This is a genomic window from Paludisphaera mucosa, from assembly GCF_029589435.1.
GTDB lineage: Bacteria > Planctomycetota > Planctomycetia > Isosphaerales > Isosphaeraceae > Paludisphaera > Paludisphaera mucosa.
The window spans coordinates 2414744-2645429 of record NZ_JARRAG010000002.1 but is presented as its reverse complement, the minus strand read 5'-3'; the positions used below and the strand labels follow the sequence as shown (position 1 = coordinate 2645429).

Annotated in this window: 171 protein-coding genes, 4 tRNA genes and 18 pseudogenes (2 of these 193 cut by a window edge); 89 read left to right on the top strand and 104 right to left on the bottom strand. The window is 68.6% G+C overall.

Annotation, left to right across the window (positions count from 1 at the left end):
* On the bottom strand, positions 1-911 hold the 5' portion of the coding sequence (locus PZE19_RS19820; RefSeq protein ID WP_438269979.1) for a polyprenyl synthetase family protein. The gene continues 28 nt to the left of window position 1, outside the view; 911 of the gene's 939 nt are visible here — the first part of the coding sequence; it begins with the start codon at positions 909-911; the stop codon falls past the left edge of the window.
* A 297-nt stretch (positions 912-1208) separates the two neighbouring features.
* Between PZE19_RS19820 and miaE the strand changes: the two genes are divergently transcribed.
* From miaE to PZE19_RS19800, 4 genes are all read left to right on the top strand, one after another.
* Positions 1209-1832 carry a tRNA isopentenyl-2-thiomethyl-A-37 hydroxylase MiaE gene (gene miaE / locus PZE19_RS19815; RefSeq protein WP_277862333.1) on the top strand — a complete coding sequence of 208 codons (624 nt, stop codon included), beginning with the start codon at positions 1209-1211 and terminating at the stop codon, positions 1830-1832.
* A gap of 191 nt (positions 1833-2023) precedes the next feature.
* Positions 2024-3229 (top strand): redoxin domain-containing protein, encoded by a 1206-nt coding sequence (locus PZE19_RS19810; RefSeq protein ID WP_277862332.1) that lies wholly within the window; start codon positions 2024-2026, stop codon positions 3227-3229.
* 85 nt (positions 3230-3314) lie between these two features.
* Positions 3315-3488: a hypothetical protein gene (locus PZE19_RS19805; RefSeq protein WP_277862331.1), complete on the top strand. Its 174-nt coding sequence runs from the start codon at positions 3315-3317 to the stop codon at positions 3486-3488.
* Entirely contained in the window at positions 3409-3855 is a 447-nt protein-coding gene (locus tag PZE19_RS19800; RefSeq protein WP_277862330.1) for a hypothetical protein, read from the top strand. Before PZE19_RS19805 ends, PZE19_RS19800 begins: the two co-directional genes overlap by 80 nt.
* Positions 3856-3901: 46 nt before the next feature.
* Here the strand turns inward: PZE19_RS19800 and PZE19_RS19795 are convergent, their stop codons facing one another.
* From PZE19_RS19795 to PZE19_RS19770, 6 genes are all read right to left on the bottom strand, one after another.
* Positions 3902-6091, bottom strand: coding sequence for a trypsin-like peptidase domain-containing protein (locus PZE19_RS19795; RefSeq protein WP_277862329.1), 2190 nt, complete (start codon positions 6089-6091; stop codon positions 3902-3904).
* Positions 6092-6392: 301 nt separating this feature from the next.
* On the bottom strand, positions 6393-6830 hold the full coding sequence (gene xseB / locus PZE19_RS19790; protein WP_277862328.1) for an exodeoxyribonuclease VII small subunit: 438 nt from the start codon (positions 6828-6830) through the stop codon (positions 6393-6395).
* A gap of 92 nt (positions 6831-6922) precedes the next feature.
* Entirely contained in the window at positions 6923-10354 is a 3432-nt protein-coding gene (locus PZE19_RS19785; protein ID WP_277862327.1) for a beta strand repeat-containing protein, read from the bottom strand.
* Between the two features lie 78 nt (positions 10355-10432).
* A complete protein-coding gene (locus tag PZE19_RS19780) occupies positions 10433-14353 on the bottom strand; it encodes an Ig-like domain-containing protein (protein WP_277862326.1) in 3921 nt (1306 codons plus the stop codon).
* 299 nt (positions 14354-14652) lie between these two features.
* The gene (gene xseA / locus PZE19_RS19775) at positions 14653-15813 is read right to left on the bottom strand and encodes an exodeoxyribonuclease VII large subunit (RefSeq protein WP_277862325.1); all 1161 of its coding nucleotides are present in this window, start codon (positions 15811-15813) and stop codon (positions 14653-14655) included.
* Positions 15814-15918: 105 nt separating this feature from the next.
* Complete coding sequence (locus PZE19_RS19770; RefSeq protein ID WP_277862324.1) at positions 15919-17043, bottom strand: Gfo/Idh/MocA family protein; 1125 nt, start codon at positions 17041-17043, stop codon at positions 15919-15921.
* A 378-nt stretch (positions 17044-17421) separates the two neighbouring features.
* Here PZE19_RS19770 and PZE19_RS19765 point away from each other — a divergent pair, with 378 nt between their 5' ends.
* On the top strand, positions 17422-19080 hold the full coding sequence (locus PZE19_RS19765) for an SGNH/GDSL hydrolase family protein (protein WP_277862323.1): 1659 nt from the start codon (positions 17422-17424) through the stop codon (positions 19078-19080).
* Here the strand turns inward: PZE19_RS19765 and PZE19_RS19760 are convergent.
* From PZE19_RS19760 to PZE19_RS19745, 4 genes are read right to left on the bottom strand one after another with little or no spacing between them, the layout of a single operon-like run.
* Entirely contained in the window at positions 19070-20077 is a 1008-nt protein-coding gene (locus PZE19_RS19760; RefSeq protein ID WP_277862322.1) for an LpxL/LpxP family acyltransferase, read from the bottom strand. The two genes, PZE19_RS19765 and PZE19_RS19760, sit on opposite strands and share 11 nt — an antisense overlap.
* A 5-nt stretch (positions 20078-20082) precedes the next feature.
* Positions 20083-21666 carry an amino acid adenylation domain-containing protein gene (locus PZE19_RS19755; RefSeq protein WP_277862321.1) on the bottom strand — a complete coding sequence of 528 codons (1584 nt, stop codon included), beginning with the start codon at positions 21664-21666 and terminating at the stop codon, positions 20083-20085.
* 51 nt (positions 21667-21717) lie between these two features.
* Positions 21718-22947, bottom strand: coding sequence for an SGNH/GDSL hydrolase family protein (locus tag PZE19_RS19750; RefSeq protein ID WP_277862320.1), 1230 nt, complete (start codon positions 22945-22947; stop codon positions 21718-21720).
* A 22-nt stretch (positions 22948-22969) separates the two neighbouring features.
* Positions 22970-24382: a hypothetical protein gene (locus tag PZE19_RS19745; protein WP_277862319.1), complete on the bottom strand. Its 1413-nt coding sequence runs from the start codon at positions 24380-24382 to the stop codon at positions 22970-22972.
* Positions 24383-25051: 669 nt separating this feature from the next.
* On the opposite strand from PZE19_RS19745, the gene PZE19_RS19740 reads away from it, so the two are divergent.
* The 3 genes from PZE19_RS19740 (at position 25052) to PZE19_RS19730 (ending at position 28711) form a co-directional block, all read left to right on the top strand.
* A complete protein-coding gene (locus tag PZE19_RS19740; RefSeq protein WP_277862318.1) occupies positions 25052-25603 on the top strand; it encodes a hypothetical protein in 552 nt (183 codons plus the stop codon).
* 122 nt (positions 25604-25725) lie between these two features.
* Entirely contained in the window at positions 25726-27531 is a 1806-nt protein-coding gene (locus tag PZE19_RS19735; RefSeq protein WP_277862317.1) for an ArnT family glycosyltransferase, read from the top strand.
* Positions 27532-28066: 535 nt separating this feature from the next.
* Entirely contained in the window at positions 28067-28711 is a 645-nt protein-coding gene (locus PZE19_RS19730; protein WP_277862316.1) for a hypothetical protein, read from the top strand.
* A 106-nt stretch (positions 28712-28817) separates the two neighbouring features.
* Here PZE19_RS19730 and PZE19_RS19725 read toward each other — a convergent pair whose 3' ends face one another.
* Complete coding sequence (locus tag PZE19_RS19725; RefSeq protein ID WP_277862315.1) at positions 28818-29147, bottom strand: cupin domain-containing protein; 330 nt, start codon at positions 29145-29147, stop codon at positions 28818-28820.
* Between the two features lie 474 nt (positions 29148-29621).
* On the opposite strand from PZE19_RS19725, the gene PZE19_RS19720 reads away from it, so the two are divergent.
* Entirely contained in the window at positions 29622-30440 is an 819-nt protein-coding gene (locus PZE19_RS19720) for a hypothetical protein (protein WP_277862314.1), read from the top strand.
* Here PZE19_RS19720 and PZE19_RS19715 read toward each other — a convergent pair.
* Positions 30335-30736: a DNA polymerase ligase N-terminal domain-containing protein gene (locus tag PZE19_RS19715; protein ID WP_277862313.1), complete on the bottom strand. Its 402-nt coding sequence runs from the start codon at positions 30734-30736 to the stop codon at positions 30335-30337. The two genes, PZE19_RS19720 and PZE19_RS19715, sit on opposite strands and share 106 nt — an antisense overlap.
* A 151-nt stretch (positions 30737-30887) precedes the next feature.
* On the opposite strand from PZE19_RS19715, the gene glnA reads away from it, so the two are divergent.
* Positions 30888-32300 carry a type I glutamate--ammonia ligase gene (gene glnA / locus PZE19_RS19710; RefSeq protein ID WP_277862312.1) on the top strand — a complete coding sequence of 471 codons (1413 nt, stop codon included), beginning with the start codon at positions 30888-30890 and terminating at the stop codon, positions 32298-32300.
* A gap of 19 nt (positions 32301-32319) precedes the next feature.
* Here the strand turns inward: glnA and lspA are convergent, their stop codons facing one another.
* Positions 32320-32901 carry a signal peptidase II gene (gene lspA / locus PZE19_RS19705; RefSeq protein ID WP_277862311.1) on the bottom strand — a complete coding sequence of 194 codons (582 nt, stop codon included), beginning with the start codon at positions 32899-32901 and terminating at the stop codon, positions 32320-32322.
* Positions 32898-33284 (bottom strand): TraR/DksA family transcriptional regulator, encoded by a 387-nt coding sequence (locus tag PZE19_RS19700; RefSeq protein ID WP_277862310.1) that lies wholly within the window; start codon positions 33282-33284, stop codon positions 32898-32900. The genes lspA and PZE19_RS19700 overlap by 4 nt, the downstream gene beginning before the upstream one ends.
* 333 nt (positions 33285-33617) lie before the next feature.
* On the opposite strand from PZE19_RS19700, the gene PZE19_RS19695 reads away from it, so the two are divergent.
* Both PZE19_RS19695 and PZE19_RS19690 read left to right on the top strand, forming a co-directional pair.
* Positions 33618-34661 carry an NAD-dependent epimerase/dehydratase family protein gene (locus PZE19_RS19695; protein WP_277862309.1) on the top strand — a complete coding sequence of 348 codons (1044 nt, stop codon included), beginning with the start codon at positions 33618-33620 and terminating at the stop codon, positions 34659-34661.
* Positions 34662-34726: 65 nt separating this feature from the next.
* On the top strand, positions 34727-35257 hold the full coding sequence (locus PZE19_RS19690; protein WP_277862308.1) for a type 1 glutamine amidotransferase domain-containing protein: 531 nt from the start codon (positions 34727-34729) through the stop codon (positions 35255-35257).
* Between the two features lie 69 nt (positions 35258-35326).
* Here PZE19_RS19690 and xylA read toward each other — a convergent pair whose 3' ends face one another.
* On the bottom strand, positions 35327-36640 hold the full coding sequence (gene xylA, locus PZE19_RS19685; protein WP_277862307.1) for a xylose isomerase: 1314 nt from the start codon (positions 36638-36640) through the stop codon (positions 35327-35329).
* Positions 36641-36868: 228 nt separating this feature from the next.
* Between xylA and PZE19_RS19680 the strand changes: the two genes are divergently transcribed.
* Positions 36869-36941, top strand: a tRNA-Val gene (locus tag PZE19_RS19680).
* 951 nt (positions 36942-37892) lie between these two features.
* On the opposite strand, the gene PZE19_RS19675 is transcribed toward PZE19_RS19680, so the two are convergent.
* The 10 genes and pseudogenes from PZE19_RS19675 to PZE19_RS19635 form a co-directional block, all read right to left on the bottom strand.
* Positions 37893-39677: a DUF1559 family PulG-like putative transporter gene (locus tag PZE19_RS19675; RefSeq protein ID WP_277862306.1), complete on the bottom strand. Its 1785-nt coding sequence runs from the start codon at positions 39675-39677 to the stop codon at positions 37893-37895.
* Between the two features lie 106 nt (positions 39678-39783).
* Complete coding sequence (locus PZE19_RS19670; protein ID WP_277862305.1) at positions 39784-40974, bottom strand: mannosyltransferase family protein; 1191 nt, start codon at positions 40972-40974, stop codon at positions 39784-39786.
* 135 nt (positions 40975-41109) lie between these two features.
* The gene (locus PZE19_RS19665) at positions 41110-41880 is read right to left on the bottom strand and encodes a dolichyl-phosphate beta-glucosyltransferase (protein WP_277862304.1); all 771 of its coding nucleotides are present in this window, start codon (positions 41878-41880) and stop codon (positions 41110-41112) included.
* Positions 41881-42495: 615 nt separating this feature from the next.
* Positions 42496-43881, bottom strand: coding sequence for a glycosyltransferase family 39 protein (locus PZE19_RS19660; RefSeq protein ID WP_277862303.1), 1386 nt, complete (start codon positions 43879-43881; stop codon positions 42496-42498).
* Between the two features lie 595 nt (positions 43882-44476).
* On the bottom strand, positions 44477-45556 hold the full coding sequence (locus PZE19_RS19655) for a hypothetical protein (protein WP_277862302.1): 1080 nt from the start codon (positions 45554-45556) through the stop codon (positions 44477-44479).
* 185 nt (positions 45557-45741) lie between these two features.
* Positions 45742-47004 (bottom strand): hypothetical protein, encoded by a 1263-nt coding sequence (locus PZE19_RS19650; protein ID WP_277862301.1) that lies wholly within the window; start codon positions 47002-47004, stop codon positions 45742-45744.
* Between the two features lie 332 nt (positions 47005-47336).
* Positions 47337-48011, bottom strand: coding sequence for a cysteine peptidase family C39 domain-containing protein (locus PZE19_RS19645; protein WP_277862300.1), 675 nt, complete (start codon positions 48009-48011; stop codon positions 47337-47339).
* Positions 48012-48050: 39 nt separating this feature from the next.
* Positions 48051-48491, bottom strand: a pseudogene (locus PZE19_RS33115) (cysteine peptidase family C39 domain-containing protein); the annotation flags it as partial.
* Between the two features lie 307 nt (positions 48492-48798).
* The gene (locus PZE19_RS19640) at positions 48799-49065 is read right to left on the bottom strand and encodes a hypothetical protein (RefSeq protein WP_277862299.1); all 267 of its coding nucleotides are present in this window, start codon (positions 49063-49065) and stop codon (positions 48799-48801) included.
* 53 nt (positions 49066-49118) lie between these two features.
* Positions 49119-50273 carry a hypothetical protein gene (locus tag PZE19_RS19635; RefSeq protein WP_277862298.1) on the bottom strand — a complete coding sequence of 385 codons (1155 nt, stop codon included), beginning with the start codon at positions 50271-50273 and terminating at the stop codon, positions 49119-49121.
* Positions 50274-51428: 1155 nt separating this feature from the next.
* On the opposite strand from PZE19_RS19635, the pseudogene PZE19_RS33365 reads away from it, so the two are divergent.
* A pseudogene (locus tag PZE19_RS33365) lies at positions 51429-51653 on the top strand (transposase); the annotation flags it as partial.
* Between the two features lie 51 nt (positions 51654-51704).
* Positions 51705-51827, top strand: a pseudogene (locus PZE19_RS33360) (IS5/IS1182 family transposase); the annotation flags it as partial.
* A gap of 977 nt (positions 51828-52804) precedes the next feature.
* Here PZE19_RS33360 and PZE19_RS19630 read toward each other — a convergent pair.
* Positions 52805-54508 (bottom strand): ABC-F family ATP-binding cassette domain-containing protein, encoded by a 1704-nt coding sequence (locus PZE19_RS19630; RefSeq protein ID WP_277862297.1) that lies wholly within the window; start codon positions 54506-54508, stop codon positions 52805-52807.
* A 220-nt stretch (positions 54509-54728) separates the two neighbouring features.
* Between PZE19_RS19630 and PZE19_RS19625 the strand changes: the two genes are divergently transcribed.
* Positions 54729-55424, top strand: coding sequence for an ISAs1 family transposase (locus PZE19_RS19625; protein ID WP_277862053.1), 696 nt, complete (start codon positions 54729-54731; stop codon positions 55422-55424).
* A gap of 34 nt (positions 55425-55458) precedes the next feature.
* Positions 55459-55872 (top strand): annotated as a pseudogene (locus PZE19_RS19620) (transposase); the annotation flags it as partial.
* Positions 55873-55996: 124 nt separating this feature from the next.
* Here the strand turns inward: PZE19_RS19620 and PZE19_RS19615 are convergent.
* Positions 55997-56557: a 3'-5' exoribonuclease domain-containing protein gene (locus PZE19_RS19615; protein WP_277862296.1), complete on the bottom strand. Its 561-nt coding sequence runs from the start codon at positions 56555-56557 to the stop codon at positions 55997-55999.
* A gap of 192 nt (positions 56558-56749) precedes the next feature.
* Here PZE19_RS19615 and PZE19_RS19610 point away from each other — a divergent pair, with 192 nt between their 5' ends.
* A complete protein-coding gene (locus PZE19_RS19610) occupies positions 56750-58012 on the top strand; it encodes an OsmC family protein (protein ID WP_277862295.1) in 1263 nt (420 codons plus the stop codon).
* Between the two features lie 151 nt (positions 58013-58163).
* On the opposite strand, the gene PZE19_RS19605 is transcribed toward PZE19_RS19610, so the two are convergent.
* The 5 genes from PZE19_RS19605 to PZE19_RS19585 all read right to left on the bottom strand — a co-directional run bounded on the left by PZE19_RS19605 (position 58164) and on the right by PZE19_RS19585 (position 62752).
* On the bottom strand, positions 58164-58928 hold the full coding sequence (locus PZE19_RS19605; protein WP_277862294.1) for a DUF72 domain-containing protein: 765 nt from the start codon (positions 58926-58928) through the stop codon (positions 58164-58166).
* A 190-nt stretch (positions 58929-59118) separates the two neighbouring features.
* A complete protein-coding gene (locus tag PZE19_RS19600) occupies positions 59119-59553 on the bottom strand; it encodes a hypothetical protein (RefSeq protein ID WP_277862293.1) in 435 nt (144 codons plus the stop codon).
* Between the two features lie 16 nt (positions 59554-59569).
* On the bottom strand, positions 59570-60583 hold the full coding sequence (locus PZE19_RS19595) for a DUF1559 family PulG-like putative transporter (RefSeq protein WP_277862292.1): 1014 nt from the start codon (positions 60581-60583) through the stop codon (positions 59570-59572).
* A 100-nt stretch (positions 60584-60683) separates the two neighbouring features.
* Complete coding sequence (locus PZE19_RS19590; RefSeq protein ID WP_277862291.1) at positions 60684-62075, bottom strand: ATP-binding protein; 1392 nt, start codon at positions 62073-62075, stop codon at positions 60684-60686.
* A complete protein-coding gene (locus tag PZE19_RS19585; protein WP_277862290.1) occupies positions 62072-62752 on the bottom strand; it encodes a response regulator transcription factor in 681 nt (226 codons plus the stop codon). Before PZE19_RS19585 ends, PZE19_RS19590 begins: the two co-directional genes overlap by 4 nt.
* A 900-nt stretch (positions 62753-63652) precedes the next feature.
* Here PZE19_RS19585 and PZE19_RS19580 point away from each other — a divergent pair.
* The 4 genes from PZE19_RS19580 (at position 63653) to PZE19_RS19565 (ending at position 66836) form a co-directional block, all read left to right on the top strand.
* Complete coding sequence (locus PZE19_RS19580; protein WP_277862289.1) at positions 63653-64654, top strand: PEP-CTERM sorting domain-containing protein; 1002 nt, start codon at positions 63653-63655, stop codon at positions 64652-64654.
* 113 nt (positions 64655-64767) lie between these two features.
* A complete protein-coding gene (locus PZE19_RS19575) occupies positions 64768-65568 on the top strand; it encodes an SAM hydrolase/SAM-dependent halogenase family protein (RefSeq protein WP_277862288.1) in 801 nt (266 codons plus the stop codon).
* 136 nt (positions 65569-65704) lie between these two features.
* Complete coding sequence (locus PZE19_RS19570; protein WP_277862287.1) at positions 65705-66253, top strand: inorganic diphosphatase; 549 nt, start codon at positions 65705-65707, stop codon at positions 66251-66253.
* Positions 66254-66383: 130 nt separating this feature from the next.
* Positions 66384-66836, top strand: coding sequence for a hypothetical protein (locus tag PZE19_RS19565; RefSeq protein WP_277862286.1), 453 nt, complete (start codon positions 66384-66386; stop codon positions 66834-66836).
* 178 nt (positions 66837-67014) lie between these two features.
* Here the strand turns inward: PZE19_RS19565 and PZE19_RS19560 are convergent, their stop codons facing one another.
* Positions 67015-67590, bottom strand: coding sequence for a hypothetical protein (locus PZE19_RS19560; RefSeq protein ID WP_277862285.1), 576 nt, complete (start codon positions 67588-67590; stop codon positions 67015-67017).
* A 424-nt stretch (positions 67591-68014) separates the two neighbouring features.
* Here PZE19_RS19560 and PZE19_RS19555 point away from each other — a divergent pair, with 424 nt between their 5' ends.
* The 6 genes from PZE19_RS19555 to PZE19_RS19530 all read left to right on the top strand — a co-directional run bounded on the left by PZE19_RS19555 (position 68015) and on the right by PZE19_RS19530 (position 71973).
* Complete coding sequence (locus PZE19_RS19555; RefSeq protein WP_277862284.1) at positions 68015-69244, top strand: hypothetical protein; 1230 nt, start codon at positions 68015-68017, stop codon at positions 69242-69244.
* Between the two features lie 375 nt (positions 69245-69619).
* Positions 69620-69702: transfer RNA gene (locus tag PZE19_RS19550), tRNA-Ser, on the top strand.
* Positions 69703-69756: 54 nt separating this feature from the next.
* Positions 69757-69839 (top strand) — tRNA-Ser (locus tag PZE19_RS19545).
* A gap of 6 nt (positions 69840-69845) precedes the next feature.
* Positions 69846-69928: transfer RNA gene (locus tag PZE19_RS19540), tRNA-Tyr, on the top strand.
* 288 nt (positions 69929-70216) lie between these two features.
* The gene (locus PZE19_RS19535; protein WP_277862283.1) at positions 70217-70834 is read left to right on the top strand and encodes a hypothetical protein; all 618 of its coding nucleotides are present in this window, start codon (positions 70217-70219) and stop codon (positions 70832-70834) included.
* 158 nt (positions 70835-70992) lie between these two features.
* Positions 70993-71973 (top strand): ISAs1 family transposase, encoded by a 981-nt coding sequence (locus PZE19_RS19530; protein ID WP_438269978.1) that lies wholly within the window; start codon positions 70993-70995, stop codon positions 71971-71973.
* Between the two features lie 150 nt (positions 71974-72123).
* On the opposite strand, the gene PZE19_RS19525 is transcribed toward PZE19_RS19530, so the two are convergent.
* A complete protein-coding gene (locus tag PZE19_RS19525; protein ID WP_277864376.1) occupies positions 72124-75621 on the bottom strand; it encodes a serine/threonine-protein kinase in 3498 nt (1165 codons plus the stop codon).
* On the opposite strand from PZE19_RS19525, the gene PZE19_RS19520 reads away from it, so the two are divergent.
* Positions 75544-75906, top strand: coding sequence for a hypothetical protein (locus PZE19_RS19520; RefSeq protein WP_277864402.1), 363 nt, complete (start codon positions 75544-75546; stop codon positions 75904-75906). The two genes, PZE19_RS19525 and PZE19_RS19520, sit on opposite strands and share 78 nt — an antisense overlap.
* 108 nt (positions 75907-76014) lie before the next feature.
* Here the strand turns inward: PZE19_RS19520 and PZE19_RS19510 are convergent.
* A pseudogene (locus PZE19_RS19510) lies at positions 76015-76568 on the bottom strand (recombinase family protein).
* Positions 76569-76739: 171 nt separating this feature from the next.
* Here PZE19_RS19510 and PZE19_RS19505 point away from each other — a divergent pair.
* The 3 genes from PZE19_RS19505 (at position 76740) to PZE19_RS19495 (ending at position 82137) form a co-directional block, all read left to right on the top strand.
* The gene (locus PZE19_RS19505; RefSeq protein ID WP_277864374.1) at positions 76740-77297 is read left to right on the top strand and encodes a DUF4158 domain-containing protein; all 558 of its coding nucleotides are present in this window, start codon (positions 76740-76742) and stop codon (positions 77295-77297) included.
* Complete coding sequence (locus PZE19_RS19500) at positions 77201-79720, top strand: Tn3 family transposase (RefSeq protein ID WP_277864373.1); 2520 nt, start codon at positions 77201-77203, stop codon at positions 79718-79720. The genes PZE19_RS19505 and PZE19_RS19500 overlap by 97 nt, the downstream gene beginning before the upstream one ends.
* Positions 79721-80199: 479 nt before the next feature.
* Positions 80200-82137, top strand: coding sequence for a RecQ family ATP-dependent DNA helicase (locus PZE19_RS19495; protein ID WP_277862198.1), 1938 nt, complete (start codon positions 80200-80202; stop codon positions 82135-82137).
* Between the two features lie 409 nt (positions 82138-82546).
* Here the strand turns inward: PZE19_RS19495 and PZE19_RS33100 are convergent, their stop codons facing one another.
* From PZE19_RS33100 to PZE19_RS19475, 5 genes are all read right to left on the bottom strand, one after another.
* The gene (locus PZE19_RS33100) at positions 82547-82678 is read right to left on the bottom strand and encodes a transposase domain-containing protein (protein ID WP_368411369.1); all 132 of its coding nucleotides are present in this window, start codon (positions 82676-82678) and stop codon (positions 82547-82549) included.
* 2 nt (positions 82679-82680) lie between these two features.
* Complete coding sequence (gene tnpC / locus PZE19_RS19490; protein WP_277862282.1) at positions 82681-83586, bottom strand: IS66 family transposase; 906 nt, start codon at positions 83584-83586, stop codon at positions 82681-82683.
* A gap of 98 nt (positions 83587-83684) precedes the next feature.
* Positions 83685-85292 carry a DHA2 family efflux MFS transporter permease subunit gene (locus tag PZE19_RS19485; RefSeq protein ID WP_277862281.1) on the bottom strand — a complete coding sequence of 536 codons (1608 nt, stop codon included), beginning with the start codon at positions 85290-85292 and terminating at the stop codon, positions 83685-83687.
* Between the two features lie 11 nt (positions 85293-85303).
* A complete protein-coding gene (locus PZE19_RS19480) occupies positions 85304-86593 on the bottom strand; it encodes an HlyD family secretion protein (RefSeq protein WP_277862280.1) in 1290 nt (429 codons plus the stop codon).
* Between the two features lie 123 nt (positions 86594-86716).
* A complete protein-coding gene (locus PZE19_RS19475; RefSeq protein WP_277862279.1) occupies positions 86717-87868 on the bottom strand; it encodes an ISAs1 family transposase in 1152 nt (383 codons plus the stop codon).
* Between the two features lie 504 nt (positions 87869-88372).
* On the opposite strand from PZE19_RS19475, the gene PZE19_RS19470 reads away from it, so the two are divergent.
* The 5 genes from PZE19_RS19470 to PZE19_RS19450 all read left to right on the top strand — a co-directional run bounded on the left by PZE19_RS19470 (position 88373) and on the right by PZE19_RS19450 (position 92127).
* Positions 88373-89086, top strand: coding sequence for an SDR family NAD(P)-dependent oxidoreductase (locus PZE19_RS19470; RefSeq protein ID WP_277862278.1), 714 nt, complete (start codon positions 88373-88375; stop codon positions 89084-89086).
* A gap of 17 nt (positions 89087-89103) precedes the next feature.
* Positions 89104-89322, top strand: coding sequence for a tautomerase family protein (locus tag PZE19_RS19465; protein WP_277862277.1), 219 nt, complete (start codon positions 89104-89106; stop codon positions 89320-89322).
* A gap of 470 nt (positions 89323-89792) precedes the next feature.
* Positions 89793-90602, top strand: a complete 810-nt coding sequence (locus PZE19_RS19460) for an IS5 family transposase (protein WP_277862276.1) — start codon at positions 89793-89795, stop codon at positions 90600-90602.
* 41 nt (positions 90603-90643) lie between these two features.
* Positions 90644-91678: an IS630 family transposase gene (locus tag PZE19_RS19455; RefSeq protein WP_277862275.1), complete on the top strand. Its 1035-nt coding sequence runs from the start codon at positions 90644-90646 to the stop codon at positions 91676-91678.
* 14 nt (positions 91679-91692) lie between these two features.
* The gene (locus PZE19_RS19450; protein WP_277862274.1) at positions 91693-92127 is read left to right on the top strand and encodes an RNA polymerase sigma factor; all 435 of its coding nucleotides are present in this window, start codon (positions 91693-91695) and stop codon (positions 92125-92127) included.
* Between the two features lie 295 nt (positions 92128-92422).
* Here PZE19_RS19450 and PZE19_RS19445 read toward each other — a convergent pair whose 3' ends face one another.
* The 4 genes from PZE19_RS19445 to PZE19_RS19430 all read right to left on the bottom strand — a co-directional run bounded on the left by PZE19_RS19445 (position 92423) and on the right by PZE19_RS19430 (position 95856).
* Complete coding sequence (locus PZE19_RS19445; protein ID WP_277862273.1) at positions 92423-92740, bottom strand: thioesterase family protein; 318 nt, start codon at positions 92738-92740, stop codon at positions 92423-92425.
* A gap of 165 nt (positions 92741-92905) precedes the next feature.
* A complete protein-coding gene (locus PZE19_RS19440; protein WP_277862272.1) occupies positions 92906-93223 on the bottom strand; it encodes a carboxymuconolactone decarboxylase family protein in 318 nt (105 codons plus the stop codon).
* Between the two features lie 23 nt (positions 93224-93246).
* Entirely contained in the window at positions 93247-94020 is a 774-nt protein-coding gene (locus PZE19_RS19435) for a 2-keto-4-pentenoate hydratase (RefSeq protein ID WP_277862271.1), read from the bottom strand.
* A 102-nt stretch (positions 94021-94122) separates the two neighbouring features.
* On the bottom strand, positions 94123-95856 hold the full coding sequence (locus PZE19_RS19430) for a hypothetical protein (RefSeq protein ID WP_277862270.1): 1734 nt from the start codon (positions 95854-95856) through the stop codon (positions 94123-94125).
* Positions 95857-97508: 1652 nt separating this feature from the next.
* Here PZE19_RS19430 and PZE19_RS19425 point away from each other — a divergent pair.
* Complete coding sequence (locus PZE19_RS19425) at positions 97509-98906, top strand: mercuric reductase (protein ID WP_277862269.1); 1398 nt, start codon at positions 97509-97511, stop codon at positions 98904-98906.
* A 128-nt stretch (positions 98907-99034) separates the two neighbouring features.
* On the opposite strand, the gene PZE19_RS19420 is transcribed toward PZE19_RS19425, so the two are convergent.
* Positions 99035-99403, bottom strand: a complete 369-nt coding sequence (locus PZE19_RS19420; protein ID WP_277862268.1) for a hypothetical protein — start codon at positions 99401-99403, stop codon at positions 99035-99037.
* Positions 99400-99735 (bottom strand): hypothetical protein, encoded by a 336-nt coding sequence (locus tag PZE19_RS19415; protein WP_277862267.1) that lies wholly within the window; start codon positions 99733-99735, stop codon positions 99400-99402. Before PZE19_RS19415 ends, PZE19_RS19420 begins: the two co-directional genes overlap by 4 nt.
* A 337-nt stretch (positions 99736-100072) precedes the next feature.
* Here PZE19_RS19415 and PZE19_RS19410 point away from each other — a divergent pair, with 337 nt between their 5' ends.
* Together PZE19_RS19410 and PZE19_RS19405 are read left to right on the top strand one after the other, a co-directional pair.
* Positions 100073-101053, top strand: coding sequence for an aldo/keto reductase (locus PZE19_RS19410; protein ID WP_368411368.1), 981 nt, complete (start codon positions 100073-100075; stop codon positions 101051-101053).
* A gap of 208 nt (positions 101054-101261) precedes the next feature.
* Entirely contained in the window at positions 101262-102200 is a 939-nt protein-coding gene (locus tag PZE19_RS19405) for an aldo/keto reductase (protein ID WP_277862265.1), read from the top strand.
* A 657-nt stretch (positions 102201-102857) separates the two neighbouring features.
* Here the strand turns inward: PZE19_RS19405 and PZE19_RS19400 are convergent.
* Entirely contained in the window at positions 102858-105872 is a 3015-nt protein-coding gene (locus tag PZE19_RS19400) for a protein kinase domain-containing protein (RefSeq protein ID WP_277862264.1), read from the bottom strand.
* Between the two features lie 216 nt (positions 105873-106088).
* Here PZE19_RS19400 and PZE19_RS19395 point away from each other — a divergent pair, with 216 nt between their 5' ends.
* The 3 genes from PZE19_RS19395 to PZE19_RS19385 all read left to right on the top strand — a co-directional run bounded on the left by PZE19_RS19395 (position 106089) and on the right by PZE19_RS19385 (position 107945).
* The gene (locus tag PZE19_RS19395; protein WP_277862263.1) at positions 106089-106763 is read left to right on the top strand and encodes a type 1 glutamine amidotransferase domain-containing protein; all 675 of its coding nucleotides are present in this window, start codon (positions 106089-106091) and stop codon (positions 106761-106763) included.
* A 130-nt stretch (positions 106764-106893) separates the two neighbouring features.
* Entirely contained in the window at positions 106894-107649 is a 756-nt protein-coding gene (locus PZE19_RS19390; protein WP_277862262.1) for a catalase, read from the top strand.
* The gene (locus tag PZE19_RS19385; protein WP_277862261.1) at positions 107646-107945 is read left to right on the top strand and encodes a catalase; all 300 of its coding nucleotides are present in this window, start codon (positions 107646-107648) and stop codon (positions 107943-107945) included. Before PZE19_RS19390 ends, PZE19_RS19385 begins: the two co-directional genes overlap by 4 nt.
* A 38-nt stretch (positions 107946-107983) precedes the next feature.
* Here the strand turns inward: PZE19_RS19385 and PZE19_RS19380 are convergent, their stop codons facing one another.
* A complete protein-coding gene (locus tag PZE19_RS19380; RefSeq protein WP_277862260.1) occupies positions 107984-108310 on the bottom strand; it encodes a hypothetical protein in 327 nt (108 codons plus the stop codon).
* 246 nt (positions 108311-108556) lie between these two features.
* Here PZE19_RS19380 and PZE19_RS19375 point away from each other — a divergent pair, with 246 nt between their 5' ends.
* The 5 genes and pseudogenes from PZE19_RS19375 to PZE19_RS19355 form a co-directional block, all read left to right on the top strand.
* A complete protein-coding gene (locus PZE19_RS19375) occupies positions 108557-109270 on the top strand; it encodes an SDR family NAD(P)-dependent oxidoreductase (protein WP_277862259.1) in 714 nt (237 codons plus the stop codon).
* A gap of 345 nt (positions 109271-109615) precedes the next feature.
* A complete protein-coding gene (locus PZE19_RS19370) occupies positions 109616-111151 on the top strand; it encodes a CoA-acylating methylmalonate-semialdehyde dehydrogenase (RefSeq protein ID WP_438269997.1) in 1536 nt (511 codons plus the stop codon).
* Positions 111152-111263: 112 nt separating this feature from the next.
* Positions 111264-112007 (top strand): SDR family oxidoreductase, encoded by a 744-nt coding sequence (locus PZE19_RS19365; protein WP_368411308.1) that lies wholly within the window; start codon positions 111264-111266, stop codon positions 112005-112007.
* A 100-nt stretch (positions 112008-112107) separates the two neighbouring features.
* Positions 112108-112872 (top strand): hypothetical protein, encoded by a 765-nt coding sequence (locus tag PZE19_RS19360; protein WP_277862256.1) that lies wholly within the window; start codon positions 112108-112110, stop codon positions 112870-112872.
* A 72-nt stretch (positions 112873-112944) separates the two neighbouring features.
* Positions 112945-113793 (top strand): annotated as a pseudogene (locus PZE19_RS19355) (ISAs1 family transposase); the annotation flags it as partial.
* Positions 113794-113840: 47 nt separating this feature from the next.
* Here the strand turns inward: PZE19_RS19355 and PZE19_RS19350 are convergent.
* Both PZE19_RS19350 and PZE19_RS19345 read right to left on the bottom strand, forming a co-directional pair.
* Positions 113841-114779, bottom strand: a pseudogene (locus tag PZE19_RS19350) (ISAs1 family transposase); the annotation flags it as partial.
* A 255-nt stretch (positions 114780-115034) separates the two neighbouring features.
* Positions 115035-116561 (bottom strand): ISL3 family transposase, encoded by a 1527-nt coding sequence (locus tag PZE19_RS19345; protein ID WP_277864372.1) that lies wholly within the window; start codon positions 116559-116561, stop codon positions 115035-115037.
* Positions 116562-117279: 718 nt separating this feature from the next.
* Here PZE19_RS19345 and PZE19_RS19340 point away from each other — a divergent pair.
* From PZE19_RS19340 to PZE19_RS19300, 9 genes are all read left to right on the top strand, one after another.
* Positions 117280-117648, top strand: a complete 369-nt coding sequence (locus PZE19_RS19340) for a hypothetical protein (RefSeq protein WP_277862255.1) — start codon at positions 117280-117282, stop codon at positions 117646-117648.
* A complete protein-coding gene (locus tag PZE19_RS19335; RefSeq protein WP_277862254.1) occupies positions 117645-117839 on the top strand; it encodes a DUF2997 domain-containing protein in 195 nt (64 codons plus the stop codon). Before PZE19_RS19340 ends, PZE19_RS19335 begins: the two co-directional genes overlap by 4 nt.
* 56 nt (positions 117840-117895) lie before the next feature.
* On the top strand, positions 117896-119386 hold the full coding sequence (locus tag PZE19_RS19330) for a Ycf46 family AAA ATPase (RefSeq protein WP_277862253.1): 1491 nt from the start codon (positions 117896-117898) through the stop codon (positions 119384-119386).
* Positions 119387-119433: 47 nt separating this feature from the next.
* On the top strand, positions 119434-120414 hold the full coding sequence (locus PZE19_RS19325) for a hypothetical protein (RefSeq protein ID WP_277862252.1): 981 nt from the start codon (positions 119434-119436) through the stop codon (positions 120412-120414).
* A complete protein-coding gene (locus PZE19_RS19320; RefSeq protein ID WP_277862251.1) occupies positions 120414-120659 on the top strand; it encodes a hypothetical protein in 246 nt (81 codons plus the stop codon). The genes PZE19_RS19325 and PZE19_RS19320 overlap by 1 nt, the downstream gene beginning before the upstream one ends.
* Positions 120660-120757: 98 nt before the next feature.
* Complete coding sequence (locus PZE19_RS19315) at positions 120758-121063, top strand: hypothetical protein (protein WP_277862250.1); 306 nt, start codon at positions 120758-120760, stop codon at positions 121061-121063.
* 99 nt (positions 121064-121162) lie between these two features.
* On the top strand, positions 121163-122593 hold the full coding sequence (locus tag PZE19_RS19310) for a hypothetical protein (RefSeq protein WP_277862249.1): 1431 nt from the start codon (positions 121163-121165) through the stop codon (positions 122591-122593).
* 27 nt (positions 122594-122620) lie between these two features.
* The gene (locus PZE19_RS19305) at positions 122621-123067 is read left to right on the top strand and encodes a hypothetical protein (RefSeq protein WP_277862248.1); all 447 of its coding nucleotides are present in this window, start codon (positions 122621-122623) and stop codon (positions 123065-123067) included.
* Complete coding sequence (locus PZE19_RS19300) at positions 123064-123234, top strand: hypothetical protein (protein ID WP_277862247.1); 171 nt, start codon at positions 123064-123066, stop codon at positions 123232-123234. Before PZE19_RS19305 ends, PZE19_RS19300 begins: the two co-directional genes overlap by 4 nt.
* 1028 nt (positions 123235-124262) lie before the next feature.
* Here PZE19_RS19300 and PZE19_RS19295 read toward each other — a convergent pair.
* On the bottom strand, positions 124263-124628 hold the full coding sequence (locus tag PZE19_RS19295) for a hypothetical protein (RefSeq protein ID WP_277862246.1): 366 nt from the start codon (positions 124626-124628) through the stop codon (positions 124263-124265).
* Between the two features lie 254 nt (positions 124629-124882).
* A complete protein-coding gene (locus PZE19_RS19290; RefSeq protein WP_277862227.1) occupies positions 124883-126301 on the bottom strand; it encodes an IS4 family transposase in 1419 nt (472 codons plus the stop codon).
* Between the two features lie 316 nt (positions 126302-126617).
* Here PZE19_RS19290 and PZE19_RS19285 point away from each other — a divergent pair, with 316 nt between their 5' ends.
* Positions 126618-127538 carry a response regulator gene (locus PZE19_RS19285; protein ID WP_277862245.1) on the top strand — a complete coding sequence of 307 codons (921 nt, stop codon included), beginning with the start codon at positions 126618-126620 and terminating at the stop codon, positions 127536-127538.
* 104 nt (positions 127539-127642) lie between these two features.
* Here the strand turns inward: PZE19_RS19285 and PZE19_RS19280 are convergent, their stop codons facing one another.
* From PZE19_RS19280 to PZE19_RS19225, 12 genes are all read right to left on the bottom strand, one after another.
* Entirely contained in the window at positions 127643-130165 is a 2523-nt protein-coding gene (locus tag PZE19_RS19280; RefSeq protein ID WP_277862244.1) for a PAS domain-containing hybrid sensor histidine kinase/response regulator, read from the bottom strand.
* 458 nt (positions 130166-130623) lie between these two features.
* Positions 130624-131670: a tyrosine-type recombinase/integrase gene (locus tag PZE19_RS19275; RefSeq protein WP_277862243.1), complete on the bottom strand. Its 1047-nt coding sequence runs from the start codon at positions 131668-131670 to the stop codon at positions 130624-130626.
* A gap of 550 nt (positions 131671-132220) precedes the next feature.
* The gene (locus PZE19_RS19270) at positions 132221-133108 is read right to left on the bottom strand and encodes a serine/threonine-protein kinase (RefSeq protein WP_277864371.1); all 888 of its coding nucleotides are present in this window, start codon (positions 133106-133108) and stop codon (positions 132221-132223) included.
* Positions 133109-134278: 1170 nt separating this feature from the next.
* Positions 134279-134716, bottom strand: a complete 438-nt coding sequence (locus tag PZE19_RS19265; protein WP_277862242.1) for a cupin domain-containing protein — start codon at positions 134714-134716, stop codon at positions 134279-134281.
* Positions 134717-134825: 109 nt separating this feature from the next.
* The gene (locus PZE19_RS19260) at positions 134826-135236 is read right to left on the bottom strand and encodes a hypothetical protein (protein WP_277862241.1); all 411 of its coding nucleotides are present in this window, start codon (positions 135234-135236) and stop codon (positions 134826-134828) included.
* A 58-nt stretch (positions 135237-135294) separates the two neighbouring features.
* Positions 135295-136242 carry an NADP-dependent oxidoreductase gene (locus PZE19_RS19255; RefSeq protein ID WP_277862240.1) on the bottom strand — a complete coding sequence of 316 codons (948 nt, stop codon included), beginning with the start codon at positions 136240-136242 and terminating at the stop codon, positions 135295-135297.
* Positions 136243-136661: 419 nt separating this feature from the next.
* Positions 136662-137132, bottom strand: coding sequence for an acyl carrier protein (locus PZE19_RS19250; protein WP_277862239.1), 471 nt, complete (start codon positions 137130-137132; stop codon positions 136662-136664).
* Between the two features lie 258 nt (positions 137133-137390).
* The gene (locus tag PZE19_RS19245; protein WP_277862238.1) at positions 137391-138029 is read right to left on the bottom strand and encodes an HD domain-containing protein; all 639 of its coding nucleotides are present in this window, start codon (positions 138027-138029) and stop codon (positions 137391-137393) included.
* 98 nt (positions 138030-138127) lie between these two features.
* On the bottom strand, positions 138128-138766 hold the full coding sequence (locus tag PZE19_RS19240) for an HD domain-containing protein (protein ID WP_277862237.1): 639 nt from the start codon (positions 138764-138766) through the stop codon (positions 138128-138130).
* A 130-nt stretch (positions 138767-138896) separates the two neighbouring features.
* Positions 138897-140252: a cytochrome B6 gene (locus tag PZE19_RS19235; protein ID WP_277862236.1), complete on the bottom strand. Its 1356-nt coding sequence runs from the start codon at positions 140250-140252 to the stop codon at positions 138897-138899.
* Between the two features lie 166 nt (positions 140253-140418).
* Positions 140419-140994: an NADPH-dependent FMN reductase gene (locus PZE19_RS19230; protein ID WP_277862235.1), complete on the bottom strand. Its 576-nt coding sequence runs from the start codon at positions 140992-140994 to the stop codon at positions 140419-140421.
* 28 nt (positions 140995-141022) lie between these two features.
* Positions 141023-141505, bottom strand: coding sequence for a cupin domain-containing protein (locus tag PZE19_RS19225; protein ID WP_277862234.1), 483 nt, complete (start codon positions 141503-141505; stop codon positions 141023-141025).
* Positions 141506-141746: 241 nt separating this feature from the next.
* Between PZE19_RS19225 and PZE19_RS19220 the strand changes: the two genes are divergently transcribed.
* Positions 141747-142364: a sigma-70 family RNA polymerase sigma factor gene (locus PZE19_RS19220; RefSeq protein ID WP_277862233.1), complete on the top strand. Its 618-nt coding sequence runs from the start codon at positions 141747-141749 to the stop codon at positions 142362-142364.
* Positions 142365-142436: 72 nt separating this feature from the next.
* Positions 142437-145835, top strand: coding sequence for a protein kinase domain-containing protein (locus tag PZE19_RS19215; protein WP_277862232.1), 3399 nt, complete (start codon positions 142437-142439; stop codon positions 145833-145835).
* Between the two features lie 255 nt (positions 145836-146090).
* Here PZE19_RS19215 and pgm read toward each other — a convergent pair whose 3' ends face one another.
* The 6 genes and pseudogenes from pgm to PZE19_RS33095 all read right to left on the bottom strand — a co-directional run bounded on the left by pgm (position 146091) and on the right by PZE19_RS33095 (position 154148).
* A complete protein-coding gene (pgm, locus tag PZE19_RS19210; protein ID WP_277862231.1) occupies positions 146091-147785 on the bottom strand; it encodes a phosphoglucomutase (alpha-D-glucose-1,6-bisphosphate-dependent) in 1695 nt (564 codons plus the stop codon).
* Between the two features lie 44 nt (positions 147786-147829).
* A complete protein-coding gene (locus PZE19_RS19205) occupies positions 147830-149866 on the bottom strand; it encodes a glycogen debranching protein (protein WP_277862230.1) in 2037 nt (678 codons plus the stop codon).
* Between the two features lie 222 nt (positions 149867-150088).
* Positions 150089-152602, bottom strand: a complete 2514-nt coding sequence (locus PZE19_RS19200) for a glycogen/starch/alpha-glucan phosphorylase (protein WP_277862229.1) — start codon at positions 152600-152602, stop codon at positions 150089-150091.
* 89 nt (positions 152603-152691) lie between these two features.
* Positions 152692-153210 (bottom strand): universal stress protein, encoded by a 519-nt coding sequence (locus PZE19_RS19195; protein WP_277862228.1) that lies wholly within the window; start codon positions 153208-153210, stop codon positions 152692-152694.
* Positions 153211-153233: 23 nt separating this feature from the next.
* Positions 153234-153849: pseudogene (locus tag PZE19_RS19190) on the bottom strand (histidine phosphatase family protein).
* On the bottom strand, positions 153846-154148 hold the full coding sequence (locus PZE19_RS33095; RefSeq protein ID WP_368411307.1) for a universal stress protein: 303 nt from the start codon (positions 154146-154148) through the stop codon (positions 153846-153848). Before PZE19_RS33095 ends, PZE19_RS19190 begins: the two are co-directional and overlap by 4 nt.
* An 800-nt stretch (positions 154149-154948) precedes the next feature.
* Here PZE19_RS33095 and PZE19_RS19185 point away from each other — a divergent pair.
* The gene (locus PZE19_RS19185) at positions 154949-155419 is read left to right on the top strand and encodes a sigma factor-like helix-turn-helix DNA-binding protein (protein ID WP_277864370.1); all 471 of its coding nucleotides are present in this window, start codon (positions 154949-154951) and stop codon (positions 155417-155419) included.
* 309 nt (positions 155420-155728) lie between these two features.
* Here the strand turns inward: PZE19_RS19185 and PZE19_RS19180 are convergent, their stop codons facing one another.
* A complete protein-coding gene (locus PZE19_RS19180; protein ID WP_277858735.1) occupies positions 155729-157147 on the bottom strand; it encodes an IS4 family transposase in 1419 nt (472 codons plus the stop codon).
* Between the two features lie 231 nt (positions 157148-157378).
* Between PZE19_RS19180 and PZE19_RS19175 the strand changes: the two genes are divergently transcribed.
* Positions 157379-158797 carry an IS4 family transposase gene (locus tag PZE19_RS19175; RefSeq protein ID WP_277862227.1) on the top strand — a complete coding sequence of 473 codons (1419 nt, stop codon included), beginning with the start codon at positions 157379-157381 and terminating at the stop codon, positions 158795-158797.
* Between the two features lie 532 nt (positions 158798-159329).
* On the opposite strand, the gene PZE19_RS19170 is transcribed toward PZE19_RS19175, so the two are convergent.
* From PZE19_RS19170 to PZE19_RS19140, 7 genes are all read right to left on the bottom strand, one after another.
* Positions 159330-160022, bottom strand: coding sequence for an IS630 family transposase (locus PZE19_RS19170; protein WP_277858790.1), 693 nt, complete (start codon positions 160020-160022; stop codon positions 159330-159332).
* On the bottom strand, positions 159926-160300 hold the full coding sequence (locus PZE19_RS19165; protein WP_277858791.1) for an IS630 transposase-related protein: 375 nt from the start codon (positions 160298-160300) through the stop codon (positions 159926-159928). Before PZE19_RS19165 ends, PZE19_RS19170 begins: the two co-directional genes overlap by 97 nt.
* Positions 160301-160530: 230 nt before the next feature.
* Positions 160531-160824 carry a hypothetical protein gene (locus tag PZE19_RS19160; RefSeq protein ID WP_277862226.1) on the bottom strand — a complete coding sequence of 98 codons (294 nt, stop codon included), beginning with the start codon at positions 160822-160824 and terminating at the stop codon, positions 160531-160533.
* Positions 160766-161575, bottom strand: a complete 810-nt coding sequence (locus PZE19_RS19155) for a hypothetical protein (RefSeq protein WP_277862225.1) — start codon at positions 161573-161575, stop codon at positions 160766-160768. Before PZE19_RS19155 ends, PZE19_RS19160 begins: the two co-directional genes overlap by 59 nt.
* A gap of 284 nt (positions 161576-161859) precedes the next feature.
* Complete coding sequence (locus PZE19_RS19150; RefSeq protein ID WP_277862224.1) at positions 161860-164172, bottom strand: DNA polymerase; 2313 nt, start codon at positions 164170-164172, stop codon at positions 161860-161862.
* A gap of 361 nt (positions 164173-164533) precedes the next feature.
* Entirely contained in the window at positions 164534-166363 is a 1830-nt protein-coding gene (locus PZE19_RS19145) for a hypothetical protein (RefSeq protein WP_277862223.1), read from the bottom strand.
* Between the two features lie 149 nt (positions 166364-166512).
* On the bottom strand, positions 166513-167265 hold the full coding sequence (locus PZE19_RS19140) for a DNA gyrase inhibitor YacG (protein ID WP_277862222.1): 753 nt from the start codon (positions 167263-167265) through the stop codon (positions 166513-166515).
* A 539-nt stretch (positions 167266-167804) separates the two neighbouring features.
* Here PZE19_RS19140 and PZE19_RS19135 point away from each other — a divergent pair.
* On the top strand, positions 167805-169307 hold the full coding sequence (locus PZE19_RS19135) for a hypothetical protein (protein WP_277862221.1): 1503 nt from the start codon (positions 167805-167807) through the stop codon (positions 169305-169307).
* Between the two features lie 254 nt (positions 169308-169561).
* Complete coding sequence (locus PZE19_RS19130; protein WP_277862220.1) at positions 169562-169771, top strand: MerR family transcriptional regulator; 210 nt, start codon at positions 169562-169564, stop codon at positions 169769-169771.
* Between the two features lie 76 nt (positions 169772-169847).
* Here PZE19_RS19130 and PZE19_RS33090 read toward each other — a convergent pair whose 3' ends face one another.
* Complete coding sequence (locus PZE19_RS33090; RefSeq protein WP_277862219.1) at positions 169848-171164, bottom strand: tyrosine-type recombinase/integrase; 1317 nt, start codon at positions 171162-171164, stop codon at positions 169848-169850.
* 399 nt (positions 171165-171563) lie between these two features.
* Between PZE19_RS33090 and PZE19_RS19120 the strand changes: the two genes are divergently transcribed.
* Entirely contained in the window at positions 171564-173516 is a 1953-nt protein-coding gene (locus tag PZE19_RS19120) for a recombinase family protein (protein WP_277862218.1), read from the top strand.
* A gap of 210 nt (positions 173517-173726) precedes the next feature.
* Here PZE19_RS19120 and PZE19_RS33085 read toward each other — a convergent pair whose 3' ends face one another.
* Positions 173727-174005 carry a transposase gene (locus tag PZE19_RS33085; RefSeq protein ID WP_368411306.1) on the bottom strand — a complete coding sequence of 93 codons (279 nt, stop codon included), beginning with the start codon at positions 174003-174005 and terminating at the stop codon, positions 173727-173729.
* Positions 174006-174557: 552 nt separating this feature from the next.
* Here PZE19_RS33085 and PZE19_RS19115 point away from each other — a divergent pair.
* Entirely contained in the window at positions 174558-175226 is a 669-nt protein-coding gene (locus PZE19_RS19115; protein WP_277862217.1) for a sigma-70 RNA polymerase sigma factor region 4 domain-containing protein, read from the top strand.
* 134 nt (positions 175227-175360) lie between these two features.
* On the opposite strand, the pseudogene PZE19_RS19110 reads toward PZE19_RS19115, so the two are convergent.
* A pseudogene (locus tag PZE19_RS19110) lies at positions 175361-176528 on the bottom strand (ISAs1 family transposase).
* 222 nt (positions 176529-176750) lie between these two features.
* Between PZE19_RS19110 and PZE19_RS33080 the strand changes: the two are divergent.
* Positions 176751-177425 (top strand): IS5 family transposase, encoded by a 675-nt coding sequence (locus tag PZE19_RS33080; RefSeq protein ID WP_368411367.1) that lies wholly within the window; start codon positions 176751-176753, stop codon positions 177423-177425.
* Positions 177426-177911: 486 nt separating this feature from the next.
* On the opposite strand, the pseudogene PZE19_RS33075 reads toward PZE19_RS33080, so the two are convergent.
* The 3 genes and pseudogenes from PZE19_RS33075 to PZE19_RS19095 form a co-directional block, all read right to left on the bottom strand.
* Positions 177912-179015, bottom strand: a pseudogene (locus tag PZE19_RS33075) (recombinase family protein); the annotation flags it as partial.
* Between the two features lie 550 nt (positions 179016-179565).
* Positions 179566-179730: pseudogene (locus PZE19_RS19100) on the bottom strand (transposase); the annotation flags it as partial.
* A gap of 99 nt (positions 179731-179829) precedes the next feature.
* Positions 179830-180030 (bottom strand): hypothetical protein, encoded by a 201-nt coding sequence (locus PZE19_RS19095; protein ID WP_277862215.1) that lies wholly within the window; start codon positions 180028-180030, stop codon positions 179830-179832.
* A gap of 125 nt (positions 180031-180155) precedes the next feature.
* On the opposite strand from PZE19_RS19095, the gene PZE19_RS19090 reads away from it, so the two are divergent.
* On the top strand, positions 180156-180623 hold the full coding sequence (locus PZE19_RS19090) for a helix-turn-helix domain-containing protein (RefSeq protein ID WP_277862199.1): 468 nt from the start codon (positions 180156-180158) through the stop codon (positions 180621-180623).
* Here the strand turns inward: PZE19_RS19090 and PZE19_RS19085 are convergent.
* A protein-coding gene (locus PZE19_RS19085; RefSeq protein ID WP_277864356.1) for a transposase occupies positions 180601-182177 on the bottom strand; the annotation gives its coding sequence in 2 pieces (ribosomal slippage) (positions 180601-181220 and positions 181220-182177; 1578 coding nt in all). The genes PZE19_RS19090 and PZE19_RS19085 overlap by 23 nt on opposite strands.
* On the opposite strand from PZE19_RS19085, the pseudogene PZE19_RS19080 reads away from it, so the two are divergent.
* Positions 182067-182990: pseudogene (locus PZE19_RS19080) on the top strand (IS630 family transposase); the annotation flags it as partial. The gene PZE19_RS19085 and the pseudogene PZE19_RS19080 sit on opposite strands and share 111 nt — an antisense overlap.
* A gap of 35 nt (positions 182991-183025) precedes the next feature.
* On the opposite strand, the gene PZE19_RS19075 reads toward PZE19_RS19080, so the two are convergent.
* Together PZE19_RS19075 and PZE19_RS19070 are read right to left on the bottom strand one after the other, a co-directional pair.
* A complete protein-coding gene (locus tag PZE19_RS19075) occupies positions 183026-183589 on the bottom strand; it encodes an IS5 family transposase (RefSeq protein WP_277862214.1) in 564 nt (187 codons plus the stop codon).
* A pseudogene (locus PZE19_RS19070) lies at positions 183541-183849 on the bottom strand (transposase); the annotation flags it as partial. The gene PZE19_RS19075 and the pseudogene PZE19_RS19070, both read right to left, overlap by 49 nt.
* A 196-nt stretch (positions 183850-184045) precedes the next feature.
* Here PZE19_RS19070 and PZE19_RS19065 point away from each other — a divergent pair.
* Positions 184046-185137 carry an IS701 family transposase gene (locus tag PZE19_RS19065; RefSeq protein ID WP_277862213.1) on the top strand — a complete coding sequence of 364 codons (1092 nt, stop codon included), beginning with the start codon at positions 184046-184048 and terminating at the stop codon, positions 185135-185137.
* A gap of 515 nt (positions 185138-185652) precedes the next feature.
* Here the strand turns inward: PZE19_RS19065 and PZE19_RS33070 are convergent.
* A pseudogene (locus PZE19_RS33070) lies at positions 185653-186003 on the bottom strand (toll/interleukin-1 receptor domain-containing protein); the annotation flags it as partial.
* Positions 186004-186132: 129 nt separating this feature from the next.
* Positions 186133-187650, bottom strand: coding sequence for a hypothetical protein (locus tag PZE19_RS19060; protein WP_277862212.1), 1518 nt, complete (start codon positions 187648-187650; stop codon positions 186133-186135).
* Positions 187651-188210: 560 nt separating this feature from the next.
* Here PZE19_RS19060 and PZE19_RS19055 point away from each other — a divergent pair.
* On the top strand, positions 188211-188666 hold the full coding sequence (locus tag PZE19_RS19055; protein WP_277862211.1) for a hypothetical protein: 456 nt from the start codon (positions 188211-188213) through the stop codon (positions 188664-188666).
* Positions 188667-188804: 138 nt separating this feature from the next.
* Here PZE19_RS19055 and PZE19_RS19050 read toward each other — a convergent pair.
* Positions 188805-189928 (bottom strand): IS3 family transposase gene (locus PZE19_RS19050; protein WP_438269977.1). Its coding sequence is split into 2 segments (ribosomal slippage): positions 188805-189667 and positions 189667-189928, totalling 1125 coding nucleotides; the frame shifts between segments, so codons are not numbered across the junction.
* A gap of 121 nt (positions 189929-190049) precedes the next feature.
* Between PZE19_RS19050 and PZE19_RS19045 the strand changes: the two are divergent.
* The 7 genes and pseudogenes from PZE19_RS19045 to PZE19_RS19015 all read left to right on the top strand — a co-directional run.
* Positions 190050-190250 (top strand): annotated as a pseudogene (locus PZE19_RS19045) (transposase); the annotation flags it as partial.
* 575 nt (positions 190251-190825) lie between these two features.
* On the top strand, positions 190826-191137 hold the full coding sequence (locus tag PZE19_RS19040; RefSeq protein WP_277862209.1) for an ECF-type sigma factor: 312 nt from the start codon (positions 190826-190828) through the stop codon (positions 191135-191137).
* Between the two features lie 14 nt (positions 191138-191151).
* A complete protein-coding gene (locus PZE19_RS19035; RefSeq protein ID WP_277862208.1) occupies positions 191152-191421 on the top strand; it encodes an ECF-type sigma factor in 270 nt (89 codons plus the stop codon).
* A complete protein-coding gene (locus PZE19_RS19030; RefSeq protein WP_277862207.1) occupies positions 191411-191695 on the top strand; it encodes a hypothetical protein in 285 nt (94 codons plus the stop codon). Before PZE19_RS19035 ends, PZE19_RS19030 begins: the two co-directional genes overlap by 11 nt.
* Positions 191696-191824: 129 nt before the next feature.
* A complete protein-coding gene (locus PZE19_RS19025; RefSeq protein ID WP_277864369.1) occupies positions 191825-192151 on the top strand; it encodes a protein kinase domain-containing protein in 327 nt (108 codons plus the stop codon).
* Between the two features lie 430 nt (positions 192152-192581).
* A complete protein-coding gene (locus PZE19_RS19020; protein WP_277862206.1) occupies positions 192582-195749 on the top strand; it encodes a PAS domain-containing hybrid sensor histidine kinase/response regulator in 3168 nt (1055 codons plus the stop codon).
* A gap of 97 nt (positions 195750-195846) precedes the next feature.
* On the top strand, positions 195847-199761 hold the full coding sequence (locus PZE19_RS19015) for a response regulator (protein WP_277862205.1): 3915 nt from the start codon (positions 195847-195849) through the stop codon (positions 199759-199761).
* Positions 199762-200050: 289 nt separating this feature from the next.
* Here PZE19_RS19015 and PZE19_RS19010 read toward each other — a convergent pair whose 3' ends face one another.
* The 5 genes and pseudogenes from PZE19_RS19010 to PZE19_RS18990 form a co-directional block, all read right to left on the bottom strand.
* A complete protein-coding gene (locus PZE19_RS19010) occupies positions 200051-200428 on the bottom strand; it encodes a response regulator (protein WP_277862204.1) in 378 nt (125 codons plus the stop codon).
* A 39-nt stretch (positions 200429-200467) separates the two neighbouring features.
* Positions 200468-201814, bottom strand: a complete 1347-nt coding sequence (locus PZE19_RS19005) for a response regulator (RefSeq protein WP_277862203.1) — start codon at positions 201812-201814, stop codon at positions 200468-200470.
* A 112-nt stretch (positions 201815-201926) separates the two neighbouring features.
* A pseudogene (locus PZE19_RS33065) lies at positions 201927-202145 on the bottom strand (response regulator); the annotation flags it as partial.
* 330 nt (positions 202146-202475) lie between these two features.
* A complete protein-coding gene (locus tag PZE19_RS18995) occupies positions 202476-202940 on the bottom strand; it encodes an IS5 family transposase (protein WP_277864368.1) in 465 nt (154 codons plus the stop codon).
* Positions 202841-203245, bottom strand: coding sequence for a transposase (locus PZE19_RS18990; RefSeq protein WP_277862201.1), 405 nt, complete (start codon positions 203243-203245; stop codon positions 202841-202843). Before PZE19_RS18990 ends, PZE19_RS18995 begins: the two co-directional genes overlap by 100 nt.
* A gap of 115 nt (positions 203246-203360) precedes the next feature.
* On the opposite strand from PZE19_RS18990, the gene PZE19_RS18985 reads away from it, so the two are divergent.
* Positions 203361-204380 carry an IS630 family transposase gene (locus PZE19_RS18985; RefSeq protein ID WP_277862200.1) on the top strand — a complete coding sequence of 340 codons (1020 nt, stop codon included), beginning with the start codon at positions 203361-203363 and terminating at the stop codon, positions 204378-204380.
* A 63-nt stretch (positions 204381-204443) separates the two neighbouring features.
* Positions 204444-204887, top strand: a pseudogene (locus PZE19_RS18980) (helix-turn-helix domain-containing protein); the annotation flags it as partial.
* A gap of 1 nt (position 204888) precedes the next feature.
* Here PZE19_RS18980 and PZE19_RS18975 read toward each other — a convergent pair.
* Positions 204889-206465, bottom strand: a protein-coding gene (locus PZE19_RS18975) for a transposase (RefSeq protein ID WP_277864356.1) whose coding sequence is annotated in 2 segments (ribosomal slippage) — positions 204889-205508 and positions 205508-206465 — 1578 coding nt in all. Because the reading frame shifts where the segments join, the coding sequence is not laid out codon by codon here.
* Between PZE19_RS18975 and PZE19_RS18970 the strand changes: the two genes are divergently transcribed.
* Positions 206355-207317, top strand: coding sequence for an IS630 family transposase (locus PZE19_RS18970; protein ID WP_277864367.1), 963 nt, complete (start codon positions 206355-206357; stop codon positions 207315-207317). The two genes, PZE19_RS18975 and PZE19_RS18970, sit on opposite strands and share 111 nt — an antisense overlap.
* A gap of 507 nt (positions 207318-207824) precedes the next feature.
* A complete protein-coding gene (locus PZE19_RS18965; RefSeq protein ID WP_277862198.1) occupies positions 207825-209762 on the top strand; it encodes a RecQ family ATP-dependent DNA helicase in 1938 nt (645 codons plus the stop codon).
* A gap of 135 nt (positions 209763-209897) precedes the next feature.
* Here PZE19_RS18965 and tnpC (PZE19_RS18960) read toward each other — a convergent pair whose 3' ends face one another.
* The 5 genes and pseudogenes from tnpC (PZE19_RS18960) to PZE19_RS18945 form a co-directional block, all read right to left on the bottom strand.
* On the bottom strand, positions 209898-211439 hold the full coding sequence (gene tnpC, locus PZE19_RS18960) for an IS66 family transposase (protein WP_277862197.1): 1542 nt from the start codon (positions 211437-211439) through the stop codon (positions 209898-209900).
* Complete coding sequence (locus tag PZE19_RS18955; protein WP_277862196.1) at positions 211436-211750, bottom strand: IS66 family transposase; 315 nt, start codon at positions 211748-211750, stop codon at positions 211436-211438. Before PZE19_RS18955 ends, tnpC (PZE19_RS18960) begins: the two co-directional genes overlap by 4 nt.
* Positions 211751-211805: 55 nt before the next feature.
* The gene (gene tnpB / locus PZE19_RS18950; RefSeq protein WP_277862195.1) at positions 211806-212204 is read right to left on the bottom strand and encodes an IS66 family insertion sequence element accessory protein TnpB; all 399 of its coding nucleotides are present in this window, start codon (positions 212202-212204) and stop codon (positions 211806-211808) included.
* A gap of 264 nt (positions 212205-212468) precedes the next feature.
* Positions 212469-212582, bottom strand: a pseudogene (gene tnpA / locus PZE19_RS33355) (IS66 family insertion sequence element accessory protein TnpA); the annotation flags it as partial.
* A gap of 490 nt (positions 212583-213072) precedes the next feature.
* Complete coding sequence (locus tag PZE19_RS18945) at positions 213073-213894, bottom strand: IS5 family transposase (protein WP_277862194.1); 822 nt, start codon at positions 213892-213894, stop codon at positions 213073-213075.
* 766 nt (positions 213895-214660) lie between these two features.
* On the opposite strand from PZE19_RS18945, the gene PZE19_RS18940 reads away from it, so the two are divergent.
* The 4 genes from PZE19_RS18940 to PZE19_RS18925 all read left to right on the top strand — a co-directional run bounded on the left by PZE19_RS18940 (position 214661) and on the right by PZE19_RS18925 (position 217626).
* Positions 214661-215116 (top strand): hypothetical protein, encoded by a 456-nt coding sequence (locus tag PZE19_RS18940; protein ID WP_277862193.1) that lies wholly within the window; start codon positions 214661-214663, stop codon positions 215114-215116.
* A complete protein-coding gene (locus tag PZE19_RS18935) occupies positions 215113-216129 on the top strand; it encodes a site-specific integrase (protein WP_277862192.1) in 1017 nt (338 codons plus the stop codon). The genes PZE19_RS18940 and PZE19_RS18935 overlap by 4 nt, the downstream gene beginning before the upstream one ends.
* Positions 216130-216347: 218 nt before the next feature.
* Positions 216348-217139, top strand: a complete 792-nt coding sequence (locus tag PZE19_RS18930; RefSeq protein ID WP_277862191.1) for a hypothetical protein — start codon at positions 216348-216350, stop codon at positions 217137-217139.
* Between the two features lie 175 nt (positions 217140-217314).
* Positions 217315-217626, top strand: a complete 312-nt coding sequence (locus tag PZE19_RS18925) for a hypothetical protein (RefSeq protein ID WP_438269976.1) — start codon at positions 217315-217317, stop codon at positions 217624-217626.
* Between the two features lie 123 nt (positions 217627-217749).
* On the opposite strand, the gene PZE19_RS33060 is transcribed toward PZE19_RS18925, so the two are convergent.
* Together PZE19_RS33060 and PZE19_RS18915 are read right to left on the bottom strand one after the other, a co-directional pair.
* A complete protein-coding gene (locus PZE19_RS33060) occupies positions 217750-221283 on the bottom strand; it encodes a glycosyltransferase family 39 protein (RefSeq protein WP_277862190.1) in 3534 nt (1177 codons plus the stop codon).
* Positions 221284-221629: 346 nt separating this feature from the next.
* Complete coding sequence (locus tag PZE19_RS18915) at positions 221630-225397, bottom strand: DUF4114 domain-containing protein (RefSeq protein WP_277862189.1); 3768 nt, start codon at positions 225395-225397, stop codon at positions 221630-221632.
* 913 nt (positions 225398-226310) lie between these two features.
* Between PZE19_RS18915 and PZE19_RS18910 the strand changes: the two genes are divergently transcribed.
* The 3 genes from PZE19_RS18910 to PZE19_RS18900 form a co-directional block, all read left to right on the top strand.
* On the top strand, positions 226311-227804 hold the full coding sequence (locus PZE19_RS18910) for a hypothetical protein (RefSeq protein WP_277862188.1): 1494 nt from the start codon (positions 226311-226313) through the stop codon (positions 227802-227804).
* Between the two features lie 473 nt (positions 227805-228277).
* Positions 228278-229726 carry a UDP-glucose dehydrogenase family protein gene (locus PZE19_RS18905; protein WP_277862187.1) on the top strand — a complete coding sequence of 483 codons (1449 nt, stop codon included), beginning with the start codon at positions 228278-228280 and terminating at the stop codon, positions 229724-229726.
* Positions 229727-229885: 159 nt separating this feature from the next.
* A protein-coding gene (locus PZE19_RS18900; RefSeq protein ID WP_368411305.1) for a glycosyltransferase family 2 protein crosses the window boundary here: on the top strand, positions 229886-230686 show its 5' portion. It continues 423 nt past the right edge of the window; only the first 801 of its 1224 coding nucleotides appear in the window; its start codon is at positions 229886-229888; its stop codon lies beyond the right edge, outside the window.

The window sequence follows — 230686 nt, the reverse complement described above, 5'->3', positions numbered from 1 at the left end:
GCCAGTTCGCGGAGCCGTCCGCCGCGCGTTTCCAGGGGGGCCAGTGCGGCGACCGCTTCGTGGGCGAGCTGCCGGGCCTTGGCCCGGCTCCCCTCGACCCCGAGGAACCGGGGATACGTCCACTTGCCGTGGCCCGAGTCCTTGCCGACCCGCTTGCCGACCTTGGCCTCGTCGCCTTCCACGTCCAAAAGATCATCGACGATCTGGAAGGCCAGGCCGACCGCCCGGCCGTACCGCGCCAGCGCCTCGCGCCAGGCCTCGGGGGCCCGGGCGATCACCGCCCCCATCTCCAGGGGCGCCCGAAGCAGGGCGCCCGTCTTGCGGCGGTGGATCGCCTCCAGCTCGGCCGCCGAGCCGTCGCGGCCCGCCTCGGCGCGGTCCTCGGCCTGGAGGTCGGCCATCTGGCCGGCGACCATCCCCGAGGGGCCCGACGCCTGGGCCAGGATCCGGACGCATTCCACGGCCGAATCGGCCGGCTCGACGCCGCGGGCGACCAGCTCGAAGGCCAGCGTCAGCAGGCCGTCGCCGGCCAGGATCGCCGTGGCCTCGTCGAACGCCTTGTGGCAGGTCGGTCGGCCCCGGCGGAGGTCGTCGTCGTCCATCGCCGGCAGGTCGTCGTGGATGAGGGAGTAGGTGTGCACCAGCTCCAGGGCGCAGGCGGCGGGCAGGGCCTCGCGCCACGTCGCCCCGCAGGCCTCGGCCGCCATCAAGCAGAGCACGGGCCGCAATCGCTTGCCGCCGCCGAGCACGCTGTATCGCATCGCCGCCGCCAGCCGCTCGGGACAATCCCCCTCGCCCTCGGCCGCCGCCTCGGGGAGGGCCGCCGCCAGGGCGTCCTCCACCCGGCGGCGATGCACGGCGAGATGTTCGTCGAGCGTCGACGCGGTCAAGGTTTGTGAACTGCTCGTCATGAAGTTGATGTTACAAGGAGTGCCGGGCCGGATCAGTCTATGGAGGCCGCGTCGCCTGACGCAAGCGTCCTCCCGGAGGGTTCCATCCTCCCAACTTCCCGTGCCCGCTGCTATTGTTGACATTCCCCCCCGCCTTGTCTACATGGGTGCCGTGAAAACTTTGCCGTGCAAAGCGATGTCCCGGCCGCGGCACCCTGGACCGAGGTTTTTCGGCGAGGAATTGGGGGGGATGCGTCGAGATCGCGGCCTGATTTCGCGTGCAGTCATCCGTGCAGCTTGCCGAGGACGGCTTCCATCATGAGCTTCGTCGAGTCCGTCGAGGGCCTGCCTTTGCTGTCGCGGACGCCCGATTCCTGGGCCGCGCAGGCCCTCCGCGATCCCCTTGCGCTCCTGAACGACCATGCCTACCTGGAGAAGAAGGCCGCGACGAACGCGCTCGAACTCATCAACCGCTGGCCCGAGCCGACCCCTCCCGAGATCTGGGCGACGACCCTGGCCGCGATCGCCCACGACGAGGCGGCGCACCTGAGTTCGGTCGTCCGCCTGCTGATCCGCCGCGGCGGCCGGCTGGAGCGGAATCACCGCAATCCGTACGCCATCGCCCTGCGGAACCTGGTCCGCAAAGGGCGCGGCAACGAGGAGCTGGCGGACCGACTCCTGATCTCCGCGCTCATCGAGGCCCGCTCGTGCGAGCGGTTCCTCGCCCTGGCGCACGCCACGGCCGGCGTCGACCGCGAGCTGTCGCGGTTCTACAACCGCCTGGGGGCGTCGGAGCTGGGCCACTACCGCGTCTTCCTCGTCCTCGCCGGCCACGTGCTGCCCGAAGACGAGGTCCTGCCTCGCTGGCGCGAGCTGCTCGAAGCCGAGGCCGCGGTCCTGGCCGCGCAGCCGCCGGGGCCTCGGATGCACAGCGGCGCGTGACCTCGCGTCCGAGAAGGGCCCTCGATCGCCGGCCTATTCGTTCACCAAGCTCTAATTGTTGGATAAGTCCTGCGGAGCGAATGCGGAATCCGTACAGGGGCCGAGCTTTACGAAGCTTCGGCAATCGGATAGGTTTGCACCCTAGGACAAAAGTCGTACACCCAGGGAATGCTTCAATGATCTCTCGCTCCATGTCGATGGCCCTCCTGCTGCTTATCGCTCCGGCGACGTTGACGGCGGACGAGCCGAAGAAGCTTGGTGGGCGGGTCACCGACGGAGAAGGGCGACCCGCACGAGGGGCCAGCGTCTCCGCCTTCTGGGGCGCGAATGGCCTGGATTGGGATCAAGTCGTCGCACTTGGCAACAAGGAGCCGGAGAAACTCTGGCAGCATGAGGGGAAGATGGAGCCCTGGGGCGATGTCCGCCCGGCGGTGACGGACGCCGATGGCCGGTTTTCGATCCCGGTGCCAAGACGCACGAAAACGCTGATGATCTGCGACCGCGAACGTCGCCATGGGGCCGTCGTTTACTTCGATCCCAAGCATCCAGAGGCCCCCGTCGAAGTCCGGTTGTCGCCGCTCGTCCGCGTCTTCGGCACGAACAAGCTCTCGGGCCTGGAGGGTCCGTTGAAGTGGACTTGCACCTATCTGCACCTACCTTATGAGGAGAACGACCCGCTCAACAACACGAAGATCGCTATCTGTGGCAGCTACCACGCCCGGTTCGAGTTTATGATCCCTCCTGGGGCCTACAACTTCAGCGCCAGCAGCGATTCACCGTCGTCGGAAACCCTCGAATCCCGGTCGGTCACCGTCACGGCGGAGCAAACCGAAGTCGACCTGGGGGCCCTGGTCCTCCGCCCTCGGATTGGTGGATTCCAGGACCGGGTCGACCGCTCCAAGGCGAGAGGGGCTTGGGGCGACTACAGGCAGAACTTCGGCAAGCAGCCCCCGCCTTGGCACCTGACCGATGCAAGGGGAGTGGCCGAAGGCTCCAAGCTCTCCGACTTCAAGGGTAAGTGGGTCGTCCTCTACTTCTGGGGGCCGAATTGCGCTCCGTGCTTGGGCAAGCAATTGCCGGAACTGATGGCGTTCTATGAGGCCCATAAAGCCCAGAGAGATCGGTTCGAGATCCTGGCCTTCTGCTGTGATTTCAGCGAGACCCTTACGGACGTCGCCGCCTTGGAGCGGCAGCTCAGGCACGTCAGGAAGGCGGTCTGGGGCGGCAGGGAGCTGCCGTTCCCCGTCCTCCTCGACAACACCTTCCAGACCTACGAGCGATTCGGCCTTGAAGGCGTCTCCAACCTCTTGCTGATCGATCCCATGGGCAAACTGGTCGAAGGCAACTTGCAGGACCTCGAAAAAAACCTCGCTCATCTCGCCGAGGGATCGAAGTGAAAGACCCAAAAATCCGCCGGAATTGAATTGCGGGTCGCATCCGCTTCGGTTCTATCGGAGCGCTTATCGCTCCAGGAGGGCCGCCATGAAGAGATTCAAGGTCACACTCGAAGCCGACGAACGCCAGCAACTCCAGGACCTCATCGCCGCCGGTCAGGCCGCCGCCCGCAAGCTGTCCCATGCCCGCGTCCTGCTCAAGGCCGACGCCGCCGACGGCGGCCCCGCCTGGCCCGACCACCGGATCGCCGACGCCCTGTAGGTCGGCACCGCCACCGTCGCGCGAGTCGGCCAGCGCGCTGCTGGACGACCTGGCCTGGCACAAGACGCCCGATTTCGTCTGCTGGCTGCTCGTCCACGGCGTCATGCCGCTCGACACGCCGGCGGGCGGCTCCTGGCTGAACATGGCCGAGAGCATCCAACGAGTCCTCAAGCGTCGGGCGTCGGACGGCCGGCATCCGACCGACGTGGCGGAGATCATGGCCTGGTTCGAGGCGGTTGCAAGGCGTTGGAATGAGGCTCCGACGCCGTTCGTGTGGGGCGGCAAGCGAGCGGCCCGAAGACGCAGGCGACGCGACCGTCGCCACCGACTCGGAGGCTCGGGAGCCTGCACCCTGGCCCCGCTTTGACGCAGCGCCGACCCGACTTATGGTCACGATCGAGCCAAGTGACCCACTAGTTGTCGGGTTTAACGTCGGCGCCCTGGTCCAGGGTGAAATTCTTGAACCGGCCGATGAGCGGCTCTTTGGAAGCGTTCGAAGCGATCAGGCCCACGCGAACCTTCTCGGGGAAGCGGACGGCGAGCTGCCTCGACGAGAGCCAGAACTGGCCGTTCGGCCCGAACATGCAGCGCACGCCCCCGCCGACCCGCAGGAGACGCAGGATCATCGGGCTGTCCGGGATGGCGTCGGAGTAAGGGCCGAGCACCTTCCCGTTATCTCGGATCTCGATCACGACCTCGTTGGAGACCGTGGGCCGGCCTCGTTCCGTGGCGGCCGCGCGCTCGATCCTCACGTAATTGTTGCGGTCCTCGAAGAGGACGAGGCCCGCCCCCTGGTACGTGTTGGGCAGGAGTCGACCCTTGAACTTGGCGGGCTCGACGCCCGGCAGGAGCATCCCGACCACGGCGACGCGGAGGTCGAAATCGCCCTCGACTTCGGCGAGCGCCATCGGCGCCGACCGCGGCGCGAAGTCCGGGCCCAGGAGGTGGACGCCCGCCGGGATTTGGAGCGTCACGACGTCGTCCTTGCGCTCCAGCTTGCAGACCTTGCTCGGGTCGATCAGCGTGCCGAAGATCGGGTTCGTCGGCCTGGCGACGGGCCGGGCCGCACCCGGATCTCCGGCGAGCGCGGGGGGATTCGGGCCGTCGGGGACGACGAACGGGAAGGGCTTCTCGTAAGTCGTCCGGCCCGAGGCGTTCCGGACGCAGGCCTGGAGCGTGACGGTTCGGGCTTCCGGGACGGCGAGGCGGATCGTCCCCTCGGCGGCACCGCCGAGCCGGGCCAGCGGCGTACGCTGCGCCCCGGCGAGTTCACCCCAGCCGTCGACGCCGGGAGTCGCGGGCAGGGCGGTCGGGACGTAGAGGACTTCGATCGAACGCACCTTGTCGAGCGGGTCGATCAGGTCGGCTTGCACCTTCAGGACGGCCTCGCCTCCCGACGGGGGCTCTCGATTCACGCGGACCCGGCCGACGCGGCCTTCGAGCATGCGTTCCAACTCCTTCGCCGGGACGGCGAACCCGATGTTGGAGAAGGCGATCTTCGACACGGCCAGCCCCACGAGGCGGCCCTTGTCGTCGACGACCGGACCGCCGCTGTTGCCGGGGTCGATCGAACCGTCGATCTGGACGAGGGCCAGTCGGCCGGCCTCGTCGAACTGGAGACGGGACACCGCCCCCCGCGAGACCGTGACCGAGGGATTGCCCTGGTTGTTCCGATCGATGACCTGGTTGAGGTTGCCGAACGGGAACCCGTAGATCCCCAGGGGAGTCGTCTCGACGGCCTCCGCCGCGACCGAGAGGTCGATGGGCGCGGGAGGTTCGCTCACGCCGACGACCTTCAGGACGGCGAGGTCGCGGTTGTCCTCGCGATCGAAGGCGACGACCTGGGCCGTGTGGACCGACTCGCGACGGTTCGGATCTCCGCTCCGGAAGACCGCCAGGACGGGCGGCCAGCTCATCGATGACGCGATAGCCGGCGGCGCGTTTCCCTCGGTAGGCGGCTGGACGACGTGATGATTCGTGGCCACATAGACGACGTTTCCCTCGACCCGGATCACGAAGCCCGACCCCGTCCCCGAGCCAGGCCCCCCGCCGACCTTCAGGTAGACGGTGGCGTCCTTGATGCGTTTGACGAGGTCCAGCCGCGCCGCCTGCGGTCCCGTTGCGTCGGGCGTCGCCACGATCGGATTCGCCCTGGGCTCGACGATCGGAGGCGTGGCCGGAGCCGCGACCGCGAGCGGAACCGGCGATGCCGGCAGTCCGCGCGCCATGACCGCCTGGGCCGCCTCATGCGAGACGGCCTGGATCGGAGCTTTCGGCGCCTGGGGCGGAAATCGGATCACCCTCACGGATTCGGGAGGCGCGACCCGAGCGGGCTTGAAAGCGTTGACGAGGAACGGGGCGGCGACCGCCGCGAGGATCATGCCGACGACCGCCGCGACCCCCAGGGCAATGCGTAGCGGCGTGAACAGGACGTCCGGCTCGTCTTCGTCGAGGAACTCGTCGTCCTCGTCGGGCCGGTCCTCGGCAGTCTCGGCCTCGAAGCCCTTGGGGATCGGCCTCGTCGCCGGCGGGGCCGCGGAGACCGGCTCGACGGTCGTCTCGAGTCGGCCGTCGCGGGGGTCCTCGATCCGAGGCGGCTCCACAGACTCGATGGGTTTTCGCTCTTCTTCCGACGGCGCAGCGACGTTCGCCGGCGCGGGGATCCTGTTGCGACACGAAGGGCATTTGACGCGACCGCCGACGAATCCCTCGGGGAGTCGGCCCGCGTGCCCGCAGTAGGGACAGACGACGTCGGTCGACACACGCGCCTCACGGACAGGAGGGACGATGTCGTCGCCGGGGGACCGAAGCCGCGCCGGGCCGCCCTGATTGTTGATATTTTATGCGGAATCTATTCGAAATGTATAGAGGGAGTCTCTCCGCGATCGACGGGTTCCGACAGGCTCAGAAAGGCGGGTCGAATCGGTCGTATTCGGGCTCGGCGGGCGCGATCGGGCTGACCTCCGGCTCGGGCTCGACCGAGGTCTCGGCGACGGGCTTTGCGACGCGTTTGCGTTTGGGCTTGGGGGCGGCGGCTTCCGGCCCGGGCTGGACGACGACGGAGGCGACGATGGTGGCGGCGGCGGACCGGGCGAGGTCGAAGGTCGCGGTCGGGTCGAACGGGGTGGTCAGCGGTTCGCCCGCCTCATCGAAGCCGGTCAGGACGGCGACCGATCGCTCGGCCTTCTCGAGGAGCCCGTAGCAGCGGCCCAGCAGCGCGACGCCCTTCTGGTACTTGTCCAGGGCGGCGTCGAGTTCGGGCTCGCCGCGCTGGAGCGCGTCGACGATCGTCTCCAGCTCGGAGAGGGCGGCTTCGAAGCGGATCTCGGGTTCGTCGGGCATGGGCCTGGTCATGGAAAAGGCAGAGGGGGCGGAAGCGGTCCACCCCCTCACCTTAGCGACTTGGAGACGACGGGCCAAGCCGTGCGCCGGCGTCAGCGGGGCAGGGCCCGGGCGCGGACCGGTCGGACCGGCGTGGGGCGCACCGGGCGGACGGGCGTGGGCCGCGGCTGGCCGGGGCCCACGGTCGTCCCGGGGACGAAGACGCGGTTGTGGATCGAGTCCAGCCGCGCGACGAAGTCGCCGCCCGCGACGTTGTTGCCCGAGGGGAAGGCGCCGAAGAACTCGCCGTCGAGCGCGTTGCCCGCGACGTCCTGGATCCCGGTCGCGAAGGCCGAGGTCCGCGAGCGGATGACGAGCTGATACACCCCGCCGCGGATCGACGTCCCGCCGTTGAGGATGAGCGTCGTGGCCTGGGGCCCGAAGGTGGTCGCCGGGGAGATCCCGATCGGCCCCACGAGCCACTGCGACGGCGGGCGGTAGCCCTTGACGGTGGTCGAGATGAACGAGAAGGCGTAGTTGCTCGGCTCCTGCACGGTCGTCAGGTTGACGCCCGAGCCGACGCCGCCGCCCCCGCCGTAGTCCTGATACGTCACCAGGACCGAGCCCGAGCTGGGCTGGAAAGCCGCGGCGACGACCTTGGGGCCGAACGTGTCGATCACGAGCGTCTGCGGGAGGACGCTGGTGATGACGTTCCCCGAGTTGTAGCGGTCGCCGGCGAAGATGGTGATCGTGTAGGCGTTGTCGGGCAGGGCGACGGTCGACGTTACGTTCCAGGCGCCGGCCTCGTCGGCCTGGGTCGTGCCCAGGAGGATCGGGCCGGTCGGCGACTGGGCGACGACGGCCACGGTGGCCCCCGGCGAATTGACCGTGCCGGAGTACGTCGGCTGGACGACGTTCGTGATCCCGTCGCTGTTCGAGGCCCCCGAGTCGCTGGCCGGGTTGAGACGGCCGGCGACGGAAGTGAGCGCAGGGGGGAGGATCGCCGCGGTCGAGACGGCCACCACCTGCGCGCCGGGGGGCGACTGGGGCGTGGCCGGGGCCGCCACGGCGACCGGCGGCTTGGTGATCAGGACGGTGACCGGATAATTGCCGGCCTGGGCGTACGTGTGGTCGCCGAAGACGTTGTAGACGACCCCGCCGGCGGTGCCGATGGCGGTGATCCGGGTCGCGGCGGTCGGGTCGGAGCCGTCGCCCCAGTAGATGAGAGCGGTGTAGGCCGACGGGTCGAGGTTCGTGCCCGAGTCGGTGAACGCGGCGACCTGCACGCCGCCCGCGGCCGTCGAGAGCGGGGCCGTCGCGCGGCCCGAGAGCGGGATCCCCTGGGCGGCCAGCGGGGCGGCGAAGACGACGCTCGTCGAGTTGACGACGGCGCTTTCGGAGGCGCCGCTGTTCACCGTGATGGGCACGCCGTCGACGACCGTGGTGCCGCTGGAGCCGCCGCCCTGGCGGGTGACGGTGACGGTCACGGGGTAGGTCGCGGCCGCGGCGTAGCTGTGGTTGCCCAGCACGTCGTACGAGCCGGTCACGCCCGCGGGGACGATCAGGCCCCCCGACGCCGGCGTGCCGTCGCCCCAGTCGATCGCGGCGAAGTAGCTGACCCCGCCGGTCGGAGCGGCGTCGGTGAAGCGTGCGACCGTCTGCTGGACGAACGGCCGGGCCTCGACGGCGAAGATCGTCGTCGGGATGCCGACGGGCGGCGTCGCCGAGACGTTGAGCGTGACCTGCTCGATGCTCGTGTAGTTGATGATCGGCTCGCCCGCGCCGAAGCTCAGGATCCCGCCGGTGGCGAAGTTCACCGTCGGCAGGCTGGAGTTGACGACCAGCGTGTCGTTCCCGGGGCCGCCGGCGATGGTGTAGGTCTCGGCCGTGGTCGCCCCGCCGAAGCCCGTGAAGGTGAAGGTGTCGCTCAGCGTCCCGCCGCGGACGTCGACGGTGGTCACGCCGCCGCCCGAGTAGTCGAGGAAGTTGCCGAGCGGCCCGCCCGTGATCCGGCCGGGGGCGATCGTGAACGAGTCGGCGACGGCCCGCGCCGAGTCGTCGAGCTTGACCGTCGCCGCGCCGCCGGTCGCCAGGGCGAAGACGTTGCCGAGCAGCCCGGCGACGCTGCCGGCGTTGCTCAGGTCGATCAGGTTCGCCGCCCCCGCGCCGGCGTCGAGGGTCGTCGCGACCCCGGCGGCCGAGGCGAGCAGGACGATCGTGTCGTCGCCGCCGGCCGTGGCCGCGGAGAACGTCGCGAGGCCGAGGGCCGGCGTGCCCAGGTCGATCGCCAGGGTGTCGGCGTCGCCCCCGGTGGTGATCCCGATCGACCCCTTGTTGGCGAGCGCGACCTGCTCGAAGGCGTTCGTCGTGCTGCGGATCCGGGTCGTCTGCACGGTCGAGACGATGGGGCCGGTCTCGACCTGGATCGTCTGGGCGCCCAGGGGGGCCGAGAATGTGTAGCCGGCCACGGTCACCGTGTCGATGATCGGGCTGAGGCGGCTGAAGTCGACGACGTTGCTGATCGTCGCCGAGCCGACCGTGCGGTTCGGGAAGGCGATCCGCCCCGCGCCGGCGCCCGACGCGATGTAGGCCTCCTGCGCGAAGCTGCCGTTCTGGAGGATCAGCGTGTTCGAGGCCGCGCCCGTCGCGGCCGGCGGGGCGAAATTCACGCCGGGGCCGTACGGGACGCCGCCGGCGTAGTCGATCGTCAGCGTGCTGCCGGCCGTCGTCCCGCCGATCGCGAAATTGTCGACCGTCCCGTCGGGGAAGCTGTGGACCGGGCCCGACGTCACGGCGACCTGGATCACGCCGCTCGCCAGAGACAGCCGCGTCGTCAGGGCCGTGGGCGTGGCGTACAGGCTGTTCAGGTTCAGGTCGAGCTTGGCCCCCGACGAGACCAGGTCGGGGAACGACGAGGCGTAGGTCGGCTTGACCGAGTTCACGCTGATCAGCCCCGCGCCCGCGGCGGCGCTGAGGAAGGTCTCGCGGCCGAGGGCCCCGGTGGCGAACGTCCCGTCGACGCCGCCGACGGCGTAGAAGACCGAGTCGCCGTCGGAGCCGCCGCTGACCGCGTTGCTGATCGAGACGGCCGCGGCGATGGACTGGGTCGTCAAAAAGAACGAGTCGTTGCCCGAGCCGGTGCTGATGTTCAGGGGGGCCTTGGTCGAGTCGACGCTCACGACGTCGTTGAACGCCCCCGCGTCGCCGACGACGGCGGCCGAGGTGAACGACGACGCCGGGCCGGTCGCGGTGTGGCCGTCGGGCGACAGGGTCCATGCCCCCGTCCCGGCCCCGAGGGTGATCGGCTGGGTCGGGTCGAGGAAGGTGTAGACGTCGGCCGCGTCGACCGAGATCCGCACGTTCATCGCGGTGCCCGTCGACTGGAAGAGGAGCGTCCCCGTCGTGATGCCGAGCGAGGCGGCGAGCAGGCGGCGGTCCTCGAGCGCCTCGACCCCGACCCGCCGCCGCGTCGGCCGTTTGGGCCGCGGGAGCGGGCGCGGGAGGCCGAACCGATCACGACACGACGACAGGAAATCCCGGTGCATGAAACTCTCCGAAGCGCTCGTGCGTGCAGACGCGAGGGGGCCGCGCCCGGCGGTGGCCGCCAGGCGCGGAGGACGCGATCAGGATCCGAGGGAGGCCGCCCGCGCGATGCGGGCCGACGCCAGGCTCGGCCGGGACGCGGCCCGGACGGAAGCCAGTCTAACCGCCGACGCGGCCGAAGGGAGCAGGGCGCCGTCGAGGCGGAGGAACCGGCCCGTCGCCGGCCGGCCCGGGGGCGAGATCGGCGTGGCCGTCCCCACCTGCGACTGCGGGGGCGAGATCGTGTGATGGATCGCGTCGAGCTGCGCCACGAAGTCGCCGCCGTTGACGTGGTTCCCCGAGGGGAAGAAGCCGTAGAACTCGCCGTCGAGCGCGTTGCCGGCGATGTCCTGGACGCCCGACAGGTTCGACGGGTCGACCGAGCGGATCTGGAACAGGTACTTCCCGCCCCGGATCCCCGCGCCGCCGTTGAACTGCACCGTCGCCGCCTGGTCGCCCGCGGTCGTGCCGGGCGTCACCGTGATCGAGGTGGCGAGCCAGGGATGCAGGCTGGGGGTCGTCGACAGCAGTTTCGTGAACAGGTAATTGTTCGCGTCGCGGACGGTCGAGAGCACCAGCCCCGAGCCGGTGTTCGACACCCCGCCGAAGTCGGCGAACGTGGCGATCACCCGGCCCCGGAAGTTGTCGAACAGCAGGTCCACGACCTCGGGGCCGACGGTGTCGATCACCAGCGACGACGCCAGGGTCGTCAGGGCGCTGACGGTGTGGCCGCCCGCGTCGTAGGCCTGGGCCGAGATCCGGTAGCCGCCGTCGGCCAGGGCCGACGCCGGAGTGAGGCTCCAGGCACCCGACGCGTCGACGGTCGTCGAGCCGATGAAGGTCGGCGCGCCGCCGTTGAGCGCGGCGTACAGGTAGAGCGTCGCCCCGCCCTCGTTGGTGCGGCCCGTGAACGTCGGCGTGGCGTCGTTGGTGACGCCGTCGGAATGGGAGATCCCCGTGTCCGACGCTGAAGTCATCCCGCCCGAGATCAGGAGCGCCTGGTCGACGACCGTGATCCCGTTGAAGATGTTCAGCGCCGAGCCGAAGGTGTCGCGGATCGACATGTTCAGCACATACGTCCCGTTCGTCGTGATCGGGCCGGCGAGCGGGCCGGGGCCGAACGCGAAGGGATTCACGCCCGGGCCCTGGGCGTCGGCGTAGGTGTGCGAGCCGATCACGAAGAAGGTCGTGCCCACGCCCCCCGGCTGGATGACCCGGCCGGCGGAGTTGGGCGTGCCGTCGCCCCAGTCGATGTTGACCGTGTACTGGTCGGTTGTCGCCCGCGGGTTGGCGTCGACGAACGAGCCGATCACCCGGTCGGTGAACAGGACTCCTTCCGAGGCGTTCGCGATCGTCGGCTGCGAGGCCGTGCCCGTCAGCGGCGCGTCGGCGATGACCGCGAAGTTCGAGCCGATCCCCGTCGAACCGCCGTCGGCCTGGGTCACGACGATCGTGATCGGGTAGCTCCCCGGCGTGGCGTAGACGTGCGGGGTCGCGGTGACGATGAAGCGGCTCGTCAAGCCGTCGCGGATGATGGACAGGGCGCCGACCCCCGCGGTCCCGTCGCCCCAGTAGATCGTCGCCGCGTAGGCCGCGGCCGGATTCGCGTCGGTCGGGTCGACCCCGCCCAGGTCGGTGAACGTGCCGACGACCATCGAGGAGCCCGACGCGATCGCGATGTTCTCGAAGCCGGAGACGGCCTGGACCGAGACGTCGACCGCCGCGTCGTCGATGATCGCCTGCGAGGCCTGCGTGACGGGGACGCCGGCCGGGCGGAAGAAGGTCGTGGCCACCCCGCCGACGAGCTGCGAGAACGACGTCGCCAGCGGCGTCACGGTGATGGCGGTCGCGATCGCGACGCCGGGGTCGTAGTACGTGTGCGTCCCCTGGACGTAGAAGACCGACGGGTTGGAGGCGTCCTGGACGATCACGCCCGCCGAGGTCGAGCCGTCGCCCCAGGCGATGGTCGCAGCGAAGTCGGCCGCCGTCGCCGTCGCCGACGAGGTGAACGCGCCCACGATGGCGGAGACCAGGTTCTGACCCTCGCTCCCGTGCACCGGCACGCCGAAGACGGTGGGCACGAGCGCGGGGAGGTCGGTGACGGTGACCTGGGCGTCGGCGTCGTCCGAGGCCGAGGACGAGGTCGGGTTGAAGGTCACCGGCGAGCCGCCGACGAACACGGTCGAGGTCACGGCGAGCGTCGAAACGGTCAGGGTGACGACCGGCGAAGGGTTGGAGCCGGTGTAGGTGTGAGTTCCGAAGACGTCGAACCCGGCCGGATTGACGGCCGACGGGACGATCACCCCCGCCGACGTCGTGCCGTCGCCCCAGTTGATCAGGGCGGCGAAGTCGGCCGCCAGGGCGGGCGACGGGACCGTGAAGGAGCCGACGAGGGCGTCGACCTGCGGTTGGCCCTGAATGGCGCGGAAGATGGCGGCCGTGACCACCGGGACCTGGGTCCCGACGTTGTTCACCACGACGCTCTCGTAGCTCGTGTAGCTGATCGGCCCGCCGGGCAGGATTGCGCCCGAGATGGTGATAGCCCCCTCGACGCCGACCGAGAAGTTCGCCGCCGAGAGGGGCCGGCCGCCGGCGTCGATCGTCAGCGTGTCGATGCCCGGGCCGCCGTCGAGGGTCGTCGAGGTCGTGCCCGCCGTCCCGTCGATCGCGAGGGCGAGCGTGTCGTTCCCCTGGCCCTGGTTCACCACGATCGCCGCCCCCGGGGGCAGGTCGGTGAGCGTGGCGGAGTCGGGGCCCACGGCCTGGGTGACGGTCAGCAGGTTCAGGCCGGCGACGGGCGTCGTCAGGGCGTAGTTGATCGTCAGGGAATAGCCGGACAGCGAGGAGTTCTGGTTGACGAGGATGCTGGTCTTGTTGGCGACGTGGGTGTCGGGGAACTCGGGGGGCGTGCCGACCGAGGAGATCTGCAGCGTCTGGACGTTGCCGGTGTTGGCCGAATTCTCGCCCGCCGACAGCAGGACGCCGACGTTCGGCGCCCCGAAATAGTCGAACTGGTAGGTCAGCGCCGGGACCGTGTCGTAGACGCTGTGCGGGGAGATCCCGGTGAAGGAGATCGAGGAGGTCGTCGACGCCGTGGTGAAGTCGATGTCGCCCGAGCCGGGGCCGGAGCCCGAGAAGACCTCGCTGGTGAGCGGGGCCAGGCCGCCGACGAGGATCAGGTCGCTCTTGGCCGTCGACGGGTCCGTCCAGCCGCCGTCGTAGCTGAGCGAGCCGCTCGGCAGGGGATCGGCCACGGTGAAATCGACGGTGAGCGAATTCGCCTGGCCGGCGGCGTTGCGCACGGTCAGGACGTCGACCAGCGCGGGGTCGAACACCAGCGATCCGCCGGTCCCGATCCCCGTCAGCCGGCCGTGCCCGCTGCCGTCCTGATCCAGGGTCCAGGCGCCCCCGGTCGTCCCGGCCGAGCCGTCGACCACGATGCTCGAACTTCCGATGAGGCCGAAGGTCTCGACCGTCGCGGCGATGCCGGAGAGGTCGCCCTGGTCCCCCAACGTCAGCTCGGGACCCGACACGCCGATGACCGCGCCGTAGTCGGTCGGCACGTTGGTGCTGGCCAGCCCGACCGTGGTCGATGGCGAGAGCACGCCGATGTTCAGGCTCGTGATCCCGTCGACGGTCACCAGGTTGGAGCCGCTGCCCACGACCGTCAGCCCGGCCGCGTTCAGGTCGACGTTGATGATCCGATCCGAGGAGAAGGTGTAGATCGATCCCGTGACCGAGATGTCCACATTCTCCCCGAGGATGTCCGTGACGTAGCCCAGCCCCGCGCCGGGGCTGATCAGGATCGAGGCCGCCATCAGCGTCCGGTCTTCCAGGACCTCGACCCTCCGGAGCGTCTCGCCCCGAACTCGACGCCCGCGACGCTCGGCCTTGCCGTCCCTGTTCCAGGAAAACCAGCCCGCCCCGGGCCGGCCGTGTCGCGTCGTCTTCGCCGAGTTCATGTTGGATTCTCTCGTGTCAGGGGTGTCGAGCGACCGTCGTGGAGAGCCGTCGTCGATCGGCTTCGCCTCCCGCGTCGGCGACGTCACCGCCGCGCGGGCCATCTGGGAGCATGCTTGGGTTAAGCCTAAACTCCATGTTTACAGTCGCCCAAAGTACCCATATTCCCACCGTGAGAGCAAGAGGGAACTTCTCTGGCCCCTATAAATTCGCCAGACCGATTGTTTTAACAGCCATTTCAACGCGCATGACGCGATCGAGCCTTGGTAGGCGCAGACATCAAGACTTAAGCCGACACCGTTCAGCCCTCGACGCGGGACGTGATCCGGCCGGAGGCGAGAATCGACCGGATGAGGCTGCCGGGCGGGACCTGGGCGGGGTCGCGGACGACGGTGCGGCCGTCCTCGGCGAGGGTCAGGCTGTAGCCCCGGGCCAGGACGGCTTCGGGGTTGAGGGCTTCGAGGGAGGATTTCAGGCGGTCGAGGCGGTGGCGGCGACGTTCCAGGTCCTGGCCGAGGGATGTGGACAGGCCCCGGGCCAGGTGGTCGAGGCGGGCGCGGGCGTCGCGCAGGCGGCTCGCGCCGGCGTGGTGAAGCGCCTGGCCGAGTCGGTCCAGGTGCATGGCGATCTCGGCCGCGTCGGGCACGACGAGTTCGCCGGCCTCGCTGGGGGTCAGGGCGCGGCGGTCGGCGACCAGGTCGGCGAGGGTGACGTCGATCTCGTGGCCGACGGCGGCCACCACCGGGACGCGGCAATCGGCGATCGCGCGCACGACGACCTCGTCGTTGAATGGGCTGAGGTCCTCGGCGCTGCCGCCTCCCCGGGCGACGACGACGACTTCCACGCCCGGCGCCAGGCCGGCCAGCTCCAGCGCCGCGGCGATCTCGCGGCCGACGCCCACGCCCTGGACGCGGGTCGGCACGATCAGCACGTCGGTCGCCGCCCATCGCCGTCCCGTGACCTGGAGCAGGTCGCGAACGGCCGCGCCGGTCGGGCTGGTGACGACCGCGATCCGCCGGGGGAAGCGCGGCAGCGGTCGTTTCCGGTCGGGGTCGAACAGCCCCTCGGCCGAGAGCCTGGCGAAGAGTTGCCGGAAGGCGAGTTCCTGCGCGCCCATGCCCTCCGGTTCGATCGCCTGGGCGATGATCTGGTACTCGCCGCGGGGGTTGTAGACCGTCAGCCGGCCGACGAGCCGGACGGCCAGGCCGTCGGACAGCTCGAACGGCAGGCGCTGGGCGTCGCTCCGCCACATGACCACGCGGATGCCGGCCGCCTGGTCCTTCAGGCTGAAGTACAGGTGGCCGGAGCGCGGCCGCGAGAGGTTCGAGATCTCGCCCCGGACCGCCACGTCGCCGAACTCGGCCTCCAGCGTCTCCTTGATGCGCTCGGTCAGCACGCCGACCGACTCGAACGCGACGCCGTAGGGGTTGTCCGAACCCTGGAACCAGGGGAAGCTCGTCATGGTGATCCTGAACGCCGTCCGTGTGAGCCGGGATGACCCTCGCGGGTCGAGGGGTCCCATCCTCTCAGGAATTCGGCGCTCGGGCAATCGCGAGGGCCGCTGTCTTCAGTCCCCGTTCTTGCTGGGATCGGAGGCGTTGACCATCTCGAACTTCTGGGCGGGGGGCAGGCCCATCACCTGGGAGGGCTCGATGCGGCCCTTCCTCGTGTACGGTTCGAGCGTCTGGGGTTGGCCCGTCTCCAGGGCGCGACGGATGGCCTCGACGATCCGGACGTCGCACCAGCCTTCCTCGCCGTCGGGCTCGGGGTCGAGGTCGTTGAGGATGCAGTTGGAGAAGTACTCCGCCTCGCCGCCGAACTGGTCGGTCTCGGGATAGGATTTGTGCTCCTTCTCGTCGCCGATCGTGACGTCATATGCGAGGCCGTGGCCGTACGAGTAGGCCGGCTGTACCGACAGGCTCCCCTTGGAGCCGACGACCGAATAATGCTCGAACTCGTGCATCCCGTACGAGGCGATGAAGACCGCCTGGCCGTCGTTGGGGAACCGCAGCGTGACGCTCACGGTGTCGTCCAGGTCGCCCAGGCCGGCTTCAGGGTTGCGCGAGGCGACGGCGCGGACCTCGATCGGCTCGGCCCCGAAGAACTGGCGGCAAGCGTTGATGGGATAGACGCCCATGTCGTAGACCGGCCCGTCGTCGAAGCCGTTCTTGGCCCGATGGTTGTCGGGCCGGAGGAACTGCGAGAAGGTCGACGTGAACGCCCGGACGTCGCCGACGTCGCCGGCGCGGACCTGCTCCACGGCCGCGACGGTCGCCGGCTCGAAGTGCAGGCGGTAGGCGACCATGAGCTTGGCCCCCGACTCCTGCGCCGCGGCGATCATCGCCCGGCAATCCTCCTCGCGCACGGCCATCGGCTTCTCCAGCAGGACGTGGATCCCGGCCTTGAGCGCGGGCACGACGTACGGCGTGTGGAGGTGATTGGGCGTGGCGACGTACAACGCGTCGACCTCGTCGGCCGTCAGGAGCTTGTCGAAGTCGTCGTAATGGTAGGTGTTCTTGAGGCCGAATTCCTCCTTGAGGACGTCGGCCTTCTCGGGATCCCCGGTCACGAGGACCGTCAGCTCGGAATTCTTGGTGTTCCGCACCCCGGGCATGAACTGCCCCTGCGAGATCGACCCGCCCGCGACGATCCCGTAACGAACCTTCCCGCCGGTGACGCGCTTGGCCTTCATGTCGATCTCCGCCTCATTCCGGGTGCCGAGTTCCCAGGGATAACCACTTGCCCGAGAATGGTTGCAAATCGCATACCCGCCGCATGCGGGTGATCGTCGAGCGGAGCGATGCCGAACATGCCGAGAATCCCGGGAAGCGGTTTCAAGGCCTTCCCCCCTCGCGGGGGAAGGTGGTCCGAAGGGCCGGATGAGGGGGCGACGCATCAAAAAGATTACGCACTTTCACTTCGCCGCTTCCTCCTTCTCCCCTGGTGGGAGAAGATGGCCGAAGGCCGGATGAGGGGCTCGTCAGCCGGCGCCGAAGTCCGAGAACCCTATGGGATCCCCCTCATCCGGCCCTGCGGGCCGCCTTCTCCCACCAGGGGAGAAGGACGATCGATGCTCCCGCCGTGCTTCGCGATCGTCGCGCAGGGGGACCTGGCGTCGCGGGAGGTCACGACGGCGATCGGGTTCCTGACGCTGCTCCAGCGCGTGTACGTCCTCGCGGCGCTGGTCGTGGTGGCGGCGACGATCGGGCTGGCGTGGACCGTGGTCCGCCGGCGGAAAGGTCGTCGGCCGGTCGCGCCTGCGCTGGGTCGATTGACACTGGGGTTCGCGGCGACGTTCGCGGCGCTGGTGGCGGCCGAGGCGGCGTCGGGCGCGTGGCTGGCGTGGCGGCACCGGGCGCCGACCTTGCCGGCGTTCGCGCAGGTCCCGGCGCTGCCCACGACGTTCGATCCCGAGGCCGAGCGGCCGACGGACCTGGACGTCGTCGTCATCGGCGAATCGAGCGCCGAGGGGGTGCCGTACCAGAAGTGGCTCTCGGTCGGTCGGATCGTCGGTTGGAAGCTGCAGGAATCGCTGCCGGGGCGGAACGTCCGGGTCGACGTGCTCGCCGAGTCGGGCAAGCGGCTGGAGGACATGCACCAGAAGCTCGCGAACCTGAAGCGCAAGCCCGACCTGCTGATCATCTATTGCGGGCACAACGAGTTCTACGCGCTCCACGGCTGGTCGCACGAGGTCGCGCCGTATTACCTCGACGACCCGGGATGGTCGCGGCCCTGGTCGATCGGGACGCTCTTCGGCCGGATCTCGCCCACGGTCCGCCTGATCGAGGAGACGCTGGAGCGTCATCGCGTGGCCGCGCCGCCGCCCCGACAAGGCCGGCGGCTGATCGATTCGCCCTCGCACACCGACGCCGAGCGCGCCGAGCTGCTGGCCGACTTCCGCCGCCGGATGGAGGCGATCCTCGACTTCTGCGCGGCCGTCGGCGCCGTGCCGGTCCTGATCCCGCCGGCGGGCAACGACGCCGGCTTCGAGCCCGATCGCTCGGTCCTCCCCCCCGAGACCCCGCGAGCCCGCCGCGACGTGTTCGCCCGCTCGTTCGAATCGGCCCGCAAGCTGGAAACCACCGATCGCGCCGGCGCGATCGCGGCCTACCGCGAGCTGATCCAACGCCAGCCGGGCTTCGCGGAATCGCACTTTCGGCTGGCCCGACTGCTCGAAGCCGAAGGGAACTATGAGGAGGCGTACAAGTCCTACCTCGCGGCGCGGGACCTCGACGCCCACCCCCTCCGCTGCCTCACGTCGTTCCAGGACGTTTATCGTGACCTGGCCGCCAGCCGGGACCTGATCCTGGTCGACGCCCAGGAGGTCTTCCGCGCGCTCCGGCCCCACGGGATGCTCGACGACTACCTGTTCAACGACGGCTTCCACCCGTCGCTCGAAGGCCACGTCGCGCTGGCGGAAGGGGTGCTCGGCGGCCTGAAGGCGCGGAAGGCGTTCGGCTGGCCCGACGCGACGCCCGCCCCCAGGCTGGACGTCGCCGAGGTCGCGGCGCACTTCGGCGTCGGCCCCCCGACGTGGGAGGCGGTCTGCTCGAACGCGGTCGGCTTCTACCACCTGATCGCCCCGCTGCGGTTCGATCAGGCGGAGCGGATGGCGAAGCGCGACCGCTACAAAACCGCGCTCGACGCCCTGCGCCGTGGCGAGGACGTCGAGGCGTTCGATTTCCCGGGCCTCGGACTGAGACCGGTCCGCGAGCGGATCAGGCCGTGACGGAGTCCGGCAGGCGTCGGGCGTGCGCCGGCCGGGGCGCGGCTTCGCCGCCCGGTCCGGTTTGGGCGACGGGGGCCTCGGGGGCGTCGGTGTAACAGGGCCAGGTCAGGTACGCGACGGCTTCCGAGGGGTCGACGGCGACCTGGGCCTCGACCTCGGCCAGGTACGCCGCCAAGGCCTGTTCGGGCTTGCTCGGGGTCGTCGGCGCGAGCCGCTTGAACTCGATGGCGAAGCGGCCGGCCGGCAGGTGCCGGCAGAAGACGAAGAAGACCGGCGCGCGGGTGAGGCAGGCCAGCTCGGCCCAGACCGCGAGGAACTCGTGGTCGCGGCCCAGCAGACGGCAGGTACGGGTGTTGGACCCATCCCAGACGATGTCGCCGTTGAGATAGAGCGCCAGGCCGTCGCGGAGCGCCGACCGCGCCTGCATCATCCGCTCGATCGCGGCGGCGGGCGTCAGGTGCCGCTTCAGGAAGAATTCGCCCTGAGGATAGGGGGCGGCGGCGGCGTCGAAACGGCGGTCCAGGTCGTGCGAGACGTGCTTGGGCCGCTGGACCAAAGCGCGGATCGGCAGGCCGCGGCGGTAGAGCCAGTGCATGCCGGCGACGTGCGCCCCCAGGTGGCTGCCCACGAGGATCGCGCCTCGTCCGCGCCCCAGCACCTCCTGCACGGCCTCGAAGCCCACGACGTCGAAGCGCGCCAGGGCCTCGGCGTCGCTCGTGCCGTCGAGGGGGTAGTCGCGGGCGGTGAAGCGCGCGGCGCTCTCGGCCAGGGCGGTCCAGCCGGCCTTGTCGTCGCCCTCGCGCTTCAGGAGGGTGTTCACGCGGTCCATCGCCGCCTTGAGGCGGGCGCGGCGGCCCGGGCGGAGGTACGTCGAGGCCCATCCCGCCGTGCGCACGATCGCGTCCGCCCGGGCCGGCCCCATTGCGCCGAGGCCGGGCAGGAGAAGCTCGTAGAAGTAGAATTTCCAGGTGAAGATGCGGCGTGCGACGTGCTTCACGGCGGTCAGACCTCCTCGACGGCCAGGGCCTTGAGCTTCTGGTAGTCGACCTTGTCCGTCGACGTCGCCGGCAACCGGTCCAGGAACGTGATCCGGTCGGGGATCATGTAGTTCGGCAGGTGGATCGAGCAGTGCCGTTTCATCGCGATCAGCGACTTCCGGCCCTCGGGCTTGAGGGCCACGAACGCGGCGATCGAGACGCCGGCGTCGTCGCTCTCGGCGATCACGGCCGCGCGGTCGACGCCCTCGTGGCGGTAGAGGGCCGACTCGATCTCGCCCAGCTCGATCCGGTATCCGCGCTTCTTCACCATGCGATCGCGGCGGCCGTGGAAGTGGTAGCAGCCGGCGCCGTCGTCGATCACGAGGTCGCCCGTGCGATACCATTTCACGCCGTCGTCGGCCGTGAAGAACGCGGCCTCGGTGAGGTCGTCGCGGCCGAAGTAGCCCCGCATCACGCCCGGCCCGGCGATCACCAGCTCGCCGAGCGCGCCGGCGGCGAGCGTGCGGCCCTCCTCGTCGACGACGCGGCCGATCAAGGGGGGGCAGGCGAAGCCGATCGGGAACGGGCCGGCCTGCTCGTCGCCGATGACCCGGGGGATCTCCAGGGCCGTGCAGACGTTCGTCTCGGTCGGGCCGTAGAGGTTCCACAGATCGGCGTCGGGCCAGAGCGTCCGAAGCTTGCGGAGCGGGGCGATGGGGAAGACCTCGCCGGCGAACAGGACCACGCGCGGCGGCGTGTAGCCGGGGCGGTCCAGGCGGCCCAGCTCGGTCATCATGGCGAGGATCGAAGGGGCCGAGTACCAGACGCTGATCCGCTTGTCCTGGATGTAGTCGCCGAGCGCCGCGGGCTCCTTGGCCAGGGTCTCGCCGATCAGGACGAGCGTGCCGGCGTTCAGGCAGGCGACGTACAGGTCGAAGATCGACAGATCGAAGTGGAAGGGCGCGTGCGAGGAGTAGCGGTCGTCGTCGCTCCAGGGGCCCAGGGCGTCGCGGCACCATTCGAGGAACGTGAAGGCGTTGGCGTGCGAGAGCATGACCCCCTTCGGCTTACCCGTCGACCCGGAGGTGAACAGGATGTACGCCAGGTCGTCGGCCTCGCGCGAGGGGGGCAGGGGGGATGGGGCGTCGTCGGCCAGGACCTCGGACCAGTCGGCGTCCTCGGGGGCGAGGGCGTCGGACGCGGCGTCGTCGGCGACGACGATGAGCCGGGGCGCCGATTCGCGGCCCTCCCACGCCTGGCGCAACGCGGGGGCGAGCTTGGCGGCGACGACGACGGCCCTGGCGCCGCTGTCGGTGAAGATCCCCTCGGCGCGGCCGGCGGGGCCCGTGGGGTCGACGGGGACGTAGACCCCGCCCGCCCGCAGGATCCCGTGGATCGCGGCGACGGCCTCCAGGCTCTTGGGGAGCCAGAGGCCGACGCGGTCGCCCCGGTCGATCCCCCAGCGCGCGAGCCGGGCCGCGACGCGGTCGGCGGCGCGGTCCAGGTCGGCGTAGGTCTGCGATCGTCCCCGTTCGTCCTCGACGGCGGGGCGGTCGGGCCGTCGCGCGACGGCCTCCTCCAGCAGTCGGCTGAGATGGCGTCCATCCATGGCGTCTTATCCGTGCGGCGCGGTTGCGGGTGCGGTCAAGTGGGTTGGAAGTTACGGCAGGTCCTGGGGCAGGGCCGCCTCGGCCACGGCCTTGCGACCCGGGAAGAGCAGCTCGTACCGGCCCTGGTCGGTCACCAGCTTGTGCGTCAGGGAGAGGAAGAGGCGATGGTGACCCAGGGCGTTGGGGTGGTCGTCCCAGGCTGCGATCTCCAGCAGCGCGGGGTCGATCTCGTCGAAGGTGTCGGTGAGGTCGTAGATCGGCAGGGCGTACCGGCCCGCGATCGCCTTGAGCCGGCCGACCGACTCGGCCCGCTCCGATTCCTCGGCGTCCTTGCCGACGCGGGGGATGACCAGCATCATCATCGGGATGCCGGCCGTCCGGCAGTCGCCGGCCAGGGCGGCGACGGTGGCGTCGTACAGGCTCCAGTAGTGCGGCTCCAGCTTCTTCTTGATCGTCTCCTTGGCCGAGAGCTGGCCGCGATCGACGCGGCGGTCGGCCTCGGTGACGCCGGCGGCCTCGACGGCCTGACGCACGAAGTCGTAGGTCAGGTCGGCCTTGGTGCGGAAGACGTCGCAGAGGTGGATCTCGGCCAGCCGCGAGTCGAGCATGGTCGACGCGAAGATCACCAGGTCGGGCTTGAAGTCCCTGGCCTTGCGGCGGAACGACTCCAGGCGCTGCAGGGGGCTGTACGCGGCCACCGCGAAGTTGAGCACCTCGAACTTGCGATCGGAGGCGAACCCCCGGTGCGCGGGGTGGGTGTTCAGCCAGCCTTCGAGCTGATGGCTGTAGGTGTCCTGGTACTTGACCCCCCAGCCCATGTCCATCGAGGCCCCGAGCAGGGCGATCCGGAAAACGCCCGGCGGCTTCTCGACGGTCGCCTCGGGGCTGTGCATGCCGTGCGAGTTCGTGACGAACGGCTGGCCGAACAGCAGGCTGTCGATCTTGGGGATCAGCTCGAACTGGAGGAAGTCGCGGTCGAGGTGGCGGACCACGCCGGCGTCGTTGAACCGGACCCAGCCGTTGGGCTTGCCCATGAGCGCGAGCGTCAGCTCGCCGCGCCCGCCGGGGCCCTCGGCGCCGCCGACGAGGCCCTCGTAGTAGCCGGTCGCGTGGTGGTCGCCGTCGGCCCGATTGGACGAGTTCGAGGTCGCCGACGCCATCAGCCGGCGGGCCCTGGTCCAGTCGGAAGGGACCGAGATGAGCGAGATCGCCACGAGCGCCGCGGCCTGCAGCATGGCGATGCGGGCCGCGCGGAGCGATGTGGTCTGGATGAGCGCCATGGCCGTTCCGATCCTCCCCTTGTCACGACGCTTGGAGGCCGCGGGCCATCAGGTCGAGCCAGGCCGCGAGGCTGGGACTGTTCCAGAGCGACCAGAGCAGCGTGATGGTCGCGAACGTGGCGAGGATCTTGGCGCCCCGGATGGTCAGGCCCCGATAGTCGATCCCCGGCGCCGGCTCGTCGGCCCTGGGCTTCGGCCTGGGCCGGGCCGGTCCGCGGCGGGCGTCGAGCTGGACGTTCACCATCACCAGGCAGCCCAGCACGCCCCAGAAGACCGCGTCGGGCGCGCTGAAGCCCCAGGTGCCTCGGAGCCAGAACGACTGGTAGCCGTGCGTCAGCCAGGTGACGAAGAACACCACGACCGTCGCCGCCGCGATCGCCGCCGGCTGCGGCCAGCGCTTGAGGCGGAAGACCACCGGGTTGAACACCAGTCGGACCATGAAGTCCTTCCAGTAGATGTTGATCCGCCGCCAGTAGTCGGTGAAGCCGCTCGCCAGCAGGTAGTTGTGGTGCGTGTCCGGGAGCTGGTACCCGAACATGTGCAGCATGCCGCAGGCGACGTGGAACTGCCCCGAGACCTGCAGGTACACCAGGTAGTTGAACACCAGGAAGGCCAGGAGGCTCCCGGGGCCGTTGACCTGGGACGAGGGGAAGAGCAGCTCCTGGTCGATGATCCGGTAGAGGATGAGCTGGACCACGCCCCGGAACGTCATCTCCAGCCCCCGGCGCTGGACGTCGTGGACCTCGGCGGCGAAGTAGCCCCGCTGCCAGGTCCGGTAGTCGACCACCGGGAAGAGCATGAAGCAGTAGTTCGGCAGCAGGAAGAAGTAGCCGACCGCGTCGATCAGGCTCTCCGGCTTCCGGGCGTGTTTCAGCTCATACATGTAAACGAGCATGCGGAACATGAACATCGAGCCGAGCACCGGCCACACGGTCGGGGGCGCCAGCTCGAAGAGCGCCGCGGGCTTGCCGCACGCCAGGAAGAGGGTCAGCCCGGCCAGGATCCCGACCCGCAGGTTCCAGGAGACCGGCATGCGGCCGACGCCGATCAGGACCGCGGACAGGCCGACCACGACCGCGCCCACGCCCGTCCCGAAGACCAGGAACAGGCCGGCGACCGAGGCGGCGATGAACACGCCCTGCTTCCAGCGATAGGGAGCCAGGTAGTGGATCGGAAAGGCGAGCCCGGCGACTTGAAGCAAGACCTGGAAGGCGCGGCCCTCGGTCTGATACCGCCGGCACACGGCGAAGATCAGCCCGAAGTAGAGGAGGTTGCGGAGGAACGGGACGAGCGCCCGCCGGCAGTTCGCCGGCTCGTCGGCGTAGAGCCGTTCGAGCCACCGTGAAGGCCGCGTCGGCTCCGGGCGCTCGGGGGCGACGTACTTCCGGTGGGGCGATGTCCGCGACGTGATCGGGTTCCCGACGTTCGGCCCCATAGACGGTCCCTTCCTCGAACCTGCTCGACCCCCGCCGTCCCCGCGGGCGCGGGGAGGCCGATAAGGCCGTTCATCCTTGAATTGGCGGGCCAGGGCCGCGGGGTCGAGCCGCGGGCCGATTCCATCATCCGTCGCCGACGGCCGTCTCGCTCCGATCGGCGGGCGCGGCGGAGGAAGGGCGGATCGCGCCAAGCGTCGATCCGAATGGTTGCGGGGACCGGCCCATCCTTGAAACCGGGTCTCCCCGCAACGGTCACCATCCTTGGTACGCCTGAAGATCGTCTCGGATCCTCGGGAGAGATTCTCTATTGAAATCTCTTCAGAATCCTGATATTCGCTCCATCTCCGGGAATCCCGCGGCCCGACGTCCGGTCTCCGCCGCGTGCCGTCGAGGGTCGGATTCCGGCCCCAGGCTCCAGTCCAGCGGGGCGATTTAACCGCGAGGGGCCGAGGCTGTCAACCCGACTGCCCGCCCTCCAATGTCTCAGCGTCTTCGGAGCCGAGTGCGGCCCGACTCTTTCGCGCCTTCCCTGCAAGCGGCGTCGCCGGCGCGGGCGGGGGGCGATCGTCCGCGGGCGTCTCAAGCCGCGATCGTCCGGGCGCCGATGAGCCTCGAAGCCGGCGCCGTCCGCGTCGACTTCGCCCCTTCGCGTCCTCGCGAGACCCTCCATGACCACGATCCGCCGGTCGGTCCGGATCCTCCTCTCCGCGTTCGGGATGCTGCTCGCCGGGTTCTCCTCGGGCCGCGTGAACGGCGAGGCCCGCGCGCAGGCCCCCGCCGGCCCGCTGGGCGTCGCCAGCCTTCGTGACATGAGCGAGTCCGAACTGCAGGCCGTCTACCGCCAGGGGACGGCCGTCGCCCTGCCGGCCGGACGCGTCCGCGGGACGGTCCTGCCCGCGCCCGGCACCCGGCGCAACGCCGCGATGTCGGTCGGCGCCCGCGCGATCTGGCAGGGGAAGATCGTCGATCCTACGGGCGCGACGGCCGTGAACCGCTTCTTCGGGGTCTCCACGATCCGCGGCCAGCTCTACCAGGCCGAAAGCTGGCTCGACGGCAACCCGTCGCTCATCCTGGACTACGCCAAGACGTCGCGCGTCTACGCGAAGAACCGCGACGAGATCCGCCGCATCGGCCCCGGGCTCTATCTCGGGTTGATGTACTCCCGGACCAGCCCGCAGCCGACGCTGAGCATGTATTTCGTGCTCGAAGTCGAGTCCTGAGCCGACCGGCGGAATCCTCCGTCCCGGGCCGTCTCCAATTGCCCGTTTTGGGCCTTTCCGCTAGCCTGCCGCCGGGATCGGGCCGCCCATGAGGGCGCGGCTCGATACGGGGAGGCGAACGGATGTCGGCTCCGGTAGCAATGACGATCGCCCCGGCGAGCCGGCGCGTCTGGGGCGTCGAGGCGGTCGTGGCGGCCCTGGCCGGCGTGATCTTCCTGGGTTGCCTGGGCTCGCTGGAACTCTGGGGCAAGCGCGAGCAGCGGCTGGCGGCCGAGGTGCTCGACACCGTCGAGAACGACCACTGGCTGGTGGCGCGGATCCAGGGCCGTCCCCGGCTGGAGAAGCCGCCCCTGCCGCGATGGTCGACCGCCGCGCTGGCCGCGGTCGTCGGTCGCTGCGACGAGACGATCATCCGCCTGCCGGGAGCGTTCGCGGCGCTCGGGACGGTCGTTCTCACCTACCTGCTCGGTCTGCGATTCGGCGGCCGCCCGCTCGGGCTCACCGCCGCGATCATCCTCTGCACGACCCCCTTGTTCATCGCCGAGGCGCGGCAGGCCGGGCAGGACGTCCCGCTCGCCTTCTGCACGACGCTCGCCCTGTATGCGACAGTCCGACATATTGAAGAGGCAAGCTCAGGTCCGAAACGAAAACCGGGCGGGTTCCGGCGCTGGGCGTTCGTCTTCCACGTCGCGCTCGGGCTCGGCTTCCTCTGCAAGGGGCCGGTGGTGCTGGCGATCGTCGCGGCGGCCGTCGGCCCCTGGGCCTGGTCCGGGCGAGTCGGGGGACCGCTCGCGCGGTTGGCGGTCGACCCCTGGGGATTGATCGCATTCGCCGCGTTAGCCCTGAGCTGGCCGCTGCCGGTGTGGCTCGCCGACCCCAATGCGGCGGGGGTGTGGGCCGCCGAGATGGGGCAGAAGACGGGCGCGCTGGCGATCGTGCATCGTGAGCGGGCCGCCTTCCTCTTGCAGTGGCCGGTGCTGGTGCTGCCGTGGGTCGTCGCCGGGGCGTCGGGCGTCTTGCTCCCTTTCCGTCGCGATCGGGATGCGGCCGACGCCTGGGTCTGGCTCCCCTGGTCGTGGTCGGTCGGCGTGGCGGTCCTCTTCAGCCTCTGGGCGGTGGCCAAGCCCAACTATTACGTCCCGTGCCTGCCGGGATTCGCGCTGCTGGCGGCGTCGGCCTGGCTCCGGCTCGAACGCCGGGCTCGCGAGGGCGACAGGAGTCGGGCGGCGCGCGTGCTGATCCTCCTCCAATGGGGGCTCTGGTCGGTCCTGGGGGCGGTCGCACTCTCGATGGCCGGCCGCGGACTGGGCGCGTCGCAACCGGTTTGGTGCGGCGTGATGGCCTGTGCGGCGTTCGGGGCTGGCGTGCTCGGTTTCGCGGGAGGACGCCGGGGATGGGGGGCTGGAGCCCTCGCGCCGGCATTGGCGGCGACGGCCTTTGCGGTCGTGGTCGGCTACGGGATCGTGGGCCCGGCGGGCAACGCGACGCGCGGCCATCGTCGTGTCGCCAAGGCCATCGACCGGGCTGTGCCGGCGGGGGTGGAGACGCTCTCCTTCTATCATGAGCTGGACGAAGGGCTCTGGTTCTACCTGAGGAGCCGTCGGCTCGCGGCGGTCCCCGGCAGCGAGTCCCGCTACAACGACGCCTTCGACCAGTGGAACGGCGCGGACCGCCAGGATCTCACTCCCTTCGGCCTGGTGGCCCGCGCGAAACACGTCCTGGCCGACTGGCTGAGGGACGACGCCCAGGCGGGCGGCTATCTGATCCTCCGCGAGAAGGTCTATCGCGCCCTCGGCCCCGACCTCGCGGGCGTCGCCACGCCGGTCCTCCAGGAAGAAGCCCCGTTGCGGAACGGTCTGGTCCTCCTCCGGCTCGACCCCCGCCCGATCCAGACCGGCGCGGCGTCCCCGGACCGCTCCGTCCGCTGAAAGACGCCCATCGAGAACCCTTTCAGTCCCCGGCCACGCCCCCGCGCGTGCAAGGGTTACACGCCCGCGCCGGAAGACCTCGCCGGTGGGCGAAGGGTTGCCGGCGCGCGGAGGCCTGACGCCTCGGCGGAGTCCCCGGATCGGGGGGTCTTTGGGGCGGCGAAGAGTGGGATTATCGGGGATGCGCCCTCGGTCGATCTTGTGCACTTCGCCCATTTTAGCCGACCCCGACGACCCGCATGATTGTCGACGTAAAGCCTTGGTGCAAAAGGTGAAGCGGGTTCAAGGGGGCGGCCCGGGTTGACGATACAATGGGTGTCGCCGAGGGGAACACAAGACTCCTCAGGCGGAGACGGACGGGAGCACCGAACCTGGTGGCGTCGATTCGCGGGGGGGCCGAAAGGTCCCGAGTCCCGGGAAGACTTCGACCGCGTGGTCGATGCCAATGGACGATCGAAATCAGACGGGGTCGAGCGAAACGGCCGGCCGGTATCGCGGCCCTCGTATGGATGTTACTCAAGGAGAGCATTCTCCCATGTTGAAGACCTTGACGCTGAGCCTCAGCCTTGCTGTCGCTCTTGGGTTCTGCAGCGTGAGCATGGCGGGCGTGTTTGACGGCGGCTGTGCGACGTGCGGCCTGGCCTCGCCCCAGGGCGGACCGGTCGCCAGCGCCCAGGGCTCTTACCTGCCCACCGCCGGCTGCGACGACGGGTGCGCCACCAAGAAGAAGTGCGACCTCTTCGGCCACCTCGGTGGCAAGCTCGACGGCCTGCACTGCAAGCTGAAGGGCCTTCTTCACCCCCCCGTGACCTACGAGTGGGTCCTGAAGAAGAAGCGGCTGTGGGGCCATAAGGGCGGCTGCGGCGGTGGTTGCGGCGAAGGCTGCGGCCCGGTCGCCGAGACCGTCTACCCGACCTCGCAGGTCGCTCCTTCCGGCCAGGGCTACGCCGCCCCGGCTCCTTCGGGCCAGGGCTACGCCCCGGCCGCCACGGGCCAGGGCTACGCCCCGGCTCCGGCCCCGATCTACGGCGTCGGCCAGCACGCCTACAACAGCAAGCCCGCCGCGACCGTCGCTTCGGTCCCGGCCGAGATCACCCCTTCGCTGACCGGCGAAGAGGCTCCCCCGGCCCCCGAAGTCAAGACCGGCGGCCTGCTCCTGCCGACCCCGGCCGGCGAGTGACGCAAGTCACGAACCGCGACTGAATCGTGACCCGATTCAATCCACGACCCCGCCGACGCACCTCGCGTCGGCGGGGTCGTCGCGTTTCGAAGCCGGCCGGCATCGTTCACGCCGGCTCGTCGGCGAAGAAGACCGCCAGCCAGACCGTGGGCTCGTCGGGCGTCGTCCAGTCGACCCGGTGACGACGGTGCGCGGCGATCGTCAGGTGGTCGCCCGGCCCCATCGCGACCACCTCCTCCGGGCCCTCGAATCGAAGCCTCGCCGCACCGCGGAGCACGACGACGAACTCGTGCTCGTCCTGGTCGTACCAGAACCCCTCGGGCGAGGCATGCCCCCGCGAGACGATCCGCTCGACCCGAGTCCGCCTCGTCCCCGCGAGCGGCTCGAAGAACTCGCCCGCGAGGTCGCCCGGAAGGGGTGAGAAGAGGTTTTCCATGGCCGGATCCTCACAAAAGGGCCTCCCGCGTTCGCAAGTCGTCGAACGTGTGCCATCCTATATCCTGGATGTGAGCGCCATCAGGCCTCCTTTTCCACGGACATCCGACAAGCCGCCCCACCGAGACGCCGAAAAACGCGAGCGAAAACGACGACCGAAGCCAGTGCCTTTTTGTCGTAATTATCTATAAGACTGGTACTTGGGTCCGCATTGGGTTCCATGGTTCGCCGCGAAGGAACCCACCCTCGACATCCCCGCGAACGGTCATGGGGAAAGCGATGACGACGGCGTAAGGTTTGCGGGTTTGGCCCAGGTTGAACTTTGGATTGACCGATTTTCAGGTGGTGCGTATCCTGCGCAGGTGTACGACCGCGCGTCCCTCGTCTCGACCCTCTCCATCGGCGTCCCGATCACTTCGACCGCGGGCGGGTCGTTTCCCATCACTCCGTCGCTCCGAAATCCGATGGGTGTTTGATGAGAAGAACGCTCTCGAAGAGGTGGAAGGTCGTCCTCGCGCTCGTCGGCCTGGTCGCGAGCCTCCCGGTGGTGGGATGGTTCTGCCTGACGTACGAGCCTCGTTACTATCGCGACATGGTCCCCCTGGGCCTCCCTCGGGCCCAGCTCGAAGACCGGGCCAAACATTTCGTGGCCCAGAGCCTCCAGCTCCGCAACGACATCTCCAGCGAGCCGACCTGGGAGGCCGTCTTCTCCGATCAGGAGGTCAACGCCTGGCTCGCCGACGACCTGGTGACGCACTTCGCCGACCAGTTGCCCCCCGAAGTCCGCGAGCCTCGCGTCCTGTTCGAATCCGGCCGGGTGATCCTGGCCTTCCGGCTGGAGCGGTCGGGGCTCTCCTCGGTGATCACCGTGGTGGCCCGGCCCCGGATCCCCGCCGACAACACCGTCGAGCTGACGCTGGAGAAGATCCGCGCGGGCATCCTCCCCGTCCCGGCCGACCGCGTGCTGGACCGGATCATCGAACGCGGCCGCAGCTACGGCGTCGACGTGGAATGGCAGAAGGTGGAGGGCTACCCCGTGGTGCAGCTCCACTACACGCCCAACCTCAAGCGCGACGACGTGCGGCTCGACGACGTCGAGATCCGCGCCGGCCTGATCCGCCTCGCCGGCCGCTCCGACCGGACCCGGGGGGCCTTCTACACGCCCCGGCTCCCCTCGCGGAAGATCCTTCAGTCGACCTTCCCGAGGGAGATCTTCCAGACGCCGGGTTCGGGATCGGGGTCGTTCGACGCCGCCCGCGGGCGTTTCGTCAGGCGAAGCTCGCCCACGAGCTGACGGCCTTCCAGCCGCACGCGGACGCGGTCGTCCGCCCATTCGATCGGCACGTAGACGCCGCCGTCGACCCGCCGCACGGAGCCCCGGCCGCCGGAGATCGGGCCCTCGTAGTCGAGGTACGCCGCGCGATGGTCGGGCAGGGGCCTGGCGGTCGCTTCCGCGCCGGGGGAGGGGGGGGCGTCGAGCGCCCAGGTCTTGAGGACCCCGTCGCGTTCCAGCATCAGGTCCCAGTGGATCCCGTCCCGGCGGTGCTCCAGGAGCACGAAGCGGGGCTCGGGCCGGGGGTCTCGGGCCATGGCGCGGTGCTCGACCGGGCCGGGCGTTCCGCGTAAGCTGGAGGGATCGCCCGATCCCGGCCCGCCGAATCCGCCCCGCCCTCGGTTCCGATGGTAAGCTCTCTCCATCCGAAGCGACAGGGTCGAGAGCCAACCCCCGGAGCAGCCCGCGGTGACCCCCAAAGAAGTACTGGCGCAGATCCGGCAGCGCGAGGTCACGACGGTCGACCTTCGGTTCATGGACTTCCCGGGCGTCTGGCAGCATTTCTCCATCCCCGCCGACGCCCTCACCGAGGAGACGTTCGAGGAGGGCATCGGCTTCGACGGCTCCAGCGTCGTCGGCTGGCGGGCCATCAACGAGGCCGACCTGCTCGTCGTCCCGCAGCCCGAGACCGCCCTGGTCGACCCCTTCATGGCCCAGCCCACGCTGACCATGATCTGCAACATCCACGACCCGATCACCCACCAGGACTACACCCGCGACCCCCGCAACATCGCCCGCAAGGCGGTCTCGTACATGCGGAGCACCGGGATCGCCGACTACTGCCTGCTCGCGCCCGAGCTGGAGTTCTTCGTCTTCGACGACGTCCGCTTCGACCAGCGCTCCAACGAGGCCTTCTACCACGTCGACTCGGTCGAGGGGGCCTGGAACCGCGGCCGCGTCGAGCGCCCCAACCTGGGCTACAAGCCCGGCTCCGGGCTGGGCTATTTCCCCTGCCCGCCGACCGACAGCCTGGTCAACCTCCGCTCCGAGATGGCCCGCCGGATGGCCGAATGCGGCATCGGCACCTCGGCGCATTTCCACGAGGTCGCCACCGGCGGCCAGTGCGAGATCGACCTCGACGCCCAGGACCTGATGGAGAGCGCCGACCGGGTCATGATGGCCCGCTACATCATCCGCAACGTGGCCAACCGCAGCGGCAAGACCGCCACCTTCATGCCCAAGCCCCTGTTCGGCGACAACGGCTCGGGCCTGCACACCCACCTGTCGCTCTGGAAGGAGGACGAGCCGCTCCTCTCCGGCCACGGCTACGCCGGCATGAGCGACCTGGGCCTGTATGCGATCGGCGGCCTGCTGAAGCACGCCGGGGCGCTCTGCGCCTTCGCCAACCCCACGACCAACAGCTACAAGCGCCTGGTCGAGGGTTTCGAGGCACCCACCAAGGTCTCGTACAGCCGCCGCAACCGCGCGGCGATCGTGCGGATCCCGGTCTCGGGCGCGAGCCCCCGCAGCCGTCGCATCGAGTACCGCTGCCCCGACGCCGCCGCCAACCCCTACCTGCTGTTCTCCGCCATGCTGATGGCCGTCCTCGACGGCGTGCAGAACAAGATCCGCCCCGGCGACCCGCTCGACAAGGACATCTACGACCTCCAGCCCGAAGAGCTGGCCAAGGTCCCGACGACCCCGCGGTCGCTCGACGCCTCGCTCGAAGCCCTCCGCGCCGACCACGACTTCCTGCTCCGCGGCGACGTCTTCACGCCCGACGTCGTCGACACCTGGATCTGGTACAAGCAGACCTACGAGATCGAGGCGCTCCGCATCCGCCCCCACCCCTACGAGTTCAACCTGTACTACGACGTCTGAGCGGCGGGCGGCCGCTTCACTAGGTGGGCAGCGACTCCGCATCGCGGGCGAGCGGGGCGGCCGCCGGGCTCTCGTCCGGCGCGGCCGAGGGCTCGACCGGCGCCGGCTCGGGCCGGAGCGCGAAGAGGACCAGGGTCAGGGCCCCGACGACCAGCATGCAGTCGGCGAAGTTGAAGATGGCCCAGTCGAAGTTGATGGAATCGATGTGGAAGTGCACGAAGTCGCGGACGTGGCCGAAGACCACGCGGTCGTAGCAGTTGCCGATCGCCCCCGCCATGATCAGGCCGAGCGCGAAGGTCAAAGGGAGGCTCGCCGCCGCGCCGCCCACGAAGAGCCAGCCCACGATCGCCACGCCCGCCACCACCGACAGGCCGGCGAAGATCAGGCTGCTGTGCGGCAGGTCGCGGCCGAATCCCCAGAGCGCGCCGGGGTTGTAGCTCGTGCGCAGCTCCAGGACGTCGCGGATCACGGCCACGGGGGCGGAGGGGGGCGCGCCGACCTCCTGGAAGATGATCGACTTGGTCGCCAGGTCGAAGGCCGCGCCGCCGAGCGCCAGCCCCAGGAACAGGATCCAACGGCTCGTCGCGATCCGTCGCGTCATTCCGGGTTCTCCAGCTTCCGTGCGCACTCGATGCAGTAGCGGGTGTAGGGGAGGGCGGAGAGCCGGGCCTTGGCGATCGGCTGGTCGCATTCCGCGCAGTGGCCGTAGGTGCCGTCGCCGATGCGGACCATGGCCTCGTCGATGAGCTTGAGCGTCTCCTGCTCGTTCTCGATCAGCCCGAGGGTGAACTCCTGGTCGTAGTTCTCGGTCCCCACGTCGGCCATGTGCAGGGGCACGTTCGAGAGGTTCGTCGAGGCCTCGCCCTGGTTGCGCCGCAGGGCTTCGTCGGTCATGCGGTCGACGTTCCCGCGGAGCCGGTCGCCGAGGTCTTCGAGGAGACGACGGTACGAGCCGATTTCTTCCGGTTTGAGGCTTGCGGCCATGACGAGCTGTCCCTTCCGTCCGTCTTGACGATCCCGCACGACCGGATGCGGGCCCTCGCCGCGATCGTCCGGGCTGTGCTCGACGGGCCGGTGCGAAGGGGCGATGCGATGTCGATGACTCCACACTACACCGACCGGCGATCCGAAGGCCACCCCTAACTCGGGGCCGCGGCCGCCGGCCCGGACCTCGGCCGTCGGCCGGTTTGACCGCCGCGGCCCATCGGGTAGGATCGAGGGGGGCCGACGTCGGACCTTCCCCCGTCGAGCCGGCCTGGAAGCATGACCGCGCCAGGCCCGTGGACGGCATCCGCCCGCGGTCGAGACCCGTACGCCATGAGCAGCAGCAGCCCCAAGACGATCTTCGTGACCGGCGCCACCGGCCTCGTGGGCGGCCACGCGGTCGAGGAGGCCCTGGCCCGCGGCCACCGCGTCCGCGCCCTGGTCCGCCCCACCAGCGACGTCCGCAAGCTCGACGAGTGGGGCGTCGAGAAGGTGCTCGGCGACCTCGAAGACCCCGCCGCGCTCGCCCGCGGCGCCGAGGGCGCCGACTGGATCTTCAACTGCGCCGCCAAGGTCGGCGACTGGGGGACCCTCGCCGAGTTCCGCCGGCTGAACGTCGACGCCCTCCGCCTGCTCCTCGACGCCGCCGTCGCCGCCCGGGTCGAGCGGTTCGTCCACGTCAGCTCGCTGGGCGTCTACGAGGGCCGCGACCACTACGGGACCGACGAGACCACCCCGCCCGCCGCCGAGTCGCTCGACGCCTACACCCGCTCCAAGACCGAGGCCGAGGCCCTGGCCCTGTCCTATTGCAAGGACAAGGGCCTGGCGGTCGTGGTCGTCCGCCCCGGGTTCATCTACGGCGAGCGCGACCGCACCGTGTTGCCGAAGCTGCTGACGAACCTGCGCCGGGGGACCTTCGCGTACTTCGGCTCGGGGGAGCAGGCCCTCAACTGCATCTACGCCAAGAACCTGGTCGAAGGCATTTTCCTCGCCGCCGAGACCCCCGAGGCGGTGGGCCAGGTCTTCAACCTGACCGACGGCGAGGACGTCAGCAAGCGGCGGTTCGTCGGCCGCGTCGCCGAGCTGGCCGGCCTCCCCGCCCCGACCCGGAAGATCCCCCTGAAGCTGGCCAAGTTCCTGGCCGTGGTCGTGGAAGGCGGGGCCCGGCTCCGCGGCCGCAAGGACGCGCCGATCATCAACAAGGCCCGTTACAAGTTCCTGGGCCTGCACCTCGACTATTCCATCGCCAAGGCGCGCAAAGTGCTGGGCTACAAGCCCCCCTACGGCTTCGACGAGGCGATCGCCCGCGCCATGGCCGAGCACGCCCCGCCGGCCCGGGGCGAGGCCCCGTCCCCCGCGCCGGCCGCCCGCGGCTGACGCCGCCGACCCCGAGCCCAACCGTTCACCCGCACGATCGAACCACCCAGCGAGGGAGTCCCTGAATGAGCAGTCTCGGCGGCAAGTCCGCGGCGGTCCTGGTCGAGAAGTTCTACGAGGACCTGGAACTCTGGTACCCCGTCTACCGGCTTCGCGAGGCCGGCTGCGACGTGAAGATCGTCGGCCCGAAGGCCGGCGAGAGCTACGCCTCGAAGCACGGCTATCCCGCCAAGGCCGACGTCGCGGCGTCGGACGTCAAGGCCGAGGACTTCGACCTGGTCGTCATCCCCGGCGGCTACTCGCCCGACCACATGCGGCGCACGCCGGCCATGATCGAGCTGGTCGCCCGCGCGGCGAGCCTCGGCAAGGTGGTCGCGGCCATCTGCCACGGCCCCTGGATGCTCTGCTCGGCCCACTGCATCAAGGGCCGCAACGTCACCGGCTTCTTCGCGATCCGCGACGACGTCGAGAACGCCGGCGGGATCTGGCAGGACGGCGCCTGCGTCCGCGACGGCAACATCGTCACCAGCCGCACGCCCGAAGACCTGCCGGCCTTCATGCAGGGCATCTTCGCCACCCTGGCCGAACACGCCTGAGTCGAGCGATGGTCGATCGACCTTGCGGCGGGAGGGCGCGACGTTTCGCGCCCGCCCGCCGACGCATCCTCAGATGTAGTCGTTGAACAGGTTCTCCAGCATCTCCTGGCGACCGCTGGCGTTCCTCGCGGCGTCCCCCTTGGGGGCGATGTAGGCCTCCAGGTCGGAGAAACTCGCGCGGCCCGCCTCGACGCGCCGGCCCAGCTCGCAGTCCCAGCTCGCGTAGCGTTCCTTGACGAACTCGGCGAACCGGCCGTCCTCGAGGATCGCGTGGGCGATCTTGAGCCCTCGCGCGAATGCGTCCATTCCGCCGATGTGGGCGAGGAACAGGTCCAAGGGCTCGAAGCTCTCGCGCCGGACCTTGGCGTCGAAGTTGACGCCCCCGGTCGTGAAGCCGCCCATCTGCAGCAGGCAGATCATGCACTGCGCGGTGAGGTAGATGTTGGTCGGGAACTGGTCGGTGTCCCAGCCCAGCAGGTAATCCCCCGTGTTGGCGTCGATCGAGCCGAGGGCCCCGGAGCCGATGGCGACCTCCATCTCGTGCATCATCTCGTGGCCCGCCAGCGTGGCGTGGTTGGTCTCAAGGTTGAGCTTGAAGTGGGGGAGCAGGTCGTACGTGCGGAGGAAGTTCAGGCAGGCCGCGGCGTCCGAGTCGTACTGGTGCTTCGTCGGCTCCTTGGGCTTGGGCTCGATGTAGAACGTCCCGTTGAAGCCGATCTGCTTCTTGTAATCGACCGCCATGTGCAGGAATCGGCCGAGGTGGTCGACCTCGCGCTTCATGTCGGTGTTCAGGAGGGTCATGTACCCCTCGCGGCCCCCCCAGAAGGTGTAGCCGGTCCCTCCCAGTTCGAGCGTCACTTCCATGGCCTTCTTGACCTGGGCGGCGGCGAACGCGAAGACGTCGAAGTTGGGGCTCGTGGCCGCCCCGTGCATGTAGCGAGGGTTCGAGAAGAGGTTCGCGGTCCCCCACAGGAGCTTGACGCCCGTCCGCTCCTGCTCCTCCTTGAGGACCTTGACGACGGCGTCGAGGTTGGCGTGGCTCTCCTTGAGGTTGCGTCCCTCGGGGGCGACGTCGCGGTCGTGGAAGGCGTAGAACGGGGCGCCGAGCTTCTCGAAGAACTCGAACGCCGCCCGGGCGCGGGTCTGAGCGTTGGCGACCGACTGGCTCCCGTCTTCCCACGGCCGTTGCGCCGTGCCGGCGCCGAAGGGATCGGAGAGCGGGTTGCAGAACGTGTGCCAGTAGACGACGGAGAACCGCAGATGCTCCTTCATCGTCTTCTCGCCGACGACCGCGTCCGGGTCGTAGTGTTTGAACTCCAGCGGATTCCGCGACTTGGGGCCGCCGTACTGGATCTTCGGCACGTCAGGGAAGAAAGGAGGCATGGTCGTCTCGCCATTCGTCAGACGGACATTTGAACAGACTGCGAGCCATCACTTTAAGGAGCCCACCCTACGCGGGCAACCCCCCACCCAAACCTCTCCACGACCCCGACTCGCGTCACAGGCGAGCCCCGTAGGAAGCCCCATGAATATCGTCCTCAAGACATCCGGCCGCCTTGCGGACCTCTGCTTCAGCCGTTAAAATACTCGTGTCGCAACTGCGAACACGCCGGGCGGCTAACTCAGTGGTTAGAGTGCCATCCTCACACGGTGGAAGTCATTGGTTCAAATCCAATGCCGCCCATTATAGAGTTTCCCCTCCCAAGGACTTGCGGCAGGGCGACTGGGCTTGCGATTAGGGGTTGCGGACGGATTACGATTTTTCCGGTTTTCGTTCGGCTTTCAAGAAATCGATTCTTGCCCCCGGCGACCTGAGAGGGTCGCCTTCTTCGTGGATCTCTCCGCGGTACCCGGCTTCTGTATGCCCCGCCCGTCTCACTACTCTCCAACCCGACTTTACAGGCGGCGAAGTCTGGCCACCCGTCGCGAGGTGGTCTCGAATCTCCTCGCTCTCGGCGTGACCACGCTCGACGAACCCCGCCGTCTGCGACTTTTGCGTCGACCCGAACGTCTCGCTCTGCCAGGGCGGCACCGACCCCTCATCCGCATCCGCGTCGATCGAGCCGCCCAGCCTGTCGCCTAGACCTCCCCCCAACCCATACCCGAGCCGACCCCCGACTTCGTTTCGCGCTAGTGGGAGGAAACGCTCGCCTTCGCGCGATCGCTGAAGTCGCCGGTCGCCCATCTGGATCAGTTCGTCGTCGGTCATGAGGTCGCGGAACGGCATGTCGCCGTGAGCGTCTCGGACCGCTTCAAGCGGCTCGTCGATTCGTCGTGACCGACGAGGCCGTACGGGGCGGGGAGGCGTCGAAGCGGAGCATGACGCAGACGGCGGCACTGCTGAGCGCCCACTTGAGGCGACGACTAGGGTCGGTGATTCGTCGTGACCCAGACGGTTGAATCACGAGGAGAAGGGACGGAGGATCGGGTCGCGGCGGATTCGACGGTGGATGGTCGTCGGCGCGAGGATTCAGGAAAATGGAATTCGTGAAGGGCAGGGCGTCCACCCGAGACGAGACGCGGCTCTTCCCGTACGGAGTTTTGCGAGATGACAAAGATTTGTTCATAATGACAATTTTTGAAGACGAGGGCTTGGCCACGCCGTCTCCGATGACTCGCGACGCACGTGCCGTGATCAATACGCGTCCTGAGAGAACGCCTCCCCCCCCGAGACGGTCGCCAGGGCTTTCCAAACCGGCTCGGAGACTTGCTGCTTCACGAAGCGGACCGTCCCGTCGGCCAGCAGCAGGTTGACGCCGCCGGAGTGCCGGCTGGTCGCCGTCGACACGATCGGGCCGTCATAGTCGCTCGAGCCACCGACCAAGCAGCTCGGAGCCTGCGGCGGTAGGATGTGGTGGTAGCGAGTATAGACGACGTTGCCGTCGCCCCAGCGGCCGCCCGATCGGTGATGAGTCACGTCGAAGCGTGGGGTCCCAGGCGAGATCGACCGGCAGGAATCGGGCCGCTGGTCGGTGAGGTAGTAATCCGACCCCCGATCTTCGGGGCCCGGCCCTCCGAGGCATCTCTCGCTGAACAGGGCGGTATAGCTCATGCCGTCACGGAAGTCGGCCGGCCCTACGGCGCTCTGGAACCAGAAGACCCCGTCGTTCTTCCCGGTTCCGTTGGCGACCGGCAAGTCGGCCGAAAGATTGCGGGGCATCGTCCCGGCCGACCCGCGATAGGACGTAGGGCCGGTGACGGCGGCCAGATCGGCTCCCGCCTCGTCGCTGCGCATGCGGTCGGACGGACAGAGCAATCCGGCGAGGGTCGTCGCCAGGGCGGTCCGGTTCAACGGAGCGTAGGGGTCGTCCCCGTGGCTCCACGGGATGCCGCCGAAGTTGAGCGAATGGAAAAGCGTCGGTTGTTCCAGGTAAGGCAGGATCTGGGATTGGGCGGACCAGCGAGGTTCACGCCCCGCCGGCGACCCGCCCCCGACGCCGAAAGGCAGGACCCCGAGCGTCGCCTGATAGTTGGCGGAGGCTAGGCCGATCTGCCTCAGGTTATTCTGGCAGCTCGCCCGCCTCGCGGCCTCGCGAGCCGACTGCACCGCCGGGATCAGCAGTGCGATCAGCACGCCGATGACCGCGATGGCGGCCAGGAGTTCGATCAGCGTAAAGCCACTTCGTCCGAACGCCCCCATGCGGCGCACGACCGCTCGGCGTCGGATCGCTATCCCAACCAACGAGGCCGCGGCGATGACGGCGGCGCCGGCCGGGAGGACGCTAGCCGCCCAGCCCGAGCGAAGAGAGCCTTCCTTGATGATGCGATCGGCGAGCACGACGATCCGATCGAACTGGACGCGCAAGCCGTCCAGCGTGTTCAGCGCGTGCACTTGGATCGAAACCTCCTCGACGGGCCCGGAGCCGTACTGGACCTCGCCGATCTGCGAGTGCGACCCGTCCGGCCCGGCGTAGAAGAAATGAAGCGTCTCGCCGGCCCGACGGATGCCCAGGCGGCCGGACTCCCTGCCGTCGGCGAGGCAGGGGGAGGCGATCGTCCGGCCTCCCAAGTCCGCGTAGCTGCTGAAACACGGGCCGCCCTTCTCGTGCTTCCGACTGACGACCGTCCAGCCCCCTGGGCCGGCGACGACGAGCTCTAGGGCGTTGAAGGCCGTCGCGTCGCCTGCCCCCCGGGGGGCGTGGGGACGAGGGAGCTCGCGTATGCGAAAGTCGGCCAGCACCTCGAAGTCGCCCTCGAGCCGGAACCGGCCCTTCAGGCTGATGGGGCCCCGTCCGGCAGGGCCGGCCGGCAGCAAGGCCTGCAAGCCGTCCGGTTCGAGGAGCCATCGCCCGCGCGTGCCCTGGGAATCCGCGCGGAACAGGGCCCGATCATACCCGTTCGAACGGAGGTCCACATCCAAGACATCGCTGGGCGGGGCCGCAGGGGCCGCCAAGGCGATAAGCAGCACGATCGAGGACATGGGGTCGATCCTCCTCATCGATACGCGGGATGCGAGGGGGGGCTCTACTCGTCGTCTCAACCTCACTTCGCGACCCCTCGGGACCGGACGGCCTCGGGGGCTTCCGCTAGATAACGACGTGCCACGTCGCGAACATCGCCGAGAAGGCACCCAGGAAGAAGCCGCTCACGCCGATCAACGCCGCAGCGGCCGGCGGCTCGACCGAGGCCAGCATCCGGCCCATGACCAGGTAGATCGGCATGACCGCCGACGAATAGCGCGCCATGCTGACCATGTTCGTGGAGTAGCCGTTGGTGACATAGGCGATGAGGAGCAATCCGGCCGACGCTGCCACCTCGCGCGGCGTCAGCCAGCGCCGCACGGCGCCGGCGGCGACCAGCCCAAGGGTCGCGAGGAACGAGACCGGGTCCACGATCCTCATGTTGAAGAGGAGCGAGTGGTGGTACTCGTTGTTGTACCAGTAGGTCGACGAGCCGGGCAGCAGCGTGACCCATCCCGGCTCGAAGACCAGCAGGTGAAAAACCCGGTCCATGAGGGGCTCGGGCGGGCGTCGAGCCCATGCGGCCTGCGCCGTGACGAACGCGATCGGGTCGCCGAACTTGTCGTAAAGATGCGCGGAGAACGCCATCAGGCCCCAGACGGCCACGGGGGAGAGCATGGCGATCCGCATGAGTTTCCGGCCCGGGCGCCCCCCGCGGCCCCAGAGGTCCATGACGAAGGGCAAGACCAATGCGACGCCCACAGGGCGAACCGCCGTCGCCAGGCCGACCACGACGGCGACGAGGAGGGAATGCACCCCACGCTCCATCTGGTAGAGGGCCAGCGCGACGAAGAAGAGGAACATCGACTCCGAGTAGTTGACCCGGTAGAACAAGGCCGTGGGCAAGGTCCCCAGCGCCACCAGGGCGTACCCGCCGATGCGATCGCAGTCGGGGCCGTATCGCAGGGAGATGTATTCGAGGATCAGCCAGAAGGCGCCCACCAGGAAGACGTTCGAGGTCAGCAGGAGGGCTTCGTCGATCCCGAGCCCGGTGAGCCGGGACACGAGGCAACCCGTCAGCGGATAGGCTGGGAAGAACACGGCGTTCGAACGCTCGGTGGTGCTGTAGCGATATCCGGACTCGGCGATGGACTTGTACCATTGTCCGTCCCAGTTGCTGTAGGATTCCCCGGGCGACCCGAAGAGTGTCCCGCGGACCGGCGAATCCCTGAGCACGGCCGCGCCGAATGCGAATCCGCCGAGGACGATAACGCCCGTGGCGTAGGCGTAGAACAGGGCTCTGAGGAAGTTCTTCATGCACGGCCCCCGGGGCCCGCGACCCGACGCCTGGCGGCGCGGCCTTCGCGTCGGCCCTGACTCGATCGAGGTAGGACGGCCGGGGAGGGCGATGGGGCCGAATTCATCCCGAGCCGTCGGTCTGTCTCGCGGCGCTCACGCCGACCCTCCGGCCGATGTGGTCGGGACGGCGGCCTCGCCGATGGGGGGTGGGTGCCTGCGGGAGCGTACGGACCTCCGCACCCTCGGCAACCCGGACAACATCCGCCACGAGTCCCGCACCAGGCGCACCTTCGAGCCCGGCACCTCCTCCCAGTCGATCTCGACCTCGGCGACGCGATAGCCGCGGATTGCGGCCATGGCGAGCAGCTCGACGTCGAAGAGGTAGGCGTCCTCGGCGCCGTTCGAGAACAAGTCGAGCCCGGGACCGCGCAGGAACATCTTGAATCCACACTGGCTATCGCTAGCCGGATTCGGGACCATCCATCGCACGGCGGCCGAGAACGCCCGGCCGCACAGCCTGCGGTGCCACGCGCGACGCACGAGGATCGATCGTCGAGAGCCCACCACCAGCTCGGCTCGTCCTGACTCGATGATGTCGCGGAAGCGGGCCTCCTCCCGGATCGGGGTGGCCCCGTCCGCATCGCAGAAGAGCAGGAGGCTCCCGGACGAAGTCAGCATCCCCGTGCGTACGGCGGCCCCTTTTCCACGATTCCCTTCGTGCCGGATCAGGCGAAGCTCGGGCCACGTCTCCGACCTCCGGCGCACCTCCCGGTCGGTGCCATCCACGCTCCCGTCATCGACGACCAGGACCTCGTAATCCGCGGGGCCCGATCGAGCGAGATAGTCGCGGATCTCGTCCAAATGGCGAGGTAGGCGCGCCGCCTCGTTGTACGCGGGGATGATTATCGAGAGCTGGACAGGCATGATCAGGGACCCCCCGGCCGAAGGCTGGTGCCCGCCTGATGACGACGTGGTTCTTCTTCAAGCCGCGACAGAAGGAGCGGCTTTTTCGAGCACAACGAAGACGTGAGTGAGTGGCCATGCCCTGGCGGTAGATCGCCTATTCGAGCCTCTCTTCCGTCCACCGTATCGGAATCGACGCGTGTTTACAAGTGGCTGCTTCATCCTGTCGCCCTCCGAATTTCCGCCGTCAGCCCGGCCGGTGAAGCTTCGTCAGGGATGTCGCGCCTGCGCCCCGTCGGTGCGGTCCCAGCCGCCGGCGAGGCGCGGCAGCCGGTCGCGCGAGAGGCTGGCAAGGCCCGAAGAGCGGTTCGCCGACCGTGGCCGCGACCGTCGTGAGCGAACCGAGGCCTGATTCCGCGGATGGGAGTCGAGCCCCACCGCGGCGGCCCAAAGCGGGGCCGTCGGTTCGTCGAGCGAAGGCCCCGCCGGATCAAGGGGCTTCCCTGGAAGCGGCTGCGGTGCGAACGACTGTCGGGGGTCCAGCATACTTGAAACTCCCTCGCCGTCATCATCATCCGCCGATTGCCGTTGCTCGACGAGAAGTCGGCCGACAGACCGGCGTCGCCCGGGCGCCTCTCACCCCGCGCCGACGGTTCCAGGCCCCCGACTCATCCCCTCATCCGACTCGAATGGCCAGGCCGACGCGCCTGCGAAGACCATGGCAAATCCCAGCACCGGAAGGGCATAGCGAACATGATGGTTGAACTGCGTCTGTGAGCTGACGAGGACGAGGACGATCGCCCCGTGAGCGGCGAGGACCGCGAGGTCGAGAAAGCCCGCGCCCCCGATCCAGAAGCCAGCCCGCGGCCGATGCCGTGGGGATGCAACGTCACCGCTGGGGCGCTCCAACGAGCGGCCGACATCCCCGTTCCTTCGCTCCCGACAGATGATCGAGAGGATTCCGAATAAGACCAGGACTTGCAGACCGACGCTGGTCTTCGCGAGAAGCCCATAAAGATAGTAGTACCACCATCCACCGGACTTCCATTCACCGAGCAGGAACGACGGCTCGCTCAACGTTTCGAAGTCCTTCTTTTGGATATCGATGCCGATGACGTAGGAATGCGGCAATGGGACCGGAACATTCTCGAACCACGTTCCACGGAAACGGTTTCCAATATGACCCGGTTTCCCCGGGCCGGCGAGAGCTCGACTCGTGAAGGAATAATCGCCGAGCCTCGTCAAGGTACCATCGAAAAGATACCCGAGATTCAGGACGTACACGGCGAGGATGAGCAGAGCGGCGAACTGAGCCGCGCAAGGAGCGGGCGATCTCGTCCGGCCCGCCCCGCGGGTCAGGCGGCGACCGGCTTCCGTCCAGACCAGCCAGAGCACCGGCCAGAGGACTAGGAGGACGAGCCACGTCGACTTGCTCAGCAGCGCCAGACCGAGTGCGGCCCCGGCGGCCGCGGCTCGCCACCAGGTCGAGTTCCGCAACCAGCGCCACAAGAAATAGCCGGCCCCGAGGCCGAGCGATGTCGCAGCACAATCGTTCGTGATCAGCTCCGCGTGGCCCATGAGGAACGGCTCGAAGCACCAGAGCGTCAGGGAGACCAACCCAGCTGAAGGACCGCCCCAGAGGTCCCGCGACCAGACGAAGCAGATCAGGCCGCCGATTAAGGTGAAGGGGAGGCAACCCCAACGGCTGAGGGTGATCAGCCATGCGGAACGCGGTCCGTTGGCCCTGAGGAAGGCATAGCCCATCGGTAATTCAGGTCGCGCCCCGGGCGCCTCGTAGAATTGGTCCCAAACCTCGCGATGCCCGGCGAGCATGACCGGCAGCGCCGCGGCGTAGTGCACCAGGGGGGGGTTGACGCGGTAGACCTCGAACCGGCCGAACGTCCACTGCGTCAGCCCCGCGACCAGGTGTCCAGGCTCGTTGTAGGTCGGGCTGTGCAACGTGGCGGAGTATCCCACCAGGAGCCCGTGGGCGGCGAGGAGGAGGGCGACGGCCGCGACCACGCGAGCCCCATCCGCACGGACTCGCGGAGACTCGCGAGAAATCGCCGGCGCTGGAGTCGGAGTCATTGAAGGATCTCCGCGATCGTAGGATCGCCGACTGTGTAGCCGACACGGGGCCGGATCGACTTTTTAGTAATATATGGATACTCTGATCTTACCGTCCACTTGTGCGATGGCTTGGCGTGCCGACGGTTCGGCGTGCGGAGTGGGGAGGTCCGGCCTCAACGTCATGCGGAGCGTCCTTCCTTTCCTACGATGCATGAAACGAGGCTTTCGGCGGCATTCGAGTCGCTCCGATGAGGACCCCCAGGCCGCCTCTCGGCCCTTACTCTGATCTTGAGACGAGAAGCATCCCCGCGTCATCGAGTCTCGACCCCGACTAGCGTCAGCAAAGAACAACCGGGGCCCGTGATGCGAAGCCGTCCACCGGGGGCCCCGTCGAGGTCCTACTTGGAGGGCCTCCCGCCCGTCCCGCACCCGAATTTGACGGATGGAGGTAGCCTAACCAGGACATGCGCGAGCACGCGGTTGCATCAGCCGCGTTCCGGCACCGACTTCGAAGCGGTCGACCGACGCGACGAGCGCGGAGATTGCTTCATGGTTGGCAAGATCCTTGCTTGAGCGTATTCGCGCCTAACGTTGTCGGATTCAAGGTCCCCGCTCGGCTGGTGGACGGGCGCGCCGCCAATAGGAGGGCGACCGTCACTCCACCGACCGCGACGACGGATAGGATCAGGGGCAGGCGACCCTCGAAGCCGGGATCGGTCCCCGCCTTCTTGGCGGCTGCCACCGCCCGGGACCAATTCAAGATCGAGATCAAATGCAAACCCTGCCCGTCGCTGACCGGATCGAATCGCTCCGCGTTCGATGAGACGACCCTGCGGACCGTCCCCGGCTCGAGGTTCAGTCGGAAGGTCTCGGGAGGGACGTGGTCGTTGACTTCCACATCGTCGATCAGGAACGCGGCGTCGATGACCAACCTCTCCCGAAGCTGAGGCGACTGTGCGTTCGAATCGAATTGCATGCTCCTGAAACGTCCGGGGATCCAGATGCCATCCCCCACTTCTCGGTGATCATCCATCTCGTAACGAGACGCCACCGAGTTCGTCCGCGGGTTGTAAACGTCTTTCCTGAGGATGCACCGCGGGCGCTCGCAGTCGACCCAAAATGTGACGACATCCTTGATGTCGAGAACGTAGCACGGCCGCGACTGGATCCGTTCGATCCGCGGGAGGAGTCGGAGGTCGCCTTCCTTGAACAGAGGATTCAACGCGAAGGGCCGACCGAAGTTCTTCGGAGCGGGCCAGCTCGTGAAGGGCCACCAACAGAGGACCTCGAAGATCATCTCCTCTTGGATCGTCGAAAGGGCCCCATTCGATCGCGTGTTCTCGAAGTCGACGAGGAGTCGATTCAGGTGCTCTAGGATCACGGACTCGTTCGGGGTGACGAGCAACGTCTTCCGAATCGGGTCGTCCGACCATTTGAGCCTGGAGTGACCATGGGCGTTGTCCCGGATGAACGACCCGGGTCGACTCGCCGCCAAGCGTCGTCGTAGATAGGCGCCCTCCAGCCGGCCCGGGCGTCGGCTGCCAGGCGCCTCTTGGTAGACCAACGCCAAGGCGAAGAGGTCATCATGCTGATCGATGAGCGTTTGGGCCAGCGAGGCCGCCGTCATCGGTCGGCGGCCTCCCACCGCGAGGGCGGAGGCGGAATCCGCTTGCGGGATGAGGCCGACGAAGCCGCAGAACGACCAGATCAAGGTCCAAGGCATCAGCCCGCCTCGCAAACGTAGGAGTACCATGAAAGCTCGACGCGAATGCGGCTCAACTCCGAACGAACAGCCGCGACCCTCGAGGGACGTCAGCGCTTCTTTCGCGACTTGACGTACGCATACAATGCAATGCCGCAGATTATGAGAACGTTGGCGAGCAGGATTAGTGCCTGTTTCGAGCCGGTCGTGCCCAGTCTCTTGTCCAGAGCTTCAGACGAGGACGTAACGGTGTACTGATGAGGGGTGGAGACGGAAGAGTTCGGTCGCGTGTAATCCTGGATCATCATCCCGGGGGCGCCATACCAGAGGCTGAACTCATCTCGACCCGCCGGTATCCTCCGGATCTCACTGACATCGATCACCGTTGCATAAAGAGGTTCCGACGAGATATGAAGGGGGGCCAGAAGGTCCGCATGGCATTTCACGTCGCAATGCTTCGGCAACCACGGACCACCCGGCTCGAGCTCAACGAAATCGGAGCTCGTCGAATGGAACATCAACAAGCCGTTCGACCTCCGGAATTCCCATCGTTCCCGCACCGCGAAGCCCAGCTTGCCGTCGAGCAAGAATCGGCACAGGCGTTCTTCGCCTACAAGCTGACGACGTTGTCGCTCCTTTCTCATCTGGAGCTTATCCGTGCCATTCAGCAGATCATCGAAGCTCGGATCCGTCTCGATCGGATAGGTCCCACTGCTCTGCCAAGGCTCAGGATATTGGATCTCGACCTCGACCAGTTCTTCGGACTCCCGACCCATGAGCCGCACGGACACGACCTTGCCGGCGGCGGCGCGGGTTAGGACGAGCGATCTGACCGGCCGTCCCATGGTGGTGCCCTGGGTCGGGCCATCGAAGCCGGCTTCGAGCAGATACCACAGATCGCTCCTCGTCCAGCTCGTGACCGTCCGATTCAGCTTGCTCTCAGCCTCGCTGAGCGCCGGAGTGGTCACGATGAGAGAACCGGGGTTGCTCTTGTTTTGGGGGTCGAACCGGCCCACGAAGAATTTCGCCCCATCGAAGGAAGTCTCCAGAACGTCCTCGCCCGAATGGTACTTGCCCGGCGGATAGCGCAACGATTCTCGATAACTGACGCCCTTGAACATCAATTCAAATCGGATCTGCTGTGTAAACTCCGATTCGGACTCGGGAGTGCCCAGGGTCTCGAGGACTTTCCGAGACGGCATGAGCATCCGTCTGTTCATCGATCCCTTGATCTCCAGGTCGGAGAAGCTATTGTCGGCCCCCGCTGCCAAAGCGGCCCGAATCCTCTCCGGGATCGTCGATGAGCCGATCCCGTCTCGCGTGCCGGAAGGTTGTAGCGTGAGGGCCCCCAGGATCAATGAAAGAAGCACCATCTCGAATTCCTTCGCCAGTTCGAAAGGAGTTATGAGTACATCGCCGAATCGCTCGCTCGGGCGGTCAACGAAGCGGTCGTGCGGCGCTCAAGGACGATGGCAAGACGGGAGGATTCGCCCGACTTTGAAATGATCGGGGTGCCGGAGCATGCCTTGAAGGACCGAGTTATGCCGGCGTCGGCTGCTAAAATAGAGGGAGCGACCCACGGCACAATCGCTGGATACGAGGTGGAGAAACCGTTGTGGTCGTAACGGTCCATCGCCATTGAGGTCTCTTGGGTGTTTGATTGCGCCGGATGGCGTTTACCGCTTCCCCAGCCTCGGTCGGCCGATCAGACGTCCTGTCCCGACGCTCCTCGCGAGCGAACGATGAACTTGCGGCCAAGCACATAGGCGACCGGCGGGAGTGCCAGTGCCCCGGCTCCCGCCCAGTAGACCGTCCGAGGAACACGCCTTGTCGGGATGAGCGCGTGGCCGGTCCAACGTCTCCGGAATTCATCGACAGGAAAGGTGTACACAAGAAGCGGTCCGGCGTGAACCGTGGTCACCACATCGGAGTTCGCCTGGATCAAAACATGAAGCGTGGCCGCGTCGGTCCTGCCAAATCTGAGCGGAACGATGCATGGTCCGGTCCGGTGCATCAAGTCCTCGTAATCGACCTGCCGAGCGCGAGCCTTGATGCCGTGCTTGGAGAGGAGCGAGGCGACCTCGGCGAGCGTACTGCAGACTTCGTCACGAACGATCGTGTTCGAAAGGATATCCGTGCCGTATAAACCTGCAAGGAGGCCGGCTGCATTTCTCCCGTCATTCACGTTCGAACGGATTGTCTCGTCGGCCCCGGCCGCGGTCACGGGACTCCCAAGGGTCCCGAAAGCCAGTAGGATCAGGATGTTGATCGCCACCCGACGGCCTGAACCGACGGGCCGAGACGACGGCGAGAGGGATCTCATGACCGAAATCAGCAGCACCGCGAGCGCGAGGAGATGCATCCCAAGCAGAAGGATCATGGGTCCTGTCCCCCGATTGATCAGGGAAGGGTCGGGTACGACGACGTATCCGCTCCACCAATCCGAAAACGATCGCCATTTCCAATGTTTGTCTTGATTCACCATCGGGTCGAAGGTCTCGACGCCTTCTTTATCGATCCGAGTTACAATTATGAAATGGCCGTCGGTGCCCTGGGGCCTCATGTGTGCAATTAGCGGAGTTGACGTCGAAAGAAGCTGGGTGGGGTCCAGGCGACGGATTGTGCATGCCACTCCGTAGTTCAATAACGCGCCCCTGACATCTTGTACCGAACATCCATTTTCCGCCAATCGAAACTCCGCCCGTACCGCATCATAATCCAGATTGCATCCAAGCATTCTTGCCAAGGAGAATACAGTCCGAGGTCCGCAGCTCACCTGCTCCGCCTCGGCGTAAGCCTGGGTCACCTCGTCTGCTCGAAGTGGGGTCAGGAGTGCGAAAGCGGCCAAAGGAATCCACATCGCGGACGTCCTAGGGAACCGGCTTCCTGCGGGCGCCTCGACCTCGATCCGTCCAGCCATATGGGTCATCTCCTCCCTTGGCTCGATGTCAAAACGCCGGAGATACGGCGACCCACAACGCATGCTATTCCGTGAGCTATGAGCTCCTCGGTGTCCATCTAGAATTCGAATCGAGTCCTGTCGAACGTGGCGACGATATGTGGAACCCGTCGGCGTATCGAGCATTCCTTGAACACGGAATGAATGACGCTTCGAATGTCCGGGCCGCTCGTTCCCGAGCGGCCCGGAGAAGGGATCGGCTCAACTCTTAACCGCACACGCCCGAGATGACCCCCTTGCCAGCGCAGCTGCCTGAGCAACCGGAATCGTTCTGGTCGCCCGGCGCGGACCCAGTCGTGAGCTTGTTGCCCGTGCAGCCTCCGCAGCTGGTTTCCTTGTAATTTCCACAGGCGCCCCCGATGATTCGGGAAGCTTCGCTTGCGCTGACCTCGCGGCCGGGCAGTCTGCTGCCTTGCATACAGATCGCGCCCAGGCCGACGATCAAAGAGACGCCGAGAGTCGCCAACAGCTTCATGGTATCCTCCACGACACTCAGGTGCAGGTGCGCCTTCCCCCACACATGCCACACTATCGCGTCGGGGGGGGAGCGGCGAGGTTGAGAGACACGATGGCATGTGTGTACGGGCAGAACGCCTCCGCGACGGTTTCCTTGGGCGTCGAGCGAAGAATCGAGCGGATCCAGACGGTCCCGCTTTCGACGGTTCGGGCCGGCGGCTTCAGGTCTTCGGGCAGGAGGTGGAACCACTCGAGCAGATGTCCCGTCGCTGTGACCCGGTTGACGTCGGTATCTGCCGGCGTGAAGACGTCGAGGCCTTCGACGAGATCGGAAGGCGACCAACAATGCGTCCAAGACCCATCGTCCAGTTGAGAGTCGACCGCCTGAGAGAGTTTGCTGCGAAGATACGCGACGAGCCGACTTCGGACGTTCGAGCTTAAGATCCCGAGGCCCCGATCGACTTTCGCGAACTCAGTCAGGACCATGACCAAGTGGGTCCCCGCGCAGGACGCCCGAGGGAGCGGCCGCCGCAGCATCTCTTCAGCGAGGTGGTCCAACGAAAATTGTTCGCCGTAACGGTTCTGCCAGGTCGTCTGGGGGGGGAGATAGCGGATGTAGGCCGCCGCCGTCCAGGATATCTCCTCTTGATCCAGATGGAACTCATGCAAGGAGGTCCGGAGGAGGTCGTAGACGTGAAAGTCTCCATCCTCGGATTCGATCACGGCGCTGAGTGGAACTCCGGATTCGGCGAGCGCGGCAAGCGTCTGGTCGCGGTGCTCGGTTGGCTTTCCTTCGGCAGACTCAGCCACCTCGAGGCCCCGCCAAGTGCGCCAGATCGATTGCTTCGGGAGTTTCACGCGCGTCACATAGGTCTTTCGTTCCCTCTTCAGCCAAGCAGGGTCGCGACCGGACAGGGATAGCAGTCGCGCCGCGTGCGACATGCGGCTGAGCGAAGTGTTTCTTGGGTCGGTCTCTATTGGGTCCGCGATCCATCCCAGGAATCTCTCCATCTCCGCTGGATCCCATGGCGGATCTACTCGAACCGGGTCGAACGAGATCTTGTACGGATTGTCACCGAGCAGTAGCACCGTATCCGCACCGGCCTCCGCCCCTCGATTCTGCGCCGTCGAAGCATGGATGCCGAGCGAGGAGGTGGTCCAGGCCATCACTCCGAGCGAGGCGGCGATCAGCCCGTACGACAAGAGCGAGGAGAGCTGGAGCTTCACGTGAAGATCTCCTGAAGCTGTGGGGGAGAACGCGAACAGTTGCATCTAATTTGCGTTGGGGGTACGGCAGTGGAATAGCAAGACCGCCGGAGTAATCGCGGTGCATCTTTCCGCCCGTCGTATGCACTCCCTGATACTATTGCTCAAGGACGGAGTCGGAATACCCTGAAGAACCTGGCTTGCGACCGTTCTGCCGACGCACAGCCCGAACGGAGTCGCGGGTGGGACGGAAGCGATCATCATGCGGAGATCAGCCAGGCCTCGGAAATCGTCGCAAAGTATGGCCGCCTCGTCTTCAGCAACATAAATGTACGAGTAGTTATGTGGAAATATTCTTGGACTGCCGAACAGGTAAGCTTGACAGAGAAGCCAATCTTGCCTCCAGTCGACGTTGCTGTGCAGCAGACGCTCATGCCCGCTGTGCAAACCTCCGTGGAGCGGATTGAAATAGGCCAACTGGTGGGGATAGGAGCCCAGCGACGCGTGGATCGTCGATAGAACCGATGCGAGTACGACGATGCGGCCGGCCGCTCTGATCCTCATGCCCGCCCGCCGCGTCGATTTCATGTCCGTTCTTCTCCCTCGGCAGGCACCCGATTGTGGCGCAAAGCGCAAGCCTGACCCACGCCTTCGCGTCAGCGTCGGTGGGCCGGTCGTGGACTTCGGGCCTGAATTGATCGACCTAGACGATCTCCAAGCATATTCCGCTCGGACAGCCCGATTGCGGTTCATCGCCGAGCTTACGAGTAATGGGCGAGCGCCCCGACGGTCATCTGCTACGTGAAGCAACCAGAAAGGATGGCTTCTCTGTCTGCCAGATTAAGAACGGTCTGGCTTATATCGCCTCGCGTTTGGGAGTGTATCGCGACATCCTGGTGAGATCAACAAAAAAAAGGGCACTTGTTTGGGCTACCTTCTGCGCTCCAACCTGACCCGGGGATTCGGACCGGCTGAACGAGGGCTCCTGGCCCGATGAGGCGTGGTTCGGCACGGCCCTTGATTGAGGCATACGCCCCGAGACCAGGTAGGCCATGGCCCTGTGTAGCCCGCCCACGTCGTTGCCACCCGTCGCTATGTTAGGGCTTGTGGACTGCCTGGAGGTTGATCCGGTGAGGATTTACGGCGGACCACGACCCGGGAGGGGCCGACGCCGCCATGCGACACCTGATCGCCGACCAGATCCGGGCCGTCCTCGGCCCGATGGTGGATAGCTGCCGCTCGAAGCCGGGCCCGGAGCCGGAGCCGCCCGACCGCATATTCTTCGAGGCCGTCCTCTACCGGGCCAGGACCGGCATCCCCTGGCGCGACCCGCCGGCGGAGTTCGGCGCCCGGGACGCGGTCTCCAACCGGCTCCGCCGCCGGATCCATTCGGGGCGGCTCAAGAGACTGTTCGACCTGATGGCCGGGCGGGCCGAGTGCTGGGACGCCCGGCGGCTGATGATCGACTCGACGGTCGTCCGAGCCCATCAGCACGCCGCCGGGGCGGCGCGAAAAAAGGGGGGGGGCGAGGCGCTTGCCTTCGGCCGGTCGCGCGGCGGCTACTCGACGAAGGTCCCCGACTACAACCCAATCGAGGAGATGTGGTCGAAGATCAAAGAGAGTCTGCGGCGAGCCGCCGCGCGGACGACCCCGGCGTTGCATCAGGCCGTGGCCGACGCCCTCGATCATGTCACGCCCAGCGGTATAGCCGGCTGGTTCCGTCACTCGGGGCTGTATGCCATCCCGGGGCAAACCGCGGTAAGCGGAGCGTCCCAGACCTGGAGGCGAGGTGGTGGGATACCGTCTTGGTGCGACCGAGGGGATCGTCCAACAAGCCCCGACTCGTGCGCCGGTTCCCTTCGGATCGCCCGTGCAAGGCCAGCGGGCAAGCCATCATCAGCCTCGACGGTCGGACTGCGATCTCGGGCTTCACGGCACGCAAGACGGAAAGCGCAGTGCGACCGACTGGTCGTTGGATGGCTGGCCCATGCGGGGCGCACTCGGGGCCTCCCCGTCCCTTCACAGGGATTGACCCTCGCCGAACTGATCGTTCGATGATGGTATTTCGCCGGGCTGCCTGACCGGCGTGACGGTCGGCCGGCTGTCGAGGTCGACGACACCTAGGACGCGCTGCGCGAAGACGAGGAGGATGGCACCTGTCTTACGTCCGAAATCGAGACGCCCTCGGATTCCGAGGTTGCGAAGCATAATCGGAGGATCGACGACCTGGAGGCTGTGGAAAAAATCCACCAAACTTGCTGAGCTAGACGAGCGTTTGAATGCAGGACGGCCTTGGCATGAGAGGCCGTCCGGAACGCACTCAGCCGCAACCACCAAGGCCGAGAAGTTTGGAAGCCGCCGGGAGGCAGACGTCGACGGATCGTCGGCGCGTCGAAGAGAGGGCGAAACCGCCCTGAAGGCGTGCGCGAATAGACCAAGACATCGACATCTTTCAACGATGCACGGCCGGAGCTTTCCCAGCCTCGACCCCGCCCCTTTCAACCTCGCGGCGACGCTCGACCTTTCAGGGGGCCGCTCGAGGATGTTGCGGCTCAGGCGACCGAAGACGTCCGGCGGCCGGCGCCGGGCTTGGCGCCGTCGGGGGAGTCGTCGGCCCTGGGCTTGACCCTGCGCGTGAGCACGGCGAAGGGGCTGTCCGGCTCCTGCCGCTTGAGCTTGGCGTAGAGATACTTCTCGTAGTCGCAGGGGTAGACCGTCAGCTTGCCCGACTCGACCTCGATCACCTTGTTCGCCACGGCGCGGATGAAGTGCTCGTCGTGCGAGATGAAGCAGAGCGACCCCGAATACTCGTCCAAGGCTTCCTCGAGCACGTCGCGGCTGTCGATGTCGAGATGGTTGGTGGGCTCGTCCATCATGATGAAGTTGTGTGGGACGGTGAGGATCCGCGCCAGGCAGAGGCGGGTCTTCTCGCCGCCGGAGAGCGCCCCGACGGGCTTCTCGACGGCGTCGCCCGAGAAGAGGAAGCCGCCGAGCATCTGCCGCAAGGCGCCCTCGCTGGCGCCGGGATGGACCTCCCGCAGGTTGGCGAGCACGGTCGCCTTCATGTTCAGGCCTTCGACCCGGTGCTGGGCGAAATAGGTGGCGACGACGTTGCTGCCGAACGCCACCTCGCCCCCCGTCGCCGTGTGGACGCCCGCCAGCAGTTTCATGAGGGTCGTCTTGCCGGCGCCGTTGGGCCCGACCAGCACAACCTTGTCGCCCCGCTCGATCTCCAGTGCGAGGCTGCGATAGACCGCCTTGGCGCCGTAGGAGAAGTCGACGTCGACGAACTTGGCGACGACGTGGCCGCTCCGAGGCGGCTCGGGCAGACGGATCCGGACGGAGGAGTTGTCGGACTGAGGCGCGTCGATCCGCTCAACCTTGTCCATCGCCTTGAGCCGGCTCTGGGCCCGGCCGGCGGTCGCCGCGTTGGCGCGGTTGCGGTCGACGAAGTCCTGCATCTGGCGGATCTTCTTCTGCTGCGTGTCGAACGACGCCTGATGGACCGCCAGCCGGTGCTCCTTCTGGGGGAGGTAGGCCGAGTAGTTGCCGGCGTAGGAATAGAGCTTGCCCAGCTCCAGTTCGAACGTCTTGGTGATGACCCGGTCGAGGAAATCGCGGTCGTGGCAGGTGATCAGGATCGCGCCGGGGTAGGAGCGGAGGAACTCCTCGAACCACTTGACGCTGAGGAGGTCGAGGTGGTTGGTGGGCTCGTCGAGGAGCAGGATGTCGTGGTCGAAGGCGAGCAGGCCGCCCAGCGCCAACCGCATCGCCCAGCCGCCCGAGAGGGTGGCGACCGGAGCGTCGAGCTGGGCGACCGAGAAGCCCAGTCCCAGCAAGATCGCCTTGGCGCGGGCCTCCATCTCGTAGCCGCCGGCGGAGACGAACGCTTCCATCGCGTCGTCGTAGTCGTCCAGGGCTTGCGGGTCGCCCGCTTCCAGCCCCTTGACGACCGCCTTGAGCCGAAGGTCGGCCTCGGTCCAGGGGCCGAGATGATGCAGCATGTTCTCGAAGACCGTCCCCTCGCGGAGCGGGTGGATCTCCTGCGAGAGATAGCCGATCGAGCACTTGCGGTCGCGGAGCAGTTCGCCGGAGTCCAGCGACTCCTGGCGCATCAACACCTTGAACAAGGTCGACTTGCCGGCGCCGTTCTTCCCGAGCAGGCCGATCCGCTCGCCCCGGATGATCGAGGCGTCGATGCCGTCGTAGATCGACTGACGGCCGAACTTCTTGTGGGCGTTGACCAATCGGATCATCGGGGGATTCGTCTCGCGGTTGGGGCGGGCGAGGAGGGTGAGCCCGAACGCCGTATCGAAGCCCGGCCGGGCCCGTCGTCGCGATCAGGCGGTGAGAATCGGAAGAAAGCTCATAAGAATAGCTGCAATGAAGGACTTCGGCAAGAGGCGTTGAGGGACGAGCAGGGTGAGTCGGTTCGTTAATTTGTGGTAGGCTGTCGACTTTTTGGAGTCGACGCCGATGGACGACCGACGCCCGCTGCGCCTGCACGACTTCCTGGCCGAGGTCCCCGACCCGCGCGAGCGGTCGGGGCGGCGGCATCCCCTGGCCGCGATCCTCGCCCACGCGTGCTGCGCGATCCTCTGCGGCTGCCGCGGCTACGCGGCGATCGCGCAGTGGGGCCGCGACCAGCCCATCGGGCTGATGCACCGCCTGGGCTATCTGCGTCGGCCCCCCTCCTACGGCGCCGTCCGCGAGGTCTTCCTCCGGCTCGACGCCGACGCCTTCGAGGCGGCCGTCGCCCGCTGGGTCGACCACGTCCTGCCCGACGTCGACCCCGACGGCCTGCGGGCCGTGGCGATCGACGGCAAGGCCTCGCGAGGGAGCCGTCGGGGCGCCGCCCCGGCGGTCCACCTGCTGGCGGCCCTCGACCAGGCCACCGGCTGCGTCCTCGCCCAGGCCCGCGTCCCGGCCGAGACCAACGAGCACAAGACGGCCCTGCGACTGCTGAAGGGGCTGGCCCTGGAGGGCCGCGTCGTCACCGGCGACGCCGCCTTCTGCCAACGCGACCTCAGCCGCCGGGTCGTCGAGGCCGGGGGCCACTTCCTCTGGAAGGTCGACGCCAACCAGCCGACCCTCCTGGCGGACGTCGCGGCGGCCTGCGAGCCGCCGGTTTCCCCCCTACGCCCGGCGGCGGGCCGCCGCCGAGCGCGATGAGGCGACCACGGTCGACAAGCACGGCGACCGGGTCGAACGCCGACGGCTGACCGTCACGACGATGCTGGGAGGCTACCTCGACTGGCCCCACGCCGCCCAGGTCGGCCGCCTGGAGCGGACGATCACGGCCGCGGGCCGGACGACGGTCGAGGTGCAATGCATCGTCACCAGCGTCCCACGATCCCGGGCCGACGCCGCGACGCTCCTGGCCTGGACGCGGGGCCATTGGGCGATCGAGAACGGGCTGCACTACGTCCGCGACGTCACGCTGGGCGAGGACGCCAACCGGACCCGCACCGGCTCCGGCCCCCAGGCCCTGGCCGTCCTGCGGAACCTCGCCGTGAGTTGGCTCCGCCTCCAGGGCGTCACCAACGTCGCCGCGGCCCTCCGTCGCAACGCCGCCAGGGTCCACGAGTTGGTCGTGAACCTACGCAGCTTGAAGAACTAGCTCACCCTGGAGGGACGAGAAGCCTCCGAACCTCCATCTTCTCCAGATGATCATGGGCGACGACGAGGGCTGCGAATTGCCAGAGCCGATTTCCTCGCATGCGATCCCCGGACCCGCCCGCCGCTCATTTGGCCCCCCGCGAGGCGGCCAGGATGTTGCAGAAGAGGGCTCCCTGCTCGATTGCGTCGTCAAGCGCCTTGTGGGTATGGGGAAGGCCCTCGTCGAACCACGCCTTCGGCATACGCCGTTTGGCCGTTTCTCGAAAGTTCGTGCCGAGCACCGCCATCGCGTACGACTTGACGTCCAGGGAAGCGAAGCCGAACGGCGACTCCCCGGCGAAGCGGACGAGGTACCAGTGGATGAAGCCGAAGTCGAACCCGGCCGGGTATCCGACGAACACGGGCTTGCCCGGCAGGGCCTTGAGCCAGGCGACGTAGGCCCTCATGGCCTCGTCGGGCTGTCGCAGGTCGACGCGGTGGGCGGCCCACGCTTCCGGCTGGGTCTTCCACCAGGCCATCGTGTCGGGGTGTCCCTGGGCGTCGGGAAGCGTGTGGAGATTGGCCTCGAAAGTCGCGATCAGCTTCTTCTCGGCCGTATAGGCCGCCGACCCGAAGCTCAGCATCGAGTGCGGCCCCGGGATGGGCCCGTCGGACTCGACGTCGGTGCTCACGTAAAGCTCTTGCATCGTCGCTTCTCCTGCTTGCAGGGCGTCACCGCCCGTCCCGTCCCATATTGTGGATCTCTCCGCCACGGTCAAGCGGGTTGTCGTGCGTGTCTCGGGTCGCGCCGCGTCGCCGACCTTCTCGGTTCCCGGGCGGCTCGGCTACGATATCAACTCCGATTGAAGCCGCGTTCGAGACCGTCATGGACACACGCGATGCATGATCATCTTCGACGAATCGTCGCTTACGGCCTGGCCGCACTGGTTTGGGCGCCGATGACGTCGCGGGCTCTGCTCGCCCAGGCGACGCATGCCTCTCAGGACTGGGCGCAGACGCCCGGCGCGTTCGCGGACGGCGACTCGCTGAGGGATTTCCAGACGAGACTGCGCTCCGCGCTCTTCCTGCTGAGGGATCGAGCCGAGGCGGGCCAGACGCTCCGGCTCTCTGCGAGCGTTACGGCGGAGGGCCGCACGGGCATCCGCCGCCTGCGGATCCGCAACTTCCAGATCCTCAGCGACGGCGGCCGGGAGACCGCGGAATTCGAGCTCGGGGCCGGATCCTGGCCCAGCGTGGTCGCCGCGATGGGGAGCGCGGCGGCCGGAGACTTCCTGACCCAGGCGGCGATCAAGGGGATTCCGCTCGACGAGCTCGAAGTGGTCTTCACCAGCCGGCCCGGCGTCGCCCGGTCGCAGGGCGGCGGGGCGACGGTCGTCTATCCTCAGGCCCTGGCGTACACCGCCTTCATCGTCTCCCCGGCCTCCGACGAGGAGTTGGAGGCGTTGCGGGCGACCGTGGAGCGCCTTTCCCCCGTGCTCAACCTGGTTGCCCAGCCTCAAGACATCGATCACGGCCGGTTGATCTACACCCAGACCCCGGCCGTTCGCGAGGGGAAGACTCTCGGCGGCCTGCGCGAGTTCCTGGAGGACAAGTACGCCGCGAGCCACGGGGCGAAGCCGCCGGAGGGCCGCGGCGACGCCACGCCTCGGGCGCGCGACGACGGGAGGCCGCCGCTGCGCGCCCACGTCAAGGTCGAGGGGGGAACGGGGGTCCGGAACATCCGCACCGACGTCAAGAATTTCCAGGTCGTCCACGACTACCCCCGCTACCTGGCGGGGCACGACCTCGGCGCGGTCCCGGAGGAACACATCCTTGGGACCATGATCACCTGCCTGACACACATCTATGAGATCGAGGCCGCCAGGAAGCAATTGGCTCTGGACAGCCTGGAACTGGAGGTCGCAGGGACGCTCACGGGCCGTCTCGGCAACACGTCCGCTCCGCTGACCTATAAGGACATCCATTACACCGTCCGGATCGGGTCTCCCGAATCCCGGGAGAAGATCGAGGATCTCCAGCGGGGCGTCGAGGCGGTCTGCCCCATCTATAACATGCTGAAGAACTCCCAGCCGATCGCCGGCCGCGTCGTCCGCGGGCCCTACTCGGAGGAGAAGGAACGCGAGGCGACCAAGCAGCCCTGAGAACGCCAGAGCTGCGCTTCGCGTCGTACCACGATCCCAGGGGGGGATCGGCGCGAACCGCCGGGGCATTACGGCTCCGAGCGAGCGGTGCGATCGGTCGGGGGAGGCGGGCGCGGAATCGGACGGCGAAGGCCTGGGAAGGGTCATTCGCTCACGACGTCTCGGCGATCCGGCCGAGCAAGTCGAGCGCGTTCACGATCGCGGCGCCCTCGGCCGTGTTGTCGAAGATGCACCAGACGACCGCCGAGCGGGCGGCGGCCTTGAGCGAATCGGCGAGTCTCTCGAGGTCGTCGTCCGAGTATGTCGAGTAGTAGACCTTCGGCGCGCCGTGCATGCGGTAATACACGAGCCCGTCCCAACCGCCCGGCTCTCCCGCCGCCGGAACCACGGCGGGATCCGCCGCGACTCGGGCCACGCGGTACCGGGCGATGAGCCGCTCGGCCGCGGGCTCGAACCAGGTCGCGTGCCTGGGCTCGAGGGCCACATCGCCGTCGAACCGAGACCGAAGCTCCGCGAAGAACTCCTTCGCGCTCTCGGCCGAGAACCTCAGGCTCGGCGGCAACTGGACGAGCAAAGGGCCGAGCTTCGCTCCGAGTTGCGTCGCCTCCTCCAGGAAGCCTTCGAGCGGTTCGCCCGCGTCGACCAGGCGACGCTCATGCGTGATGACCTTGGGCGCCTTGACGGCGAACCGAAAGCCCTCCGGCACGGACTCGGCCCACCGTGCGTAGGTCGACGGCCGGTGGGGCCGATAGAACGAAGAGTTGATTTCGACGGCGGGATAGCAGGCCGAATAGCGCGATAGGTGCGTCCCCCCCGCCGGAAAACGTCCGGCGTGCTCCCTGGGGAGGGACCACCCGGCGCATCCGATATGGAGGACGCCCGAGCCTCCCGAACGCTCCGTTCCATCCCTCGCCATTGCACGCCCCAGCACATTTTGACCCGCGCCGACAGACCGTCGTTCCGGCTGTCGCATATCGTGGGCCGACGCGCCGAGAAAGCTCGAATCAGGTGATTACGCCATGCTCCTGAGGCTCGCAGAATGCGATGTCAGGGCCGCCCGCGGTCGGCGCGGCGCCGGGGATCGAGAGGCTTGAAGCCGACACGCCTCACTCCACGACCAGCCCCTCCACCTTCCAGCCGTCGTCATCGGGAGCGACCAGGACCTTGATCGTCGCGGGTGTCGTCTTGCCGCGATGCGTCGTTGCACCTTGGAAGGCGTGCTCGAACAGGGATCGGCCCTCGCCGACGGCCGTGCACCCGTCGCGGCGCGTCGCCGTCTTGAGGGCCGGGCGCCTCTTCACGAGGTCGCGGAGGCTGTCCAGGCCCATCAGCGACTTGAACTCGGGCGAGGTGTCTCGCCAGGCGTCCTCGACGCGGCCGGCCCTCAGCGCGTCGAGGAAGGAGGCGGCGGCCTCCCGGCCGTCGGCCGAGGCTCCGCCCCCGGCCTGCGAACAGCCGGCGACGGCGGCGGCGAGGGCGATGGCGATGGTTGCCAGGACCGACGGCAGCCCTGTGCCGGCCTTGCGACTTGCGGTCGACATCGACGGGTCTCCGCGGTCAGTAGGCGTCCGAGCCGACGACCTCGCCGGACGCCCGCGTGCCCAGGGCGCGCCAGACGCGGAGGTCGGCCGTGTTCTTGACGGACCGTACCGAGCCGTCGAGCATCAGCGTCGTGACGCCCCCGGGGTGGTAGCTCCGCGCGGTGACGGCGGCGTATGTGGGCTGCGTGATCGACTCGCCGTCGCGCATCGACGTGAGGTCGACGTCCTCGGGCAGGCCGGCGACCGTCGCCGTCACGCGCGTGTTGGGCGTGAACGTGGTGGTGAAGCCGACCTCGTGGACGTCCCCCTCGACCCACTCGGTGTGGCCGTTGCGATCGAAGGTGCCGCCGATGAACGCCGTCAGATCCGCGGGCGTGGCCGGCGGCGCGACGCCCAAGGCCGAGGGGTTGGTCGAGTCCCAATAGTTCGGCTGGTAGGCCTTGACCTCCGACATCCCCAGCGTATTGCTCAGGCCGTCGGTGATCGCCGCCGAGGTGAACGCACGGTTGGGTTCGAAGGCTCCGTCGCCGAACTGCTCGCTCGGCGGGTCGTAGACGAACCAGGTCCCCTCGTTGAAGGCGTAGTTGTTCGGGTAGTAGGTCAGCGTGGGCGTCGGCCGGGCCCGGTCGTTGACCTCGCTCGGGCACATGAAGACGGACACGCGCACCCGGGCGACCGTGGGGCTCATGGTGAACTCGAAGTCCCGGTCCCAGTTGATCGCGTTGTACAGGCCGACCTGCTCGACGTGGGGAAGCAGGCGGGCCAAGGCCGACCAGGGCTGGGACGTCCGACCCCGGGGCAGGACCACCACCGGCGGGAACGTGTTGTGCACCGAGAGGTAGTTGTGCAGGCCGAGCCCGAGTTGCTTGAGGTTGTTGGTGCACTGCGACCGGCGGGCGGCCTCGCGCGCCGACTGGACGGCGGGGAGTAGCAGGGCGATCAGCACGGCGATGATGGCGATCACCACCAGCAGCTCGATCAGCGTGAAGCCTCGGCTGCGAAGGCTCGAAAGGCGGGCGTGACGCTCCATGACCTGATTCGCTCCCCTGGAAGGACCCGGGACCCGGACGGCGGCCGGCAAGGTTAACCTCGGGGGCGTCCAGGGGCGCGGCCGGTTCGGTGAGATCTTTCTAACGAGGACGTCGGGACGATGCGGGATCGACCGGCAGGGAGACCCGGAAGGTGCTCCCGGAGCCGGGGACGCTCTCGACGTCGATCGTCCCGCCGTGGCGCTCCACGACGGCCTTGGCGATGCTCAGGCCGAGGCCGACCCCGCCGGTCCGTCGGCTTCGCGAGGGGTCCGCCCTGTAGAAACGGTCGTAGAGGCGGGGCAAGGCGTCGCCGGGGATGCCCACCCCGGTGTCGCTCACCTCGACGGCCGCCCGGCCGTCCGCGAGGCCGCCGCGGACGGTGATCGACCCGCCGGCCGGCGTGTACTTGATCGCGTTGTCGAGGAGGTCGGCGAACGCCTGCCGCAGGCCCTCGTGATCGCCGTCGACATCGGCGTCGGGGAGGTCTTCGAGGCGGAGGTCCAGGCCCGCCCGCGTCGCGGCCCCGCGGGCGGCGGCGACGGCCTCGCGCACGGCGTCGTCCAGCCGCATGGTCCGTCGCGGCGGTGCGGCGCCCGAATCCTCGCGCGACAGCTCCAGCATCCGATCGGCGAGCCGACCGAGCCGGGCCGCCTCCTCCACGACGCTGCGGAGGGTCTCCTCGTAGTCCTCGGGGGATCGGCGCGCGGCCAGCGCGACCTCCGCCTCCGCCCGGATCGACGCCACGGGCGTCTTCAGCTCGTGCGCGGCGTCGGCGGTGAACCGCCGGGTCGCGACGAAGGCCCGGTCGATCCGGTCGAGCATCGCGTTGAGCGTCGAGGCCAATCGCCCGAGCTCGTCGCCGGGGTTCTTGACGACGAGGCGCTCGCCGAGGTTCTCGGCCGAGATCCGCCGCGCCGCCTCGGCCATCCGCTCGACGGGGGCGAGGGCCGACGCGGCCAGCCAGTAGCCGCCGAGGGTTGCGGCCAGGAAGCCGATGGGCAGGATCGTCAACAAGACGCCCCTCAGCTCCGCCAGCTCGGCTCCCACGCCGTCGAGCGAGGTCGCGATCTGCACGATCCGCGGCCCCGCGCCCGCGGCGACCCCGCCGACGACCACGCGGCAGCGGCCGAGTCCGCCGAGATGGACGTCGAAGCGGCGTCGCGGGAGGGACGTCCCCACCTCGCCCGGCAGGGGCATGGCGAGCCCTGCGAGCCTGCGGCTCTCGGCCAGGATCCGCGCCTCGGAGTCGAGGACCCTGAGGAAGTAGGACTCGTGGAAGGCCTCGGGCTCGCGGGCCAGCTCGCCGGCGGCCCGCCCCTCGGCGAGTCGCTCGGCGGCCTCCTGGAACTCGAAGTCCAGCATCGCGTCGACCCGCTCCACCAGGGCGCGCGCCATGAGTACGTACACCGCCGCCCCCAGCGCGACCAGGATGATCGTCAGCATGCCTGCGTACCAGGCGGTGAGGCGGACACGGATGCTCGTCGACGTCATGCTTCCGGCCCGTAGACGTAGCCGACGCCGCGAACGGTCCGGATCAGCCCGGCCGCACCCGCCTTGTCGAGCTTCTTCCGAAGATAGTTGACGTAGACGTCGATGACGTTGGTCAGGGCCGCGTCCGGGTCGCCCCAGACCTGGCGGGCGAGCTCGTCGCGGCCGACGGTCCGGCCGACGTTGCGCATCAGGTATTCCAGCAGGTCGCACTCTCGAATGGTCAGCTCGGCGTGCCGCCCCTCGCGGTCGAGCCGGCGGCGCACCCGGTCGAGCCCCACGCCCGCCGCCCGCAGGACGGCCTCGCCGTCGTCGGCCCTGCGACGCACGCAGGCCCGGACCCGCGCCAGCAGCTCGGCCCAGGCGAACGGCTTGGGGAGATAGTCGTCGGCCCCGGCATCGAGCCCGCGGACCCGGTCGTCGACCTCCCCCCGCGCCGACAGGATGAGGACCGGCGGCGTCGCCGCGCCGACGGCGCGGAGGTCGTCGAGGACCTGCAGCCCGTCGCGTCCGGGGAGCATCACGTCGAGGATCAGGCAGTCGAACGGCTCGGATGCGGCCCGGGCCAGCCCGGACTCGCCGTCCTCGACCGCGACCACGTCGTACCCCGCTTCCGCCAGCCCGCGCCGCAGGGCCCGCCGCAGCTTGTCCTCATCCTCGACGATCAGGATTCTCGGCATGTCGACACTCCGACGCGCCACCACCTGCCCGGAGCGTGGCCTTCATCATACCTCAGGCCGGGCCAGGTCGAATGACGGCGGTTTCGATCGGTCCTCCGACGTCGGAGACGGACGCCGAAAGCCCGGCGCGCCCGGCGGTCGTCCATCCTCGACATCGACGGGCCGAGCAACGATCACGGAGGTGCCTGGGTCGTCGCCGCGTGTGACCGGAGATTTCTCCGTCCATCCGCCCCACCCGGTGAAGATCGGCCCGGTCGACGAAGAATCGCCGGATCTCCGAACGCCGACTTCAGGCCGCCCTGAAGCGATCGCCGGCCCGGCTGGGGTTGCCGAGCAACCTGTCCACGTTCATCAAAGTGGGCGCAAGTCGGCGGGCACCGACTTAGGCGTGGGCGTGCGGGATGGACGCGTCGATCGCAACCTGATGAAACCGCACACCCGCATCGCCTCGGCGACCCTGCACGGGCAGATGCGGAAGAAATCCCAGCCCGGCCGGGGCGAGAAGACCGACGTCGCACGAATTCGGCACGACGAGAGGAGAGTTCGAGACGTCCGAGTCGGAAACCCATAAGGGCCGACGAGTTGCGTCGGCACCTTCCATCTAAAGCGGAGAGGGGGGGACTCTCCGTCAACCCATTATTCACGCCTGAAACCCGCACCCCGTCAAACCACCCTGATGCTCAAACCTCTATTTGGAAATCACTTACAGCAAGCGACCCAATATCACCTCTCATCGGGCTCACCGACCCGGCCCCTCTCGCCGTGCACCGGTTGTGCACCAGCCGTGCACCAGGTCGATCAGCCATTTCCCCCTGGCTGCTCCGATGTTACAGGCCCTCGGATCGTATTCGACTCTTGCCGCCCGAACAAGATCTCTAAGCAGCCGGACAGGAGGGCTCGATGCAGGCCATGGACTGCCGCGACACGACCAGCAACCGGCTGTTCATGTCGCGGGAGACGGACACAACGGCGGATCATGGCGAGCCTGACCATGGCCGGGAAGTTGACCCCGAGCTTCTCGAACCTGGTCGCCAAACGCCTATTCTCCTTCAGCTCATACTAGGCGTCGGCGTCGACCTCGGGAACCGCTATGAACTCGTCCAGGGAGTTACCGTCTTCGGGTTCGGGAACGGCGTGAACGCCAGCAGCTTCAGCGGCGACGCGATCGACCTCCGTGGGACGGAACAGTACATCGGGCTCCCTCCCGGATATGTCTCGGGCGCCCAGATCACGACGAGGATGACGTTCGCCGGTCAGACGTTCCAGACCCTCGGCGTGATTCCGCGCGCCTCGGACTGGTTTTTTGGGGACGGCCAGACCGTCACGCTGCGGATCGGGTCGGGCGCCGCCGTGCCGGAGCCATCGGCCCTGGCGTTGGGCGGCATCGGACTGGCGGCATTCGCGGGCTACGGATGGGAAGCGGCGTCGCTGAGCGGAATGCGACACGAGGCGGTTACTCGACTCCAGAGAAAATGGTCGGTCCCTTGGAGGCCGAGAAGCGCAGATCCCGCTCGTGAGAGGGGGACCAGAGGCCCCGAACAATCTTCGCCGCGTCCGATCGAATCGCTTCCCATGAATACCGAGCCCGTATCGCCTGAACCGACACGCCAAAAATTGAATGTCAAGGCGTGCCTCGCGGCAGTGGCTATCATCGTCGTCGTGGTGGTCGCCCTTGTGGCCAACCACGACTCGCGGAAGGCCCGCGTCTCCGAATGGGCCGCGCAGAACGGCTACAGCGTCGTCGGCGAAGTCAGGACCCGGTCGTTCCTGGAACCGTGCCCGTTCGTGCTCGACGACGAGCACGACGACGTCTACAGGGCCGAACTGGAAGACGCCGGGCGTCAGAAGCGGACGGCATGGTTCCGCTTCCACTTCGTCGGCATGGAGCAGGCCTGGGAGTGAGGGGCGGCGAGAACCTCGCTCTCCCTGGCGAGCTGCTTCACGCAAGGGCACGCAGGTTGCCTAACATCCCGGCATCCTGAAGCTGATTCAAACGCCCGAGCGGAGCCCCCCAGATGCTCGTCCACGTCATCGCCGATTACGGCCAGGGAGACCTCGCCTACGCCGAAGTTGCCCAACGCCTGATAGCCCTGCTACCCGAGGCCCGTCTGGTCTATACGCCGGTCCCGCCGTTCGCGACTCTGGCCGCCGGGTTCTGCATCGCCCAGCTCGGCCTGAACTCGCCGCCCGAGGGCACGCTGATCTTCCACAACGTCGCCCCGCGCGAGGACGACGATTCCGAGCGTGAGGAGAACGCCGGGGAGAAGCTCGCCTTCGCCCGGCTGAAGACGGGCGCCCTCGTCGTCGGCGTGAACGCCGGGCACGTCTACTCGTTCGTGCGGGACGCCGCCGACGAGCTGGGGTGGGCCGCGGCGTCCGATTCCGGCTCCCAGTTCCGCTCGCGCGACCTGTTCCCCCAGGCGGCGGCCGATCTCCTGGCCAGGCGGAGGAAGGCGAAAGCGGGGACTCTGGAACTCAAGGACGTTCCCGACGTGCCTGCTGGGAAGATCGCCTGCACCGACGGCTACGGCAACCTAAAGTTGACTCTGAGACGTGAGGACGTGCCCGGGAAGGACGGAAAGGCGGTCCGCGTCACGATCGGGAAAAAGGAGATCGAGGCGATCGTCAGCGACGGCTCGTTCTCGGTCGAGCCCGGCCAGATGGCGTTGGCCCCGGGGAGCAGCGGATGGCCCTTGCCTGATGGCGGCAAGGTCGAGTGGCTCGAGCTGTTCTTGCGGGGCGGAAACGCGTCGGAAGCGTTCGGGAAGCCGGCGAGCGGGACCGAGGTGAAGGTGGCGGCGAAGGCGCGATCCTAAAGGTCCGTGTAAGGGAAACTTCTTCTGGACATTGGAGCCGGCCACGGCCCTGTAGTTGCAGATCGATGATTCGTCACGCCCCCGCCCGCCGTCCTCTGAGTTCCACCAAGGATGGCCTTCACTCCCAAGGCTCTCCGTGCCACTCAAGCCGCCCTTCGCCCGCCTCCCCGCCTTCGACCCCGAGTCCGGCGACCTGAACGTCATCGTCGACACCCCCAAGGGGAGCCGGAACAAGTTCGAGTTCGACGAGGAACGAGGCCTCTTCAAGCTGGGCGGCGTGCTGCCCGCCGGGGCCGTCTTCCCCTATGACTTCGGCTTCGTGCCCGCCACCCTCGGCGGCGACGGCGACCCGATCGACGTCCTCATCCTGATGGACGAGCCGGCCTTCGTCGGCTGCCTGGTCGAGTCCCGACTCATCGGCGTCATCGAGGCCGAACAGACGGAAGAAGGGGATACGGTTCGGAACGACCGCCTGATCGCGGTCTCGACCCGCTCCCGCAATCACAAGGACATCCGCGAGGTCGCCCAGTTCAACCAGAACCTCCTTGCGGAGATCCAGCATTTCTTCGTGTCGTACAACGATTCCAAGGGGAAGCGCTTCGAGCCGCTAGGGCTCTACGGGGCCGAGCGGGCGGGGCAATTGGTCGAGGAGGGCGGGGCGCGGTATCGGGCTTCGAGGGGGTGAGCCGCCAGCCCCTGCAGCCGCTTCAACCTGCCCACTCGCGACGCGGTCTTTTTCGGTGACGGCATTCCCCGTGCTTAATCATTAAGCCGCCGTCCACCTCCCGGTTCCACTTCGATCAAGGAAGATCGCCATGCGAAATCTCCTCCTCACCGCCGCCGTCCTCCTGGCGACCTCCGGTTGCTCCATGATCGAGCGGGCGGATACCGCCCTAGAGCGACTCGGGACCGCCAACGCCCAGCTGGCCACCGCCAACGCGGAGATCGTGAACGCCAACCGCCAGCTCGCGGAGATGCGTTCGGAACTCGCCGGGACCAAAGAGCAGATGGCCCAGGTCGGGATACAGCTCGCCGAGGCCAACCGGAATATCGCCTTGACCAACGGCAAGTTCGACCGGACCAACGAGGGCATCGCCCAGGCCGTCGGCGGGATGAAGGAGGCGAGCGGCCGCATCGGCGCGACGATCACCGGCCTGGACGCGACCAACAAGAACCTGGGCCGCACCAACGCCAAGATCGACGAGACCAACGCCCGGCTCAGTGTGATCGACCAGGCCATCCAGAAGATCCCGCTCATCAGGGAATGAGAATTCGAGGAAGTTCGCAGGAAGGTGCTGCCGACCAATCGGGCACCGGCCCTGTCGTCGCCACCCGCCAGCCGACCTGACGGCCGTGCTTGAGCGACGCCGACGCGGCGAGTACCGGGCTCTGCTCAGCCCTCCCCGCGACGATCCCGGCGCCGACGGCTTGTTCAATAGCACGGGTTCATCGACGATGGGGCAGTCCGACTGCCATATCCAGGAGGGGGTCATGCCGAGTGTCGCGCCGGAGGAGGAAGGACCGATTCAGGAGTCGTCCGTGCGGGATGCAATCCGTAGGGAGGTGATGCGATCCCTCGGCAGGCCGAGGGACCTGCTGGCGGTGAGGGTGCACGCCGTCGGGGCCGGGCGCTACCGAGTGAACGTCGTCGCGGGCGCCGACGCGGCCTCGGGGAAGATCGTGAACAGTTATTTCCTCTCCGCTGACGACGCGGGCAAGATCCTGAATTCCTCCCCCGAGATCCTCAGGTTCTACTGATTGAGGTCGTGGGCCGAGCAGGAGGCGGGCGTAACTCGCTTTCGTCAGGCCGTCTCCCACCACCTGGCTCGCCACCGACTTCATCAGACGCTCCACCCCCGCCACCTCGGCGTCGATCCTCTCCAGGCGGCTTTGGGTCTGCCGGACCACGGCCTGGTCGTCGTGCGGGATGTCCAGGACCTGCACGAGCGACGCCCGGACCGCCTCGAACTTCTCGCGGGCCGTGGTCAGTTCGGCCAGGGCCGATTCGAGTTCGTCGCTCATCGGTCAGTTCCCCGGGATACAGGTAAGTTGCGGGGAGATTTTATGGCCGATTCGATAGAACGTGTTAGCTGGGCAGGTGTTTAGCGAGGCGTGGTGGCCTCGCCCATACGACGCCGCCGACCCAAAATTCGTGGCTCCACCGACTCGATCGGCTTTCTCCGACTGTTGTCCTTGAAGGGGCGTCCGCCGTGCTACTACAATTGTCGCGACGCGGCGTTGCAGGGTCGCCGGGCAAGGGGCGTTTGAGCGAGTGCTCGCCATGGGCGCGACGATCCTGGTCTGTCCTTGCGGACTGCGGTTGAGGACGGCGGGGATGGCACCCGGCAAGAGCGGCCGCTGTCCCGGCTGCGGGCGCTCGCTCCTAACGCCCTTGGGGGCGAAAGCCTCTCCGCCCGAGGCGGTGTCGGACGACGACGTCCTCGAGATGCTCCGGCAGAAACCCGTAGTCACGCCCACCGATCCCGTGCCGACCGAGCCCGTGGCGGCCCCGGCGGTCGAGGAGGACGAATGGAACTGGCAGGGGGCGTACGACCTCGACCCGGTCGAGCCGCCTCGCCCCATGTCCCGTGCGCTCGACCGGGCGAACCCGCGCGGTCCCCTCGGGCCGTGGCCCGACCAGGTCGAAATCACCGACGAGCCCGAAGTCCCCGAAGAGCCGGCGCCGCCCGCCGAGGCGACCGACGGCGAGTGGAGCTGGCAGGGGAACTATGAACTGGGCGAGGAACCGCGGGCGTCGGTGTCCGTGCAGGGCGCACCGGAACCTCAGGAGGCCGTCGAGGGTGCCGAGACCCGCCCGCCCCTCGCCCCGCTCGGTCGGAACGCGAAGAGAGAATCGGAGGATGCCGAGCCGCAGCGCCTGGACCCATGGTTCCCGCCGCACCTGCTCTACCCGGCGCGGGGGTTCGAGGGCCTGGCGATGGTCGCGGCGATCGGGGGCGTGGCCTGGGTGATGGGCACCCTGGGCCTGGAGTACTGCCTGGCCATCCTCGCCGACGGCGAGCTGATGGGGGTGTCCTCGATGGGCCGCCTGATCGCCCTGATCTCGTCGTTGCCCTTCCTGATCATATCGCCCCTGGTCCTCGTCTACGGCATCCAGTACCTGGCGCGGGTGCTGGTGGCCTCGAGCGAGGGGGAGCTCCTGCCGCCTCGCCCGCCCGACCGTAGCGCCGACGGCCTCCTGGACGGCATCGGCTCCTGGCTCCTCTGGATCGTGCTCGGGGCGGGCGTCGGCCTGCTGCCGCTGGCGACCTACCGGGCGGCGCTGGGCGAGTCATGGAGCCCCGGCGTGGCCGCGGCCCTCGGGCCCTTCGGGCTGTCTTACGCACTTATGGCGCTGATGCTGACGTTCCTGCACGACGATGACCTGGCGGCCCGCCCATGGACGGTCCTGGGCACGATGGCGCGACTCGGCCCGTCGTTCCTTGGGCTCAGCCTGACGGTCGCGGCCCTCTTCGCGCTCGTCGGGATCGCCTTCGCCGCCGCGCTGGCCCTTCGCGACCGGGCGTTCTGGGTCTACATCCCGGCGAGCCTGGCGAGCTGGCTGCTCGCGGCGTGGCTCTCGATCGTCGCCATGCACACCCTGGGGGCGTACTACGCCCCGCGAAGGAACCGCCTCAAGTGGCGGCGGAAGCGGCACCGCTGGGGTGCGCGGTGATCGTCGGCCGAGAGTCGAGGTTTCCGCTCGGGCTTTCGTCCCGGTGCGAACCTTCAGCATACTCGCGCTGTCGGACCTGCAACTGGCGTATCGTCCTCAAGCCATGCGGTTCGAATATGACCACCCACCGCGACCAACTCGTCACCTCTCTCGTGCTCCCGGCGCGATCTGCGAGTCCCCGTTCGCGGTATTCCAGTCGGGGCCGCCTGTCGTATTGACGCGCGGCCCGTACTCGCCGGATCGATCCCGATCGACCGGTTGATCCTCGCCGGTTCCATCCCGGCACCGATCCACGAAAGCCGTTCGGTAGCCGAGACGACACGATCGTCCGCCTGATGACAGGCCGACGCATTGCCGATCTCGTCCGCACCAAACGGAGGGATAGCCTAACTGGTAAGGCAGTAGTCTCGAAAACTACCGTCCGCGAGGACTTGGGGGTTCGACTCCCTCTCCCTCCGCATCTCGGAACCGGGCCAGATCGGAAGCGAGTCGGACCGGAAGCGTGTCGGACCGGAAGCGTGTCAGAGAGGATTATCGTGCCTGGTTGCTAACCAGGTGTGGGAAACCACCGCGGGTTCGAATCCCGCCGCTTCCGCTCTTCGGGTGTGCGCCGGAGTTGGAGAGCCGGGCCGCGCTGTAAACGCGGCGTCCCTGACTGAGGGGGTTCGAATCCCTCCACACCCACTGCTTTGATGCTCCCGTCGCAACTCCGGAGTTGCGACGATTTCCCCCTCCGGTCTCCCTCGGAAGTCCTTGAAGGGCCAGGGGAGCGGGGACGTCATTTCGAGAGGAAGCCGGTCACCTGACTCAGGAGCCTACCTCGCTCCCCGCCTTGCCTTCTCGCGGAACGCCACTTTCCCTGGTCGATCCACCCGGCCAGCCGCCCGTCCGCGACCTATGTTCCGACGGAGTCTTCAAGTGGTCGCGGATCAGACGCACGGATGCGTGTCGCCCGGGAGAGCCACGCCATCCATGTCGAACCACCACCCGTTCCGCCTCGTCCCAAGCGTCGAGCATATCGAGCCTCGCCTGGCGCCCAGCAGTGGATTCTTGGGGAATGTCCACGAAACCATGGCGCTGTTCCACCAGCTGGCACAGCAACAGAGAGCGGCCGTCCGCGAGTCGCGGGAGGTGGCGCGGGAAGCTCAGCATGAGGCGATACAGATCCAAACGGACAAGATTCGTGAGCACGCAAACGCCGCGCTCGCGGCGGGGATCGTCTCGGGGGCCACGTCCATCGCCAGTGGGGTGGGAACCCTCAAAGGCGCGGGCGGAAAAGGAATATCGGGTGCCGACCATCTGGCGCACAAGGGCCATACATCCGAGAAGGGTCTGCTAGGGATCGTGGGTCAGTCGCTCGCAGGCATCGGCCAGCTGGAACAGGGGACGCTGCTCGCCATCCGCGACGCCGGCCTGCAGGAGCAGAAGGAGCTGCTCGCTGAAGAGCACGAACGTCTGGCGCACCGGACGGAACTCAATGAGCAGGAGTTTATTCAGCAAATGATGGAGACGATGCACCAAGTTCGAGAACAGCTGCAGCAAATTGCCAATGCCCAGACGGAATCGTTGCGGGCCATCATCAGGGCCTGAGCGGGATTAGGTGTGGGGCTGGATCAAGGAGAGTCGTCACACAGGGCCAGCGCGCACTTATAGGCAGATTCGGGAAAGTCTGACGGCTTGCGCGCCGCGCCGGGTTGGGTTGGACCATGTTCCATGCGGCTTCTCGGGGCTGGGCGTGGGGGTGGTCGATGGCGGAACCGCGGCGGTTCGGGCTGGACGAGGTCGTGGCGCATTTCCAGGAACTCGAAGACCTGCGGTCGGAGGTCAACCGCAAGCATCCGCTCGGCTCGGTGGTGGTCATCGCCCTGGTCGCGGTCCTCGCCGGGGCGTCGGGGCCGACGATGATCGCGCATTGGGCGGCCCTGAAGGAGGATCTGCTCGCCTCGGTGTTGCCGCTGCCGCACGGGGTCCCGTGCAAGGACGGCTTCCGGCGCGTGCTGATGGCCTTGCGGCCCGAGGCGTTCCAGGCGTACTTCGCCGCCTGGGTCCGGGCGTTGCGCGACGAGGCAGCGGCCCAGACCGGCGTCGAGCGGCCGACGTTGGCGATCGACGGCAAGACGCTGCGACGCAGCCACGACCGCAAGAGCGGCCTGGGGGCGTTGCATTCGGTGACCGCCTGGGCGAGCGAATACGGGATGTCGCTGGGCCAGGTCGCCCGCGACGAGAAGTCCAACGAGATCACGGCGATCCCCGAGTTGCTCAGGCTGGTGGACGTCGCCGGGGGAGTCGTGACGATCGACGCGATGGGCTGCCAGAAGGAGATCGCCGGGGCCGTCGCCGCCGCCGGGTGCGACGACGTGCTGGCGTTGAAGGGGAACCAGGGGACGCTGCATCAGGCGGTCATCGACCACCTGATGAGCCGCTGGGAGGCGGATTTCGAGGGCGACGCGGTCGGCCGCCGCCAGTTCGAGGGGACCGGCCACGGCCGTCGCGAGACGCGGACCTACCTCCAATTCGAGGCCCCAGACGACCTGCCGGGTCGCGAGGCGCGGCGGGGGCCGAGGTCGATCGGCGTGGCGATCTCCGAGGTCGCCGAGGCGGTCAGGCCGCCGACGAGGTCCGCTACTACATCAGCAGCCTGCCGGTCGAGCCGGACGCGAAGGCGTTCGCCCACGCGATCCGCTCGCACTGGGGCGTGGAGAACGGCTGCCACTAGACCCTGGACGTGACATTCCGCGAGGACGAGTCCCGCATCCGCGAGGTGCACCTGCGCGAGAATATGGCCTGGGGTTCCGATAGCAACGGAGAAAAGAACAACGATCTTCATCGGGACTGTTGTTCAGTAGGCGGACGGAGAGGGCCGCGAGATCCCCGTCGACCTACTTCGCCTCGTTGATTCGGGCGAGCACGCGGGCCCTCTGTTGCTGCATCCACACCGCGTCCGGCCAGGCCTTACCGTCGATAAGCTCGTGGGCCTCGCGAGTCCAGATCATCCTCAACAGCCAGTCGTCCCACCAGGAAACCCGACCGGATTGGGTGAACCCGGCCCCGGCCAGTGCATCATCCAGATCCCCTCGAACATGCTGGTCGGCTCGGTCGAGCCATTCATGTGCAAAGGCGGTTTGTCCCAACCGGTGGTGGGCAATCGCTCGCGCAGGCCAGGCGTTGATCCACTCGGGGTCTTTCTTGAATGCGTCCAGGGCCTCTTGGTTTCTTCCGGCTCGCAGGAGCGCGAACCCTCTCACGGTCTGGCCCCAGGGATTTCGCTCGGGGAACTTCTCGGCGAGGTCGAGGATCTGTCTCCAGTCGGAGCGTGGATCGGTGCGAAGGGTCGCGATTCGGATCTGATCGAGAGTAGACCCGAGGTTGCCCGCGGTGTTCTCGCGGAGCATTTTCTCGCGGAGCCGTTCATACGCGTCCAACTCACCGCCTTGAAACAGCAATACGGCAACCCGATACCAAGCGGCGATACCCGTGTCCCCGGCGCCTTCCACGGCCTGCAGGCCGACAGGGTCGATCTCGTACGCGTTGGTGAGAGCGCCAGTGGCCTCGTCCCAGAGGGCGAGCTTACCGTACCCGTAGCCGACATGGGCCAAGGTCGCGACGATACTCTGGTCTGCCGGCCTGCCGGCCGAGGCGCCCCGAGCAGCCTCTCGGGCGCTCGCTTCCGACTTGCGTAGGGCCAGGTAGGTCTCGCCCCAGCGGCTCGCCTCGCGTCGCACGTCGGCGGCCCCGAGCAGGGCCCGGCGCCGGGCGGCCTCGACCTCCGGGTCGTTCGGCCGCTCGCGGGAAAGATCGGCGACGAATTCGTCGGCCCTTCTCTGGGCCACGCCCGACTCCTCGGCCTTCCCACGCCTGCGCCGATCGAGTGCGAGGTCGGACAGGGCCACGTGGAAGTCGGCGAGTGCGTCGGCGCGGGCCTTCCGGACTTCGGGGTCGCCGGGCCTTTCGCGCGCGAGTTCGTCGAAGAGGGCTCCGGCCTTGTCCATCGTGGCGATGGCCTCGTCGACCAACCGGGAGCGGGCGCGGACGACGCCGAGGGCGGCTTGGGCTATGGCGCGATCGCGCTTGACGTCCAATCGAGGTCTCGAAACCGCCAGCGCAACAACTGCCCTGCCGGACGCATCCGGGTCGGCCGTTTTTTTCGCCGCGGACTCTGCTTCCGTCATCAGCGCCCTGTGGCCTGGACGGCCCTCGATGAGCGTCGTGTCTTTTAGTACGGCGAACTCTTTCCAGCCCCCTGCCACGGCTGCCCGGTAGTCGCCCACCGCGTGGTCGAGGAGTTCATCGCGCCGGGCTTTCTGTTCCGGCGTTAGGTCCGGATTGATCTCACCCAGTCGCTGGGCGAGGGCGACATTCCGATCGGCACAGCCGGCGAGATCGGCCGCCGTCCCTCGGGGAAACCGGTCGAGGGCCGCTTGCGATTCCAGTAGGGCGCGGACCGCCTCGTCCGGCCTATTCAGCGCAACGAGCCGATCCGCCAGGTCTCGGGTGATTCCGAGATAGCTCTCCTGGATGCTCGGCGTGTCGGCATTCACCCGGGCCAACTCGCCGAGCGTCTTCACCGACCGGCGCAACTCGGCGATCACCTCGGCGTCGTCATTTCGGCCCGAGTCCGAAAGGATCGCGACCGCGTCTTGAGTGGCCAACAAGAAGTCGTGGGCGGTGATCGGATCGTTCGGCCGCAGCCGCAGCGACTCCCGTCCGAACTCCAGCGCCCGCCGGTTCAAGGCCAGCGACCGACTCGATCCCATCGCCCGCGCGAGCTTGAAGAACGACACGAACACGCCGTCGATCGCGTCGGCGTCGTCCGGGAACGCTTCGGCCAGCTCCAGCCGGAGTACCACGCTTCGCTCCAGAACAAGGAGGGCTTCGGCTGGTCGCGTCCCTATCAAGCTCTCGTAGAGCCGGCTGCAGGAAAGGGCGAGGTCCCGCTTGCACGGGCCATCGGTGGGGCGGCCCGCGAAGACCTCCTCCCGCAAGGCGACGATCCGGCGTTGGATCGCGATCTTCCGATCGTTCGGCCCGGACGAGGAGGTCCAATGGAGCGCATCCGCCAAGCCGCTCTTGAGGTCGAGGTCGTCGGGCCGATCGCGAAGGGCACGCTCGAAGCCGGCTACGGCGGCTTCGTAAGCTTCCTTCGCTTCCTTCGACCGTCCCAGCTCACGAAACACGTGAGCGATACGCAGCCTGGCCCGCAGCAGATCGTTCCTCAGGGAGGGGTCGTCGCCCCGCTCTCGGAGGAACTCCTCGTAGAATCTCGTGGACGAGCCGAGCAGATCGGCGCGGAGGGCACGGAGACCCGGGACGTTGAGCAGCTTGCTTTCGCTCACGATGGTGAACGACTCGTCGACGGCCTCGCGGGCGCGGGCGAAGTTGGCCTCGGCGGCCTTCGATTGCTTGGTCGCCTCGAGCCGACTGGCCTCGGCGGCCTTGCGTCGCACCTCGGCGATGCGTAGTGCGCCGTCGATTCTTTCGTACGACAAGACGCCAAGCCCTATCAGCGTCGCCGACAGCAGGAGGACCGCCACCGCGAGCGATGCGATCGCCGGCCGGCGTCGCGCCCACCTGATGGTTCGCTCCCAGAACGGGACCGGCCGCGCGACGATCGACTCGCCGGCGCGGAACCGCCGCAGATCCTCGGCCAGCGCGGCGGCCGAGTCGTAGCGCCTCGCCGGCTCCTTCTGCAAGCATTTCAGCGCGATGGTCTCGACGTCCCGGGGCAGGCGGGGCACCAGCCGCGACGGCGGCACGGGCTCGGTCGTCCTGACCTGCTCGAGCGTCTCCAGGACCGTCGCACCCCGGAACGGCGGGCGGCCGGTCAGCAGCTCGTAGAGGATCGCCCCCAGGGCGTAGAGGTCGGCCGGCGGCCCGACCTCCTTGGTCTTGCCCTCGGCCTGCTCGGGCGACATGTAGCCGGGCGAGCCCATGATCGAGTCGGTCCGCGTCAGCCCGGAGTTCCCCGCCAGCGACTTGGCCAGGCCGAAGTCGGTGATCTTGGGGGTGCCGTCGTCGCCCAGCAGGACGTTCGCCGGCTTCAGGTCGCGGTGGATGACGCCCAGGCGATGCGCCTCGGCCACTCCCAGCGCCAGCGCCTCGACCAGCTCGACCGCCGACCGCACCGGCCAAGGGGTGCCGTCGAGCCTCCGGTCGAGGCTGCCGCCGTCGACGTACTCCAGTTCGAAGTAGGGGAGCCCGTCGGTCTCGCCGATGTGGCGGATCTGGACGATATTGGGGTGTTGCAAGCGGGCGATGGCCTCCGCCTCGGCCAGGAAGCGTGCGACCGCCTCGGCGCCGGCATGGTCGCCGGCGAGGATCATCTTCAGGACGCAGGTGCGGTTCAGGAGGCATTGCCGGGCGAGGTAGACGACGCCCATCCCGCCGCGCCCCAACTCGCGCAGGATCTCGTAGCCCGAGATGGCGGGGACGGCGTGCCGGGCGATTTCCTGGGTGGGGCCGCCGCCGGTGACGGCGTCGGGGTCGGGCTGAGAATCGATCGTCAGGTCGGACACCCCCCGGGCGATGGCGGAGGCGTCGTCGCGGGGGCCGTTCGGGCCTTCAAAGCCCGCGAGGTGTCCCATGCCGCGGACGGCGGCCCGGTCCGAGGCTTCGGCCCCTTCAACGGGCGCACCGAACACGGCCTGGGCGCGTTTCTGATCTAGCGGCATGGGATTGTCCTCGAATGGGTTCCCGCTCCCGGTCGCAGTTCGAGGGCGACAGAATCGATCGACGGGAGCCGTCGGACGACCTTCGAAACCGGGCCGATCGGATCAGCGGCTGGTGGCGGGGACCCAGCGGTAGAGCGTCGGGACGGAGACTCCGAGATTCTGGGCCACATCCCTGGGGGACATCCCCTCCTTCAAGAGCGTGCGAGCCGATTCCACTTTTCCCGGCGTCATCCTCCGCTTGCGGCCGCCGACCAGGCCCCGCCGCCGCGCCGCGTCGAGCCCGGCGCGAGTACGTTCGGCCATCAGCTCCCGCTCCATCTGGGCTAGCGACGCCATGACGTGGAAGAAGAACCGGCCCGCCGGGGTCGTGGTGTCGATGCCGTCGGTCAGGCTGCGGAACTGGCACCCGTGTTCCTGCAAATCCGCCACCAAGTCGACCACCCCTTCACCGTGCGCCCCAGGCGGTCGAGCTTCCAGATCACGAGCACGTCGCCGGGTCGGAGGTGAGACACGGCGTCCGCCGATCCGCCCCGATCCCCCTTCACGGCCGATGCCTTGTCGGTGAAGACCCGCTTGCACCCGGCCTTCTTCAAGGCGTCGAGCTGGAGGTCGAGCGACTGATCGTCGGTGGAGACGCGGGCATGACCGATCCGCATGGGAACCCTCCCGTCCTCATTTCTCGAAACCCATCGTACCCATACACTTGCGAGAAAGCGATTCCGCGAGTGGTTTCCGAGAAGCGGAGCGTCCTGGTTTGGTGTCGGTGGCTCCGACCCACCGAGTCTTCTCGGAAACCTTCGTTTGTGAGAACCCGGGAGGAGACCGCCGTGCCCATCGGGTTGCTCAGCGATGCGGAACGCGAGCGGCTCGACGGCTTCCCCGCCCACATCATCCCCGCCGACCTCGACACCTACTTCATCCTCTCCCGCGCCGACCGCAGGCAGATTCCTCCCACCACCTCGGCTACCAACCGCCTGGGGTTCGCCCTGCAACTCGGCATGCTCCGTTTCCTGGGCTTCTGCCCGGACGACCTGAGTACAGCCCCCCAGAGGGTCGTCGCCTTCGTGGCGAAGCAACTGGACATCGACCCGGGCGAGATCGTGAGGGATGGCCGGCGGGGCCAGACGCGGACCGAGCACCTCCGGCAAATCCGCCGCTACCTCGGCTTCCGCAAGGCCACGGCCAGGGACCTGGTCCAGCTCGAACTCCGGCTCGTGGACCGCGCCCTGGAGCACGACCGACCCACCGTGCTCTTGCGCCTGGACTGCGAAAACCTGCTGGCCTCCGGATCGAACGGCCGGGGATCACTCATCTGGAGCGCGTCATCGCCTCGTCCCGACGACGAGCCCAGCAGGAGACCTACCGACGGCTGGGAATGCTCCTGACCAAGGAGTGCAAGGCCAGGCTCGATGGTTTGCTGACTGTCGACGCCGACACCGGGCACTCCAGCCTGGCGTGGCTCCAGCAATCCGCCGCGACATATACGCCGTCGATGATCCTTGCCGCCCTCAAGAAGCGGGCCCGCTGCCTGGAGTGGGGAGTCGACCGCTGGGACCTCTCGTCGCTGACCCCGAACCGCCTGAAATTCCTCGCCCAGGTCGCTCGCCGATCCACCAACCAGGCCCTCCAGAGGATGTCCGAGCCGCGGCGTTACCCGATCCTCGTCGCCTTCCTCTACCAGACCCTGGTCGACCTGACCGACGAAGCCCTCGACCTGTTCGACCGCTGCCTGGCGGAGGCCTATCACCGGGCCAGTCGCGACCTGGAAGACTTCCGGCTCTCGGTGGCCCGCTCGACCAACGAGAAGGTCCGGCTCTTCCGCGAGATCGGCCGAGTCGTCCTCGATCCCAAGGTCAAGGACACGGAACTGCGACGAACCATCTACCGTCACATCTCTTCGGATGAACTCCGGGACGCCATCGAGGAGTCCGACCGGATCATCCGTCCCCTCGACGACCACTACTTCGATTTCCTGGCGAGCCGCTACACCTACCTCCGCCAATTCACTCCCGAGTTCATCGCCGCCCTCAAGCTCCGTGCCAGCGGCGATTCGAACTTGATCGGGGCCGTGGACCTCCTCCGTCGGCTCAACAACGAAGGACGGCGGGTCCTCCCCGAGGAAACGCCACTCGAGTTCGTCCCCGCGCGGTGGCGGCCGTACGTCAACGACAACCCCGACCCGACGAAACGCCGTCACTACTTCGAGCTGTGCGTGCTCTGGGAACTGCGGGGAGCCTTGCGGGCGGGGTGCGTGTGGCTGGAGAAGAGCCGTCGCTACGCCGACCCCCAGACCTATTTGATCCCCCGGGAGGGATGGTCCGAGCTCCGGGCGGAGGTGTGTCGGGAGATCCAGGCCCCGGAAGCCGGGACCGATCGTCTGCGCGAGCGTGAGGCGGAGTTGAGCGGGCTCCTGGACCTCGTCGAGGCCTTGCTCGCCAAAGGTGGGGACGTCCGTATGGAAGGTAACGACCTGATCGTCTCACCCTTGGTCGCGCAAGACAGGCCGGCGAGCACGACGGAACTGGAACACCTCATCGACGATCGGCTGCCGTTGGTCGAGCTGAGCGAACTGCTCATCGAGGTCGACGGCTGGACGCGCTTCAGCGACGACTTCGAGCGCGCCGGGGGGACGGAGCCGCGGGGCCGCGACCTCCCAAGCCACCTCTACGCGACGGTCCTCGCTCAGGCTTGCAACCTCGGCCCGACTCGCATGGCGCGGATTTCCGACTTGACCTATCAGAAGCTGGCCTGGTGCACGAACTGGTACGTGCACGACGAGACCCTGAAGGCCGCGACGACGCGGCCCGTCAACTTCCAGTACCACCAGCCGCTGAGCCGACTCTGGGGCACGGGAACGTTGTCCTCGTCCGACGGCCAGCGGTTCCCCGTCTCCGGCAAGGTCCGCATGGCCACGTCCCTGCCTCGCTACTTCGGATACGGCAAGGGAGTGACCTTCTACACCTGGACTGCGGACCAGTTCTCGCAGTACGGCACCAAGGTGATCCCCACCACGGTCCGGGACGCGACCTATGTCCTCGATGAGATCCTCGACAACGAGACCGAGCTGCCGCTCCTGGAGCACACGACCGACACGGCCGGCTTTACCGAGATCGTCTTCGCCCTGTTCGACTTGCTCGGTCTGCAATTCTCCCCACGCATCCGCGACCTGGGGGACCAGCGACTGTTCCGCGTGGAGCGTCAGAAGCGACACCCTCTCCTGGCGCCTCGGCTCAAAGGGCGGATCAACCGCGACCGGATCCTGAACAACTGGGGCGAGCTGTTGCGGGTGGCCGGGTCGCTGAAGCGCGGCAGGGTAACCTCGTCGCTGCTGATCGGCAAGCTCCAGTCCTACCCCCGCAAGAACCGCCTGACCAGGGCCTTGCAGGAGTACGGCCGGCTGGTCAAGACGATCTTCATCCTGCATTACCTGGAGAGCGAGCATCTCCGGCGGCGAATCCAGGCCCAACTCAACAAGGGCGAGGCCCTGCACGGCTTGCGGGAGTTCCTCCTGTTCGCGAACAAGGGCACGCTCCGGAAGAAACAGGAGGAGAAGCTGATGAACCAGGCGGGCTGCCTGAACCTGGTGACCAACGCGGTGGTGAGCTGGAACACGGTCTACATGGCGGCGGTCATCAAGCAGCTCCGGGCAGAGGGCAAGACGGTGAACGAAGAGGACATCGCTCGACTCTCCCCGGCCCGCTACGAACACATCAATCCATACGGCAAGTACCGCTTCGAGGTCGAGGGTGGCTTGAGCCGCTCCCGACTGCGGCCGCTACGCCAGCCAACTGAACAAAAGTACCGATAAAGATCGTTGTTTTTTTCTCCGTTGCTATCGGAACCCCGGCCTGGATGAACCGATTCTGCCTCTCCCTGCTGAGGCAGTACCCCGGCCGTCAGAGCGTCGCCGCGAAACGCCGCTCCTGAGGCCGGAGCGGAGACTTCCTCATGCAAGTCGTTATCGGATCAACACGTTAGTTGCCCCTGGCCCTGCGTGCAGCGGCCGGATTATGGAGAAGCGCGGATCGACGGGGATGACCTGGGGCGGCTGATGACCTCCGGCGGACTGGGGCGGGCCCGCGAGCGGGTCGACGTCGAGCCGCCGAGTCCCATCCTCGTCGGGCATCCTCCACCCCGAATGTACGCGGCGGGATGGGGACCGCCGGCTGGATCTTGACGTTCTCGCGGCGGGGCGTATCGGCAACAATGGAGCCCCCCGTCGAGATCCGTCTCGTGGATGCCGGCCGGGGCCTCCGGTCGGACTTGCCGAGAGAAGGATCACCCCGCATGACCGCCACCATCGACGAGGCCCGAGCGACCCTGGGCCGGGTGTTCGGCTTCGCCGAATTCCGCGAGGGGCAGGAGGCGGTCGTCTCGCGACTTCTGGATCGCCGTTCAGTCCTGGCGATCTTCCCCACCGGCGCCGGCAAGAGCCTCTGTTATCAACTGCCCGCCCTGCTGCTCGACGGCCTGACGGTCGTCGTCAGCCCCCTGATCGCCCTCATGAAGGACCAGGTCGACTCGCTGGTCGCCCGGGGCGTCGCCGCCGCACGGCTCGACTCCAGCCTCGATGCGCACGAGGCCGGGCGGGTCCACGCCGACCTCCGATCCGGCCGGCTCCGGATCCTCTTCATCGCCCCGGAGCGGCTGGCCGGCGAGCGGTTCGTCGCCACCGTGTCCGGGCGGCCGATCGCGCTGCTGGCCGTCGACGAGGCGCACTGCATCAGCGAGTGGGGGCACAACTTCCGCCCCGACTACCTGCGGCTGGCCCGCGTCTCGCGGGGCCTGGCGGTCGGCCGGGTGCTGGCGCTGACGGCCACCGCCACGCCCGAAGTCGCCCGCTCGATCGCCGAGGCGTTCGGGATCTCGCCGGGCGACGTCGTCCGCACCGGGTTCCACCGGCCCAACCTCGAGTTGCATGCCACGCCATGCTCGTCCGCCGAGCGAGACGAGTTCCTGCTGCAACGCCTGGCGGCCCGCCCGCCGGGCCCGGCGATCGTCTACGTCACGCTCCAGAGGACGGCCGAGGGCCTGGCCCGCCGGCTCGTCGAGCACGGCCACGACGCGCACGCCTACCATGCGGGGCTGGGCGACGAGGTCCGGCACGCGGTGCAGGACCGGTTCATGGCCTCGACTTCGATGATCGTCGTGGCGACGATCGCCTTCGGCATGGGGATCGACAAGGCGGACATCCGCGCCGTCTACCACTACAACCTGCCCAAGGGCCCGGAGAATCACGCCCAGGAGATCGGCCGCGCGGGCCGCGACGGCCGGCCCGCCGCCTGCGAACTTCTGGCCTGCCCGGAGGACGTCGTGACGCTGGAGAACTTCGCCCACGGCGACACCCCCACGCGCGAGGCTATCGGCTCGTTGCTGGCCGACGTCCTGGCCCGCGGCGACGAGTTCGACGTCTCGATCCAGGGGCTGTCCGTCGCCCACGACATCCGGCCCCTCGTCGTCGAGACGCTGCTCACCTACCTCGAATTCGAGGGGGTCGCGGAGTCGACCGGACCATTCTACGCCGAGTTGAAGGTCGAGCCGACGCGGCCCCTGAAAGAGATCCTCGCGCGGTTCGACGAACGTCGGGCCGAGTTCCTGGGCCGAGTGTTCGGCCAGGCACGGAAGGGGAACCGGTGGCTCACGCTCGACGTGCGCGCGGCGGCCACGGCCCTGGGCGAATCTGGAGCCAGGCTGTCCAAGGCGTTGACCTACCTCGAGGAGCAGGGCGAAGTCGTCCTCCAGGCCACGGGACTGCGCCAGGGCTATCGTCGCTCGGCCGGGGGGCCCGGGCTCGCGGTCCTCGTCGAGGCCATGTGGGCCCGTTTCCGGCGGCGCGAGGCACGCGAGGCCGAGCGTGTGCATCGGATGCTGGCCTTCGCCCACGAGGCGGGCTGCCTGACCCGCCGGATGCTGTCCTACTTCGGGGAGGATCTGGCCGGCGATTGCGGCCACTGCGGGCCCTGCCTGGGCGTCGGTCCGCGGCCGCCGGTCCCCACGCCCGTCCGGCCGTTGGGCAGGGCGGAGGGGATGCTCGTCGATGCGTTGCAAGCCCAGGCGCACCCGGCCCTGGCGACCCCCCGGCAGATGGCCCGGTTCCTCTGCGGGCTGTCCTCCCCGGCGACGAGCCGGGCGAAGCTCACTCGGGACAAGAGGTTCGGGGCGTTGGCGGACGTGCCGTTCGCGCGTGTGCTGGAATACCTCGCGGACGCCGGACTCGCGGGCTGAACCACGAGGCGCTCCGGGGTCCGTCGTCATCGTCTTGGTCACATCGTGGCCCGCAAACCCGGAGGCCGGCTGCCAGGCCTGCTCAACGCCCGAAGGCGTCATCGTCTTGGTTACCGACGCCGCCATCCATCACGATCACGCCCCAAATTCTGCTCTACGCCTGAAGGCGTCATCGTCTGGTTCACGTGGTCCGCGACCGCGACCTGCCGACGCGGCAGGGCCAGCGCGGCCCCGAAAGCGCAGCAAAACCGACCCCGGCCCGGCCGGATTGCCCCCCTCGCCACGCCCCGTCGACCTGGCGATGGGGGACGCCGCCGTGGTCCGGGTACTGCTCGTCGTCACCGGACTTGGCGGTCCGGTGTCATCAGGTCGAGCGGGACGCCACACGCGCCATCGGTGGCGGCCGTGATCACCCCGCCAGGGCCGATCCCGAGACGCATCGGTGGGTCCACCAGCGATCGGGCAGCAATTCCGCGACCCGCCGGGCCGGGTGGGTGCAGACCCGATCCAGAACGTCGCGGAGGTAGGCGAAGGGGTCGATCTTCAGGGCCCGGCACGTCGATGCGACGCTGAAGAGGATCGCGGCTGTCCGCCCGCCGCCCTCGCTCCCGGCGAAGAGCCAGTTGCGGCGGCCGATCGCGTCCGGCTTGACGGCTCGCTCGCGTTGTTGTCGATCGCCAGGTAGCCCGCCCCCGTGAATCGGTTCAAGGCCGCCCAGTTCAAGCGGGCGTAGCCGATCGCCCCGCCGATCGGGCTCTTGGGCAGCTCGACCCGGGCGTGCTCCTCCAGCCAGGCCCCGAGCCGCTCCAGCAGCGGGACGGACTGCTCGCGGCGCAGGGCGAGCCCCTTATCCCCGGCCTCCACCGCGTAGAGGGCGCGAATCCGCGCCAACGCCTCGTGGGACCGCTCGGGGTCGCTCGTGCGGGCGTCGAAGAACTTGCGGCGAGCGTGGGCCCAGTACCCGACCTCGACTACGATGCGGGAGTAGAACAGGTCATAGCCGCTGTAGGCGTCGGCCTGGAGGTAGCCCTTGTAGTCGCCGAGGAACTTCTCCGGTCCGTCGCGGCTGCGGTCGGCCGTGTAGTCATAGATTATGTAAGGATGCTCGCGATCGCCGAGGTAGACCCACAGCCGGGCGGTGCGAGCCCGATCGAGCCGACGGTCCAGCACGGGCACGGTGGTGTCGTCGGTCTGAATCACATGCGACTTGAGCACCTCGGCCCTCGTCGCCTTCCAGATCGGCTCCAAGAGCCAGGCCGCCTGGGCCATCCAGCCGGACATCGTCTTGCGCGACAGCTCGACGCCGTGACGGGTGAAGATCCCCTCCTGACGATAGAGCGGCATGTGGTCGGCATACTTGCTCGTGATGACCTGCGCGAGCAGCCCCGGGCCAGGCAGGCCCTTCTCGATCGGCTGCGGCGGCTTGCCCGCGACCGCGGTCCTCCCCAACCCCAGCGGCCTCAACGCCCACTACCAGCCCGCCGCCCTCGCACGACTCTTCGGCGACCTCCACCTCTGGGCCATCGCCCAGCATGGGCGCCGCCAAATCACTCCGCGGCCAGGTGAGCCCCCTTCTCGGCCACCGAGCGTTTCATGAAGGGCACGAGGAGGAGGAGTGCCAGGGCCAGGACGGCGAACAGCCAGAAGATGTCGAAGTAGGCCATCGATGCCGCCTGTTGGTGGCGGAGATCCTCCAGCGCCTGCCACGTCAGTAACCTCGACGCGGCCGGGTCGCCAGTTTGCTGATAGAAGTACGGCTGGGCCTGCTCGGAGAATGAATTCAAGGCCGGGTTCAAGGGGTCGAGGAACTCGTTAACGCGCGCCGTGTGGAACTGGTTCCGACGCTGGGCCATTGTTTGTGCCATCGACGTGCCGACGCTCCCGCCCTCGTTCCGGAGGAGCGCCAGGAGGCCGACCGCCGCGCCCCTCAGATGCACGGGAGTGTATTTGAAGGCGGCGACGTTGATCGGGGCGAAGATCATCGAGAGGCCGACGATCAGCACCACCCTCGGCCAGATCGCCTGCCCCGGGCTGATGTCCAGGTTCATCAGCGCCATCCAGTAGTTCCCGGCCGCCATGATCAGCAAGCCCGCGGCGATCAGCCAGCGGGCGTCGACGCCCCGACCGAGGAGCATGCCGACGACGAACAACCCCATGACAGCGAATAATCCCGCGGGCGACTGCACCAGCCCCGAGGCGTAGGCGTCGTAGCCGAACAGGGACTGGAGTAAGGCCGGCAGTGAGGTGCTGGCACCATAAAGGACGCCATACGCACAGAAGATGATGACGCAGCACACCGCCAGGTTCCGCTCGCCCAGCGGCCGGAGGTTGATCACCGGGTTGGCGATTCGTAGCTCCCAGGCGATCAGTCCGACAAGCCCGACGACGAACAGCAGGAACAATGCCTGTACTCGCCAGAACGGGTCATTGTACCAGTCCCACTCCTGGCCCTTGCTTAGGAGCACTTCCCAGCACGAGATGGCCAGCGTCAGCAGCCCCAAGCCGATGTAGTCGAAATTGAGCGGCCCGCGACGCAGCTCGGCCCGGGCCTTCTTGATGTAATCGGGATCGACGACCAAGAGATAGCACGCTAGCAAGCCGAGCGTGCCCACCGGCAGATTGACGTAGAAGATCCATCGCCAGTTGTAATTGACGGTGAGATATCCGCCCAGGAATGGGCCCACGACCGGCGCGAGCAACGCCGCGACTCCGAACATCGTCTGGGCCTGGCCCTGCTTCTCGGGCGGGAAGCTGTCGAGCAAGATCCCCTGGCTGGACGGCTGCAGTCCGCCGCCGGCCAGTCCCTGGATCACCCGGAACAGGATCAACTGCTCCAGGCTCGTCGCCGCGCCGCAGAGCCCGGAGGCGATTGTGAAGACGGCGATGGAGATCAGGAAGTAATTGCGGCGACCCAGCCGGGCCGAGTTCCAGCCCGAGATCGGCAGGATCGTGGCATTGGCGGCCAGGTAGCTGGTGATGACCCACTCGCTGTCGGTCTCCGAGGCGGACAGGCCGCCGGCGATGTATCGCAGCGCGACGTTGGCGATCGTCGTGTCGAGGACTTCCATGAACGTCGGCACCGTGACCGCGAGGGCGATGAGCCACGGATTGACGGTCGGGCGCGAGGGGTCGGGCGGTCGGGCGAGGCTCGCCATCCGGATCCCTTTCACTTCGAGGCCGAGAGGTTCGGTCGTTGCAGCTCCTGGAGTCGCCTGCCGGCCCCCGGGCCCTGGGGAGCCTCCTTGACGAACACGTAGGGGGTCACCGAGAGCCCGACGTAGAGCGTCTCCTTCTCGGGGTCGTAATCCTCCAGCTCGATCCTCACGGGGAGGCGCTGGACGATCTTGACGAAGTTGCCCGTGGCGTTCTGCGGGGGCAGGAGTGCCAGGGTCTGGCCGGTCCCCATCGTGAAGCCGGAGATCCGTCCCCGGAACACTTTCCGACTACCGTACATGTCGACCTCGAGATCGGCCCGCTGGCCGATCCTCATGTCGGCGAGCTGCGTCTCCTTGAAGTTGGCGTCGACCCAGATCTCCACGAGCGAGCGGACCGTCATAAGGGCCTGGCCGACCGCGACGTTATTGCCGGGGTTGACGTTCCTCCGCGCGACCACGCCATCGATCTCCGAACGGACCTCGCAATAGCGTAAATCGAGCTCGGCCTGGGCAAGGTCGCGCTCGGTCTGCACTCGCTTGGCGAGGGCCTGGCGGATCTCAGGGGCCTCGGGGACGATCCGTTCAAAGATCCGATCGATGTTCCCCTCCTTATCGCGGGCGACGAATTCCTCCATGATCTGCTTGGGCGACTTGACCAACGAGAACAGGGGGAGCCCAACCTGGGCGGCGCCTTGTATCAGCTCCGCAAGTGCCTGCCGGACGCCCGAAAAGGTCTGGTTTAGGTCGGCGGGGACTTCGGACAGGTCTCCGCTCTCGGTGTGCGGGGGGAGGCCGAGGGAGACCCTGGTCTCAGAGATTTCTTCCAGGGCCTGATTGACCAGGGCCTCCGCGACTCGCTCGGCCTCGCGGCGCTGATCGAATTCCTCTCGAGCGATCGCCGAGCGGGCGAGGAGAGCCTCGGCGCGTTTAAGGTCGGCCCTCGCGCGATCGCGGGTCGCCTCCTTGCTCCGCAGAGTCGCGACCCGAGCCCGCAGGAGGGCGACATTGTTGTCGACCTGCTCAATCGCCGTCTGGAGCCGCCATCTCAGGCTTCGCAGTCGGCCGAGGTTGGCCCGGACCTGGGCCTCGGCCGCCTTGAAATCGGCCTCGGCGTTGACCACGGCCGCCTTCTTGATGTCGACCTGGACTTGATACGGCTCGCGATCGAGCTCGACGAGCAGGTCGCCCTTGGCGACCCGCATATTGTCGTCCACCAGCACCTTGGCCACCTGCCCCTGGACTCGGGGCGCCACGAAGGTGACGTGGCCATTGACGTAAGCGTCGTCGGTCGATGTCGTCACGAGCGCCTTCAACACAGTTGGGGCGAAATAGTATCCCCCACCGCCCAGCAAGATGAAGGCACCGAGGCCGATTAATATCCGGCCTCGCGACGACCCCCGGGCCCAGGGCGATTGCACCATAAGTCATGATCCGGCGAGGACTTTCTCCATATAGCGTGTATTGCATGCGGCGGCGAGGCGTTTGTTCTTCACGCCGATCTTCTCGGACTTCTCGTTCTTGAGCAGGCCCAACGCGGCGCGGCGGACGACGCTCAGGTTGGCGTCGGCCAGGCCCGTGCGGACGCGGCAGGCGTCCTCGCCGAAGGTCACGTCGAGCTGCCAGTGCAGCGAATTCTCGATCGTCCAGTGGCCTCGCACCGCGTCGGCGAACGCCCGGGCGTCGGGGCGGCGGCTCAGGATGTAGTACCGCACCGCGTCGCTCGACCTGCCGTCGCGGGTGGATATGTTGATCGCGACGCCGATCGCCGCCAGGCCCTTCCAACGTTCACGGTCGGCGAGGTCGGCCGGCGCGTCGCAGATGTAGTAGGCCCTGTGTTCGACGCGGCCGTGGGCCGTCTCCCTCGTCTCGAACCGGCCCACCTCGACCTTCGCGAAGTCGTCCTCCATCTGACTCGTGAAGAAGTCTTCGATCGCCCGACGCAGCGTCGGTTGGTTGTCCTTCACCGCCAGGACGTAGTCGGCCTCGCGAGCCAGGACCGCTTCGGCGATCGCCGTCTGGCAGCCCATCGCGTCGATCGTCACCAGGCAGCCCTTCAGCTCCAGCAGCTTCAGCAACGCCGGGATCGCCGGGATCTCGTTCGACTTCTCCTCGACGACGACCTGCCCGAGGCTGAGCCGGTTCGCCGTCGCCCAGGCCGACACCATGTGGATCGCCGACTTGCCCGACGCCCGGTCGAAGCTGCCGCGCAACGTCTTGCCGTCGATCGCCACGACCTGGCCGGCGGTGGCCTCGTGAAGCTCGGAGATCCAGCTCAGCAGGCACTTCTCGAAGGCTCCGGGGTCCAGGACCTGGAAGATCGCGTTGAAGCGGTCGTGCGACGGAATCCCGGCCGAGAGGTCGAGGATCGTCGCCAGCCAGTCCCGCTTCAGCCGCCCCCAGGTGGCGATGGCGACGAAGTCGTCGGCCCCGCAGATCACCGCGCAGACCGCGATGGTCACGATGTTGGCCAGCGGATACGTGACCTTGCGACGACGCGGGTCGGTCAGGCTCGCGAAGTGGTCCTGAAGGCGGATCGACGGAGAGTCGAGATCGGACTCGGGAGACGGCTGCGACATGATCGAGGACCTCGGCCGTCGGCCTCCCGCAACCGAGCCCCCGCCCGGCCGCCGTAGGCCGATCGTCAAGATCTTCGCAAATCACCCATCATGGCGCAATCGCCCTGCCCCCGGGCCGGGCGAGCCTCCTGGACCGACGACGGAGCCGCCTGCGTCGAGTTGCCGTCGGCCGTCGGCCGATTCGAGCTCTCGACCGGTCCGACCGCGGTATCATCAGGCATCGCGCCCTCGGTGCTCATGGTCGTCCCCACTCCGGGATGAGGATGCTCGGACTCGAATCGTGCCCACCAGTCTTTATCGGCGATCGCTCTCGTTCCGCGGCGAGGGGCTCCCGTTCGTTGAAAGTCGGATCACAATAACACGAACCGTATGAGGTCGCGATGGGGTATAACCGAAAGGCGACGCGCGAGCAATGAGACCGGCGAGTCCTGGATCCAGGCAAGTTCACGAATGTATGAAGAATGAGCCGCGCCGGTTGGCACTCTGATAAATAGGAGCTTCGTCATGAGTACCGAACGCAAGGTCGCCGTCATCACCGGGGCATCGCAAGGGATCGGCGAAGGATTGGTCCGAGGGTTCCTCGACCGCGGCTACCGTGTCGTTGCCAACTCCCGGTCCATCAAGCCCGACGCCTCGGCGGACGTACTGGCCGTCGCCGGCGACATCTCCGACCCGGGGGTTGCCGACCGGGTGATCGGGGGCGCGGTCGAGAAGTTCGGCCGGGTCGACACGCTGGTCAACAACGCAGGCAGCTTCATCTCCAGGCCGTTCACCGAGTATACCGAGGACGACTTCGCCGCCATGCTGTCGGTGAACCTGACGGGGTTCTTCCACGTCTCGCAGCGGGCCATCCGCCGGATGCTCGCGCAGGGCGGCGGGCACGTCGTGAACCTGACCACGACGCTCGTGGGACAGCCCTTCAAGGGCGTGCCGTCGGCGCTGGCATCCCTCACCAAGGGCGGGCTGGATGCGGTCACGAGGTCGCTGGCCATCGAGTACGCGGACAGGGGCATCCGCGTGAACGCGGTGGCCCCGGGTGTCATCAAAACGCCGATGCACGCCCCCGAGACGCACGCTTCCCTCGCCGGGCTCCATCCGATGGGGCGGATGGGCGAGGTCCGGGAGGTGGTCGAGGCGGTGCTCTACTTGGAATCGGCCGCATTCGTGACCGGCGAGACGCTGCACGTCGACGGCGGCGCGCACGCCGGACACTGGTAACCCCCGAGGAGATGACCATGCCGATCGTGACGATCCAGATCACCCGAGAGGGGACGACGCCCGAGCAGAAAGCCTCGCTCATCAAGGGGGCGACGGACCTCCTCGCAAACGTGCTGGACAAGCCGCCGGGGTTGACCTTCGTGATCATCCAGGAAGTGGAGATGGCGGACTGGGGAGTGAACGGCCTGCCCGCGGCGGAGCACCGGCGTCATGCCGCGGACGAACTACCTGATTGACCGGTCGGACAACGCCCTCCCCACCTCTCCCCGTGCTCGGGCGATCAACTCGATTCATGTTCGGTCGAGCAGGCCGGCGTCGAGGGCCCGTCTCAGGTCGGTTCTTGTGATGCGGCGATGTTCCCGGGGCGGACGAGGTCGGGCTGCCCCATCTGGAACGCCTCGACGCGGCCGCCTCGGCCGCGCATCTCCCACCCTGCTTGAGACATCTGAGGGCTAGGCCGTCTCGGCGGATGCCTCCTGATCCCACACAAGACAACCGATGTGCCCGTCCGGATCGATGGGAACCTGCCCGAGCCCGAGTTGGGGAACGACGGAGCGGTCGGTCCGACAGGGGCGCGATTTCTCTTCGTGCAAGTCCGCGACCACGTCGACCTCTGGGGATAGACCTTCCAAGACCAAGATTGGGCCGTCCGCTTCCTCTAGAGGGTGTTATGAACTTTAGTCCACTGTCGGTCGTAGTTTAGGGTATGAGAACTCGCAAACCCTATCCCAGCAACGTCACCGACGTGGAATGGGCGTTCGTCGCGCCCTACCTGACGCTCCTCCCCGAGGACGCCGGCCAGCGCGTCCACCGCCTGCGGGACGTCTTCGACGCCCTCCGCTGGATCGTCCGCAGCGGGGCCCCCTGGCGGTACCTGCCGGGCGACTTCCCCCCCTGGGAGATGGTCTATCAGCAGACCCGGCGGTGGCTCGACGCCGGCTGCTTCGAGGCGATCGTCCACGACCTCCGCGTCCTGCTCCGGCTCGCCGAGGGGCGGGACGCCGACCCGTCGGCGGCCGTGCTCGACTCCCGCACGCTGCAGTCGAGCGTCGAGAGCGGCGCCCGGGCCGGCTACGACGGCTACAAGCGCAAGCGGGGGTCGAAGGTGCACATGGCGGTCGACACGCTCGGCCATCTCCTGGCCTTGCACGTCGCGCCGGCCTCCGAGCAGGACCGGGTCCACGTCGGCCGACTCTGCGAGGCCGTGCAGGAGGCGACCGGAGAGTCGGTCTCGCTCGCGTTCGTCGACCAGGGCTGCACCGGCGACGACGCCGAGGCCGACGCGGCGAGCGAGGGGATCCACCTGGAGGTCGTCAAGCTCCCCGAGGCGAAGAAGGGCTTCGTGCTGCTGCCGCGGCGCTGGGTCGTCGAGCGTCCCTTCGGCTGGGCGTCGCGTTTCCGCCGCCTGGCGAAGGACTACGAGCGGCTGCAGACCGTGCTCGCCGGATTGCACTACGTCGCGTTCGGGCTGCTCATGCTCCGGAAGGCAGCGCCCGTACTACCGTACATATCATAACACCTTCTAAGCGGCTGGACGTGGTCTTCCTATAATTCCACATGATCCGCATCCACCTCGACGAGACGACCCGCGACGAACTGAAGGCGTTGCGACGAGCCGACCTGCCGCACAAGGTGCGCGACCGCATCGAGATGGTCACGCTCTCCGACGTCGGATGGCCGGCCCCGAGGATCGCCGGTCACTTCGGGCGTCACCCCCAGACCGTCCGCGACTTGCTCCGATCGTTCCTCGCCCGCGGCTCCTCCGCCTTGCATCCCTCCCGGAGCGGGCCCGATCCCGACCTCGAGCGGCGCGACCGCGTCGAGGCGGCCCTCCGCGAGCTGCTGCGGCGGGGACGGACCTGGACCAGCGGCCAGCTGAGCCGGGCCCTGACCGAGCGCGACATCTCCCTCGGGGCCAGGCAGGTGCGGCGGTACCTCAAGCGGATGGGTGCCCGCTACCGCCGCACCGGCTCGACCTTGCGGCACAAGCAGGACCCGGCTAAGGCCGAGCGGGCCCGCCGCGTCCTGGCCAACTTGAAGGCCCGGGCCGAGGCCGGCCTGCTGAAGCTGTATTACCTCGACGAATGCGGCTTCGCCCCGACGCTGCCGACCGGCTGCAGCTGGGCCCTGCGCGGCGAGCGGAAGCTGGTGGAGTATGAGGCGCCGCAGGGCCGGCGGGCCAACGCCATCGCCGCCTACCGGCCCTACGACCTCTCCCCCCGCCTGGAGGTCTTCGCGGCCGAGCGGACGTGGGACGCGTACGACCTGCTCGGCTTCCTCGGGGCCCTGCCATGCTCGAGGCTGCCCCGGGTCGTCGTCCTCGACAACGCGGGCCTGCACACCGGCCGGGTCGTCCGTGCGGCGAGGGCTCGTCTGGCCGCCAGACGCGGGATCTACCTGTACTTCCTGCCCGCGTACAGCCCGGAGCTGAACGAGATCGAGCCGGTCTTCCGGCAGGTCAAGTATCAGGAGATGCCGCGGCGGAGCTACACGACGCGATCGGGCCTCCGCGAGGCCGTGGTGACGGCATTCGACGGCTACGGCCGCCGGCTTCGACCCAAACGTGTAGAAAGGCCACGTCCGGCTGCTTAGATGAACATCGGCCCATGGTCGACGTCCACGAGATCGACGTCGCCTCGCCGGGGAGCAGCGGATCGGTCTTGCCGCCGGCCGCCCGACGCATGTTCGACGCCATCGAAGGCCTGCCGGATGATGAACGCGAGGCGCTGGACCTCGTCAGGATCCACGGCATGAGCCAGGTCGAGGCGGCGGAATTACTCGGGGTTTCGATCAAGACGGTGCAGCGCAGGCTGCAGCGGGCCGTCGTCTTGCTGACGGCGGAGCTTAGAGATCTGGGGCCGGACTCGCCCGCCGAGCTTCGAGCCTTGCTCAAGTCAGTGCAGAGGCGTTGGCTGAACGACCCCGATCTCATGGGATTGCGGGACGGGTCCCCTTCCGAAGCCCTCACGCCCCAGGAACGAAGGGAATTTCAGACTCTCTGCGAAGGGCTCGCCCAGGTCATCCGGGATCTGGGCGACTGATCCCAGCCCAGCTCCAAGACTTCGACGGCTCGGCACGCATCTTGTCGATGAAGTGGTCCCTGGGATTGGATCATCGGGGACAATCAGCATGGTGTGGTAAGCGAACAAAGTCATCTACGGGAATCGGTAGGCCTCCGACGCAGAGAGGGTCCGACCGATGCGGGGCCAATCCCCAGGACTCGACAGATTCGGTGTTCGGAACACCACTCTTGAGTCGTTCGGATCGACCGAGTCGCTCGGGAGACTGAAAGGAGCGCGAGGCGGTCGTTGGAAGACAGGGGCGGAGCGGCTGTGGTCAGCTGGATCGGCCTCTCTTCGAATCCACCCGCCGGGCCAGCCGCCCCGCGTCGATGACCTGCAGGCGGTGGAACCCTGGCGCGATCACCTCCGATTCGTCCCTGGCTTCGAGTTGGAACGAGACCCGGCGCCCCTCCGCGTGGACGACTCGGGCGAGGCAAACGACGGCCTGGCCGACGGGCGTCGCTGCGAGGTGGTCGACGTCGATGTGCGAGCCGACGGTGCTTTCCCCCTCGCCGAGGAACGGGACGACCGCGTCGCGGGCGGCGTGTTCGAGGAACCAGACCAGCCACGGGGTGCATAGGATGGCCGGCATGCACCCTCAGCGAAGTCGATCGCGTGGGCCGGCTCGACGACGAAGCGACGCTGGCCCGTCGCTCCGACCTTCAAACCGGCTCGCATGACGCCTCATCCTCTCTGCGAAGGTCTCGCACGGCCCGGACGAAGCAGGCGGCCGGGGGCGCCGGTCTCGCGAGAGGCCTCATGAGCGGCCCCCTTCGGCGCAGAGATCACCGCACGTGGACTCGGCCGCGGAGGCGTCGGCCAGCAGGAATCCCTCGCGTGCGGTGGCGGCCGTCACGCCGGCGTTGACCGCGGCGACGACGTCCACCAGGGCGTTGAGCACGTCGTCGCCGATGCCGGCCGCCCGCGCCTTCTCGATCCGGTTCCGGGTGCAGACCTGGCACCCCCGGGTCATGGTCACGGCCAGCCCGAGGAGGTGCTTCTCGCGGTCGGTGATGAGCGGCGTGTCGTGCGCGTCGCCGAGAAACCCCAGGACCGCTCTGCCGTCGTAACCCATCGTCGAACTCCTTATGCCTGAAGTTACGGATCCACCGAGACGCGGCATATCCCCAGGGTCGGGACCTCGACGACGACCCGGTCGCCTGGGCCGACCGGATACAGGGGCAATGGCGAACCGGTCAGGATCACATGGCCGCGGGTGAGTCGCAGTCCATGCCTCCCCAGCCGGGCCGCCAGCCAGCGTAGGGATGCGATCGGGTCGGCCATCGTCCACGGCGCGTCGCTCCGTCCGACGATCGCATCGTTGAGGGCGACGGTCAAGTTCCGCACCCGGGCCCGCGGTCCGCCGCTCGATCCTTCGGCCAGCACGAACCCGGCGTGCATGCCGTTGCTTGCGATCAACTCGTGCGCGCAGGGCTTCGGGCTCCGGAGCACGTAATGGTGCAGCTCGATCACCGGGAAGATCGACTCGATTGCCTCCAGGCATTCTTCGCCGGCGGGTATCGTGGGGGGCAAGTCCGCGGCCAGGCGGACGGCGAGCTCGCCTTCGACGGCCAAGTTGGCGTAAGAGGCGTGAAGCAGCCGCGTGCCCGAATCGTGGCGCTCCGTGTCGAAGAGGCGCGCGATGATCGGCTCGTCGATCCCCAGCTGCTTCTGCACCGCCGGGCTCGTGCAGCCGAGCTTGTAGCCGACCACGCGCTCCCCGCGCGCCTCGCGAAGCCGTGCGATCTCGGCCTGAAGGTCGTACGCCCGGCCGGAGGTCAGGTCGATCGGCTCGGCGAAGAGGCGGTCCTGCGTCCTGGCGTCGAAATCCGCCAGCATGCGCCGAGCCAGCCTCTCGAGATCAACCGACATCGTTCGTTCGCACAGCTGCCCGGCCTTGGGATTCCGTTCGTCTTGAACCTTCCCGACGGCGATGATGGAGAGAACGCCGAATTGGCGGAGGAGATGCGACTGTCATTTGTCGTCCGGCATCGGCGTCCCGCCGATCAGCTTCAGGAAGGCGTCGGCCGTCTCCTCGGCTTGTTCCAAGTTCACGGCCTTGAGGTGCCCGTCGAGCGACTGCATGAGCGCGGTCGCTCCCTTCCGCCGCGAAACGTCCCCCTGGACCCACGCGGGGAGATCCTTTTGGATCTTCCGAATCTTCGCCGGCAGGCGCTCCTGCACCGGGGACGCTTGCGGATCCTCTTTCATCCCCGCCTCGTCGCCTTTCATCAGCTCCAGGAGTTCGTCGGCGACCTTGTCCGCGTCCCGCCACTCCTTCTGGTTCACGAGTCCCTGGAGCTTCTGCGTCAGCGACATCGCCTGGGCCCGCTTGCCCGACTTCTGGATCCGGCCGGGGAGTTCTCGTTGGATCCGGCGCATCTTGGCCTGGAACGCTTCGCTTGAAAAGCCCGTCGCGGCCGATTCGACGAGAGGCTCTCCCCGCAGGAACTTCGCATAGGCCGCCAGCGCCTCCGGGTTCTCCGTCTCCTTGCAGAAGAAGTTGTCGCGCATCGCCTCGCCGCCGATGCCCCATGAGAAGATGTTCGTCATCACCGCCCCGTGGTTGAACATCCGTCCGAGGTACGTCTCCATTGTCGGCTCGCCCGGCATGCTAGTGGGCGACACGTTGGCCCCCTCGGCGGAGATCCACCCGGAAGAGCCGTGCTCCTTCAGGACGGCGTAGATCTCCTTGAACGTCGCCCCCTCGGGATACGTGGAGAACCCGGGACGGTATGCGGAGCTGAAGGCCACCTCCGGCACGGCGAAATGGACCTTCTGGGCGTAGGACTCCTTCGCGTCCGCCTCGCGCAGGCCCTGGTCGGTGAATGCGATGTGGCAGAAGATCCGTTCGCGAGGGACGCCGCCCTCGTGCAGCGCGTCGGCCCACGATTCCATGAATTCCTTGACGACCCGCACTCGTTCGAGATCCACGTCCCGGGGCAGGTTGTTTCGGCTGAATCCGCGATGGCCGAGCGCGCGGAATCCGAGCGGGCGATTCGTGTCGAAATCGCTGCCGATCTGCGTCTCCCATCCCGTCATCACGCCGGCGAAGAGGTGTCGCATCCCCTGGGACTCCAGGGCCGCCAGCTCCCGCCGGATCTCCCGGCCGATAACCGCTCCGCGATCCCCGACCGCCGCGACGATCCCCGGGCTGTTGAAACACATCTGGGGAGGGAACCTCGTCGGCTTCGGCCCCCAGTCCGCACGCCGTCCCGCGTTCGGCGGCTCGCCCCAACCCGCCGTCTCGACGTTGTCCGGATCCGAGAGGAGGTCTTTCCGCTTCCCCCACGACATCGAGTCGTCGATGTGGAACGCCACCGCCACGTCGTGCTCTCGGGCGACCGCGAAGGCGTCGCGGATGAACTGGCGGGTCTCGTCGTCGGGCATGTCGAAGCAGAGCGGCCCGACGGCGAAGCACAATTTGCGACGCGCGTCCCCCGTCGCCCCGATCGCCTTCGCCAGGCCGCGCACGAACGCGTCCAGTTGCGACTTCCCGAGCGAGGAGCGGCCGGGCGTGGGCGGCGGTCCGGCATAGCCGGGGAGGCCGGTCATGAGCTGGAACGACAGGTACTTCGTCTCCGCCGGGTCGGTCGCGGCAGCCTTGGACGCCGAATCGTCCGCCCGGACCGCCCGGCCGTCGGAGGACCATGCGATCGCACAGGCCGCGACGAGTCCCGCGCCGAGCGGCCGCACTCCCTTGGCCATCGTCGATCCCCCCGAAGAAGAACCAATCTGATCGGTCTGTATTACACGACGGCGAATACCCCCCGAGGACGGTCGTGGTTTCAGCGTTCGAGGCTCTTCTCCAGATACTGCTTCAAGAAGACGAACCGCCGCGCGGGTGCACTCGACCCCCTAAAGAGTCCATCGCGTTTGAGAACGGCGATGCGATGATCGACCTCCGAAAGCAGGGCCAAATCCGTAGAAGAGTCGACGTTCGTCGAAGGCGGCACGCCGGTCGAGCCGGCCTGCCGCGGGATGGGCGTCGGCCGGGGAGCCCTGCGGTTCTCGTGGCCGCCCAAGCTCGACGATCGACGCAGTTCGCCCGCGGCGAGGCGGGCTGGATCGCTGGGCGCATGCCGGAGGCGTCGTCGGCGGCCTTCCGGGGGTTTTGAAGGCGGTCCGTCCGGCCACCTTCTCCCTGAACTCCGAGATCGACGACCCGTGGCCGAAGGGCGACCTCAACGCCGACGCCGTCCCTGGGCCACGCCGGGACCGCCGCAAGGGGGCCTCACCCTTGCAAGTCGTCCCCGAGAGGAGCCTCCCGTCCGATCGGAAGGATCATGTGCGACCCGTCCTCGCCGGTCGGCTCGGCGTCGATCTCCATATGGACACCTCCGGAGCATACCCGTCGCCGGCGGGACCATACGTCCGGGCTGGAGACCTGCATAACCTTCAAAAGCCCCGCGAGCCTCGCCTCTCCGGGGCGTCGGCCGAATCGGACCCGGCGACCTCTGCGGGGCGACGCCGGGGGTGCGACGGCGAGCCGCATGGCCGAGCTCCTGGTCGTCGAGACGGCGTCGGAGGACGTCGTACCGCAGGTCTTGAAGAGGCGATCTCGAAGCCTGGCGGTGGGAGCCGCGACGCCTGCCAGAGGGCGCGGGCGGCGAGCTCATCCACCGTATCGGTGGCTCCCCGTAGTCGTACGCCGAGCCGCGAGGAGCGGCCCGACCCGCGGGTCGTTTCGAAGAGGCGGGCCGGGAGCCGCGGGGCGACGTCGTCCCGCCCGCGCCACTGCTTCGCCGATAATCGAGCGTTGCTCGGGGTGGGCCGGCCGGGCGAGAATCGGGGCGAGTCCGAGCGATCGACCCGGCCCGCATCAGAGGAGCCCACCCGGATGGCCAGCTTCGCCCTCGCCGCCCTCGTCGCGCTCGCGACCGCGGGCAAGCCCTTCGCCGGACCGGGCCTCCCGCGACGCCCCCCGGCGACCCGATCGGCTCGCGGGCCCGATGACGCCGACGGGCTCCTCCCAGGGACGCCCCGGCCCCCCTCCGGCGAATGTCGGACCCCATCAGCCCGGCCATCGGCATCCGCCGGCCGGCTCCGGGGCGCATTCGACCGCCCGATCGATCACCGGAATCCGGATGTAGCCCCATCGACTCTAATCCCCGCCTCGGTGCCGGACGGGGTTCGCGGCGCGGAGAAGGCAGCGATCCCCAAGCCTTGCCGGATAGCCTCAAATCGGCGATCTTCATGCCGGCTGTTCGACCGCGCGAGCGTCCTGCTCCGTGCGAGGCCCCCCGTCATGACGACGAAACGCCCGCCTCCCTCGGCGGCTCGCCGACGGAACCTTTGGAATCCTTCTCGCTGGTCCGCCCTCGAGACGCAGCGATACGACACCCCAGGAGCGCTGTTCGATGGCCGAGCCTTCGGAAATCTTCGACGCGGTTCTCATCGGCGCAGGGCAGGCGAACAATCCCCTGGCGCGGTCGCTCGCCGGGGCCGGCCGCCGGGTCGCCCTGATCGAACGGGCCGAGGTCGGCGGGACTTGCGTCAACACCGGGTGTACGCCGACCAAGACGATGGCGGCCAGCGCCCGGATCGCCCACCTGGCCCGGCGCGCGGGCGAGTACGGGGTGCACACGGGAGCGGTCCTGGTGCGCCTCGACGAGGTCCGCGACAGGGCCCGGGCCCTCGTCGACCGATTCCGCTCCGGGAGCGAGCGGAAGCTCGCCGCCACGGACGGGTTGGAGCTGATCCGCGGGGAGGGCTCGTTCATCGGGCCTCGCACCGTCCGGGCGGCCCTCCATGACGGCGGCGCCCGGACGCTCTGCGGCGAAGTGGTGGTCATCGACACCGGCTGCCGACCGTCGTTCCCGGACGTCCCCGGGCTGGGTGCCGTGGCCGCGCTCGACTCCACGTCGATCCTGGGGCTGGGCGAGATCCCCGAGCACCTGCTCGTCCTCGGCGGCGGGTACATCGGGGTCGAATTCGCCCAGATGTTCCGCCGGTTCGGGAGCCGAGTCACGCTGGTGCAGAAGGGCGGGCAATTGCTGCGGCGGGAAGACCCGGACATGGCCGCGGCGCTCGCCGAGATCCTCCGCGAAGACGGGATCGACGTCGTCCTGGACGCCCGGGCCACGCAGGCCGCAGGAGGCGCCGGGGAAGTCCGCCTGTCCGTTTGGGCGGGCGGCCGTGACCGGGAGTTGGCGGGCTCGCACCTGCTGGTCACCGCCGGACGCACGCCGAACACGGAGGCCCTGAACATGGCGGCGGCCGGCGTGCGGACGGACGCCCGGGGCTTCATCCCGGTCGACGAGCGGCTGGAGACCAACGTGGCCGGCGTGTACGCCGTCGGGGACGTGAACGGCGGCCCGGCGTTCACACACGTGTCCCATCACGACAACCAGATCCTCCGGGAGAACCTGCTCCGCGACGCCGGCCGCACGACCGCCGGGCGACTGGTCCCGTTCACCGTGTTCACCGACCCGCAGTTCGGTCGGGTCGGCTTGACGGAACGCGAGGTGCGAGCTCAAGGGCGGCCGGTGCGGATCGCGAAGCTCCCGATGGCCGGGGTGGCGCGGGCGCTCGAGGCCGGGGAGGCGAGGGGCATCCTCAAGGCGGTCGTGGACGCCCGTACGGACCTCATCCTGGGGTGCGCCGCGCTCGGGGTCGAGGGCGGGGAGATCATGTCGATGGTGCAGCTCGCGATGATGGGCGGCCTCTCCTACCAGCGGCTGCGGGACGACATGTTCGCCCACCCGACCCTGGCCGAGGGGCTGAACAACCTGTTCGCCAGTTTCGAGGGCGAGTAGCGCGCCTAACAGGTTTGCACATGCGCCGCGAATCATCGGCCCTTCCGCCGGACGCCGCCGCCCCGGTCGATCGACGCTTCGGGCGAGGACGGGCCGCCGCAATGGCTTGCAAGTCAATCGAGTCGAACTCATCCCTCCGCTCGGCGAATCTTCCGAAACCGACGCAGCGGCCGCCGCCGCCGCTTGGACGGTCGCAGCGAGCTCGCGAGCAGGATCGCCCCGAGGCCTCCGACCGCCATGGCGGCGTATCGGACCTTGGGGAGGTCGCCGAGGTCGGAGATGAGCCACAGGGCGTTCATCCACATCCAGGCGTTGAGCGCGAGGTCTTCTCCCCTCCTGCGGCTCATGGCCAGCAGCAAGCCTCCTGTGGCGAGCGTGAGGGCCATCGCCGGGTAGGCCGGCCAGGGCGCCTTTGCGAGCCAGAAGCCGTCCATTGAGAACCAGGCGAGGGAGTTGATGGGGTCGAGGAGCCTGCGGGCGGACTTCTTGGAGATCACGGCTGTCTCGTAAGAAAGGCGGCGAGCGGGGAAAGCCGTCCATGATACGGAATATCGCCCGGACGATGCGGCCCGCCGCCGGGGATCGGGTCGGCGGCCATTGGATCGGGACGTCCCCCAGCCGTTCCGGGTCGAAGCTGGAGATCCGCTTCCGGCTCGGCGAAGCCCTCGGCGATTGCCCCGGAAGCGGGGCGGACGAGCCGGCTCCCCACCTGGCCGCCGCGTGTGAAGACGAGCGTCGGCCAGAGCCTCTTACGGAACGAGCGGCCGAGCGGGCCGCCCCTGCCATCCTCGACCGGGATGCGCCCGACGCCCGGATGCTTGGCGATCATCGATCCCAGGATCGTCCGGGTCGCCTGGCGGCGGGGGCGCCCCGCCCGGCCGCGCCGCGAGCCGGCCGGCCTGGACCGTCTGCGACAACACCGTCCGGGCCGCCCGCGACCGCCAAGGACGCCTGATGCGGACCTGGCGGTGCGACGACCCCGCCGAGGTATATCGGCCGGATTCCATTACCGCACCCGAGCGATCCGGGAACGCGGCTTTTTCTTTGCACACGAGCATTCGGCCGATGTTTAATGTCTTTTCAGAATGGCCGGAGCACGCCCCGGAGAAGGTGGCCGGCCTGAAAAACTCGGCGAAGAGAAGTCGCCCTTTACGAGGAGGAAGCACGTGGACTCGCACCGACTCGGCGGTCAGGGTTTGACCGTCTCCAAAATCGGCCTCGGCTGCATGGGCATGAGCGACGCCTACGGGCCCGCCGACGACGCCGAGTCTCTCGCGACCATCCAACGGGCCGTCGAGCTGGGGATCAGCCTCTTCGATACGTCGGACGCCTACGGCCCGTTCAAGAACGAAGAGCTGGTCGGCAAGGCGATCCGCGATCGGCGCGACCAGGTGGTCGTCGCCACGAAGTTCGGCTTCGTGGGCGGCACCGACGGCAAGGGAGGAGGCAGCATAAACGGCCGTCCGGAGTACGTGCTCGAGGCCTGCGAAGGCTCGCTCCGGCGGTTGGGGGTCGACCACATCGACCTCTACTACCAGCACCGCGTCGACCCGAAGGTCCCCATCGAGGAAACCGTCGGCGCCATGGCGGAACTGGTGCGGCAGGGGAAGGTCAAATACCTCGGCCTGTGCGAAGCGGCGCCGGAGACCATCCGCCGGGCGCATGCCGTCCACCCGATCACGGCCCTGCAGACCGAATATTCGTTGTGGAGCCGCGATCCCGAGGACGAGCTTCTCCCCACCATTCGGGAATTGGGGATCGGCTACGTCGCATACAGCCCCCTCGGGCGGGGTTTCCTGACGGGCCAGTTGAGACGCTTCGAGGATCTGGCGCCGGACGACTGGCGTCGCCATAGGCCCCGCTTCCAGGGCGAGAACTTCCAGAAGAACCTCGAACTCGTGGACAGGGTGAAGGAAATCGCCGCTTCGAAAGGCGTGACGCCCGCCCAACTGGCACTGGCCTGGTTGCTCGCTCAGGAGGGCGTGGTCCCCATCCCCGGCACGAAACGCCGCAAGAATCTGGAGGAGAACGTAGCCGCAACCGACATCTCACTCACCGCCGACGACCTGAAACGGATCGAAGAGGCGGCCCCGAAGGGCGCGGCCGCAGGGGCGCGCTACGAGGACATGGGCGCGGTGGAACGCTGAAGCGATCGCCCCGCGTCCACTTCCGCAAGGAGGCGGGAGGCCTCGCGCGACCCGGGTCGCGGACGAGGCGGCGGCCTTCTCGGAGGAGACGATGCGCGCCGCGCCAAGCAGGGCTGATGTCTACCCACGCGGCCTCGTCACGACCGAATCGATGTCGGCTTTTCAGGCCGACCGGACGGAATCGCATCACGATCGGAGGGGTGGAACGATGGCAGAGAGCGACGGCCTTCGCTATACGAGGATGGCCCTCAACAATGGATCCGGTTCCATCCCCGCCCTCGGCTTCGGGACGCTAATACCCGACCACGTGGCGACCAGGACCGCGACCAAGGCGGCGCTGGAGGCGGGATTCCGCCAGCTCGACGCTTCGGAGCGCTACCGAAATGAAGTGCAGGTCGGCGAGGCGATGGAGGAGGTCTTCAAGGCGGGGGAGATCAAGCGGGAGGACGTGTTCGTCGCGACGAAGCTCTGGAACAACAACCATCGTCCCGAGCGCGTCAAGCCGGCATTCGAGGCCAGCCTCGAGAAGCTCCGGCTCGACTACGTCGATCTCTATCTCATCCACACGCCCTTCGCCTTCCAACCCGGGGACGAGCAGGACCCGAGGGATTCGCACGGCAATATGATTTATGACGAAGGGGTGACGTTGCTGGATACATGGAGGGCGTTGGAAAGCCTGGTGGATGAGGGCAGGTGCAAGGCCATCGGATTATCCGACGTCAACCTCGCCCAGGCGAGCGAGATCTTCGAAGCAGCGAGGATCAAGCCCGCGATCGTTCACGTCGAATCCCATCCCTATCTTCCGGAATGGGACCTTTTGGATTATTGCTCGAAGAATGGCATCGTGATGCAGGCCTTCGCTGCGCTGGGACATAGCAGCAAGCCCAACTTGCTGGAAGATCCCGTCATCACCGCGATCGCCAGGCGAGTCGGCAAGACCCCGGCGCAGGTCCTGCTCGGCTGGGCCATCCAGCGCGGGACGGCCCTCCTGACCACCTCGAAGACCCCAAGTCGGATCAAGGAGAATTTCGAGGTCTCCGCCCTTCCTGAAGAGGCCGTGCGGGAGATCAGCGAAAGAATCACGACGCGGGTCAGGTTCAACGCCGTCGTGGAGACCGGCGTCCCCGGGTTCATCCCGAGAGGATAGGGAGGTTGAGACAGTAATCACTCCATCGAGGCTTTCCCTTGCGACCTGACACCGTCGCCGGGGTAGTCCTGCGGAGGCGGGAGCGGTGCTCGGCGCAGGGAGAGGTCAGGGCCGGGATGACCTGGGGGAGGTTGAGTCGAGCCCTCGCCCGCCACTCGCCGGCTCGACCATCGGCGACGTCACCCGTCCTACTCATCTCGGTCAGCCTCGGAGACCTCGCACGGCGTATCGGCCTTGAGGAAGAGGTCGTGTCACGTCCCCATCATCCCCTTGCGTCCGGGCGAGAAGGAGCTTCGTGCACGTTACGCGGCGTTCCCACTCGGGCTCCTGCGGGGTCGCGTCGATGAATATCGCGCATCGGGCGTAGGCACCCGTGCCGACGCGGACCGCAAGGACGTCGCGAGGGCTTCGGAGATACTTCACGGTGCGAGCCAGCACGAACGGGCGGCCGTCGTACGGCGATCCGGGACATCTGGTTGGTCTTCGCCACCGAGGGTGCTCACGGCTTTCCCGGACCGGCCGCGGACGACAGGGCGTCGACGTCGGCCCAGAGGGCCTTCCATCGTTCTCGCTCGGGGGCGGGGAGTTTCTCCAGCGAGAGCGGGAGGCGAACGGCGGCGAGGTCGTCGTCATTGCGGACCTCGCCCAGGCGTTGGATCAGCCGCCCACGCTCGTCGGGCGAGCCGTGTTCGAGGCGCTCGCGGCCGAGCCGGACGAGATCCCGGAGCCAATCCATGGCCAGGGATCGCAATCGTTCACGCTCGGACGGTCCCGGAGGCGGTTCATCCTTTCCTCGTCCGCAACCGGCCATAGCCGCGAGGCGGGCGGCGTTCCGGCGATTGACGAAGTCGCCCTCCACGTCCCTCGGCTCCCCCGTGGGCCCGGGGCCGCCCCGAGCGCCGCCTCGAAGAACCGGGCACCCGCGGCGTTCAGGCCGCGATCGTGGAAGACCCCCGCCAGTTCGAAGAGTTCGGCGTCGTCCTTCGGCCGGTCGGCGCCGGCGTGGAGGCCCGGCAGCCTCGCGACGAGCGACCGCCTGACGTCGACGCCGCGCAGGCCGTCCTCGGCCAGTCGGACCTGATCGGGCCGGTCTTCGGCCCGGGCCAGATGCGAGGCGCGGCGGAACGTCTCGGCCGCCTCCTCGTACCGGCCGAGGTCGCGAAGGAGGTAGCCCAGGTTGAAGATGGACGAGCCGAGGCGGTCCCCGTCGAGGCGGACGGCCTCGCAATTGGCCTCCGCGGCCTCCTCCAGGAGGCCCAGGTGGGCGAGCGCATTGCCGACGTAGAAGTAGGTCACCGCCGAGGCCCCCGGATGCGCGGCGCGGCGGATCATCGCCAGGCCCTCCTCGCGTTCGCCGTCGTCGGCGAGCGGCGGGCCCAGGCGGACCAGCGCCTCGCCGTGGTTCGGATCCCTGCGAATCGCCTCGCGGTACGCGCCGACGGCCTCGGCCCGGCGTCCGAGCGAGCGCAGCGTGTCTCCGAGGAGTTGGAAGCCGCCGGGGCCCGGGCTCATGGACAGGAGGATGCTCTGGTATCGGAGCCGGTCTTCGAGCCGCCAGCGTTCCTGCTCGGGCGAGGCGGGCCTGGCTTCCCCATGGCGGTGGAGCAGCTCGATGTTCAGCCAGAAGTCGCCGGGATGGAGCCGCCAGGCGATGTCGCGGACGCGGTCGGCGCGGGCTTCGTCGAAGCTCTTCAGGAGGAGGATCAGGAGATTGAGATCCACCACCGATCGTCGCTCCAGGCCGGCCGCGTCGTCGGCCAGCGCGCGGAGCGCCGCGAGATCGCCCAGATGCCCCACGCGGAGGACGTCGCGCCACGGGTCCGGGTCGGCGAGCCGCGCCGCCTTGATGAGATGGCCCTTCGGCCGGCGCCCGTCCTTGGGCCCGACCTGGGCCCGGGGGATCGACCAGGCGTCGAGGTAGGACGCGATCTCGGCCGGCCTCGATCGGGCGGCGATCCAGGCCCCGACCGCCTCGGGAGGACTCCGGTCGACGTCGATCCCTGCGGCGCGGAACGCCCGCGCGTAAGTGTCGTCGAACGCCTCGTAATGAGCCGTCGAGCCGTGGAGCCGGGCGTCGGTCAGGTCGGCCAGGAGCAGGCGGTCGACTCGATCGCGCTCGACGAGGGCCGCCGCCTCGTCGCGGGAGCGTCGCAGGAATTGGAGCGCGGCCTCGACGCGGGGCCGCAGCGAGGCGTCGGCCTCGCCCTGCTCCAGCAGGTCGGCGGCGCGGCGGGCCTCGGCCAGCGCGGCCTCCCAACGGCCCGGGTCGGGCCCGGCGGACTGGGCGACGCCCCGGAGCCGCATCGTCTCGCCGAGGGCCTCGTTGACGGCCCGATTGACGGCAGCCGCTCGCAGCGCCCGCTGGCCCTGCATCCATGCCGCGCCGCCGCCGCTCAGGACGCCGAGGGCGACGACCGAGGCGGCCAGGGCGGCGGTCGTACGCCGGGCCCGACGCTCGGCCCGGGCTCGCGCCTCCGAAGCCTCGGCCGTGCGCAGGGCCTCCTCGGCGCGGGCCGCTTCGGCGGCGCGGGCCAGTTCGGCGGCCCGCAGTCGCTCCTCGACGCCGGCCAGATACGTCCCCAGGCGGTCGGCCACGACGCCGGCATCGGACGGCCGGTCGTCGGCCCGGGCGGCGAGGCAGGCGCGGGCCAGCTCGACCAGCTCGCCGTCGGCCCCGCAGGCGTCCAGCCGCGCCGAGGCGTCGGCCAGGTCGGCCCGGGCCGCCTTGCGCTGGATCTCGGCGGAGGTCCGACCGGTGAAGGCCGGCCGCCCGGTGAGGATCTCGCAGAGGATCCAGCCCAGGGCGAAGACGTCGGCCCGCGCGTCGACGTCCTCGACCTCGCCGCGCGCCTGCTCCGGCGCCATGTAGCTCGGCGTGCCCAGGACCGAGCCGGCGCGTGATAAGTCCTCGGCGGGATCGGCCGCGCTGCGGGCTGTGGCGATGACGGTCTCCTGCCCCGGCGGCGCTTCGCGGCCGGCCGCGGCGTCGTCGGCAGCGCCGCCGCGCGGCAGGACCTTGGCCAGGCCCCAGTCCATCACCTGGACCTCCCCGAAGCTGCCGACCATCACGTTCGACGGCTTCAGGTCGCGGTGGATCACCCCGCGGGCGTGGGCGTACGCCGCCGTCTGGGCGGCCTGGCCGAAGATGGCCAGGAACCGCGGCCGATCGTCGTCGACCGTCGGGCGGTCGGCCAGGAGCTGGGCGAGGGTGCGGCCTTTGACCAGCTTCATGGTGAAGTACGGCCGGGCGTCGGAGAAGCACCCCAGCTCGTAGACGGGCACGACGCCCGGATGCTGGAGCTGGCCGGCGATCTGCGCCTCCTCGACGAACCGCCGGATCAGGTCCGGCTCGTCGCGGTGCTTCTCCAGGAGGACCTTGACGGCCAGGTCGCGACCGAGATCGGGGTCGCAGCCCTTGAGGACGGCCCCCATGCCGCCGCGGGCGATCTCGCCGAGGAGCTGGACCCTCGCCGAGCGGTCGGCCGGCGCCGGCATCTCCGGCGAGGACGGCTGGACCACGGGCGTGACGGCGCCCGCGGCCTCCGCGTCCGGCAGGTGGACGCGCGAGAGCGGCCCGATCGGGGCGGCCAGCGCGGCGAGCGGGCCGCCGGGCCCTCCCGGGGCGAACGCGCCCGTCGCGTCCTCGTCATCGACGGATGCGTCGTCCGGCATAGGCTCGGGCTCTTCGACCAGGCACGGAGCGGGCCGCTCCAGTCCCGGAGGTTTCCGGGGGTCGCTATCGGGGCTCGATTCTATCCGACCGGGGAAACGAGCACCGCCTTCGCACGACTTAAAGATTGAAAAGACTTCACGGCGAGACGAAACTCGAACGCCTGAGTTTCGGCGACGAGCCGACGATCTCATTTCACGAACTCAGGGATCCATATGATGAAGATCCTCATGGTCCTGACCTCCCACGACACGCTCGGCGACACGGGCCGCAAGACCGGCTTCTGGCTCGAGGAGTTCGCCGCGCCGTACTACACGTTCCTCGACGCCGGGGCGGCCCTGACCCTCGCCTCCCCCAAAGGCGGGCAGCCGCCCATCGACCCGGTCAGCGACACGCCGGAAGGCCAGACCGACCGGACCCGGCGTTTCAAGCAGGATCCCGCGGCCCAGGCCGTCCTCGCGAACACCACGCGCCTCGCCGACGTCTCGGCCGACGACTACGATGCGGTCTTCTATCCCGGCGGCCACGGCCCGATGTGGGACCTGGCCGAGGATCCGACCTCGATCGCCCTCATCGAGGCCTTCTACAACGCCGGCAAGCCGGTCGCCGCGGTCTGCCACGCGCCCGGCGTGCTCCACCGCGTCCGGTTCGAGGGCCGGCCGCTCGTGGAGGGCAAGCGTGTGACGGGCTTCACCAACGGCGAGGAGGAGGCGGTCCACCTGACCAAGGTCGTGCCCTTCCTCGTGGAGGACGAGCTGAAGCGCCTCGGCGGCCTCTACGAGAAGGCGGCGGACTGGGCGAGCTTCGCCGTCACCGACGGGAGGCTCGTCACCGGCCAGAACCCGGCCTCGTCCGGTGCGGGGGCCGTGGCGCTGCTGAAACTCCTGGCCTGAGCGACGCCGGCGGCCGCGATCGCGACGAACGGCCGACCACTTCGAAATCTCAGCACGACGAACGATTCGATTGGAGGAGCATATCGTGTCGCAACTTGTTGGAAAGCCAGAGGGGACCGAGCGACGAAGCGTGATCGGATCGCCGCTGCGATCGACCTTCATAAGCGTCGCCGTCGCGGCCGTCGCGGGGTCCTTCGCCGAAGTCGGCGAAGCGTTCGGCCAGGGCGCAGTCACGCCCGCGCGGATCGTCGATCGGTTCGAGCAGGTCGACGGCGTCCATCCCGGTTTCCGGCGCAATCATGCGAAAGGGCTCGGGGTTTCCGGCGTCTTCGAGAGCAACGGCACCGGCGGCCGCCTTTGCAGGGCCGCCGTATTCGAACCGGGACGCGTGCCCGTGATCGGGCGTTTCTCCCTCGATGGCGGGCAGCCGTACCAGCCCGACAGGTCGACCACCAGGCGCGGCCTCGGGCTCCAGTTCTCGGCGCCCGACGGCGAGGTGTGGCGGACCGCGCTGATCAACTTCCCGCTGTTTCCCGTCCGCACGCCGGAGATCTTCTTCGAGCGGCTGCTCGCGTTCAAGCAGGATCCCGCGACCGGCAAGCCCGATCCCGAACGGGTGAAGGCTTTCGAAGAACGCCACCCGGAATCGGTCGAGGTGCTCAGGAAGATCGCCGCCGAGCCGCGTTCCTCCGGATTCGGCGACACGACCTTCCACGGCCTGAATACGTTTCTCTTCACGAACAAGGCGGGCGAGACGACTCCGGTGCGGTGGATCCTGAGGCCGACGCAACCGTTCGAGGCGGCCGGCGACCCCCCCCCGACAGGAATTACCTGTTCGACGAGCTCATCAAGCAGATCCATCGGGGACCGCTTCGATGGCGTTTGATCGTGATCGTCGGGAGACCGGGCGATCCCACCAACGACCCCAGCATCGGCTGGCCGGCGGACCGCGAGCAGGTGGACGTCGGCTTGTTGACGCTCGATCGAGTCGAGGCGGAGGAGTCCAGCGCCGCAACGGACATCTTCTTCGACCCATTGGTGTTGCCGAAGGGTATGGCGCCTTCGGACGATCCGGTGCTCCGCGTCCGTTCCCCCGTCTATTCGGAATCGCACGCCCGACGCGCCGGGGAGAAGAAGCAGCCGAGCGCGATCTCTCCGGCAGAGGTCAAACAGGGAGAATAGCCTCGGATATCCCGGGTCGCAATCGAAGGCGCGGCCCTTCATCGGCTTCTCCAATCGTCGAATATACATGAAACCTCGATGCGAAGGTCGCGGATCGAGCCGACCGGGATAGCCGCCCCCAGCCCCGAGCCTCGACGGTTCTCTTGGTCACGCTCGCCCTGATCCTTCTGGCGGCCCGTCGCGAGGCCCGTCTTCAGGAGGCGACGGATCGCCACGACGCGCGGTTTTTCGAGCAAGCCGGGCGGTTCGGCGAGCTGCGAACGGACGAGATTCAGGATCAGCGCTCTTCCGACGTCCTGCCCGATTACGGCGGATGACCTTCCACGGAAGAAGAAGCCGGCCCGCATAAGCCGGCTGGAGGCCACGGACATCCTTCCGCCGACATCGGGAGGCGAGATGCCGGGCTGGGCCAAGAGTACCGAGGCGGCCGTCCAGTTCGACTCCGAAGTGGACGAGCCGGATGCGCCGCCCGGGGTCGTGTTCTGGTCCGACCCTTGATCGGAGCAGGAAGGACCGTGTCGGCGTCACGCGGCTTGAGGTCGCCATGTTGATTGCGATCGGTTCTTGGGGCATCAGGATTGCGGTTCGTCTTCAGCAGATGGAGGTCCGCCATGAGTTCATCGCCCAGGGTCGCCGTGATCACCGGCGCGTCGCAGGGGATCGGAGCGGCCCTCGTCCGAGGGTTCCTCGACCGCGGCTATCGGGTCGTGGCCAACTCGCGTTCCATCGAGCTCTCCGACTCGGCGGACATGCTGACGATCGCGGGCGACATCGCCGATCCGGAGGTCGCGGACCGGGTGATCGAGGGCGCCGTCGCGAAGTTCGGCCGCGTCGACACGCTGGTCAACAACGCCGGAATCTTCATCTCCAGGCCGTTCACCGACTACACTGAGGCCGACTTGGCCCGGATGATCTCGGTGAACCTGGCCGGATTCTTCTACGTCTCGCAACGGGTCGTCCGGCAGATGCTCGCGCAGGGCGGCGGACACATCGTGAACATGACGACGACGCTCGTCGGCCAGCCGGTCAAGGGAGTCCCGTCGGTGCTGGCCTCGCTCACCAAGGGAGGGCTGGACGCCGCGACCAGGTCGCTGGCGATCGAATACGCGGATCGGGGCATCCGCGTGAACGCAGTGGCGCCGGGCAACATTAAGACGCCGATGCACGCCGCCGAGACCCTCGCCGCCCTCGCCGCGATGCACCCGCTGGGGCGGATGGGCGAGATCCAGGAGATCGTCGACGCCGTCCTGTATCTGGAGTCGGCCGCTTTCGTGACCGGCGAGACCTTGCACGTCGACGGCGGCGCGCACGCCGGCCATTGGTGAGGCCGAGGGACGGCCTGGATCGAACGGCCCAACGCCGCCGACGACCGAGTGAGGCTCGAACGCCTGCTCCCGACAATCGAGCTGCACTCGACCCCTGGACCGGTGAACCAGGCTCCGCCGGAAACGCAGCATTTCCCTTGAATCTGGTCGACCGGAAAGGAAAGCTCTAATCGGTAGGCGCCAGCGCCGATTTTGAGACGCGAATACTCGAGCTGATGAATCGGGAGGAGCCGAAAGGAGACGGTGCCGATGGGCATGGAAACCGGCCGGCGTCTGACCAGCGATCGCGATCAATTCGTCGGCGACGCCGGCCGTGAGCTGGCTCTTCAGCTTCCGGAGGATTTCATGAGCCCCATCGCTTCCGCCGATCGTTCGCCTGCAACACCCTCGCGTCCGGCTTCCGCGCTGAACCTGATCGGCGGGAACTGGGTCGAGGGCCGCGGGGTGACGAGCCGCGACATCTACGATCCAGCAGACGCGGCCGAGATGCTGGCGCCGGTGCGCGAGGCCGCGCCGGAGCAGGTGGACGAGGCATGCGCCGCCGCCGCCCGGGCCTTCCCCGGCTGGCGCGCCACCCCGGCGCCGGATCGGGCCCACGTCCTGTTCAAGTTCCGGGAGCTGCTGGAGAGGAACTTCTCGGACGTGGCGCACGGCATCGTCCGCGAGAACGGCAAGCTGTTGAGCGAGGCCCGCGGCTCGCTGCGACGCGGGCTCGACGTCGTCGACTTCGCCTGCGGCATCCCCTCGCAGATGATGGGCCAGACCCTGTCCGACGTCTCGCGGGACGTCGACTGCCTCACCTTCCGCGAACCGATGGGCGTGGTGGTCGGCATCCCGCCGTTCAACTTCCCGGCCCTGATTCCCCTGTGGATGATGTCGGTCGCCGTCGCCTGCGGAAACACGTTCATCCTCAAGCCCGCCGAGAAGGCGCCGCTCACCGGCACCAGGCTCGTGGAGATGTTCGCCGACGCCGGATTGCCGCCGGGCGTCGTCGGCGTCGTGCAGGGGAGCAAGGACGTCAGCGAGCGGCTCGTCGCCGACCCGCACGTCCAGGCGGTCTCCTTCGTCGGGACGTCCGCCGCGGCGGAATCGGTCTACCGCACCGCGGCGGCCCACGGCAAGCGCGTCCAGGCGCACGGCGGGGCGAAGAACCACCTGCTCGTCCTGCCCGACGCCGACCTGGAACGCATCCTGCCCGACCTGATCGGGTCGTGCTTCGGCTCCGCGGGACAGCGCTGCCTCGCCGGGAGCGTGCTGGTGGCGGTCGGCGATCGGGCGCGGCAGGACGCGGTCGTCGACGCCTTCCTCCGCGCGGCGGGCGAACTCAAGCTGGGAGACGGCCTGGACGACGCCGCGACGCTCGGCCCCGTGGTGAACCCGGAGCAGGAGAAGCGGATCCGGGCTGCGATCGAGCGAGGGGTGGCGGAAGGAGCCCGGCTTCGCCTCGACGGCCGTTCCCGAACCGCATCCCACAGGCCTCGAGGTTGCTTCCTCGGGCCGACGATCTTCGACGACGTGACGCCGGAGATGTTCGTCGGCCGGGAGGAGATCTTCGGCCCGGTGGTGAGCGTCATGCGCGCCCCGGACCTGGACGCGGCGATCACGCTGACGAACCGCAGCCGATACGGCAACACGGCCTGCCTGTTCACGCAATCCGGGGCGGCGGCCCGCACATTCCGCGAACGCATCCAGGCCGGGATGCTCGGCGTCAACGTCGGCGTGCCGGCACCGATGGGGTTCTTCCCGTTCGGCGGCTGGAAGGATTCCATCTACGGCTATCACAACACGCAGGGCGCCGACGCCGTCGCCTTCTACACGCGGAAGAAAGTGATCACGGAACGCTGGTTCGGCGCCGAGGGGCCGAAGGAGGGATGGGCGTGATCGGACAGCCCGGCGTCCGCCCACGCGATCCTCACCATGACCGAACCGATCCCGATCGTGTGGACCTGTCCCAGTCCAGAACAGAGGCCAGCCCTGCGAGGAGGTGAGGATCATGGTTCGAGTGGCCCTGATCACGGGAGCCAGCCGGGGAATCGGTGCGGCGACCGCATTGGAGCTGGCCGAACAGGGATACCGGGTGGTCGTCAATCACCGCGCCAGTGCACCACAGGCCGAGGAGGTGGTGGCGACGATCGCCGCGTCCGGTGCTCAAGCCGTGGCGATCAAGGCCGACGTCACCGTGCCTGACGACGTCACGGCCATGGTCGATGAGATCGATCGGCGATGGGGTGGGACGGACGTGCTCGTGCACAATGCGATGACGCCGTTCGCCATCACCTCGTTCGCCAAACTGAGCTGGGAACAGCTCGGCGGCAAGCTGGACAGCGAGCTGCGCGCCGCGTTCCTGAGGACGAAGGCCGTCGTCCCTGGAATGATATCGCGCGGATATGGTCGGTTGATCTATATGAGCACGGGGTTGTCGCGTCATGCGCGCGATGGGATGATCACGCTGGGCACCGCCAAGGCGGCCCTGGACCAGTTCGTACGGTACGTCGCTCTGGAACTGGCGCCGCACGCGATCACCGCCAACCTCGTCGCACCGGCCACGGTGGAGGGAACCAGGGTGACCGAGCAATTCACGGCCGAGCGGATGCGCGAGTTCGCCGCGGCAACGCCGATGCGACGGCTGGTCCGTCCCGACGATGTCGCCAAGACGATCGCGTTCCTGGCCGGTGAGGATGCCGGTTTCACAACCGGCCACTCCCTTCCGCAGGGTTACCGCACTATGAAAGGCTGACGCCGTAACGGTTTTCGGCTAATCTGGCCTTCTCCCTCAGCTAGCCGAGGTGCTGCCGCTATCCTGGCGGTGCCTGCCCTCGCACACTCGGGAGAAAGCGATGTTCCTGGAACTGTACCACCCCGCGAGTAGGCAGGTCTTCCGTGGCAAACGTGGCCACGGTTCGGAATACGGGCACGTGTTCGGCGGTGCGAGCGACTACGCAGGCCTGGCGGCTTTCAGCGGCGAGCCGGCGGTCCATCTTCTACTCCGCCTCAACACCACCGATCCGGCCGTCGGCGTCACCATCCCGGGGGTGCAATGGCTCCCCCTACTCTGTGCCATCCGGTACGGGGCCTGCAACCTGGGCTATCGGGTCATCTCCGACCGGGAGGTGAAGATCCTCCACCAAGGCGAAACGAAAGCGTGGGATGGCTTTCCCTACGACAAATATCCGGAGCGCCTTCCCGCTTCGCCGCTCGTGCTCGAGGAACGCGCGTACGACCCGAGCAACCCCAAACACGCCTGCTTCTACGCCGGAGTCTTCGGGTACGACGCCCTCTCGCAGGAGCAGTTCGCCGACCTGGCTCGCTTCGTCGTCGAGGAGGGGATCTTCGACCCTGACATCAGCGATTGGGAGACCCCGGACAGCTATCTCAGGGAAGGTAATTCCCTCCCGTTTACTCAGGGCTCCCCGGTCGATGATTGTCCGGACCCCGGGTGTCGCAACCACGGCCGGGCGTCGTCGCTGCGGACGTTCGCGATTTTCCAGGAGGGCCGTCCCGAGGCGCGGGACCTCTGGGGCCCGAACTGCGGCAGCCTCCAGATCCTCTACCAGATCTGTCCCGCTTGCTCCGCCATCCGAACGACCAACCAATCCGATTGAAGGCATCCCACCTGCCTGGGCCGCGACGCGACAACAGCGAGGGATTCAGCGGCCGTCATCGGGAGGAGCCCCATGCCGCACATGCCTCTCACGGCCGTGTTTGACGACCTGCCCGACCCGCGTCGCCAGACCAAGAACAAGCTCCATCGCCTCACCGACATCCTCGTGATCGCTACGTGTGCGGTGATCGGCGGGGCCGAGTCGTGGGAGGCGATCGCCGAGTACGGGCGGACCAAGGCCGAGTTCTTCCGCCGGTTCCTCCCGCTCGACAACGGCATCCCCAGCCCGGACACGTTCGAGCGGGTGTTCGCCAAGCTCGACCCCGTGTCGTTCGCCGAGGCGTTTGGCCGGTGGATGACGGCGGCATGCGAGGCGAACGGGCTGATCCCCGTTGCCATCGATGGGAAGTCGGCCCGGGGGGCCAAGAGGAACACGGCCACGGGATGCCTGCACGTGGTCACGGCGTGGGCCGCCGAGAACCGCCTGGTCCTCGGCACGGCGAGCGTGGCGGAAGGCTCGAACGAGATCGCCGCGATCCCGGAGCTGCTCCGAACGCTGGACCTCGCCGGGGCCATCGTGACCATCGACGCGGCCGGATGCCAGATCGAGAACGCCCGGATCATCCGCCAGCAGGAGGGGCACTACCTGCTGGCGGTCAAGGACAACCAGCCGACGCTGCGGGTGGCCGTCGAGGCGGTGCTCGACCGTGCCTGTGAGGCCGACTTCGTCGGGGTCCGGTCCGACGGGCACGAGGACGTGGAGGACGGCCACGGGCGGCACGAGGAGCGCTACGTGACGGTCATTCACGACCCGTCGGGGTTACCGCCCGATTGGCCGGACGCGTCGGCCGTGGTCCTGGTGAATCGGGAGCGGGAGGTAGGCGGGGAGCGAACCAGCACCAGCCACTACTACCTGACGAGCTACGCGGGGACGGCGGCGGAGATCGCGGGCTTCGTCCGGGGTCACTGGGACATCGAGATCCCCCAGTGGCCTCGGACCGCATCCGCGAACGCCTCGGCGTCCAGGCGGCGGCTGAGGATTTAATACCGCACGGCGTCGCTCGGCCTGCCGTCGCGCGTCGAGACGTTGATCGCCACGCCGATGGCCGCCAAGTCCGGCCACCGCTCGCGGTCCGGGAGGTCGGCCGGGGCAACGCAGACGTAGTACGACCGATGTTCGGTCCGGCCGTGGCCCTTCTCCTTCGTCTCGTGCCGGCCGACCTTCACGCGGGCGAAGTCGTCCTCCATGTGCCCCAGGAAGAAGTCCTCGACCCCGCTATGCAGCGTCGGCTGGTTGTCCTTCACCGCCAGGACGTAGTCGGCCTTGCGTCCGCGGATCGCCCGGGCGATCTCGACCTGGCAGCCCATCGCGTCGATCGTCACCAGGCAGCCCTCCAACTCCAGCAGGCGCAGCAGCTCGGGGATCGCCGTAATCTCGTTGGACTTCTCGTCGACGACCACCTGGCCCAGGCTCAGCCTGGCGGCCGTCGCCCAGGCCGAGACCATGTGGATCGCCGACTTGCCCGAGGCCCGGTCGAAGCTCCCCCGCAGCGTCTTGCCGTCGATCGCCACGACCTGCCCGGCGGTCGCCTCGTGAAGGGCGGCGATCCAACTCAGCAGGCACGCCTCGAAGGCGCGCGGGTCGAGGGCGCGGAAGATCGCGTTGAAGCGGTCGTGCGAGGGTACGCCCGCCGAGAGGTCGAGGAACTTCGACAGCCAGTCGCGCCGCTCGCGGCCCCACAAGGCGATCGAGACGAAATCGTCGGCACCCGCGACGACGGCGCAGACCGCGATGACGACGACGTTGATCAGCGGATACGTGACCTTGCGGCGTCGCGGATCGGCGAGGCTCGCGAAATGGTCCTGGAGGCGGATGGAAGGGGCAGGATCGGTTCCGGGCGTCGGCATGATCGAGGGTCTCGGCCGGCCTGTCCACCGGGCACCGGCCCGGCCGCCACAGGCCGATCCTCAAGATCTTCGCAGATCACCCATCGTGGCGCAATCGCCCTGACTTCGGCGACGACGATAATCGGTTATTCGTCGTCGCGTGCCATGCCGCACTATCAGGAAATTGCCGCGTCGATACGGTCACCCTGGCCCCGCCGGTGTCACGTGTGAACGGCGGCGGGATAGTGGTTCTCCCGCACTTTCGGTGATCGGGTCCTATCCGGCTGCGAGAACGCGTGCCCGAAGGAGGTCGAATCGGGCCCGCCCGTACATCGACCGCTTGATCGCCTTGAGGCGGTTGACGTGCCCCTCGGTCGGGCCGTTGCTCCACGGCAGCTCGATCCCGGCACGGATCGCCGCCTCGTCCCCGCGCAGACCGCGGGCGAACGACCGCATCTCCGGCACCGACGAGCCCTCGGCCCGGGCCAGCCACCCGGTCAGGTCATCCGGGCGGCGGCCGCGGATGACGGCGGCAAACCCCTCGGTCAACTCCAGCGACTCCCGCAGCGCCTCATCCCCCTCGCGCAGCGCGTCGAGGGCCCGTTGCCCGTCCTCGGGGCGGTCGCTCGGCCGGATCACCGCAAGGGCCGCGAGCCGGCGCGGCGAGGGCGTCTCGGCGCGGGGAGCGTCGGTCGCCGGGGCCGCCGCCGGCGGGGCCGCGCCCCGCTCGCCCTCGATCCGCCGGACGTACTCCCGGACCGTGCTGATCGCCCCTCTGTAGCCCTTCGCGAGCAGCTCGCGGCGGATCTGCCGCGCATTCCGGCACCCCTCGTCCAGCCGTCGGAGGATGTGGCCGGCGAACCGGTCTAGCCGGCTCGGCCCCCGGCGGCCGGGCCGCCAGTCGGGGCACGCTTCGGACCGGACGTAGCGCTCGACGGTCCGGTAATGCACGCCGACGGCGCGGGTGATCGCCCGCAGCGACGCCCCCTCGCGGTGGAGCCGCCGGACCTCCTCGAATCGGGATCGCCGCGCCTCCTGGTTCGCGGACCGCCCCGCCTCCGGCCGGCTCGCCGGCGGGTCGGATCCACCACCCGGCTCCGGGCTACCGGTCGCACCGCCCGGCAGCTCCCGGATCGCCCTCGATCGCTGCTGCAGGGCCCGCTGAAGGGCCTCCCGGATGTTCTTGAGCAGGTGCCACCGGTCGGCCACCTGCACGGCGGCCGGGGCGGCCTCGCCGGCAGCCAGGGCGTAGGCGTTGGACCGATCCCGGGCGACGACCTCGATCCCGGGGCGAGCCCGCAGCCAGGCGGACAGCGTCGTCGCCTCGCGGTCGGGGAGCAGGTCGATGACGCGGCGGGTCTCCAGGTCGACCAGGATCGTGCCGTAGCGGGCCCCCTTTCGGAATGCGAAGTCGTCCACGCCGAGGGCCCGGGGGGTCGTGGGCACTTCGCGGGACCGGAGCCTGACCCGGCGTAGCAGCGTGTCGGGGCTGGCGGACATCGCCAGGCGGCCGGCGAGACGAGAGCCGGCCTCGCCGCCGAGGGCGTCGCCGATGGCCTCCTGAGCGTTCCTGAGCGACTCCGTCGCCCTCGCCCGGGATCCCGCGAGGCCGGGAAGTCGTTCGGCGAAGATGCGTCTCGGGCAGGTCTCGACCGTGCAGACGAACCGCCGGACCGTCAGGAGCAGCCGGACCTCACTCCCCCGGCAGGGCAGGTCGGCCAGCCGTCGGACGTACCGGCTGCGGACCCGCGGGGAGGAGCAGCCGCAGGTCGGACATGCGGCGGTCGGCGAGGTCGGCGTAATGTGGGCGATGATCGAGTCGCCCTCGAGGGCGAGGTGGTCGAGGCGGAAGCCCTCCGGTAGGAGGAAAGAGGGGCCGGACGATGTCAGCGAGAAGCTCCGCGATTGATCTCACCGAAGACGACCGTCGCCTTCGGGCCATCGGTGATACGCGACTCGGCCACCGAAAGTGCGGGAGAACCGTTTTCTCACCGCCGTTCACATGACCGCATCCCTGGCCAGCATGGATCTCGCTGCTCGCTCGGGCGGCAGGCGGTCGGTGCGGACGAGCGGCCATCCTCGACGCAGGAAGACTCGACGTCGAGTCCCAGAACGATCGGTTAAATCGCTTTGAGCTCGGCGAAGCCCGGCCCTTCCGGCACCTCGCCGTGGGGCCGTACGGCCGAGGCGAGTCGGCCCCCCGGGAGCAGGTCGTCCTCGTCGGAGCGGCGAGCTTTCACATCCGGGGGCTCGCGACCGACCTCCGTCGGCGGAACAGGGGGCCGCCCCGTCGCGACGATGGACCGGCTCCGTCTGCCGACTCGGAGCCGAGAGGGCAGGGGGGCCATGAACGTCCTTGCATGGCTCGATCGCTCGTGGAGCGGCGTTGGAGACGTCGAGAAAGTCGACGTCACTGAATTTCCGCCGATATCGCGTCATAGACCCATGCCGAAGGACTTAGCCTTGCCCGCCGGGCGAGCCGATCCGACGCCTTGCTTCACTTACTTCGAGAGGGTGATCCGTGAGCCACATCGTGACGATCATGACCCAGCTGCGCGACCCGGCGGCGGTCGCGGCCGCCTGCCGGCGGCTCGGCCTGGCCGAGCCGGTGCAGGGCGTCGCCAAGCTCTATTCCGGCGAGGCCGCCGGGCTGCTCGTGAGGCTGCCCGGATGGCTCTATCCGGTGGTGGTCGACGCGGCCGCCGGCCGGGTCCGCTACGACAACTTCGACGGGGCCTGGGGGGCGCCGGAGCACCTGGACCGCCTGGTCCAGTTCTACGCGGTGGAGAAGGCCAAGATCGAGGCGAGGAAGCGGGGCTGCAGCGTCGTCGAGCACGCCCTGGCCGACGGCTCGATCAAGCTCACGATCGCGGTCGGGGGTGCGTCATGAGCAAGACCATCGAGATCGTCGTCGATTCCAAGGGCGGGGCGACGGTGCGGACGAAGGGCTTCGCCGGGGCGGCTTGCCGCGAGGCGAGTCGGTTCGTCGAGCAGGCCCTGGGCCTCAGGACGGCCGAGACGCTGACGGCCGAGTTCCACCAGGGCCTGCAGGCCGCGCCGCGGCTCGAGCAGTCCACCTGACGCCGCCCCTTCACACTTCTCCACCCCACTTCACCTTCACCATCGAGGAGAATCCGATGACGCTCGCCGAGCGCCTCGCGGAGCACGTGCGCGCCTGCTTCACCGGCCTGTGGATCCGGTCGGCCGAGCACCAGGACGCCCTGGCCGAGATCGCCGACCTCTGCCGCTCCGAGGGCTGGTCGCTGGCCGCCTGGGACGTCGACGGCGGGCTGCGGGCCCTCGCCGGCGCGGCCGTCGCCGGCGTCGACGCCGCCGACCCGCTGACGGCGATCCGGTCGCTGGATGCCATGGCCGCGCCCGACGGCGCGGCGCTGCTGGTGCTCGTCAACTTCCACCGCTTCCTGGCGAGCCCCGAGGTCGTCCAGGCCCTCGACGCGCGGATCCATTCGGGCAAGCAGGCCAGGACCTTCGTGGTCGTGCTGTCGCCGGTGGTGCAGATCCCGGTCGAACTGGAGAAGCAGTTCGTCGTGATCGAGCACGACCTGCCCGGCCTCGGCCAGCTCGAGGCGATCGCCCGCTCGATCGCCTCCGAGCCGGGCGAGATGCCCGAGGACGAGCTGGGCCGCGTCCTGGACGCGGCCGCCGGGCTCACGCGGTTCGAGGCCGAGGGGGCGGTCAGCCTCTCGCTCGTGCGCCACGGCCGGGTCGCGGCCGGGCCGCTCTGGGAGCTGAAGTCGGGCGTGCTCAAGAAGTCCGGCCTGCTGACGCTGCAGCGCGGCGGCGGGACGTTCGCCGACCTGGGCGGGCTGAGCGCCCTCAAGGCGTTCTGCTCGAAGGCCCTTCGGCCCGGCCGCGAGGCAGGCGTCGGCGCCCGCGGGATCCTCCTGCTGGGCGTGCCGGGCACGGGCAAGTCGCAGTTCGCGAAGGCGCTGGGCGCCGAGACGGGCCGGCCCACGCTTTCGCTCGACGTCGGGGCGCTGCTCGGGTCGCTCGTGGGCGAGACCGAGCGGAACGTCCGGCAGTCGCTGCGGATCGCCGACGCGATGGCGCCGTGCATTCTGTTCTGTGACGAGGTCGAGAAGGCCCTGGGCGGCGCGGCCTCGGGCTCCCACGGCGACTCGGGCGTCGGCGCCCGGCTGTTCGGCTCGCTGCTGACGTGGCTGTCCGATCATATGTCGGACGTCTTCTTCATCGGCACCTGCAACGACGTCTCGAGGCTGCCGCCGGAGTTCAGTCGGGCGGAGAGATTTGACGCCGTCTACTTCATCGACCTGCCCGACGCCCGCGAGCGGGAGCTGATCTGGCGGCTGCACTCGGAGCGGTTCGGGCTCGACCCCGCCCAGCGCCGTCCCCGCGACCAGGACTGGACCGGCGCCGAGATCCGGGCCTGCTGCCGGCTCGCGGCCCTCCTCGACGTCCCCCTGGTCGACGCGGCTCTCAACGTCGTGCCGGTGGCGGTCACGGCCGGCGAGTCGGTCGAGCGGCTGCGGTCGTGGGCCTCGGGCCGCTGCCTGGCCGCCGACCGGCCCGGCGTCTACACGCGCGGCGGGTCGACGCTCGACGGCCCTCGCCGCGAGGTCCGCCGGGGCGCGCCGTCGGATAACTGATTGTCACTTTCGCATCCCTCCATTTCTTCATCACCACCGGAGTCGCCATGACCACCTTGCTCAACCTCGCCGACGGGCCGCCCGCGGCCCCTCCCGACGACCTCGCCGCCCCGGCCCGACGGTTGCGAACCGAGACGGCCGCCGCCCGCGTCTCCTTCACCTGGCTGGGCACCCGCAAGGCGCTCACCGCCCCGCAGCGCGACCGCGCCGCCGAGGCCTTCGACGCCGAGGGCTCCTGCCTCAGCGCCGGCAAGCGGCTGCTCGACGTCGGCCACCCCGCCTTCCGCGCCGTCACGGCCGTCCGGGGTCGCATCCGGTCGTACTGGCGCGAGACGTCGCTGCCCTTCCCCGAGCCGGGCGTGCGCCTGATCCGCAAGAACCAGGTCGACGACTTCGCCCGCCGGATCGTCGACTTCCAGGGGGAGCTGGACGAGGCGGTCGCCGAGCTCGACCGCCGCTACGGCGACCTGCGGCGGGCCGCCGCCGAGCGCCTGGGCAGCCTGTACGACCCGGCCGACTACCCGGCGACGCTCGTCGGCCTGTTCGCGGTCTCGTGCGACTTCCCGTCGGTCGAGCCGCCCGAGTATCTGTCGCGGCTCAGCCCGGCCCTGTACGAACGCGAGCGGGCGCGGATGGAGTCGCGGTTCGAGGAGGCGGTCGAGCTGGCCGAGCGGGCGTTCGCCGAGGAGTTCGCCCGCCTGGTCGAGCGCCTCGCCGAGCGGCTCGACGGCGTCGGCGACGACGGCCGGCCCAAGGTCTTCCGCGACTCCGCCGTGGACAACCTCTGCAACTTCTTCGACCGCTTCCGCGCCCTGAACGTCCGCAGCGACGCCCAGCTCGACGAGCTGGTGGATCGGGCCCGGTCGGCCGTGCGGGGCGTGGGCCCGAGGGACCTGCGAGAGGCCCCTGACCTGCGGCGGCGGGTGGCGACGCAGCTGTCCCGGGTGCAGTCGGCGTTGGACGGGATGCTGGTCGAGCGGCCCCGCCGCCGCATCCTGCGGCAGGCGGCCGCTCCGGGGGACGCCTGATGCGGCTGATCGTCGACTCCCGCGGCGTCGTCCGGGCCGTCTACGCCGAGGCCGTCGACCTGGCGGCCCTCGGCCGCCCGACGATCGCCCGCGCCAGCCATGTCGAGCCCGACGCCGAGGGCCGCTGGACGGCCGACCTGAGCCCCTCCGGCGGCCCGACGCTCGGGCCGTTCGCCCGTCGCAGCGAGGCCGTGGCGGCCGAGCTCGCGTGGCTGGAATCCAACCGGCTCGCGCCCCCCTGCTGATCGCGCGCCGCGCGTGACCGACCAAGACCCACCAGACCCCAAGCCGCCGGGCGCGTCGTGCGGCCCGGATCCGTCCTCCCACCCATGAGGAGCCACCCGTGACCCAGTCCCAGCTCGACCGCACCGTCTCCCGCCGCACCGGCGAGCCGCTCGCCGTGATCCGCCGCCTCGGCTTCCAGGCCCGCTCCGGGCGGCCCGACGACCTGGAGGCCGAGGACCTCCACCTGGCCGTCGACTGCCCGTTCTGCGGCGGCGGAGTCGCCATGATCACCGGCCCCGCCGGCCCGCGCCCCCTCGCCGAATGCTGCGGCTGCGACGTCGAGTTCGAGTTCGCCGCCGCCGACGTCTACGCCGCGGGCCCCGGGCCCGGGAGGCGGCCCCACCGCCGCGTCCACGCGGCGTAGCGGGCCGTGCGGCGGGCGAACTTCGAGGCCCGCCCAGCCGAGGCCACGCCGAATCGATCAACGTTAATCAATAACATGCCATGTATGGAGTCGACCGCTATGATCGTCCTGACCCGTCGCGAGGCCCGCCGCCTGCGGGCCGTCCTCCGCCGCCGCACCCTGGGCCTCGCCCGCAACGGCCCGGCCCCCCCGGTCACCCTCCAGGCGGCCCCGACGGGCGGCCTGCTCGTCCGACTGCACTTCGACCACCTGGCCGTCGAATGCCTCCTGGAGGGCGACGGCCGGGCCGACGGGTCGGTCATGATCCCGATGGAGGCCCTGGCCGACTTTGAAGGCCGCGACGAATCGCCGGTGACCCTGGAGTCCCCCTCGCCCGGACGCTCGACCGCGCACTGGGACGACCGGGGCGTCCCGCAGTCCCGCGAGTACGCCGTCCCGGACGTCGCGAAGCAAGCCTTCCCGGAGGTGCCCGCCGACCTCGTCGAGCGTCCACCCGGCCTCCTGGAGGCCCTGTCCGAGGCCGCCCAGACGGCCGGAGAGCGGTCGGCCCGCCACGCCCTCGACTGCATCCTGCTGCGGGGCTCGACCTCGGAGGTGATCGCCACCGACGGCCGGCAGGTCCTGGTCCAGGGGGGCTTCGGCCTGCCCTGGGACGACGACCTCCTCGTACGCGCCGTCCCGCTCTTCGCGTCCAAGGCCCTGCCGCGCGACGCCCCCGTCGCGATCGGCCGGACGGGGTCACACGTCGTGCTGAGGGCCGGGGCCTGGACGCTGCACCCGGCGATCCAGGCCGACGCCCGATTCCCGCACGTCGAGCACGCCGTCCCCGACCCGGGTTCGGCCTCGACCCGGCTGGCGATCGACCCGGGCGACGCCGCGTTCCTGGCCGCCGCGATCGACCGCCTCCCCGGCGGCGACGATCCGCACGCGCCCGCGACGCTCGACTGCAACGGCCGCGTCGCCGTGCGGGCCCGCGCGTCCGGCGGGGGGCCGACGACCGAGCTGGTCCTGGCCCGCTCGCGCTGCGCCGGCGAGCCGGTCCGGCTGCACACGAACCGCGAGTACCTGGCGAGGGCTTTGCGACTCGGCTTCGACGAGGTCCGCCTCTTCGGCCCGGACGCCCCCGCGCTCTGCCGCGACGGCCTCAGGTCGTTCGCCTGGCAGCCGCTGTCGAAGGAGTCGGCGATCGGCCCGTCCGACGACGCCGTGGTCGTCGAGCCCGCCGGGGCGGATCGGACCGAGAAGAGGAGGTCGGCTCCCCTCACGTGCGAACCTGCCCCGGCCCCCGTACCTGAGCCCGCCCCGGAAGGCTCGGCCGGCGTCGCCTCCGCGCTCCAGGAGGCCGAGGCGCTCCACAGAGCCCTCGCCGACGCCCGGTCGCGCACGGGCCGCCTGATCGCAGCCCTGCGTCGCGACCGGAGGCGGTCCAGGCTCGTCGCCTCGACCCTCCGCTCCATCAAGGAGCCGCGGCTCCATGAAATCGCCGGGGGTAGCCCCGGCTCGACCGACCAACTCATTCACCGATTTTGATATATCATCCGGGGGGCCTTCACCGCCATGAAGCTGACGATTGGATACAGCAAGAAGATCGGCCTGGCTGACTACGGGTCGTTCGGCGCGACCTGCGGCCTGGAGGTCGAGCTGCCCGACCCCGACCCTCACGCCGCGGCCGGGGCGTTCGATCGGAGGGCCCGCGCCGCCTTCGCCGCCTGCGCCGGCGCGGTGCAGGAGGAGCTGGACCGACGCCGGGAGGACGGCGCCGTCGCTCGTCCCGAAGCCCGCCGCGGGCGACGCATTCGGCCCGCCACCGTCTCGCAGCTCCGCGCCCTCCGGGCCGCCTGCGACCGTAGGAGCCTCGACCTCTCAGGGCTCGTCTCGGAGCGGTTCGGCGTCGACGGCCCCGAGGCCCTCTCCGTCGTCGAGGCGAGCCGACTGATCGCCGAGCTGCGGACGCCGTCCTCCGCACCGCCGAGAAAACTCCAGCCGGGAGGCGACCGCCCTTGAACGCCCGCAACAAGCTGAACGTCGCCTACGTCAACGGCTGCCTGCTCATCGCCATCTTCGTCGGGGCCGCGGCCGGAAGCTGGCACGCCTTCCTGCTGGCCGCCGCGGCTCTGGCGGCGGCCGGCGTCGCCAAGGGCGACATCCGCCTCCGCCCCCGAGGCCGGTGATCGAAGAGATCGCGCCAGCCGCGGCTTCGGCCGCGGCTGGGCACTCCCTCTCCTTTTAGCCGTCGATGCACGAAGGCTCGGCAAGGCCGCGTGGAGATGAAGACGCCCCCCCGCGGCCGAGCATCGGCATGCAACTCTTCCGATGGCGACGAGATGGCCGGGCGATCCGCGCGTCCGCCTCGGCCTGGGCGACCGTCGTCATCCGGACGAGCCGTTCGGCGTGGACCCTCGGGACGTCGAGGCGACGGTCGTCGTCGCCATGTTCGGGGGGGCCGTCGGCCTGCATGGCGACGCCTCGGATCGCCGCGACCTTGAACATGCCCGAGGAGGTCCGAGGCGTCCACTCCGCGGCGACGGGCGGACCGTCCTCTCGATCGACTCGGCCGTCCCGACGGCCGTCGCAGCCCTAACCGAGAGCAAGATCGTCGTCGACTCGACCGCCCTCAAAGCGGAAGGTTCCGACGCGACGGCGCGGGGCTACCTGATCGCCGTATGGAGCGGTCGGTCGGCGATCGATCACGCCGCGACCGAGCCCGGGCCCGCGAGTCGATCGGGCCGAACCGAGAGTTCGGCCGCAGGGAGGCGCCGCGCGCCGTCACCCCGTCGGTGATCCGTCCAGGGCGCGACTCGCGGCCGAGTTGGGCCGGCCGGCCTGTCGCGGGTCTGGTCGACGAGCGGCGTTTTGGGCGCTGTTGAGGAGCGAGCCGGAGAGGCTCACGATCCTGCGGTCGGCCCGACGGACGTAGGAATCCAGGCCTCGCCCCACGAACGATTCAATCCGACCGCATGGGGCGCATGAATCGCGAAAAGCCCTGTCACGCCAGCATCCGGTCTGACCGAGCGCCGGTTTCGTCGGCCCGGTCCATCGCGAGTGTTGAACGAGGATCACGCGTACCTGGAACGGCAGGACCTCAGGCCGCGATGCGACCCTCGACGAGATAATGTGGTCTGGCGGTCGTTGTTACATGGGACATGCTGGCCGGCAGCCGGAGGCAAGCCGCTCCGGCGAAGCGAGCCTGACGAGCGATTCAATCACAACCCATCTCGCACGCGATCTCCGCCACCTCCTCGTGTGACACGGCTCGGACCGTCGCGGATTCATTCACCAACTCGGGCGGTATCTCGTACCAGTGGAGAGTGTCGAGCCCGTCGAAGGGGCACTTCACCCACTCCTTGTCCTCGTTCATGATTTCGATGGAGGCGTCTATCCAGAAAGCTTCCAGTTCGTCCTCATTAAGCTCAAGATTCAGTTCGAGCAGATGCCTGCCCATCTCACCCATGGAATCGAGGTATTTCGACACCCAGACGTCGCCTCTCGGCCCTGCCTTGAAACCCTCGGCGAGGAGCTTGTCGACCGCGTCTTTCGTGGTCCTGTGGTTGAGCGTGATCGCCATGGCCTGCTCCCCTTCCGTCAAGGCGCCGCTCGAGCCCGGTGGGCTCGACTCCGGGGCTGCCGGAATTGAACCGACGAATTGCCGTCTTTATGGTAAGGGGCAGGGCAGGTGTGACGACGGCCAACCAGCTGAACCTCGATTCCTGGACCGAAAACCTCGCATGATCGGGGGCCTGCCACGGAGCAGCCCAGGCAGGATTTCGCATCCGGCCAGGATGAGCCCGAGAATGCGCCGGTATGCCGGACGAATGGCACTTAGATTTTGCTAGCTCGTTTGAGGATCTGGAGCTTGATCTCCTTCCGCGGTCGCTTCAGCTCTTCATACCCCCTCGGCCCCTTCTTGGTCATGCGGGGCTCGAACCGGTCGGGTCGGTCGCCGACCCGGTGCACGGCGATGGCCCGCAGCAATCGCTCGTAGAGCGCCGCAAGCCGGCCCGCGCCGCGGCCGGCCGGGTCGGCGAGCTGCGGCCGGAACGCCTCCAGCACCTGCAGCGACGCCTTGAAGCTGATCGAACGCGGCGCCACCCCCACGCCGGCCGCCGCCTGGGCCATGACCGTGCGGATCAGGTTGTACGCCAGGACGTGGGCCCAGATCTCCTTGCGAACAAGTTCCGGGGTCTTGCAGCGCAACCTGTCCATCTGGAGCGTGATCTTGATCGACCTCAGGTCGAGCTCGTTATTCCACCGGGCCCGGTACAGCCCGGCCAGTTCCTCCCGGCTCGCCTGCGCCGGGTCCAGCAATGTCGTCACCACCACGATCGACCGCGTCCGGAACCCCGGCTGAACGACGCGGAAGCGGGTCTCGCGCACGGTGATCGAGCCGGGCAGCTCGTTGTAGGTCTTCCGGTCCACCGAGCGGATCGAGGTCGGCTTCTTCCAGACGACTAGGTGGTCGTCCTTGCCCAGGCGGGCCCCCTTGCGGAAGTCGGCCCGGCGATGAGCCGAGAGGCGGCTGACGGTGTCCACCCCGCGTTCCTTCAGCAAGTGCATGCCGACCCAGCCCGACATCAGGCGGTCGCCCAGCAGCACGTCGCCGGGGCGGAGCACGTCCCACAGGCGCCGCAGCAGGCTGACCTCGCCCTGGCCCTTGCCGGCATAGCGGCAGACGCCCAGGTCGAGGATCGCGCCGCAGGACAGCGAGATGATCGCCCCGATGCGAGCCGGGGCGAAGCTCGTCCCGGGGACCTGGTTGTAGGCCAGAGGGTACTCGCGGCGGTTCTCCGCCGTGTCGGGCATGGAGACCGTCGAGCCGTCGAAGAGGCAGACGCGGCGGCCCTTCCAGAGCCACCGCCGATCGACCCGGGCGTCCAGCGACTGCCCTACCCGGCGGGCCACGGCGGAGAAGAAGCCCTCGGGCAGTCGCTTCCTCGCCTGGCAGTACGCCCCGGTCTCGGAGCTGCAGGGCGGCAACCCCCGCGCGGCGCGATCGGCGACCAGCCGCGCGACGGCGGCGCGGCAGGAGTGGTCGGCGTTGAGGGCCTGGCCGAGGAAGACCCAGAGCGTCACCAGCGGGGTGTAGATCCGGTCCTTCCAAGTCGCCTTGATCTCGCGGAGGGCCTCTTGGAGGCAGTCGGCGGTGAGGACGTCGGTGAACGGGAGGCCGCCCTCCTGGAGGAACTGGCGGCGAAGGGCGTCGACCTGATGGCGGAGGTGACCGTTGGAGGGTAGTCGCATCGCTCGGCCCCGGAATGGTGGAGGATGAATCCCTTACCCATCGGAGCCGGATCGCCGGCAGATTCCCATCCTGCTCTCGGCGTAAAGCTTACGGAAATCTACGTGCCATTCGTATGCCGGACCGAAGCGCGCAACTGCTCGCGCCGCAGGTCGGCGAGCGACTTCCGAACCCGCGTCCGACGGGGCGTGATGCACTACCGGGTCGACTGGCGGTACGAGGCCAGTATAATAGGCCTCAAAACCAACTACGCGTCCCGTATGGACGTAGCGAATCCGGGCTATCCCGGCACCGACCGATTCCCGGAGGAGGCCGAAGATGGCGCGCGTGCTCGTCGTCGAGGACAGCCCCACTCAGGCGGCGGAGATCCGATTCCTGCTGGAGGATGCCGGGGTCGACGTCGACCTCGCCGGCGACGGCTACGCCGCCCTGGCCTCGCTGCAGGAGGGCCTCCCGGACCTCGTGGTGACCGACCTGCAGATGCCCCGCATGGACGGATTAGCCCTGGTCGAGGCCGTCCGGGGAAGATACCCGATCGTCCCGGTCGTCCTCATCACGGCGCACGGCAGCGAGGAGGTCGCGGCGCGCGCCTTGCGCTGCGGGGCGGCCAGCTACGTCCCCAAGCGGGACCTCGCCCGGGACCTCGCCCGGGTCGTCCATCAGGTCGTTTCAATGGCCGCGCCCGCCCCCGGGCAGGAACGGATCAGCGACAGCCTCGACGAGGCGCGATCCCGATTCACCCTCCCGAACGACGAGTCGCTCGTCGCGCCGCTGGTGCGACGCCTCGAAGGGGCCGTCTTCGAGATGGGCTTGTGCGGCCGGGCCGAGCTTATCCGCCTGGCGGTGGCGCTGCGCGAGGCGATCGTCAACGCGATCGATCACGGCAACCTGGAACTCGACTCCGAGCTGCGTCAGGACGACGAACGGGTCTACCACAGTCTCGGGCGGGAGCGCCGCGAGCAGTCGCCCTATCGCGAGCGACGGGTCCGGATCGACGTCGGCCTGACGCGCTCCGAGGCGACCTTCACGATCCGCGACGAGGGACCGGGCTTCGACCCTTCGACGCTCCCGGACCCGAGCGACCCGGCGAATCTCTGCCGCATCGGGGGCCGCGGCGTGATGCTGATCCGTACGCTGATGGACGAGGTCCGGTTCAACGAGAAGGGCAACGAGATCACCCTCGTCAAGCACCGCCGGGCGCCGGGCCAGGTCGACGAGGGTGGTCCGGCGGATCGTTGATCCGAGACGAGTCGCGAGTCGTGCGGGACGTCGACGACGACCTCGCCGGCTGCGGCCCGATCCCGCCGGCCATGGCTCGGCATAGACGTGGGGCGACCGCCGACTCAAGGGCGAGGCTGCTGGAAGGGCGCGGGCAAAGCGGACAGCACGCCCGCAAGAGCCGCATTCAGCTTCCGGATCTCTTCTTCCAACCGACCGTACAGCTCCATCGCGCCCGTCAGCTCACCGGCCTGGCCGAGCGATTCCAACCTCTGGGCGTTCTCCACGACGGCCGGCGCCCCGAAGAGGCCGACCGCGCCCTTGAGCGAATGGGCCGCCAGCTTCAGCCCCGTGGCCTGGCCGCCCGCGATGGCCGCCCGCAGTTCGGCCATGAGCCCCGCCGACTCGTCCCGGAAGACCTGGATGATCGTCCGCAGCCGGTCCTCCCGGCCGCCGACCCGGGCCAGGAGGGCCGTCCCGTCCACCACGCCGGCCGGCGTCCCCGCGGGGAGGAGTTCGGCTCCGGCCTCGGCGGGGGCGACCGGACGGCCCGCCTCCGGCCCTCGGGGATCTAGGACGTCGGCCGGCGCGAACGAGGCCAGGGCCAGGTACAGCTCTTCGGACCGGATCGGCTTGGTGACGTAGCCGTCCATGCCGGCTTCGAGGCAGCGCTCGCGGTCGCCCTTCATAGCATGGGCCGTCATGGCCACGATGGGGACGTGCCCCCCGGTCCCTTTCTCGCGGTCGCGGATGTGGGCCGTCGCCTCGAAGCCGTCCATCTCGGGCATCTGGACGTCCATCAGCACCACCTGGAACGACCGCTCCGCCAGGGCGGCCAGCGCCTCCTTGCCGTTGCGGGCCGTCGCCACGGTGTGGCCCCACCTCTCCAACAACGTCTCGGCCAGGAGCCGGTTGGTGGCATTGTCTTCGACGAGCAAGATCGACAAGGCGCCCGGTCGCGAGGCCGGGCCCGGCCTCGGGCGGCGATCACGCCCGATCGGCCCCGCGGTCGCGCCGTCCGGCGACCCGTCGAGGGCCTTGATGATGGCGTCCAGGAGCTCCGACTGCTTGACCGGCTTGGTGAGGCAGGCGGCTATTCCCATCTGCCGGCAACGAGCGGCGTCATGCCGCCGGTCGGCGGACGACAGCAAGATCAGCGCCGCCCCGGCCAGGTCCGGTCTCCGCCGTACCTGCTCGGCGAACCGGTAGCCGTCGACCCCCGGCATCATCACGTCGGACAGGACCAGGGTGAACGGCGCCCCCGACTCGGCCGCCCTGCGCATGGCCGCGAGCGCATCCTCCGCGCCATCGGCCAGTACGGGCCTCATGCCCCAACGCGTCAGGATTTCGTGGAGCACCATGCGGTTGGTGGCGTTGTCGTCCACGACCAGCACGCCCAGGCCGCGGAGGCCGGCGGGGTCGGGGTCGGCCTCCTGCGTCCCCGCCCGCCGGAGGGCCAGGCGGGCGGTGAAGCGGAAGACGCTGCCTCTGCCGGGCTCGCTCTCGAACCAGATGCGGCCGCCCATGAGCTCCACGATCCGCTTCGCGATGGTCAGCCCCAGGCCTGTGCCGCCGAACCGTCGCGTCGTCGATGCGTCCGCCTGGGTGAAGGGCTGGAAGAGTCGGCATCCCTCGTCCGGGGGGATGCCGGGGCCCGTGTCCGACACCGCGAACGACAGATCGACGAGCTCGCCGGTCGCGGCTGCCCGATCAGTCGGGCGGACGGACAGGACCACCTCGCCGCTCGCCGTGAACTTGATGGCGTTGCCCACCAGATTCATGAGGACCTGGCCCAGGCGCCCGGGGTCGCCCGCCAGGGCGTCGGGGACCTCGGCGGCGACGTCGCAGGCCAGTTCCAGGCCCTTCGCGTGCGCCCGGAGGGCGAGGGACTTCAGCACGTCCCCCAGCCGGTCGCGCAGCGAGAAAGGGATCGTTTCCAGCTCGACCTTCCCCGCCTCGATCTTGGAGAAGTCCAAGATGTCGTTCACGATGGTCAGCAGCGAGTCCGCCGAGCTCTTCACCAGCTCCAGGTAGCGCCGTTGCTCCGGGGTCAGGTCGGTGTCGAGGGCCAACTCGGTCATGCCGAGGATGCCGTTCATCGGCGTGCGGATCTCGTGCGACATGTTGGCGAGGAAGTCGCTCTTGGCCCGGTCGGCGGCCTCGGCCAGCGCCTTCGCCTCGCGCAGCGTCGTCTCGGCCTCCTTCTGGGCCGTGACGTCGGCGTGCACGCCCACCCATTCGCGGATCGAGCCGCGATCGTCGACGATGGGCACGGCGCGGACCAGCATGTTCCGGTACGCGCCGTCGTGCCGGCGCAAGCGGTGCTCGACATGGTACAGGGACCGGCCGGCGACCGCCTCCGACCACACGCGCGCCGTATTCGGCCGGTCGACGGGGTGGACCGCGTCGAGCCAGCCCCATCCCCTGAGCTGCTCGAAGGGCTGGCCCGTGAAGTCGCTCCAGCGGGGCTGCTCGACCTCGAACTCGCCCGAGGCCGGCGTGTTCCACACGATGGCCGTGGTGGCCTCGACCAGGGAACGGTAGCGCCGCTCGCCGAGACGCAGGCCCTCCTCGTCTCGCCGGCTCCGATCGACCTCCCTCCTCAGGGCCTCATTGGCGGCTTCCAGTTCGACCAGCTGCTCCCGCATGCCCTCGTCCACATCCCCGAGCATCGATCAGCACTCCCGGATCATCGATCGGCCGTCGGTTGCGACGGACGGAAACCGCATTGAACTCACATGCCAGGCCTCAGGGGCGACCGAAGCGATCGGCCCTCGGCGCGGGCCCGGCCCTGATCGAACTGGACAGCCCGGGATCGCGAGACCGTCTCGATCCTGCTCTGGGTCGTGACCCGGCCGGTCGCCTCCGAGGAGTCGCTCCGACCCTGGTCGGCTCAACTTCTCAGGAGCCATCGGGAATGTCAACGATCCTACAAAACCGGCTCCCCGTCGATGGTTTCCATCCGAGCGAGCCGACCGACCCGCCCCCTCTCGTCTCTGATCGGGCGCGGAAGACGGACCCTTCAGCCCTGCGCCCTTGGCGGAGGGCCCGAAGGATCGTCCCTCTCCAGGAAACAGCTCGGCTCGCCTCGGCGTGGTCGCCCGATTCAACCGGCATCGGCGTATCTTCGGCGGCAGCACGGGCACTCGCTGCCGCTTCCCTTGACCAACGCCTGGAACGCCGTCGGCTGCGGCAGCGTGATGATCGCCCGGAACGCCAGCGGCGCCCGGTGGGCGTAGTGGCGATAGGTGATCCCGCCGATCGAGTGGCCCAGGATCTCCACCGACGACTCGGGCACGTGCTCGTCGTGGTACGTCGCGCACGTCTTGCGGAGGTCCTTCAGCTCCCACGGCTCCTCCCGGCCGGTCTCGACGTCCAGCCTCGGCTTGATGCCGGCGAGCTTGCACAGGGATTGGAAGCGGGCGTTCGGCCGGGCCCCGCCGCCGAGGAAGACCGGGTCGGCCGGCTGCGAGTCTATCGGCATGATGTCCCGAAGGTGCGCGTGGACCACCCGGTTCATCGGCCGGTGAAACGGCTTGCCCGTCTTCACCCTTCGGTAGAACAGCCAGCCCCAAGGCGACCGCTCCTTGACCTCGCGGTCGGGCGAGTCCCGGTCCCACGAGACGTGCCGCCAGAGGATCGGCTCGTGGGCCGGCGTCGACTCCCAGACGGTCCCGGTGTCCACTCCGTAGTTGAAGAAGACGACGAGGGCGGCCCGCCAGTAACGGCCGATCGACAGGGGCGCTTCCCAGCCCCGGGGCCGGCCCATCGCATGGGTCGCAAAGTAGAGGGCGTTCATCTCCGCCTTGGTCAGGTAGTGGCGGCCGGCGACGTCGCGCTGGTCCCTGGGACCGGGGAATCGCGGCGGCACCTCGATCAACTCCTGCTCCCAGGCCCAGGAGAGCACGGCCCTGAGGTGCTCGCGGGCCTTGTTTGCGGTACGACCCGGGTTGGTCCCCTCGTCATTGACGGCCTGCTCGTGGACCCAGTCGAGGAACTCGCGGACGTCCTTACGCCTCAGCTGCTCGATCGGCCCCGCGCCGCCCCACCGCTCCCACTTCCGGATGGTCGAGGCGTACTCGTTGCGCGTCCCGCGGGATAAGCCCTTGGCGCGGGCATAGCTCTCGGCCGCCGACCTGAACGTCGTCGACATTCCTCGGCCCCCATCCATGAGGTCCGTTCGCCGAACGGGGAATCTCACGATCACGTAAGTTCCAGACCTCTGAATCGGGCGATGGCGTATGGAACGATCGTGAAAATCGCAGCGAGGGCAACCGAGCCTGCAGAAGGTTCCTGCTGGGGCGAGTTGCACGAGGACACGGCCTGGCGGACCGACGCGCGTAGGATCCGACCTCGGTTGGAGACCGGCACGCCAGGTGAGACCAGCTCGCCAGGGTGGGGCCGGGGACAAAGACACGACGCTGCTTACCCGCTAGTCGCTTCGGGACAGGCAGAACCGAGAGCCGGACCGCGGACGGACAATTCCGTTGCCGCGACTCGCTGACATCCGATGACATCTGACCAGCTTCCGCGTCGCTGAAGTCGGCCCTCAGAGTCGGCCCATCTCCCGGCTGGACATGACTTTCAAATGTGCGGGTGCGGGTCCCGCCAACCTGAGCTTTCGACGGCGTGCATTCATTAAGGATGAGATGCGATAACCCGGGAGAGGGTGACTCGATACCGGCCCAAGGATTGGCGAATCGTCAGAGATCGCGCGCGAAGCTGCTGTTTGGCCTGATGGGCCGGGAGTCGCTCGCGTCGACGTCTCGCCACCACCGTGTGGCGTGCTCCTGGCCCCAGTCGCCGGAGCAGGCGCATTCGCCCAGGGCCCGCTCCAGGCCCGCGGCGTGGGCGTAGCGCTCGTCCGGGTCCTTGGCCGGGCAGCGCAGCACGACGCGCTCAAGGTCCTCGGGGATGTCGGGGCGGGCCCGCGACGGCGGCTCCACAGGGTTGCGGGCGTGCGTGATCACCACTGCGATCCCATCATCTCCCTCGAACGGCGGCCGGCCGGTCAGCAGATAGTAGGCCACCGCCCCCAGCGCGTAGAGGTCGCTCCGCCCGTCCACCGCATGGCCGTCGCCCGACGCCTGCTCCGGCGACATGAACAGCGGCGTCCCGAGCACCTGGCCCTCCCGGGTCAGCCCCGGCGCGCCAGACCCCGCCGGCGGCAGGACCAGGCCGAAGTCGGGCAGCTTGGCCTGGTCCTCGAGGCCCCCGGAGCCCGCGACGATGACGTTTGAGGGCTTGATGTCGCGGTGGATCAGGCCCTCGGCGTGGGCCAGGCGCAGGGCCTGGCAGAGCTGGCGCAGGAGGCGGACCGCCCGACCCGGCGGCAGGGGGCCGTGCCGCTCGACGAGTTGCTTCAGGGTCAGCCCCGGCAGGTACTCCATGACGTAGTAGTTGGCCCCGTCCTCGGCCCGGCCGTAGTCGTAGACCTCGACGACGTTCGGGTGCGTCATCGCCGCGGTGATCTGGACCTCGCGCTCGAACCGGGCCCGGGCGCCCGGGTCGGCCACGGCCTCGGGCCGGATGAGCTTGATGGCGCAGGGGCGCTTGAGGAGCCGGTGCTCGGCCAGGTAGACCTCGCCCATCCCGCCGGCGCCGAGCCGCTCACGCAGGCGATACGGCCCGAGCCGACGGGCGTCTGCGACCTCCCGTCGCGGGCGGTGGAGCGCCCCGGCCTGGCAGGCGGACCCGACGGCCAGGATCGCGAGGAACAGGGCGTCGAAGCTGAGCTGGGCGAGGGGCATCGTCAAGCGCGCCAGCCCCCCCATCGCTCCCGGATGGACCAGGCAGAGGGCCAGCAGGATCGCGAACGGCAGGAGTGCCAGCGGGCCGACGATCAGCGCCGCGTGGAGGCCGCTCTTCGGGGTGGCCACCCCGAAGGTGACGATGAGGACGGCGGCGTACAGCACGAGGTTCTTCATCACGAGCTGCACCGACGTCACGTCGCCCCGCAGCGAAGACCGCAGCATCGCGCGGTAGTAGATCACACCCAATACGCCGGCGATCAACCCGGCCATGCCGAGTTCCACGGCCCTGAGCCGGGACGACTTATCGAGTCGACGGGCGGAGAGCAGGGCGAGGACGGCGCCGAGCCCCACGACGGCCGGGGCGTTGACTACCGAGGTCGTCCCGTCGGTCTCCCTATGGACCGCGAACCGCCAGCCGGGCAGGATCGCGAAGATCGCGAGGTAGAGAATCGCCAGGGCCCACAGCCGGGTCCGAACCAGCGGGGAGATCTCTGCCGTCGCGAATGGCTCGCGGCCGTCGGCGATCGCCGTCCTCGGCGTGAACACGCGGGGGCGGCCGAGCGATCCGGGCCGTGCATAGTCGATCGTGTCGGTGAGACCCACAACGCTCCGGCGCGGGCGCGGGCCGCGTGGCCGTCACTTCGAGCCCTCGGCATGGCGGCTCCTGCGGCCTCTGGCCCGCCCGTCTCTCCGCCCGTTCGTCCTCGTTGAGGAGGCCGACCTGCGGCTGTAAGGCGTCGCCGGAGGCCTGCTTGGGCCAGGTCGCGATCCCGGCGGGCCCCATCCGGATCGCACGGGCGAACAGCTCAGCGATCCGTCTCCAGCGCGACGGCTTGACTTTCCCCCTTGGAGTTGGTCGGCGAGCCAGGCCCGGACCGGTCGTTCATCGCGTCGACGGGTTCGCCGGCGCCGATGCCCGAGACGCCCACCGGGGGGGCCATCTTCCCGGAGACCTCGTGCCGTGGGATGAATGGCCGGCCCGGCGTGCCATCCCCCGGAGGCGTCAGATCAGCCCTTCTTCGCGGCCTCCCCCGGGACCGTGACCTTCTCGGCGTCGCGTGGGTGCAGGATCACCGCGAGGAGGCGCGTCCTCGCCTTCGCGCTGGGATTCCTCGTCACCCGGTGGAGGCAGCCGGACGGCTCGTAGAACGTGTCGCCTGCCTTGTAGGTCTTCACGGGCTCGGCGTTGATGGCGTGCTCATACTCGCCGTCCAAGACGTATCCGAACACCGGCCCGGTGTGGCGGTGCGGGGGGACCCGTTCGCCTGGTCCGATCGACACCTCCTCCACGGTCGCCGTGGCATCCTTCCCGTCCAGCTTCTCGACGATGTCCCGCCGTGAGAGCCGGGTCACCTCGGTCCTGCCCCTCTCGTCGTGCCGGGCCAATACCATCCCGCCGGCCCCGACGGCGGCGCAAACTGCCAGCGCAAGCGACTTCCGATTCATGGCTGACTCCCGCGAGGGTTGGAATGATTTCGACGTCAATCTGGAGAATTACATGACCGGTCGAAGCCGACCCGGGCTTGCGTGCTCGGGAGCCCGGACAGGGCCCGATTCATGAGGGTTGGCGGACATCGATCGCGTTGTAGAGGACGGGGAGGCCGAAGAACTCGGCCACTTCGTGCTGGACGACTTGCTTCGCGTGGAAGCTGGGGCAGCGCCCGCTCAGGACCAGGCCCCCGCCGCGGCGGGCCACCAGGACGTCCCGCGAGCGGCTGCCGAGCCGGCTCCGCAACAGTTCGGGGAGGGGGCCCGGCGGCTCGTCCTGGCTCGGGATCTGTCCGGCCATGACGTTCTCGGGGCCGACCATCGGCGTCGATACGCCGCCTTCCGTCTCGAGGAGCAGAGAGAGCAGCCGGGAGCGGAGCCCGGCGGCCTCAGGGGGCGTCACGCCCGGATCGCGAGGCCGTTCCCGCACGTGCTCGAGCTGGGCAGTCTGCTCAGTCGTCACGACCGGTCGTACCATGGTGGATGCCTCCTGGAGAACCCTTTGCTCGAGGCGCGGCGCGGGCGGCGAGCGTCCTTCAGGGGATCGCCTCGGTTTCGTCAACCCGGAGGACGATCTTCCCCCGGACGTGCCCGGCCAGCCCCCGCTCGAACGCCTCACGCGCCCGGGCCAGCGGCAGCACCGCGTCCAGGACCGGCCGGACCTCGCCGGCGTCGAGCAGCCGCGCGATTTCGACGAGCTGGACCCGGCTCGGCTCCACGATGAAATAGATCCCGCGGACACCGGCGTCCCGGGCCGGCTCGGGAGGGGGTGGGGCCGCGACGGAGACGAGCGTCCCGCCGCGCCGCAAGACGCGCCAGGAGCGTTCCATCGTGTCTCCGCCGATGGTGTCCAGCACGACGTCCACGTCGCGGAGCACCTCCTCGAACCGGGTCGTCCGATAATCGATCGCCGCCTCGACGCCCAGCTCGCGCAAGAAGTCGTGGTGGCGCACCGAGGCCGTTGCGCTGACGTGGGCACCCCGCCAGCGGGCGAGCTGGGCCGCGAAGGCGCCGACGCCCCCGGCCGCGCCGTGGATAAGGATCCGCTGCCCGGCCGCCAGGCCGGCGTGGACGAAGAGCGCCTGCCAGGCGGCGAGGGCCGAGAGGGGGACCGCCGCGGCGTGGACGTGGTCGAGGGTCGGCGGCTTGGGTGCCAGGTCCGCAGCCCGCACGGCGACGTACTCCGCGGCGCTGCCGTCGCGCGGGAATGCGACCAGGCCATAGACGGCGTCGCCGGGGGAGACCTCCGAGACGCCGGGGCCGAGCGCCTCCACGACGCCGGAGACGTCGTGGCCCGGGATTGTGGGGAGGCGCTCGTGCCCGTCGGGCGTCCGGTAGGTCTCCGGCCAGGTGAGTTCCGTCGGCGTGATGCCGGCGGCGTAAACGCGGATTAGCGCCTCGCCGGCCGCCGGGTCGGGCCGCGGTGCATCCTCATACACCAGCAGTTCCGGGCCGCCGCGGGCATGTAACCGTGCCGCTTTCACGACAAGTCCTTTCTCGGCCGTCCGGCCGCGTGGATGGGTATGGAAGAGATCGAGACGTCCACCCGGTTGAGCGAGGACCGGCGATCATCCCCACCGCAGCAGGCGGGAGGAATCGAAGTTAGCCACCGCGCATGCGTCTCGTGAGAAGAAGCTCTGGCGGACTCTCTCCGGAGGCTGCCGGCGAAGGCCAAAATCCGCGGTGTCATCGTCCCCGTCCCCCCTATCCTTGGTCGGTGCCCGAGCAGTTGTGACATGGGACACCGAACCTGCGATTGTTGGTGACTCGCCCGCTTCTTTGCCGGACTCCATTCTGAGCGCGGCGGGCGCACACCCTGCTGAAGTGGAATTGGCCTGTGACCGACTGAGGGCCCTCCGGGTGTCGGTGCCCCGGGTTGGTCCCTCATCCTTGAAAGCGTCCGTCAATTCCCAACGATCGTCGGGCGATCGAGGGGGCTCCGGGAGACTCTGGCCGCCGCCAGGACGCCGACGGCCGCGCCTCGACCGACCCTGAGCTTCCAGGCGACGTAGCGGACGAGCAGGTCGACGGTGAACAGGTCCGCAACGCTGCCCAACCGCCGGTCCCGCTCCAGGCCGCTCAGGTCGGCATAGGGCATCCGGGCACGCAGGGCGGCGAGGCCCTCGACGGTCACCCGGCCGTCGTGCAGGAAATCCGCCTCGTCCGGCGAGGCGAGCTCGATGAAGAGTTCCCCGCGCGGGATCGCGAACCCGAACTCGCGCTCCAGGCGGAACACGATGTCGAGCAAGTCGATCGACTCTGCGCCAAGGTCCCCGAGCAGGGAGGCGGCTGGCGTGACGTCGTCCTCGTCGACGCCGAGCGATTGCACGAGCACGGTCGTCACGCGCACGAGGATCGGGTCCGGTGTGGCCATGGGTTCGTCCTTCCGGGAGGTGCGAAGTCATGTGAAGGAGACGATTCGGGTCAGCGACGGTGCGCGGTGGGGCCGGGGGCTCGCCCTGCGCTCGCGGGTGGGCGGCCCTCGACGTGATCGGAGTCGTGCTCGACGAGGATGCGCCGGACCTCCAAGGTCTCGGCCCGGATGGGCGGAACCGGGAAACGTCACACCACCCCGCTAGTCCCTGACCGCGGCCGGCAGAGACATCCGGGGGATGCTCCGTCTCCGGGGTCCTCACCCTCCCAGCGGGTTGGCGGCGATCAGGTCGCAGAAGTTCGGCCGGCGATAGCCGGGCTGCGTCCGCTCCAGGATGTCCGTGTTCATGGTCCCGAACGCCGTCTCCGGCCGGTAACCGAAGCCCTCCGCAAACGCCCGGACGATCCCCTCCTTGAAGTCGACCCGCGGGTACGCGGCGAGGACGCTCGCCCGGTCCTCCTCGGCGATCTCGTCGAGCCCGTCGCCGAGGACGTCGGCCTCGACGCCGCCGGTGACCAGCGCGATCTCCGGGCGCTTGTGCCAGGGGATCTCCGGGGTCGTGTGCAGCGCGATCGCGTCCCACACGACCCCGGCCGACTCGTCATCGATGCCGTTGGCCCGGAGGAAGTCGCGGGCCGCGTTGGCCCCGTCCACCTCGAACCGATGGTCCCGGCTCCGATAGTTCGGGGTGAGCCCGAAGTCGTGGAACACGGCCCCGACGTAGAGCAGCTCGTGATCGACTCGCAGCCCTCGATGGCGGCCGCGGAGCGACCCGAAGAGGAAGACCCTGATCGAATGAGCGTGCAGCAAGGGCGTGCCGTGCTCCCGAAGCAGGCCGGTCGCCTCGCGGGCCAGCTTGCTGTCGGGGATCCGAATTCCGGCAATCATCTCGGACATGTGTGGCCTCGGTTTGGGTGAGCGTGGGTGGTTTCGAAGAAGATCCGTGTATGAGGTTCGGCGGGGCCGTGAGGCGTGGTCGCACCGATTGGTATCGGTCAACCTCCCAGCGGGTTGGCGGCGATCAGGTCGCAGAAGTTCGGCCGGTGGTAGCCGGGTAGGTTCCGCTCCAGCAGGTCGGCGTTGAATGTCCCGAATGCGGTCGCGGGCCGGTCCGCGAGGCCGTCCACGAAGGTGCGAGTGATTCCGCACGCAAAGTCGACCCGCGGGTAAGCGGCGAGGACGGCCTCGCGGTCGCCGGCCGAAATCTCGTCGAGCCCACGGCCGACGACGTCCGCCGCGGTCCCGCCGTTCATGAGTGCGATCTCCGGCCGCTTGTGCCAGGGGATCTCCGGCGTCGTGTGGAGGGCGATGGCGTCCCACACGATTCCGGCCGATCCCTCATCGATGCCGTTGGCTCGCAGAAAGTCCCGGGCTGCATTCGCCCCGTCGACCTCGAACCGGTGGTCGGGGCTGCGATACCTCGCGGTCAACCCCAGGTCGTGGAACATGGCCCCGACGTAGAACAGCTCGTGATCGATCGACCAGCCCCGGTGGCGGCCCTGGATTTCCCCGAACAGGTAGACCCTCAGGGAGTGGGCGACGAGCAGTGGGCTGCCGTGCTCACGCACGAGATCGGTCGCTTCCCGGGCCAGCTTGCTGTCGGGGATCCGGATCCCCGCGATGACTTCAGCCATGATTCGACTCCGAAAAAATGGTGATTCCAAAGACGAACGCGTCACGTGCTCCGGCAGGACCATGACACAGTGCGGGACGTGGACGATGCCCTCCTGGATGGCTCTGACCGTAAGCGCCGATCCGCCGGCCTCAGAGCTGCCGCATGAAGGCGACGAGGTCGCGCTTCTCCCGATCGTTGAGCTTGAGCTCGAGGATCAGGTTGAAGAACTCGACCGTGTCTTCCAGCGTCAGCAGCCGGCCGTCGTGCAGGTACGGCGGCGTGTCCTTGATCCCGCGCAGAGGGAAGGTCTTGATCGGCCCGTCGCCGACGGCGGTGTGGTTGTTGATCACTCGCGACTCGAAGAATCTCTCCGTCTTCAGGTTGTGCATGAGGTTGTCGGTGTAATAGGGCGGGGAATGGCAGCTCGCACAGTTCGCCTTCCCGAAGAAGATCTCCTGCCCGCGCATCTCCTCGGGCGTGGCCTTACGCGGGTCGAGCTTGCCGTCGATCCCGAGCTTCGGGGCCGGCGGAAAGTCGAGTAGCTCCTGGAACTCGGACATGAACGAGACCTGCGTGGAGCGGTCGAGGTGGTTCACACCCTTCTTGGCGGCGATCACATGATCCCCGTCGAAATAGGCCCCGCCCTGCTCGAATTCGGTGAAGTCCTCGATGCTACGCAGGGCCCGCTGTGATCCGAAGAGGCGTTCGATGTGGACGCCCCGCAGCGTCGGGGTGTCGATCCTGTGCCGATGGGACTGGGGGCGCACGTCGGGGGCGAGGTGCGTCGCCCCATTCGAGTGCCCGTTGGCGTGGCAGTCGAAGCAGGTGACCCCCCGGCTCGGCTGGGCGGAGCGTCGGTCTTCGGTCGCGTTGAACTGCTGCTGCGGGAACGGGGTGACGAGCAGCCTCAGCCCCTCGAGCTGCTTGGGGTTGAGGACGCCGTCGAAGAGCTCGAAGTAGTTCTCCAGCGTGACGAGCTTGCCCCGCGAGACGTCGCCGAGGTCGGACCGAGTCGTCAGATAGATGGGTGCGGGGAACTCGGGGAGGAAGTGGTCCGGCAGGTCGAAATCCAGGTCGTAACGGGTGAGGTCGCGGCCCTCCTGCCGCTTGATCTCGACGACGTGGAACCGAGGGAAGACCATCCCCCCTTCCGGGTGGTTCGGGTGTGGCAGGGGCAAGAAGCCTCTCGGGAGAAGGTCCTTGTCACGAATCTCCTCGGGAGTCATCGCGACGAGCGCGTCCCAGGTGGTGCCTGCCGCCAGTCTAACCCGCACGCCCCCCTGGACCGGCTTGCCGCGGGACATGGTGACGCCGGCCGCCGGCCGGTCCTCCAGGTCATAGCGATCGCGGAGGAGGTCCAATTGGCGGCGCATGACCGCCGGCTTCTCGGCCTCCATTCGCAACTGGATGGTTCGGGGGGATTCTCGGACCGCGACGGGCAGGTAGCTCGTCTCCGTCGCGCCGGGCTGCTGGCCTCGTACCGCCGTGGAGGCGACGGCTACCATGAGAGAAGCGATCCATCCGCCTGCTCCGATGACCTTCATGATTGGATCTCCTTCGTGTCACAGCTCAAAGGGGCGTCCGGGCTCGATGTTTGGGATCGATCGACGGGGCCCTTGCACCGAGGCGGCGCCGGGGCGGCTGAAATGCCGATTCAGCCACGACTCACCCCTACGCCTTGATTTTCATCAGGAACGAGGCGAGCGTCCTGCCGAGCGTATCGATGCCCTCCTGCTGCTTGGGGTCCGTCAGAGAACCGTTGGCGCGGAACGCCTCGTGGGCCCTGGCCACGGCGATCTGGTCCGGCAGGACGACGACGCCGATGTTGCCGAGGATCGACCGCAGGTGCACGAGCCCGCGCAGGCCCCCGAGGGCACCCGGCGAGGCGCTCATCAGGGCGGCGACCTTGCCCCGGAAGGCCGCCAGCGGCGGCTCGCACGGAGCCGGTCGCGACACCCAGTCGATGGCGTTCTTGAGGTCTGCGGTGATCGAGGTGTTGTATTCGGGCGAGGCGACCAGCAGGCCATCATGGTCGATGAAGATCTGCTTGAGCTTCGCGCCGTTCCCCGGCATCCCCTGTTCGGCTTCGAGGTCCTGGTCGAAAAGCGGTAGCGGGTAGTCCTCGAGGTCGATCAGCGCGACCTCGGCGCCGGCATCCCGGGCCGCGTTCGCGGCGATGCGCACGAGCTTCTTGTTGAAGGACTCCCTGCGGAGGCTGCCGGCGAAAGCCAGGATGCGCGGTGTCATCGTTCCTGTCCCCCTTCATCAGTCTCAGTCAGTGGCCGAGTAACTTCAGGTTGTACCTGGAGGTCAGCTCGGCGACCCAGTCGGCGGAGTAGGCTACGCCGTATTTTGTCGCCAGCTCCTGCCTCCGGTCCGGGTCCCCGGCCTCGGCGAGCTCGGTGAAGTAAACCTCGAAGCCGGCCGGGGAGATGACTTCCAGCAGCCGCGCCGGGCCGGGGCCGGCGTTCCAGAACGTGTGCATCAGTCCGCGGGGCTTGATCAGGTAGCTGCCCGGCCCCGCGACGACCTCCCGGTCTCCGACCCGCGCGCCGATCGTCCCCTCCAGGACGTAGGAGTATTCGTCCTCGTGGAGGTGGACATGGGGCAGCACGAGCCGCCCCGGCTCGATAGGGTGTTCCACGACGGCGAAGGCCCCGCCGGTGTCCGCCCCGGAGACCTTGAACACGACTCCCATGCCGCCGAGCCAGACCGAACGGCCCTCGCCCGGCTCCACCGCGATCCTCGGTCCGTCCATCTTCGCCTCCCGTCGTCATGCCGTCCGGATGCCTCCGGTGCAGACACATGGCACACACCGCCCCACCGCAACGACCGCAATCCGGAGGGGGTGCCGGAACGGTATTCAAAGACACCGTTCCGGCCGTTGGTGCCGACTCGATCTCATCTCTGCCCGCCGTCATACTGAGCGTGGCGGGGGCACACCCTGCTGAAGTAGAATTCGCATGAGACCGACATCGCGCCTGCCGAGGGCTTGCCCCATGAGCGAAGAGAACACCACCGTGGTGGTCCAGCGCTACCTGGACGAGCTGGGCGAAGATTCGCCCGCCGAGCCGGTCGTCCGGGCCCTGCTCGATCGGGCCGTCCGCCGCCTGCACCTGCTCTGCAGCACGATGCTGCACCGGAGTTACCCGCGCCTGACGCGGCCGCCGTCGAACCTGGATGCCGACGAGTTGCTCGGCGCCGTGGCGGAACGGCTGCTCAAGTCCTTGCGCGAGGCCCGGCCCCAGACCGTGCGTCAACTGTTCGCGCTGGCCAATCAGCACATCCGCTGGGAGCTCAATGACCTGGCCCGACGCTTAGATCATCAGCCGACCGTCGCGGCGCTGGACGAGGGGGGCGTGCCGGCGCCTGCCAGCAGCGTCTCCGGGCTCACCCCGGCCGGACTCCGCATGCTCCGGGCGATCGACCAGCTCCCGGCCGACGAGCGGGAAGTCTTCGACCTGGTGCGCATCCAGGGGATGACGCAGGCGGAGGCCGCCCAGTTGCTCGGCGTCGCGGCGGTCACGGTGAAGCGGCGGTTGAACCGCGGCTTGCGGCTTTTGGCCGAGCAACTGGCCGACCTCCGCCCGGGCGAGGATCCCCCGGACGCGATCTAGGTGCCCTCCGGCAGGACGTGGGTCTTCCGGGTGCCGGTGTCCCGGCACGCAGCAGCCTCGGGGAGCCCGGACATGTCCGCAGAATCGCGGGTGCAAGAACTGCTCGACGAGATCGCGGACTCCGGGTGTACGCCGGAAGAGGCCTGCGGCGCCTGCCCTGAGCTGCTGCCGGAGGTCCGTCGGCGCTGGCAGCAGATGCGCATCCTCAAGGGGGAGCTCGACGCGCTGTTTCCGGCGTCGGATCCCGACCCCGACGCCGAGCCCTCCGCTCCCTGGCATGCGAGCGCCGAGTCGCTGCGAATTCCGGGCTATGACGTCGAGGCGGTGCTCGGCCGCGGGGGCATGGGGGTCGTCTATAGGGCCAGGCACCTGCGCCTCAACCGCCCGGTCGCCCTCAAGATGATGCTCGCCGGCCCGTACGCCGGGCCCCACGAGCGGGCCCGGTTCCAACGCGAGGCGGAGGCGGTGGCCGGCCTGCGCCACGCGAACATCGTCCATGTCTACGATGTGGGAGACCACGGCGGATGCCCCTATTTCACGATGGAGCTCGTCGAGGGGGGCAGTCTGGCTCATTCCCTGGCAGGGACTCCGCAGCCCGCCCGCCAGGCGGCTGCGCTCGTGACCACGCTCGCCGAGGCCGTGCATGCGGCGCACCAGGCCGGGATCGTTCACCGCGACCTCAAGCCAGCCAATATCCTGCTCACCGCATCGGGCACCCCGAAGGTCGCCGACTTCGGGCTGGCGCGGCATTTCGACGCAGACTCGGCCCTCACGCTAAGCGGCGCCCGGATCGGGACCCCGAGCTACATGGCACCCGAGCAGGTGCTCGGAGAGGCGAGCTCGATCGGGCCCGCCGCGGACGTCTACGCGCTCGGCGCCCTCCTTTATGAAATGCTCACAGGGAGGCCGCCTTTCCGAGGAGTGACGACGGCCGAGACGGAGCGGCAGATGGTCAATGACGAGCCCGTGGCCCCCTCACGGTTAAACACGAATGTGCCGCGCGATCTGGAGACGATTTGCCTGAAATGCATCTCCAAGGAGCCGGATCGCCGCTACGCCGGCGCCGCGGCGCTGGCCGACGATCTGAAGCGCTTCGGGGAGGGGCGGGCAATCCAGGCCCGGCCCCTGGGCTGGGGAGAGCGGCTATGGCGCTGGGGCCGGCGCAACCCGACAGGGGCGGCGCTCTTGGTCACGGCGCTTGCCCTGGTCGGGCTGGCGAGCGGCGGCGGGGTCTGGCTCGTGCAGCAGCGGGCCGAGCGGCGGGAGGAAGCGGCCTGGCGCCTCCGGGAGTTGCGCGACGAGATCGGCACTTCCGTGGCTGAGGCCATCAACCTCCGCCAGGGGTTCCACTTCCGCGAGGCGCGGCACCTGCTGGAGCAGGCCAGGCTGCGGCTCGAGCCGTCCGGGCCGGACGACTTGCGCCGGCGGGTGGCCCGGGCGCGGGCCGACCTGGAGCTCGTGGAGGATCTGGACCGGGCCCGGTTGCAAGCGGCGACACTCATTAAAGGGAAGTTCGAGACCTCCGGGGCTGAGCTGCTGTACGAGAAGACATGGGCGAAGGCGTTCGGCCGCCAGTGGGAAGACGTCCAGGATGTGGCGGCGCGTGTACGGGACTCGGCCGTGCGCGAGGAGATCGTCCCGGCCCTTGATGACTGGGCCAGCATCACCCGGGATCCGGCGCGACGGGCCTGGCTGTTGGCGTTGGCCCGAGAGGCAGACCCCGACCCGTCGCGGGACCGCTTGCGCCAGCCGGAATTGTGGGAGGATGGTGCCAGGTTGACGAGGCTCTTCCAGGAGACGGGACTAGATGATCTGTCCCCTCAGTTGGCGACCGCACTGGGCCGGGTCTTGCGCAAGAAGGGGGACGATGCGGTGCACCTGCTGGGCGCGGCGCAGGCACGTCGTCCGCAGGACTTCTGGCTCAACTTCGAGCTGGGCTTGGCCTTGGTCGAGTCCGGGCGGAACGAGGAAGCCCTGGGTTTCTTCCGTGCGGCGCTGGCCCTGCGGCCCGAGGCCCTCCCGGCCCACAACAGCGTCGGCGTCAGCCTCGGTACCATGGGCCGTGCGGACGAAGCCATCCGCTATCTGCAGGAAGCGCTGAGGATCGACCCCAATTTTGCGATCGCCCACCATAACCTCGGCTGGGTCCTAAGCAACAAGGGCCGGCACGACGAAGCCATCAAGCACTACGAGGAAGCCATCAGGCTCGACCCGAAGAGGGCGGGCGCGGCGCACACTAATCTCGGGCTGGCCCTATGGGCGAAGGGCCGGCACGACGAAGCCATCAAGCACTACGAGGAAGCCATCAGGCTCGACCCGAAGAGGGCGGGCGCGGCGCACAGTAATCTCGGGCTGGCCCTATGGGCGAAGGGCCGGCACGACGAAGCCATCAAGCACTACGAGGAAGCTATCAGGCTCGACCCGAAGAGGGCGGGCACCGCTGATAACCTTTTCACCTGCCGCTACGCCGCCGCCTGTGTCGCAGTCCAGGCCGCCGCCAGCCTGGAATCGCGGGCCCGAACGCTGGGTGAAACGGAGCGAGTTGACCTGCGCAGGCGATCGCTGGACTGGCTGCGGGCGAACCTGGAGCGGAGGGCCGAGCAGCTCGAAATCGGCAGGGTGGTGGACTGGTCGTCCTTGAGCACGAGGCCGCTCTCCGACTGGCAAACGGATCCTGCTCTGGCCGGCGTGCGTGACGCGACCGCCCTGGCGACCTTGCCCGAGGCCGAGCGCAAGGAGTGGCACCGACTCTGGGCGGACGTGGCGACGCTGTCCGCCGCCAACCCGCTGGAGCAGGGCCGGGCCCACGCCGCCCGACGAGAGTGGGACAGGGCGGCCGCCGACTACGCGCGGGCCCTGGCGCGCGGCCCGACGGAAGACGGCGAATTCTGGTTCGAGTACGCCGGCCTGTTGCTGCTCTCCGGCGACCTCCAGGGCTACGCGAGGACCTGCGCCCACATGATTCAGGCGAGCGGCAAGGAGGGTGGCCCGCGAGCCTACCACGTGGCCCGCGCCTGCACCCTCGCCCCCGATTCCGTCGCGGAGTCATCGCTGCCCGGCCGCCTCGCCGAAAAGGAACTCCAGGACTTCGCCCGAGAATTCTGGTCGCTGACCGAGCAAGGGGCCCTGGCGTACCGGGCCGGAAAGTTCCAACAGTCGGTTCTCTTTTTCGAGCAGAGCCTGCGGGCTGACTCGAGAGCGGGTACGGCGGTGCTCAACTGGCTGTGGCTGGCCCTGGCCGATCAGCGCCTCGGGAAGTCCGAGGAGGCGCGACGCTGGCTGGGCAAGGCCCAGGCGTGGCTCGATCAGTACGGCGACGGGATGCCGGCCCCTGGCGAAGAGAAGCTCGGGCTGCACCTGCACAACTGGCTGGAAGCCTACGTGCTGCGCCGCGAGGCGGAAGCGGTGATTCCGTCCAAGGATCTCAGAGGCGGTACGCAAAGCCCGGGACGCGGCGCGACGCCGGACTGAACTCCGTCTGAGCTCGCCGGGGACTCATGATCAGGGCCTTCGCAGCACGCAAACGTCCCCTTTCGCCGGGTGTTCACTGTTACGACGACCACGCATGGTGCGCTTTTCGCGCCCGGTCACTGGCCACGAGATGCGCATTGATTGCCTTATGATTGGACATGTAAACATCATCAGGCACATCCCCTGCTCGACGCCGGTCAACCGGGGTCAGCCCGTCGTGCTCGGGTCGAGCCACCCTCCCGGGGGTGCGACCTTCTACGCTGCCGCGGGCGGGCCCCAGGTTCCCGGCTGATATTCGTGGGGCGCGGCCGCCTCCCGCAGCACGGGGTCGACGATCCGCCGCGCCTCGTCGACGATGGCCTCGAGGTGGGCCTGGTCGCGGAAGCTCTCGGCGTAGAGCTTGTAGAGGTCCTCGGTCCCCGATGGCCGCGCCGCGAACCAGCCACTCCGGGCGACGACCTTGAGGCCGCCGATCGCGGCCCCGTTCCCCGGGGCCCGGGTCAGCCGGGCGACGATCGGCTCGCCGGCCAGTTCCGTCGCCTTGACCGCGCCGGCCGATAAGTTCTGCAACCGTGCCTTCTCGGCGGGAGTCGCCGGCGTGTCGATCCGGGTGTATAGCGGCGACCCATGCTCGGCGGTGATTTCGCGGTAGAGTTCACCCGGGTCCTTGCCGGTCCTCGCGGTGATCTCCGCCGCCAGCAGGCCGAGGATCAGGCCGTCCTTGTCGGTGGTCCATGCCCCATCGCGCCGCAGGAAGCTCGCCCCGGCGCTATCCTCGCCGCCGAAGCAGTAGGAGCCTTCGGAGAGGCCCGGCCCGAACCACTTGAAGCCGACCGGCACCTCGGCGAGCGTCCGGTGCAACCCCGACACGACCCGGTCGATGATCGAGCCGCTCACCACGGTCTTGCCCACCGCCGCCCCGGCGGGCCAGCCGGGTCGGTGCCCCAGGAGGTAGCGGACCGCGACGGCGAGGTAGTGGTTCGGGTTCATCAGGCCGGACGACCGGGTCACGATCCCGTGGCGGTCGCTGTCCGGGTCGTTGCTGAAGGCGACGTCGAACCGGTCCTTGAGCCGGACCAGGCCGGCCATCGCGTAGGGGCTGGAGCAGTCCATGCGGATCTTGCCGTCGTGGTCCAGCGTCATGAAGCGGAAGGTCGGGTCGACCGCCTGGTTCGTGACGGTGATGTCCAGGCGGTACCGGTCGGCGACCTGCCCCCAGTAGTGGACCGCCGCGCCACCGAGCGGGTCGACGCCGATCTTCAGTCCGGCGGAGCGGATCGCGTCCAGGTCGATCACGGAGGACAGGTCATTGACGTAGGGCAGGACGAGGTCGGTCGGGTGGGTCGTCGCGGCCCGAAGGGCCCCAAGATAGGAGACGCGCTTGGTCCCGGCGTTGTCCGACCGAAGGAGGGCGTTGGCGCGGTCCTGGATCCAGGAGGTAACGTCCGTCTCGGCGGGCCCGCCGTGGGGCGGGTTGTACTTGAACCCGCCGTCTGCCGGCGGGTTTTGCGACGGGGTGACCACGATCCCGTCGGCGCGGCGCGCACCCTGTTGTCGATTATGCACCAGGATCGCGCGGGAGATGACGGGGGTCGGGGTCACGCCGTCGTCGCGCTGCAGCACGGTCTCAACGCCGTTGGCCGCCAGAACCTCGAGCGCCGTCCTCTGGGCCGGATCCGAGAGGGCGTGGGTGTCTTTCCCCAGGAACAATGGGCCCTCGATCCCGTGGGATTGCCGGTAATCGCAGATGGCCTGCGTGATGGCGAGGATGTGCGCCTCGGTGAACGTGCCGTCGCCGGGGGTACCCCGGTGGCCGCTGGTACCGAAGGCGACGCGCTGGCGCGGGTCATGCGGGTCCGGCACGCGCTCGTGGTAGGCCCTCTGCAACTCGCTCACGTCAATCAACATGTCGGCGGGTGCGGGCTGACCCGCCAGGGTGTGAGTCGCCACGGCATCGCCTCCTCGGTAAGACCTGGGCACCGGACGGGGATGATTCATGCGTCGGCCGCCCGCCTCAGCAGGACGACCACGGAACGGGCCTGGACGCGGTATTCCATCGACGGGACCGGCGGACCGGGCATGGTGTCGACGATGTCGTCGGGGCTCGGCAGCGCGGTGTCGATCACCCGACCCCAGCACCCCGGACTGCCTTCCTGCACCGTGAACGTCAGGGGCTCGTGGTAGGCGTTGATCATGACGTACAGGTCGCCGTCCCCCTGCGAGGCCCCGCGCAGGGCGTAAGCGAGACTGTGCGAGTCGTCGCCCGTGTCGGCAGACGGGCCGACCCCGTACCAGCGGACGTCGTCGCGCCAGAACCGGCTGCGGCCGAGCGTCGGGTGCGCCTTGCGGAACGCGATCATCAGCCGGACGAAGCGGAAGTGGTCCGCGTGGGTCGTCAGGCGGCCCCAGTCGAGCCAGGTCGTCCCGTTGTCCTGGTTGTACGGGTTGTTGTTGCCCCGCTGGGTCTGCAAGAGCTCGTCGCCGGCGGAGATCATGGGCACGCCGTTGGCCAGCAGGAGCAGACAGCAGAGGTTCTTCGCCTGCCGGCGCCGCAGCGCGGCGACCTCGGCGGGTAATCCGTCGTCTCCCTCCCAGCCGCAATTCCAGCTCAGGTTGTCCGCCGCGCCGTCGATGTTGTCGTGGCCGTTCGCCTCGTTGTGGCGGCGGTCGTACGAGACCAGATCGTACAGCGTGAACCCGTCGTGACAGGTGACGTAGTTGATGCTCTGAGACGGTCGGCGGGCGTCGCGCGGGGTATCGGGGAAGAGGTCATCGCTGCCGTACAACCGCATCATCAGGGCCGGCACGGTGCCACGGTCGCCGCGGACGAACCGGCGGACGTCGTCGCGGAAGCGGCCGTTCCACTGGTGCCAGAGCGCGCCGGGGAACCGCACGCCGAGTTGATAGGCTCCGGCCGCATCCCAGGGCTCGGCGATCAGCCGGACGTCCCTGAGCACCGGGTCGGTGCGGATGGCGGTCAGGAGGGGAACGTCCGGGCCGGCGAAGCTGCCGTCGGCGTTTCGGGCGAGCACCGAGGCGAGGTCGAAGCGGAACCCGTCGACGTGCATCTCGGTGACCCAGTAGCGCAGGCTCTCGAGGATCAGCGTTCGGACGGCCCCCGTATGACAGGCGAGCGTGTTGCCGCAGCCGGAGTAGTCGAGGTAGGGTCGCGCGGGGTCGTCGGACGCGAGGTAGTAGGTGGCGCTGTCGATCCCCTTGAAGCTGTACGTCGGACCCGCCTGGTCTCCCTCGGCCGTGTGGTTGTAGACGACGTCCAGGACGACCTCGATCCCCGCCCGGTGGAGGGCCTTGACCATCTCCTTGAACTCGCGGCGCGCGTCCCGGACGTCGGCCGCAAAGGAGTGGTGGGGGGCGAAGAAGTTGAGCGTCATGTACCCCCAGTAGTTCCCCTCCTGGGGGTCGAACTGCTGCACGGGGAGCAGCTCGACGATCGTGACCCCGAGGTCCCTCAAATGAGGGATCTTGTCGACGACCCCCGCGAAGGTGCCGCGGCGTCCGGCTGCGACGCCGCTCGCAGGGGCATTGGTGAACCCGCGGACGTGCATCTCGTAGATCACCGCTTCCGAGTCGTGCCGCGGCGGCCGGTCGTCCTCCCAGTCGAACGGCGCCTCGCGGCGCGGCAAGACGCCCAGGGGGGCCATGCCCGCGTTGGGTCCCGGCCTGCGGGCGGCCTCCCGGTCGAAGGACGGCGGGAAGAAGACGTCCCGCGCGTACGGGTCCAGGAGGACCTTGTCCGGGTCGAAACCGGGGTGGCGGTCTGACCCACCGGCCCGCGGTCCGTCGACCGAGTAGGCGTAGTAGCGGGCGCCACGGGCCCGCTCCTCCTCCACCCGGCAATGCCAGATGTCCCAGGTCTTGTGCACGCGGGGGTCGAGATCGAGCGCTAAGAGCGGGCGGGCCGGGTCGGCCTCGCCGAAGAGGAGGAGCGTCACCCGTTCGGATCGCCGGGAATAAAGCATGAAGTTATGGGCGCGCTGCTGCTCGATCCAGGCCGCTCCCGGGGGGAGCACGCTCCCCTCCTTCGAGGCCCAGCCCCCGGCCGAGGGTCGGGTCTCCGGTGCGATCCGGGCGACCGACGGCATCGGGCGACGGGTCGAAGGCCCGTCCGCGACTTCGGGTGTTGTCCTGTGGGTGATGATCACTTCCTTCACGAAACCCTCCTGCGCCGACATCACGGACGGCCGCTCGGCACCGTGGGTACTGCCCCCCTCCGGGCGTGGGGGTCATGTTCCTCAGTCAACCGGGCACGGCCCGGCGCCACAGACGTCGGCCGCGTACTCGGCAATCGTGCGGTCGCTCGAGAACCGGCCGGAGTGTGCGACGTTCAGTATCGCCTTCCGCGCCCACGCGTCTGGCTGCCCGTAGAGGGCGACGACCTGCTCCTGGGCGTTCACGTAGGACGTCAGGTCCGCCAGGTGCATGTACCGGTCGCCCTGGGCGAGGAGCGCGTCGAGGACCGGAGCAAACACACCCGGCTCGCCCAGGTCGAACGTGCCGGAGCGGATCAGGTCGAGGGCCAGGCGCGTCTCGGGGTCGTGCTCGACGTGCCAGAACGGGCTGTACCAGCCCCGGCTGTTCGCGACCTGCTCCGCGGTGAGGCCGAACAGGAAGAAGTTCTGCTCGCCGGACGCCTCGGCCATCTCGATCGTCGCCCCGTCGCGGGTGCCGACGGTCAGGGCCCCGTTCATCATGAACTTCATGTTGCTCGTTCCGCTGGCCTCGTAACCGGCGGTCGAGATCTGCTCGGACAGGTCGGCCGCGGGGATCAGCCGTTGGGCGAGGGTGACGTTGTACTCGGGGAGGAACAGCACCTTGAGCCGCCCGCGGGCGGCCGGGTCGGCGTCGATCACCGCGGCGACGTTGTTGACCAGGTGGATGATCACCTTGGCCAGGTGGCAAGCCGGCGCCGCCTTGCCGGCGAAGAAGACCGTGCGCGGAGGCGCGTCGAGCGCCGGGTTCTCGCGCAGGCGGTTGTAGAGGACCAGGACGTGGAGGACGTTCAAGAGCTGCCGCTTGTACTCGTGGATCCGCTTGATCTGGACGTCGAAGAGCGAGGCGGGCTCGACCACCTCCCCGGTGGCCGACCGCAGCCAGTCGGCAAACCTGACCTTGGCCGCGCGCTTCGCCGCCCGGAAGCGCTCCCGGAAGGCCGGGTCATCCGCGAGCGGGGCGATGGCCCCGAGCCGCTCGAGTTCGGTGACCCAGCCGTCGCCGACCGCCTTGGTCAGGAGCGCGGCCAGGCCGGGATTCGCCAGGAGTAGCCAGCGACGCGGGGTGACGCCGTTGGTCTTGTTGTTGAACCGCCCGGGGAAGAGCCCGGCGAGGTCCTTCAACACGGTCTCCCGCAGCAGCCGGGAGTGGAGCGCCGCGACGCCGTTGGTGCTGTACGAACCGACGACCGCCAGGTGGGCCATCCGGACCTTCTTCTCCGGGCCCTCCTCGATCAGGCTGACCCGCGCGGCCAGACCGTCGTCGCCGGGGGACTTCGCCCGTACCTCGTCGAGGAACCGGCGGTTGATCTCGTAGACGATCTCCAGCAACCTCGGGGCCACCAGCTCGAAGCGACGGACGGGCCACGTCTCCAGCGCCTCCGGGAGGAGCGTGTGGTTGGTGTAGGCCAGCGTCCGCACGGTGAGGTCCCACGACTCGTCCCAGCCCAGCCCGGCCCCGTCCAGGAGGATGCGCATCAGTTCGGCGACGGCCAGCGCGGGGTGGGTGTCGTTGAGCTGGACCGCCACCTTGTCGGGGAGCGCGCCCCAGTCGTTGCCGCGGGCGCGGAAGCGCCGGACGATGTCGGCCAGCGAGCAGCAGACGAGGAAGTACTCCTGCGCGAACCGCAGCCCCCTGCCGGCCGTGGTGGAGTCGTCCGGGTAGAGGACGCGCGTCAGGTTCTCGGCCACGACCTTCTCGTGCACGGCGCCGAAGAAGTCGCCGGCGCTGAACTCGGCGAAATCGAAGGCGTCCGTCGCCGCCGCACCCCAGAGTCGCAGCGTGTTGACGGTCCTGCCGCCGTGGCCGACGACCGGCCTGTCGTAGGGGACCCCCCGGAGGAGGGTCGGGCGGTCGGCGACAAGGACCGGGGTGCCCCGGCGGGACTGGACCGCGCATTGCAGGCGGACGTCCACCGCCTCCGCGGGGCGGTCGACCTCCCACGGGTCAGGTCGTCGGAGCCAGTTGTCGGGGCGTTCGACCTGGCGGCCGCCCTGGATCTCCTGTCGGAAAATCCCGTACTCGTAGCGCAAGCCGTACCCGATCGCGGGGATGGCGAGCGTGGCCATCGAGTCGATGAAGCATGCGGCGAGCCGCCCGAGGCCGCCGTTGCCGAGCCCCGCGTCGGGCTCCTCGTCGTCGAGCCGGTCGAGGTCCACGCCCCGTCTGGCCATCTCCTCGCGCACGAACGGCTCGACGAGCAGGTTGAGGAGGTTGTTGGAGGTCGACCGGCCGATCAGGAATTCCATCGACAGATAATAGACCTGCTTGGGGTTCTCGCGGTCGCAGGTCTCGCCGGTCTTCAGCCAGCGCTGTGCAATCAGGTCGCGGAGCGACCGCGCCAGTGCCTCGAACACCTCGCGTGCGCTGGCGTTACCGGGCTTCACGACGTGGTCGAGCACCAGATGCCGCTCGTAAGAGGCGTTGGGGTTGCCCGAGAACTGAACTGGCCCGCACCCGTACCGCTCGAAAAGCTCCGTGCGAAGCGTTCGCTCGGCTCGGGCGTCGGTCGCGGTCTTCTTGAGGACGGAACTCATCAGAGTAGCTCCTTGGAGACCACGGACCTCCGTCGTGGTTCCCGATAAACCTCTGCACTCGGGGCCGGCGCCGCACCGACACGGCGCAACTACGTCGAGGTCGTTGCGTCCCCCGTGGTCCCCGCGACCAGTTCCCCACCGTGGTCCCCCGTTTCGCCGGCAGGGGCCTCGTCATCGTGGGCCTTCACCACCATCACGGGACACCGGGCGCGACGGACCACCTCTTCGGTGAGGCCGCCGAACAACCGGTGTTTCAAGCCTGTGAGTCCGTGGGTACCCATCACGATCAGGTCGCACCCCGCCGACTCGACCATGTCCAGGACGTGCGCGACGTCCGGCCGGTCGGCCACGATCACTTCGAGCTCGACGGCGACCTCGGGTTCCTCGGCCTTGATCTTGCGGAGTTCGGCCCAGAGGTCGCCCGACTCCCCTGACGCCGTGGCCGCCGACAGTCGGCCGCCGTCGACCACCACCGCCGGGGGCCGGGCCACGTGCAGGACCACGACACCCGCCCCGGCGGCCCTAGCCAGGGCGACCGCCTGGCGAAACGCCTCGAGGGCGTGCCGCGAGAAATCGGTCGGCACGAAGATCTTCCGGATGGGTCCCATGAATTTATCTCCCGAAAAGGTTTCTAGATATCAACGGTAGAGCAGTTCGGAACGTGCCGGTCGTCATTCCAGAGGCGGACCACCGGGTCGTCGCGTGTGTGTTCGTAGCCCAGCACGCTGAGGGACGCCGTGCCGAGCAACAGGTGGCACGCATCCGCGGCGGGCAAGCCGATCCAGCGGGCCGCCAGGACGCGGAAGAAGTGGCCGTGGCCGAACAGGAGGGCGTGGCCGCCGGCCGCCTGCAGGCGGGCGATCACGCGGTCGGCGCGGGTGCCGACCTCGGCGACCGATTCGCCCCCCTGGGCAGCCGTCATGGAAGAGGTACCAGCCCGGTCGCCGACGGCGGATCTCGACCGCCGTCAGGCCCTCGTACTCGCCATAATCCCACTCGGCCAGGGCAGCGATGCTCACGGCCTGCTCGGCGTATCCCGCCAGCTGGCACGTCTGCCGCGCCCGCCGCAATGGGCTGACGAAGACCCGATCGAAAGCGAGGCCCCGGAGCCGATCGTGCAGGCCCCGGGCGTTGTCCTCGCCTCGAGCGGTCAGGGGAAGGTCCGTCCGTCCGGTGTGCTGCTGGCTGATGGTCCACAGCGTCTCGCCGTGCCGCACCAGGTAGACTTCCGGCAGCGTCTCGCTCATGTTGCTCCCCTCGACATCGTCCGTCCGACCATCGGCCGAGAGGCCGCCTCGCCCTCAGGAACGGCAGCCTTAACGACCATCACCGGACATTCCGCCTCGCGGACCACGTCCCCCGACTCGCCGCCGATGAGCAAGTGCCGCAGGCCCGAACGCCCGTGCGTCCCCACCACGATCAGGTCGCACCCCCGTTCCTGCAGGAGCCGGAGGACAGGCTCGGCATCGGGCTGGCCGGCCAAGATCACCTCGTGTTCGACGCGGACCGACGGGCCTTCTGCCGGATCTTCCGCGGTTCCACCCACCCGTCCTTCGGCTCACCCCGGGTCGTAGTGGTCGCGGAGGATGTCCCGCTGACGGCGCATGACCTCCGGCTTCGCGGCTTCCATCCGCTCCCGGATGATCAAGGGGGGCTCCTCGACCGCGACCGGGAGGTATCTGGACTCCGTCGCGTCGGGCTGCTGTCCGCGGGCCGCCCGGGGGCGACCAGCGCCACGAGCAACGCGAGCCGCTCAGCCGCTCTGACGACCTTCATGACGGGGACTCCTGCGTGCAGCAACGGTGCGGGAAGTCGACGACGATGGCCCCGGCCGATCCGCCCGCGGCGATCCTGACTTTCTCTCCCCGGCCAATCTGAATAAGCGTGGCGTGCTAACACCAAAATTGGGAGCATCAGGTCGGCGCCGCCGAGCCCTCGCGGGGGATCCGCATGACCGACGAGCGCACCACGGCCGTCGTCCAGCGCTACCTGGACGAGTTCGCCGGCGACGCGCCGGCCGAGCCCGTGGTCCACGCCCTGCTGGACCGAGCCGTCCGCTGACCGCACCGCCTCTGCGCCAGTTCCTTTACCGCAGCTACCCCCGGCTGACCCGGCCGCCGATGAACCTCCGGGCGGACGAGATGCTCGGCGCGGTGATCGAGCCGCTGCTCAAGGCCCGCCGGCGACCGTCCGCGAGCTCTTCGCCCTGGCCGCCCGGCACAGGAGGTGGGAGCTCGCTGATATGGCCCGACGCTTAGATGGGGAGCCGGCCGCCGTGGAGTTGCTCGAGGGGCTGGTGCCCGCCCCGCCGTCAGCGACTCGGGCCTCAACAGGGACAGCCTTCGAATCCTCGAGGCGATCGGCCACCTGCCGGAGGACGAACGGGAAGCGTTGGACTTGGTGAGGATTCAGAGGCTGTCGCAGGCCGAGGCCGCCCGGATGCTGGGGGTCTTCGCCATGACGGTGAACCGGCGGCGAACAGCCATCCGGACGCTCGTCGAGAGGCTGGTCCTCCGATCCTGCTCCGACGATCAATTGTCGCGGGGCTCGCGTGGCAGGTCGAGCTATTCGGTCGGGCTCAGAGCCACCAACCACGCTCGCCCTCCGGCCTATCTTTGGTGCCTGTATCATGGTCTCTCCGGCGTAACGCCGACGAGGCGATCGGATGCTTCACCTCTATCCGAGGCCGTCGGGCCCGGGCCGTCCTTTGGCTCACCGGCGACATTCGGAGCAATTTGGATTCTCAGGACGGGGGTTGGAGGCGATCTGACCCCACTAGACGAGAGGAATCGACCAAGGCGACGATCGCCAGGATGACGTGCTCGGGGAGCGAGGGCCAAGCCTCTACGAGGCTGGCAAGCCGAGAGTCAGTCAGAGTCATCCGCTGACAATCAGCCCCATGTGCGCACTCCCAATCTGCTGCAGTCTCCGAATCACCGCGACGCAATTCCTTTTGGTGCTTCGCGTTGCGACTTTCGGACCTCTCCTGCAATTCCCACCGCTCGCGGCGAAGATGCCATCGCCTGCCAAACCCGCCGGCATCCAACCTTGTCGCCTCAGACCATCGACCTCGATCACTTGCTTCGAGACGTCGTAACCTGCTTCGGTGTGGTCGACGAATGGCACTTAGATTTTGCTAGCTCGTTTGAGCATATGGAGTTTGATCTCCCTTCGCGGCCGCTTCAATTCCTCATACCCTCTCGGCCCCTTCCTGGTCATGCGGGGCTCGAACCGGTCGGGCCGGTCGGCCACGCGATGCACGGCGATGGCCCCGAGCAGTTGCTCGTAGAGTTCCTCTTGGTCGTCCGCACCGCTGTGCGCCCGGTAGGCGATCAGCGGCCGGAACGCTTCGAGAACCTGGAGCGTCGCTTTGAAGCTGATCGAGCGAGGTTCCACATTTTCGATGGTCGCCGCCTGTGCCATCACCGTGCGGATCAGGTTGTACGCCAGGACGTGGGCCCAGATCTCCTTGCGCACCAGCTCCGGCGTCTTGCACCGCAAAACATCCATCTGCAAGGTGATTTTGATCGAACGCAAATCCAACTCGTTGTTCCACCTGGCCCGGTAGAGCGAAGCCAGCTCCTCCGCACTCGCCAGCCCGGGGTCCAGGATGGTCGTCACGACGACGACCGACCGCGTCCGGAACCCGGGCTGCACTACGCGGAAGCGAACCTCGCGGACGGTGATCGCCTCGGGCAGCGCGTTGTACGTCGCCCGGTCCACCGAGCGGATCGACGACGGCTTCTTCCACACGACCACGTGATCGTCCTTGCCCAGGCGGGTCCCCTTGCGGAAGTCGGCCCGGCGGTGCGCCGACAGGCGGCTGACGGTGTCGACCCCGCGTTGCTTGAGCAGGTACATTCCGACCCAGCCCGACATCAGGCGGTCGCCCAGCAGCACGTCGCCGGGGCGGAGCACGTCCCACAGCTGGCGCAGCAGGCTGACCTCGCCCTGGCCCTTGCCGGCGTAGCGGCAGACGCCCAGGTCGAGGATCGCGCCGCAGGACAGCGAGATGATCGCCCCGATCCGGGCGGGGGCGAAGCTCGTCCCGGGCACTTGGTTGTAGGCCAGAGGGTATTCCCGGCGGTTCTCCGGGGTGTCGGGCATGGAGACCGTCGAGCCGTCGAACAGGCAGACGCGGCGGCCCTTCCAAAGCCACTGCGGGTCGACTCGCGCGTCCAGGTTCCGCCCCACGAGGCGGGCCACGGCGGCGAAGAACCGCTCGGGCAGGCGCTTCCGCGCCTGGCAATACGCCCCCGTCTCGGAGCTGCACGGCTCGAGCCCCTGTGAGACCCGGTGGGCGATCAGCCGCGCGACGGCGGCGCGGCAGGACTGGTCGGCGTTGAGCACCTGTCCGATGAACACCCAGAGGGTTACCAACGGGGCGTAGATGCGGTCATTCCAGGTCGCCTCGATCTCACGGAGGGCCTCCTCGAGGCCGCTGGCGGATAGGACGTCGGCGAAGGGGAGTCCGCCTTCCTGGACGAACTGTTGGCGGAGGAGGTCGATCTGATGCCGAAGACGTCCCTGCGCGTAGTTGAACATCAATCTGGCTCCGAGCCGGTGAGGGTTGTACGCCCTCATCAGAGCCAGAATGCCCGTGGCTTCCTATCCTGCGGCGGGGGAACCGTTTGTGAAAATCTAAGTGCCATTCGTGTGGTCGACGAATGGCACGTAGATTTCCGTAAGCTTTACGCCGAGAGCAGGATGGGAATCTGCCGGCGATCCGGCTCCGATGGGTAAGGGATTCATCCTCCACCATTCCGGGGCCGAGCGATGCGACTACCCTCCAACGGTCACCTCCGCCATCAGGTCGACGCCCTTCGCCGCCAGTTCCTCCAGGAGGGCGGCCTCCCGTTCACCGACGTCCTCACCGCCGACTGCCTCCAAGAGGCCCTCCGCGAGATCAAGGCGACTTGGAAGGACCGGATCTACACCCCGCTGGTGACGCTCTGGGTCTTCCTCGGCCAGGCCCTCAACGCCGACCACTCCTGCCGCGCCGCCGTCGCGCGGCTGGTCGCCGATCGCGCCGCGCGGGGGTTGCCGCCCTGCAGCTCCGAGACCGGGGCGTACTGCCAGGCGAGGAAGCGACTGCCCGAGGGCTTCTTCTCCGCCGTGGCCCGCCGGGTAGGGCAGTCGCTGGACGCCCGGGTCGATCGGCGGTGGCTCTGGAAGGGCCGCCGCGTCTGCCTCTTCGACGGCTCGACGGTCTCCATGCCCGACACGGCGGAGAACCGCCGCGAGTACCCTCTGGCCTACAACCAGGTCCCCGGGACGAGCTTCGCCCCGGCTCGCATCGGGGCGATCATCTCGCTGTCCTGCGGCGCGATCCTCGACCTGGGCGTCTGCCGCTATGCCGGCAAGGGCCAGGGCGAGGTCAGCCTGCTGCGGCGCCTGTGGGACGTGCTCCGCCCCGGCGACGTGCTGCTGGGCGACCGCCTGATGTCGGGCTGGGTCGGCATGCACTTGCTGAAGGAACGCGGGGTGGACACCGTCAGCCGCCTCTCGGCTCATCGCCGGGCCGACTTCCGCAAGGGGGCCCGCCTGGGCAAGGACGACCACCTAGTCGTCTGGAAGAAGCCGACCTCGATCCGCTCGGTGGACCGGAAGACCTACAACGAGCTGCCCGGCTCGATCACCGTGCGCGAGACCCGCTTCCGCGTCGTTCAGCCGGGGTTCCGGACGCGGTCGATCGTGGTGGTGACGACATTGCTGGACCCGGCGCAGGCGAGCCGGGAGGAACTGGCCGGGCTGTACCGGGCCCGGTGGAATAACGAGCTCGACCTGAGGTCGATCAAGATCACGCTCCAGATGGACAGGTTGCGCTGCAAGACCCCGGAACTTGTTCGCAAGGAGATCTGGGCCCACGTCCTGGCGTACAACCTGATCCGCACGGTCATGGCCCAGGCGGCGGCCGGCGTGGGGGTGGCGCCGCGTTCGATCAGCTTCAAGGCGTCGCTGCAGGTGCTGGAGGCGTTCCGGCCGCAGCTCGCCGACCCGGCCGGCCGCGGCGCGGGCCGGCTTGCGGCGCTCTACGAGCGATTGCTGCGGGCCATCGCCGTGCACCGGGTCGGCGACCGACCCGACCGGTTCGAGCCCCGCATGACCAAGAAGGGGCCGAGGGGGTATGAAGAGCTGAAGCGACCGCGGAAGGAGATCAAGCTCCAGATCCTCAAACGAGCTAGCAAAATCTAAGTGCCATTCGTGTGGTCGACCGGCGCACTGCTGGTCGCGGATCGGGTCATCTTGGAGACCGCACTCTCCCGGGCGGATCGCAGACACCGGGAAGCAAGCGGACCGGAGGCTGGCGTCAGCGGCCTCCGTTAGATGGTGTTACGGCCTCAACGCCGCACTCGCGGGCGAGGAGGCACCCCCCCGGCCGCCTTGCGGGCGAGCGCCCTTCGGAGCCGTTCGGCCGACGATCCGCAGCGCAGGGTCATCTCCTCCCCGCGGCCGGGGTCGCAGAGCAGGGCGTGGATCTTCGGGAGGCGAGATTAGTCCCTCTATTCCGCGCGTACGAGGACTCGATTCGTCTCCGCCCCGGGGGCCGGGGCCTCGAGGCCCCCCGAGGGCTGACCGTTGGAAGCGGCCGGATGGGTGGCAGCACCGCGGGCATGCTGCCTGCAAAACGGTCGAAGCGACGATGAAGGCGACGCGGTCCGGGGCGAGGTCGAGGGAACGGATGGTGATCGCGAGTTCGTCGAGGTCGAGGCGTCAGCCCGACGTTCTAGAGCGGTTTCTCGTCGGGTGTATCGCTTGATCGGCGGGGCTGATATCCGCTATGGCGGAACCAGCCCAGCACGTCGGCGGGACGGACGGCCCGCAGGGCGTCGCCCATCGCCTCGATCAGGCCGCCGATCGTCCGGGCCTTGGCCGATCGGAGCCAGGCCTTGACCTTCGAGAACATCCGCTCGATCGGGTTGAGGTCGGGGCTGTACGGCGGCAGGAACCGCAGTTCGGCCCCGGCGGCGGCGATGAGACGGGCCGCCTCGGCCGTCTTGTGGCATGACAGGTTGTCGAGGATCACGACGTCTCCGGGCCTCAGCGTCGGCGCCAAGCATCGCTCGACGTAGGTCTCGAAGGCGGCCGAGTCTGTCGCCCCGTCGAACGCCAGGCAGGCCCCGACGCCCCCCAGCCGGACGGCCGCCGTGAGCGTGACGACCTTCCAGTGGCCGTGCGGGACCGGGCCGTCGACGCGCACGCCGCTGGGCGAGCGGCCGTGCGTCCGATCCATCGCCGTGCTCGAGCCCGTCTCGTCGACGAAGACCAGCCGGGTCGGGTCGAGCGTCGCGAACTCGTCGCGCCAGGCGGCACGCTCGGCCTTCAGCCCGGGGCGGTCCTGCTCGGCCGCCCGCCGCGACTTTTTTTGCGAGTGATCCCCAGGCGGACGAGCGCCCGGTGCACGGCCGAGCTGCAGCACGCCACGCCGGCGGCGCGGGCCAACTGCTGCAGCGTGGCGTCGTCGTCGGCCCGGACCGCCTCTCGGAGCCGCAGGGCGGCGTCGGCGTCGAAGGCCGGCGCCCGCCCGCCGCCGCGAGGCTTGGGGGCGATCGAGCCGGTCTCGCGACGCTGGCGGATCAGCTTGCGGATCCACGCGACGCTCACCGAGAAGCGGGCGGCGACCTGCTCGCGGGTGGCGTCGCCGGCGTCGCACGCCGCGACCACCCGCTCGCGGAGGTCGGTCGAGTAGGCTTTCATCCCGGGTGGCCCTCCATAGCCATCTTGGGATAACCGCGTCAACCGCCACAATCAACAGGAAACCGCTCTAACCGACCCGGATCATCAAAACCGCGGGCGAACCGGTTTCGCGCGATCGTCGCCGCGTATGCCGGGGTGCTTGTCGCGTCGTCGGCCGATATCGAAACCCGGTCCTCGACTTCCTTGCTGCGGCGTCTCGTGGTCGCCATCTCCTTCACCCTCCACGACGATCACACCGCCATCGACGGGCCGGGCCCCGGTCCCGTCGCCGACGACTTGCGGCCGGCCTGCATGAGCCCGATCAGGGCCCGGAACCCGGCCGCCTCGGCCCGCCGCTCGCGCACCGACCTCGGCCCTTTCTGGCGGAGCTTGCCGTTGGCCGCCGATCGGGCCTTGCCCTCGGCCGTCTTCGGCCCGGTGGAGTGCTCCCACGGCCTCCGGGCCAGGGCCGCCTGACGCAGCCGCTCACGCCCGGCGTCGCCGAGCCCGAGCCGCCTCCCGCGATTCCTGCGGCCCGCCTCCACCCGCTTCGGGTTCGGGCAGAGGGATCGTGCCGTCGCCATGCTCGTCGCCCCCGGGGTTATTTCCTTGTTCGATGTCGGCCCCTTCGACGTTCGATCCGTCCGGCGCGACGGCTCCGGGGCTCATCGCCGCCTCGCCGGCCGAGGCGGCCCGCCCCCTGGCCGGGGCGCGATAGGCCTGCAGCGCCAGGGCCGTCCTGCGGAACTCGCCCATCAGCAGCACCGCCAGCCCGCCATAGACCTTCGCCGCCTCCAGGCCTTCGACGGTGGCGGACTTGAAGTGGAGCCGGCCCACGTTGAGGTGGGCCAGGGCCAGCTGCTCGACCAGCATCACCTCGACCGGGTCCGTCGGGCCCCCGCAATCGGCCAGGAGCTTGTCCCGGAACTTCTTGAAGGCCGTGAGGTCGGCCTGGCGCAGCACCGACGCCATGCTCGCGTACATGAAGACGGCGCCGCTCGTATCGGCCAGATGGGCGGCGAAGTGGTCGCTGACCTGCCCGGCCGAGGGCGCGGTCGCCCTGGCGTCATCCCGCGATGCTTCGGCGCTTCGCGCACCAATCGGCGCGGGGGCCTCGGGAGCCGGGGGGACGTCATCGAAAGCGTCGCCTCGCTCCTCGGCCGAGACGGCCCTGAGGCCCCGAATCCGCGTCATCGCCCGCCCGTCGCCGGCGTCGGCCCCGGCGTCCTCCCCCCAGGCGGGCCGCTCGCCCTCGATCGACTCGGAGTCGTGTTTTGCAATCGTTTCCCGTGACATGGGCTCGCGCTCCTTCGGCTTGGTCGGGATCGGCCGCGGCGTCCTGGGACGAATGCCCGCGGCCCCGTCTCGGTCCCGAGAACTCATGGTAACGATGCACAGGTGAAGATGACATCCGATGGCGGCGCGTCAGGCCTTCCGACGCGGACGACACGCCGACTCTCGGCCGACGATACGGGTCGTCGTCGACGGCGATCCCGCAGGCGACGGCCCGCCGAGGGCGGCCGGCAGGCGGCGTTCCAGTTCGGCGACGGACGGCATGGCGGCCCTCGTGGATTCCAGGTTCAGGGTGACGTCGCGGGCGATCCCGTCCCTCGCCCCGAGACGTCGGCACCCGGTGCGCGACCGGCCGGCGCCGTCGCGACCGCCGGCCCCTCCACAGGGGCCTCGGGGAGGTAGCGGGGGTCCAGGTCCGCCTTGTTCAGCGACCGCGTGACGACCGTCTCGACCTTGACGACCATGCCGGGCGCGATCGTCAACATGCCCTGCTTCATCAAGCCCTGGATCTCGGCCGCGCGATCGGGGACCCGGTCGTCGGCGGGCGACCTGCTCACGACCTCGTCGTGCACGAAACCCGCGAGCTCGTGGCCGGCGCGCCAGACTTTCCACAAGCCGAGGATCGCCCCGTCGGCCGCGGCGCCCTGGAAGACGCAGTTGCGGCTGCTGCTGAACGTGGCGTGGGCGCGGAGCCGGCCCGTGACCGTGAACACCGGGCGGCGGCCGGCCCAGCGGCGGACGGCCTCCCAGAGGAGCTTATGCGGGCGGCGACCTTCGAGCTTCTCGCGTAGTTTCGGCTCGAGCAGCGCCGAGAGCGGCTGGGCCAGCTCCCAGAGAGCGGCCTTTTCGTCCTCCCTGTAAGGCCGCGCCGCCGGCCCTTTCGTGGTCGGGTCGGGGTCGCGGAGCACCTTCAGGAGCATGCCCGCCACCCATCCTTGCGGCGTGAAGTTCTCGGGGTCGTCGCGGGCGTAATAACCGCCGAGGGCTTCGCGGTATCGGGCCGGAGTCAAGTCCAGGGCCTCGGCCAGGACCCGCGAGCCGTCGACCTCGTCTTCCAGGTAAGCGTCCAGCTCGGGGCAGAGCTTGTGATAGGCGTCGATCCGTCCCTGCACCTCCTCGAGGGTCAGGTCCTTGCCGTAGCTCGCCTTGGCGACCCGGCGAAGCCTCTCCGCCCCCATGCCGCCGGGCCGGCCGAAGGAGACCGGCTTGGCGCTGTCCCGCTCGGGCCTGGCGACCTCGCCGGGCTCCTTGCCCAGGACGACGGCGGCGATCAACCGGTGCACGTCGCCCTCGTTGACCAGGTCGCGGAGCGAGGTTCCCAGCCCGAACTGGCGGTCGAGGGCGTAGCCGAGGATGACCAGCTCGATCTGCGAGTAGTCGCTGCCGATGAAGACCATGCCCTCGCCGGGCACGAAGCAGCCGCGGATGGTGTCGGCGACGCCCTCGCCGCCCTTGGCCCTCGGCAGGTTCTGCAGGTTGAAGCCCGAGCAGCTGGTCCGCCCCGTCTCCATCAGGAAGCTGAACTTCGGGTAGATCCGGGGCTGGCCCATCTTCGCCAGGAAGGTCGAGACGAGCTTCTCGGCCTCGCGGTAGGCGGCGTAGTCGGCGAAGAAGTCGTCGTCGGCGGCGAGCCCGGCCAGGTCCTCCGCGGTCGTCGAGAACCTCTCGCCCGACTCGGTCAGGCACAGCTCCGCCCCCGGGTGCTCGCGGCGGAACCGCGCCAGGATCGATTGCATCGCCTTGACGTTGCCCGGCTGGTCGACGAGGTAGCCCCCCCGGCGCATGCGCTCCTTGGCCCCGTCCATCACCTCGCGCACCCTCGCGAGCTTCTCGGCCCCGCGGGCGGCGTCGAGGGCGACGCCGGTGGCGCTGAGGACGTCGGTGACGATGCTGGCGCGGAGCTGGATGTGGTGCGTCAGGGGGCCGAAGCGGCGGATCGCGTCCCGCAGCCAGGCGTCGTCGACGTAGCCCCAGACCCCGGAGGCGTCCTGCAGGACGACCTTGATCAGCCGGTTCAGCTCCCAGAACAGGTGCCAGGTCGCCAGCGAGTCGCCGGCGGCGTAGCGGAGGTGCTCCTCGGGGATCTCGCGGGACGGCCGGCCCAGATAGCGGCCGAAGCCGGTGCGGACGTCGCAGCCGTCGGCGTCCTTGACGTCCTTGGGCAGCTCCAGGCCGAGGTGGGCCTTTGCGCAGTCGTCCAGGCCGCACTCGTTGCGGGCGGTGTGGCCGGCGGTGGCCAGGGACAGGAGCCGCTTCAGGATCAGCGTGTCCCAGATCTTGCCCTCGTCGACGAGGTCGTAAAGGTCGAGCCGGTCGCCCAGGACGGCCTGGGTGACCTTCAGGTCGAAGGCGGCGTTGTGTGCGATGAAGCCCTGACCGGCGTGGGCGGCGAAGAACGCCGGGACCAGGTCGCGGGGGACGAAGCAACCCCGCCCGCCGTCGCAGGCGGTGGCCAGGACGAGCGACGGCGTCAGGTAAACGCGGTCGTCGAACCGGGTCGTCTCGACGTCGTAGGCGAAGAGGCCGCCGAAGACGCGGCCCTGCTCCGGCGTCCAGTCGCGGAACGGGCATCGATGGGTGCCGAGGACGATCTCGATCATGGCGGGGTGCTCCTGAATCGGTGCGGTGCGGCCTCTTGCCGGTGGACCTCACGCCTGCACGTGGACCTCGAGTTGACCTCTCGCCGACAAGGTCGACAGGCCTTAGAGGCTTCAACGTCAAACACATTCGTCGCGTCCGTTAACCTCGTTGACCTCGAGTGCGGGTTCGGCCGCCCCCCACGCCAGGTCACGGGAATCGCCCCATGGCGACACGTTTCACGCCCGGGGCTGCAGCTGCCCTCGAGAGGTTAACAAGGTTAACGGCCAGGCCTTAAACCTATATGTGTCGAAGTCTTGCAATCGTTGACCTCGCTATTCGGAGGTTCGGGCGAGGTCCACGCCCGCCGCGGAGGTCCACGCTTCAAATCCATTCCAGGTCTTCCGTGGTCGGGGGGGCGGGTTCGCCGATCGAGGCCGCGTCGGCCGGGGGAGGAGAGGCGGCGGTCGGGGCAGCCCCCCCGGCCGCGGCCGGCGCTGGTACTGCGGCTCCGTGACTCGCGGCCGCCGAGGCCGCCGACGAGGCCGACCCGGGGACGGCGGACTTTTGGAACGCGATCGAGAAATAGTAGAACTTCGTGTTGCCGCTCTCGTCGCGCCTGCGGAGGGTTGCCTCACGCGTGCCGTCGGCCGTCTCGATGGTCACGGTGCGGCCCACCTTATCGCTCAGGAAGATGCCGACGACCGTCGCCCTGCCCCTGACGGTGCCCACCGCGAGCCGGTCCTTGAGGACCTGGGTCTCCGCGAACAGGACCACCCATTCGCCCGGGGTCCGCCCCCTGGGGGCCGGATCGCGTTCCGCGAGACCGTGGGTGTCGGCCAGATTCTTACCGACGGCGTGCTCGGCCAGGGTCGCGAGGTCCTGCATGCCCTCGTCCATCGCCGCCCCGGCCTCGGCGGCGTTGGCCAGGAAGAACTCGCCCAGGCCGCCGGCGTCGAGGATGCCGCCGATGGTGGCAGCCCAGCGCCTGCAGCGATGCTTGTGGTCTCCCGGGCGTCGGCCCTGCTGGGCCCAGCGCAGGACCATCCCGGCCAGCTCGGCGAGGATGGGCAGGCGGTGTTCGGCGGCGTACGCCAGGGGGTCTCCCGAGAACATGCGCCCCTTCGGGTCCCCCTCGTAATGGAGCCGGATCGGGACGCACCGCCCGATGAAGTCGGGGGTGCCCGCGGTCAAGTTGCTCGTGATGAACCAGAGGTACGTATTCGGCCGCTCGATCGTGGCCGATAGGCCCAGGATGCGGAGGCTGATCAGGGGCGAGAGCATGTTCTGCTCGATGACCGCCGATTCGATCCTGGTGCGAACGTTGTCGAAGAAGAACAGGCTCGTCTTCGAGCTGCGGAGCTGGGCGCAGAGCCGCTTCTCCAGCTCCTCGTCGCGGGCCAGGGAGATCCGGGGCGGCTCGGCGTCGTCGAGGACGCGGCCGATGCACTGCACCAGCAGGGTCTTGCCGAGCTCCGGCTGGTTGGCGTCGACGATGCCGCCGGGGTGGGGTGCGTCGACGAAGTGGTTGCCCAGCAGCCCGGTCAGGAGCATGGCGATCGCGTTGACCATGTCGGCGTCGGAACGCCAGTAGAACTCCCGGAAGAGCCCGCGGAGGCGGTGCGGGAGTCGGTCGACGGCCCGTGCGTCCGGGGCGTAGGACGACGGCGTGGTCTCGGGCACGATCTCGGGGCCGTGGACCAGGATGCCCGAGGCTGAGTTCCAGCCCTGCCAACAAAGGTTGAAGTCGGCGTCGAAGGTCGGCAGCCGGGTGTGGTAGCGAATCTCGGGCAGGTGCCGCCACAGGCCCTCGTCGGCCAGGAGGGCACCGACGAGCTTCGGTGTGAGCAGGCTCTGGACGTCGCCCTGCTTGCCCTGGTAGGCGATGCCGAAGTGATTCGTCAGGACGTGCGCGGCGTTGGGCTCGGCCCGGTGCTGCACGGCGAGGCTCGTGAGCCTCTGGTCCCCCGGCCGGTCGGTCTCCTGGACGATCGAGTTGCCATAGCGATAGACGCGGCCGCTGTCCAGGAGGACCTGGCCGGCCTGGTGGACGAAGGCGTCGACGGTCATACCGTCGACGAACGAGCCGTCGGGGGTGACCCCCGCGATGATTTGGCGGGCGTGATCGCCGGCGGCGGCGCCGATCCGGCTGGCGAGGAGGCTGTCGTGCAGCGTGGCGGCCATGGACTTGCCGGGGGACGCGGTGCTGGCCATGATGGGATCGCCCTTTCGTGATGCATCGGCGGGAGCCGCAGGGGCCGTCGGGATCGCCTGCGGCCCCCGTCGACTCGTCTTCGGTGTTATTCTCAACGCATACGTTCGAGCCGGCGTCGCTCCGCGGCGGCCGCCTCGTCGAACATGCGTCAGTCCCGGGCCTTGACGGCCTTCTTGCGAGCGTCCGTCCCCGGCCCGTCGCGATCGGGGGCGACGGGCTCGTCCGTCTTGTAGATCGCGTCGAGAAGCTTCCCCAGGTCGATCTTGCGGCAGCCCTCGTAGCAGAAGCCGTGACGGGCGAGGACGTCGAGACGGCTGCCCTCGCCGCGGCAGACCGGGCAGGGGCGGACCTGATCGGCCCCGAGCAGGATCGTCGCCACCGCCCGGAACGGGTCCGCGATCACCGACCCCACGAATTCTTCGAGCCGCCCCGGGGCGATGGGCTCGCCGGCCCAGAGGGTCTCGACCACGGCTCCGTTCTTCGAATTGGTCGAGCCGACCGGCCGGGTCAGGGCGGTGATGCCCGGCGCCGCCGGGTCGGAGGGCAGGGTGCACTGGACGGACCGGACCAGGGCGGCCCAGCGGCGCTGGTCGGCCGCCGACGTCAGCTCGACGGGCGGCTCGAGGTGGACTAGGGCGTGCAGCCCGGTCCCGCTCGCCCGGATCTCGGCGTGGCGCACGATCGGGTGCCGTAGGAGGACCGGCCTGATGTTCTCGTAAAACCGCCTCGGGTCGGGGTCCGGGGGGAACAGGGCGTTGCCGGGGCGCAGCAGCTTCGGGTCGAGGTCGAGCATGAAGCCGTGCAGGACGGTGATCCGCTCGGTCGGCAGTTGGATCTGATGCACGGGGCCCGTGGGGCGGTCGTTGTAGAGCGCCTCTCGGACGTCGGGGTCGGTGTTCATCGCGCAAGGCTCCTGGTGAACGTCAAGCTCGGTGTCGACGCCGGCGGTCCAGGGCCGGCGTCGGGGCGTAGCACGGGCGGCGGGGGTGCATCTGGCGGCCCCCGCCGCGTCCTCGACGAACACCCCGGACGCGACGGGGATCATGATCCCCCCCGGATCGCGGCGGTCGATTTCGATCCCCCCTGATCAGCGCATCCAAATTTCTTCCTCCTTGCGTGTACGTCCATCGGCTGCTCGCGGATCGCCCGCGCCCCATCGAGCACACGGGCGACCCCCGGTTCGGCTGCAATCCACCGTCGCTTCTGAATTTCGCCTGGCCTCGCTCGGCCTGGTCTTTCGTCCAGCCAGAACCAATAAAATGCTGCTGGCCAAAAATTCATCTGTACGAATGAGGATTACGACGTAGGATCAAGATATTCCTACACGATGTCGCCAGGTCCGGATGCCCATCGATTGGTGGCCAGCGATCACCCTTCAGTGGTCATGGGAACGCCGGATGATTTTTTCCCGATCGCTATTTCGATGGGGGACGTACTCGGATGGATTCGACCAAGGATTGGGGCAAGCTCACGCCCACGGATGATCGCGGCGCTCCCTCCCTCTTGAGCGAGGCCATGGGGACGGTCGTGCAGGCCCGGTCGACGATGTGGGTGTGGACTCCCCCGGACGACCTCCCTAACCCACTACCTCGAGGCTTATGCCTGCCCATACGCATCCACGTCGGGGCGGATGGAATCCGCTACATCTCCGCGGTCGGGCCGAAAGAACGCCCGAAGGGGACGCCCGCGGGGGGATTGGCCGGCCTTGTCGTCGCGGTGATGGGCGAGGCCGGGTTGGCGATGCGCGAACGGGATGGAGATTTGTCCCCCGAGAACATCTTCCGTCATCGGCTGGCGTTCCTGGCCATCCAGCGCGCACGCAGGACGAAGGAGTTCTGCCTGAGGAAGTTCAACAGCCCGAAGGACCTCCGCATCGCCGGATCCGGTGGATCGTCGAATCACACCCTCGTGGACGGGCTCTACCCCCTTTATGGCCCGGGACTCGGTCGGGACCCGATCGAGACCCTGCTCGACGCAGGACGCAACGACGCCCGCGAGGCGGGTATTGATGATCCCTCGTATGGGCAGAGCATCAGCTACGGTTTCGCCGCCCATGCCCGATCGAACCCTGGGCCCCCCGTCGCAAACGTCTCCGACTTGATCCGGTCCGTCGTGTTCGGGGTCGGCTTCGAGAGCAACCCGGAGGATGCCGTAAGCGAGGCCGTGGTGGTCGAGAGGCTCTGCGACGCACTTGGCCGCCACCTCGAGAAACCGGCAGCCCGTTACAACGGCTGGTTTTCGGGCCGTGGCAGCAGCCTCGTCAAGCAAATCGGCGGCCGGAAGAAGGCTCGGGGTGGGATCTTGAAGGGACCGATGGTGCGTCGGGCTCTCATCCAGCTCGGCTGGAATGCCCACGGCTACGTGGCGGAGTGTGTCGGTTACCTGATGCTGGCCGTCGCCAAGGCCCTGCCTGTACCGCTGAGCCTCCGCGAACGTCGCATCTTCGAGGGGATGCACCTACCCCAACCGCACTTCGGCGGCCTCCCCATGATCCTCCTCGTCGACCGCTTCCAGTTCCTCGAGGGATCGCTCGGAAACCTCTGCGAGAATCCCGGCGACTCGGACCACGTCAGGGTCTTGCATCAGGTTATGCAATCTTACGTCGATCTGAATTCGGAACGCCGCCGACTCGACTGCGAAATCAAGCGACCCGCCACCCTCGTCTTCGATGAGAAGAGGGACGCGGCACCCGAGCCGATCGTGGACAGACTCGCCCTGATCGTGATGCGAATCCTCGAATCGAGGGGGCTGGGTTGCGGCTGTTCGACGCCGTCACCGAAAGCGACGGTGGACGACCCAGAAAGGGACCCGATCACGATCACCTACGCCTGCCTGAATCCGGGATGTGAATTCATCATTCCGCTCATCACGGACCGGGCCGAGATCGGGGCGGTTGGCAGGGTCGTCCTGGGCGTTGGAGGCGAGCAACCCGACGACGATTGACGACGACTCCGCCGGGCCGGAGGACGACCGTGTTTCGGTCCGATCATGGCGGGTCCGACCCAAATCCCTCGTCCCCGGCCCGTTCAGCCTGGATGATCCTGCCCTCCCCACGAGGACGGGCGATCCCGGCCGAATTCGCGACACGGGTAGCGACGCCGGTGAAACCGGCGATGTGCGCCACGGTTTCATCCGGCGTTCCCCCACTCGATGTGGACGTAAATGTTCGGTGGCCCACGACGGACGGATGGTCGCATATGCGTCGGACGGACAATCTCTCGACGATCGGCCCGGTCGCCTCCCGGCTGGGGGTTTCCCGATGGCGGTTGGCCTACTGGATCGAACGAGGCGACGTCCCGGGCCCATCCCTCCAGGTGCCCGGCCGCCGCCTCTTCAGCGAGATCGACGTCGAACGGATCCGCCGGGCGATCGCCGGGAGGGCGACGGCCCCCCCGGCGGACTCCTGAGCCGACCTGGTCGCTCGCCCGTCGTCGAGGTCGGCGGTGATTTCCTCTCGCCGACGGGTCCCGTGGAAGCGTCGATCTATCCGACCCGGGCCCGGTCACGCGCGTGTTGCAGCGACAGCGGCCAGAGCCGCAGGGCGCGGAGGATCTCGCGACGCTGCGTCTCGGGGCGCGAGTGGGTGTAGACCCCCGTCATCCCCAGCGCCCCCGAGCCCGGCGAGCCGGGCTGATGGCCCAGGGTCACCTGCCTGATCAGCGGGTCGACGTTGGCGTCCTGCAGCAGCGTGGCGAAGGTGTGCCTCCAGCTCTTCGGGCAGGTCGCCCCGGCGAGCCCCATCGCCCTTGTCGTCTGAAGGAACGCCGTGCGGGCCTGGTCCGGGTCGATGGCGCCGGCGTCCCGCCAGACGCCGCGCGCGACCCGGGCCCGCTCGGCCCGCGTCAACGCGCGTCCCGCTAGATCGGCTTCCGCTGCGGCCCTCTTCTCGAGGAGCCGGACCAAAGCCGACTGGTCCGACGCCCCCGCCGGCGAGGAGCCGGGGTCGTACCGCCGCCGCAGGAAGATCGGCCCGGCCGGACGAGCCCCGATCACGCGCCTCAGCACCTCGACCAGCTCCTCGATCAGGGGGAGGGAGCGGTCCTTGCCCGTCTTGATCCGCCAGCCCAACGCAGGCCGGTTTCGAACGTGCAGCCAGCCCGCGTCGAGGTCGACGTCCTCGACCAGCAGGTGGGCCAGCTCGCCGGGCCTCATCCCGGTCTTGGCCAGCGTGAAGTGGACCGCGAACGCCCAGTCGTCGGCGGCCCGGAAGAAGGCCAGCTCGGCGGCTTCGTCGAAGACGAAGACCGGCTTGGCGTCCTCGAGCTTCATCCGGTCGAGCCTGAGCTCGGCGAAGGGGTTGCCGGCGTAGGGGGGCAGGTGGCGCATCCTCGCGGCGAAGCCGTACATCGAGCGGCAGCATTCCAGGATGTAGCGGACCCCCTTGTCGCGGAGCGGCCGCCGGGCCGTGTTCGGGTGCCCGTTGGGGGCGACCGAGAGCGAGCGGAGGTGGGCGACGAAGGCCTGGGGCCGCAGCTCGTGGGCCATGGCGGCGGCCGGGGAGAGGCCGGCGGCGTAGTCTTCCAGGTATCGCGTGGCGGCCCGGTAGCGGCTGAGGGTGGCCAGGGAGGACCGCTGGACCAGCTCGTGATGGTCGAGGAACCGGCGACGCAGCTCGGCGACCCCGAGGGGCGTGAAGGCGAGCAGGGTCGGGGCCGCGGAGAGCAGCTGGGAGTTGACCTGGGCGGCGATCCGCGCGGCTTCTTCCTCGGTCGGGGCGACGCGGCGTCGGACCTGGCGTTCGCCGTCGCGGTAGTAGATGTGCCAGGAGCCGTTGCGAAGGTAATACGAGACGCGACCCACGCGATGTCGCGAGGGCTGAGGTCGACGGGGCCGGGACAAGGGACACGCTCCCGGTGCACGGTCCGTGCACCAAACGTGCACCAGGGCGGTCGTCGGCAGGCAGGATTATGGCCGCAACTCGATGATGATTATCGACTTGCGGCGACCGGCGGGAAAACTCAGCGGAGAGGGGGGGATTCGCAAGACCCGCCCCACGCAACCCTCAGGCGACACACGATTTACGGCCCAAGGCCTGACGCCCGCTAGGTTTGAGCCGAGCCCGTCCTCCGCGGTCATCCCCGGTCGTTTGGGGTCGTCTCGCATCCCTTTCAGCACAATTTCAGCACAGGTCGACGGCCCCGTCGGCGCTCTGGAAACGTCACTCTCCGACGCCGGCCGAACGGGGCGGGGGGGTGGCCGATGAGCGGTCGCCTCGACCCGCCCCTGGCCCCGAGGTCCGGCCAGGTCCTCCGCGTCCTCATGGTCTGCCGGATCAGCACCGAGCAGCAGGACGTAAAGAGCCTCGCCGACCAGGAGGCCATGCTCCGCGACCACCTCGCGGCCGCCTACGAGGGCCGCGTCGATGTGAAGGTGATCGCCAGCCGGGGCTCCGGCCAGCACCTCGACCGCGTGGAACTGCTCGAGATCGAGCGGCTTATCGAGGGCCGCGGCTTCGACCTGGTCGTCGCCGAGGACCTGGCCCGGATCTGCCGCCGCGCCCACGCCTACGAGATCTGCGAGCTGGCCCAGGACCACGGGGCCCGGCTGATCGCCGTCAACGACTTCGTCGATACCGCCCGCGACGACTGGCACCTCGGGGCCTTCTTCAACGTCTTCCGCCACGAGGCCTCCTGCCGCGACACCTCCCGGCGGATCCGCCGCTCGCTGCGCAATCGGTTCGCCCAGGGCGGCGTGGTCCAGACCCTCGTCTACGGCTACATCAAGCCGCCGGGGGCCGCGTCCGACGCCGACGTCGTCAAGGCCCCCGAGGCCGAGGCGATCTACGACGAATGGTTCCGGCTCCTCGAGGGCGGCGCCACCTACGCCGAGGTCGCGGACTGGCTCAACGGCCTGGGCGTCCGCCCCGGGCCGGCCTGCCGTTCGGCGACCTGGAACATCGCCCGGGTCCGCGGCGCCACGCTCAACCCGATCCTCAAGGGCGAAAGGGTCCGCAACAGGATGATCGCGAAGCGGACGAACAAGACGGGCCGCTCGCACAACGTCCCGGCCCCTCCCGAGGACCTGCTGGTGCGGCACGTCCCGCACCTGGCGTTCATCGATCCGGATCGCTACGACCGCGTCGTCGCGCTGATCAAACGCCGCACCGCGAAGTACAAGGCCAAGGGCCTGGACGCCCGCAAGGGCGTCTCGCGAAAGCGGACGGCCTTCCCCGGCCAGCACCTGACTTGCGGGATCTGCGGGCGGCTCTGCTACTACGGCGGCCACGGACGGGCCGATCACCTGATCTGCAGCGGGGCCCGGGACCACCGCTGCTGGAACGGCGCGACCGTCGGGGCCGGCCTGGCCGCCCGCATGATCGCGCGGGCGGTCCTGGCCGGGGTGGAAGGGATGTGCGACTTCGACGCAGCCCTCCGCTCCGAGCTGGAGCGGGAGGTCGAGCTGGTCGAGGCCGAGCAGGGCAGGACGGCCGCGGGCCTGCGTCGCGACGCGGCCGAGGCGGCCCGCCAGGTCGACAACGTCGTCGCCGCGATGACGGCCGCCGGGCCGAGCGCGGCGTTGGTGGAGAAGCTCCACGAGCTGGAAGCCGAGCGCGAGCGGCTGGACTTCGAACTGGCCGAGTTGGCGCGGACGCCGGCCGAGCCGCTCGTGCTGCCGACGAAGGAGCGGCTCCGGGCCCTGGCCGGCGAGGCGTTCGAGGGTCTCCTGACCGACTCCCAGGAGGCCGCCCGGCTGGCCCGGCGGCTGCTGCCGAGGCTGGAAGTGATCCCCTACCGGCTCTGCGACGGCGAGGCCGTCGAGCCCCGGGCCCACCTGACGGTCGACCTGACGGCGCTGGTGCCCGGCACCGGGGCGCTCGAGGGCCGGCTGGCCCCGCTGAAGCTCGAGCTGGTCGTCGACCTCTTCGAGCCGCCCCAGCGGGTCGCCTTCCGCGAGCGGGTGGTCGAGCTGAGGGCCTCCGGATCGTCCGAGAAGAAGGTCGCCGCGCAGTTGGGACTGACAGTGACCGCCACCCAACGGGCGGCCTCGCTGGACCGCCTGATGGACGAGAAGGGCCTGGCCGACCCCTACGTCCGCATGACCGGGCCGCTCGAGGACTCGAAAAGGACTCGTCGGCACCGCCACCCCCGCTACCGCTTCGAGCCGCTGGCCGGCTGGTCGCCCAGCGACGTCGACGGCCCCAGGGCCGCCTGATCCGGATCGATCGACGAACGACGGCGTCACGACGCCCAGGGCCCCCGCCGCAATCCGCGGTCGGGGGCTTTTTCATTTCTAGAGTTTGGAGCTCACTCATGACAATCGCCGATTCGTCCGTTTCTCCCGACCAATCCGATCTGGAGGGCCGCCCCCGCCCCGAGATCCCGCGACTACTGACCCTCCTGGCCGTCGAGATCGCACGTCGGCTCAAGGCGGAAGCTCGGGCTGAACCGATCGATCGAAGTCCTGAGGGTGTTGCCCCTCGGCCGAAGACCTCCCGGTCGAGTCGGGGATCGAGGCGGCCGCGGACTCGGTGATCTCGTCAGCCTCGCGGAAGAGCCTCTTGAGCTTGGCAAAGGTCTGCTCGATTGGGTTGAAATCGGGGCTATAAGGCGGCCGGCGCAGCAGCCGGCAGCACGCCCCCTTTATCGCCTTGCCGGCTCCTTGCCGATCGTGGCAAGCGAGGTCGTCGTCACCACGTCGCACAACCGCAAGGCCGGCGCGAACTGCCGGCGGAAGTCGGCGGCGAAAACTCGCCGTCGATCGCCCCGTCGACCCGCAAGTCGGTCACGAACGTCGTCGTATTCCAGCGGCCGTGCGGCACGGCCATGACCGGCCGCACGCCGCCGGGAAGCGGCCCCGGGGCCGGGTCATCTTCGTTCTCACCCAGATCTCGTCGCCGTAGGCGAGGGGTTTCGGGTCCAGGCCGGGCATGGGCTCGCGCCCGCAGTCGCGGGCCAAGTCCGACAGGTCCCGCTCGGCGGACCCCTGACCTTTTTATGGGTCAGGCCCATCTCGCCGAACGCCCGCCGGAGCGTGGAGATCCCCAGATCCAGGCCGAGCAGGCGGCATCCGTCCCCTCCCGTCGCATCGCCACGTCCCGGCGATCCCTTCCCCCCTCGATCCGCCTCTCCCTCGCTTCGGCAGGGCCTCGCTCTTCGCCCGAACCCCGTTCGCCTCGCGCGCCGCGCGGGCCGTTGCGTCTCACGACACGACCGCCCCGCCGGGGCGGTCTCACTGCACCCTGGAGATCGCCCCGTGAACGTTCCATCCCCGGCTCCCGGGCCTTCGCCCGCCGACTGGCACCCCGCCTTCCTGGCCATGCTCCCGGCGATCCGCCGATCCGTCCGCGCCTGCTTCCGCCACCTGCACGGCGAACGCCTCGACGACGCCGTCCAGGAGGCGGTGGCCAACGCGTGCGTCGCGTTCGAGCGACTGTTCCGGCGGGGCTGCCCGGAACGTGCCTTCCCGTCCGCACTGGCCCGCTTCGCCGCGGCCCAGGTCCGGCAGGGGCGTCTGATCGGGACGTCCTCGAACGCCTGGGACGTCTCGTCGCCGTACGCCCGGCGGCGGAATCGATGGACCGTCGAGAGCCTCGAAAGGTTCGACGGCGAGCGGGGGCGATGGGCGGAAGCCGTGGCGGAGGACGCCCGGACGGCCGTGGCGGACCAGGCCTGGTTTCGCATCGACTTCCCCGAATGGTTGTCCCGGCTCTCGCCGCGCGACCGTCGAGTCGCCGAGGACCTGTCCGTCGGGCACGGCACCGGCGAGGTGGCCCGGCGTTTCGGCGTCTCCGCCGCCCGGGTGGCCCAACTGCGCCGGGAGTTGCACGACTCCTGGCGGCGGTTCCATGGCGAGGTCGAGGTCCCGTCGCGCGAGGCGAGGGCCGTCGGTGCGACCGCCGTCTCCGGTTCCGGCCACTCGTAGCCGGCCGTCGGGTCGGGGCCCCCTCGCCGTCCTTGGGGCGCCCGCCCGTCCCCAGGATGCGAGGAGGCCCTGATGGATCGAACGTCGCGCGAGGACGCGGCGGCGATCCCTCCGACCTCCAGGGCCAGCGGCAATTAACGTGTTGATCCGATAACGACTTGCATGAGGAAGTCGACGCTCCATCCGCGGGAGCGTCGTTTCATGGCGACGCTCTGTCGCCCTGGGTGTTGCTTCAATAGCGAGAGGCTGAAGCGGTTCAGCCAGGCCATGTTCTCGCGCAGGCACCTCTCGCGGATGCGGGATTCGTCCTCGCGGAAGGTCACGTCGAGGGTCCAATGGCAGCCGTTCTCCACGCCCCAGTGCGAGCGCACCGCGTGGGCGAACGCCTTCGCGTCCGGTTTCACCGGCAGGCTGCTGATGTAGTAACGGACCTCGTCCACGGCCTTGCCGTCGCGCAGGGTCTCGGAGATCGCCACGCCGATCGACTTTAGCCCTCGCCACGTCTTGAGCCCGGGCAAGTCCTGCGGGGCTTCGAGCTGGATGTACGTCCTCGACTCGCGGCGGCCGTGGCCCGTCTCCTCGGCCTGACGACGGCCCACATCGTCGCCGGCGAAATCCGCGTCCCAGCGGCCCATCAGATGATCGACGACCGCCTGATGCAGCGTCGCCTGGTTCCCCCTTCAACGCCAGCACGTAGTCCCCTCCCGCGGCGACGACCGCGGCGGCGATCTCCTTCTGGCAGCCCATCGCGTCGATCGTCACGATCCCGCCGGAGACGTCCACCAGCCTCAGCAGCTCGGGGATCGCCGTGATCTCGTTGGACTTCTCGTCGCAGGCGACCTGGCCCGGCGACAGGCCGTATTCGCTCGCCCAGACGGTCACCGCGTGCAACGCCCCGAGGCCGCCCTTGCGGTCGTGGCTGCGGCGCAAGGTCTTGCCGTCGACCGCCAACGTTGGCCGCTCGACGCCGGTCTCGGCCGCGGCCTCGTCGCGCAACGAGCGCACCCAGGCGGCGAAGCACGCCTGGAACGCCTCGGGACGTAGCGCCATCAGCACGCGACGGAAGACGTCCTTGCAGGGGGCCCCGTACGGCAGCGGCAGCACCGACGCCAGGAGTCCCTCCTTGAGCGCCGCCCACTGCGCGATCGCCGTGGGCCCCGACGCCCCGGCCAGCACGGCGATCAGCGCGATGACCACCACCGAGGCCAGCGGATGCTTGCGGTTGATCTCCGACCGCGGATCCTCAAGCCCCTGGAAATACGCCACGACCTCGTCCAGACCGAACCGACGCGAGCCCGCCATCGACCGCCCCCCATGCTCCGACTCGGAAAGCCGCATGGAAGATGATCTAACCGAATCCGGATCCGGGCGCAAGTCGTCAAACTCAGCCAAATCTACCTATAAGTGCGCACTGGCCCTGATCCTCGCTCCAGGTATAAGAGGCTATCCGGTAAGGCTTGTGGGCCGTAAGCTGTTGGGGCGGAAGGACGCCCCATCGATCGACGGCCTCAAGGACGACCCGCGATGCGCAAGCCCTATCCTTCGGATTTGACCGACGAGCAATGGGCGATCCTTGAGCCCATGATCCCGATCAATACGGACGGTCGGCCGCGGGTCGTCGACATTCGAGAGGTGGTCAACGCCGTCCTCTACCTGGACCGCTCGGGATGCCAGTGGGACATGCTGCCGCACGACCTGCCGGCGAAGAGCACGGTCTACGATCACTTCGCGCGGTGGCGCGACGACGGCACCTGGCGGCGGATCCAGGAGGCCCTGCGTCGCAAGGTCCGCGAGGCGGCCGGTCGCGACCCCGCGCCGAAGGTCGGCTGCATCGACAGCCAGACCGTGAAGGGGACGGAGGTCGGCGGCTCGCGGGGCTACGACGGCGGCAGGAAGCTGCGGGGCCGGAAACGCCACATCGTCGTGGATTCCATGGGCTTGCTGCTGGTCGTGCTGGTCTCGGCGGCGAACCTCGACGACGGGACGTGGGCGTCGCACGTCCTGGCCCGCCTGACCGCCGGGCAGTGCACGCGGCTGGAGGCCGTCCGGGGCGACGCCAAGTACCGCAACCACTCGCTCGACGCCTGGCTGGCCGACGGGCGGAAGGTCGGGGCCTACGTCGTGGAGGTCGCCGAGCGGCCGCCCGGCTCGGTCGGGTTCGTCCACGTCGAGAAGCGATGGGTCGTCGAGATAGTCTGAACGCAAATGACAAAAGCGGATGTTCTCGCTTTTATCGCTCGTGGGCAGGACGTAGCGGATCTCGACCTCGTCGCCCGTGACGACCACTCGGTCGACCAGCAGTTCGACCAACTGCCGCTTCCCGTCGAACGTCGCCGTCTCGAGCCCGGCGGCGATCCGCCCGCAGAACGCTTCGAGCGTCGCCGCCATGCCCACGACCTCGTCGAGGCGTTCCGATTCCCCGGCGAGCCGGGCCTCCTGCTCGGCCAGGGTCTGCTGCCTCGACTCCAATTCCCCGCGCCTGCGGCGATACTCTTCCAGTGGGACGACGCCGCCGAGGTAGGCCTCGGTCAGCCGATCGAGCTGGCCCGACAACGACGCCTTCCCCTGCCGCAGCCGCTCCCGTCTCGCCTGGAATTCCTGCGGGTGCCAGCTCCCGGCGGCCGCCCGACGGAACGCCCCGCCCGCCGCGGCCGGATCTCGCAGCAGCTCGCATAGGTCGCCCCAGACCAGGTCGTCCAGGACCGCCGCCGGGATGAACCGCGAGCCGCAGGTCGCCCCGTTGCGATTCCGCGCCGCCCGGGACTTGCCGGTGCAGGTGTAGTAGCCGTAGTGGGGCGGGCGTCGCCTCGCGATGCTCGCCAGGCCGCAGTGGCCGCAGCTGACCAGGCACCGCAGCAGATAGGATCCGACCTTGTTGTTGCGGGACGAGAACGACCGGTTGGCCGCCAGCTTCGCCTGCACTCGCTCGAACAGCCCCGGATCGACGACCGCGGGGATCGGCCCGACGTCGATCCACTCGTCGCGCGGCGTCGGCTCGGCCGTCCCGTGGGGGCGGCCGATCGGGTGGGTCGCCGAGCGTCGCGCTCGGGCCTCGCGGTATCGGTGCCGTCCGGCGTAGACGCGGCCCGTATAGGCCGGATTTCGGAGGATCCCGCGGACCGAGGCGTCGCTCCAGCACGCCTTGCCCGAGGGCGAAGGGACGCCGAGGTCGCGTAGATGGTCGACGAGGCCGTGGAGCGTGCGTCGTCCCTCGGAGTACCAGGCGAACATCTCGGCGACGACCGCGGCCTCGCACGGGTCGAGGTGGACGCCCGAGGGGTCGCGGGGCCTGTCGACCGCCATCCGGTAGCCGTACGGGGCCCGGGTCCACGGCAGCATCTCCCCGGCCCGATATCGACGCTGGCGGCCGCGGCGCGTCCGCTCGGCGATCAAGGTCCGCTCGTACTCGGCGACGGCGCCGCGGATCTGGAGCAGGAGCTGGTCGTGCGGGTCCCGGGACATCGGCCGGTCGAGGAACTCGACCCTGCAGCCCTTGGACTGCAGCTCCTCGAGCAGGAGGGTCTGGTGGACGAAGTTGCGGGCCAGCCGGTCGGGGTCGGTCAGGAGGATCGCGTCGAACGAGGCCATGGCCGCCGCGTCGCGGAGGCGGTCGAGTCCGGGCCGCTTGAGCGCGGCCCCGCTGTAGCCGTCGTCACGAAAGACGTTCGCCTCCTGGAGGTCCCAGCCCCGGCCTCGGGCATGCTCCCGCAGCCGCCCGATCTGCTCGTCGATGGTCTGCGCCTCGGCCTGCCGCTGCGTCGAGACGCGTGCATATATCGCGATCTTCATCGGTCGTCTCCTCCGCGGTGGTGGGATGGCCCGGCTCGTCGGGCTTGGCTCGCGCCGGCCCGGGGCCGGACGGCGACCAGCCCAGGAGCAGCTGGTAGGCGCGATCCCATCGGCGCTGCCCGTCCGGGCGGGACGCGAATCGGCGGGTGGTCCGCCAGTCGTGGTGCATGGCCGCCTCCCCGAGGCGATGTGCCTCGGGGAGAAGGTACGGGACAAGCCCAGGGCCCGCCCGGATCATCTGGGCCGGCGCGGCCTCAGGGCCAGCCGGCGGGAGCGTGCCAGGCAGAATTTGTCATTTGCGATTAGACCATCGAGCGGACCTTCGCCTGGATCGGCCGCTCGCGCCGCAACAGCCGCGACTACGAGCGGCTCGAACGCTCGTCCGAGGCGATGATCATGGTCGGGTCGATCCATCGCATGCTCCGGACGTTAGAACCCGACCCATGCAATCCGCCCGCGCCCTTCAGATATCGTGAAAATCAGGGATTGGTTACCGGATGGCCTCTAACATCCCCCTCGCTCCCAAGCAAACAGGCTTTGCCGCCCTAGCTTTTTTTGACAGGACGTCCTGGAGCATCCTCTTGTCCAAGCTGAGGTCGGCGACCAGCTGCTTCAGCTTGCGGTTCTCCTCCTCGAGCTGCTTCAGCCGCCTCAGCTCCACGACGCCCATCCCGCCGAACTGCTTCTTCCAGCGGTAGAACGTCGCCTCAGAGACGTCATCGGACTGCACCCCCGTCAGTCTTCTGCGAGGGTCTTCGCCTGGTCATTGCACGTCTCCTGATTCCTGATGCGACAGGGCCAGCGCATATAGACGCTATGTGATGTCCAAGACTTGCGTCAGATAGTCGGTGTTGTATCCGCAGGCGAGCATCTTGCCCCGGATGCTGTCATTGACGGGATGGCGTTTCAGGAGGGTCACGGCGAAGCGGCGGAGCCAGCTGAGGTTGTCGGCCAGGACGCGTTCGCGGGTGCGGCGGTCGTCCTCGCGGAAGACGACGTCGAGGACCCAGTGCATCGATTCGATCGACCAGTGGCCCCGGACCGCCTCGCCGAACCGTTTGGGGCCGACGTCCCTAGTGGTCCGCCACACCTGAGTTGACGGTTTTGGTAGGATCTCTTCCACGAAGGAGGAGATCCGCCATGGCCCTGAAGGACAAGCGCCTCGTCCGGCTGACCGACGATCAACGGAGGCAGCTCGAGAAGATGATCGCCGGGGGCCGCCACGCCGCGGCCGCCCTCGTCCACGCCCGCATCCTGCTCAAGGCGGACGTCGGCCCCAGCGGGCCCGGGCTGGGCGACGCCGCGATCGCCGAGGCGATCGAGTGCTCGGAGGGCACGGTCGCCCGCGTCCGCAAGCGGTTCGCCGAGTGCGGGCTCGACGCGGCCCTTCACCGCAGGAAGCCGACCGGCCGACGATACCGCAAGCTCGACGGGGCGCAAGAGGCCCGGCTCGTCTCACTGGCCTGTTCCTCGCCGCCGGACGGGAAGGCTCGGTGGACGCTCAAGATGCTGGCCGACCGGCTGGTCGAGCTGGAGTCGGTGGACGCCGTCAGCGACGAGACGGTCCGCCGGGTCCTAAAAAAAACTAGGACGGTAGAGCCGGCTTGATCATGATCTCCTTAAGCGACAGCAGGTAAGCCGCGGGATCGCGGCGGAAGCGGTGGCCCATCTTCCTGACCTCCTGCCTCCGCTCCAGCCCACCGCGGAGCGCCCGCCACGCCGCGAGGTCCGATGGCACCAGGTCGGCCCTCTCGATCGGCCGGAGCCGGGTCGCGGTCGCCGAGACCAGCCGTACCGAGCCCCGCACCACCATCCCCGGCGACGCCACCTTGCGGCCGCTGCAACGCCGCTCGTGATGGCGATACGAGCCGAACAGTTGCTCCAGGTCGTTGTTGGTCCGCGGCAGGCCGGCCGTGTCATAGCAGGCGAACAGCCCGGGCCAGTAGCTCCGCGTCACCTTCAGGAAATGGCCGACCGCGTCGTCCAGCCCCCCGGCGGCATCGCGATGCCGCCCTATCTCCCCCATCAGCCCGACGAACCGACGCCGCACCCCGGCGGCGTCGAGCCCCGCCTTGTTCCGCAGGATCGCCGCGGCGCGATGCACCCGGCCGAACGCCGCACGCACCTCGGGCCACGCCGAATCGGTCGCCTCCAGGCCCCCGGCCAGGATCGCACGCAGCCGCGTCAGTTCTTTCGGGAGCCCCTTTTGGCGCCGACCTCGTCCAGGCCCTCGGCGACCTTCGCCAGCCGGTCCCGCAGCACCAGGCCCGAGGCCGCCAGCGGCGGCCGGCCGTCGTCGGTCAGCGACGTGCGGACCGCGGCGCAGTAGCCCCGGATCGCCGTCGCCTCGTCGTCGTCGCGGCCCTCGACGGCCCGCTCGATCGGGCGGATGCCCCGGACCTTCTTCTTGAGCGTGACCTTGGCGTGGCGATCGGCCTCGTAGATCGGCCGGGCCGCCTCGCGGAGGTAATGGAACTGGCAGAGCTGGTGCGGCACGCCGGGCAGGGCTTCGGCCACGGCGTCGCGGATGGAATGCTGGCCGTCGGAGATCACCCCGACGATCGGCACGCCGGCGGCCCCCTCGGCCTCGGGCTGGAGGGCGGACCTCACCTCGCCGAGCAGCTTGGCCAGGTCGGCCCGGCAGGAGGAGAGAAGGCTCCGGGCCAGGAGGATCTCGCCGGAGAGGACGTCGCGGATGACCCAGAGGACCTCGTGGCCGACGTCGGGCTGGAGCCCATCGATGGCCAGGATCACCCGCCCGGCCTCGGCGACGACCCGGCGGAGTCGGGCGGGGTCGGACAGCGAGAGGGCGAGCAGCTCGTCGTAGCGGTCCAGCAGGCAGGAGACGCTCCGCACGCAGATGCCCACCCCGCGTCGGGTCAGCTCGGCGTGGATCTCGGCGACGCCGCGGTGCTCGACATGGCGGAGGCGACCGACCAGGGCGATGACATCCAGGCCGAACTCCTGCTGCGGCAGGGCGATGGCCCCCTCGGCTTCGGCCCGGAGCGAGACGTTGTGGCGGGGGCAGTCGGCATCGCGGCAGCGTCGGACCTGGACGGCGAATCGGGTGAGCCCCTCGAGGGTGGCGACGACGCGGCGGCCCTTGTAGGCGGCCCAGAGGGGCCGGTCGCACCCGGGGCAGACGCGGGTGGCGGTCGTCAGCTCGACGGTGCGAGTGGGGGCCGGTCGTGGCGTCCGCTTGGGCTTGGGCATCGGTCGACTCCTGGAGGGCTTCCCCAGGAGAACCGATGGCAAACTACCGATCAAGCCGGCTCTACCGTCCTAGAAAAAAACGCGCTCAAGCCCTGGCTGAAGCAGCAGTGGGTCATCCCGCCGAAGGCGAACGCCGAGTTCGTCTGCGCGATGGAGGGCGTGCTGGAGGTCTACGCCCGGCCCTACGACCCGAGGCGGCCGGTGGTCTGCGCCGACGAGGGGGGCAAGCAGCTGATCGGCGACGCCCGGCCGCCGCTCCCGGTCCGCCCGAGGCGTCCGGCCAAGGAGGACTACGAATACGTCCGGCACGGGACGGCCAACCTGTTCATGGCCTTCGAGCCGCTGGCGGGGGAGCGGCGCGTGGAAGTGACCGAGCGGAAGACCAAGGCCGACTTCGCCCGGCTGCTGAAGCGGATCGCCGACGAGTGGTACGCGGACGCGGAGCGGGTCACGCTCGTGGTCGATAACCTGAGCACCCACAAGCCGGCGGCCCTGTACGAGGCGTTCGAGCCGGCCGAGGCGCGGCGGATCCTGGGGCGACTGGAGTTCGTCTACACGCCGAAGCATGGGAGCTGGCTGAACGTGGCGGAGTGCGAGTTGTCGGTCCTGGCCCGCCAGTGCCTCGACCGCCGCATCCCCGACATGGGCTCGCTCAGGCTCGAGGTGGCGGCCTGGGAGGCCGGCCGGAACGCGGCCGCCGTGAAGGTCGACTGGCAGTTCGCGACGGCGGACGCCCGGGTCAAGCTCAAGCGGCTGTACCCGGTCCTGGAAACCACAAACTCAGGTGTGGCGAAACACTACGGCCTGTTGACGGATTGGGCGAGCTTCCGGACGTGGATGAATCCGAAGACGAGGCGGGCGACGCCGAGGTAGACGTCCTTCAATTTCTCATATCTCGTGGCGAACCGTCGGAACTGCTTGGCTTTCGCGAACGCCCGCTCGACGCGGTTCCTCTGCTTGTAGATCTCCCTCATCTCGTCGTCCCAGGGCCACGGCTCCTTGCGACACCTCCGGTTGGGGATCACCGGCAGGGCGTCGAGGTCGTCCAGGACGACGTCGCGGACGGCGTCGGAGTCGAACCCCTTGTCGCCGAGCACCTCGGCGACCTCGCCGACCGCGTCGTGGGCCTCGATCAACACGCCTTTCGCCAGAGGGGCGTCGTTCCTCTGACCCTCGGCCACGTCCAGGGCGACGACGCCGTCCTCGTCGCAGGCCACGGCGATCACCTTGGTCGAGAAGCCGCCGCGCGACCGGCCGAGGGCCTGCGCCTCGGCCCCCCCTTTTTTCGCCCGGCCCCGGCGGCGTGCTGATGGGCCCGGACGATCGTCGAGTCGATCATCAGCCGCCGGGCGTCCTCGCACTCGGTCCGCCCGGACATCAGGTCGAACAGCTTCTTGAGCCGGCCCGAGTGGATCCAGCGGCGCAAGCGGTTGTAGACGGCGTCCCACGCCCCGAACTCGGCCGGCAGGTCGCGCCAGGGGATGCCGGTCCTCGCCCAGTAGAGGACCGCCTCGAAGAACATGCGGTCGGGCAGCTCCGGCTCGGGGCCCAGCTTCGAGCGGCACTTCTCGACCATAGGGCCGAAGACGGACCAAGTCTCGTCCGTGATCAGGTATCGCATGGCGGCGTCGGCCCCCCTCCTGGGTCGTGATCCGCCTTAAACCTTTACCGCAACAGCCTCCGGACAGTCAACAGGCCCTAGTACTACAGTTGCAATTGAAGTCATTGCCGTGTAGCGTGTTGCGCATGGAGGCCGAGCCATGCCCGCATAGCCGACGGTCGAGGAGGTACGCGATTGGGCCGGGGTACTCGACGTCGTGGGCGAGCGCCTGGCCCGCCGCTTCACCCGCTCCGAGCCGCGGAGCCGGGCCGTCGAATACCTCCGCGGCCTGCTCTCGGGCGTGGAGCGAAAGAATGGCTGGCAGCTCGCCGAGCACGCCGGCGTTCCGTCGCCGTACGGCGTCCAGTACCTCACCTCCTGGGCCGGGCCGTGGGAGGCCGATCGGATCCGCGACGACCTGGTCGCCTACGTCCGCGAGTGCCTGGCCGATCCGAAGGGCGTCCTGATCGTTGACGAGACGGGGACCCTCAACAAGGGGACGAAGTCCGCCGGCATGCAGCGGCAGCACTCCGGGACGGCCGGCCGGATCGAGAACTGTCAGGTCGGCGTCTTCCTCACCTTCGCCGGCCGCGGGGGTCACGCCCTCCTGAACCGCGAGCTGTACCTGCCCAAGGATTGGGCCGCCGACGCCGAACGGCGGAAGGAGGCCCGCATCCCGGAGGAGGTCGAGGTCGCCACCAAGCCCCGGCTGGCCGAGCGGATGCTCGAGAGGGCGTGGAAGGCCGGCGTCGCGGCGGCCTGGGTGACCGGGGATGCGGTCTACGGCGACGACGTGCACTTCCGCCGGGCCCTGGAGTCGAAGGGCCAGCCGTACGTCCTGGCGGTCAAGAGCGACCAGATGCTCTTCGACGGCCGGTGGCGGGACCGGGTCGACTCGATCGCCGACCGCCTGCCGGCCCGCTCCTGGCGCAAGCTCGGCGCCGGGGCGGGCTCGGAGGGGCCGCGCTGGTACGACTGGGCGGCCGAGTCGTTCGTGCAATCAATGAGATACGTTTGGCCCCTCCGTCAGGGCCGGTCCGTCTTGAACGGGAAGGTCGCGACGGCCAGAACGAGGCTCGCGCAGACTGCGAGCCAGAAGGTCAGCACTAGCCATTGCGCCAGACGGACTGTCCACGGCTCCCAGACCAGGAACGGGTCCCAGCCGGCCTCGCTGAGGGCGGCCTCCTCGTTGAATCCGACGTTCTCGGCCATCAAGGTGTGGACGTCGGCCTTCAGGATAAAGCCACCGACCAGCTTCGGTGCTGGTCGATACCAGGTGAACCGAGATGGATCTGGGTTCGCCTCGTAGACAAAGGCGCTCCAGCAGGCTGCATAGCCGAGCAGCATCCCGACGGCAAAGATCACAGCGGCGACGAACAGCCGCCGCGACCCTGTCGGACCTACCGCACCTCGGGCCAGGAAAGCCGGGGCTGCACCCACGAGCGATAAGACCCAGATGATTCCGCCATCGGGCCAAGGTGGTGAGGCCCGCAACGCCGATGCCAATGCGAGTAGTCCGACCAGGACCGCCACGGAAGCCGAGACCTCGACCCACCGACTGCGAGAGGCCGCCACCCCGTCCGCAGGCCCTCGGAGCCGCGGGCCGTCGCCGTCGGGGGGCTGCCGGATCGCATCAGGCCGTTCCGAGAAACCTTCGTTCCTGCCCGGTGGCGCGGGGTCCCCGATACCTTGCCCGGCTCTGGGGTTTCGGAGATCCTCCACGGCCCTTCGGATGTGGCGCGAAACATCGGCGAACGCCTCGTCGCGATCGGGCCAGTTGGTCACCGGTCGACCATCGGTCGGAGCCGCCCTGAGCTTCCCGAAGGGAGTGGCCTGCCAGTTGTCGACGGACCTCAGGATCACCGGGATGACGCGGGCCTCCCCCCGGTCGTGCCGCTTTAGGGCCCGCGCCATCTCGATGTCCCAGCAATAATCGGAGGCGACGAAGTCGGAACTGACCAGCAGGAGGACCACCTCGGCGGTCTCGAGGTGACGATCGATCTGCCCTTTCCACTCCGTCCCGGAGGTGATTTCGCGGTCGTGCCAGGCGCGGACGACCCCACGCCGCTTGAGGATCCCTAGGTGCTTCACCAACTCCTTCAGGAGAAGCTCGTCCTCGTGGGCGTAGGAGAAGAAGACTCCGATGGGACCGGGTCTGGGTAGTGGAGGGGTCATGTCCGGATACCTGGAACGAGGGCTCAAGCAGCGGAAGGCGAGCCGGGAGGTTGACACCCGCCGATGTATCCGCCGAGGCCTAGGCACGAGAGAGGTTGCGCATCATCCTCCGACACGCCCCCTCTGCGCTCAATCCACAGTCACGGCTCCATCTCGCCGAATGTGAAGGTCCCGCCGGATCGCCGACTTCTTCCCCTCGGGATACTCGACGAAGTAGGCGTACCAACCGGCCAGAGAGACTCCGTCACCCGCTCGACACGTCATCCACTCGCCGGGCTTGGGCTCCCGCTTCTGGCTTTCGGTGATTATTCGCCAGTGGAGCCGGTTCATGTAGTGGATGGTCCCCGTCCCGGTCCGCGTGGTCAAGTTCACCCGCAAAAGCCCGGTCCCTCCCCCCCCGCCCGACGGCGGGACATGATACGGCGGGAACCGCGTGCCCTGGGTCCTCATCGAAGCGCCCAAGCCGTCTAGCAAGACATATAACATCGCACGCCGGAAATCCCTGTCCACTGTGGATGGGAGGGGCCCTGCCCGATTTCGACGTTCCATCTCCCGGCCGAGCACGCCCTCCGCCCGCCCCAGGATGGGCTCCCATTCGGAACGCATCGGTTCTGCCGTCCCCTGGCGAAAACCCTCGATCCACACCTGCCACTTGGTCGTCTCGTCGAGTGGTTCCGCGGTGTAACACGGCCCGAAATCCCAGAGGAGATACGGGCCATCGCTCGAGAAGCTTGGGGCTCTCACGCGGATGCCGCCCGTCCGGACCTCCTCGGCGACAATCGCGCGGAGCTCCGGCTGGCTCCGGGCCAACGCGGCCGGGGCTTCCCCCGGGTCTTTGGCTTCACCATCCCCGGCACCTGGCCTCTCCCGGGCCGGCACCTTGGCGTCGAGCCGGACCGACCCTCGGACGAGCTGGCCCGTCTCAACATCCAGAAGGGAGAGGGGCGCGTCGCCTTCGGGGATCATGGCCAAGTTCTCGATGGTCGGATTGGCCCGTTCGTTCATCGAGAGGATGAGATCGCCAGGCTTGAGCGCGACGATCTTCCCGTCCTCGAGCCGGACTCGGCGAGCTGGGGACCTCCCCTCCGGCGACCGCAGCACAACCATTCCCTCGAATGAGTAATCATCATGCCTAAAGGGCCAGGGGTACCAGGTGTCGCTCAGCTCGACCCCCAGTCGGGGCTCCTTCTCGGGGGGCCATTTTGATGAGCCTTCGGGGAAGAGGCGGGGCGGGGGCTCCGGAGGCCACACCACTCGGGGAAGGTCCACTGTGCCGACGAGGGCCTCGCCAGTGCGGCCGTCGATGAACCGGATCTTCGCCGCACCGACGCCGCTGCGCACGTCGGCCTCGGAGCGAATAGGCCGGTTGTCCAGGGCCAGGATCCGGTCGCCGGGCTCGAGGCTTGCGATCTGGTCGGCCGCGGGGAGCCGGATCCGGTGCGCCGGAGATCTGGGCTCGGGGTACCGCGTGAGCTCCGCCGCCAGAGCGTCGCCGTGGGGCACTAGGCGGTAGGTGACCTTGAGGTTCGGCGCGAACAGATCCTCGCCACGTGACGATCCGGCCAGTCCGATCGACGTCAGGATGACCGCGAGTAACGCGGGGCCGGGCGCTGCCGCGTCAAGGCACTTCGTTCTCAAGATGGACATCTCGGAGCCCCCCTCAATTTGCCCAGTCCCGAGTCCCCCAGGCCCTTGAGTCGGTCGACCAAGCGGATGAAACCACGCCTACAGACTCTTTCAGGATTACTCGGATGAGCGTTGACCCCGCCGTTTGCGACCTCGCCCGAGTCTCCCAAACATGATTAGACTCGGGCCGAATACCCATGTCTAGGATCGGGGAGACCGGGGTGCCTCTCTTGTTGGCGTTCCGACTGACCGTCCTGAAAGCGGCCGTTTGGTAAGTCAACCGGAACGTAGATAAGTGCCCGATGTAAGCAGTGCGGAGGGCCGTCGGTGCGTCCGGTCGGGAATCCGGCTTGCCAACCGCTCCGGATCTCGCCGTTTTTCCGTTGACGCGGGGAGGCGGCACATGTCGAATGCGTGTTCATGAGAGCCGGGCGAGATCTCGGACAACAAAGTAATCACTAAACTGGGCAACCCCGGATTAAACGATGAAACTGTCGCAACTTTCAACGACATTTCGCTCGTCTAGTTAAGGTTGGGCGGGCGACCCCCGTGACAGGCTTGCAACACAACAGGGTGAGAATATGAGCGACAAACTGAATAATGGATTTCGACATGTAGTTCAGCAAGGGACGCAGCGGCTCGTTGTTGAAGGGATCGACTACGGACGCCACAAGGCTGTCGCCTCGGTGCAGCTGGATGAACTCAGGTTCTCGTACACGAGCCACAGTGCCACCGCCACGCTGGAGTTCGTCCTGACTCAGGTACCCGACCAGTCGACCGCGGATGCATGGAATCGCCTGTTCGCAGGGTTCGTCGCGGGGATGGATCCGAAGTTTCGTGAAGTCGTGGCGGGTGCCATCAGCAAGTCTCATCTCCTCGTCGGTCCAAAGCGAAGCAATGCCGCCTCCCAGCTCGCCACGCTCTTCGGACCGGAAGCCGAGCTGAGAGTTTCTTCCACAGCCGCGTGTGCTTTCTTCTGGGCCTTGTCTCTTGGTACCGCCGATCCTGACGGCTGGGTTGGATCGCTCTGTCGGTAGTCGGTAGTGGTTCGCGTCGGAGCACGTGTGATGGCCGGTGAGAAAACGGTTCTCCCGGAATTGACGTGCCCCCAGGAAAGTGGACCATCGCATTCGAGAACTCGGATACGATTGAGGCGCCCCGGGAAGCTGGACCGGCTAAACGAGAGTTTTTCGGCCCGATGAGGCCTTGTTCATGCCGGCCTGCGTTGCTGCGAATTCCCCGGGGGCCAGGTAACCCAGGGCGCTGTGGGGGCGGCGTTCATTGTACTCGACCCGCCAGGATTCCACCCTCTCGCGGGCGTCTTCCAGGCTGGTGAAGGAGCCCTGATTCAGGCACTCCTCACGGACCCGCCCGTTGAACGACTCGATGAACCCGTTGTCCGTCGGCTTGCCGGGGCGGCTGAAATCCAGCGTCACTCCGTTGAGGTGCGCCCACAGGTCCAGCATCCGCCCCGTGAACTCCGGGCCGTTGTCGACCCGGAGTTCGCGGGGCGTCCCCCGACCGGCCGCGACCTCCGCCAGGACCTCGGCGACCTGCCCCGAGGTGAACCGCACGCCCACGCGGACGGCCAGGCTCTCGCGGGTGAACACGTCGATCACGGTGAGCACGCGGAGCTTGCGCCCGTCTGCGAGTGCGTCGCTCATGAAGTCCATCGCCCAGGCCTGGTCCGCCCCGTCGACGACCGGTCGGTCGTCGCGATGGCGAGAGCTCACCCGACGCCTCGGATTCTTCCGCCGCAACGTCAATCGCTCCAGGCCGTAGAGGCGATAGACCCGCTTGACGTTGACGGACCAGCCCTCGCGCAGGAGCAGGACGTGCAGGCGGCGATATCCATAGCGGACCCGATCCGTCGCCAACTCGCGGAGGCGCATCCTCAAGGGCTCCTGCGACGCGCGACGGGCCTTGTAGTTGTGGGTCGCGCGAGGGAAGCCGGTCGCCTCGCAAGCCCGCCGCACGCTCACGCCGTAGCGGACCGTCAGGTCCGCCACGGCCTTCCTCCGCTGCGGCGGGCTCAGGATTTTTTTGCCAGGACGTCCTGCAGCATCCGCTTGTCGAGGCTCAGGTCGGCCACCAGCTGCTTGAGCTTCTGGTTCTCCTCCTCCAGGAGGCGCAGCCGCCGCAACTCGGGCGTCCCGAGCTCGCCGTACTTCGCCTTCCATCGGAAGAACGTGGCCTGACTGACTCCGAGCTTACGACACGTCTCCTCGACGCCCAGGCCGGCCTCGGCCTGCCTCAAGGCGAAGACGATCTGCTCCTCGGTGAACTTCGACTTCCTCATGGTTCAAGGCTCCTTATCGAGGGAGCCTCATCGTATCCGAACTCGCGAATGCGATGGTCCACTTTCCCGGGGGCACGTCAAAATCGCGATGATCACATCGAGGCCGGACTCGTTTGAAGGGGGCAGGTCATCCCAGGGAGTGCGATCCTTCGGCCTGCGTCGGTCGCGGTATATCGGTGAAACGAAAACGCACTTGCAGCACGTCGCCACGGCGGCGGCGATCAACGTGGCGCGGATCAGCGATTGGTTGGAGGAAAGGCCACGGGAGGGCACCCGGAGGTCGGCCTTCGCGACGTTGATGGCCCCCGCAAACGCGGCGTGAGGAATTCGCCAGCAGTATCAGGAGTGCGGGAGAGCCACTTTCCCGCCGCCGTTCACCGGCGATACGAAGCCGTAGGTCCACTCCCTCTGGGCATGTGGGCCTTTTGCGACGGTCGCCACGCGAAAGCTCCGTTGCGACCGTGATCATCGGATCATTTGACGCCCGCATACATTATCGCCATTATCGAACCTACGGCCGGGGCGAAATTCCGATTGCGATCCCGCATCGTCAGAGCGCCTGAAAAGTCCGGATGCATCGCACGATGGCGGACCCGGGCTCCTGTTTCCGTCCGTCGGAACGCCCCACGCGTTGAAATGGGCCTCGCAGCTCGTGGAGGCCTTCGTAAGGTCCGTCTGCCTGAAACGGGCCGTTGCGACCAGAAAATCTGGGAGCGTGTTGCGGGGACCAAGGTCCGATCTTGATCTCCCCATCGGGAAGCGTCGATCCGCCGGCCGCATTGGGCCGGACGGATCATTCGCGTCCGCTCGGCGAACGGTCCTGGAGCGACGCATCCGGCACGGCTATCCTCGGGGCTCGTCCGGAGCCCCGGCCCGGTCCCCGACTCCTGGAGGCCCATGTCGAACGACGGCGGCTCGATCACCGGAGCCCTCCGGGCCTGGAAGGGCGGCGACCGCAACTCGATCAGGCGGCTGTGGGAGGCGTACTTCCACCGACTGGTGGGCCTGGCGAGGGGCCGGCTCGATCGGGCCGCGCGATCCGTCGCCGACGAGGAGGACGTCGCCCTGAGCGCCTTCGCAAGCTTCTGCCGACGCGCCGAGCGGGGCGAGTTCCCCCGCCTCGACGACCGGGAAGATCTCTGGCGGCTCCTCTTCGTCATCACGACCCGCAAGGCCGTCAATCGGGCCCGGCACGACCTTCGCGCCTGACGCGGGGGGGGCGAGTGGCCTCGGCGACCGCCGTCGACGGCCTCGACATGCGGGACGTACTCCAGCGAGAGCCGACCCTCGAGGACGCGGCCCGGATGGATGAAGACGCCCGCCGGCTCCTCGACGGTCTGGGAGACGAGACGCTCCGCTCGGTCGCCGTCTGGAAGCTACAAGGATACACGAACGCCGAGATCGCCGGGCGACTCGGCTGCGTCGAGACCACCATCGAGCGCAAGCTCAAGGCCATACGCGCACTCTGGCAGGACCAGGATCATGACGGATGAGCTCGATCCCAGCGCGCCGGCCCCCGGGCATGTGGCCGAGGTCGAGCGGATCTGCGACCGTTTCGAGGCCGCCCTGCGGGACGGCGGGCGTCCGCAGATCGAGGACGAGCTCCTCGCCCTGGTCGCGTCCGGCCGCGACCTGCTCCTGAAAGAACTGATCGCCCTGGACCTGGCCTACCGACGCCGGGTCGGCGAGACGCCCGGACCGGCCGAGTACCTCGGCCGGTTCCCCGACGACGAATTGGCGGTCCGCGCGGCCTTCGGAGTCCTGTAATCGGAGACCCGGCCGGGCGAGTCCGCCACGCGTCAAGCGGGCGAGGCTCGGCCGGCGAGCGCCCGGGGCGACCGCGAGTACGACGACCCGGCGGACGGCGAGCACGTTCGCTACTTCGGTGACTACGAGCTGCGGGGCCTGCTCGGGCGCGGCGGGATGGGCGTCGTCTATCGGGCGATGCAGACGAGCCTCCACCGCCCGGTCACCCTGACGATTCGCGGGGACGCGACGGACTCGGACGAGCAGCGGCGGCGATTCCGCAAGGAGGCGGAGATCGCCGCGGGGTTTGACCACCCGAACATCGTCACCGTCTACGAGGTCGGCGAGCACGACGGCCAGCCGTATTTGGCGATGCGCCTGATCGAGGGGGAGGGGCTCGATCGCCGGCTCCCGGCCTACGCGGAGGACCAGCCCGCCGCCGTCCGCCTCGTGAAGTGTGAACGGCGGCGGCCTTGAGCATGGCACCCGCGTCCTCCCCGAGCACTACGAGGTGGCCCGAGACCAGGCGGACCGGATGCCCCGACCTGCCCCGATCCCCGCCGTGGTATGCGGGCCGGGTCGGGCGATCGCGAAGGGTCCCGATCGTCACGGCCTCGCCGGCATCCCGGCCGGGCGGAGGCTTTAAATCGCGTCAACTCGTTCTCATTCATAAAATTTAAAAGTTTCCTTGATCGTGATCGCGTACGCTCATCGATAGGGGCAGGGATCTCGCAGCCTTCGGCGTTGCCGGTTGCGGCCCGCGATCGGCCGTAATTCGCGGCGGGAACCGCCCGCCTTCGAGTCAGCCCGGCGGCAGGGTGAACTACGCCGGCACCGTTCTCGGCCCTGGCGCCGGTCGTCGCCCCGCACCCATCATTGGGACTCATCGAGATTGGAGTCGCGCCCCATGAACTCGCCCCTGGAGACCCTTGGTCGCCTGTTCAGCGCCGACGGGTTCGTCCCGCGTCGGGTCTGCGGACTGTGGCCCGACTGGCTGGTCTGGGAGCACCTCGCCGGCAACGCGCTGGTCTGGATCGCCTACGTGGCCATGCCGATGATGATCTGGCGGCTCAGGGTCCGACGGCCGGATTGGAAACCATTCCGTGGCGTCGTCCTCTCCTTCGCGTTGTTCATCGGCCTGTGCGGGCTGGGCCACTTCCTCGACATGCTGGCCTTCTTCCACCCGATGTACCGACTCTCGGGGCTGGTCCTGGTCTTCACTGGTCTGATCTCATGCTGGACCGCATGGTCGCTCCGCAGGGCTTGGCCGGCGCTGATGGCGATGAGGAGCCCCGCCGAGTTGGAGCGCGTGATCGCCGAGCGGACCGATGAGTGGACGCGGGCGCTCGATGAACTGAGCCTGGAGCAGGCGTCGTTGGCGTCGATCGTCGAGTCCTCGGACGACGCGATCGTGTCCAAGGACCTCGACGGCATCGTCACCTCCTGGAACAGCGGAGCCCGGCGGATCTTCGGCTACGCTGTCGACGAGGCCGTCGATCGGCCGATGACCTTTCTGTACCCGCCCGACCGCCTGGTCGAGGAGTCGATCATCCTGGAGCGGCTCCGCCGCGGCGAGCGGGTGGACCATTTCGAGTCGGTGCGGCTGGCCAAGGACGGGCGGTCGATCGACGTCTCGCTGACCATCTCCCCGATCAAGGACCGTGCCGGTCGGATCGTCGGGAGCTCCATGATCGCCCGCGACGTGACCGAGCAGAAGCGGGCCGAGGAGGCGCTCCGGGAGAGCGAGGCCCGCACGCGGGCCATCCTCGACGCCGCCGCCGACGCGATCCTCACGATCGACGAGCGAGGCCTGGTCGAGTCGCTCAACCCGGCCGCCGAACGCCTCTTCGGCTATCCGGCTTCGGAGCTGCTCGGGCGGAACCTCAAGATGCTCATGCCCGAGCCCTATTACGGCGAGCACGACGGCTACCTGGCCAACTACCGGGCCACGGGCGAGAAGAAGGTCATCGGCATCGGCCGCGAGGTCACGGGCCGGAGGAAGGACGGGACGACGTTCCCGATGCACCTGGCGGTGAGCGAGCTGTCCCTCGGCGACCGGCGGATGTACACCGGGATCGCCCGCGACCTCTCCGAGCGCGAGAAGGCCGAGGTGGCGCTGCGCGAGGCCCGCGACGAGGCGATGGCGGCGTCGCGGGCCAAGAGCGAGTTCCTTGCCAACATGAGCCACGAGATCCGCACGCCGATGAACGGCGTGCTGGGGATGACCGACCTCCTGCTGGACACCCCACTGAACGACCTCCAGCGGAGCTACGCCCGGACGGTCCACGGCAGCGGCGAGGCGCTGCTGACGGTGATCAACGAAATCCTGGATTTCTCGAAGATCGAGGCCGGCAAGCTCACCCTGGAGCTGGTCGAATTCGACCTCCGCGCGCTCATGGACGAGCTGACCGACCTGCTCGCCCCCGGTGCCGTCCGGAAGGGCCTGAAGCTCGATTGCCGGGTCGATCGGGAGGTCCCCCGGCGGCTGGTGGGCGACGCGGTCCGGATCCGCCAGATCCTCACCAACTTGGCCGGCAACGCGGTCAAGTTCACCGAGAGCGGCGAAGTGGTCCTGGAGGCGTTCCTCGCGATCGATGACGGTGCCGGGGCGATGGTCCGGATCATGGTCCGCGATACCGGCATCGGGATCCCGCCGGATCGCCAGAGGGACATCTTCGAGTGCTTCACGCAGATCGAGGGAGGGCCCAGCCGACTCCACGGTGGGACGGGGCTGGGGCTAACGATCTGCCGGAGCCTGGTGGGCCTGATGGGCGGGCGGATCGGCGTGGAGAGCCGCCCCGGCGAGGGGAGCACGTTCTGGTTCGAGGTCACGCTGGGCAAGGAGGCCGGCGAGGCGGACCTGCCGGCCGCCCCGCTCGAGGGGCTGCGTGTGCTGGTAGTCGACGACCAGAAGTCGGACCGCGAGCACCTCCGGGGACTGCTGCTCTCGTGGGAGTGCCGGCCCGAGGTGGTGGGTTCGGGCGCCGAGGCGCTGACCCGACTGCTGGTGGACCTGGACGAGGATCCGTTCGTGCTGATCGTCCTCGACCAGGAGATGCCGGGGATGGACGTCGAGCAGACCGCCCGGGTGATCAGGGCGATCCCACGCTACGCCCGGGTGCCGATTATCTTGCTCGGCGCCTCCGGCGCGGCCGGGCCGGAGGCGGTCGAGGTCGGGCCGTGGGCGGCGCGGATGGCGAAGCCGGTCCGCCGCTCGCTGCTGTACAACACCCTCTGCCGGGCCGTCGAGGTCCCCGGCCCGCTCGACGCCCGGCGTCCGGCCACCGAGTCGGGGGCGATGAAGCTGGCCTCATCCCTGTGCATCCTCCTGGCGGAGGACAACGAGGTCAATCGCGAGGTGGCCATCGGCATGGTGGAGCGGCTGGGGTGCCGGGTGGAGGCGGCCCGGGACGGCCGGGAGGCGGTCGAATTGCTCGACTACGACCGGCACGACCTGATCCTGATGGACGTGCAGATGCCGGTGATGGACGGGTTCGCGGCCACCGCGGCGATCCGCGAGGGCGAGCGGGGCGCGGGCCGGCACATGCCGATCATAGCGCTGACGGCGCACGCGATGGAGGGGGACCGGGCCCGGTGCATCGCGGCGGGGATGGACGACTACCTGTCGAAGCCGATCCGCCCCGGCCCGCTGGCGGAGGCCCTCCGCGCCTGGGGCGGCCAGGTCGAGCGATTGCCGATCGAGGCAGGGCCACGCCCGGGGGACGAGGCCCCTACGCCTTTCTACGAGGGCCTCCAGGTCTCCTGCGGGGGCGATCCGAAGCTGATCCGCAAGGTCGTGGAATTGATGCTGAATGGGGTGCCGGTGCGGCTGGGCCGTCTGGGTGCGGCGATCCTCGCGGGTGACGGGGCCCAGGTTTCGGGCGAGGCGCACAGCCTGAAGGGGGCGTTCGCCACCGTCGGGGCCGGGGACCTGGCCGTGGCCTGCCAGGAGCTGATGGCGCTCGGCGAGGGGAAGGACCCTGCCGCGATCGAGAGGGTCCATCGACTGGTCCGGGATCGCTGGGAGAGCCTTGAACAAGAGGCGAATCGCTACCTCGATACGCTCCACACCTGACGGCGGGACGATCGGAATCGGCAGGTCTCTCGCCCCTGAACCGATGACTGTATCGCTGCCCTGCTTGAACTCTCCGGTGAGATCGGATCCGCATCGAATGAACACAGATCGAGAGACTTTGGGATACGAGAGGGTCCTCGACGAGGCCCTGCGGCACTGCGAATCCGAGCCGATCCACATCCCGGGCAGCATCCAGCCCCACGGGGTCCTCCTGGGCATCGACCCAATCGACTTCAAGGTTTTGCTCGCCACCGAGAACGTGGCAGAGTACCTGGGACTCGCCCCGGAAGAGGCCCTCGGTTCGAACCTGGCCCGGCTCGCGGGCCGATCGATGATGGATCGGATCGAGCGGCTGATGGTCTCCAGCGACCTGTCGGATCCCCATCGGTTCCTCGCCCCGATCGACCGCGACGGCGCCGAGTGGCTGGCGGAGGCGAGCGTCCACCGGCAGGGATCGATCCTCGTCCTGGAGCTGGAGCGGGCCGACCTCGCCGGAGTCGAGGTGAAGGTCGAGCTGTCGAGATGGATCCGCCTGTTTTCGCCCACGCCCGGCGGAGCCAGTTCGCTCGTCCAGTCCCTCCAGTCGGTCGCCGCGGAGGCCAGGGTCCTTGGCGGCTACGACCGGACGATGGTCTATCGGTTCCATCCCGACGACCACGGCGAGGTGATCGCCGAGTCGGCCCGGCCCGATCTCGACCCCTTCCTCGGCATGCATTACCCGGCCTCGGACATCCCCAGGCAGGCGAGAGAGCTGTATCTCAGGAGCCGGGTCCGGGTCCTCGTCGACGTCCACGCGAGGGCGGTCCCGCTGTCCACGAGGGCGGGGCTCTCGCCGGCCGGCCCGCTCGACATGACGTCCTGCCAGCTCCGCAGCGTCTCGCCGGTGCACCTGGAATATCTCGACAACATGGGCGTGCAGGCCACGCTGGTGACCTCGATCCTCCAGGGGGATCGGCTCTGGGGCCTGCTAGTCTGCCACCACTACCAGGGGCCCCGGAAGCCCTCCCAATCCTTGCGAGCGGCCTGCAACTTCCTCTCCGAGGTGATCTCAGTGGAGGTCGCCGCCCACGAGGGCCGCGATCATCTCCGGGCCCAGAGCGCCGCCTCCGACCTCCAGAGGCGGATCCTGGCGACGGTCAGGGACCACTCCAACTGGATGGACAGGATCCTGGACCGCCCCGAATCTTGCCGATCACCGATCCCGTCGAGCGGGCTGGCGATCGTCGAGGGCTCGTCGGTGAGGGGCGTGGGGACGGTGCCGGACGAGGCGACGATCCGCCAGATCTGCGCCTGGATCGATCGGAATCACCCCGGCCCGATCTTCTCGACCGAGGCCCTGGGAGGATGCGAGCCGGCCTTCGCCGGGATCGAGGCGGCCTGTGGGGTGCTCGCGGTCGAGATCAGCCCGGTGTACCGGACGCACCTGATCTGGTTCCGCCAGGAGTTCATCCGGGAGGTCACCTGGGGCGGTGACCCGAGCAAGGGGCTGGTCATCGGGGAAGAGGGAGCCCGCCTCTCACCCCGCAAGTCGTTCGACGCCTGGAGTTCCACGGTCCGCGGCCGGTCGTCCCCCTGGGGAGATGGGGACCTGATCGCCGCCCGGGAGATCCGGGCCTCGGTGATCGAGGTCGTGATGATCGCCAGCCTGCTCCAGAAGGCCGACTCCGAGATCGAGCTGATGCGGACCCGCTGGGCGGTCGAGGCGACGAGCGAGGCGATCCTGATCGCGGACGCGAAGGGTCGGCCGGTGTTCGTGAATCACGCCTTCACCGAGCTTTTCCGGACCAGGCTGGATGAACTGCCCGAGTATTCCGTCTGCGCGCCGATCGGGGACCTCGTGCGGGGCGAGGAGATCCTCGCCGCCACGCTGCTCGGCGGCACCTGGCGTGGCGAGGTCGAGATGCCCGGCCCGGAGGGCGAGCCGATCCCGGTCGCCCTCGGCGTCGACTCGGTCGTCAACGAGACGGGCGTGGTCCTGGGCTCCATCGCCATCCACTTCGACCTGACGGAACGCCACCGCGCCCGACGCGAGCTGGAAGAACACGCGCGACGGCTGGAGGAGGCGAAGGCCAGGGCCGTGGGTGCCGACCGCGCCAAGGGCGAGTTCCTGGCCAACATGAGCCACGAGATCCGCACCCCCATGAACGGGGTCATCGGCCTGACCGACCTGGTACTCCAGACCGACCTCACGCCAGTGCAGCGCGAGCATCTCGACCTGATCAAGTCGTCGGCCGATTCCCTGATGACATTGATCGACGACATCCTGGACTTCTCCAAGATCGAGGCCGGCAAGCTGGCGCTCGACCCGGTGCCCTTCGACCTCCGCGACGCGATCACGGACACCCTGCGGGGCCTGGCGATCCGGGCCCACGCGAAGGGGCTGGAGCTGACCGGCCGGGTCGCCCCGGACTTGCCCGGGTCGGTCATCGGCGACGCGGGCCGGCTCCGCCAGGTCCTGGTCAACCTAGTGGGCAACGCGATCAAGTTCACCGAGGCCGGCGAGGTCTCCGTCTCGGTCGAGGGCGTCGAGGAGGGCCGGGCCCTGGGCTTCGTGGTGGCCGACACCGGGATCGGCATCCCCGCGGCCAAGCGGGCGGCGATCTTCGCCCCGTTCGAGCAGGCCGACGGGTCGACGACGCGAAAGTACGGCGGAACCGGGCTGGGCCTGACGATCTCCCGGCGGCTGGTCGAGCTGATGGGCGGGCGGATCTGGGTCGAGGAGAACCCCGGCGGCGGCAGCGTCTTCCTGTTCACCGCCCGCCTGGACCCCGGCCCCGTATCCCCTCCGCTACCCCACCCGGGCCGGCTGGCCGGGCTGGCGGTCCTGATCGTCGACGACAACCGGACCAGCCGCCTGATCCTGGAGGAGGAGCTGTCCCGGTGGGGATTCCGGGTCGCCGTGGCCCCCGGGGGCACGGAAGCCCTGACGGCGCTGGCCGGGGCCGTCCGCGCCGGCGAACCGTTCGAGCTGGTCTTGCTGGACCGGATGATGCCCGACATGGACGGCCTGGAGCTGGCCGGGCATGTCCGCCGCGATCCCGCGCTGGCGGGGGTGAAGATCCTGATGCTAACCTCCGGCGGCTCGGACGAGTCGGGGCGATACAGCGAGCTGGGCATCGGCGGCTGGCTGAGCAAGCCGATCTGCCACTCGGAGCTCTTCAAGGCCGTGCTCGGCTTGGTCGGGCCGACCGGCCAGTCGCCGGCCGTTGCCGTCTCCGCGAGGGTCGAGGCCGGCCCGAGCCCGGCCGGGCGGCGGCTGCGGATCCTCCTGGCCGAGGACCATCCGATCAACCAGAAGGTCGCGGCGCGGATGCTGGAGGGCCTGGGGCACGAGGTGACCCTCGTAGGCGACGGCCGGGCGGCGGTCGAGGCGTCGGGGGTGGGGGCCTACGACGTTATCCTGATGGACGTGCAGATGCCCGTGATGGACGGCTTCGAAGCGACCGCCGCCATTCGCCGTCGAGAGGAGGGGTCCGATCAGCATGTGCCGATCGTGGCCCTGACGGCGCACGCGATGGCCGGCGACCGCGAGCGGTGCCTGGGTTCGGGCTTCGACGACTACCTGTCCAAGCCGCTCCGGGCCGCGACCCTGCGGGAGTCGCTGAACCGGCTCGACGGGCCCGGGGTGGCCCTCCTGGAGGCCAAGCCCGGCGAGGTTGCCGATGACCGCCGCGCTTTCGACCGCCGGGCGGCGCTGGAGAACCTGGGCGGCGACGAGGGGCTGCTCGACGAAATTGTGGGCCTGTTCCTCGACGACTGCCCGCGTCAACTTGAGTCGATCCGCATCGCCGTCGTGGCCCGCGACCTGGCCGCGCTGGGCCGCCTGGCCCACACGGTCTCCGGGGTGGCCAGCAACTTCGCCGCCGAGGAGGTTGTTGCCTCGGCCCGGCGGATCGAGGTGATGGCCGGGTCGGGCGACCTGGCCGGCGCCGGGGCGGCCGGAGACGAGCTGGGCCGGGCGGTCGATCGGTTCCGGATTGCCGCCCTGGCGACTGGTGTCGGTGGGGCATGAGGGCAGCCAGCCCGGTCGATCATGTGGCGTTCGGAAGACGATCCAGGCGGCACGATCGCTACGAATTAACACAATTCGACATAAAAACCATATCGGGACGCCGCCGTCCGCGAGCCGTCCCAGGCCGCGCAATCACTACATTTGATCATGAAATCACATAACGCCCATGATCGGACTCGGCTGCCAGGCCCTGGCAGGGCGCCAATGAACCGCCGACATGGGATCCGCCGCCATTCGGGTCCCGAGGATTCCGTCGCGTCCCGGGTCGATGCAGCTCTTCGGATCGAGCTCACGACCCCGGCCGCGCGTCGAGGCCGGACTCGATCTTGGCGAGCAGCCGGGCGAAGTCGACCGGCTTGCTGTCGTAGTCGTCGCACCCGGCGTCGATCGCGCGCTCGCGATCGCCGGGCATGGCGTGCGCCGTCAAGGCGATGATCGGCGTCGATGAGGTCCGCGGGTCGGCTCTGAGAAGTCGCGTCGCCTCCCAACCGTCCAGCTCGGGAAGGCTCATGTCCATCAGCATCAGGTCGAACTCGCCCGCCAGGGCCGCGTCGACCCCTTCCCGCCCGTCGGCGGCGATCGAAACGTCGTAGCCCTTGCGCTCCAGGCGCCGGGAGAGCATGTCGCGGTTGAGCTCGTTGTCCTCGACCAGGAGGATCTTCGGCATCGATCCGCATCTCTCCCGCCGGGTCCTCCCGGCGATACGTCATCCCAATCCCTGCACGTCGGCGGGGCGGGCCGAACGCTTACGGACGCGGTCGACCACCTCGCGGCGGATCTCGTCCAGCAGCCGCCCCCGCGAATACGCGTCCTTCCGGACCACCCCGAGGATGTGCCCGTTGAGCCGGATGCGGTCCTCCGCGGTGACGTCCTTCGCCGTCAACACGAGGATCGGGATCGTCCGCCACGCTTCGCGTCGGCGCAGCTCCTGGGCGAAGCCGAACCCGTCCATCCCGGGCATCATCAGGTCCAGGACGATCAGGTCGGGCGTCGCTTCCGCCACGCGTTCCAGCCCGACCCGGCCGTCCTCGGCCTCGGACACGACCCATCCGTCGGCCTCGAGCGAGTGGCGGACCATCTGACGAGTCGCCGCGTCGTCGTCCACCACCAGGGCGCGGCAGTCCGTGCAGGTCCGGCGGTACTTCTTCAGGACCGTCGTAAGCCGCTTGCGGTCGATCGGCTTGGTCAGGTAGTCCGAGGCCCCCAACGCATAGCCCAGGTTCTTGTCGTCGACGATGGTCACCATGACCACCGGGATCTCCGCCACGTCGGGACTCGATTTCAGGGCTTCGAGAACCGCCCATCCGTCCATCCCGGGCATCATCACGTCGAGCGTTATGGCCGCCGGGCGGATCTCGCGCGCCAGCCGCAAGCCCTCCTCGCCCCCCGCGGCGTAAGCGACCTGGAAGCCGTCCTTCTTCAGGGCCCGACGCATCAAGTCGCGGACCGTCGGGTCGTCGTCGATCACGAGGACCGTGTCCCCGAGATCGGGCGGCGCGTCGGGGGTCGACGCCTCGGAGGCGGGCGCGTCGTCCACGGCCTCGGAGGGATCCGAGTCCGCGACGTCGTTCCTCGCCTCGGCCGGGAGCCGGATCGTGAAGGCCGATCCGCGGCCCGACTCGCTCTCGACGATGATGTCGCCCCCCATCATCTGGCAGAAGCGCCGGGTGATGGTGAGGCCGAGGCCGGTCCCGCCGTACTTCCTCGTGGTGGAGGCGTCGGCCTGGGTGAACGGCTGGAACAGCCGCTTCAGCTGGTCGGGCGTCATCCCGATCCCGCTGTCCCGGACGGTCAGCACGACCCACCCCCGGTCCTCGGCCCGTTCGATCGCCGCCCGCAGGGTGATCGTCCCCCGGTCGGTGAACTTGGCGGCGTTGCTGAGGAGGTTGAAGAGGGCCTGACGGACCTTCGTCAGGTCGGCGTGCATCGTCCCGAGGTCGCCGGGACAGTCGACCGCCAGCGCGTTGCCGTTCTTCGCGATCAAGGGCTCGATGGTGCCGACCACGCCGCGGACCAGCTCGGCCACGTCGAAGGTCTCCAGGTAGAGGTCCATCTTGCCGGCCTCGATCTTGGAGAGATCGAGGATGTCGTTGATCAGGCCGAGGGAAGTCGAGCGGCTTGGTCACGTAGTCGTTGGTGCCGAGGTTGAGCGCCTCGACGACGTCCTCGCTACGACTCTTGGCCGTGGCCATGATCACCGGCAGGTCGGATGCGCTTCGCGACTTCCTGAGGATGGACAGGACCTCCAGGCCGTTCAGGTCCGGCATCATGACGTCCAGGAGGACCAGATCGAAGGGACGTCCCGCGACCAGGTCGAGCGCCCGTCGGCCGTCCTCGGCCGCCGTCACGTCGTAGCCCTTCCGCTGGAGCCGCCGCGAGAGCATGTCGCGGTTCAGCTCGTTGTCGTCGACGACCAGGAGCGAGCCGGGGACGTTCAGGATCATCGTCCACGCCCGGCCGCGGCGACGCCGGCCGCGTTCGCGTTGATATGTATTTGCAAGTTCATGGGATGAAGAACACGATTCCTTTCCAGCGGCCGAGACCAGGTCCCTGGTTCAGGCCGGTCCGAGGGCAGCCTCCTGCGCCTTCTTGAAAGATGAAGCGGAGCACGGCGACATGGCGACAGATGGCTCCGGGCCTGGCGTCCGAGGAAAGTTGAGCCGCTTTGGCACTAGGTCGTATGGACACGAGGTAGGGAAACTGCGACGTCCAGGCTACTGGAGCATGACCATCATCGCGGCCACTTTCACGAACGCCAGGTAGTTGGCCGCCTTCTTCTCGTACCGCGTCGCCACCCGCCGATACTGCTTGGCCTTCGACCAGAACCGCTCGCACACGTTCCGCTCCCGATAGGCGTGGCGGTCGACCTGCCGCTGGACCTTGCGGCCCCGCTGCGTCGGGATCACGGCCCGCGCACCGCACGACTCGATCTCCTCCACCAGCGCCTTCTTGTCGTACCCCCGGTCGGCGATCACCTCCTCGGGCCGGTGGTCGGCCAGCAGCGCCTCGGCCTGCGCGATGTCCGACTCCTGCGCGCCCGTCAGCAGCAGCTCGACGGGGTGCCCGAGCCCGTCGCAGCTCATGTGGACCTTGGTGCCGAACCCGCCCCGGCTGCGGCCGAGGGCCTGATCGGCCTGGCCGCCGGCGCCGTCCCACTTTTTTTCGCCCCCGCGGCGCAGGGGTGGGCGCGGACGGCGGTGGAGTCGAGGATCAGGCGGTCGAGGTCCGGGTCGCGCAGCTCGGCCAGGATCGGGTCCCACCGCCCCTCGGCGGCCCAGCTGTCGAACCGCCGCCACTGGCTGTTGCCGTTGCCCAGCCGCTCGGGCAGGTCGGCCCACGCCGCCCCGGTCCGTGCGATCCAGAGGGCCGCGTCGAGGAAGCGGTGGTTGTCCCGCGCGACGCCGCCATGCTGCCCGGGCCGCCCCGGCAGCAAGCGCTCGATGCGGCGGAAGTCGGTGTCGGAGATCGCGTGGCGATGGCTCATCGATGACCCTCGTGGTGTCCGGCTCGATCGCCATATCACCCAGAACGCCTACCTCGTGTCCATACGGCCTAAGCGGGTGGACCTGGTCTTTCTATAATTCGGCATGATCCGCACCATGCTCGACGACACCACCCGCGACGAACTTCGCGCCCTCCGCCGCGCCGACCTGCCGCCCAAGGTACGCGAACGCATCGAGATGGTCGCCCTCTCGGACGTCGGCTGGTCGGCCCCGAGGATCGCCGACCATCTCGGCCGCCGCCCGCAGACCGTCCGCGACCTGCTCCGCTCATTCAACGCCCGCGGCGTGGCGGCCCTGCGCCCCTTCGCCAGCGGCCCGGCCCCCGACGCCGAGCGGAGCGACCGGGTCGTCTCCGCCCTGGGCGAGATGCTAGGCGAGCGGCGCACCTGGACCAGCCGCCAGCTGGCCGAGGCCTTGGCCGGCCGCGGCATCGGCATGGGGCCGAGGCAGGTCCGCCGCTACTTGAAGCGGATGGGCGCCCGCTACCGCCGCACCGGCTCGACCCTCCGGCATAAGCAGGATCCCGAGAAGGCCGAGCGGGCCGGCCGGGTGCTGGCGAACCTGAAGGATAAGGCGGCCGCCGGACGGCTGAGGCTTTACTACCTCGACGAGTGCGGCTTCGCCCCCACGCTGCCGACCGCATGCAGCTGGGCCCTGGCCGGCGACCGGAAGCTCGTCGAGTACGAGGCCCCGCAGGGCCGGCGCGTCGACGCGATCGCGGCCTACCGGCCTCACGGCCCGGCACCGCGGCTGGACGTCTTCACGGCCGAGCGGACATGGGACGCCTACGACCTGCTGGGCTTCCTGAGGGCCTTGCCGACGGCGAAGGCGCCGAGGGTCGTGGTGCTGGACAACGCCGGGCTGCACACCGGCAAGGTCGTTCGCGCCGCAAAGCCGCGTCTGGCCCGGGAGGGGATCCATCTGTACTACCTGCCGCCCTACAGCCCCGAACTGAACGAGCCGGAGCCGGTCTTCCGCCAGGTCAAGTACCAGGAGATGCCGCGACGGAGCTATACGACCCGAGTCGGCCTACGCGAGGCCGTCGAGGAGGCGTTCAGCGGCTACGGCCGTCGGCTCCCTCGAAAACCTGAAGAAAGACTACGACCGGCCGCTTAGTGGTCCGCCACACCTGAGTTGACGGTTTTGGTAGGATCTCTTCCACGAAGGAGGAGATCCGCCATGGCCCTGAAGGACAAGCGCCTCGTCCGGCTGACCGACGATCAACGGAGGCAGCTCGAGAAGATGATCGCCGGGGGCCGCCACGCCGCGGCCGCCCTCGTCCACGCCCGCATCCTGCTCAAGGCGGACGTCGGCCCCAGCGGGCCCGGGCTGGGCGACGCCGCGATCGCCGAGGCGATCGAGTGCTCGGAGGGCACGGTCGCCCGCGTCCGCAAGCGGTTCGCCGAGTGCGGGCTCGACGCGGCCCTTCACCGCAGGAAGCCGACCGGCCGACGATACCGCAAGCTCGACGGGGCGCAAGAGGCCCGGCTCGTCTCACTGGCCTGTTCCTCGCCGCCGGACGGGAAGGCTCGGTGGACGCTCAAGATGCTGGCCGACCGGCTGGTCGAGCTGGAGTCGGTGGACGCCGTCAGCGACGAGACGGTCCGCCGGGTCCTAAAAAAAACTAGGACGGTAGAGCCGGCTTGATCATGATCTCCTTAAGCGACAGCAGGTAAGCCGCGGGATCGCGGCGGAAGCGGTGGCCCATCTTCCTGACCTCCTGCCTCCGCTCCAGCCCACCGCGGAGCGCCCGCCACGCCGCGAGGTCCGATGGCACCAGGTCGGCCCTCTCGATCGGCCGGAGCCGGGTCGCGGTCGCCGAGACCAGCCGTACCGAGCCCCGCACCACCATCCCCGGCGACGCCACCTTGCGGCCGCTGCAACGCCGCTCGTGATGGCGATACGAGCCGAACAGTTGCTCCAGGTCGTTGTTGGTCCGCGGCAGGCCGGCCGTGTCATAGCAGGCGAACAGCCCGGGCCAGTAGCTCCGCGTCACCTTCAGGAAATGGCCGACCGCGTCGTCCAGCCCCCCGGCGGCATCGCGATGCCGCCCTATCTCCCCCATCAGCCCGACGAACCGACGCCGCACCCCGGCGGCGTCGAGCCCCGCCTTGTTCCGCAGGATCGCCGCGGCGCGATGCACCCGGCCGAACGCCGCACGCACCTCGGGCCACGCCGAATCGGTCGCCTCCAGGCCCCCGGCCAGGATCGCACGCAGCCGCGTCAGTTCTTTCGGGAGCCCCTTTTGGCGCCGACCTCGTCCAGGCCCTCGGCGACCTTCGCCAGCCGGTCCCGCAGCACCAGGCCCGAGGCCGCCAGCGGCGGCCGGCCGTCGTCGGTCAGCGACGTGCGGACCGCGGCGCAGTAGCCCCGGATCGCCGTCGCCTCGTCGTCGTCGCGGCCCTCGACGGCCCGCTCGATCGGGCGGATGCCCCGGACCTTCTTCTTGAGCGTGACCTTGGCGTGGCGATCGGCCTCGTAGATCGGCCGGGCCGCCTCGCGGAGGTAATGGAACTGGCAGAGCTGGTGCGGCACGCCGGGCAGGGCTTCGGCCACGGCGTCGCGGATGGAATGCTGGCCGTCGGAGATCACCCCGACGATCGGCACGCCGGCGGCCCCCTCGGCCTCGGGCTGGAGGGCGGACCTCACCTCGCCGAGCAGCTTGGCCAGGTCGGCCCGGCAGGAGGAGAGAAGGCTCCGGGCCAGGAGGATCTCGCCGGAGAGGACGTCGCGGATGACCCAGAGGACCTCGTGGCCGACGTCGGGCTGGAGCCCATCGATGGCCAGGATCACCCGCCCGGCCTCGGCGACGACCCGGCGGAGTCGGGCGGGGTCGGACAGCGAGAGGGCGAGCAGCTCGTCGTAGCGGTCCAGCAGGCAGGAGACGCTCCGCACGCAGATGCCCACCCCGCGTCGGGTCAGCTCGGCGTGGATCTCGGCGACGCCGCGGTGCTCGACATGGCGGAGGCGACCGACCAGGGCGATGACATCCAGGCCGAACTCCTGCTGCGGCAGGGCGATGGCCCCCTCGGCTTCGGCCCGGAGCGAGACGTTGTGGCGGGGGCAGTCGGCATCGCGGCAGCGTCGGACCTGGACGGCGAATCGGGTGAGCCCCTCGAGGGTGGCGACGACGCGGCGGCCCTTGTAGGCGGCCCAGAGGGGCCGGTCGCACCCGGGGCAGACGCGGGTGGCGGTCGTCAGCTCGACGGTGCGAGTGGGGGCCGGTCGTGGCGTCCGCTTGGGCTTGGGCATCGGTCGACTCCTGGAGGGCTTCCCCAGGAGAACCGATGGCAAACTACCGATCAAGCCGGCTCTACCGTCCTAGAAAAAAACGCGCTCAAGCCCTGGCTGAAGCAGCAGTGGGTCATCCCGCCGAAGGCGAACGCCGAGTTCGTCTGCGCGATGGAGGGCGTGCTGGAGGTCTACGCCCGGCCCTACGACCCGAGGCGGCCGGTGGTCTGCGCCGACGAGGGGGGCAAGCAGCTGATCGGCGACGCCCGGCCGCCGCTCCCGGTCCGCCCGAGGCGTCCGGCCAAGGAGGACTACGAATACGTCCGGCACGGGACGGCCAACCTGTTCATGGCCTTCGAGCCGCTGGCGGGGGAGCGGCGCGTGGAAGTGACCGAGCGGAAGACCAAGGCCGACTTCGCCCGGCTGCTGAAGCGGATCGCCGACGAGTGGTACGCGGACGCGGAGCGGGTCACGCTCGTGGTCGATAACCTGAGCACCCACAAGCCGGCGGCCCTGTACGAGGCGTTCGAGCCGGCCGAGGCGCGGCGGATCCTGGGGCGACTGGAGTTCGTCTACACGCCGAAGCATGGGAGCTGGCTGAACGTGGCGGAGTGCGAGTTGTCGGTCCTGGCCCGCCAGTGCCTCGACCGCCGCATCCCCGACATGGGCTCGCTCAGGCTCGAGGTGGCGGCCTGGGAGGCCGGCCGGAACGCGGCCGCCGTGAAGGTCGACTGGCAGTTCGCGACGGCGGACGCCCGGGTCAAGCTCAAGCGGCTGTACCCGGTCCTGGAAACCACAAACTCAGGTGTGGTGAAACACTAGACCCCCGATGCGACGTTCCGCGAGGACGAGTCCCGCATCCGCGAGGTGCACCTGCGCGAGAATATGGCCTGGATGAACCGATTCTGCCTCTCCCTGCTGAGGCAGCACCCCGGCCGTCAGAGCGTCGCCGCGAAACGCCGCTACTGAGGCCGGAGCGGAGACTTCCTCATGCAAGTCGTTATCGGATCAACACGTTAGTTGCCGCTGGCCCTGCGTGCAGCGGCCGGATTATGGAGAAAGACGGATCGACGGGGATGACCTGGGGCGGCTGGTGACCTCCGGCAGACTCGGCCGAGCCCGCGAGCGGGTCGACGTCGAGCCGCCGAGTCCCATCCTCGTCGGGCATTCTCCACCCCGAATGTACGCGGCGGGATGGGGACCGCCGGCTGGATCTTGACGTTCTCGCGGCGGGGCGTATCGGCAACAATGGAGCCCCCCGTCGAGATCCGTCTCGTGGATGCCGGCCGGGGCCTCCGGTCGGACTTGCCGAGAGAAGGATCACCCCGCATGACCGCCACCATCGACGAGGCCCGAGCGACCCTGGGCCGGGTGTTCGGCTTCGCCGAATTCCGCGAGGGGCAGGAGGCGGTCGTCTCGCGACTTCTGGATCGCCGTTCAGTCCTGGCGATCTTCCCCACCGGCGCCGGCAAGAGCCTCTGTTATCAACTGCCCGCCCTGCTGCTCGACGGCCTGACGGTCGTCGTCAGCCCCCTGATCGCCCTCATGAAGGACCAGGTCGACTCGCTGGTCGCCCGGGGCGTCGCCGCCGCACGGCTCGACTCCAGCCTCGATGCGCACGAGGCCGGGCGGGTCCACGCCGACCTCCGATCCGGCCGGCTCCGGATCCTCTTCATCGCCCCGGAGCGGCTGGCCGGCGAGCGGTTCGTCGCCACCGTGTCCGGGCGGCCGATCGCGCTGCTGGCCGTCGACGAGGCGCACTGCATCAGCGAGTGGGGGCACAACTTCCGCCCCGACTACCTGCGGCTGGCCCGCGTCTCGCGGGGCCTGGCGGTCGGCCGGGTGCTGGCGCTGACGGCCACCGCCACGCCCGAAGTCGCCCGCTCGATCGCCGAGGCGTTCGGGATCTCGCCGGGCGACGTCGTCCGCACCGGGTTCCACCGGCCCAACCTCGAGTTGCATGCCACGCCATGCTCGTCCGCCGAGCGAGACGAGTTCCTGCTGCAACGCCTGGCGGCCCGCCCGCCGGGCCCGGCGATCGTCTACGTCACGCTCCAGAGGACGGCCGAGGGCCTGGCCCGCCGGCTCGTCGAGCACGGCCACGACGCGCACGCCTACCATGCGGGGCTGGGCGACGAGGTCCGGCACGCGGTGCAGGACCGGTTCATGGCCTCGACTTCGATGATCGTCGTGGCGACGATCGCCTTCGGCATGGGGATCGACAAGGCGGACATCCGCGCCGTCTACCACTACAACCTGCCCAAGGGCCCGGAGAATCACGCCCAGGAGATCGGCCGCGCGGGCCGCGACGGCCGGCCCGCCGCCTGCGAACTTCTGGCCTGCCCGGAGGACGTCGTGACGCTGGAGAACTTCGCCCACGGCGACACCCCCACGCGCGAGGCTATCGGCTCGTTGCTGGCCGACGTCCTGGCCCGCGGCGACGAGTTCGACGTCTCGATCCAGGGGCTGTCCGTCGCCCACGACATCCGGCCCCTCGTCGTCGAGACGCTGCTCACCTACCTCGAATTCGAGGGGGTCGCGGAGTCGACCGGACCATTCTACGCCGAGTTGAAGGTCGAGCCGACGCGGCCCCTGAAAGAGATCCTCGCGCGGTTCGACGAACGTCGGGCCGAGTTCCTGGGCCGAGTGTTCGGCCAGGCACGGAAGGGGAACCGGTGGCTCACGCTCGACGTGCGCGCGGCGGCCACGGCCCTGGGCGAATCTGGAGCCAGGCTGTCCAAGGCGTTGACCTACCTCGAGGAGCAGGGCGAAGTCGTCCTCCAGGCCACGGGACTGCGCCAGGGCTATCGTCGCTCGGCCGGGGGGCCCGGGCTCGCGGTCCTCGTCGAGGCCATGTGGGCCCGTTTCCGGCGGCGCGAGGCACGCGAGGCCGAGCGTGTGCATCGGATGCTGGCCTTCGCCCACGAGGCGGGCTGCCTGACCCGCCGGATGCTGTCCTACTTCGGGGAGGATCTGGCCGGCGATTGCGGCCACTGCGGGCCCTGCCTGGGCGTCGGTCCGCGGCCGCCGGTCCCCACGCCCGTCCGGCCGTTGGGCAGGGCGGAGGGGATGCTCGTCGATGCGTTGCAAGCCCAGGCGCACCCGGCCCTGGCGACCCCCCGGCAGATGGCCCGGTTCCTCTGCGGGCTGTCCTCCCCGGCGACGAGCCGGGCGAAGCTCACTCGGGACAAGAGGTTCGGGGCGTTGGCGGACGTGCCGTTCGCGCGTGTGCTGGAATACCTCGCGGACGCCGGACTCGCGGGCTGAACCACGAGGCGCTCCGGGGTCCGTCGTCATCGTCTTGGTCACATCGTGGCCCGCAAACCCGGAGGCCGGCTGCCAGGCCTGCTCAACGCCCGAAGGCGTCATCGTCTTGGTTACCGACGCCGCCATCCATCACGATCACGCCCCAAATTCTGCTCTACGCCTGAAGGCGTCATCGTCTGGTTCACAGTAGCGAGCCGTCCTCCTTGGTCGTCGCCGTGAAGTCTGCTCAACGCCTGAAGGCGTCATCGTCTGGTTCACGTGGTCCGCGCCCGCGACCTGCCGACGCGGCAGGGCCGGCGCGGCCCCGAAGGCGCAGCAAAAACGACCCCGACCCGGCCGGATTGCCCCCTCGCCACGCCCCGTCGACCTGGCTACGGGGGACGCCGCCGTGGTCCGGGTACTGCTCGTCGTCGCCGGACTTGGCGGTCCGGTGTCATCAGGTCGAGCGGGACGCCACACCAGCCATCGGTGGCGGCCGTGATCACCCCGCCAGGGCTGATCCCGAGACGCATCGGAGAGCCCACCAGCGATCGGGCAGCAATTCCGCGACCCGCCGGGCCTGGTGGGCGTAGACCCGATCCAGAACGTCGCGGAGGTAGGCGAAGGGTCCATCTTCAAGGCCCGGCAAGTCGACGCTAGGCAGAGCAAGATCGCCGCGGTCCAGCCACCACTCTCGCTCCCGGCGGACAACCAGTTCTTGCGGCCGAGGGCGATCGGCTTCACGGCCCGCTCGCCGGCATTGTCGTCGATCGACAGGTATCCGGCCTCGGCGAGTCGGTTCAACGCCGCCCAGTTCGACCGGGCATAGCCGATCGCCGCGCCGATCGGGCTCTTCGGCAGCACGACCCGGGCCTGCTCGTCCAGCCAGGTCCCGAGCCGTGTCAGCAACGGGACGGACCGGTCCCGTCGCAATGCGAGGCGAGCCTCGTCGTCCAGGCCCGTGCCCGTCGCCTCCACGGCGTAGAAGGCGCGGATCCGCGCCGACGCCTCGTGGGACCGCTCGGGGTCGCTGGTGCGGGCGTCGTAGAACTTGCGGCGCGCTTGGGCGAAGCACCCGACCTCGACGACGCCCCGGGAGTAGATCCGGTCGTAGCCGCTGTAAGCATCGGCCTGGAGGTAGCCCTCGTAGTCCCCCAAAAACTGCTCCGGGCCGTCCCGGCTGCGGTCGGCCGTGTAGTCGTACACGACATAAGGACGCTCCCGATCGCCGAGGTAGACCCACAGCCGGGCGGTGCGGGCCCGATCGAGCCGACGGTCCAACACCGGCACGGTGGCGTCGTCCGTCTGGATCACTCGCGACTTGAGGACCTCGTCCTTCACGGCCTTCCAGATCGGCTCCAGCAGCCAGGCCGACTGGGCCATCCAGCCGCACAGGGTCTTGCGCGACAGCTCGACGCCATGACGGGCGAAGATCCCCTTCTGCCTGTAGAGAGGCAGGTGATCGGCGACCTTGCTCGTGATCACCTGGGCAAGGAGCCCCGGGCCGGGCAGCCCCTTCTCGATCGGCTGGGGCGGCTTGTCCGCGACGGGGACGTGCCCCTGGCAATGCCGGCAAGCGACCTCGATCGTCACGTGCTCGACGACGAACAGCGAGGCGGGATGCTCGCTCACCTCCTCGCCGATGGGGCTGCGGTAATGGCCGCATCCGGGGCAGGCCCGCTGCTCCGGGGGGATCACATGGACCCGACGCTCGCGGGCAGGTCGGCCGGCAGCGGCTTGCGGTCGTGCCCCTTGGCCCGTCCCGAGGCAGACGGGGCCGGTGGCTCCGCGGGCGACCCGGGAGCTGGCACGACGCCGGAATCGTCCTCGGCCTGGTCGGCGAAGAGGGGCAACTGGTTGGGATCGACTCGCTCGGATCGAGGTCCGCAGAGCCGCCTCAAAAGGAGGTCGAGTCGGTGGCCTAGCTGCTCGACCTGGCGATGGGCGTCCCGCAGGCTGGCCGCCAGCTCGCGGATCATGCCGTGGCACGTGGCCAAATCGTCGGGCAACGCGGCGGTCTCCATGTCCCCATTCTGGCCGCCGCAAAGGCCTGGCGCAAGCCCGTCATCCGGTTTTCTCGCCCCCGGGATGAGGTCCGACGACGACTTGAGTTGCCGGGGATGGCCGGGCGTAGCGAGGCCGCCGCCGGATCGAGGACAGGTCCATGGCCCCCAGGATCATGGCCAGGTCGATGGCCCTGATCTCCGCGACGTCGCCGTCGCAGGCGGGGAAGCGCAACGTGCCACGCTCCAGGCGGCGGTACCAGAGGGCGAAGCCGTCGCCGGCCCAGTAGAGCACCTTGATCCGATCCCCCTTCCGATTACGGAAGACGAACGACGCGCCGCAGAGCGGGTCCTGCCGGATCACCTCTGTCGCCATGCGGGCCAGGCCCTCGAACCCGCGCCTCATGTCCGCCGGCCGGGCCGAGACGAAGATGCGGACAGACGACGGCCAGCTCAGCATCCTGGCACCTCCAGGACGGCGATGACCTGGAGTAGCGCCCCGGCGTCGAAGCCCGGGGGGATGACGATGCGGCGCCCGCCGCCAAGGATGACCCTCCACGGCGCCGCCGGGCGTCGGCTGCGGGCCCGAGGCCGGCGACGTTCGATCGTCCCCGACGACTCGGACCGCGTGGAAGGCGGGTGCCCGATCGCCCGCGGGCGGTGCGGCCGGTCGCGTCGCATCACCCCCCGGCCCGGCGGGGAGACGATAGAGCCGGCGACGGAAGATGTGGAGCGGGACGCCGCGGCGGCGGCAGAACTCGGGCTGGGTCAGGCCGCTGTCGCGCCACTCGCGGCAGAGGCTCGCCCAGTCAACTACTTGTAGAGATCGTCTGGCCATCGGGCGCCCTCCGATGAAGTCTTGGTAGAGCGATCATCGCGGGTCGCTGCCCGGAATCGAAGATGCCCTTGGCCGGAGGGACACCGGACTCTGGCACGCCGCGTTCTGTCACCGGAGGACCGATTACGCCCCCGTTGTTCACAACGAGGTCGTCAAGACGGTGAGCTTCAGCGCAGACGGCCGTCGCGTCGATCCGGGGGTATGGCGTCGCGAAAGTCCGGGAACTCGATCCCGACGGAGGCCCGGTGGAGGAATTGATCGAGCTGGTCGGGCCAACGCCAGCGGTCGGTGGCCTGGCAACAGCCGGCCCGGGCCGATCCCAGAACGCATGGCTCACCTTGTCGACAGGACGGAGCCCTCGATCCGAACGGCATGACAGGGCAATCCGGTCTGACAGGCCCGACGATTTGATTTGATCGCCACGACCAACCTCGCCCTCCCCTCGGTCCTACACCATGCCGGACAAGCCGAGGCGTTGCCGGACATTGGATTAGGCCCTGTTGACGTTGGTCTTGGCTCGTAGGCGGATGAACCCGAGGGCCAGGTGAATCATCCCCAGAAACGTCGCCTTGAGCTTTTCGTACCGCGTGGCCACCCGTCGGAACTCCTTCAACTTGGCGAACAGCCGCTCCACCCGGTTCCGCTCGCGATTGGCCGCCTCGTCCAGCGGCTCGGGATCGACGCGGTTGGCCTTCGCCGGGATGACCGCTTCGGCCCCGATCGCCGCGCAGGCCCGCCGCTGCGCCGCCCCGTCGAACGCCTTGTCTCCCACCACCTGGTCGATCGCCTCGACCCGGGCGGCGGCACGCCGGAGCATCGGCTTCAGCAGCGGCGCGTCGTGGGCCCGGCCCGGCCGCACGTCCACCGCGATCGCCGTATCCTCGTCGGCCGCGGTCACGATGATCTTGCTGGTCAGCCCGCCCCGGCTGCGCCCCAGCCCCTGCCGCCGCGCCGAGGTCGCCGCCCCGAGGTGTTTCGTCTTCCGCGCCGCCCCCGCCGCATGCCGGTGGGCGCGAACATCGGTGGAGTCCACGAGCACCCGCCGGACCGCGCCGAACTGCGGGTCGGCGGTCATCGACTCGAACTGGCGCTCCAAGGCCCCGGAGGCGACCCACCGTCGGAACCGGTTGTACACGGCGTCCCAGGCCCCGAACTCGCCGGGCAGGTCGCGGAGCGGCACCCCGGTGCGTGCGAGATACAGCTGGGCCTCGAAGAACATCCGGTCCGGAAGTACGGGCGGATGGCCGCCTCGGTGTCGCTTAGCCTGGTTGACCAGCGGCTCCATCGCCGCCCACAGCCCGTCCGTGATCATGTACCGCATGGACTCCCTGACGTTGGGTGCAAGTCATCGATTGACGTAACTCGATAACTGCATAGTGCAACCAACGTCAACAGGGCCTAATCGAGCCTGCAAGCGTCCTCGAGGTCCGGACCAAGCTTCCAGATCAAGATCGCGGCGTGCTGGCCGACGAGTCGCTATCTTTCTCGCCCCTCCACATCCCCGAGCTGGGACGGGGCATCGCCAGGATGCCGTCCCGAATCGCCTCGGAGTTTGTGGGCCAGGCGGCCACGACTTCGGCGTAGATCGGGAGGTGCTTAGCACGGCCCGTAGGGGAGGGGGGCTGGAGGTTTACTCCTGCGGCCCGAATCCCTTGCCGTCGCCGATTCCGCGTCGGGCCTTGATCATGACTCGATGACAGGTCCCGCCGTCAAGGTGCCAGTCGGCCGACCAGCTATGACTCCAAGTCGCGGGCCTCAGCCATGGTGTGGGATAGGTCGCCGGGATCCGGGCGTTCGACAGAGCCAAGGTCGGCGGGCCAGGTGACTCGCCTTTCTCGGCCCGCCGTTCCCGTTCTGGTGGAGGAAATCATCCGGCATTCCCTTGGCTTCGTGACGGAAGGTCGTTGGCCAGCAAATACCGGTGGGTGGGCTTCCTCCCAATTCGACAGGGGGGCAGGGGATCACCTACTCGGCAATGGCTGGACTTCGATCGGCCGCACGGACCGCCCAGACCACACCGGCTGAATCCGTGAGCCAGTATAGGGTTCCGGACGTTGCCCTGAGGGGGTTTCACCCCAGTGTCACAATCTTCCAAGATCCCAAAGCGCACCAAGAAGAACGACGGAACATCCGATCGCCGGATGGTCCGCGCCGAGTTGCTCGGCCAGCACTCGCACACGACCGTGTGCCGGGCTCAGGTGCACATCTACAGCAGGGCCGGCAAGTACATCGCCAGGGGCCGCTACCGGGGGACGGCCTACGGGGAGACCCTCGGCGGCGACCTCCCCCAGGCCGCATCCCGGCTCCGCCGCCTGCTGACCGAGATCGAGGAGGGGACCTTCGTCCCTCCCAGGGCGGCCCGAAAACGCCCGCTCCGGGGCGGCCCCGTCCCCCGGCTCGACTTCCGGCAGCTCTGCGACGTCTACCTGGCCGAGGTCCGCCGGCTGCCAGGCAAGCGGACGGCCGGGACGTATCTATCCCGACTGTCGCCGACCCTCTGGTTCGCGGACGCCAGGGCCGCCCGCCGCCGATGACCCTGGCCATGGACCTGGACCGCGAGTTCGCCGTCGGCCTGCGGGCCTCGCTCTTCGACGCGCAGGTCACGGGGAACGGCCGCGCCGGGGCGCTTCCCAGGTCCATGTCCGTCCGGCAGGTCCACAACGTCCTGGCGACCCTGCGCGGGATGCTGGCTTGGGCCCTGCGCCCCGACGTCCGGACGCTCCCCGCGGAGTTCGTGAACCCGCTGGGCCCCGACGTCGTCGGCCGGAAGCCTGCGAAGGATCCACTGCGGGCCGTCAAGCTGCCGCAGGAGCTTCGCATCCGCCGGGTCGAGGCGATGGACGCCTGGCAGCTCTGCCACCTGGCCCCCTCGCTGGTCCTGCCGATGCGCCCCGACGAGGCGACCGGCCTGCTCATCGCCGACGTCGACTTCGAGCGCCGCCGGCTCCGTTTCGGGACCCGGCTCGGCGGCCGCGACTTCAACAAGGGCCGGCAATCGTTCGAGGTCCCATTCCCGGCCGAGTTGGAGCCGGTCCTCCGGGCCTGCGTCGCGGGCCGGGGGGCGGGCCCGCTGCATCGGGGTCGCGGCGTTTTCGAGGGCCTGGCTTCGCCCGGGCCGAATGTACTCGAGGACGGTGAGATCGAGACGACTTACAAGGCCACGCTCGCCGCCGCCGGCCGCGGGACGGTGCTCACCGAGCAGGACGCCAAGGCCGCCTTCCGCCGCCTGCTCCGCACGATGGGCGGGGCGTCCTGTGATCGGCTGTCCCGAGAGTTCGGCGGCTTGCTCCGGGGCCTGGGGATCGTCCGGGGGGTCCGATTCTACGACGCGAGGGCGGCAGTGACGACGGAGATGAACCGATCCGGGGTGCCGGGGCTCGAGCTGAGGAATCTGACGGGCCACGCGCCCGGGGACGTCTTGAACGCCTACGTCACGCTCGATCCCGACGGTGCCATGGCCGCCTACTTCCGCGCGATCGGCCCCCTCCTATCGGCCATCGACAGTAGGGGTCGGCTCTTGTTGGGGCCACGTGACGCTGCCCCGTAGAAGACCTTTAGTTGCACGATGAAACCATCGTGGGTGACGGCCCGGAGGGCGATCTCGCGGGCCCGCGACGGCTCGCTCCGCACGGAGGGCCGATCCCAGATGACGCTTGAGCATCGAGTTGACCGCCTCGACCAGCCACCGCTTCTCGTAGTAAGACATGACGCGCATCGCCACCTTTAGACACGACGCCGGCAACGACGTCACGGGGGGGCCGGGATATGTCCACATGGCTCGTCCGAACTTACGGTGGAGAATTCCTCGGCGAGGTCGAGGCTGAGGGGCATGTCCACGCCAACGGCCTCGCCGACGAGCGGTGGGCCGAGCGGCATGGGCCCCTGCTCGTCTGGCACAAAAAATTGTATAATCATATGTTAATTATAAAGGAGCAGGCATTCCGAAGGCGTCGCACGGCGAGCGCCTACCACGAGTCAGGGCACGCAGTGTTGGCGTGGCACTTCGGCCTGGACGTCAGCCGGATCGAAATCGGCTTCAAGCCCAATCAGTCGGGAGGTCGGTTCGCCGCCCTGATTGATTCGTACGGAAGCGCATCGTTCGGCGACGAACGACCCAGGTCGGTTTCCGGAGGCGAGTGGGCCGAGCGAACCATCATGGCGATCATGGGCGGACCCATGGCGGAGTATCGCTATCGTGGCCGTCCGGATTGGGAGGCCCCGAACCGTCGACGATTGAAGGGTAGCGACGCCCTCGGGATCCGAGTGAATATGACGGAAGCGCAATTTCGCGGCTGCGAATGCCTTACTTTGCCCGGCCCCGGCGATTTCTCCCTGGCTCGTCATAGGCTCCATTGCATCCCCCTCTATTACGAACGCCTTCGTCAGCGGGCCGCCCAAGCCCTCGACGTCGAGTGGCCCCAAGTCCAGGCGGTGGCGATCGAATTGCAGCTTCGGGGGATTCTCGATGCGGCCGCGTTCGAAGCCTTGTTGTCCGTCCCCAGGAAAAAAGCACCGCCATCCTCCGATGAGGCGTCTTCGCCTCTCACGACTGCCTGAAACTCCGCGGCGGAACGGGTATCGCCGAACATCGAGATCACTGGTCCCGTCATCCGGCGAGTCGAGCTACGGGTCGCCCCGTCCAGCGTCCCACGCGACCTCGCGAGGGACGTTCGCGACGAGGGTCCTGCCGTGACTGTGTCGCGGGGGGGGCTCTCCTGCGACGCGGCGCGAGGTGCGGGTCGACGAAGACCGCGGCGGCCTGCCGCGAGATGCTAAAGGTCGAGCCGTCGCCTCGACCTTCGCGAAGGTCGAGGGCGTCGATCCGAACTACGCCGCCGAACGCGCGTTGCGTTACGCCGTCTGCCGGCGCAAGACCAACTTCGGGACCGAATCGGCGGCCGGCTCGCGGTTCGTCGAACGCATCCAGACGTCGATCGAATCCTGCCGCCGCCAGTCCCGGGACCTGCTCGGCTTCCTCATCGAAGCCGTCTCCGCCCACCGCTCAAGCGGCACGCCGCCCTCGCTCGTCTCTGCCGAGGCGTGAATGGTTACGGAGGTCGATCATCATGTTATTGTTTATATATGCGGTGTTTCGATGCCAGGGTCGATCGCGAATGACACCACACCTCCGTGGAGCACGAAGACGGCTTTAACGTCGGTGCGAGCGTCAATTTCCGCGAAATCCCTGATAGCTGCCTCGCGAGGAATCCCACAAATATACTGTCCAAAGGTATCCACGAAATGCAATCTGAAAGTTTTTCCGCAGGAATAGCTCGATCCGCGCCGCAGGGTATTCCCAGCGGATGTTCTTTCCCCGGGTGCGAAATTTCTCGCGGTTGACGACGACCCAGAGCCGGTCGTGCTTTCGGCAGGCCTCGACGAGATCGTCGAGCGAACCGATGACTTCGCCTCCGCCGTTCCTGTCGATGAGCCGGCCCTTCTGGAGCATCACGAAGTCCTGCAGCAACGGGACCGTGAGGTCATACTCGACATGTCCCGCTTCGAGGTAGGCCGCATGAGGATGCGGCTCATTCGCCGCGATCGCGTCGCCGGGCCTGAGTTGACCGCGGATGAATCGAAAAGCGCCCGTCGAGTCGTTGAGGATCTTGCAGTCATACGAATCGACGATCCGCCAGGGCGCCCAGTCGAGCAGGAAAGCCACGTAGATCGGTGCGGCGAGGATCGCGGCGAAGCTCCTGGCGTTGGTTCCTCCCGATCGCTGGGTATGGACGGCAAGTCGCTCCGCGATCAAGGCCAGGCCCCGGATCGCGAGCAGGAGCCACAGGACGATCAGCCAATACTGATATCTCAGGCTGACATGCGTGATCATCAAGTTGGTGAGGATGGTCCCGGTCAGCATGAAGAAGAGGAGTGCCCAGACGACCCGGCCTCCGCGGCGGATCAGGAGCGGCAAGGCCAGGACCATGATCAAGGAAGGAGCCACGTGGAGCCTTGAATAGGCGAGGAAGAGGGAGACGAAGTTGTAGGGGTCCCAGTAATGCGGCTTGATCGCCGCCTCGACGTTCGGAGAGACCCCTTCGACGCGCGTCAGGCAGCGCGTCTGGAACACCAGGAGATCGAGGACGATGAAAGCGACCGCGAGCGCCCCGACGATCCCCAGTTTTATGTTCGCCTTCCATCCCGCGTCTCGCCCGAACCAGAATAGGCCCAGCAGAAGCTGGAACGCCATGATCGCGGTGATCTCCTGGCTGACCACGGCGAGGAAGAATGCGATCACGGTGAGGTATCGATACTTCCTGGAGGGCGTCCCGAGAAATCCCTCGCAGAACCAGTAGACCGCGAGCAGAGAGAAGAATTGCTGCTGCTGATAGAATCGCACGAGGTGGGCCGAGAAGATCGCGAACGGGTGGAGCGTGTAGAGCAGCATCGCGCCGAGGCCGACCCACGGCCGGTGCATGAGCCGATCGGCGAGCCGATACATCAGGAGGGCGGTGGCCACTCCCAGAGCCGCGCATGGGAGCCGCATCGCCCAGAGATTTTCCCCGAACGCCCAGACGATGGCGCCGACGAGGTAGTGATACGCCGGACTGCGGGTGTAATACACCCCATCGGGCACGAACTTGGGGGCTCCCGATCGGGCTATCCCGAGCACGGCCTGGCAGGAGGCGTATTCGTCGTCATCGAGCGGCTGAAAATCCATCTTGTAGATCCTCAGCACGCCGCACAGGACGAGTACCACCCCGACCAGCGGGATCCACGCCCGTGTCTTCGGAAGGCGGACCAGGCGGTCGCCCAGAGAGCGAAACGGCGCGCAGAGGAGGATGGGCGAGGCGGCCGCCAGCATGAAGACCGCCGGCCAGACTCGCGGGATCCGGAAGAGGATAGCCTCGTGACGTTCGGCCCACGACGCCTCCGTGAGGAGTGCCGCGAACAGGATCGCGATGGGCGGCAGGATGAACCGGCCGAGGGACCTCGCGGCCTGATCCAGGGCGGCCGACGGCTCGCCGGCGGCTCGACGCTCGCGACAATACGCCACCCCCAGGGCGAGAGCGATCGCCGTCGTCGAAGCCAGGAGGGAACCAAGTACCCATCCGACCTTCTGCACGAGGATCTGTGAGGGATCATGGGCGATCCCGCGGTAGACCGTCGTGGGCCAGCTCTTGCCGAGGACTCGCGCGGGGCCGAGGACCTCCGCGGACCGCCATTCCGAAACGGCGCCCGACGGCTCCTGAGTCCGACAGCCGATTCGGCTGCCCGAGCCTACCTCAAGGGCGACCCGCGAGCCGTCTCGGAAGAGCGCCTCGCCGTCGACGGCCAGCTGGGGCGCCCAGCTGAAACCCTCGGGGCTGAGGGGCGGGATCATCCGGACCTCGATGGTGTTCCGGCCGGCGCGGATCATCGACCGTATGTTGTAGGCGAGCAGCCCGCCGATCGCCCGATCGCGTCCGAGCGCCTTTGGCTGATGGGGCTCCGGCTGGGGGGGCATCAGGTCGTGGGGCATGACGTCCTCGCCCTCGGCCTTGATCGGGTCGTAGGTTCCGGGGAGGTCGCTTCGCGTGGTCGCGCGGGATACGTCTCGGGTCTTGTTCCATTGCTTCTCTTTGGCCCACCGGTCCCTGAAAACGGTCGACGACGGGTCGCCGTGTCGGGGCGACTCGAAGCGATCGCCGACGAATAGCGATCCGACCTCGTCGGGGTCGAGAAGTTCGGGCGCCGCTGGGAGGTCGGCCCCGCGCGGAGTCCCCAACAACCAGTCGCCCGAGTCGAGATCCGGATTCCCCAACAGGGGCAACATCACTCTCCGGCCATTGACGAAGAGGTCGAACGTGCGATTCGCGACCAGTCGGATCCAGGCGTCGTCGGGGATCGAAGGGAGGTCCCACTCCATCGAGAACCAGACGGCGTCGCCCGCCCCAGCCTCGCGGCTCCGGACCCATCGCCCTGCAAAGGGCGTCGTCAGCAGCCGTTCGTCGAACGATTGAAAATGCAGGTCGCCGGGCGCCCGTCCCGAGCGGGAGACGTCGACGGCCTGGTGCCACGATCGGTCGGCGTAGTCCTTCTCGGTCCAATCGTGCCGGATGTCGAACGGGGGTACCGGCTCGGCGAGCCATTCGTCGTTGGAGTCGATCCGGATCCGCTCCCCGGACCAGAGCAGGATCTCGCCCTCCAGCTTGACCATGGCCGGGGCCGACCGCGTCTCAAGTTCCAGGGTAATGACGTTGGGGCCGGGCCGGAGGTGCTGGGTGATGTCGAGGAAGACCGGCAGCCAGTCGTTGCGGTGCGACGACCACTGGTACTCCCTCGGGAAATTCAAGGCCAGCGTGGGTGGGCTTGGGTTGAGGAGCTGGCCCGCTTCGCTGAGGCCCGTTTGGAAGGGGCGGGTCGGCCGCCAGAGGTACCATCTGCCGCTGGGATTTTGGTTGACGCAGATCTCGAATCCCTCGCGAGCCGCGACGGAGACCCAGGCGTGCTTGACCGGTCCGGGGAGCCTGACGTGCCGCCGGAAGTAGCCGGCGTACGTAGGAGGCCCCGGGGCCTTGATCCAGTCCCCGCCCATGTGCAGCCGCCGGATGAAAGGTCCGGGGCTGGAACGCCAATGCCCGAGAGCCAGGCCCAGGAGCAGGCCGGAAAGCGACGTCAACAAGATGAGCGTCGAGATCGAACTCCACACGCGGTTCGATCGACCGGTCTCGGATCGAAAGCGGGGGAGGAGTTTCCTGAGCCTGATCGCGAGATTCACGGCGTCACTGCCTTCGAAGGACGAGGATGATCCGGCGGGCCCCATCTCCAGGGGCGTCCCCGCGATCCGCTCGTCTTCTCCATTCGGGAATCGAATCAGGCGGGGCGGTCGAATCGATGTTCGAGGCTCCCCCTTTGGAAGCATAGAACACCAATACGAGCGCGTCGCGCGAGACGTGGACGCGGCGTCCCTTTTCGATTCCGGATCGACGATGGCCATCCCTGGCTCCGTCCACATGGTTTCAACAGCTTACTCGGCCCCACCCGTCGGACGATTCCCCTACGAAGGCGGCCGCCCATGGAAGGAAAGCGAACGCCCCGGGTCCACGCCTTTCGAGGGACGTCGCTTAGACGGGAATCCATTCTCCTGAGACGTTGAGGGTGAAGTTGATCGCGGAGATCCGCTTCCGGTTGCGGCCGAGGGGCGAGCTCGCAGTGACCGTCCTGAATCCCTTGAAGTTCAGGCTCTGGGTCGCCGAGGCGAGCGTCACGGAATCGCCGGCGGCCGTCAGCAGGTCGTCGCCGGTCGTGTCGCTGAGGATGGCGACGTTGTTGCCGCCGGCCGAGCCGTCGACGACGAGCTTGGCGAAGCCTATCGTCGAGTTGTCGAATCCGACCCCGTAAAACCGTCCCGCCATCGGCGAGCCGACGAAAGTGTCGTCGCCGGGCGAGTCGTGCAAGGTCGCCTGGTCGACGCCTCCCGCCGATGCGGTCGCGACCAGCTTATTGAAGCCCTCGCAACGGATCGTGTACCCGACGCCGTAGAGCCGAGCCGAGCCGGGGCTGGCGTCGAGCGTGTCGTTCCCTGCGGTGTCGGCGAGGTTGGCGACGTCGAAGCCGAGGCACGATCCTCCCGAGGCGAGGACCCAGGAAAACGCCCTGGCCGTCGCGTCCAGGCCGGGGCCGGTCAATCGCGATGAAGCGGCGGAGGCCGTCAGGACGTCGTCGGATTGCGTGCCCGTGAGGTACGCCTTGTCCGCGCCTCCCGGCCCGCCGTCGGCGACGACCGCGGCGACGCCGTGCGCCTGCAGGTCGAAGCCCGTCCCCACCAGTTCGGTCTCGGCGGGGCTCGCATAGAAGCGGTCGTCGCCGGCGGAACCGGTGAGCACGACGCCGTCCTTGCCGCCGACGTTGAAATAGGCGTCGACCCTCGGGAAGCCGCTCGCCGTCGCGTCGAACCCCTTGCCGGCCAGCTTGGCGGAGCCGGGGCCGGCCGTGAGCGTGTCGTTCCCGGCCGAATCGTAGAGGTAGGCCCGATCCTTCCCTAGGCCTTGCGAGGTCGCCACGACGTGGTCGAAACCGCGCGTGTAGTTGTAGAAGCCCGCCCCGTAGAGGCGGGCGTCGATGGGCGTCGCCTTGAAGTCGTCGTCGCCTGCCGAGTCGGACAAGACCGCCTGATCATCGCCGCCGTTGACCGCGTAGCAGTAGACCCGGTCGGGCCCGCTCACAGCGACGTGATAGTTGGGGCCGTCAAGCTGCTGCAGCGTGGGCGTCGCCTTGTAGACGTCGTTGCCGCGAGAATCGTAGAGATAGGCCCGGTCGTTGACGCCGCCCCTGAAGGCGATCCGAGCGACCCCCTCGATTTCCAGGCGGAGTCTGGGCGCGATCAGGGTAGCCACGTTCGGGGCGACCGTCAGCGTCTCCGACCCCGGAATCCCGGTGATCGTGACGAGGTCGTCGCCGCCCAGGCCGCTGAAGTTCACGATTGTCGAGACGTCCGCGTCGATCGTGGACGTGACCCCGTTGATCGTGACCCGATGGGAAGTCGCGCCGAGGACGATGGTGACGACGTCGCTCCCGGACGTCCCCTGGAGGTCGATCTCCCGAGCGTAGCTCGGGTCGCCCGTCGCCCCGCCGGTCCACTCGGCGAAGTTGTAGTTGTAGCCCGTCTCGCCGGACCCGATCTGGATGCCGTTGAAGCGATCGGTCCCGATCTGGCCGTTGCGGCCGATCGGATGGGCCTGGCCGAGGAAGGAGCCGATCGACTGGCGGCCCCCGGCATAGCCCGCCGGCTGGGTCTTCAGGATCGAGTAGGCGCCGGGGCGGAGGCCCGCGAACGTGTAGGTCCCGTCGGCGCCCGAGGTCGTGGACAGGCTGACGTTGGCGCCGAGGTCGTCGACCCCGATGAGCTGGAGCGCGACGCCGGCGATCCCCGGCTCGCTCGGGTCATGCACCCGGTCGCGGTCGGCGTCGGCGAAGACGCAGCCCGACAAAGTGGCCGGCTGGACCCTGCCGATCGCGTAGCCCTCCGCACGATCCCCTGGCAGCAAGACGATCCCGGAGAGGCCGCCGGCCGAGGCCAGCCCGCCATTGGCCCCGATCTGCGACCCCCTCACGAGGGTCCCGCCGCTCGCATCGGTCGCCGTGACGCTATAAATGCCGGGCGGGACGTTGGCGAACTCGGCGCAGCCGTCCGGCCCGCTGGTCGCGAATCGCTGCACGGCGTGTCCGGCGAAGTCGGCGCCGACGAGCTTGACCGAGACGCCCGGCAGGCTCGGGTCGCCGGGGTCGATCTTTCCGTTGTCCTGGAGGTCAAGGTAGACCACAGTGCAGACCGAGGCGGGGGCCAGCGACGAAGGATCCGTAGGATTCGCCGTCACGCCGGCCAGGTTGACCGCCGAGGCGCCCAGTCCGAGCGTCCACGTCGCCGCTTTACCGGGCGTCGGCGCGACGACCGACCCGCCCGTGTTGACGTCCTTCGTCGAGAAGCGTACGTCCCCCGCCCCGATCGCCCCGTTGTAGAGCTGCCAGACCGTCCCGTTCGCTATCGAGAACGCGGCGAAGGAGTCGCCGGGCGTCATGGCATAGTTCTTCTGCCCCTGGTAGGTCGCCGAGGTCGAATTGCTCCCTTGTTGCGGGGCCTCGAAGAGGTCGGAGGCGACGACGTGGCCCAGGGTCGAGTCCGAGAGGGCCCGACGGGCCGCTTCCTTGACGTACGCCGCCGAGCCCGGCACCAGATTTCCCATGCCTTGAAGGCTGAACACCGCCACCTCGCCAAGGGTCGCCGCCCAGTCTCGCACGTAGTCGACCGAGATCGCCCCCGAGGCACCCACCTGGAAGCCACCGGGGGCGTAGGAGCCGACCTTGCTGACGGAGTCGTTCTGCTCCTGCCGGACGGCGTAGGCGTCCAGCTCTTGGAAGATCGTGCTGGCGATGAAATTATGACTGGGGTTGATTACCTGCGAGACCGGGGTCGCCGTCCCCCTGGCACCCGTCACCTGGAAGACCATGTCGTTGTAATCGCGGTCGCTCGCGCCGTCGAGGCGCTGGTCCTCGAAGGCGAATAGGGAGCCCCTGCCGTCGAGGTCGCCGATCTGGCCGAGAAACTGGGCGTCGAGCGGCGCCGGATTCGCCGCGGGAACGGAGAACAGGGGCCGAATCGAACCACCGGCGGCGGGATTGGCGGCTACTTGCTCCACCGTGCCGCTGGGGACCAGCATCGCCGCGAACGAATCGCCAGGCTTCATAGTCACCGTATGCACGCCGAGGTAGGCGCCTTTATTGAGGCTCCCTTCCCAGGGGAGCGAGGCGGTGTACTTGGCGCCCTCCTGCTGCGTCTTGATGACGACGTGGCCTTGCGGGCCGTCGCTGAGCGCGCGGCGGGCGGCCTCCTTGATGTATTCGGCGGAACCGGGCGTGTACGCGTCCATTCCTTCGAGGCTGAAGATCGCCAGCTGCCCCGCATAGCCGGCTCCCCGATAGAGGTAGTCGACCCCCACCTGGCCCGTCGCACCAACCTGGAACACGCCGACCTGGCTCACGCTCGCGGTGTTCTTGTAGCCGGGGCTGCCGACCAGCAGGCTCGTGTTGACCACGCCTCCGTTGGTCGTCGACCAGGTCGACGCGGCGGTCGTGAGATTCGACAGCAGATCGACTCCCCCTTGTCCATCGAATTTCACGGACTTGACCGAGGAGGCCGCGAAGCTCTTCCGGAGCGAGACCGCCTGATCCGTCTGCAGCGTCACGTTGATCGTAGTGGGGTCGGAGACGCTCTGGACGACGCCCTGCACCGAGATCGTCTTCGTGCCGAACTCGACCCGCGCGAGATCGGCGCCCGCAGATCCGATGATGGACAGAACCGCCGACTTCGCGTCGAGATTGATCGACGCGGTCATGAGCTGCCGGACTTCCAGGGTTTCGTGCCTAGCCCGGAACTTGCGTCGCTTTCCATGGTGATGTTCAGATCGAATTTTATTCAACATGCTTTAGTGCAACCCTCCTTCGGGAGGAGGGCCTCCAGCTTCGGATCCAGGACATCGGAGAATCCACAACGACGTGGACGCTTCCCAAGGCTTCTCGTCGCCTTTCGGCGAGCCGCTCGCGTCATCGAGCCTTCGTTCGGGGCTGGGACCAAGATCTTGCGTCGACGTCGCGGCGGGCCGGACATCGGCGATGCGACGCCCACGCAGGTTCAGCCCCGTCCCACGAGAACCCTAGCTCTCCGCGGCGAGGTGGAGGCTGGGCGTCGTTCAATGGCGTCGAGCGGGCGCATCGCGATGGCGATCGGCCTCCGACGTCGCGACCTGGACAATCCCCCTATCGACCTCGATCGGCGTCTCGACTCTCGTCGATGAAGCGACGAAGGTCTCTGTTCGGGATATTCGGTGGTTATGGATACCGGACCGATCGCCTTTCTGAACGCGATCACGGCCGAATCCTCGATATCCGACTCGCGGACGTCGCTCATTTTCAACCCATGATGCGAGGGACGGAGATTTGCGGCGGAGCGTCGCTTCGGGGCGTCGCGTCGGGATGCCTCGCTTCGTCTGGACCGCTTGGGGCCGAGCATCCGCACAGCCGTGGCTCCTCGGCAACTTCGGAGAAGCTCACGTCGCTCGAGGGACGCGCCCGACCACGAGTCCTCCGGCCCTCACCATCCGCATCCTAGGATTCTCTGGCGACCCTCGAGACTTACCGCGGCCCCAACCTGCCGGGTGCGGGGCCTGACACCTCCCTCGTGGGGAAACCGGACACGCCTCGCGTCGGCGGACTCGCGCATCGCTAACATCGGCGACCTGGAGATTCGGGATGGACCTGATCGATCGAATGATGGCGGGCCTCTCCGCCCTGGGCTTGAACCTACCTCTGGTCGACGAACGACGGACCGACCACCGCTTCGTCTCCTCGGCGCGGGTGATGCTCGTGTGGGCGGACCATCGAGGCAGCCACGAGGTCGCGGCGAGCGTCGCCAACATCAGCCGGGGCGGTGCCGCGTTGCGGGCGGTCGGGGTCGCGCCCTTGCTCCTGGCGTCAGTGCTGGTCGTACTGGGCGACGGACATGGTCGTAGGGAGGTCGCGGCGGAAATCCGAGGCATCCACGCGTGCGCCGACGGAACCTCGTTAATCCGCCTGGCCTTCCATACGCGATGTCCGACGTCGACCGTCGAATCGATCGCCGGCGTAAAGCTCGGGCGGCCGTCGAGGCGCAGCCGGCCGGACATGCTGGAAAGCCTGGAAGGGCGTCAGCTGCTCTCGGCCGGCGCGGTACTTCCGCAGGCCCCGATCCTTGTCGCGGCGCCTCCTACTGGGCCGATGCCGCCCTCTCTGTACAGCCTTGCCGACGACTCGCTGCTCTCGTCGATCCTCTACAGCACGCCCGGCCGCATGGCGAGCGACATCGCCGAGAGCGGAGCGATCGGGGTGAACGCCGCCTGGGAAGCCGGCGGCTCGAACTCCTGGTTCATCGAGCAGCAGCGATATGGGGCCGATTTCGTCCAGGCGGGCCTCGTACGCGGGGACGCGGCGCTCGTCGCACGCGGCTGGAAGATCCTCGACTGGGGCTTCGCCCGTCAGGCGGTCGACGGGAGCTTCGTGGGCACGGGCGACGCATTCCACAGCACGTCCATGTTCGTCGAGGCCGCGGCCCGCGCGCTATTGCTGACGGCGCAATCCCACGCCTCGGACGCCCCGACGGTCCTCGCCAGGTACCTGCCGAAGCTTGATGCGGCCGCCCGATGGCTGGCGACCCCAGGGGTCGCCGCGAAAGGCGACTTCAACGACGCTCCCTATACGCACCGCCGTTGGCTGCTCGCCGCGGCGCTCGGCGAGACCGCCGCAGCCATGCAGTCGCCGGCTGACCCGACGATCGCGGCCCATTATCGAGCGGATGCCGAGGCTTTAAGCCGGGCAGCCTCGGACTACGCCGCTCGGGGGCACGCTCTCCAGGCCGCGGATGGGGTGAACCCGGAGAAAGGGGGCAGCGACACGAGCTACCAGGCCTATGGCATCCTGATGGCCGAGCGCTTCCTGACGACCTGCCGTTCGCCGGAGTTGCGTGGTCAGGTCGAGGCGATGATCGTCCGTGGCCTGGGCTGGCTGTCGGCGAGGGTCGGGGCCGACGGTCAGGTCGCCTCGTCGGACGACAGCAGAACCGGCACCGAGGCGTCGCGCTCGGGGACGGTCAAGTCGATCGACTACAAGACGATGATCCAGGCCTTCTCGTTCGCCACCACAACGACAACCGACGTTGTTTACCGCAACGTAGCGAGGCGCCTAGCCGTCGGTCGAGGCTGGCTCAAGTGAAGCGACGGATCGGGGTGACCGGCCGACGACGGCTGCATCCAACAGTTCCCTGCCCAACCTTCCTTAACGCTTCGAGGAGGATTCGAAGTCCACGGCAGAATGACGGCTTCAAGCCGTCGCGCCATGCGAACGATCTCCGCTCGTAACCATGGCCCGTGGGAAGAGCGAGGGAGGTGGGGGCGGATCTCGTCCCTGGACATCATCTTCCGCCATGGGAACGCTGCCGCGGCCGAACGAGGAATCTCCGTAGGCCGAGCCTCGCACTCCTGCCGGCTCTCTCACGACCAAGTCTCCCCGGCTTCGTTCGACGACATTTCTTCGTCGCCTGGAAACACGCGACCTAGGGTTTGGATGAGAGCAGCCTGTGGGATCTCTGACCTTGCACCAAGGTGAGTCCACAACCACTCGACGCCGAGTGTCCGTTCCCTCGATCGCCGTCCAGTAGGCGAATTGCCTCCGGAAGGAAGATATTCGTGAAGATCGCAATCGTCGGCACGGGATACGTCGGCCTTGTCACGGGCACCTGCCTGGCCGATCTCGGCAACGAAGTGATTTGCATCGACAAGGATCGTGGCAAGATCGCGTTGCTCAATGCTGGGCGGATTCCGATCTACGAGCCGGGCCTCCCCGAGATGGTCATCAAGAACACCTGCTCGCGGAACCTCACGTTCACGGACGACCTTCCCACCGCGATCGCGGACGCCGAGGTGATCTTCATCGCCGTCGGGACGCCCCAGGGCAAATCCGGGGGCGCCGACCTGAGCGGCGTTTGGGCTGTCGGTCGCCAGATCGCGGAGAACCTCAAGGGGCCGGCAACCATCGTCATCAAGAGCACGGTGCCGGTGGGCACCAACGCCGAGTTGTCGCGTCAGATGGCCGAGATCACCGACGTGCCCTTCGACGTGGCCAGCAACCCCGAGTTCCTGAAGGAAGGGGCGGCGATCGAGGACTTCTACAAGCCCGACCGAGTCGTCGTCGGCGCCCGCCGTCCGGAGGTCGTCGCGACGCTCCTGCGGGTGTACAAGCCGATCCTAGGCGCGGATCGTCCCTTTCTGGCCATGCTGCCCGAGAGCGCCGAGATGACGAAATACGTCGCCAACTGCCTTCTGGCGACCAAGATCAGCTTCATCAACGAGATGGCCAACCTCTGCACGGGCTACGGGGCGCACATCGACGACGTACGGCGAGGGATCGGCTACGACCGTCGCATAGGCTTCCAATTCCTGGCGCCGGGCGCCGGCTACGGCGGTTCGTGCTTCCCGAAAGACGTCCGCGCCCTGATACACATGGCCAAAATGGTGGGCCTGCCCTGCCAGATGATGGAAGTCGTCGACAGCGTCAACGAGTCGCAGAAGGACGTGCTGCCCCGATTGATCCTCAATCATTTCGGCGGGTCGGTCCGCGGCCTGAGGATCGCCGTCTGGGGCCTGGCCTTCAAGCCCGAGACCGACGACGTCCGCGAGTCTCCGGCCCTGGTGCTCATCGAAGAGCTCCTCCAGGCCGGCGCCCTCGTCCGAGTGTCCGACCCCCAGGCGCTCGAGCACGTGCGAGCCATCTACGGCGACCGATTGGACTACTGCGAGGACCCCTACTCGGCCCTCGAGATGGCCGACGCGGTGGCGATCGTCACCGACTGGAAGCAGTACCAGTCCCCGGATTTCGCAGTGATGAGCGACCTGATGAACCATCGGGTCATCTTCGACGGCCGCAATTGCCTTGATGAAGCCAAGGTTTTGAGCTCCGGATTCCAGTACCAGGGCATCGGCCGGCTTACGCCCGGCAGCTCCCGCCCGCACACCCGGGCCAACGTCCTCGAGCTTGTGACGCCCGACCCTCTCTCCGAATCCTTCGATCTCGCATGGGACATCTCCGACGTCGAGGTGTTGGCCCCCGTCGAGTGGTTACCCCTCCAGAAGGCTTGATCACCGTTCGCTCGGTGAAGCGGCTTGAGCCCCCGTCGCCGATCTTAGGCGACATCCCCGGCTCCGCATAAAGACGACCGTCTCGGTCGTCGCGGCCGAAAGGGCCTCCGGGATCGGCCCTCGCGCCGCGTACGTGCGAAACACCACGAATCACTCACGATGAGCCCCTCCACTCCTGACGCCTCGCAAGGAGCCTCGATCATGCACCCCGCCTCAGCAGTAGCGTCGTCCAAGAAATCGCATCGTGCTCATACCCGTCCGGACCGCTCAGATGCGACGCCCGGTCCGGCCGAGCAGCACGAATCCTTTGATGTCGAGCAGACGGTTGGCGGTCGTAAGTCCGCTCAAATCGACCTGAGCTTCGTCATCCCGCTCATGGACGAGCAGGCCACCCTCGTCGAGTTGTACCAGCGCATCGCTTCCGAAATGCCCGAGACCACCCGATTCGAGGTGATCTTCATCGACGACGGCAGCAGCGACGATTCGTGGGGAACGATCAAGTCGCTCGCCGAGCGTGAACCCAACACGGTCCGCGGGCTGCGATTCCGTAGAAACGCGGGCAAGGCCTCGGCCTTGACCGCCGGGTTTCGTGCGGCCCGAGGCGGGATTGTGTTCACCCTGGACGCCGACCTTCAGGACGACCCCAAGGAGATCGGCCGATTCCTCGAGAAGCTCGACGAGGGCTACGACCTGATCAGCGGCTGGAAGAAGACCCGACACGACCCCTGGCACAAGGTACTCCCGAGCCGCCTGTTCAATCTCATGCTCAGCCACGTCTCGCGCGTTCGCCTCCACGACCACAACTGCGGGTTCAAGTGCTACCGGGCCGGCGTCGTCAAGGGCCTCACGCTCCACGGGGAGATGCATCGAATGGTGCCCGCGCTAGCCGCCATCGAGGGCTTTCGCGCGGCCGAGATCGTTGTCGAACACCACCCACGCAGGCACGGGGTCAGTAAATAC

What these genes read in the sequence shown, in the direction of transcription:
- PZE19_RS19395 (WP_277862263.1), top strand. Translation starts at nt 106,089, where the DNA reads ATGAAGATCCTCATGGTCCTGACCTCCCACGACACGCTCGGCGACACG.
- PZE19_RS18965 (WP_277862198.1), top strand. Translation starts at nt 207,825, where the DNA reads ATGACCGCCACCATCGACGAGGCCCGAGCGACCCTGGGCCGGGTGTTC.
- PZE19_RS19230 (WP_277862235.1), bottom strand. Translation starts at nt 140,994, where the DNA reads ATGACACCGCGCATCCTGGCTTTCGCCGGCAGCCTCCGCAGGGAGTCC.
- PZE19_RS19535 (WP_277862283.1), top strand. Translation starts at nt 70,217, where the DNA reads ATGTCGAACCACCACCCGTTCCGCCTCGTCCCAAGCGTCGAGCATATC.
- PZE19_RS19735 (WP_277862317.1), top strand. Translation starts at nt 25,726, where the DNA reads ATGTCGGCTCCGGTAGCAATGACGATCGCCCCGGCGAGCCGGCGCGTC.
- PZE19_RS18935 (WP_277862192.1), top strand. Translation starts at nt 215,113, where the DNA reads ATGACCCTGGCCATGGACCTGGACCGCGAGTTCGCCGTCGGCCTGCGG.
- PZE19_RS19135 (WP_277862221.1), top strand. Translation starts at nt 167,805, where the DNA reads ATGGATTCGACCAAGGATTGGGGCAAGCTCACGCCCACGGATGATCGC.
- PZE19_RS19575 (WP_277862288.1), top strand. Translation starts at nt 64,768, where the DNA reads ATGCTCGTCCACGTCATCGCCGATTACGGCCAGGGAGACCTCGCCTAC.
- PZE19_RS19425 (WP_277862269.1), top strand. Translation starts at nt 97,509, where the DNA reads ATGGCCGAGCCTTCGGAAATCTTCGACGCGGTTCTCATCGGCGCAGGG.
- PZE19_RS19275 (WP_277862243.1), bottom strand. Translation starts at nt 131,670, where the DNA reads ATGTCGACGACGTTCAGGTCGGCGGCCGAGAGCTATGCCCGCGCCAAG.
- PZE19_RS19280 (WP_277862244.1), bottom strand. Translation starts at nt 130,165, where the DNA reads ATGCGGGAGCAGCTGGTCGAACTGGAAGCCGCCAATGAGGCCCTGAGG.
- PZE19_RS19095 (WP_277862215.1), bottom strand. Translation starts at nt 180,030, where the DNA reads ATGCACTGGGTCCTCGACGTCGTCTTCCGCGAGGACGACCGCCGCACC.
- PZE19_RS19400 (WP_277862264.1), bottom strand. Translation starts at nt 105,872, where the DNA reads ATGCCGGACGACGCATCCGTCGATGACGAGGACGCGACGGGCGCGTTC.
- PZE19_RS19305 (WP_277862248.1), top strand. Translation starts at nt 122,621, where the DNA reads ATGAAGCTGACGATTGGATACAGCAAGAAGATCGGCCTGGCTGACTAC.
- PZE19_RS19460 (WP_277862276.1), top strand. Translation starts at nt 89,793, where the DNA reads ATGAGAACTCGCAAACCCTATCCCAGCAACGTCACCGACGTGGAATGG.
- PZE19_RS19440 (WP_277862272.1), bottom strand. Translation starts at nt 93,223, where the DNA reads ATGGGTTACGACGGCAGAGCGGTCCTGGGGTTTCTCGGCGACGCGCAC.
- PZE19_RS19005 (WP_277862203.1), bottom strand. Translation starts at nt 201,814, where the DNA reads ATGGACCTCTACCTGGAGACCTTCGACGTGGCCGAGCTGGTCCGCGGC.
- PZE19_RS19120 (WP_277862218.1), top strand. Translation starts at nt 171,564, where the DNA reads ATGAGCGGTCGCCTCGACCCGCCCCTGGCCCCGAGGTCCGGCCAGGTC.
- PZE19_RS19645 (WP_277862300.1), bottom strand. Translation starts at nt 48,011, where the DNA reads ATGATCCTTCTGCTTGGGATGCATCTCCTCGCGCTCGCGGTGCTGCTG.
- PZE19_RS19360 (WP_277862256.1), top strand. Translation starts at nt 112,108, where the DNA reads ATGTTCCTGGAACTGTACCACCCCGCGAGTAGGCAGGTCTTCCGTGGC.
- PZE19_RS33080 (WP_368411367.1), top strand. Translation starts at nt 176,751, where the DNA reads ATGCGCAAGCCCTATCCTTCGGATTTGACCGACGAGCAATGGGCGATC.
- PZE19_RS19260 (WP_277862241.1), bottom strand. Translation starts at nt 135,236, where the DNA reads ATGGTACGACCGGTCGTGACGACTGAGCAGACTGCCCAGCTCGAGCAC.
- PZE19_RS19220 (WP_277862233.1), top strand. Translation starts at nt 141,747, where the DNA reads ATGAGCGAAGAGAACACCACCGTGGTGGTCCAGCGCTACCTGGACGAG.
- PZE19_RS19650 (WP_277862301.1), bottom strand. Translation starts at nt 47,004, where the DNA reads ATGGTGCTTCTTTCATTGATCCTGGGGGCCCTCACGCTACAACCTTCC.
- PZE19_RS19180 (WP_277858735.1), bottom strand. Translation starts at nt 157,147, where the DNA reads ATGTTCAACTACGCGCAGGGACGTCTTCGGCATCAGATCGACCTCCTC.
- PZE19_RS19715 (WP_277862313.1), bottom strand. Translation starts at nt 30,736, where the DNA reads ATGGCCCGAGACCCCCGGCCCGAGCCCCGCTTCGTGCTCCTGGAGCAC.
- PZE19_RS19475 (WP_277862279.1), bottom strand. Translation starts at nt 87,868, where the DNA reads ATGTCGCAGCCGTCTCCCGAGTCCGATCTCGACTCTCCGTCGATCCGC.
- PZE19_RS19335 (WP_277862254.1), top strand. Translation starts at nt 117,645, where the DNA reads ATGAGCAAGACCATCGAGATCGTCGTCGATTCCAAGGGCGGGGCGACG.
- PZE19_RS19290 (WP_277862227.1), bottom strand. Translation starts at nt 126,301, where the DNA reads ATGCGACTACCCTCCAACGGTCACCTCCGCCATCAGGTCGACGCCCTT.
- PZE19_RS19695 (WP_277862309.1), top strand. Translation starts at nt 33,618, where the DNA reads ATGAGCAGCAGCAGCCCCAAGACGATCTTCGTGACCGGCGCCACCGGC.
- lspA (WP_277862311.1), bottom strand. Translation starts at nt 32,901, where the DNA reads ATGACGCGACGGATCGCGACGAGCCGTTGGATCCTGTTCCTGGGGCTG.
- PZE19_RS19415 (WP_277862267.1), bottom strand. Translation starts at nt 99,735, where the DNA reads ATGATCGCCAAGCATCCGGGCGTCGGGCGCATCCCGGTCGAGGATGGC.
- PZE19_RS19165 (WP_277858791.1), bottom strand. Translation starts at nt 160,300, where the DNA reads ATGAAAGCCTACTCGACCGACCTCCGCGAGCGGGTGGTCGCGGCGTGC.
- PZE19_RS18915 (WP_277862189.1), bottom strand. Translation starts at nt 225,397, where the DNA reads ATGACCGCGTCGATCAATCTCGACGCGAAGTCGGCGGTTCTGTCCATC.
- PZE19_RS19470 (WP_277862278.1), top strand. Translation starts at nt 88,373, where the DNA reads ATGAGTACCGAACGCAAGGTCGCCGTCATCACCGGGGCATCGCAAGGG.
- PZE19_RS19630 (WP_277862297.1), bottom strand. Translation starts at nt 54,508, where the DNA reads ATGATCCGATTGGTCAACGCCCACAAGAAGTTCGGCCGTCAGTCGATC.
- PZE19_RS19430 (WP_277862270.1), bottom strand. Translation starts at nt 95,856, where the DNA reads ATGGCCAAGGGAGTGCGGCCGCTCGGCGCGGGACTCGTCGCGGCCTGT.
- PZE19_RS19285 (WP_277862245.1), top strand. Translation starts at nt 126,618, where the DNA reads ATGGCGCGCGTGCTCGTCGTCGAGGACAGCCCCACTCAGGCGGCGGAG.
- PZE19_RS19615 (WP_277862296.1), bottom strand. Translation starts at nt 56,557, where the DNA reads ATGCAAGAGCTTTACGTGAGCACCGACGTCGAGTCCGACGGGCCCATC.
- PZE19_RS19780 (WP_277862326.1), bottom strand. Translation starts at nt 14,353, where the DNA reads ATGAACTCGGCGAAGACGACGCGACACGGCCGGCCCGGGGCGGGCTGG.
- PZE19_RS19140 (WP_277862222.1), bottom strand. Translation starts at nt 167,265, where the DNA reads ATGAACACCGACCCCGACGTCCGAGAGGCGCTCTACAACGACCGCCCC.
- PZE19_RS19555 (WP_277862284.1), top strand. Translation starts at nt 68,015, where the DNA reads ATGCTCCGGCAGAAACCCGTAGTCACGCCCACCGATCCCGTGCCGACC.
- PZE19_RS19740 (WP_277862318.1), top strand. Translation starts at nt 25,052, where the DNA reads ATGACCACGATCCGCCGGTCGGTCCGGATCCTCCTCTCCGCGTTCGGG.
- PZE19_RS19245 (WP_277862238.1), bottom strand. Translation starts at nt 138,029, where the DNA reads ATGTCCGAGATGATTGCCGGAATTCGGATCCCCGACAGCAAGCTGGCC.
- PZE19_RS19145 (WP_277862223.1), bottom strand. Translation starts at nt 166,363, where the DNA reads ATGGCCAGCACCGCGTCCCCCGGCAAGTCCATGGCCGCCACGCTGCAC.
- PZE19_RS19610 (WP_277862295.1), top strand. Translation starts at nt 56,750, where the DNA reads ATGCATGATCATCTTCGACGAATCGTCGCTTACGGCCTGGCCGCACTG.
- PZE19_RS19755 (WP_277862321.1), bottom strand. Translation starts at nt 21,666, where the DNA reads ATGGATGGACGCCATCTCAGCCGACTGCTGGAGGAGGCCGTCGCGCGA.
- PZE19_RS19725 (WP_277862315.1), bottom strand. Translation starts at nt 29,147, where the DNA reads ATGGAAAACCTCTTCTCACCCCTTCCGGGCGACCTCGCGGGCGAGTTC.
- PZE19_RS19405 (WP_277862265.1), top strand. Translation starts at nt 101,262, where the DNA reads ATGGCAGAGAGCGACGGCCTTCGCTATACGAGGATGGCCCTCAACAAT.
- PZE19_RS19595 (WP_277862292.1), bottom strand. Translation starts at nt 60,583, where the DNA reads ATGGAGCGTCACGCCCGCCTTTCGAGCCTTCGCAGCCGAGGCTTCACG.
- PZE19_RS19495 (WP_277862198.1), top strand. Translation starts at nt 80,200, where the DNA reads ATGACCGCCACCATCGACGAGGCCCGAGCGACCCTGGGCCGGGTGTTC.
- PZE19_RS19765 (WP_277862323.1), top strand. Translation starts at nt 17,422, where the DNA reads ATGCTCCCGCCGTGCTTCGCGATCGTCGCGCAGGGGGACCTGGCGTCG.
- PZE19_RS19365 (WP_368411308.1), top strand. Translation starts at nt 111,264, where the DNA reads ATGGTTCGAGTGGCCCTGATCACGGGAGCCAGCCGGGGAATCGGTGCG.
- PZE19_RS19325 (WP_277862252.1), top strand. Translation starts at nt 119,434, where the DNA reads ATGACCACCTTGCTCAACCTCGCCGACGGGCCGCCCGCGGCCCCTCCC.
- miaE (WP_277862333.1), top strand. Translation starts at nt 1,209, where the DNA reads ATGAGCTTCGTCGAGTCCGTCGAGGGCCTGCCTTTGCTGTCGCGGACG.
- PZE19_RS19525 (WP_277864376.1), bottom strand. Translation starts at nt 75,621, where the DNA reads ATGGGCGTCGTCTACCTCGCCCGGCAATGCCTCCTGAACCGCACCTGC.
- PZE19_RS19690 (WP_277862308.1), top strand. Translation starts at nt 34,727, where the DNA reads ATGAGCAGTCTCGGCGGCAAGTCCGCGGCGGTCCTGGTCGAGAAGTTC.
- PZE19_RS19020 (WP_277862206.1), top strand. Translation starts at nt 192,582, where the DNA reads ATGAACTCGCCCCTGGAGACCCTTGGTCGCCTGTTCAGCGCCGACGGG.
- PZE19_RS19060 (WP_277862212.1), bottom strand. Translation starts at nt 187,650, where the DNA reads ATGTCCATCTTGAGAACGAAGTGCCTTGACGCGGCAGCGCCCGGCCCC.
- PZE19_RS19465 (WP_277862277.1), top strand. Translation starts at nt 89,104, where the DNA reads ATGCCGATCGTGACGATCCAGATCACCCGAGAGGGGACGACGCCCGAG.
- PZE19_RS19250 (WP_277862239.1), bottom strand. Translation starts at nt 137,132, where the DNA reads ATGGCCACACCGGACCCGATCCTCGTGCGCGTGACGACCGTGCTCGTG.
- PZE19_RS19090 (WP_277862199.1), top strand. Translation starts at nt 180,156, where the DNA reads ATGGCCCTGAAGGACAAGCGCCTCGTCCGGCTGACCGACGATCAACGG.
- PZE19_RS19310 (WP_277862249.1), top strand. Translation starts at nt 121,163, where the DNA reads ATGATCGTCCTGACCCGTCGCGAGGCCCGCCGCCTGCGGGCCGTCCTC.
- PZE19_RS19580 (WP_277862289.1), top strand. Translation starts at nt 63,653, where the DNA reads ATGCAGGCCATGGACTGCCGCGACACGACCAGCAACCGGCTGTTCATG.
- PZE19_RS19240 (WP_277862237.1), bottom strand. Translation starts at nt 138,766, where the DNA reads ATGGCTGAAGTCATCGCGGGGATCCGGATCCCCGACAGCAAGCTGGCC.
- PZE19_RS19565 (WP_277862286.1), top strand. Translation starts at nt 66,384, where the DNA reads ATGCGAAATCTCCTCCTCACCGCCGCCGTCCTCCTGGCGACCTCCGGT.
- PZE19_RS19235 (WP_277862236.1), bottom strand. Translation starts at nt 140,252, where the DNA reads ATGGTAGCCGTCGCCTCCACGGCGGTACGAGGCCAGCAGCCCGGCGCG.
- PZE19_RS19195 (WP_277862228.1), bottom strand. Translation starts at nt 153,210, where the DNA reads ATGGGACCCATCCGGAAGATCTTCGTGCCGACCGATTTCTCGCGGCAC.
- PZE19_RS19655 (WP_277862302.1), bottom strand. Translation starts at nt 45,556, where the DNA reads ATGACGGCGGCCTCGCTGGCCCAAACGCTCATCGATCAGCATGATGAC.
- PZE19_RS19270 (WP_277864371.1), bottom strand. Translation starts at nt 133,108, where the DNA reads ATGGGCGAGGTCTACCTGGCCGAGCACCGGCTCCTCAAGCGCCCCTGC.
- PZE19_RS18910 (WP_277862188.1), top strand. Translation starts at nt 226,311, where the DNA reads ATGGACCTGATCGATCGAATGATGGCGGGCCTCTCCGCCCTGGGCTTG.
- PZE19_RS19225 (WP_277862234.1), bottom strand. Translation starts at nt 141,505, where the DNA reads ATGGACGGACCGAGGATCGCGGTGGAGCCGGGCGAGGGCCGTTCGGTC.
- PZE19_RS19745 (WP_277862319.1), bottom strand. Translation starts at nt 24,382, where the DNA reads ATGGGGCCGAACGTCGGGAACCCGATCACGTCGCGGACATCGCCCCAC.
- PZE19_RS19375 (WP_277862259.1), top strand. Translation starts at nt 108,557, where the DNA reads ATGAGTTCATCGCCCAGGGTCGCCGTGATCACCGGCGCGTCGCAGGGG.
- PZE19_RS19805 (WP_277862331.1), top strand. Translation starts at nt 3,315, where the DNA reads ATGAAGAGATTCAAGGTCACACTCGAAGCCGACGAACGCCAGCAACTC.
- PZE19_RS19450 (WP_277862274.1), top strand. Translation starts at nt 91,693, where the DNA reads ATGGTCGACGTCCACGAGATCGACGTCGCCTCGCCGGGGAGCAGCGGA.
- PZE19_RS19040 (WP_277862209.1), top strand. Translation starts at nt 190,826, where the DNA reads ATGTCGAACGACGGCGGCTCGATCACCGGAGCCCTCCGGGCCTGGAAG.
- PZE19_RS19810 (WP_277862332.1), top strand. Translation starts at nt 2,024, where the DNA reads ATGTCGATGGCCCTCCTGCTGCTTATCGCTCCGGCGACGTTGACGGCG.
- PZE19_RS18930 (WP_277862191.1), top strand. Translation starts at nt 216,348, where the DNA reads ATGTCCACATGGCTCGTCCGAACTTACGGTGGAGAATTCCTCGGCGAG.
- PZE19_RS19785 (WP_277862327.1), bottom strand. Translation starts at nt 10,354, where the DNA reads ATGCACCGGGATTTCCTGTCGTCGTGTCGTGATCGGTTCGGCCTCCCG.
- PZE19_RS19370 (WP_438269997.1), top strand. Translation starts at nt 109,616, where the DNA reads ATGAGCCCCATCGCTTCCGCCGATCGTTCGCCTGCAACACCCTCGCGT.
- PZE19_RS19625 (WP_277862053.1), top strand. Translation starts at nt 54,729, where the DNA reads ATGGACGACCGACGCCCGCTGCGCCTGCACGACTTCCTGGCCGAGGTC.
- PZE19_RS19435 (WP_277862271.1), bottom strand. Translation starts at nt 94,020, where the DNA reads ATGTCGGTTGATCTCGAGAGGCTGGCTCGGCGCATGCTGGCGGATTTC.
- PZE19_RS18985 (WP_277862200.1), top strand. Translation starts at nt 203,361, where the DNA reads ATGCTCGACGACACCACCCGCGACGAACTTCGCGCCCTCCGCCGCGCC.
- xylA (WP_277862307.1), bottom strand. Translation starts at nt 36,640, where the DNA reads ATGCCTCCTTTCTTCCCTGACGTGCCGAAGATCCAGTACGGCGGCCCC.
- xseA (WP_277862325.1), bottom strand. Translation starts at nt 15,813, where the DNA reads ATGACGAGCTTCCCCTGGTTCCAGGGTTCGGACAACCCCTACGGCGTC.
- PZE19_RS19485 (WP_277862281.1), bottom strand. Translation starts at nt 85,292, where the DNA reads ATGGCGAGCCTCGCCCGACCGCCCGACCCCTCGCGCCCGACCGTCAAT.
- xseB (WP_277862328.1), bottom strand. Translation starts at nt 6,830, where the DNA reads ATGCCCGACGAACCCGAGATCCGCTTCGAAGCCGCCCTCTCCGAGCTG.
- PZE19_RS19200 (WP_277862229.1), bottom strand. Translation starts at nt 152,602, where the DNA reads ATGAGTTCCGTCCTCAAGAAGACCGCGACCGACGCCCGAGCCGAGCGA.
- PZE19_RS19015 (WP_277862205.1), top strand. Translation starts at nt 195,847, where the DNA reads ATGAACACAGATCGAGAGACTTTGGGATACGAGAGGGTCCTCGACGAG.
- PZE19_RS19215 (WP_277862232.1), top strand. Translation starts at nt 142,437, where the DNA reads ATGTCCGCAGAATCGCGGGTGCAAGAACTGCTCGACGAGATCGCGGAC.
- PZE19_RS19010 (WP_277862204.1), bottom strand. Translation starts at nt 200,428, where the DNA reads ATGCCGAAGATCCTCCTGGTCGAGGACAACGAGCTCAACCGCGACATG.
- PZE19_RS19520 (WP_277864402.1), top strand. Translation starts at nt 75,544, where the DNA reads ATGGTCGCCGGCGAGGATCATCTTCAGGACGCAGGTGCGGTTCAGGAG.
- PZE19_RS19585 (WP_277862290.1), bottom strand. Translation starts at nt 62,752, where the DNA reads ATGCCGAGAATCCTGATCGTCGAGGATGAGGACAAGCTGCGGCGGGCC.
- PZE19_RS19720 (WP_277862314.1), top strand. Translation starts at nt 29,622, where the DNA reads ATGAGAAGAACGCTCTCGAAGAGGTGGAAGGTCGTCCTCGCGCTCGTC.
- PZE19_RS19455 (WP_277862275.1), top strand. Translation starts at nt 90,644, where the DNA reads ATGATCCGCATCCACCTCGACGAGACGACCCGCGACGAACTGAAGGCG.
- PZE19_RS19700 (WP_277862310.1), bottom strand. Translation starts at nt 33,284, where the DNA reads ATGGCCGCAAGCCTCAAACCGGAAGAAATCGGCTCGTACCGTCGTCTC.
- PZE19_RS19320 (WP_277862251.1), top strand. Translation starts at nt 120,414, where the DNA reads ATGCGGCTGATCGTCGACTCCCGCGGCGTCGTCCGGGCCGTCTACGCC.
- PZE19_RS19730 (WP_277862316.1), top strand. Translation starts at nt 28,067, where the DNA reads ATGTTGAAGACCTTGACGCTGAGCCTCAGCCTTGCTGTCGCTCTTGGG.
- PZE19_RS19670 (WP_277862305.1), bottom strand. Translation starts at nt 40,974, where the DNA reads ATGAAGAACTTCCTCAGAGCCCTGTTCTACGCCTACGCCACGGGCGTT.
- PZE19_RS19600 (WP_277862293.1), bottom strand. Translation starts at nt 59,553, where the DNA reads ATGTCGACCGCAAGTCGCAAGGCCGGCACAGGGCTGCCGTCGGTCCTG.
- PZE19_RS19530 (WP_438269978.1), top strand. Translation starts at nt 70,993, where the DNA reads ATGGCGGAACCGCGGCGGTTCGGGCTGGACGAGGTCGTGGCGCATTTC.
- PZE19_RS19130 (WP_277862220.1), top strand. Translation starts at nt 169,562, where the DNA reads ATGCGTCGGACGGACAATCTCTCGACGATCGGCCCGGTCGCCTCCCGG.
- PZE19_RS19605 (WP_277862294.1), bottom strand. Translation starts at nt 58,928, where the DNA reads ATGGCGAGGGATGGAACGGAGCGTTCGGGAGGCTCGGGCGTCCTCCAT.
- PZE19_RS19750 (WP_277862320.1), bottom strand. Translation starts at nt 22,947, where the DNA reads ATGGCGCTCATCCAGACCACATCGCTCCGCGCGGCCCGCATCGCCATG.
- PZE19_RS19330 (WP_277862253.1), top strand. Translation starts at nt 117,896, where the DNA reads ATGACGCTCGCCGAGCGCCTCGCGGAGCACGTGCGCGCCTGCTTCACC.
- PZE19_RS19150 (WP_277862224.1), bottom strand. Translation starts at nt 164,172, where the DNA reads ATGATCGAGATCGTCCTCGGCACCCATCGATGCCCGTTCCGCGACTGG.
- PZE19_RS19265 (WP_277862242.1), bottom strand. Translation starts at nt 134,716, where the DNA reads ATGAATCGGAAGTCGCTTGCGCTGGCAGTTTGCGCCGCCGTCGGGGCC.
- PZE19_RS19675 (WP_277862306.1), bottom strand. Translation starts at nt 39,677, where the DNA reads ATGTCCTCGATCGTGCTGCTTATCGCCTTGGCGGCCCCTGCGGCCCCG.
- PZE19_RS19155 (WP_277862225.1), bottom strand. Translation starts at nt 161,575, where the DNA reads ATGTCACGGGAAACGATTGCAAAACACGACTCCGAGTCGATCGAGGGC.
- PZE19_RS19445 (WP_277862273.1), bottom strand. Translation starts at nt 92,740, where the DNA reads ATGCCGGCCATCCTATGCACCCCGTGGCTGGTCTGGTTCCTCGAACAC.
- PZE19_RS19800 (WP_277862330.1), top strand. Translation starts at nt 3,409, where the DNA reads ATGCCCGCGTCCTGCTCAAGGCCGACGCCGCCGACGGCGGCCCCGCCT.
- PZE19_RS18990 (WP_277862201.1), bottom strand. Translation starts at nt 203,245, where the DNA reads ATGAGCCATCGCCACGCGATCTCCGACACCGACTTCCGCCGCATCGAG.
- tnpB (WP_277862195.1), bottom strand. Translation starts at nt 212,204, where the DNA reads ATGCTGAGCTGGCCGTCGTCTGTCCGCATCTTCGTCTCGGCCCGGCCG.
- PZE19_RS19590 (WP_277862291.1), bottom strand. Translation starts at nt 62,075, where the DNA reads ATGACGTCGACGAGCATCCGTGTCCGCCTCACCGCCTGGTACGCAGGC.
- PZE19_RS18945 (WP_277862194.1), bottom strand. Translation starts at nt 213,894, where the DNA reads ATGATCACGGACGGGCTGTGGGCGGCGATGGAGCCGCTGGTCAACCAG.
- PZE19_RS19175 (WP_277862227.1), top strand. Translation starts at nt 157,379, where the DNA reads ATGCGACTACCCTCCAACGGTCACCTCCGCCATCAGGTCGACGCCCTT.
- PZE19_RS19640 (WP_277862299.1), bottom strand. Translation starts at nt 49,065, where the DNA reads ATGAAGCTGTTGGCGACTCTCGGCGTCTCTTTGATCGTCGGCCTGGGC.
- PZE19_RS19055 (WP_277862211.1), top strand. Translation starts at nt 188,211, where the DNA reads ATGAGCGACAAACTGAATAATGGATTTCGACATGTAGTTCAGCAAGGG.
- PZE19_RS19770 (WP_277862324.1), bottom strand. Translation starts at nt 17,043, where the DNA reads ATGAAGGCCAAGCGCGTCACCGGCGGGAAGGTTCGTTACGGGATCGTC.
- PZE19_RS19560 (WP_277862285.1), bottom strand. Translation starts at nt 67,590, where the DNA reads ATGAGCGACGAACTCGAATCGGCCCTGGCCGAACTGACCACGGCCCGC.
- PZE19_RS19665 (WP_277862304.1), bottom strand. Translation starts at nt 41,880, where the DNA reads ATGCCTGTCCAGCTCTCGATAATCATCCCCGCGTACAACGAGGCGGCG.
- PZE19_RS19295 (WP_277862246.1), bottom strand. Translation starts at nt 124,628, where the DNA reads ATGGCGATCACGCTCAACCACAGGACCACGAAAGACGCGGTCGACAAG.
- PZE19_RS19030 (WP_277862207.1), top strand. Translation starts at nt 191,411, where the DNA reads ATGACGGATGAGCTCGATCCCAGCGCGCCGGCCCCCGGGCATGTGGCC.